The organism is Flavivirga algicola (assembly GCF_012910715.1).
Lineage (GTDB): Bacteria > Bacteroidota > Bacteroidia > Flavobacteriales > Flavobacteriaceae > Flavivirga > Flavivirga algicola.
The window spans coordinates 5,001-235,686 of sequence record NZ_JABBHF010000002.1 but is presented as its reverse complement, the minus strand read 5'-3'; the positions used below and the strand labels follow the sequence as shown (position 1 = coordinate 235,686).

215 protein-coding genes, 4 tRNA genes, 1 rRNA gene and 1 pseudogene (2 of these 221 only partly in view) are annotated in these 230,686 nt (G+C 33.0%); 121 read left to right on the top strand and 100 right to left on the bottom strand.

What is annotated here, in order from left to right; all coding sequences use genetic code 11:
• The 4 genes from HHX25_RS03925 to HHX25_RS03910 form a co-directional block, all read left to right on the top strand.
• A protein-coding gene (locus tag HHX25_RS03925; protein WP_169670349.1) for an RNA polymerase sigma factor crosses the window boundary here: on the top strand, window positions 1–220 show its 3' portion. It extends 290 nt beyond the left edge of the window; the window shows 220 of its 510 coding nt (coding positions 291–510); its start codon lies beyond the left edge, outside the window; it ends in the stop codon at window positions 218–220.
• On the top strand, window positions 207–674 hold the full coding sequence (locus HHX25_RS03920; protein ID WP_169670347.1) for a hypothetical protein: 468 nt from the start codon (window positions 207–209) through the stop codon (window positions 672–674). The genes HHX25_RS03925 and HHX25_RS03920 overlap by 14 nt, the downstream gene beginning before the upstream one ends.
• 88 nt (window positions 675–762) lie before the next feature.
• Window positions 763–1,356 carry a DUF4252 domain-containing protein gene (locus tag HHX25_RS03915; protein WP_240964228.1) on the top strand — a complete coding sequence of 198 codons (594 nt, stop codon included), beginning with the start codon at window positions 763–765 and terminating at the stop codon, window positions 1,354–1,356.
• A gap of 116 nt (window positions 1,357–1,472) precedes the next feature.
• Window positions 1,473–2,009, top strand: coding sequence for a DUF4252 domain-containing protein (locus HHX25_RS03910; protein WP_240964226.1), 537 nt, complete (start codon window positions 1,473–1,475; stop codon window positions 2,007–2,009).
• A 432-nt stretch (window positions 2,010–2,441) separates the two neighbouring features.
• On the opposite strand, the gene purB is transcribed toward HHX25_RS03910, so the two are convergent.
• Together purB and HHX25_RS03900 are read right to left on the bottom strand one after the other, a co-directional pair.
• Complete coding sequence (gene purB / locus HHX25_RS03905) at window positions 2,442–3,785, bottom strand: adenylosuccinate lyase (protein ID WP_169670345.1); 1,344 nt, start codon at window positions 3,783–3,785, stop codon at window positions 2,442–2,444.
• 73 nt (window positions 3,786–3,858) lie between these two features.
• Complete coding sequence (locus HHX25_RS03900; RefSeq protein ID WP_169670343.1) at window positions 3,859–4,434, bottom strand: adenylosuccinate lyase; 576 nt, start codon at window positions 4,432–4,434, stop codon at window positions 3,859–3,861.
• Between the two features lie 131 nt (window positions 4,435–4,565).
• Between HHX25_RS03900 and HHX25_RS03895 the strand changes: the two genes are divergently transcribed.
• The 3 genes from HHX25_RS03895 to HHX25_RS03885 all read left to right on the top strand — a co-directional run bounded on the left by HHX25_RS03895 (window position 4,566) and on the right by HHX25_RS03885 (window position 6,795).
• Complete coding sequence (locus HHX25_RS03895) at window positions 4,566–5,039, top strand: heme-binding domain-containing protein (protein WP_169670341.1); 474 nt, start codon at window positions 4,566–4,568, stop codon at window positions 5,037–5,039.
• An 88-nt stretch (window positions 5,040–5,127) separates the two neighbouring features.
• A complete protein-coding gene (locus tag HHX25_RS03890; RefSeq protein WP_317169058.1) occupies window positions 5,128–6,360 on the top strand; it encodes a glycosyltransferase in 1,233 nt (410 codons plus the stop codon).
• A gap of 15 nt (window positions 6,361–6,375) precedes the next feature.
• Complete coding sequence (locus tag HHX25_RS03885; RefSeq protein ID WP_169670339.1) at window positions 6,376–6,795, top strand: cupin domain-containing protein; 420 nt, start codon at window positions 6,376–6,378, stop codon at window positions 6,793–6,795.
• Between the two features lie 187 nt (window positions 6,796–6,982).
• Here HHX25_RS03885 and HHX25_RS03880 read toward each other — a convergent pair whose 3' ends face one another.
• Window positions 6,983–7,663 (bottom strand): SIR2 family NAD-dependent protein deacylase, encoded by a 681-nt coding sequence (locus tag HHX25_RS03880; protein WP_169670336.1) that lies wholly within the window; start codon window positions 7,661–7,663, stop codon window positions 6,983–6,985.
• A gap of 82 nt (window positions 7,664–7,745) precedes the next feature.
• Between HHX25_RS03880 and HHX25_RS03875 the strand changes: the two genes are divergently transcribed.
• Genes HHX25_RS03875 through HHX25_RS03865 form a run of 3 tightly spaced genes read left to right on the top strand, consistent with a single transcriptional unit; the run spans window position 7,746 to window position 9,353 of the window.
• Window positions 7,746–8,402 (top strand): TrmH family RNA methyltransferase, encoded by a 657-nt coding sequence (locus HHX25_RS03875; RefSeq protein ID WP_169670334.1) that lies wholly within the window; start codon window positions 7,746–7,748, stop codon window positions 8,400–8,402.
• 40 nt (window positions 8,403–8,442) lie between these two features.
• Entirely contained in the window at window positions 8,443–8,970 is a 528-nt protein-coding gene (locus HHX25_RS03870) for an SRPBCC family protein (RefSeq protein WP_169670332.1), read from the top strand.
• Between the two features lie 5 nt (window positions 8,971–8,975).
• Entirely contained in the window at window positions 8,976–9,353 is a 378-nt protein-coding gene (locus tag HHX25_RS03865) for a VOC family protein (RefSeq protein WP_169670330.1), read from the top strand.
• Window positions 9,354–9,446: 93 nt separating this feature from the next.
• Here HHX25_RS03865 and HHX25_RS03860 read toward each other — a convergent pair whose 3' ends face one another.
• Window positions 9,447–10,223 carry a carboxypeptidase-like regulatory domain-containing protein gene (locus HHX25_RS03860; protein ID WP_169670328.1) on the bottom strand — a complete coding sequence of 259 codons (777 nt, stop codon included), beginning with the start codon at window positions 10,221–10,223 and terminating at the stop codon, window positions 9,447–9,449.
• 253 nt (window positions 10,224–10,476) lie between these two features.
• On the opposite strand from HHX25_RS03860, the gene HHX25_RS03855 reads away from it, so the two are divergent.
• Entirely contained in the window at window positions 10,477–11,931 is a 1,455-nt protein-coding gene (locus tag HHX25_RS03855) for a sialate O-acetylesterase (RefSeq protein ID WP_169670326.1), read from the top strand.
• Window positions 11,932–12,072: 141 nt separating this feature from the next.
• On the opposite strand, the gene HHX25_RS03850 is transcribed toward HHX25_RS03855, so the two are convergent.
• From HHX25_RS03850 to HHX25_RS03835, 4 genes are all read right to left on the bottom strand, one after another.
• Window positions 12,073–13,869: a DEAD/DEAH box helicase gene (locus HHX25_RS03850; RefSeq protein WP_169670324.1), complete on the bottom strand. Its 1,797-nt coding sequence runs from the start codon at window positions 13,867–13,869 to the stop codon at window positions 12,073–12,075.
• A gap of 298 nt (window positions 13,870–14,167) precedes the next feature.
• Window positions 14,168–14,527, bottom strand: a complete 360-nt coding sequence (locus HHX25_RS03845) for a hypothetical protein (RefSeq protein WP_169670322.1) — start codon at window positions 14,525–14,527, stop codon at window positions 14,168–14,170.
• Window positions 14,528–14,582: 55 nt separating this feature from the next.
• Window positions 14,583–15,815, bottom strand: a complete 1,233-nt coding sequence (locus HHX25_RS03840; RefSeq protein ID WP_169670320.1) for a M48 family metallopeptidase — start codon at window positions 15,813–15,815, stop codon at window positions 14,583–14,585.
• A 98-nt stretch (window positions 15,816–15,913) separates the two neighbouring features.
• Window positions 15,914–16,714, bottom strand: a complete 801-nt coding sequence (locus tag HHX25_RS03835) for a TrmH family RNA methyltransferase (protein ID WP_169670318.1) — start codon at window positions 16,712–16,714, stop codon at window positions 15,914–15,916.
• Between the two features lie 240 nt (window positions 16,715–16,954).
• Here HHX25_RS03835 and HHX25_RS03830 point away from each other — a divergent pair, with 240 nt between their 5' ends.
• Window positions 16,955–17,749, top strand: a complete 795-nt coding sequence (locus HHX25_RS03830; RefSeq protein WP_169670316.1) for a DUF6503 family protein — start codon at window positions 16,955–16,957, stop codon at window positions 17,747–17,749.
• A 1-nt stretch (window position 17,750) separates the two neighbouring features.
• On the opposite strand, the gene HHX25_RS03825 is transcribed toward HHX25_RS03830, so the two are convergent.
• Entirely contained in the window at window positions 17,751–18,818 is a 1,068-nt protein-coding gene (locus tag HHX25_RS03825) for a DUF3810 domain-containing protein (protein WP_169670314.1), read from the bottom strand.
• A 246-nt stretch (window positions 18,819–19,064) separates the two neighbouring features.
• Here HHX25_RS03825 and HHX25_RS03820 point away from each other — a divergent pair, with 246 nt between their 5' ends.
• From HHX25_RS03820 to HHX25_RS03805, 4 genes are all read left to right on the top strand, one after another.
• The gene (locus tag HHX25_RS03820) at window positions 19,065–19,418 is read left to right on the top strand and encodes a PID-CTERM protein-sorting domain-containing protein (protein WP_169670312.1); all 354 of its coding nucleotides are present in this window, start codon (window positions 19,065–19,067) and stop codon (window positions 19,416–19,418) included.
• On the top strand, window positions 19,405–20,001 hold the full coding sequence (locus HHX25_RS03815) for an exosortase/archaeosortase family protein (RefSeq protein ID WP_169670310.1): 597 nt from the start codon (window positions 19,405–19,407) through the stop codon (window positions 19,999–20,001). Before HHX25_RS03820 ends, HHX25_RS03815 begins: the two co-directional genes overlap by 14 nt.
• Window positions 19,979–20,386: a hypothetical protein gene (locus tag HHX25_RS03810; RefSeq protein ID WP_169670309.1), complete on the top strand. Its 408-nt coding sequence runs from the start codon at window positions 19,979–19,981 to the stop codon at window positions 20,384–20,386. Before HHX25_RS03815 ends, HHX25_RS03810 begins: the two co-directional genes overlap by 23 nt.
• A 96-nt stretch (window positions 20,387–20,482) precedes the next feature.
• A complete protein-coding gene (locus HHX25_RS03805) occupies window positions 20,483–21,943 on the top strand; it encodes an aminoacyl-histidine dipeptidase (protein ID WP_169670307.1) in 1,461 nt (486 codons plus the stop codon).
• Between the two features lie 6 nt (window positions 21,944–21,949).
• Here HHX25_RS03805 and yidD read toward each other — a convergent pair whose 3' ends face one another.
• The 5 genes from yidD to HHX25_RS03780 all read right to left on the bottom strand — a co-directional run bounded on the left by yidD (window position 21,950) and on the right by HHX25_RS03780 (window position 27,490).
• Window positions 21,950–22,186, bottom strand: coding sequence for a membrane protein insertion efficiency factor YidD (yidD, locus tag HHX25_RS03800; protein ID WP_169670306.1), 237 nt, complete (start codon window positions 22,184–22,186; stop codon window positions 21,950–21,952).
• Window positions 22,187–22,264: 78 nt separating this feature from the next.
• Window positions 22,265–23,746 carry a cysteine--tRNA ligase gene (gene cysS / locus HHX25_RS03795; RefSeq protein ID WP_169670304.1) on the bottom strand — a complete coding sequence of 494 codons (1,482 nt, stop codon included), beginning with the start codon at window positions 23,744–23,746 and terminating at the stop codon, window positions 22,265–22,267.
• Between the two features lie 177 nt (window positions 23,747–23,923).
• A complete protein-coding gene (gene folE, locus HHX25_RS03790; RefSeq protein WP_169670302.1) occupies window positions 23,924–24,601 on the bottom strand; it encodes a GTP cyclohydrolase I FolE in 678 nt (225 codons plus the stop codon).
• A 180-nt stretch (window positions 24,602–24,781) separates the two neighbouring features.
• Window positions 24,782–26,320, bottom strand: coding sequence for an OmpP1/FadL family transporter (locus tag HHX25_RS03785; RefSeq protein WP_169670300.1), 1,539 nt, complete (start codon window positions 26,318–26,320; stop codon window positions 24,782–24,784).
• A 27-nt stretch (window positions 26,321–26,347) separates the two neighbouring features.
• A complete protein-coding gene (locus HHX25_RS03780) occupies window positions 26,348–27,490 on the bottom strand; it encodes a hypothetical protein (RefSeq protein ID WP_169670298.1) in 1,143 nt (380 codons plus the stop codon).
• A gap of 99 nt (window positions 27,491–27,589) precedes the next feature.
• Between HHX25_RS03780 and proS the strand changes: the two genes are divergently transcribed.
• The 5 genes from proS (at window position 27,590) to HHX25_RS03755 (ending at window position 32,846) form a co-directional block, all read left to right on the top strand.
• Window positions 27,590–29,068 (top strand): proline--tRNA ligase, encoded by a 1,479-nt coding sequence (gene proS / locus HHX25_RS03775; protein ID WP_169670297.1) that lies wholly within the window; start codon window positions 27,590–27,592, stop codon window positions 29,066–29,068.
• A 149-nt stretch (window positions 29,069–29,217) separates the two neighbouring features.
• Window positions 29,218–29,289, top strand: a tRNA-Glu gene (locus HHX25_RS03770).
• Window positions 29,290–29,315: 26 nt separating this feature from the next.
• Window positions 29,316–29,567: a 30S ribosomal protein S20 gene (gene rpsT, locus HHX25_RS03765; RefSeq protein WP_169670295.1), complete on the top strand. Its 252-nt coding sequence runs from the start codon at window positions 29,316–29,318 to the stop codon at window positions 29,565–29,567.
• 323 nt (window positions 29,568–29,890) lie between these two features.
• Window positions 29,891–32,143, top strand: a complete 2,253-nt coding sequence (locus HHX25_RS03760) for a TonB-dependent receptor (protein ID WP_169670293.1) — start codon at window positions 29,891–29,893, stop codon at window positions 32,141–32,143.
• 340 nt (window positions 32,144–32,483) lie between these two features.
• Window positions 32,484–32,846, top strand: a complete 363-nt coding sequence (locus HHX25_RS03755; RefSeq protein WP_169670291.1) for a hypothetical protein — start codon at window positions 32,484–32,486, stop codon at window positions 32,844–32,846.
• 183 nt (window positions 32,847–33,029) lie between these two features.
• Here the strand turns inward: HHX25_RS03755 and HHX25_RS03750 are convergent, their stop codons facing one another.
• The 6 genes from HHX25_RS03750 to rho all read right to left on the bottom strand — a co-directional run bounded on the left by HHX25_RS03750 (window position 33,030) and on the right by rho (window position 38,197).
• A complete protein-coding gene (locus HHX25_RS03750; RefSeq protein WP_169670289.1) occupies window positions 33,030–33,425 on the bottom strand; it encodes a hypothetical protein in 396 nt (131 codons plus the stop codon).
• A 73-nt stretch (window positions 33,426–33,498) separates the two neighbouring features.
• On the bottom strand, window positions 33,499–34,314 hold the full coding sequence (locus HHX25_RS03745; RefSeq protein WP_169670287.1) for an RNA polymerase sigma factor: 816 nt from the start codon (window positions 34,312–34,314) through the stop codon (window positions 33,499–33,501).
• 90 nt (window positions 34,315–34,404) lie between these two features.
• Window positions 34,405–35,034 carry a leucine-rich repeat domain-containing protein gene (locus HHX25_RS03740; protein WP_169670285.1) on the bottom strand — a complete coding sequence of 210 codons (630 nt, stop codon included), beginning with the start codon at window positions 35,032–35,034 and terminating at the stop codon, window positions 34,405–34,407.
• 74 nt (window positions 35,035–35,108) lie between these two features.
• The gene (locus HHX25_RS03735; protein WP_169670283.1) at window positions 35,109–35,261 is read right to left on the bottom strand and encodes a hypothetical protein; all 153 of its coding nucleotides are present in this window, start codon (window positions 35,259–35,261) and stop codon (window positions 35,109–35,111) included.
• Window positions 35,262–35,624: 363 nt separating this feature from the next.
• Window positions 35,625–36,320, bottom strand: coding sequence for a DUF4952 domain-containing protein (locus HHX25_RS03730; protein ID WP_169670281.1), 696 nt, complete (start codon window positions 36,318–36,320; stop codon window positions 35,625–35,627).
• 227 nt (window positions 36,321–36,547) lie between these two features.
• Window positions 36,548–38,197: a transcription termination factor Rho gene (gene rho / locus HHX25_RS03725; RefSeq protein ID WP_169670279.1), complete on the bottom strand. Its 1,650-nt coding sequence runs from the start codon at window positions 38,195–38,197 to the stop codon at window positions 36,548–36,550.
• A 208-nt stretch (window positions 38,198–38,405) separates the two neighbouring features.
• Here rho and HHX25_RS03720 point away from each other — a divergent pair, with 208 nt between their 5' ends.
• The gene (locus tag HHX25_RS03720; protein ID WP_169670277.1) at window positions 38,406–38,816 is read left to right on the top strand and encodes a DUF4293 domain-containing protein; all 411 of its coding nucleotides are present in this window, start codon (window positions 38,406–38,408) and stop codon (window positions 38,814–38,816) included.
• A gap of 60 nt (window positions 38,817–38,876) precedes the next feature.
• Here HHX25_RS03720 and HHX25_RS03715 read toward each other — a convergent pair whose 3' ends face one another.
• Window positions 38,877–39,371 (bottom strand): metallophosphoesterase family protein, encoded by a 495-nt coding sequence (locus HHX25_RS03715; RefSeq protein ID WP_169670275.1) that lies wholly within the window; start codon window positions 39,369–39,371, stop codon window positions 38,877–38,879.
• 148 nt (window positions 39,372–39,519) lie between these two features.
• On the opposite strand from HHX25_RS03715, the gene truA reads away from it, so the two are divergent.
• Window positions 39,520–40,269, top strand: coding sequence for a tRNA pseudouridine(38-40) synthase TruA (gene truA, locus HHX25_RS03710; protein WP_169670274.1), 750 nt, complete (start codon window positions 39,520–39,522; stop codon window positions 40,267–40,269).
• Window positions 40,262–42,031, top strand: coding sequence for an ABC transporter ATP-binding protein (locus tag HHX25_RS03705; protein ID WP_169670272.1), 1,770 nt, complete (start codon window positions 40,262–40,264; stop codon window positions 42,029–42,031). Before truA ends, HHX25_RS03705 begins: the two co-directional genes overlap by 8 nt.
• Before the next feature lie 11 nt (window positions 42,032–42,042).
• Here HHX25_RS03705 and HHX25_RS03700 read toward each other — a convergent pair whose 3' ends face one another.
• The 4 genes from HHX25_RS03700 to folP are packed head-to-tail and all read right to left on the bottom strand — an operon-like array spanning window position 42,043 to window position 45,179.
• On the bottom strand, window positions 42,043–42,840 hold the full coding sequence (locus tag HHX25_RS03700) for a DUF3667 domain-containing protein (protein WP_169670270.1): 798 nt from the start codon (window positions 42,838–42,840) through the stop codon (window positions 42,043–42,045).
• On the bottom strand, window positions 42,840–43,625 hold the full coding sequence (locus tag HHX25_RS03695; RefSeq protein WP_169670268.1) for a diadenylate cyclase: 786 nt from the start codon (window positions 43,623–43,625) through the stop codon (window positions 42,840–42,842). Before HHX25_RS03695 ends, HHX25_RS03700 begins: the two co-directional genes overlap by 1 nt.
• A 35-nt stretch (window positions 43,626–43,660) precedes the next feature.
• Window positions 43,661–44,353: a hypothetical protein gene (locus HHX25_RS03690; protein WP_169670266.1), complete on the bottom strand. Its 693-nt coding sequence runs from the start codon at window positions 44,351–44,353 to the stop codon at window positions 43,661–43,663.
• Window position 44,354: 1 nt separating this feature from the next.
• Window positions 44,355–45,179 carry a dihydropteroate synthase gene (gene folP / locus HHX25_RS03685; RefSeq protein ID WP_169670264.1) on the bottom strand — a complete coding sequence of 275 codons (825 nt, stop codon included), beginning with the start codon at window positions 45,177–45,179 and terminating at the stop codon, window positions 44,355–44,357.
• A 105-nt stretch (window positions 45,180–45,284) separates the two neighbouring features.
• On the opposite strand from folP, the gene HHX25_RS03680 reads away from it, so the two are divergent.
• From HHX25_RS03680 to HHX25_RS03650, 7 genes are all read left to right on the top strand, one after another.
• Window positions 45,285–45,821, top strand: a complete 537-nt coding sequence (locus tag HHX25_RS03680) for a DUF1599 domain-containing protein (RefSeq protein WP_169670261.1) — start codon at window positions 45,285–45,287, stop codon at window positions 45,819–45,821.
• A gap of 1 nt (window position 45,822) precedes the next feature.
• A complete protein-coding gene (locus HHX25_RS03675; RefSeq protein WP_169670259.1) occupies window positions 45,823–47,136 on the top strand; it encodes a BT_3928 family protein in 1,314 nt (437 codons plus the stop codon).
• A 4-nt stretch (window positions 47,137–47,140) separates the two neighbouring features.
• Window positions 47,141–48,217 carry an ABC transporter permease gene (locus HHX25_RS03670; protein ID WP_169670909.1) on the top strand — a complete coding sequence of 359 codons (1,077 nt, stop codon included), beginning with the start codon at window positions 47,141–47,143 and terminating at the stop codon, window positions 48,215–48,217.
• 16 nt (window positions 48,218–48,233) lie between these two features.
• Window positions 48,234–48,710 carry a TlpA family protein disulfide reductase gene (locus tag HHX25_RS03665; protein ID WP_240964224.1) on the top strand — a complete coding sequence of 159 codons (477 nt, stop codon included), beginning with the start codon at window positions 48,234–48,236 and terminating at the stop codon, window positions 48,708–48,710.
• Between the two features lie 40 nt (window positions 48,711–48,750).
• Window positions 48,751–49,500, top strand: a complete 750-nt coding sequence (tpiA, locus tag HHX25_RS03660; RefSeq protein WP_169670255.1) for a triose-phosphate isomerase — start codon at window positions 48,751–48,753, stop codon at window positions 49,498–49,500.
• 113 nt (window positions 49,501–49,613) lie between these two features.
• Window positions 49,614–50,450 (top strand): 50S ribosomal protein L11 methyltransferase, encoded by an 837-nt coding sequence (prmA, locus tag HHX25_RS03655; RefSeq protein WP_169670253.1) that lies wholly within the window; start codon window positions 49,614–49,616, stop codon window positions 50,448–50,450.
• An 83-nt stretch (window positions 50,451–50,533) separates the two neighbouring features.
• Window positions 50,534–50,809, top strand: coding sequence for an ATP-dependent Clp protease adaptor ClpS (locus HHX25_RS03650; RefSeq protein WP_169670250.1), 276 nt, complete (start codon window positions 50,534–50,536; stop codon window positions 50,807–50,809).
• Here HHX25_RS03650 and HHX25_RS03645 read toward each other — a convergent pair.
• The 6 genes from HHX25_RS03645 to HHX25_RS03620 form a co-directional block, all read right to left on the bottom strand.
• Entirely contained in the window at window positions 50,802–51,083 is a 282-nt protein-coding gene (locus HHX25_RS03645) for a heavy-metal-associated domain-containing protein (RefSeq protein ID WP_169670248.1), read from the bottom strand. The genes HHX25_RS03650 and HHX25_RS03645 overlap by 8 nt on opposite strands.
• A gap of 35 nt (window positions 51,084–51,118) precedes the next feature.
• Window positions 51,119–52,528 (bottom strand): MBL fold metallo-hydrolase, encoded by a 1,410-nt coding sequence (locus HHX25_RS03640; RefSeq protein ID WP_169670246.1) that lies wholly within the window; start codon window positions 52,526–52,528, stop codon window positions 51,119–51,121.
• A gap of 98 nt (window positions 52,529–52,626) precedes the next feature.
• Entirely contained in the window at window positions 52,627–53,421 is a 795-nt protein-coding gene (locus tag HHX25_RS03635; RefSeq protein ID WP_169670244.1) for a sulfite exporter TauE/SafE family protein, read from the bottom strand.
• Window positions 53,421–53,834 (bottom strand): DUF6691 family protein, encoded by a 414-nt coding sequence (locus HHX25_RS03630; protein ID WP_169670242.1) that lies wholly within the window; start codon window positions 53,832–53,834, stop codon window positions 53,421–53,423. Before HHX25_RS03630 ends, HHX25_RS03635 begins: the two co-directional genes overlap by 1 nt.
• A gap of 3 nt (window positions 53,835–53,837) precedes the next feature.
• Complete coding sequence (locus HHX25_RS03625) at window positions 53,838–54,395, bottom strand: YeeE/YedE family protein (RefSeq protein WP_169670240.1); 558 nt, start codon at window positions 54,393–54,395, stop codon at window positions 53,838–53,840.
• A gap of 94 nt (window positions 54,396–54,489) precedes the next feature.
• Window positions 54,490–55,119, bottom strand: coding sequence for a Crp/Fnr family transcriptional regulator (locus HHX25_RS03620; RefSeq protein WP_169670238.1), 630 nt, complete (start codon window positions 55,117–55,119; stop codon window positions 54,490–54,492).
• Window positions 55,120–55,322: 203 nt separating this feature from the next.
• Here HHX25_RS03620 and HHX25_RS03615 point away from each other — a divergent pair, with 203 nt between their 5' ends.
• The 21 genes from HHX25_RS03615 (at window position 55,323) to HHX25_RS03515 (ending at window position 81,962) form a co-directional block, all read left to right on the top strand.
• Window positions 55,323–57,134 (top strand): DUF5060 domain-containing protein, encoded by a 1,812-nt coding sequence (locus HHX25_RS03615; protein ID WP_169670236.1) that lies wholly within the window; start codon window positions 55,323–55,325, stop codon window positions 57,132–57,134.
• Window positions 57,135–57,257: 123 nt separating this feature from the next.
• A tRNA-Arg gene (locus HHX25_RS03610) sits at window positions 57,258–57,334 on the top strand.
• Window positions 57,335–57,538: 204 nt separating this feature from the next.
• On the top strand, window positions 57,539–61,555 hold the full coding sequence (locus HHX25_RS03605) for an FG-GAP-like repeat-containing protein (protein WP_169670234.1): 4,017 nt from the start codon (window positions 57,539–57,541) through the stop codon (window positions 61,553–61,555).
• A gap of 237 nt (window positions 61,556–61,792) precedes the next feature.
• The gene (locus HHX25_RS03600) at window positions 61,793–64,321 is read left to right on the top strand and encodes a T9SS type A sorting domain-containing protein (RefSeq protein WP_169670232.1); all 2,529 of its coding nucleotides are present in this window, start codon (window positions 61,793–61,795) and stop codon (window positions 64,319–64,321) included.
• Between the two features lie 7 nt (window positions 64,322–64,328).
• Complete coding sequence (locus HHX25_RS03595) at window positions 64,329–65,042, top strand: IPT/TIG domain-containing protein (RefSeq protein WP_169670230.1); 714 nt, start codon at window positions 64,329–64,331, stop codon at window positions 65,040–65,042.
• Window positions 65,043–65,583: 541 nt separating this feature from the next.
• Window positions 65,584–68,016: a right-handed parallel beta-helix repeat-containing protein gene (locus HHX25_RS03590; protein WP_205957987.1), complete on the top strand. Its 2,433-nt coding sequence runs from the start codon at window positions 65,584–65,586 to the stop codon at window positions 68,014–68,016.
• Window positions 68,017–68,359: 343 nt separating this feature from the next.
• Complete coding sequence (locus HHX25_RS03585) at window positions 68,360–69,838, top strand: peptidoglycan-binding protein (RefSeq protein ID WP_169670228.1); 1,479 nt, start codon at window positions 68,360–68,362, stop codon at window positions 69,836–69,838.
• A gap of 63 nt (window positions 69,839–69,901) precedes the next feature.
• Window positions 69,902–70,690, top strand: coding sequence for a hypothetical protein (locus HHX25_RS03580; RefSeq protein ID WP_169670226.1), 789 nt, complete (start codon window positions 69,902–69,904; stop codon window positions 70,688–70,690).
• Window positions 70,691–70,699: 9 nt separating this feature from the next.
• Window positions 70,700–71,299 carry a Crp/Fnr family transcriptional regulator gene (locus tag HHX25_RS03575; RefSeq protein ID WP_169670224.1) on the top strand — a complete coding sequence of 200 codons (600 nt, stop codon included), beginning with the start codon at window positions 70,700–70,702 and terminating at the stop codon, window positions 71,297–71,299.
• Window positions 71,300–71,370: 71 nt separating this feature from the next.
• Window positions 71,371–71,994 carry an NAD(P)H-dependent oxidoreductase gene (locus HHX25_RS03570; RefSeq protein WP_169670221.1) on the top strand — a complete coding sequence of 208 codons (624 nt, stop codon included), beginning with the start codon at window positions 71,371–71,373 and terminating at the stop codon, window positions 71,992–71,994.
• Between the two features lie 30 nt (window positions 71,995–72,024).
• Window positions 72,025–72,474: a DMT family transporter gene (locus HHX25_RS03565; RefSeq protein WP_169670219.1), complete on the top strand. Its 450-nt coding sequence runs from the start codon at window positions 72,025–72,027 to the stop codon at window positions 72,472–72,474.
• Window positions 72,471–73,199: a GNAT family N-acetyltransferase gene (locus HHX25_RS03560; protein WP_169670217.1), complete on the top strand. Its 729-nt coding sequence runs from the start codon at window positions 72,471–72,473 to the stop codon at window positions 73,197–73,199. The genes HHX25_RS03565 and HHX25_RS03560 overlap by 4 nt, the downstream gene beginning before the upstream one ends.
• A 138-nt stretch (window positions 73,200–73,337) precedes the next feature.
• Complete coding sequence (locus tag HHX25_RS03555) at window positions 73,338–74,180, top strand: bifunctional helix-turn-helix domain-containing protein/methylated-DNA--[protein]-cysteine S-methyltransferase (protein ID WP_169670215.1); 843 nt, start codon at window positions 73,338–73,340, stop codon at window positions 74,178–74,180.
• On the top strand, window positions 74,181–74,894 hold the full coding sequence (locus HHX25_RS03550; RefSeq protein ID WP_169670213.1) for a 2OG-Fe(II) oxygenase: 714 nt from the start codon (window positions 74,181–74,183) through the stop codon (window positions 74,892–74,894). It begins immediately after the preceding gene.
• A gap of 2 nt (window positions 74,895–74,896) precedes the next feature.
• On the top strand, window positions 74,897–75,142 hold the full coding sequence (locus HHX25_RS03545) for an Ada metal-binding domain-containing protein (protein ID WP_169670211.1): 246 nt from the start codon (window positions 74,897–74,899) through the stop codon (window positions 75,140–75,142).
• Window positions 75,129–75,740, top strand: a complete 612-nt coding sequence (locus HHX25_RS03540) for an alpha-ketoglutarate-dependent dioxygenase AlkB family protein (RefSeq protein WP_169670209.1) — start codon at window positions 75,129–75,131, stop codon at window positions 75,738–75,740. Before HHX25_RS03545 ends, HHX25_RS03540 begins: the two co-directional genes overlap by 14 nt.
• A gap of 111 nt (window positions 75,741–75,851) precedes the next feature.
• Window positions 75,852–76,358, top strand: a complete 507-nt coding sequence (locus tag HHX25_RS03535; RefSeq protein ID WP_169670207.1) for an RNA polymerase sigma-70 factor — start codon at window positions 75,852–75,854, stop codon at window positions 76,356–76,358.
• A gap of 52 nt (window positions 76,359–76,410) precedes the next feature.
• The gene (locus tag HHX25_RS03530) at window positions 76,411–77,385 is read left to right on the top strand and encodes a FecR family protein (protein ID WP_169670205.1); all 975 of its coding nucleotides are present in this window, start codon (window positions 76,411–76,413) and stop codon (window positions 77,383–77,385) included.
• 93 nt (window positions 77,386–77,478) lie between these two features.
• Window positions 77,479–78,291 (top strand): FecR family protein, encoded by an 813-nt coding sequence (locus tag HHX25_RS03525; RefSeq protein WP_169670203.1) that lies wholly within the window; start codon window positions 77,479–77,481, stop codon window positions 78,289–78,291.
• A gap of 93 nt (window positions 78,292–78,384) precedes the next feature.
• Window positions 78,385–81,117: a TonB-dependent receptor gene (locus HHX25_RS03520; protein ID WP_169670201.1), complete on the top strand. Its 2,733-nt coding sequence runs from the start codon at window positions 78,385–78,387 to the stop codon at window positions 81,115–81,117.
• A 50-nt stretch (window positions 81,118–81,167) separates the two neighbouring features.
• Window positions 81,168–81,962, top strand: coding sequence for a DUF4249 family protein (locus tag HHX25_RS03515; RefSeq protein WP_169670199.1), 795 nt, complete (start codon window positions 81,168–81,170; stop codon window positions 81,960–81,962).
• Between the two features lie 98 nt (window positions 81,963–82,060).
• Here HHX25_RS03515 and HHX25_RS03510 read toward each other — a convergent pair whose 3' ends face one another.
• The 5 genes from HHX25_RS03510 to HHX25_RS03490 all read right to left on the bottom strand — a co-directional run bounded on the left by HHX25_RS03510 (window position 82,061) and on the right by HHX25_RS03490 (window position 87,005).
• Window positions 82,061–82,804 (bottom strand): ankyrin repeat domain-containing protein, encoded by a 744-nt coding sequence (locus tag HHX25_RS03510; RefSeq protein ID WP_169670197.1) that lies wholly within the window; start codon window positions 82,802–82,804, stop codon window positions 82,061–82,063.
• 58 nt (window positions 82,805–82,862) lie between these two features.
• The gene (locus HHX25_RS03505; protein WP_169670195.1) at window positions 82,863–83,015 is read right to left on the bottom strand and encodes an SsrA-binding protein; all 153 of its coding nucleotides are present in this window, start codon (window positions 83,013–83,015) and stop codon (window positions 82,863–82,865) included.
• Between the two features lie 564 nt (window positions 83,016–83,579).
• Entirely contained in the window at window positions 83,580–85,358 is a 1,779-nt protein-coding gene (locus HHX25_RS03500; protein ID WP_169670193.1) for a M56 family metallopeptidase, read from the bottom strand.
• 2 nt (window positions 85,359–85,360) lie between these two features.
• Window positions 85,361–85,720: a BlaI/MecI/CopY family transcriptional regulator gene (locus HHX25_RS03495; RefSeq protein ID WP_169670191.1), complete on the bottom strand. Its 360-nt coding sequence runs from the start codon at window positions 85,718–85,720 to the stop codon at window positions 85,361–85,363.
• Window positions 85,721–85,946: 226 nt separating this feature from the next.
• Window positions 85,947–87,005, bottom strand: a complete 1,059-nt coding sequence (locus HHX25_RS03490) for a hypothetical protein (protein WP_169670189.1) — start codon at window positions 87,003–87,005, stop codon at window positions 85,947–85,949.
• Window positions 87,006–87,225: 220 nt separating this feature from the next.
• Here HHX25_RS03490 and HHX25_RS03485 point away from each other — a divergent pair, with 220 nt between their 5' ends.
• Window positions 87,226–88,170, top strand: a complete 945-nt coding sequence (locus HHX25_RS03485) for a calcium/sodium antiporter (RefSeq protein ID WP_169670187.1) — start codon at window positions 87,226–87,228, stop codon at window positions 88,168–88,170.
• 85 nt (window positions 88,171–88,255) lie between these two features.
• On the opposite strand, the gene HHX25_RS03480 is transcribed toward HHX25_RS03485, so the two are convergent.
• Window positions 88,256–89,272 carry a glutamine synthetase beta-grasp domain-containing protein gene (locus HHX25_RS03480; protein WP_169670179.1) on the bottom strand — a complete coding sequence of 339 codons (1,017 nt, stop codon included), beginning with the start codon at window positions 89,270–89,272 and terminating at the stop codon, window positions 88,256–88,258.
• A gap of 277 nt (window positions 89,273–89,549) precedes the next feature.
• Here HHX25_RS03480 and HHX25_RS03475 point away from each other — a divergent pair, with 277 nt between their 5' ends.
• From HHX25_RS03475 to HHX25_RS03460, 4 genes are all read left to right on the top strand, one after another.
• Window positions 89,550–91,736 (top strand): glutamine synthetase III family protein, encoded by a 2,187-nt coding sequence (locus HHX25_RS03475; protein WP_169670177.1) that lies wholly within the window; start codon window positions 89,550–89,552, stop codon window positions 91,734–91,736.
• 418 nt (window positions 91,737–92,154) lie between these two features.
• Window positions 92,155–93,333 carry an AIR synthase related protein gene (locus HHX25_RS03470; protein ID WP_169670175.1) on the top strand — a complete coding sequence of 393 codons (1,179 nt, stop codon included), beginning with the start codon at window positions 92,155–92,157 and terminating at the stop codon, window positions 93,331–93,333.
• Between the two features lie 76 nt (window positions 93,334–93,409).
• Window positions 93,410–94,372 carry a DUF3078 domain-containing protein gene (locus HHX25_RS03465; RefSeq protein WP_169670173.1) on the top strand — a complete coding sequence of 321 codons (963 nt, stop codon included), beginning with the start codon at window positions 93,410–93,412 and terminating at the stop codon, window positions 94,370–94,372.
• A 184-nt stretch (window positions 94,373–94,556) separates the two neighbouring features.
• Window positions 94,557–97,112 (top strand): adenosylcobalamin-dependent ribonucleoside-diphosphate reductase, encoded by a 2,556-nt coding sequence (locus HHX25_RS03460; protein ID WP_169670171.1) that lies wholly within the window; start codon window positions 94,557–94,559, stop codon window positions 97,110–97,112.
• Window positions 97,113–97,340: 228 nt separating this feature from the next.
• On the opposite strand, the gene HHX25_RS03455 is transcribed toward HHX25_RS03460, so the two are convergent.
• Window positions 97,341–97,922: an ATP-binding cassette domain-containing protein gene (locus tag HHX25_RS03455; protein ID WP_240964223.1), complete on the bottom strand. Its 582-nt coding sequence runs from the start codon at window positions 97,920–97,922 to the stop codon at window positions 97,341–97,343.
• Window positions 97,923–98,326: 404 nt separating this feature from the next.
• Here HHX25_RS03455 and prfA point away from each other — a divergent pair, with 404 nt between their 5' ends.
• The 10 genes from prfA (at window position 98,327) to HHX25_RS03405 (ending at window position 108,220) form a co-directional block, all read left to right on the top strand.
• Entirely contained in the window at window positions 98,327–99,403 is a 1,077-nt protein-coding gene (gene prfA / locus HHX25_RS03450; protein ID WP_169670169.1) for a peptide chain release factor 1, read from the top strand.
• Between the two features lie 94 nt (window positions 99,404–99,497).
• Window positions 99,498–100,313 (top strand): orotidine-5'-phosphate decarboxylase, encoded by an 816-nt coding sequence (gene pyrF / locus HHX25_RS03445; protein WP_169670167.1) that lies wholly within the window; start codon window positions 99,498–99,500, stop codon window positions 100,311–100,313.
• Window positions 100,314–100,360: 47 nt separating this feature from the next.
• Window positions 100,361–100,774, top strand: a complete 414-nt coding sequence (locus HHX25_RS03440) for a hypothetical protein (RefSeq protein ID WP_169670165.1) — start codon at window positions 100,361–100,363, stop codon at window positions 100,772–100,774.
• A 178-nt stretch (window positions 100,775–100,952) separates the two neighbouring features.
• A complete protein-coding gene (locus HHX25_RS03435; protein ID WP_169670163.1) occupies window positions 100,953–102,044 on the top strand; it encodes an ATP-grasp domain-containing protein in 1,092 nt (363 codons plus the stop codon).
• Window positions 102,034–103,146, top strand: coding sequence for a hypothetical protein (locus HHX25_RS03430; RefSeq protein ID WP_169670160.1), 1,113 nt, complete (start codon window positions 102,034–102,036; stop codon window positions 103,144–103,146). Before HHX25_RS03435 ends, HHX25_RS03430 begins: the two co-directional genes overlap by 11 nt.
• A gap of 20 nt (window positions 103,147–103,166) precedes the next feature.
• On the top strand, window positions 103,167–104,147 hold the full coding sequence (locus tag HHX25_RS03425) for a Rieske 2Fe-2S domain-containing protein (RefSeq protein ID WP_169670159.1): 981 nt from the start codon (window positions 103,167–103,169) through the stop codon (window positions 104,145–104,147).
• Between the two features lie 8 nt (window positions 104,148–104,155).
• Window positions 104,156–105,142 (top strand): NAD-dependent epimerase/dehydratase family protein, encoded by a 987-nt coding sequence (locus HHX25_RS03420; RefSeq protein WP_169670151.1) that lies wholly within the window; start codon window positions 104,156–104,158, stop codon window positions 105,140–105,142.
• A complete protein-coding gene (locus HHX25_RS03415; protein ID WP_169670150.1) occupies window positions 105,132–105,977 on the top strand; it encodes an MBL fold metallo-hydrolase in 846 nt (281 codons plus the stop codon). The genes HHX25_RS03420 and HHX25_RS03415 overlap by 11 nt, the downstream gene beginning before the upstream one ends.
• Window positions 105,967–107,250, top strand: coding sequence for a F390 synthetase-related protein (locus HHX25_RS03410; RefSeq protein ID WP_169670148.1), 1,284 nt, complete (start codon window positions 105,967–105,969; stop codon window positions 107,248–107,250). The genes HHX25_RS03415 and HHX25_RS03410 overlap by 11 nt, the downstream gene beginning before the upstream one ends.
• Window positions 107,231–108,220 (top strand): 3-oxoacyl-[acyl-carrier-protein] synthase III C-terminal domain-containing protein, encoded by a 990-nt coding sequence (locus HHX25_RS03405; RefSeq protein ID WP_169670146.1) that lies wholly within the window; start codon window positions 107,231–107,233, stop codon window positions 108,218–108,220. Before HHX25_RS03410 ends, HHX25_RS03405 begins: the two co-directional genes overlap by 20 nt.
• 51 nt (window positions 108,221–108,271) lie before the next feature.
• Here HHX25_RS03405 and HHX25_RS03400 read toward each other — a convergent pair whose 3' ends face one another.
• Window positions 108,272–112,045, bottom strand: coding sequence for a transglutaminase domain-containing protein (locus HHX25_RS03400; RefSeq protein WP_169670144.1), 3,774 nt, complete (start codon window positions 112,043–112,045; stop codon window positions 108,272–108,274).
• Between the two features lie 75 nt (window positions 112,046–112,120).
• Between HHX25_RS03400 and HHX25_RS03395 the strand changes: the two genes are divergently transcribed.
• On the top strand, window positions 112,121–112,924 hold the full coding sequence (locus tag HHX25_RS03395; RefSeq protein WP_169670142.1) for an ABC transporter substrate-binding protein: 804 nt from the start codon (window positions 112,121–112,123) through the stop codon (window positions 112,922–112,924).
• Here the strand turns inward: HHX25_RS03395 and HHX25_RS03390 are convergent.
• Both HHX25_RS03390 and HHX25_RS03385 read right to left on the bottom strand, forming a co-directional pair.
• The gene (locus HHX25_RS03390; protein WP_169670140.1) at window positions 112,899–113,045 is read right to left on the bottom strand and encodes a hypothetical protein; all 147 of its coding nucleotides are present in this window, start codon (window positions 113,043–113,045) and stop codon (window positions 112,899–112,901) included. The two genes, HHX25_RS03395 and HHX25_RS03390, sit on opposite strands and share 26 nt — an antisense overlap.
• Before the next feature lie 74 nt (window positions 113,046–113,119).
• On the bottom strand, window positions 113,120–113,317 hold the full coding sequence (locus HHX25_RS03385) for a Lacal_2735 family protein (RefSeq protein WP_169670138.1): 198 nt from the start codon (window positions 113,315–113,317) through the stop codon (window positions 113,120–113,122).
• Between the two features lie 166 nt (window positions 113,318–113,483).
• Between HHX25_RS03385 and HHX25_RS03380 the strand changes: the two genes are divergently transcribed.
• Window positions 113,484–113,993 carry a hypothetical protein gene (locus HHX25_RS03380; protein ID WP_169670136.1) on the top strand — a complete coding sequence of 170 codons (510 nt, stop codon included), beginning with the start codon at window positions 113,484–113,486 and terminating at the stop codon, window positions 113,991–113,993.
• Window positions 113,994–114,049: 56 nt separating this feature from the next.
• On the opposite strand, the gene HHX25_RS03375 is transcribed toward HHX25_RS03380, so the two are convergent.
• Window positions 114,050–114,760, bottom strand: a complete 711-nt coding sequence (locus HHX25_RS03375) for a DUF4197 domain-containing protein (protein WP_169670134.1) — start codon at window positions 114,758–114,760, stop codon at window positions 114,050–114,052.
• A gap of 328 nt (window positions 114,761–115,088) precedes the next feature.
• Window positions 115,089–115,943 (bottom strand): formyltetrahydrofolate deformylase, encoded by an 855-nt coding sequence (gene purU, locus HHX25_RS03370; RefSeq protein WP_169670132.1) that lies wholly within the window; start codon window positions 115,941–115,943, stop codon window positions 115,089–115,091.
• Window positions 115,944–116,093: 150 nt separating this feature from the next.
• On the opposite strand from purU, the gene HHX25_RS03365 reads away from it, so the two are divergent.
• Window positions 116,094–119,531 carry a methylmalonyl-CoA mutase family protein gene (locus tag HHX25_RS03365; protein WP_169670130.1) on the top strand — a complete coding sequence of 1,146 codons (3,438 nt, stop codon included), beginning with the start codon at window positions 116,094–116,096 and terminating at the stop codon, window positions 119,529–119,531.
• A gap of 651 nt (window positions 119,532–120,182) precedes the next feature.
• Window positions 120,183–121,079, top strand: a complete 897-nt coding sequence (locus tag HHX25_RS03360; RefSeq protein WP_169670128.1) for a hypothetical protein — start codon at window positions 120,183–120,185, stop codon at window positions 121,077–121,079.
• Window positions 121,080–121,317: 238 nt separating this feature from the next.
• On the opposite strand, the gene HHX25_RS03355 is transcribed toward HHX25_RS03360, so the two are convergent.
• Entirely contained in the window at window positions 121,318–121,713 is a 396-nt protein-coding gene (locus HHX25_RS03355; RefSeq protein ID WP_169670126.1) for a hypothetical protein, read from the bottom strand.
• 122 nt (window positions 121,714–121,835) lie between these two features.
• On the opposite strand from HHX25_RS03355, the gene HHX25_RS03350 reads away from it, so the two are divergent.
• Complete coding sequence (locus tag HHX25_RS03350) at window positions 121,836–122,279, top strand: Lrp/AsnC family transcriptional regulator (protein ID WP_169670124.1); 444 nt, start codon at window positions 121,836–121,838, stop codon at window positions 122,277–122,279.
• Between the two features lie 3 nt (window positions 122,280–122,282).
• Here HHX25_RS03350 and HHX25_RS03345 read toward each other — a convergent pair whose 3' ends face one another.
• The 4 genes and pseudogenes from HHX25_RS03345 to HHX25_RS03330 form a co-directional block, all read right to left on the bottom strand.
• A complete protein-coding gene (locus tag HHX25_RS03345) occupies window positions 122,283–122,786 on the bottom strand; it encodes a hypothetical protein (protein WP_169670122.1) in 504 nt (167 codons plus the stop codon).
• Between the two features lie 4 nt (window positions 122,787–122,790).
• Window positions 122,791–123,451 (bottom strand): annotated as a pseudogene (locus HHX25_RS03340) (DJ-1/PfpI family protein).
• A gap of 114 nt (window positions 123,452–123,565) precedes the next feature.
• The gene (locus HHX25_RS03335; protein ID WP_169670120.1) at window positions 123,566–123,943 is read right to left on the bottom strand and encodes a VOC family protein; all 378 of its coding nucleotides are present in this window, start codon (window positions 123,941–123,943) and stop codon (window positions 123,566–123,568) included.
• Window positions 123,934–125,184: an MDR family MFS transporter gene (locus HHX25_RS03330; RefSeq protein ID WP_169670118.1), complete on the bottom strand. Its 1,251-nt coding sequence runs from the start codon at window positions 125,182–125,184 to the stop codon at window positions 123,934–123,936. The genes HHX25_RS03335 and HHX25_RS03330 overlap by 10 nt, the downstream gene beginning before the upstream one ends.
• A 333-nt stretch (window positions 125,185–125,517) precedes the next feature.
• On the opposite strand from HHX25_RS03330, the gene HHX25_RS03325 reads away from it, so the two are divergent.
• Window positions 125,518–126,930, top strand: coding sequence for a cytochrome P450 (locus HHX25_RS03325; protein WP_169670115.1), 1,413 nt, complete (start codon window positions 125,518–125,520; stop codon window positions 126,928–126,930).
• Window positions 126,931–126,938: 8 nt separating this feature from the next.
• On the top strand, window positions 126,939–127,544 hold the full coding sequence (locus HHX25_RS03320) for a DUF1684 domain-containing protein (protein WP_169670905.1): 606 nt from the start codon (window positions 126,939–126,941) through the stop codon (window positions 127,542–127,544).
• Window positions 127,545–127,689: 145 nt separating this feature from the next.
• Here HHX25_RS03320 and crcB read toward each other — a convergent pair whose 3' ends face one another.
• On the bottom strand, window positions 127,690–128,055 hold the full coding sequence (gene crcB, locus HHX25_RS03315) for a fluoride efflux transporter CrcB (RefSeq protein ID WP_169670106.1): 366 nt from the start codon (window positions 128,053–128,055) through the stop codon (window positions 127,690–127,692).
• Window position 128,056: 1 nt separating this feature from the next.
• On the bottom strand, window positions 128,057–129,076 hold the full coding sequence (locus HHX25_RS03310) for an SRPBCC family protein (RefSeq protein WP_169670104.1): 1,020 nt from the start codon (window positions 129,074–129,076) through the stop codon (window positions 128,057–128,059).
• A gap of 279 nt (window positions 129,077–129,355) precedes the next feature.
• Between HHX25_RS03310 and HHX25_RS03305 the strand changes: the two genes are divergently transcribed.
• Complete coding sequence (locus HHX25_RS03305) at window positions 129,356–131,395, top strand: dipeptidyl-peptidase 3 family protein (protein WP_169670102.1); 2,040 nt, start codon at window positions 129,356–129,358, stop codon at window positions 131,393–131,395.
• A gap of 348 nt (window positions 131,396–131,743) precedes the next feature.
• Here HHX25_RS03305 and HHX25_RS03300 read toward each other — a convergent pair whose 3' ends face one another.
• The 7 genes from HHX25_RS03300 to HHX25_RS03270 form a co-directional block, all read right to left on the bottom strand.
• Complete coding sequence (locus HHX25_RS03300) at window positions 131,744–132,130, bottom strand: helix-turn-helix transcriptional regulator (protein WP_169670100.1); 387 nt, start codon at window positions 132,128–132,130, stop codon at window positions 131,744–131,746.
• A 135-nt stretch (window positions 132,131–132,265) separates the two neighbouring features.
• The gene (locus HHX25_RS03295; RefSeq protein WP_169670098.1) at window positions 132,266–132,889 is read right to left on the bottom strand and encodes a response regulator transcription factor; all 624 of its coding nucleotides are present in this window, start codon (window positions 132,887–132,889) and stop codon (window positions 132,266–132,268) included.
• On the bottom strand, window positions 132,886–134,658 hold the full coding sequence (locus HHX25_RS03290; protein ID WP_169670095.1) for a tetratricopeptide repeat-containing sensor histidine kinase: 1,773 nt from the start codon (window positions 134,656–134,658) through the stop codon (window positions 132,886–132,888). Before HHX25_RS03290 ends, HHX25_RS03295 begins: the two co-directional genes overlap by 4 nt.
• A 6-nt stretch (window positions 134,659–134,664) precedes the next feature.
• Complete coding sequence (locus HHX25_RS03285) at window positions 134,665–135,117, bottom strand: hypothetical protein (RefSeq protein WP_169670093.1); 453 nt, start codon at window positions 135,115–135,117, stop codon at window positions 134,665–134,667.
• Between the two features lie 28 nt (window positions 135,118–135,145).
• Window positions 135,146–136,204 (bottom strand): trypsin-like serine protease, encoded by a 1,059-nt coding sequence (locus tag HHX25_RS03280; RefSeq protein ID WP_169670091.1) that lies wholly within the window; start codon window positions 136,202–136,204, stop codon window positions 135,146–135,148.
• A 12-nt stretch (window positions 136,205–136,216) separates the two neighbouring features.
• Window positions 136,217–136,552, bottom strand: a complete 336-nt coding sequence (locus HHX25_RS03275; RefSeq protein ID WP_169670082.1) for a hypothetical protein — start codon at window positions 136,550–136,552, stop codon at window positions 136,217–136,219.
• A 312-nt stretch (window positions 136,553–136,864) separates the two neighbouring features.
• Window positions 136,865–137,944: a hypothetical protein gene (locus tag HHX25_RS03270; RefSeq protein ID WP_169670079.1), complete on the bottom strand. Its 1,080-nt coding sequence runs from the start codon at window positions 137,942–137,944 to the stop codon at window positions 136,865–136,867.
• Window positions 137,945–138,340: 396 nt separating this feature from the next.
• Here HHX25_RS03270 and HHX25_RS03265 point away from each other — a divergent pair, with 396 nt between their 5' ends.
• Window positions 138,341–138,727 carry a pyrophosphohydrolase domain-containing protein gene (locus HHX25_RS03265; RefSeq protein ID WP_169670077.1) on the top strand — a complete coding sequence of 129 codons (387 nt, stop codon included), beginning with the start codon at window positions 138,341–138,343 and terminating at the stop codon, window positions 138,725–138,727.
• 199 nt (window positions 138,728–138,926) lie between these two features.
• Here HHX25_RS03265 and HHX25_RS03260 read toward each other — a convergent pair whose 3' ends face one another.
• Entirely contained in the window at window positions 138,927–139,994 is a 1,068-nt protein-coding gene (locus HHX25_RS03260) for a branched-chain amino acid aminotransferase (RefSeq protein ID WP_205957986.1), read from the bottom strand.
• Window positions 139,995–140,088: 94 nt separating this feature from the next.
• On the opposite strand from HHX25_RS03260, the gene HHX25_RS03255 reads away from it, so the two are divergent.
• The 10 genes from HHX25_RS03255 (at window position 140,089) to HHX25_RS03210 (ending at window position 150,580) form a co-directional block, all read left to right on the top strand.
• Window positions 140,089–140,592, top strand: coding sequence for a DUF4920 domain-containing protein (locus tag HHX25_RS03255; RefSeq protein ID WP_169670075.1), 504 nt, complete (start codon window positions 140,089–140,091; stop codon window positions 140,590–140,592).
• 88 nt (window positions 140,593–140,680) lie between these two features.
• Entirely contained in the window at window positions 140,681–141,370 is a 690-nt protein-coding gene (gene mnmD / locus HHX25_RS03250) for a tRNA (5-methylaminomethyl-2-thiouridine)(34)-methyltransferase MnmD (RefSeq protein ID WP_169670073.1), read from the top strand.
• A 137-nt stretch (window positions 141,371–141,507) separates the two neighbouring features.
• Window positions 141,508–142,413, top strand: a complete 906-nt coding sequence (locus tag HHX25_RS03245; protein WP_169670071.1) for a TIGR01777 family oxidoreductase — start codon at window positions 141,508–141,510, stop codon at window positions 142,411–142,413.
• A 71-nt stretch (window positions 142,414–142,484) separates the two neighbouring features.
• Entirely contained in the window at window positions 142,485–143,564 is a 1,080-nt protein-coding gene (locus HHX25_RS03240; RefSeq protein ID WP_169670069.1) for a serine hydrolase domain-containing protein, read from the top strand.
• Between the two features lie 627 nt (window positions 143,565–144,191).
• Window positions 144,192–144,743 carry a nucleotide exchange factor GrpE gene (locus HHX25_RS03235; protein ID WP_169670067.1) on the top strand — a complete coding sequence of 184 codons (552 nt, stop codon included), beginning with the start codon at window positions 144,192–144,194 and terminating at the stop codon, window positions 144,741–144,743.
• A gap of 9 nt (window positions 144,744–144,752) precedes the next feature.
• Window positions 144,753–145,871, top strand: coding sequence for a molecular chaperone DnaJ (gene dnaJ, locus HHX25_RS03230; protein WP_169670065.1), 1,119 nt, complete (start codon window positions 144,753–144,755; stop codon window positions 145,869–145,871).
• Between the two features lie 312 nt (window positions 145,872–146,183).
• A complete protein-coding gene (locus tag HHX25_RS03225; protein ID WP_169670063.1) occupies window positions 146,184–147,110 on the top strand; it encodes an ABC transporter ATP-binding protein in 927 nt (308 codons plus the stop codon).
• A 5-nt stretch (window positions 147,111–147,115) separates the two neighbouring features.
• A complete protein-coding gene (locus tag HHX25_RS03220; protein WP_169670061.1) occupies window positions 147,116–148,429 on the top strand; it encodes an ABC transporter permease in 1,314 nt (437 codons plus the stop codon).
• Window position 148,430: 1 nt separating this feature from the next.
• Window positions 148,431–149,357, top strand: coding sequence for a mechanosensitive ion channel family protein (locus HHX25_RS03215; RefSeq protein WP_169670059.1), 927 nt, complete (start codon window positions 148,431–148,433; stop codon window positions 149,355–149,357).
• 59 nt (window positions 149,358–149,416) lie between these two features.
• Complete coding sequence (locus tag HHX25_RS03210) at window positions 149,417–150,580, top strand: sigma-54-dependent transcriptional regulator (protein ID WP_169670058.1); 1,164 nt, start codon at window positions 149,417–149,419, stop codon at window positions 150,578–150,580.
• Window positions 150,581–150,671: 91 nt separating this feature from the next.
• Here HHX25_RS03210 and HHX25_RS03205 read toward each other — a convergent pair whose 3' ends face one another.
• Window positions 150,672–151,439 carry a hypothetical protein gene (locus HHX25_RS03205; RefSeq protein ID WP_169670056.1) on the bottom strand — a complete coding sequence of 256 codons (768 nt, stop codon included), beginning with the start codon at window positions 151,437–151,439 and terminating at the stop codon, window positions 150,672–150,674.
• A gap of 157 nt (window positions 151,440–151,596) precedes the next feature.
• Complete coding sequence (locus HHX25_RS03200) at window positions 151,597–152,112, bottom strand: flavodoxin family protein (protein ID WP_169670054.1); 516 nt, start codon at window positions 152,110–152,112, stop codon at window positions 151,597–151,599.
• Between the two features lie 151 nt (window positions 152,113–152,263).
• Here HHX25_RS03200 and HHX25_RS03195 point away from each other — a divergent pair, with 151 nt between their 5' ends.
• The 4 genes from HHX25_RS03195 to HHX25_RS03180 all read left to right on the top strand — a co-directional run bounded on the left by HHX25_RS03195 (window position 152,264) and on the right by HHX25_RS03180 (window position 155,513).
• On the top strand, window positions 152,264–153,115 hold the full coding sequence (locus HHX25_RS03195) for a PPK2 family polyphosphate kinase (protein ID WP_169670052.1): 852 nt from the start codon (window positions 152,264–152,266) through the stop codon (window positions 153,113–153,115).
• Window positions 153,116–153,201: 86 nt separating this feature from the next.
• Window positions 153,202–154,623, top strand: a complete 1,422-nt coding sequence (locus HHX25_RS03190; protein ID WP_169670050.1) for a M20/M25/M40 family metallo-hydrolase — start codon at window positions 153,202–153,204, stop codon at window positions 154,621–154,623.
• A 2-nt stretch (window positions 154,624–154,625) separates the two neighbouring features.
• Window positions 154,626–154,949: a hypothetical protein gene (locus tag HHX25_RS03185; RefSeq protein WP_169670048.1), complete on the top strand. Its 324-nt coding sequence runs from the start codon at window positions 154,626–154,628 to the stop codon at window positions 154,947–154,949.
• A 6-nt stretch (window positions 154,950–154,955) separates the two neighbouring features.
• Window positions 154,956–155,513, top strand: a complete 558-nt coding sequence (locus HHX25_RS03180) for a hypothetical protein (protein WP_169670046.1) — start codon at window positions 154,956–154,958, stop codon at window positions 155,511–155,513.
• A 210-nt stretch (window positions 155,514–155,723) separates the two neighbouring features.
• On the opposite strand, the gene HHX25_RS03175 is transcribed toward HHX25_RS03180, so the two are convergent.
• The 3 genes from HHX25_RS03175 to lysA all read right to left on the bottom strand — a co-directional run bounded on the left by HHX25_RS03175 (window position 155,724) and on the right by lysA (window position 159,864).
• Window positions 155,724–157,022 carry an APC family permease gene (locus tag HHX25_RS03175; protein WP_169670044.1) on the bottom strand — a complete coding sequence of 433 codons (1,299 nt, stop codon included), beginning with the start codon at window positions 157,020–157,022 and terminating at the stop codon, window positions 155,724–155,726.
• Window positions 157,023–157,026: 4 nt separating this feature from the next.
• The gene (locus HHX25_RS03170) at window positions 157,027–158,208 is read right to left on the bottom strand and encodes a DUF1624 domain-containing protein (RefSeq protein WP_169670042.1); all 1,182 of its coding nucleotides are present in this window, start codon (window positions 158,206–158,208) and stop codon (window positions 157,027–157,029) included.
• Window positions 158,209–158,628: 420 nt separating this feature from the next.
• Window positions 158,629–159,864 (bottom strand): diaminopimelate decarboxylase, encoded by a 1,236-nt coding sequence (gene lysA, locus HHX25_RS03165; RefSeq protein ID WP_169670040.1) that lies wholly within the window; start codon window positions 159,862–159,864, stop codon window positions 158,629–158,631.
• A 200-nt stretch (window positions 159,865–160,064) separates the two neighbouring features.
• Between lysA and sucC the strand changes: the two genes are divergently transcribed.
• Window positions 160,065–161,255, top strand: coding sequence for an ADP-forming succinate--CoA ligase subunit beta (gene sucC, locus HHX25_RS03160; protein WP_169670038.1), 1,191 nt, complete (start codon window positions 160,065–160,067; stop codon window positions 161,253–161,255).
• Window positions 161,256–161,314: 59 nt separating this feature from the next.
• Here sucC and HHX25_RS03155 read toward each other — a convergent pair whose 3' ends face one another.
• On the bottom strand, window positions 161,315–161,620 hold the full coding sequence (locus HHX25_RS03155) for a DUF1456 family protein (RefSeq protein WP_169670036.1): 306 nt from the start codon (window positions 161,618–161,620) through the stop codon (window positions 161,315–161,317).
• 369 nt (window positions 161,621–161,989) lie between these two features.
• On the opposite strand from HHX25_RS03155, the gene HHX25_RS03150 reads away from it, so the two are divergent.
• Window positions 161,990–162,397, top strand: coding sequence for a TerB family tellurite resistance protein (locus HHX25_RS03150; protein WP_169670034.1), 408 nt, complete (start codon window positions 161,990–161,992; stop codon window positions 162,395–162,397).
• A gap of 69 nt (window positions 162,398–162,466) precedes the next feature.
• On the opposite strand, the gene uvrB is transcribed toward HHX25_RS03150, so the two are convergent.
• From uvrB to HHX25_RS03135, 3 genes are all read right to left on the bottom strand, one after another.
• Complete coding sequence (gene uvrB, locus HHX25_RS03145) at window positions 162,467–164,470, bottom strand: excinuclease ABC subunit UvrB (RefSeq protein ID WP_169670032.1); 2,004 nt, start codon at window positions 164,468–164,470, stop codon at window positions 162,467–162,469.
• Between the two features lie 27 nt (window positions 164,471–164,497).
• A complete protein-coding gene (locus HHX25_RS03140) occupies window positions 164,498–169,654 on the bottom strand; it encodes a T9SS type B sorting domain-containing protein (protein ID WP_169670030.1) in 5,157 nt (1,718 codons plus the stop codon).
• A 182-nt stretch (window positions 169,655–169,836) separates the two neighbouring features.
• Window positions 169,837–174,762, bottom strand: coding sequence for a T9SS type B sorting domain-containing protein (locus HHX25_RS03135; RefSeq protein WP_169670028.1), 4,926 nt, complete (start codon window positions 174,760–174,762; stop codon window positions 169,837–169,839).
• A 361-nt stretch (window positions 174,763–175,123) separates the two neighbouring features.
• Between HHX25_RS03135 and HHX25_RS03130 the strand changes: the two genes are divergently transcribed.
• Entirely contained in the window at window positions 175,124–176,560 is a 1,437-nt protein-coding gene (locus HHX25_RS03130) for a serine hydrolase domain-containing protein (protein WP_169670025.1), read from the top strand.
• Between the two features lie 15 nt (window positions 176,561–176,575).
• Here the strand turns inward: HHX25_RS03130 and HHX25_RS03125 are convergent, their stop codons facing one another.
• The 3 genes from HHX25_RS03125 to HHX25_RS03115 are packed head-to-tail and all read right to left on the bottom strand — an operon-like array spanning window position 176,576 to window position 181,680.
• Window positions 176,576–179,911, bottom strand: coding sequence for a T9SS type B sorting domain-containing protein (locus HHX25_RS03125; protein WP_169670023.1), 3,336 nt, complete (start codon window positions 179,909–179,911; stop codon window positions 176,576–176,578).
• Between the two features lie 28 nt (window positions 179,912–179,939).
• The gene (locus tag HHX25_RS03120; RefSeq protein WP_169670020.1) at window positions 179,940–180,764 is read right to left on the bottom strand and encodes an ABC transporter permease; all 825 of its coding nucleotides are present in this window, start codon (window positions 180,762–180,764) and stop codon (window positions 179,940–179,942) included.
• A 19-nt stretch (window positions 180,765–180,783) separates the two neighbouring features.
• Window positions 180,784–181,680: an ABC transporter ATP-binding protein gene (locus HHX25_RS03115; RefSeq protein ID WP_169670018.1), complete on the bottom strand. Its 897-nt coding sequence runs from the start codon at window positions 181,678–181,680 to the stop codon at window positions 180,784–180,786.
• A 117-nt stretch (window positions 181,681–181,797) separates the two neighbouring features.
• Between HHX25_RS03115 and HHX25_RS03110 the strand changes: the two genes are divergently transcribed.
• Complete coding sequence (locus HHX25_RS03110; protein ID WP_169670011.1) at window positions 181,798–182,874, top strand: hypothetical protein; 1,077 nt, start codon at window positions 181,798–181,800, stop codon at window positions 182,872–182,874.
• On the opposite strand, the gene HHX25_RS03105 is transcribed toward HHX25_RS03110, so the two are convergent.
• From HHX25_RS03105 to HHX25_RS03085, 5 genes are all read right to left on the bottom strand, one after another.
• Entirely contained in the window at window positions 182,871–183,383 is a 513-nt protein-coding gene (locus HHX25_RS03105) for an IS1096 element passenger TnpR family protein (protein WP_169670009.1), read from the bottom strand. The genes HHX25_RS03110 and HHX25_RS03105 overlap by 4 nt on opposite strands.
• A 38-nt stretch (window positions 183,384–183,421) precedes the next feature.
• Window positions 183,422–184,438 carry a COX15/CtaA family protein gene (locus HHX25_RS03100; protein WP_169670007.1) on the bottom strand — a complete coding sequence of 339 codons (1,017 nt, stop codon included), beginning with the start codon at window positions 184,436–184,438 and terminating at the stop codon, window positions 183,422–183,424.
• Window positions 184,439–184,492: 54 nt separating this feature from the next.
• The gene (locus HHX25_RS03095) at window positions 184,493–184,945 is read right to left on the bottom strand and encodes a GNAT family N-acetyltransferase (protein WP_169670005.1); all 453 of its coding nucleotides are present in this window, start codon (window positions 184,943–184,945) and stop codon (window positions 184,493–184,495) included.
• A complete protein-coding gene (locus HHX25_RS03090; RefSeq protein WP_169670003.1) occupies window positions 184,938–186,365 on the bottom strand; it encodes a CCA tRNA nucleotidyltransferase in 1,428 nt (475 codons plus the stop codon). The genes HHX25_RS03095 and HHX25_RS03090 overlap by 8 nt, the downstream gene beginning before the upstream one ends.
• Before the next feature lie 74 nt (window positions 186,366–186,439).
• Window positions 186,440–187,006 (bottom strand): L-threonylcarbamoyladenylate synthase, encoded by a 567-nt coding sequence (locus HHX25_RS03085; protein WP_169670001.1) that lies wholly within the window; start codon window positions 187,004–187,006, stop codon window positions 186,440–186,442.
• Window positions 187,007–187,127: 121 nt separating this feature from the next.
• Between HHX25_RS03085 and HHX25_RS03080 the strand changes: the two genes are divergently transcribed.
• The 9 genes from HHX25_RS03080 to HHX25_RS03040 all read left to right on the top strand — a co-directional run bounded on the left by HHX25_RS03080 (window position 187,128) and on the right by HHX25_RS03040 (window position 195,112).
• On the top strand, window positions 187,128–188,060 hold the full coding sequence (locus tag HHX25_RS03080) for an FkbM family methyltransferase (protein ID WP_169669998.1): 933 nt from the start codon (window positions 187,128–187,130) through the stop codon (window positions 188,058–188,060).
• 15 nt (window positions 188,061–188,075) lie between these two features.
• Complete coding sequence (locus HHX25_RS03075) at window positions 188,076–188,882, top strand: glycosyltransferase family 2 protein (protein WP_169669997.1); 807 nt, start codon at window positions 188,076–188,078, stop codon at window positions 188,880–188,882.
• Window positions 188,872–189,636: a Kdo domain containing protein gene (locus HHX25_RS03070; protein WP_317169056.1), complete on the top strand. Its 765-nt coding sequence runs from the start codon at window positions 188,872–188,874 to the stop codon at window positions 189,634–189,636. The genes HHX25_RS03075 and HHX25_RS03070 overlap by 11 nt, the downstream gene beginning before the upstream one ends.
• A 129-nt stretch (window positions 189,637–189,765) precedes the next feature.
• A complete protein-coding gene (locus HHX25_RS03065) occupies window positions 189,766–190,746 on the top strand; it encodes a GDP-mannose 4,6-dehydratase (RefSeq protein ID WP_169669995.1) in 981 nt (326 codons plus the stop codon).
• A gap of 1 nt (window position 190,747) precedes the next feature.
• Window positions 190,748–191,038, top strand: coding sequence for a DegT/DnrJ/EryC1/StrS family aminotransferase (locus HHX25_RS03060; protein WP_169669993.1), 291 nt, complete (start codon window positions 190,748–190,750; stop codon window positions 191,036–191,038).
• Window positions 191,028–191,963, top strand: coding sequence for a glycosyltransferase family 2 protein (locus HHX25_RS03055; RefSeq protein ID WP_205957985.1), 936 nt, complete (start codon window positions 191,028–191,030; stop codon window positions 191,961–191,963). The genes HHX25_RS03060 and HHX25_RS03055 overlap by 11 nt, the downstream gene beginning before the upstream one ends.
• Before the next feature lie 6 nt (window positions 191,964–191,969).
• A complete protein-coding gene (locus tag HHX25_RS03050) occupies window positions 191,970–192,713 on the top strand; it encodes a class I SAM-dependent methyltransferase (RefSeq protein WP_169669989.1) in 744 nt (247 codons plus the stop codon).
• Window positions 192,703–194,121, top strand: a complete 1,419-nt coding sequence (locus tag HHX25_RS03045) for a hypothetical protein (RefSeq protein ID WP_169669987.1) — start codon at window positions 192,703–192,705, stop codon at window positions 194,119–194,121. Before HHX25_RS03050 ends, HHX25_RS03045 begins: the two co-directional genes overlap by 11 nt.
• 133 nt (window positions 194,122–194,254) lie before the next feature.
• The gene (locus HHX25_RS03040; RefSeq protein ID WP_205957984.1) at window positions 194,255–195,112 is read left to right on the top strand and encodes a glycosyltransferase family 2 protein; all 858 of its coding nucleotides are present in this window, start codon (window positions 194,255–194,257) and stop codon (window positions 195,110–195,112) included.
• Window positions 195,113–195,162: 50 nt separating this feature from the next.
• On the opposite strand, the gene HHX25_RS03035 is transcribed toward HHX25_RS03040, so the two are convergent.
• Together HHX25_RS03035 and glf are read right to left on the bottom strand one after the other, a co-directional pair.
• Window positions 195,163–195,918 carry a glycosyltransferase family 2 protein gene (locus HHX25_RS03035; protein ID WP_169669985.1) on the bottom strand — a complete coding sequence of 252 codons (756 nt, stop codon included), beginning with the start codon at window positions 195,916–195,918 and terminating at the stop codon, window positions 195,163–195,165.
• A 31-nt stretch (window positions 195,919–195,949) separates the two neighbouring features.
• Window positions 195,950–197,047: a UDP-galactopyranose mutase gene (gene glf, locus HHX25_RS03030; protein WP_205957983.1), complete on the bottom strand. Its 1,098-nt coding sequence runs from the start codon at window positions 197,045–197,047 to the stop codon at window positions 195,950–195,952.
• A gap of 68 nt (window positions 197,048–197,115) precedes the next feature.
• Between glf and HHX25_RS03025 the strand changes: the two genes are divergently transcribed.
• Window positions 197,116–198,159: a beta-1,6-galactofuranosyltransferase gene (locus HHX25_RS03025; RefSeq protein WP_169669983.1), complete on the top strand. Its 1,044-nt coding sequence runs from the start codon at window positions 197,116–197,118 to the stop codon at window positions 198,157–198,159.
• Here the strand turns inward: HHX25_RS03025 and HHX25_RS03020 are convergent, their stop codons facing one another.
• Both HHX25_RS03020 and HHX25_RS03015 read right to left on the bottom strand, forming a co-directional pair.
• Window positions 198,160–199,203 (bottom strand): glycosyltransferase family 9 protein, encoded by a 1,044-nt coding sequence (locus HHX25_RS03020; RefSeq protein ID WP_169669981.1) that lies wholly within the window; start codon window positions 199,201–199,203, stop codon window positions 198,160–198,162. It lies immediately after the preceding gene.
• Between the two features lie 67 nt (window positions 199,204–199,270).
• Window positions 199,271–200,086 carry a 2,3,4,5-tetrahydropyridine-2,6-dicarboxylate N-succinyltransferase gene (locus HHX25_RS03015; protein ID WP_169669979.1) on the bottom strand — a complete coding sequence of 272 codons (816 nt, stop codon included), beginning with the start codon at window positions 200,084–200,086 and terminating at the stop codon, window positions 199,271–199,273.
• Window positions 200,087–200,416: 330 nt separating this feature from the next.
• Here HHX25_RS03015 and HHX25_RS03010 point away from each other — a divergent pair, with 330 nt between their 5' ends.
• The 7 genes from HHX25_RS03010 to HHX25_RS02980 all read left to right on the top strand — a co-directional run bounded on the left by HHX25_RS03010 (window position 200,417) and on the right by HHX25_RS02980 (window position 204,865).
• Window positions 200,417–200,731: a hypothetical protein gene (locus HHX25_RS03010; RefSeq protein ID WP_169669978.1), complete on the top strand. Its 315-nt coding sequence runs from the start codon at window positions 200,417–200,419 to the stop codon at window positions 200,729–200,731.
• A 179-nt stretch (window positions 200,732–200,910) separates the two neighbouring features.
• Entirely contained in the window at window positions 200,911–201,321 is a 411-nt protein-coding gene (ruvX, locus tag HHX25_RS03005) for a Holliday junction resolvase RuvX (protein WP_169669976.1), read from the top strand.
• 93 nt (window positions 201,322–201,414) lie between these two features.
• The gene (gene def / locus HHX25_RS03000) at window positions 201,415–202,005 is read left to right on the top strand and encodes a peptide deformylase (protein ID WP_169669974.1); all 591 of its coding nucleotides are present in this window, start codon (window positions 201,415–201,417) and stop codon (window positions 202,003–202,005) included.
• Between the two features lie 53 nt (window positions 202,006–202,058).
• Window positions 202,059–202,493: a DUF5606 family protein gene (locus HHX25_RS02995; protein ID WP_169669972.1), complete on the top strand. Its 435-nt coding sequence runs from the start codon at window positions 202,059–202,061 to the stop codon at window positions 202,491–202,493.
• Window positions 202,494–202,593: 100 nt separating this feature from the next.
• A complete protein-coding gene (locus tag HHX25_RS02990) occupies window positions 202,594–203,265 on the top strand; it encodes a Crp/Fnr family transcriptional regulator (protein ID WP_169669970.1) in 672 nt (223 codons plus the stop codon).
• 73 nt (window positions 203,266–203,338) lie between these two features.
• The gene (locus tag HHX25_RS02985) at window positions 203,339–204,232 is read left to right on the top strand and encodes an anti-sigma factor (RefSeq protein ID WP_169669968.1); all 894 of its coding nucleotides are present in this window, start codon (window positions 203,339–203,341) and stop codon (window positions 204,230–204,232) included.
• Window positions 204,233–204,304: 72 nt separating this feature from the next.
• On the top strand, window positions 204,305–204,865 hold the full coding sequence (locus tag HHX25_RS02980; RefSeq protein WP_169669964.1) for a TlpA family protein disulfide reductase: 561 nt from the start codon (window positions 204,305–204,307) through the stop codon (window positions 204,863–204,865).
• Here HHX25_RS02980 and HHX25_RS02975 read toward each other — a convergent pair.
• The 13 genes from HHX25_RS02975 to HHX25_RS02915 all read right to left on the bottom strand — a co-directional run bounded on the left by HHX25_RS02975 (window position 204,840) and on the right by HHX25_RS02915 (window position 214,050).
• Complete coding sequence (locus HHX25_RS02975) at window positions 204,840–205,550, bottom strand: lycopene cyclase domain-containing protein (protein ID WP_169669962.1); 711 nt, start codon at window positions 205,548–205,550, stop codon at window positions 204,840–204,842. The two genes, HHX25_RS02980 and HHX25_RS02975, sit on opposite strands and share 26 nt — an antisense overlap.
• A 3-nt stretch (window positions 205,551–205,553) precedes the next feature.
• The gene (locus HHX25_RS02970; protein ID WP_169669960.1) at window positions 205,554–206,003 is read right to left on the bottom strand and encodes a sterol desaturase family protein; all 450 of its coding nucleotides are present in this window, start codon (window positions 206,001–206,003) and stop codon (window positions 205,554–205,556) included.
• Window positions 206,004–206,013: 10 nt separating this feature from the next.
• A complete protein-coding gene (locus HHX25_RS02965; protein ID WP_169669958.1) occupies window positions 206,014–206,853 on the bottom strand; it encodes a phytoene/squalene synthase family protein in 840 nt (279 codons plus the stop codon).
• A 2-nt stretch (window positions 206,854–206,855) separates the two neighbouring features.
• Window positions 206,856–208,319: a phytoene desaturase family protein gene (locus HHX25_RS02960; RefSeq protein ID WP_169669956.1), complete on the bottom strand. Its 1,464-nt coding sequence runs from the start codon at window positions 208,317–208,319 to the stop codon at window positions 206,856–206,858.
• A gap of 44 nt (window positions 208,320–208,363) precedes the next feature.
• The gene (locus HHX25_RS02955) at window positions 208,364–209,263 is read right to left on the bottom strand and encodes a MerR family transcriptional regulator (RefSeq protein WP_169669954.1); all 900 of its coding nucleotides are present in this window, start codon (window positions 209,261–209,263) and stop codon (window positions 208,364–208,366) included.
• Window positions 209,264–209,616: 353 nt separating this feature from the next.
• Entirely contained in the window at window positions 209,617–210,129 is a 513-nt protein-coding gene (locus HHX25_RS02950) for a cupin domain-containing protein (protein ID WP_169669951.1), read from the bottom strand.
• A gap of 11 nt (window positions 210,130–210,140) precedes the next feature.
• A complete protein-coding gene (locus tag HHX25_RS02945; protein ID WP_169669949.1) occupies window positions 210,141–210,752 on the bottom strand; it encodes an FMN-dependent NADH-azoreductase in 612 nt (203 codons plus the stop codon).
• 56 nt (window positions 210,753–210,808) lie between these two features.
• A complete protein-coding gene (locus HHX25_RS02940; RefSeq protein ID WP_169669947.1) occupies window positions 210,809–211,642 on the bottom strand; it encodes a sigma-70 family RNA polymerase sigma factor in 834 nt (277 codons plus the stop codon).
• A gap of 115 nt (window positions 211,643–211,757) precedes the next feature.
• The gene (locus tag HHX25_RS02935) at window positions 211,758–212,144 is read right to left on the bottom strand and encodes a PaaI family thioesterase (protein WP_240964219.1); all 387 of its coding nucleotides are present in this window, start codon (window positions 212,142–212,144) and stop codon (window positions 211,758–211,760) included.
• A 325-nt stretch (window positions 212,145–212,469) separates the two neighbouring features.
• Window positions 212,470–213,150, bottom strand: a complete 681-nt coding sequence (locus tag HHX25_RS02930; protein ID WP_169669943.1) for a hypothetical protein — start codon at window positions 213,148–213,150, stop codon at window positions 212,470–212,472.
• 6 nt (window positions 213,151–213,156) lie between these two features.
• Window positions 213,157–213,567: a hypothetical protein gene (locus tag HHX25_RS02925; protein ID WP_169669941.1), complete on the bottom strand. Its 411-nt coding sequence runs from the start codon at window positions 213,565–213,567 to the stop codon at window positions 213,157–213,159.
• 268 nt (window positions 213,568–213,835) lie between these two features.
• Window positions 213,836–213,920, bottom strand: a tRNA-Leu gene (locus HHX25_RS02920).
• A 57-nt stretch (window positions 213,921–213,977) separates the two neighbouring features.
• Window positions 213,978–214,050 (bottom strand) — tRNA-Lys (locus tag HHX25_RS02915).
• A gap of 149 nt (window positions 214,051–214,199) precedes the next feature.
• On the opposite strand from HHX25_RS02915, the gene HHX25_RS02910 reads away from it, so the two are divergent.
• Complete coding sequence (locus HHX25_RS02910; protein ID WP_169669939.1) at window positions 214,200–214,721, top strand: shikimate kinase; 522 nt, start codon at window positions 214,200–214,202, stop codon at window positions 214,719–214,721.
• Here HHX25_RS02910 and HHX25_RS02905 read toward each other — a convergent pair.
• Together HHX25_RS02905 and HHX25_RS02900 are read right to left on the bottom strand one after the other, a co-directional pair.
• Window positions 214,713–215,216, bottom strand: a complete 504-nt coding sequence (locus HHX25_RS02905; protein ID WP_169669937.1) for a phosphoribosyltransferase domain-containing protein — start codon at window positions 215,214–215,216, stop codon at window positions 214,713–214,715. The two genes, HHX25_RS02910 and HHX25_RS02905, sit on opposite strands and share 9 nt — an antisense overlap.
• A gap of 277 nt (window positions 215,217–215,493) precedes the next feature.
• Window positions 215,494–215,865 carry an RNA-binding S4 domain-containing protein gene (locus HHX25_RS02900; RefSeq protein WP_169669936.1) on the bottom strand — a complete coding sequence of 124 codons (372 nt, stop codon included), beginning with the start codon at window positions 215,863–215,865 and terminating at the stop codon, window positions 215,494–215,496.
• Between the two features lie 202 nt (window positions 215,866–216,067).
• Between HHX25_RS02900 and HHX25_RS02895 the strand changes: the two genes are divergently transcribed.
• Window positions 216,068–217,108, top strand: a complete 1,041-nt coding sequence (locus HHX25_RS02895) for an FKBP-type peptidyl-prolyl cis-trans isomerase (RefSeq protein WP_169669934.1) — start codon at window positions 216,068–216,070, stop codon at window positions 217,106–217,108.
• A 66-nt stretch (window positions 217,109–217,174) separates the two neighbouring features.
• Here the strand turns inward: HHX25_RS02895 and HHX25_RS02890 are convergent, their stop codons facing one another.
• Window positions 217,175–217,768, bottom strand: a complete 594-nt coding sequence (locus HHX25_RS02890; RefSeq protein WP_169669932.1) for a porin family protein — start codon at window positions 217,766–217,768, stop codon at window positions 217,175–217,177.
• Between the two features lie 216 nt (window positions 217,769–217,984).
• Here HHX25_RS02890 and tgt point away from each other — a divergent pair, with 216 nt between their 5' ends.
• The 6 genes from tgt to HHX25_RS02860 all read left to right on the top strand — a co-directional run bounded on the left by tgt (window position 217,985) and on the right by HHX25_RS02860 (window position 225,198).
• The gene (tgt, locus tag HHX25_RS02885; RefSeq protein ID WP_169669930.1) at window positions 217,985–219,115 is read left to right on the top strand and encodes a tRNA guanosine(34) transglycosylase Tgt; all 1,131 of its coding nucleotides are present in this window, start codon (window positions 217,985–217,987) and stop codon (window positions 219,113–219,115) included.
• A 5-nt stretch (window positions 219,116–219,120) separates the two neighbouring features.
• The gene (locus tag HHX25_RS02880; protein ID WP_169669928.1) at window positions 219,121–220,197 is read left to right on the top strand and encodes an LptF/LptG family permease; all 1,077 of its coding nucleotides are present in this window, start codon (window positions 219,121–219,123) and stop codon (window positions 220,195–220,197) included.
• Window positions 220,184–221,080: a DMT family transporter gene (locus HHX25_RS02875; protein WP_169669926.1), complete on the top strand. Its 897-nt coding sequence runs from the start codon at window positions 220,184–220,186 to the stop codon at window positions 221,078–221,080. Before HHX25_RS02880 ends, HHX25_RS02875 begins: the two co-directional genes overlap by 14 nt.
• A gap of 71 nt (window positions 221,081–221,151) precedes the next feature.
• Window positions 221,152–222,105, top strand: coding sequence for an acetyl-CoA carboxylase carboxyltransferase subunit alpha (locus HHX25_RS02870; RefSeq protein ID WP_169669924.1), 954 nt, complete (start codon window positions 221,152–221,154; stop codon window positions 222,103–222,105).
• A 168-nt stretch (window positions 222,106–222,273) separates the two neighbouring features.
• Window positions 222,274–223,815 carry a replicative DNA helicase gene (dnaB, locus tag HHX25_RS02865; RefSeq protein WP_169669922.1) on the top strand — a complete coding sequence of 514 codons (1,542 nt, stop codon included), beginning with the start codon at window positions 222,274–222,276 and terminating at the stop codon, window positions 223,813–223,815.
• Window positions 223,816–224,013: 198 nt separating this feature from the next.
• Window positions 224,014–225,198 carry an asparagine synthetase B gene (locus HHX25_RS02860; protein ID WP_169670895.1) on the top strand — a complete coding sequence of 395 codons (1,185 nt, stop codon included), beginning with the start codon at window positions 224,014–224,016 and terminating at the stop codon, window positions 225,196–225,198.
• Here HHX25_RS02860 and HHX25_RS02855 read toward each other — a convergent pair.
• Window positions 225,195–225,632: an LptM family lipoprotein gene (locus HHX25_RS02855; RefSeq protein WP_169669920.1), complete on the bottom strand. Its 438-nt coding sequence runs from the start codon at window positions 225,630–225,632 to the stop codon at window positions 225,195–225,197. The two genes, HHX25_RS02860 and HHX25_RS02855, sit on opposite strands and share 4 nt — an antisense overlap.
• Before the next feature lie 119 nt (window positions 225,633–225,751).
• On the opposite strand from HHX25_RS02855, the gene HHX25_RS02850 reads away from it, so the two are divergent.
• Window positions 225,752–226,174: a secondary thiamine-phosphate synthase enzyme YjbQ gene (locus tag HHX25_RS02850; protein WP_169669918.1), complete on the top strand. Its 423-nt coding sequence runs from the start codon at window positions 225,752–225,754 to the stop codon at window positions 226,172–226,174.
• 73 nt (window positions 226,175–226,247) lie between these two features.
• Here the strand turns inward: HHX25_RS02850 and rplT are convergent, their stop codons facing one another.
• The 4 genes from rplT to thrS all read right to left on the bottom strand — a co-directional run bounded on the left by rplT (window position 226,248) and on the right by thrS (window position 229,511).
• Window positions 226,248–226,592 (bottom strand): 50S ribosomal protein L20, encoded by a 345-nt coding sequence (gene rplT / locus HHX25_RS02845; RefSeq protein ID WP_169669915.1) that lies wholly within the window; start codon window positions 226,590–226,592, stop codon window positions 226,248–226,250.
• A 115-nt stretch (window positions 226,593–226,707) separates the two neighbouring features.
• Window positions 226,708–226,905 carry a 50S ribosomal protein L35 gene (gene rpmI, locus HHX25_RS02840; protein ID WP_129761794.1) on the bottom strand — a complete coding sequence of 66 codons (198 nt, stop codon included), beginning with the start codon at window positions 226,903–226,905 and terminating at the stop codon, window positions 226,708–226,710.
• A gap of 93 nt (window positions 226,906–226,998) precedes the next feature.
• On the bottom strand, window positions 226,999–227,508 hold the full coding sequence (gene infC / locus HHX25_RS02835) for a translation initiation factor IF-3 (protein ID WP_169670893.1): 510 nt from the start codon (window positions 227,506–227,508) through the stop codon (window positions 226,999–227,001).
• Window positions 227,509–227,576: 68 nt separating this feature from the next.
• A complete protein-coding gene (gene thrS / locus HHX25_RS02830; protein ID WP_169669913.1) occupies window positions 227,577–229,511 on the bottom strand; it encodes a threonine--tRNA ligase in 1,935 nt (644 codons plus the stop codon).
• Window positions 229,512–230,452: 941 nt separating this feature from the next.
• On the opposite strand from thrS, the gene HHX25_RS02825 reads away from it, so the two are divergent.
• Window positions 230,453–230,686 (top strand): 16S ribosomal RNA (locus HHX25_RS02825); it runs 1,284 nt beyond the window's last position.

The following is a 230,686-nucleotide window of genomic DNA, read 5'->3' as shown; positions in this document are numbered from 1 at the left end:
TGAATTAAACGATAGTGTCGATTGGGTTTCAAAAATTATTGAAGAATTGCCCGAACAACAAAAAATGATCATTCAACTGAGAGATATAGAAGAATATGATTTTGATGAGATTGCAAAAATGTTAGAGATGAACAATACGGCAGTACGTGTAAACTTATCGAGAGCAAGAAAAACAATAAGAGAAAAATTAACTAAAACACATAATTATGGTGTTAAATAATATAGAAAACTTACTTGAAAAGTACGAGAACGGAGAAACAACTCTAAAAGAAGAGCAGCAGTTAAAACACTATTTTTCGCAAGAAACTGTAGCGCCACATTTGGAAATGTATAAACCCATGTTCACGTATTTTTTGGGAAACCAACAAGAACAATTTACTAAAGACATACCATTAAAAACGAAGCGTACTTTTAATTATAAATGGATTGCTGTCGCTGCGGTTGCTGTTCTTATGTTAGGGTTTTATTTTAATCAACAACCTAATGATGTTGGTACGATTGAAGATCCACAGCTTGCTTTTAATGAAGTGTCAAAAGCTTTGGAAATGATTTCTACTCATTTTAATAAAGGCACCTCTACAGTAGGATACCTAAACGAAGTAAACAAAGGTACTGCTACACTGGGTTACCTCAATGAAATTGAAAATACGACCAATATAATTTTTAAAAATTAATAATAAAAAAACAGATGAAATGGTGATCACTAGAAATTTACTATGCGATTCACATATCATCATTAAAAAACCATTAAAAAACATAAAAATGAAAACGATAATAAATTTTAATAAAGGAAAGATGAATAAAAAAGTAATTGTATTCATAATGGCATTAATGTTAGTACCATTAACAGGAATGGCTCAAAATATTTTTGATAAATATAGTGATAACTCCGATGTGACTTATGTGTCCATTAAACCCAAAATGTTTCAAATGATAGCCAAAATGGGTATTAATGTAGAAGATGCCGAAGCCAAAGCTTATATGGATATGGTAAAAAGTATTACGAGTTTTAAAACAATTGTAACCGATAACAAAGCCATTTCGGGAGATATTACAAAATGGGTAAAGTCTCGATCTAGCTCTCTAGAAGAGTTAATGGAAGTTAAAGATGATGGTACCGAAGTGAAATTTTATGTGAAAGAAGGTAAAGATGCAGATCATGTAAAAGAGCTTTTAATTTTTGTAAATGGTATTGATAAAGCCATGAAAGGCCAAGGCGTTGAAATTAACGGCGAGCATAGAAAAATTGAAACTGTGGTTGTATCGCTTACTGGAGATATCGATTTAAATGAAATCTCTAAGCTTACCGAAAAAATGAATATACCAGGAGGGAAACATTTAGAGAAAGAACACTAAGAAATAATCATCAATCAAAAAAGAAACGTATCTAAAGGTTTCAGCAAATATAGAAACCTTTAGATATGTAAATAACATCTGAGTATCTAACATCAAACACAAATAAATAAAAACAGATGAAGCGAACAATCAAACATATATTTTACATATTATCTATAACAATAATGTTGGCAAGCTGTGCAAGTGAAGCCAGTTTACAACATTATTTTGTGGACAACCAAGAGTCCAGCAACTTTATATCGCAAGATATACCAATTTCTATGGTAAAATTAGATAAGTCTCATTTTTCAGAAGAGCAAAATGAAGCTTTTAATTCTGTAAAAAGATTGAACTTTTTGGGCTATAAAGTAAGCGAGGCAAAGACATTTAAAACCGAATTGGCAAAGGTTAAAACTATTTTGAAAGATAAAAAGTATAATGACCTTATGGAGTTTAACGATAAGGGAAGAAAAATTATTGTAAAATATGTTGGTACAGATGATGAAGCTGATGAAGTTATTGTTTTTGGAAGCTCTAAAGATTTAGGATTCGGAATTATCCGTGTGTTAGGAAACGATATGAGTCCAGATAAAATGGTAACCTTAATTACTGCCTTACAAAAGGCTGATATTGATGAAAGCCAGGTAGAAAACCTAATGAATTTCTTTAAATAATTTATAGTTATGTTAATAGAAAAGAAAGCTTGAGGTTTTATCTCAAGATTTATTTTAAAGATTTTCAGTCTCGTAAATATGAGGAATAAAAAGAGGCTGTCTAAAAGTAAGTATATGTCACATTGAGCCTGTCGAAATGTTTTAACTTAATAATATTCAATATGGGTTTCGACAAGCTCAACCTGACAAACCAAATTATAAAAACTTTTTAGACGGTCTCTTTTCTCTATTTCGAGTTGTTTTGATTTTCCGTGTCTTCTTTCTGATTTTTTTTTGAATAAAACAGATTGATGATAATAGTTAAAAATATGATTGTGAGAACCGTTAAAACAATAAAATTATTTAAGATGTCTAAAATTCCAGCAACAAAAATGCCACCAGCCATGAGACCACAAAATAGCAAGGATTGTTTATCGGTTAGCATATAATTTTTTAGATTCCAGTATAATTACTAGGTGTAATACGTTTTAATTCTTCTTTTATTGTATCAGAAACCTCTAAAGTGTCAATAAAATTAGAAATAGAATCTTGGTTAATTTTAGCATTGGTTCTTGTTAATCCCTTTAAAGCTTCGTATGGATTTGGATAGGCTTCACGGCGTAAAATGGTTTGAATAGCTTCGGCAACCACAGCCCAATTATTTTCTAAATCCTCAGCAAATTTAGATTCATTTAAAAGTAATTTATCAAGACCTTTTAAGGTCGATTTAAAACCAATGAGCGTATGTCCAAAGGGGACACCAACATTACGTAAAACTGTGCTATCTGTTAAATCGCGCTGTAATCTGGAAATAGGAAGTTTCGCCGATAAATGTTCGAAAACAGCATTGGCAATACCTAGGTTTCCTTCACTATTTTCAAAATCAATAGGATTTACTTTATGTGGCATAGCAGAACTTCCAACTTCACCTGCTTTAATCTTTTGCTTGAAATAATCCATTGAAACATAAGTCCAAATATCTCGATCTAAATCAATTAAAATGGTATTTATTCGTTTTAAGGTATCAAACAAGGCAGCCATATGATCATAATGTTCAATTTGAGTTGTCGGAAATGAATGTTGTAATCCTAACTGTTCTTGCACGAATTTAGAGCCAAATGCTTTCCAATCTATGTCTGGGTAGGCTACATGATGAGCATTAAAATTACCAGTGGCACCACCAAATTTAGCCGCACTCGGTATATCGTTTAATAAATTAAATTGTTCCTCTAAGCGTTTTACAAAGACCTCGATTTCTTTTCCTAAACGTGTAGGTGATGCTGGTTGCCCGTGTGTTCTGGCAAGCATAGAAATAGAGGCCCAGTCTTGGGTTAACGATTTTAATTTATTTAAAACATTAAAATATTCTGGAACATATACATCGTTCATGGCTTCCTTAATACTTAAAGGAATGGCCGTATTATTAATATCTTGAGAAGTTAATCCGAAGTGGATAAATTCTTTATACTGTGATAGATTTAAAGCATCAAATTTTTCTTTTATAAAATATTCTACAGCTTTAACATCGTGATTGGTAACGCCCTCAATTTTTTTAATAGCTAAGGCATCATCTTCAGAGAAATCCTTATAGATGTTTCTTAAGTCCTTAAAAATGCCTTTATCAATATTTTTGAGTTGTGGTAACGGAATTTCACAAAGTGCAATAAAATATTCAATTTCTACTAAAACACGATATTTTATAAGTGCTTCTTCAGAAAAATAAGGTGCTAATTCGTTAACTTTATTTCGATATCGTCCATCAATAGGAGAGATGGCATTTAATGTTGATAATGACATTGTGATGTGTTTTTTTTGAAGTTGCAAAGATACGTTTTTGATTCGCGTTTTTTGGTATCTGATTTAGGATTTTTTAGGAGGTTTCGTTTTTCTTTATTTTAAGTAACGTGCGTTTAGCTCTAGCCTTAAAACCCGCACTTTGTTTATGAAAATCTTGTTCTAAAATTTGTGTTAATTCTGGATGAATCCATTTATAATCAGTTCCGTAAAGAAATAAGGACTCCATAGCATATACTTTTGGTGCTACTTTTTGATCATTAATCATCCAATCAAAGCAAGCTTCAATGATTCGTTCTTTATGTTTAGGAGTCAATGCTTTTTTTATGGGATTAGGTCTTTTAGCATAGTAAGCTTTAGTGATAAATTCACAGACTTTAGAAACTGGGCGTACAGACGAATCTAAATGGATTTTGTTAATATTTTTAGTAAATGTTTCTAAATAAGGCACCATGGCATAGATATATTCTGCACAAACAAACTCTAAAATCCAGGCAGCTCTACTTGATACTTTATCATCGACCATAAATAAAATGTCTATGAGTTTTGGAAATAAACCCATATTATTTAAAACTTTATTAGCATATTTCATTCGGTTCTCACGAGAAGTATTCACGTAGTTTAACTCTTTATGGAATTCTTCTAAAGTCATAAGAATTTTATTTATTTTTAAGTTTCTAAATTACTTTATAATAAATGTGTATAATTTATGACTCAATATTAATAAAAATGTTTAATATGCGAATCGTATCCAACAATTAAAAAAACAATAAACATATCCAGATGAAAATAATAAAAAAGATACTCCTATTATTATTGATCATATTTATTATTGCTCAATTTTTTGGGCCAGAAAAAAATGCTGGGGATTTGGTGTCAATTGAAGCCTTTTTTAAAGAGACAAACCCGCCGGAAGATGTTAAAATCATTTTAAAGGAGAGTTGTTTTGATTGTCATAGTGATTTTACTAGATATCCTTGGTATAATCATATCACACCTGTGAATTATTGGTTGGCAGACCATATAAAACATGGGAAAAAGCATTTTAATGTATCTAATTGGGAGGGAAACTCTGCGAAAAGAAAAGATCACAAATTTGAAGAGCTTATAGAAATGGTTGAAGATAGGAGTATGCCTCTTAATTCTTATACTTGGACACATACAGAAGCTAAACTTACAGATGCACAAATAGCTACTATTGTCGATTGGGCAAAACAAGTACGTTTTAAATACAGCTTAGAACCAAAACCTGAATAAGTTTTCAGTAGGTAGTAGTATTCGGGAAATGATTATTTCGAACAAGTGATACAATTATATAATTTCAACGAAAGATAATCTTGAATTAGTGATAAAAAAGCTTTTGATTATTGGTTTTGTTTGGCCAGAGCCAAAAAGTTCTGCTGCTGGTAGTAGGATGATGCAATTAATTGATTTTTTTAAGACTAAGAATTATCAAATAACATTTTCTAGTCCCTGTGCTAAAAATGACAATGCTTTCGATTTGACCACCATAGGAGTTGAACAAGTTTCTATTGAATTAAATCATGCTAGTTTTGATGTTTTTATAAAAAAATTGCATCCAGATATCGTCTTATTTGACCGTTTTATGATGGAGGAGCAATTTGGTTGGCGTGTTGCTGAGCAATGCCCGGATGCGTTGAGGGTTTTAGATACTGAAGATTTGCACTGTTTAAGAAAAGGAAGGCAACAAGCTTTTAAAGAAGGTAAAACATTTGATACCTCTTATTTGTTTAATGATACAGCAAAACGGGAAATAGCAAGTATTTATAGAAGTGATTTAAGTTTGATTATTTCTGAAGTTGAAATGGAGATTCTTAAAAACGATTTTAGAATCGATAGTGTTTTATTGCATTATTTGCCTTTTATGTTAGATGAAATCACAGAAGGCACTATTGAAAAACTTCCAAATTTTGATGAACGCCAGCATTTTATAACCATTGGTAATTTTTTACATGAACCTAATTATAATGCGGTATTGTACTTAAAGGAAACCATTTGGCCATTGGTAAAAAAACAATTACCAACAGCAGAATTACATATTTATGGAGCCTATGCGTCACAAAAAGTTAATCAGTTACATAATGAAAACCAAGGATTTTTAGTTAAAGGTTTTGCTGAAGATGTACATGATGTTATGCAACGTTCCAGAGTTTGTTTGGCACCCATAAGATTTGGAGCTGGTTTAAAAGGAAAATTGGTTGATGCTATGCAAAATGGTACGCCTTGTATGATAACAAATGTGGGGAGCGAGGGTATGTTTGGTAGTATGGGAGTTAATGGTTTTATAGAAGATACTCCAGAAAAATTTGTGGAAAAAGCAATGGCATTATATACCAATAAAAATATCTGGGAAGAAAAACAAAAAAACGGAATCAAGGTTCTTAACGAGCGTTTTAATATCAAAATACATCAACAGAACCTAAGTTTGCAGATAGAGGAAATAATTATGAAATTGAATGATCATCGACTTAAAAACTTCACGGGGCAAATGTTATGGCATCATGGATTACAGAGTACTAAATTTATGAGTAAGTGGATTGAGGAAAAGAATAAATAAAAAAATTAATTGAAAATGAATAAAATACTCATTTTTTTAAGCTTTGTATTGGTTTTGTCATCCTGTAGGGCTATTAAAACAAAAGAAATACAGGTCGTTAAGCTGGCTGAAACGACAAAGAGTTGGAATGGTGACAAGTTGCCAAATTACCCAAAGGGAAGCCCAAAAATTACCGTTTTAAAAATAACGATTCCGCCTAAAACGACATTGCACAAGCATTATCATCCTGTAATTAATTCAGGTATTTTATTAAAAGGCGCACTGACTGTCGTAGATGAAGCTAACAATATTTTAGAACTTAAGGCTGGCGATGTTATTGTAGAACTTGTAAACAAAGTACATTATGGTATTAATAAAGGCAATAAGCCTGCCGAAATTGTAGTGTTTTATTCGGGTACAGAAGATTTGCCCATTACGGTTGTTGAAAAAGAATAGGTTCTAATAAAGTAATTTAAACTTTTTATAATTGGCTGCAAAATTCTCTTTTATCCCCACATTTTGCCTTTTTATTACTCCGTAGCGATGCTATGCAGTTCAAAAAAGTCCTCACTTGGGAATAAAATTGCTATTTTTCCCTTCAATCAAAAAAGTTTAAATCGCTTCAATCAAAAAACAGGAGGTACTATTTATTTAGCATACTTAAAATTTTTGAAACCCCAACCGTAGCAGGTTCAGCAATAACCGTTAAGTTTTCTTTACTGGCTATATTGGGTTTAGGGTCTATAAAATAGGTTGGTGTATTTTTTGGGACATAATGCATCAAACCAGCAGCAGGATATACTTGCATGGATGTACCAATAATTGTTAGTATGTCGGCAGTTTCACAAATAGAAATCGCTTTTTCAATCATAGGAACATCTTCGCCAAACCAAACAATATGAGGCCGCAACTGGTAGCCTTTTTGGCATGTATCACCTAAAACCAAATCAGATTGCCATGCTTGTACATCACGCTCGTCACCAGTACTTCTTACTTTTAAAAGTTCACCGTGTAAATGAATTACATTGCTGCTTCCTGCGCGTTCATGTAAATCATCAACATTTTGCGTAATAATGGTAACTTTAAAATAGTCTTCAAGTTTGGCCAAATCGTAATGAGCAGTATTGGGAGTTACTTCAAAAAGCTGTTTACGACGTTGGTTATAAAAGTCTAAAACCAATTCGGGGTTTGCTTTAAAGCCTTCGGGAGTTGCCACTTCCATAACATCGTGGCCTTCCCATAAACCATCGGCATCTCTAAAGGTTTTAATGCCGCTTTCTGCACTCATACCAGCACCTGTAAGTACGACTAGATGTTTTTTCATATGATAAAAGTAGTTATTATTTATGATTCCCACTAGGTAAAGAATCGACACTTTTTTATTAAATTAGATATTTTACTAGCATATGGTCGATTTAAAACTTTTAGAGCACTTAGAAACATATTTAACAGAAAATCGTAAAGAACGTTTTGAAAAGGTACTATGCCAGCGTACAAAGCATTTTACAGTGGCTACGGAAGATGTTTACCAATTACATAACACTAGTGCAGTCATTCGTAGTTGCGATGTGTTTGGCATCCAAGAAGTCAATATTGTTGAAGAACGTAATTCCAAGCGCATAGATAGGGAGATTGCTATGGGGGCCCAAAAGTGGGTAGATTTAAATAGATACCAAACCGTAGAGGATTGTATTTCAAATTTAAAAGAAAAAGGCTATCAAATTGTGGCTACGACTCCCCATACAAACGATTGTGAATTACATGCGTTTGATGTTACTAAAAAATCATGTTTTTTCTTTGGAAGGGAAATCGATGGCTTATCTCAGGAGGTTTTAGGTGCAGCGGATTGTTATTTAAAAATCCCTATGGTCGGTTTTACCGAGAGTTTGAATATATCGGTATCAGCAGCAATTATTTTACAGCATGTCACTACTAAATTAAGACAAACTAATATTAATTGGCAATTGACTGAACAAGAAATGTTGGAAAAACGTTTGGATTGGATTACAAAAACGATTAAAAGTTATGATGAGATTGTTGCCCGTTTTTATAATAAGCAATAATTTTTGTAATTTTAAAGCACTAATTATTAATCTGTTAATCATGCATGTAGCACTTTATGTAATTCTTACATTAGTTGGTCTATTCGTTATTTTAGCACTGATAGCTCCCAAAAAAACTCAAGTAAATAGAAGCATACTAATAAAAAAAGCACTTCCAGAAGTATTTCAATATTTGAAGCATATTAAGAACCAAGATAATTGGTCTCCCTGGAAAAAGAAAGATCCAAACATGAAGCAGGAATTTGTTGGTAATGATGGTGAAATTGGATTTACGGTTAAATGGGAAGGGAATAAAGATGTTGGTGTAGGAGAGCAGGAGATTTTGAATATTGTTGAAAATGATCGTGTAGAATCCAAATTACGGTTTTTTAAACCTTGGAAATCCGAGTCTGATGCTTTTTTAAGTGTAAAAGATGCTGGAGATGGTAATACAGAAGTAACCTGGGGGTTTACAGGTATTAATAAGATACCTGCAAATATTTTTATGATGCTTTATAATGTTGATAAGCACATAGGAAAAGATTTTGAAGAAGGTTTGTCAAGTTTAAAAGAAATTTTAGAAAATTAGAAATTATGGATAATAATATGGTGGGTTGGTTTGAGGTTCCTGTAATTAACATGGATCGAGCTACAACCTTTTACAATGCGGTATTCAAAATAGAAATACAAGTGCAAGATTTTGGAGGTACTCTAATGGGGTGGTTTCCATTTAGTGAAGGCAAACCAGGAGCAGCAGGTTCGTTAATTAAAAATCAAGCTTATGAACCGAGTGATAAAAAAGGAACTCTGGTATATTTTAATTCCGAAGATGTTGATAACGAATTAAGTAGAGTAGAAGATGCCGGAGGACAAGTAGTTCAAGCCAAAACCCAAATCTCACCAGATATTGGCTATATGGCTGTATTTATAGATAGTGAAGGCAATAGGATAGCTTTACATTCCAGAGCCTAAAATTGTCATTAAAAGTTTGTTTATCAGCATTCTGTGAGGGACTACTGAAGAATCTAAAACTGTTTTTATCAATAAAGAAAGTCTTCTTTTATTCTAAATTCTTTTGCTTCGGCCCCGGCTTAACAATTTATATTCTTCATAGCACTCGCTAATTGCATCGAGGATTTGCAAATCGTTAGCAGTTTGTATAAAGCCTTTAGAGTAATTGCATTGACTTACAATTTCATCAAGATCAACACGGTCTACTTGTAATAAAACGGTTAGCATTTCCCTATCAAATCGCGATGCCAATAAGTTTCTAATTTCATCATCTTCTTTCATCTTTTTTAACTTTCGTAACTCGTTTGGTTTTTTACCAAACATACGATGTAAAAAATCGGCAGGATTAAAAATAGACCCAATAATTTTGGTAATGGCACCTTTTGAGCCAGCTTCATAGCCTGTACTAGGTAACCCGGAAATACTATAGCGATAATTATTGTTAATGGCAGGTAGTTGTTTTATGTCAACTTCTAAATAGCCTGTAAGTTTTAGTTGGTTTACAACCACTTCTTCAAGGGCTAAAGCCAGTTCTGTTAATTCAATTTTAGAGCTTCCAAACTTTAACCAGTCGTTGGTAACCCTAACTTTTATCGATTTAAAACCTAAATATGAAAAATGCAGTGTATCGTTTGCCTTGGCGGAAATTTCAAATTCCCCTTTTTTATTGGTCGTCGTACCAATAACCTGATTAAGGTTAACAATATTAACATTTTCGAGTGGTGAATCATTTGATGAATTCACAACAACACCGAACACCTTACCAGCTTCTTGCCCTATACAGATAGCAGAAGTCAATATAAAAGAAAAAAGGAGCAGGTAGTTTTTCATGAGTAATGAATCATTTCATATATTAAATTCAATAGCTAAAATACTAAACAAAACGTCAAAAGCATCAGTTTAGTCGTAATTTGACTAAAAATTAACAAAAAAATTTCATCTTATAAACGAGAATAAGAGCTTTTTTTACTTGAACTGGAATTGCAAATTTTAAAAATAATGTTGTTCTCGTTTAAGATTGTTATCTTACTCAAAGAATCATACTAATTTGCAGATTCGCAAAACTCAATAAACTATTCACCCTATGAAGATTTCCAATTTAAAAATATTCTATATTTTATTTGTCTTACTTTTTAATAGTAAGATTTCTTATTCTCAATTAAGTATTGCCAACATCTTTGGAGATAACATGGTGTTACAACAGAACGAAGAAAATTATATTTGGGGCTGGGCGAAAAAAAATCAAAAAATACTGTTGAAATCTTCTTGGTTGACAGGAGAATTGATTACAGCCACTAATGAAAAAGGTTATTGGAAAATTGCGATTCCAGTACCAAAAGCCGATTTAAAACAACATACGATTGAAATTTCTGCAGGTATAACTACTATTACATTGGAAAATATTCTTTTCGGAGAGGTTTGGCTTTGTTCTGGACAGTCCAACATGGAAATGCAAGTAAAAGGTAATGCCAATGAACCAATAATAGGTAGTAATGAATATATTGCCAGTAGCAAGAATTCTTTTATTCGTCAGTGTTTTGTGAAACAAAACTATTCGGCAACCCCGCTTAATGATTGTGAAGCTAAGTGGGAGGAAGCACATCTCAATACGGTTGCTAATTTCACTGCTGTTGGATATTTTTTTGCCTTGCAATTGTATAAAAGTTTACAGGTACCAGTTGGTATTGTTAATACAAGCAAGGGAGGTACAAGGGTTGAAGCCTGGATGGACAGAGAAATCTTGAAGAATGAATTTAAAGAAACAAATCTATCTGAGATTGGAACTGATAAAATGGTATTTCAGACCCCAACAGTCCTCTTTAATGCTATGGTAAATCCTTTAGTAGGTATGAGAATTAAAGGTGTTTTGTGGTATCAAGGCGAATCAAATATTTTTGGCAGTCCCAAAAAATATTATTCTCTTTTTCCTGCTATGATAAGCCGATGGCGCAGTTTATGGGGACAAGGAAATTTCCCTTTTTATTATGTACAGATTGCACCATTTGAATACCAAAAGGAAAAAAAATCTTATGTGATTAGAGATGCACAACTTAAAACGTTAGATATAATACCTAATACAGGCATGGCAACGACTAATGATGTGGGAGATAGATGGAATATTCATCCAGGGCAAAAAAAAGAAGTAGGAGACCGTTTGTCTTACTTAGCTTTAAACAAGACCTATGGGTATCGAAATATTCTTTGCGGAGGCCCTATATATAAAGGTATGGAGATCGTTAAAGGAAGCGCCATTCTTGAATTTAAAAATGCACCTAAAGGACTGACTACATTTAATAAACCCTTAACAGGTTTTTTAATTGCTGGTGCAGATAAGGTCTTCTACCAAGCCAAGGCAAAAGTGAAGATCGAATATGATAAACCTCACCATAAAAGGAGGCCTCTTTTGGAAGTGTATCATGAAAAAGTATCAAACCCCGTTGCCGTTCGTTATTGTTGGAGTAATTGGTTTACAGGACATTTGTACGATACTGGAGGGAATCCAGCTTCACCATTTAGAACCGACAGTTGGGATAACTGAAGAATAATAAAATAATAAGTGAGACAGAAGTTGCCATATAAAATTAGTTGTAGGTGCAAGCCTACGAATCTTTCTAAACACGATAAAATATGAGTAGATACCTGCTTTGTGTGTATCTTATTAATAATGTTAATTCAATTACTACCTTCTGGAACGTCGGGGTTTAAAGGCATTAGAACTCTCAGAATTAGAGCGTCTAGGCTTTGAAGCACTTTCAGAACGACGTCTTTCACTTCTGTTTCCAGAATTATATTTTCTATCGTCACGTCTTCCACCACCTTTTCTGTCATCGCGTCTTCTACCTCGTTTTCTGTCGTTACGTCTTCCGCCACCACGATTTTCAGATACTTCAACATTAACAAAACGACCTTCGTGTTTAAAGTCGGTGAAGAATGCTAATACTTTTTCTTTTAATTCGTTTTCAGTATTAAAAAATGAGAAGCTATCTTTTACTTCAACTTTAAAAACATCGTCTCTTCCAAGTTGTAACTGTTCTTTTAAGAAATCTTTAAGTTTCATCCAGTCGAAGCCATCTTTGCCTCCAACATTAATAAAGTAGCGCGTAGAATCGGATCTGCCTCCAGAATGACGTCCACTATCACGACTATCATCATAAGATACATTTAAATTTTTGGCCTTTTTGTAATAGTTGTAGAAGCGCGTAAACTCAACTGAGAAGAACTTTTTAATTAATTCTTCTTTATTGGTGTCCTCAAATAACTCATTAATATTAGCTAAATATTTATCTATTTCATGATTAATTTCAGTATTGTGAACTTTGTTTGCTAGGGACATTAATTGAACCTCGCATATTTCCATACCATCAGGAATCTCTTTTTTCTCAAACTGACGTTTAATGATACGCTCAATGCTTTTTATTTTACGCACCTCGCTTTTGGAAACAATGACCATAGAAACCCCGGTTTTTCCTGCACGTCCAGTTCGTCCAGAACGATGGGTGTAGGTTTCAATTTCGTCTGGTAATTGATAATTTATTACATGTGTAACATCATCAACATCAATACCTCTGGCAGCTACATCGGTAGCCACTAACATTTGAATTTGTTTTTTTCTAAAGGCATTCATTACCAAATCACGTTGATTCTGACTTAAATCTCCATGCAAAGCACCTGCATTATAACCATCTTCAATAAGATTTTCTGCCACTTTTTGAGTATCGCGTTTGGTACGACAAAATACCACAGAAAATATATCAGGATTTGCATCTGCAAGACGTTTTAAGGCTTGGTAGCGATCTCTGGCGTTTACCAAATAATATTCGTGTGATACGTTGGTGGTACTTTCGTTTTTATTTCCGACTGTAATTTCCTGAGGATTGTGCATGAAGTTTTTAGCAATAGCTGCTACTTCACGGGGCATAGTTGCAGAAAATAGCCAGGTGCTTTTATCTTCAGGTGTATGTGATAAAATATCTGTGATATCTTCTTTAAAGCCCATATTCAGCATCTCATCAGCCTCATCTAAAACAGAATATTGTATTTTGGTAATGTCAACCAAACGTCTACTAATCATATCCTTCATACGTCCAGGTGTTGCTACAATAATTTGAGCGCCTCTTTTAACCTCTCTGGACTGCTCTGTAATACTGGAACCACCATAAATAGCAACCACATTAAGACCCTTGCAATATTTACCATATTGTTTCATTTCGTTGGCAATTTGTAAACAGAGCTCTCTTGTAGGTGATAAAATTAAACCTTGCGTTGTTCGGCTATTAGCATCTATTTTTTCAAGCATTGGAAAACCAAAAGCTGCTGTTTTACCAGTTCCTGTTTGGGCTAAGGCTACCAGATCACCTTCAGAGTCTAATAAAATAGGGATGGCCTTTTCTTGTACTTCACTTGGTTTTATAAAACCTAAATCTGTAATTGCTTGCAATAGGTCGTTATTAAGACCTAATTCTTGGAATGTGCTCATTCTTTTAATAAGTATTCGATTATGTTATGCAGTGTTACATAAAGAAGCGAATCGACATACTTAACCTTAAACTTCTAATAACACACCCTCACTCTGAGGAATTTAACCCCATTTTGGAGTTTCAAGCGGCAAATATAAGCTTTTTTTATTTGCCATTCCTGTAGAGGTGAAAATCTTATGACTTAGGAGTTTAGATAATGATTTTATTTGAGGGATATTTCATGGTCAAGTATGTTTTAGCCATTTGCTATTTATGGGGTAGATAATTAATAGAAGTTGTTTGATTGATAGCATAGGATTATTCACTCTTCAACCAAATATTATCATTTTGAATGTGCTTTAGAGTTGTCTCATTTATTATCTTGAAGGAGATGTCGTAATTTAACCCAGGTTTTTTGCTAAAATTAATTTCACCATCATTTATTACATAATCAGTTCGATAAACAATATCTCCACCGTCAATCAAGACATCAACCGTTGATTCATCTAAAAATTTAATAAATAGAATACAATTTATTTCTGGGTTGCCTCCATTGTTACAATTGGGAGTTGTATAAGTGAAAAGTCCATTAATGTCTAAAGTGTCTTTATCAGTATTTGAATTTGAACAAGAAAAGAGAATTAAAAATAAAAACAAAAAGAAGTAAAAATTTTTCATATACAGTCAAAGTTTATTTATAGATGCACATGACTGCAAATGGTTGCGTCTAGGTTTATTTTTTTAAATTTATAATCCGCTCTAAAAGAGTAGGATGCGAGTAATGCATAAAGACATAAGCGGGATGCGGTGTTAAGTTACTCAAACTGTTTTTAGAGAGTTTTTTTAGTGATGTAATTAATGGTTCTGCTTTATACGTGTTTTTTGCATAATCATCGGCTTGGTATTCAAACTTTCTGGAGAAGACATTCATTATCAAACCTGTAATTTCGGAGATAGGGGAATATAGGAGTCCGAAAGCAATAAGCCCGATATGGAAACTCGGTATTTCAACTCCGATAGCATTTGATAGTAACGGGTTTGAAATAAAAAGTGACAGAATAAAAAACGTTAGCCCTGTTAATAGAACAGATGCAAATAAATTAAAAATAATATGTTTCTTTTTATAATGACCTACTTCATGTGCCAGTACTGCTACAATTTCTTCATCATCTAGGTCGTTAATTAGCGTATCGTAAAGTGTTACGCGTTTTTCACTACCAAATCCAGAAAAATAGGCATTTGCTTTGGTGCTACGTTTTGAACCGTCAATCACAAATATTTTATCGAGTTTAAAACCAACCGTTTGGGCATATTCAGAAATTTTATCTCGTAAGCTTCCTGCTTCTAAAGGGGTCTGTTTATTGAATAAAGGCACAATGAGTTTAGAGTAAAACATATTCATAAACAAAGTGAATACAGCTACGACTCCCCAGGCATATAACCAAAAATGACTTCCTGTAACTTGATAAAACCAAATAATAAGTGCTAAAATACCACCACCAAGAATGATCATCATTAACCAGCCTTTTACTTTATCAAGAATAAATGTTTTTATCGTTGTTTTGTTGAAACCAAATTTTTCTTCAATAACAAAAGTGCTGTAATAGGAGAAGGGAGTAGTAATAATGTCACTGCCAACCATAATGATACCAAAGAAAATTAAAGCAATGATAATAGGGTTATCACTGTAGCCTCTAGCTATGTTATCTGCAAATTCAAATCCATCAAAAAATAAAAAGCCTAGGGTTAAAACTATAGAAAATGTTGACGTTAAAATTCCAAATTTATATTTAGTTGCTTTATAGTTTTGTGATTTTTTGTATTCAGCATCATCATAAACATCCTGTAAATCTTCGGGAAGTTCGTCATTATAATGCTTTGCATTTAAAGCATCTAGAATTTTATCGACTAAAAAGTTGATAATTATTATGGCGATAATGATGTAAAACAAAGTTGTTGATGTCATAAATAATTAAGTTGGTCATTGCGAGACTATACAAAAGTTATGGCAATCTGTTTTAATTTCAAAGATTACCGCGTCGTTTCTCTCCTCGTAATGACATTTTATAAAAAGCCTCGTTGCCTTTTGGCTTCAAAAATAAGAATTCCAGCGGCAACAGACACATTCATAGAATCTATTTCTCCTTGCATGGGGATAATAATATTTTGAGTCGAATTTTCAAGCCATTCATTACTTAGTCCGATGGCCTCCGTACCAACAACAATAGCCGTAGAATCGTTGAAATCTTGTGTGTGATATTCTATAGAAGCCTGCAAAGCAGCACAGTAAACATTGATGTGGTTTTCTTTTAAAAAACCGATAATTTCGGAGGTATTACCAGTTGCAATTTTATTAGTAAATACACAGCCTACACTAGACCGAATAATATTAGGATTGTACAGATCTGTTTTAGGGTTGGCTATGATGACAGCGTCGACATTAGCAGCATCAGCAGTTCTTAAAATAGCACCTATGTTTCCAGGTTTTTCAGGAGCTTCAGCCACTAAAACTAATGGTGTTTTAGTGTTGAGTCTTAAATTTGTGATATCATGATTTTTACTTTTGGCTACTGCTAAAATGCCTTCGGTTGTCTCACGATAAGCTATTTTTTGATATACTTCTTTAGAGATTTCTATGATGTTTACGCATTTGGCATCCAAGTTGTTTAACGCTTCTTCAGAAAATAATTCTGGATAAAATAGGATAGTTTCTAGCTCATAATTTCCTTTTAAGGCTAACGAAATTTCGCGTATGCCTTCAATTAAAAACAATCCTGTTTTTCTCCGTTCGCGCGACTTATCCTTTAACTGAGTAAGTTGTCGAATAATTGGGTTTTGTGTACTGGTTATTAATTTTGTAGACAATTATTAGCTAGTTTTGTTTAGGCAAATTTACTATAAATATGGTACAACAATTACTATTCTTCCTTTTCATTTTTTATCATTTTCTGTTTATTATCAAGTTAAGAGAGAACCTCCAGTTTTTTGTAAATAGAATACCATATTTGTGGTGAAGACGTTGATGGTTATGAAGAGTTTGATTTACTAACTCATTTTAATTACCATTTAATGTAGCATTATAAGAATCAGTTAATTCATATAAAAATGAAAAATATACTTTTTTTAACGACTATAATTTTATTTGTGTCCTGTAAAAAAAACACAGGTACTAAAGAAAAAATAGACTATTCTGAAGAGAACCTAGATGTGACCACTAGTATTTATCCAGAAAATATTTCTAAAGTGTTTAAAGCCCATGGCGGGTTGGATGTATGGAAAAAGATGCAATCCTTAGTATTTGAAATAGAACATCCAGAAGGCAATGAAAAAACAACTACGGCTTTAAAAAGTAGAGAATCATTAATTGAGACGGAAACATTTAAGATTGGTTTTGATGGGACTCATGTTTGGTTAAGGCAAGAAGATTCATTAGCTTATAAAGGCAATGCCAGGTTTTACTATAATTTAATGTTTTACTTTTGTGCCATGCCCTTTATATTGGCTGATGACGGAATTATTTATGAAGATACAGAACCTTTAGTGTTTGAGGGAAAATCATATCCAGGAATTAAGATTTCTTATGAAAGTGGAGTAGGGGAATCTTCAGAAGATGAATATGTTTTGTATTATGATTCCGAAACCAACCAAATGGTATGGTTAAGCTATACCGTTACTTATTTTTCAAAAGAAAAAAGTAAGGACTTTAGGTATATAAATTATAGTGATTGGCAAACTATTGATGGTCTGTTACTGCCAAAAACCTTAACCTGGTATCATTATGAAAATAATGTGCCTACTGCTAAGAAGAGTGATATGAAGTTTACCAACATTAAACTTTCAGCCGAAAAACCTAATGCAGACCTTTTCAAAGTTCCTGAAGGGGCAACACTTGTGGAATAAACTATAAGCTTTTAGTTTCAAAATAATTAACTAATAAAGCGACTACATAACTATAGCTTTTCATACCTTTATTTTGGTTATTAGCCTTTAAAAAGTTGCCGTAAAATAATTTAAATAAAGGTTCTGTAGGATTTTCGTGTGCTTCCCAAAATTCACGTACTTCTTTGTAGTTTTTTAAAATACCTACATGAACGTCTGCAACCATATCCTCAAATAAACATGCGTCACGTCTGTAAATTTCATTCAAGCAAAAGCGCAGTCCAAAAGTATAACCAGTGTATCTAAAATAGATGTCATCATGATTTATAGCTGCCATACACCCAATAAAGTTAGCTTCATTTTCGGCCGCATACCCCAATTGATGTGCGATTTCATGAGAAGCCGTTGTAGGAACTTTGTAAACAGGGATTAATCCATTAACATGGGCTTCGTTAGTAAACGGATTCAAATAACCACTAAATCCCATATAGGTTAGCGGATAGCTGTACAACGACTTTTTTATGCTTTTAGGGTGATATTCTAAATGAGGGAATATCTGCTTTAAATTTTCATAGCCTATAGGTGTCATGTTTAGCACTTCGCCTTTACTATACGGCAAATCAACTCCGATTGTATCGTTATCAGTGATCTTCAAATGAAGCGCATTCGATTTTTTTATGAGTTTTTCGGTTACAGCAATTAATTGTTCTGTGTTGTAATCATTGGCAATATTTAAGCTTTTGTGTAATGGCAACCGATAATAATTAAATCCCCAAAACAAATGAAAGGCAAAGTACATGATAGCTACAGCAGAAAAAACATCGACAACCCATTGTTTTGTGTTTTTTCTCAATCGTTTTCTGTTTTTGTAAAACCATCGAACGATATAAACCATTGAAAAAGTATAAACAAAATCGCCAAAAGAAAATGGGAGCCAACCCAGAGTATATCTAAATATTTTCGAAATAAATGGATAAATACCATTGCTATAAAACCGCTCAACAAAATCAGGATGATTAGATAGCCATGTAATTAATAAGTACTGCGGAATTAGCGATAATGCTATTAAGGTCTTTTTCTTTTTCAGCATAAACCAAAAATACCTAAAAATTAATTTATTAGACTCTGTAAAATTACATATTCTCTAAAATTTAGAAACCGAATTTTAATGAATATTTAATAATTATAACGTTTATTGGGGTACTTATAATTAATATTTCTTACCGTTTATGCGGGAAAAAAGAGAATTCATCGAAAAGGGTAGAGGGGTTTCGTATAAAAATAAAATTATAAATATATTTGAATAGCTATTATCAATCTTTTTAAATTACACATTATGAAAATTAAAACTACGCTGTTTAAAACTATAAGTATGTTTATAATACTTTTAGCTTTAACATTTTCTACTAGTGTGAGCGCAAGTTCAACTAGCTTAACTACAATACCTGCAAGTGTAAATACGGTACAGACCAACTTTATTGCAATCTCAGGTAAATGGTGGCAAAAAAAGAAGAAAAAGAATAAAAAAAGATGCCGTAGATGTGGATCGGAAAGTTGTAGAGGTAAATGTCGTAAAAAAGGAGGGCATACAGACTCAGTTCCGTTAGATGGAGGCCTTGGTATTTTATTATTAGGAGGTGCTGCTTTTGGAATTAGAAAATTGCTTGGAAATAAAAATGGAAAGCTTTAATTCTTTAAAAAATAAAATTCCTTCACCAATAAGGCTTTTCTTAGGAAAAGCCTTATTGCTTTTCATTGCTTGGGAAATTATTTATGGTGTTTTCTTATATGATTCACAGCTATTGGATCACCCATTGACCACTCACATTGGAGAATCTTCGGCTCAATTTTTGAATAATTTCACTTCATTAGATGGGTTTGTTGCAAAAAATGAAGAATGGAATTTAACTTATGAAGGAGACATGTCAAAAGAAAAAGTTTCGGCAATATATCATAATGAGAATAAAGTGTTATATATAGCCAATGTTTGTAATGGACTATCATTAATGGCCTTATATGTAGGGTTTATTATTTGTATGCCCTCTAAATTTTGGCGTAAGGTACTTTATATTATTCTTGGTTTAATAGCTCTTGATTTTATAAATATTCTTAGATGTGTTGGGTTAATCTATCTTCGAGAATATTTTTATGTCTACTTCGAATTCGCACACCATTATTTATTTAAAGCGACTGTGTACACAGCTACATTTTTAATGTGGATGCGCTTTTGCCGTAAAATACATTTCAAAAATGAATCTTTACAAGTCGGATAAAGTTCGTTTTATATTCGGACTTATATTTATTATTATTATTTATTCTTGTTACCATTTGTATTTTGTTGAAAACAAAAACACAGCTTTATTATCAAGAAAAATGAACCATATTATTAGGTTTTTTACTACCATAGCAGTTTATTTTGTTGGAACACTTCACCTTGGAAAATTAAAAGATACTTGGATGTCGTCTATTTGGCACTTTGTCCATATTTCCGGATTGTGTATTATTACCTTTTTAGGTTTGTTTGTGTGGTTTGTATCCGAAATAAACTTGAGTTTAAGGGAATCTGCTAAAGCCATTCAAGAATTATTAATATCACCTGTTTTATATGCGGCTATGGGGCTACTCAATAGAAGTTTAAATAAAGATTCTGTTAAATAAATTAGAGTTTTGATGTTATTAAGATATGTTGGACTTAATAAGTAATCATTTTATAGGCTTCAATTAGTATCTTTGTGCATCATAAAATAGGCAGAAATGAGCACAGAAATAAGAGAACTTCAACCACAAAAGCTTTGGACTAAATTTGCAGATTTAAATGCTGTACCGAGAGGATCTAAAAAAGAAGAACGTGTTATTGCGTTTATGAAAGATTTTGGTAAAGGTTTGGATTTAGATACTATAGAGGATGAAGTTGGAAATGTTATTATAAAAAAGCCAGCGACTCCAGGAATGGAAGACAGAACCGCCATAGTTATGCAGTCGCATTTGGATATGGTACATCAGAAAAATGGCGATACTAATTTTGATTTTGAGACTCAAGGGATTGATATGTATATAGATGGTGATTGGGTGCGTGCCAAAGGAACAACCTTAGGAGCAGATAATGGTTTAGGAGTCGCTACCATAATGGCTATTTTAGAAAGTACAGAAATCTCGCATCCCGCTATAGAAGCTCTGTTTACTATAGATGAAGAAACAGGTATGACAGGGGCTATGGGACTAAAAGGCGGATTGCTTTCTGGCGGTATTCTTTTAAACTTAGACACCGAAGAGGATGATGAAATTGGTGTTGGCTGTGCCGGAGGTATTGATGTTACGGCAACAAGAACTTATAACGAAGAGGAAACACCCGAATTTAAAATAGGGTATAAGGTTACTGTAAAAGGTTTACAAGGCGGTCATTCAGGAATGCAAATTCATGAAGGTTTGGGGAATGCCAATAAAATAATGAACCGTGTGTTATTTGATGGTTTTGAAAATTTCGGATTAAGAATTTCTGAAATTGACGGAGGTAGTTTACGTAATGCGATTCCTCGAGAGAGTAATGCTATAGTCGCTATTGATGCGGTTCATGAAGATGCTTTTTTATTAGAAACTGCCTTGATTTCTAATACGATTAAAAAGGAACTGAAAACGATGGAACCCGATTTAGAAATTAGTATTTCTAAAATAGATTCACCAAAACGTATTATGGATCTTGGAGTTCAAGAAGGGTTGACAAGAGCTCTATATGCAGCTTTTAACGGTGTTTATAGAATGAGTGCCGATATTCCTGAGTTGGTAGAGACCTCTAATAATATAGCATGTGTTATAGTTAAAGATGGCAATATTCATATAGGCTGCCTAACACGTTCTTCTGTTGAGAGCTCTAAGATGGATTTGGCCAATACATTACGGGCAACATTTGAACTAACAGGCTGCGAAGTCGAATTTTCTGGAGATTATCCTGGATGGACACCAAACATGGATTCACCAATTTTAAAAGTAATGACAAGACTGTATGAAGATTTAAATGGAGAAAAACCCCATGTAGCTGCGTGTCATGCTGGTTTAGAATGTGGTATTCTGGGAACAAACTATCCAGAAATGGATATGATTAGTTTTGGCCCTAACATAAAAGGGGCACATTCGCCTGATGAACGTGCTCAAATATCATCAGTACAAAAATATTGGAGGTTTGTTTTGGAGATTTTGAAGGAGATTCCAGTAAAATAGGTTTAACTATTTTTCTTTTTCGGGTACAGGGTCATAACCACTACCGCCCCAAGGGTGACAGCTAAAAATTCGTTTTATGGCTAGTTTTCCACCTCTAAATAAACCATGTTTTTGTAAAGCTTCTTTCGTGTAGTGTGAACAAGTGGGGTGAAATCTACAAGTTGCAGGTGTTAATGGCGATATCAAAATTTGATATACTTTTATTAAAAATAAAAACGGTGCTATGAGTAGTTTCTTTAACATCAATAATTATCATTTCCTCGCAGTAGGGAATCTTTTTAATCGAACTTCAAAAGATGAGATTCCTGCTTGCGCAGGAATTTAATTAGTCGAAAAAGTAGTCCCGTCTTTACCATCCTTAAGTTGAATACCAACTTCTGCAAGTTCATCACGTATTTTATCAGATAAAGCAAAGTCTTTGTTTGCCCTGGCCTCTTGCCTTAATTTAATCAATATGTCTACAGCTCCAGATAGCTTATCTGTTCCAGAATCGTTTTTGGCCGCATTTTCAAGACCTAAAACATCGAAAACAAAATTGTTAATAGTTGTTTTAAAAATGTTTAAATCTTCAGCTGATATTGTTTCAGAGCCCTCTTTGATTTGATTGATATATTTTGCGGCTTCAAATAAATGCGAAATTAAAATGGGTGAATTAAAATCGTCATTCATAGCATCATAACATTTCTGTTTCCATGCACTAACATCTATTGTAGAATTGCCAGAAGCTTTTAAATCATCTAAAAGGTTAACAGCATCCATCAGTCTATAAAAACCTTTTTCGCTTGCTAGTAAACCATCATCGGTTAAATCTAAAACGCTTCGGTAAGACGACTGTGCATTAAAAAAACGGATCACACTTGGGTTGTAGGCCTTACTAAAAAACGTGTTATTTCCAGACAATAGCTCATGAGGGTTAACAGTATTTCCTGTGGTTTTGGACATACGTTGTCCATTAAGCTCTAACATATTGGCATGCATCCAGTATTTAACGGGAGATTTTCCTTTGGCCGCTTCATTTTGAGCAATTTCACACTCGTGATGTGGAAATTTTAGATCCATACCGCCTCCATGAATATCAAATTGTTCACCTAAATATTTAGTACTCATAGCAGTACATTCTAAGTGCCAACCAGGGAAACCGTCACTCCAAGGCGAAGGCCAGCGCATAATGTGCTGTGGTTCGGCTTTTTTCCAAAGAGCAAAGTCTTGAGGATTTTTTTTATCACTTTGCCCGTCCAATTCACGTGTATTGTGAATTAAATCATCCAGTTTACGTTTACTAAGTTTTCCGTAATCGTTTGTTTCATTGAATTTGTGTACATCAAAATAAACAGAACCATTTACTTCGTATGCAAAACCATTATCTATAATATTCTTTATAAGTTCGATTTGTTCGATAATGTGGCCAGTAGCTGTAGGTTCAATGCTTGGTGGCAAGAAATTAAATGTATTTAAGATGTTGTGAAAATCAACCGTATAACGTTGCACAACCTCCATGGGTTCAATTTGCTCTAAACGAGCTTTTTTGGTAATCTTATCTTCACCAGTATCAGCATCGTTTTCCAAATGCCCTGCATCGGTAATATTTCTAACATAACGTATTTTGTAGCCTAAATGCTTTAAATACCTAAACACCATATCAAAAGACATAAAGGTTCTTACGTTACCTAGATGTACATTGCTATAAACGGTAGGGCCACAAACATACATACCTACATAACCTTCGTTAATAGGTTCGAATTTTTCTTTTTTGCCAGTAAGTGAATTGTATAGTTTGATTTGTTGGTGCTGAAAAAGTTGCATGGGCTATTTTATTGTGTTTTATTAAACCGCTTGTTATCGGGCTTCAAAATCTTTTGAAGCATTAAATTTATTTAATAATTGATCCGACTTCAAATCTAATATTTTTGTAGCTTTTTCAGGAATAAAATTAAGTTCTTTTTTCAGGATTATTGTTCAATTTAACAATTAGGAAATAACTCAAAATTTAGTATCCAATTTTATATAATCTAAAAATTCTCTACGAGTTGCTTTTTCTTTAAATTTCCCTCCAAATTCTGAAGTGACCGTACTACTTTCAATGTCTCTAATACCTCTTGAATTAACACATAAATGTTTTGCATCTATAACGCAAGCTACATCTTCAGTACCTAAAACCTCCTGGAGCTCTTTGACTACTTGAATGGTAAGACGTTCTTGCACTTGCGGGCGTTTAGCAAAATAATCTACAATACGATTCATTTTGGATAATCCTACTACAGTACCATTAGAGATATAGGCAATATGTGCTTTACCAACAATAGGTAGTAAATGGTGTTCGCAAGTTGAATAAACTGTAATGTTTTTTTCAACAAGCATTTCTCCATACTTATATTTGTTTTCAAATGTAGAGGCACTTGGTTTTTTCTTCGGATTTAATCCTCCAAAAATTTCTTTAACAAACATTTTAGCAACACGGTTGGGTGTACCGCTTAAGCTGTCGTCTGTCAAGTCGAGACCCAATGTTTCCATAATATGACGCACATCATCTTTAATAATGTCTATTTTTTCTTCATTCGAAAGTTTAAAGGCATCATTTCTTAATGGCGTATTTGAAGAAGTCCCAATATGGTCGTCCCCCAAAGATTCGTATTCTTCTATGTTATTTTCAATTTTCATTAGCTAAAAAGGTGATGTTTTTAGTCTGCAAAGATAAGTAAAACACTTTTGTTATGTTTTGTATTAACAAACAATTAATTTTCTTATATATGTCTCTTTTTTATTAATTAAATTACAATAAAAACGAAAAAGGTTTGATCATTTCACGATCAAACCTTTATGAAGTATCCTGTTTTATATTTATATATTAAAACTCAGCGATAATGTAATGTTAGAATTTGTTCGGTCAATATTTGCAGTATCAACTAATCCAACATTATACAAAGGTGTTGCATTAGAGCGTTCGGAGCGATCGTAGGTAACATCTAATTTTGTGTTCCCAAAATTGTAACCAATTCCTAGAGAATATCCATTTAAATCGCCAATAGTGAGGCCATCTACGTAAGGACTTTCTTCAAAACGGTAACCACCTCTAAAACTAAATTGTTCATACTTGTACTCACCGCCAAGTCTATAGGTAGAAGCATCGGTTAATATATTACTTATAATATCGTTCTGATCTGCAAAAAAGGCATCAGATGTTGGTTTAAATTTTGTTTTACTGTAATCTTTACGAGAATAATCAAAACTAATTAAGCCTTGTTTTCCAAAAACATAAGCTAAGCTTCCAGTTAATTTTGCAGGTGTTTGCAATTTATATCGCGGAAAAACATTTACAACACCAGGATTTATAACTTGAGTAACATTAGAACCTGCATCATTTCTAACTGTAGCCAGGTATTGTGTTGTTTCTTCTTCTATGGTGTACCAAGTAGGGGAATCGTAAGTAACACCAACCCTAAACTCATTTGATAGTTTCATAATACCTCCTAATTGAAAAGAGAACCCATTACCTGTGGTAGATAAGTTGTTTTCAAACTCTACACTATTAACAATAGAGCCTACATTTGAGTTGTTTTCAAATAACAAGCTAGTTCTTTGATAATCAATAAAGTGAGAGTTTAAGTTTAATCCTAAATATAAATTATCTTCATACTGGGTTGCTATATTAAATGTCACTTTGCCATTATACCCTTTTGCAAAATAAGAGTAATCATGGTCAAAATTTCCAGGACTTACATTGGCAAAATATAACGTATTGGCATCGTTGTTAACATCATCAGGTTCAAGAATAAATGATTCAAAACCCAGAAATGCTTGTTGGTGGGCAAACCCATAAACTGCCCCGATGTCTTGATAAGCTTCGCTTAATGACTCATCGGGCAAAGCAGATATTTCGTCCAATCTTTTGCCATCCGCATAATCGTAAAAATAACTAGCAATTGAGTTACTAAAATTGCCATCGTCGTTTGTGTTTAACCCACGTGCCCTCCAATTCGTATCGTGACTGTTAGTCCTTTCATAAGCAATGGCAATGGTAAATTTTCGCCATGGCGAATTATTGTTACTAGCAAATACAAAGGCTGCACCTCCTTGATTGATATCAAATCTAGAGTCGTTAGAATTATTTAGCCCATTAAAATATTGTGTGTTGTTTTCAGTATCTACATTAGAGACCGTAAAAGAAGCATGACTTCTACTAAAAACGGCAGAACCAGCAGGGTTTAAACTAACGGCACTCATATCGCCCCCCAATGCACCAAAAGCACCACTTAATGCTCTAAAACGAGCAGTTCCTTGAATTTCATCTTGAGAAAATCTTATGGCATCATCAATCTCTTGAGCGTAAATTGTAGACATAGATAGAGCACCTATGAACAGTAAATATAACTTTTTCATATGATTGTATTTTTCTTTTTTTAAATTTTAACGACGTCTTCCTCCTCCTGAAGAACTTCTGCTACCTCCAGAGCTTCTACCACCTCCGTAGCTACGACTGCTGGACGATGATCTGGACACATTTCCAGAGCTTGATCTTGAACTTCTGCTAGGTGAATAACCTGAGTTTCTGGAAGGTGAATAAGATCTTGATGCATTATTACCGGAGGACCTTCTACTGGTATTAGAAGGTTGTCTGTAAATAGTACTTGAATTTCTCCTCACTGTCGAAGATGATGATCTTCTTACTGAATTTGTTGATGGCGTTCTGGAAGCCACTGTTCTTCTTTGCGTGCTAGTAGTGTATCTGCGGGTTCCGTTAGAATTGTAGTTTCTTGTATTGTTCGATCTTGCTATAGTACCAGTGCTACTTCTTCTTGAAGTATTATATTTTGAAGTCGTAGAGCGTCTGTTTAGATTACCTACCGAGCTACGTCGTGTCGATGAACTAATATTATTTCTGTTTAAACCTCTTGAAGTATTTGCGTAATAGCTACCTCTTCTACTGTTGTTATAGGCATAACTTCTTCTACTGTAATATCTGTTATTGCCATAGTAGCCATTATAAGCCCAACGGTTTCCATAAAATCCACCGCCATAAAAAGGAGGGCACCAAAAAGGATCATAATAACCCCAGCCCCAGTTGTTCCATCTATTCCATCCCCAACTGTTCCAGCCCCAGTTATTCCATCCCCAACCAAATCCTGCATTCCAACCCCAGTTGTTCCAACCGTTATCAATATAATTAATGGTAACACTGTTGCTGTTTTGTCCCCAGCCAGCATAACCTTGGTAATTATTTCCTATAGTGTCATTCTCAACATAGTTATTGCCTTCGTAAGAATCTATATCGGTGAAAATAGCATCGTCAGAGAATATGTTTTCAGCTTCTAAAGATTTATTTCTAAAATGGTTTTGGTAAAAACTACTATTTGAAGTATTTGGTACTTCAACTACTGTTCGATTATTTTGTGGAGCGGTTTCAACGCTTACTTGTCTTTGTGTATTGCTATAAATACCATCATCGTCTGCACCAACATATTGGTAAGAACCACACGAAGCTAAACCAAATAGTAAGCTAAGAATGACAACAAACGATACTTTCTCTTTTAAGTAGTTATTAAATCGCATATCTCTAGAATTTAATTGTTGAACATAACAAAAATAGTTAGTTTTGCTGAACTATTCTTTTATTTAACAGAGTCACAATATTTGTGCCAAAAAATTGATATGAGTAAAAAACTTACCAGCAGAGCAGAAGATTATTCAAAATGGTATAACGAATTGGTTGTAAAGGCAGACCTGGCCGAGAATTCGGCAGTTAGAGGTTGTATGGTTATCAAACCCTATGGTTATGCTATTTGGGAAAAAATGCAGACAGAATTAGATAAAATGTTTAAGGAAACGGGGCATCAAAATGCTTATTTCCCATTATTTGTGCCTAAAAGTTTGTTTGAAGCAGAAGAAAAAAATGCAGAAGGATTTGCTAAAGAATGTGCTATTGTAACACACTATAGATTACAAAATGACCCCGATAAAGAAGGAAAATTACGTGTTGACCCTGAAGCAAAACTGGAAGAAGAATTAATTGTACGCCCAACCAGTGAAGCTATCATTTGGAATACCTATAGAGGATGGATTCAATCTTATAGAGATTTACCACTTTTAATAAACCAATGGGCTAATGTCGTGCGTTGGGAAATGCGTACGCGTCTATTTTTACGTACTGCCGAATTTTTATGGCAGGAAGGGCATACGGCACATGAAACAAAAGCGGAAGCTTTAGAAGAAGCTAAACTGATGAATAATGTTTATGCAACCTTTGTTGAAAATTTTATGGCCATACCTGTAGTGCAAGGTGTAAAAACTGAAAGTGAACGTTTTGCAGGGGCAGAAGAAACGTATTGTATTGAAGCTTTAATGCAAGATGGAAAAGCTTTACAGGCAGGAACTTCTCATTTTCTGGGGCAAAACTTTGCAAAGGCTTTTGATGTTAAATATGCCAATAAGGAAGGTAAGCAAGATTATGTTTGGGCAACCTCTTGGGGTGTATCTACACGATTAATGGGAGCATTAATCATGACCCATAGTGATGATAACGGATTGGTTTTACCGCCAAGCCTGGCACCAAACCAAGTTGTTATTGTGCCAATATATAAGAGCGAAGAAGATTTAAAAGCGATTACAGAAGTTGCGAATGGAATCTTAAGCAATTTGCGAGGTAAAAATATATCTGTGAAATTTGATAACAGAACCACACATAGACCAGGAGCAAAATTTGCACAACATGAATTGCAAGGTGTGCCATTGCGTATTGCAATTGGTCCTAAAGATTTAGCGAATAAAACTGTAGAAATTGCCCGCCGGGATACATTGACCAAGCAAACGGTTAATTTAGACGATTTAACAGAAACTATCGAGGGGTTATTAAAAGACATCCAGGAAGCGCTATTTAATAAAGCTTTAGATTTTAGAAATACTCACATTACTGAAGTAGATACTTTTGAAGAATTTAAAGAGGTTTTGGAAACAAAAACTGGATTTATTTCAGCCCACTGGGATGGAACAAATGAGACTGAAGAAAAAATTAAAGACTTAACAAAAGCTACTATTCGTTGTATTCCTTTGGAAATGAAGTCGGAAGAAGGTGTTTGCGTGTATTCTGGCAACCCTTCTCAGGGTAGAGTGTTATTTGCAAAAGCATACTAAATTAAATTTTTTTCAAAAAAAATCATCTAGCTATTGTGACATTTAAAAATAGTTGTATTTTTGCATCCGCAATGGAGACATTGTTAGTTATTTGAAAGTATTGCAAGTTTAAATTTTATGTTTATATTTGCGCACTCAAAAAAACAAATGGCCCGTTCGTCTATCGGCTAGGACGCCAGGTTTTCATCCTGGTAAGAGGGGTTCGATTCCCCTACGGGCTACAATATTTTAATAATAAAAAGAACAAATGGCAAATCATAAGTCAGCGTTAAAAAGAATTAGAAGTAACGAATCTAAGCGTTTATTAAATAAGTACCAACATAAAACGACTCGTAATGCTATTAAAAAGTTACGTGAGTTAACTGATAAGAAAGAAGCTGAAGCTTTATTTCCTTCTGTGGTATCTATGTTAGATAAATTAGCTAAGAAAAATGTTATTCATGCAAACAAAGCTGCTAATCTTAAATCTGGTTTAGCTAAGCATATAGCAGCACTTTAATAAGATTTAAAGTTTCAAAATATTTGAAAGCTTCTCAGAAATGGGAAGCTTTTTTTATGGTATCACATTTTACCACATTTATTTCGATTTTATTTAATTATTATGATTACTTGAAAGCTATTCTGGTAATTTAAATTCACTTCTTCAATATCCAGAAGATGGAATAGTAACTCGTAATTTCTCTATTTATATCACATATTCCAAATATCATTTATTTAAAGCTACAGCTACCTAAGTTTTTTTTAGTGGTAAAACATGATATTTATCATTATTTAGACTAAATAAAAATAACATTTTTGGATCAAAGTTTAAAACTCCAAAAAATGAAATACCTAATAGTTATAGCAATTCTTTTATCAAATACTTTAAGCGCTGACAACACTTTTAATATTGAAGGAAAAGTAACTAGTAATAATAAAGCTTTGCCTTATGTAAATGTGTATTTGAAAAATACGGACAAAGGTTCTGTAAGTATAGATGATGGAACTTTTATCATTAAAAATGTTCCTGAAGGAAATTATGTTTTAGTAGCTTCTTTTACAGGGTTTAAGCCTTTTCAAAAACCAATTTCTTTAGCAGACCAGAATATAAGAATTAATATTAAGTTGGAAGAGGAACTAATCTTAAACGAGGTAGTGGTTACTGGTACTTTAAAGCCAGTAAGTAGATTGGAGAGTCCTGTACCTGTAGAAGTTTATTCGCCATCCTTTCTAAAAAAGAACCCCACCCCAAATATATTTGAAGCTTTACAGACTATAAATGGTGTACGCCCTCAAATAAATTGTAGTGTCTGTAATACTGGAGATATACATATTAATGGACTTGAAGGACCTTATACATTGGTGCTAATTGATGGAATGCCTATTGTAAGTGGTCTTTCAACAGTTTATGGTCTCTCTGGGATACCGAATTCTTTGATTGAGCAAGTGGAAATAGTAAAAGGTCCAGCATCATCCTTATATGGCAGTGAAGCAGTAGGTGGGTTGATAAATGTAATTACTAAACTTCCTGAAAATGCGCCTATTGTTTTTGCCAATTTTTATACTACAGATTGGGAAGAGACGAATTTTGATCTAGGTTTTAAGGCAAGGATTGGCGAAAAAGTCGATATGCTTTTTGGGGCTAACTATTTCAATTATTCTAACCCCATCGATAATAATGAAGACAACTTTACCGATGTTACTTTACAAGATAGAATTTCAGTTTTTCAAAAATGGGATTTCAGAAGAAAAAATAATCGGATGTTTTCTGTTGCTGGGCGTTATTTTTACGAAGATCGTTGGGGGGGAGAAATGCAATGGAATTCTAAATTTAGGGGAGGTTCTGAAGTATATGGAGAAAGCATTTATACATCACGATACGAGATAATTGCTAAATATCAGCTACCAGTAGACGAAAAAATGATGTTTCAGTTTTCGTATTCAGACCACGATCAAAATTCTGCTTATGGAAATACTTTTTATTTGGCTCAACAGCGAATCGGCTTTGGACAATTAACATGGGATGTTCCAAATAAAAATCATGATTGGCTTTTTGGATTATCTGGGCGTTACAATTTTTATAATGATAATACAACCGTTACAGAACAGGCCGACGAAATTGTAATCCCTTCTGTATTCGTTCAAGATGAGATAAAAATAAACAAAGCCCATAAACTATTGCTTGGAGCTAGGTATGATTATGATAAAAGACATGGTAATATTTTTACGCCAAGGTTAGCCTATAAATTCAAACCTACAGAGCATGATATTTTTAGGATAAATGCGGGTACGGGGTTTAGGGTTGTTAATCTGTTTGCCGAAGAGCATGCTGCATTAAATGGATCTCGGGATGTGATAATTGAAGAGGCATTAAAACCTGAAAGATCATTAAACGTAAACTTGAATTATTTAAAGAAACTTTATACGAAAAATGGTAAAATTATTGGGATCGATGCTTCTGCCTGGTATACCTATTTTACAAATGCTATTTTGCCAGATTATGATACAAATCCTAATCAGGTAATTTATGATAATCTTGATGGTTCGGCTACAAGTTTAGGTTTCAGTATTAATTTAGATGCAACATTTTCCAGTAATTTTAGAGGGGTAGCTGGATTTACGGTTCAGGAAGTATCACAAAAGGAAAATGGCAATAAAGCACAACAAATATTAACAGAGAAATTTTCTGGAACCTGGTCTATGTCGTATAAAAACTTCAATTATAATTTTATTATTGATTATACTGGGAATATTTATGGTCCTATGAGATTACCTGTTTTAGGTGAATTAGACCCAAGAAAATCCGAGTCTCCAATTTGGAGTATACAAAATCTACAATTAACTTATGATGGGATAAATAATTTTGAATTTTATGGAGGTATTAAAAACGTATTAGATTGGACTCCAAATCGAGGCAACCCATTTATAATTGCAGGTGCAGGTGATCCATTTGATAACAATGTGGTTTTTGACAACAATGGTAATGTCGTTCCAACTGTAGATAACCCATACGCTTTAACATTTGACCCAACATATATTTATGCACCTAACCAAGGTAGGCGTTTGTTTTTCGGATTAAGATACAAGCTAAATTAAAAACACTTATCCAATACAATTGTTAAAAGTTTTTAAAATACATTGAGGAGGGCTAGCCTTCTCAATTTGATTTGTCGGTTTTGCGTTCCTGTGTGGGATTAGTTGAAATTAATATTGACTATTAGTAGTTTAAAAATATTTTGACAAGTTCAGAATAACATCGAATGTACTTTTTAGATGCCTATTTTTTGTGGTCTCTTCTCTCAATTTTAATGAATTAAAATTATTAAAAATAGTTATATATTAAAAAAACAAAATCTTAAAAAAAATAGCTATAATTGATTTCTAAAAATATAAATTTGCAAATTATAATTAGTTAACCATTCAAATAGTCAACCTTTTGGAAAATAAAAAAGCAAATAAATTAATCGATAAGATTCTGGAAAACCTTGATAAAACTGGGATTAACACAGAAACATTAATTGACGATATAAAAGAATTAAGAACGTACGCCTTAGAAGAGCAAATACCATTAGTTGTAAAGGTGCTTAGGTATACTTATGAGCATATAGAAGAAAATAATTCATTTCTTATTCCTACGCTTGATGACGAACCCTTAGATGAAGAGGGAGATGTTATAGAAGAGGAAGCCGATTCTCCAGTTGAAAGCCTTAAATATTTGTTGTCCCTGATTAAAAACCTTAAAAACAAAGTTAATATTTCAGACTTGAAAGAATATAGAGATCTTTTAAAGGCATATTAATATAAATACTTTCTAAACGACATTAAAAGCCTTAGCAAATAAATAATGCTAAGGCTTTTAAATTTGTATTTGGTTTTCATGTTTTGGAGGCGATTTTTGCAGCCCCTTAATATCATTTTACTTGTTTTTATGCCACTCCATGTGGGCTGCCTTTTCCTTTTTCGAGGTAATCTTTTAAGCTCTCTAAAAAAAGTTCCAGCCACCTTCGCAAGCATCGTAGCATTGGAATTCTGGCGTAAGCCCTAGGTGAATAAAGTGAATATAACTTCCTTGCTTTGCAGGAGTGATTTCCCACTTAATTTCTGTTTCTACCCACTCATCTTTTATAGTAAGTTCCTCGATATCTATATAAGCTTTGGTAACTTTCCATATAAGACTTTTGTCTTTCTCAAGTTTAGTGACTAACAATTCTTTTATCGTAGTTTCTCCAAACCTAACAGTAAGTTTAGAATTCAATTTATTGGCAATATTAGAATGGATTGTCCACCATTTATCAATTTCATAGGTAATAGCCTTAAAAATCACATTAGGCGAAGCATTTACTTGTAATTCTTTTGAATAATCTTTTTTTGAAATCATTTCTTTTAATTTTAGTTATTTATCCTTTAGACGACTAAGGCATAAGAAATGATCGGGTTTTAAATGAAAAAGATTATTCTCCGCATTCTTTATCTATCCTTGGGTAGTTTTTGTTATTTGCAAAATCAGTTTGGTTGATAAGGAAATTGTGCAGTTCGAAACTGCTGCTGTTTAAGGGGTTAATGGCTTTTATTAACTGGGTTCTTAATTCATAAAGTTTTGTCCTGTTAGCTCCTTTATTTTTTGCTTTTACCATTCCAAGTTTTGCAATTTTCTGTTGCGTTTTAGCTTTAGTGTTTCCGCTATTACTTAATTCAGAGCATTTCCAGCATGCCCCTGTTTTGTGTATCAAAGTGCAATCTTCATCAAAAACTTTCTTCATAGTATTTCTTCCGTTTAACAAAAGGTGTTTGACACTCCCAACAGTTTTGTTCATTATTTGAGAAATTTCAGAAACTTTGAACTCGTAAATATCTGCTAACATGATAGCAATCTGTCGCTCTAATGGTAGGTACTTCATAACACAAGTAAAACAATAGTCAATATGATTTTTAATTTCAAACCTCCCAGCAGCGTATAAATTCATTGTTTTGTTTTGTAGTTCAGTGGAGTTCTTTATTGATTGGCTACAATTATCCTGTGCATTCCTTGCCCATCTCTTTTGAGCTTTAAAATGGTCTTTTATAAGATTGTTGGCTATGGCAAATAACCAAGTTTTAAAAGTTGAATTTCCATTAAAAGCATCGATATTTTTATATGCCTTGATGAACGTTTCTTGGCATAGGTCGTCTACATCTTCATTATTTGTTATAAGCCTATAAATAAAAGACTTTAGTTTAGGTTGATTTTCCTTAAATAATTTTTCAAATTCAGATTCCGAAATATTCATTTATTAGTTTCGAATTTTGCCTAGCGACGCTTGTATGGTGTATTTGCTTCCTTAAGGGAGCAAATGAACTATACAAATTGTTATGATTTTTTATTCTTTTTTCAACTTCCCTCCTTTATGTGGCTTCGGATAATAGCCCTCTTCAGGTTTTGGTAACTTAGAAAAGCAAGAATCAGAACAAACAATTGCTAATAATGGTAAAACATCTGTTGCAACCCGTATAGACAACCAATATTGTTCGAATCGACTTTTAGTTTCCCTTTTGCCACATAAGCTGCATTTATTGTTATCAAAATAATTTACAGGGTTATCAGTCAAATCAGGAAATGGCTTCTTATTCTTGAAATTCCCAAATAATGCTCTTGTACTTACTGTACTATCTTTAAGTTTTTTACATTTTGTTATTTCATAAGGAAACCATCTTAATCCATAAGAGGTATATGGAGTGAATTTCTCTAAAGATTCCATTTCTCCAATTTCTTGTGGAAATCGTGTCAAGTTGCTTCCGTAAAGCATCAAATGTTTTACTTGATTAAGCTCTCCAATTTCTTTAGGTAAACTCCTTATGTCTTTCCAAATTTCAAAACCTAATTCTTTGGCTGGGTTAAATTCTTGTCGTTCGTCAACTTTGGCAGTTTCAATAAGTTTTATGAGCTTTTCCCAGGCTTCGCTTTCTCTGTTTTGAGAATCTTTTTGAACTTTAATTTCGTTATCCGACATTTTAATTTCTAATTAATCATAACGGTTATACATAGTGGTTGTGTAACAGCTACCAGTGTTGTATGCGTTTTTATTTATCCTAAATTTAATTTATTGTCTTTATCTAATTCTCGAATAACTTCATACTTGCATTTTGTCGCTATTCGAACCCATTCTTTGAAACTATTTACTTTGTAATATAGTTTTCCGTCGTCTATATTTATAATAAGCAAGTGGCCATTCTCCATTTTCAGTAGTTTGTGAAGTCAACCACACCCAAGCTCCACCATTTGAGTTTTCAGTCATTAAACACAATAAGGGATCTTTTTTATAAATACCGAAACCATCAGTATCAATTTTTTCGTCTAAAATTTTTAGTTTAAAAAGTTCTGAATACCGTCTGATGACTTTGTCGTTTTTGTAAATAATGTTTAAAATTATGTAGCCTTTATTCAGGACGGGGCAAATGACAGTCTGATGATCTAGTGTATGAGTAGTAGCGGATTTCTACTCACAAACTTTTCAGTTTTGCACAGACCTTTCTTTGTTTATTTCTTCTTTTGTTACTTCAACAGCTATTACTTATATACCGTATTGGTGGTAGTTATTTTTTAAACTATTACTAATGTCACTACCACGGTAAAGTAATCAATTTTATTTCTGTCAGTCTCTAATTTTATTTCAGTCGGGTCATTTTTACCTTCTACTTCTCCAGATGCATACATATCTATCGTTGCTGAACAATAAGAGTCAATTTTTTTAAATTCAGAATGTTCGAATCCACCGTATTTTCCACTTGTTTCCCATCCACAACATACCCATTTCAAGTTTCCCATTCCGTAATTCTTAATTAAGAAGTCTTCTATTTCTTTAGACTGTTCACCACTTACTCGATATATAGCTTTTGCAATAGTTTGACCTTTTTCAAGTCTTTCACATTTTATAAACTCCAATCCAATTGGTTTTTTAGCATAAGTACTCAATAAATCATTACACGGAATTTTAGGATTCCACCAAGTGTTATAATTTATTTTATCAAAACCTAAAATTGATTCGGTTTCATATTTAGATATATAAGTGTAAGGTTCGAGATGGTCTTTTACTAAAGTTGTGTAATAATTGTTTCGGTCTTGACCATATAACCAATAATCACCACTACCTTCATTCATTTTGGTAGCTTTGAAAGTAAAGACTGAACTTTGATTTGGAATAACATATCCATTTCCAATTAAAAGTCCCCAAAGATTAGAAAAGAGTTCAGTTGAGAAGCCTAAAACTAACAATAGTCCTAAAGTACCTAATCTCATATGTCTTTTTTTGAGTTTCATTCGAATTACCTCCAACAATTGTATATAACTACTTAGGTAACTATATATTTTTTATATGCGTACTAAAGTAACAAATCTTTTGCATTGTGTGTAAGCTTGTAGAAAATATATAGTTTATACAAAATGTTTTGTCAAAGAAAAAAGCCTTAACAATATATATGCTAAGGCTTTCAAATTTAGTTAGTTTAGTTTAGTTGGATTTCAGTTTATCCATTCATAGAGATTAAAAACTCTTCGTTGTTTCTAGTTTGTTTAAAACGATCGTTAATAAATTCCATAGCTTCAACAGGGTTCATGTCTGCTAGGTATTTGCGCATTACCCACATACGTTGAATCGTATTTTCGTCCAATAGGATATCATCACGACGCGTACTTGACGATGTCAAATCGATAGCTGGGAAAATTCTACGGTTAGAAATTTTTCTGTCTAATTGCAGTTCCATATTACCTGTTCCTTTAAATTCTTCGAAAATTACCTCGTCCATTTTAGAACCTGTTTCTGTTAATGCCGTTGCAATAATAGTTAAAGAACCGCCATTTTCAATATTTCTGGCAGCACCAAAGAAACGTTTTGGTTTATGTAGCGCATTGGCATCAACACCACCACTCAATATTTTACCAGAAGCAGGCTGAACTGTATTATAAGCCCTTGCCAGACGAGTGATAGAATCTAAAAGAATAACAACATCGTGACCACATTCAACGAGTCTTTTAGCTTTTTCAAGTACAATATTGGCAATTTTTACGTGCTCATGAGCTTCTTTATCGAAAGTTGAAGCAATAACCTCACCACGTACATTACGTTGCATATCGGTTACCTCTTCAGGGCGTTCATCTATAAGTAAAATCATTTGATATACCTCAGGATGGTTTGCTGCAATAGCATTTGCAACATCCTTTAATAGCATGGTTTTCCCTGTTTTAGGTTGTGATACAATCATACCACGTTGCCCTTTCCCTATAGGAGAGAACAAATCCATTATTCTTGTAGAAATAGTACTTTGCTTTTCGGCAATATTGAATTTTTCCTGTGGAAATAACGGCGTTAAATGTTCGAAAGAAACACGATCTCTAACAACATTAGGGTTTTGACCATTAATTCTGCTTACCTTGATTAATGGGAAATATTTTTCGCCTTCTTTTGGAGGTCTCACATGCCCTAGAACGGTATCACCAGTTTTTAAGCCAAACAATCTAATTTGTGATTGGGATACATAAATATCATCAGGTGATGATAAATAGTTGTAATCTGAAGAACGTAAAAAACCATAGCCATCCTGCATGATGTCTAAAACACCTTCACTTTCTATAATAGCATCAAATTCAAAATCTGGTTCTCTGTAGCGGTTTCTACCATCTTTATTACCAGAATCAACATTGCCATTTTTTTGATTTCTATGTTGATTTTTTTGTTGATTTTGATTATCTCGTCTTTGATGAGACTTTTGCTGGTTGTCGTTTTGGTTCTTTTGTTTTGGCTTGTTGTCTTGTTTTTGCTCCTCGTTGTTTTGCTTGGCAGCAGGGTTAGGAGTATTGGCTTTTTCAGCAGATTTGGTGTCTTCAACTTTTTTATCAGTAGAAGTCTTTTCTTCTTTTTTAGGAGGTTCGTTTTTAACAGGCTTTTGAACACGCTGTCTAGGTTTTCTTGCTGCTGGCTTGTTTTCTGTTTTGTTTTCTGCTGTTTCTTTTGGTGTGACAGCTGCTTTAACTGCCTTAGGATCTGAGGCTTGTTGATCTAGGATTTGGTAAACTAAATCTAGTTTTTTTAATGAACGGTATTTGGGTACGTTCATTTTTTTAGCAATCTCTTGTAAATCAGAGAGTTTTTTTTCTTTTAATTGTGAAATTTCAAACATTTATGTTTAATTGAATATGATATGTAATATTTTTTTGAATATAAACTTTTGAGTAATTCTGAAAAATGATTTCTTATTCTGAAGAATTAACCACTTGTAATAGCGGTTGTTGAGAATTATTACTGCAATTATACAACTTTATTTTAAGTTTTTGGGGTATTTTTATAAAAGAAACTATTATTTTTGCTTTCTAGTTTTTCAAAATTACATGCTACAGCGTATTCAAACCATATATCTTTTAATAGCGGCAGGGGTTTCTGCAGGCTTAATTTTTGTATTCCATTTATGGATTACAAATGATAATATGAGTGTTTATGCTAAAGATAGTATGCTTTATTTTGGGCTGTTTTTAGGCTCTGCAGTGTTATCTTTAATAGCTATTTTTATGTACAAAAATAGGAAGTCCCAATTTGTTTTGGGACGGCTTAATATCATATTAAACTTTATTTTACTAGGATTTTTCGTATATCAATCTCTAAACATATCTGGAGAAACGGCGGTTTCAGAGAAAGGTATTGGGATGCTTCTTCCTATTGTTTCTATCGTGTTTTTGGCGTTAGCCAATAAGGCCATCAAAAAGGATGAAGATCTTGTAAAATCTGTAGATCGATTGCGATAAACCTAACATCTTAGTAGTATTAGTGCGTTAAAACCCAAAGTGAAAGCTTTGGGTTTTTTATTAACGCTTATTGAATTCTATCACTTCTAAATTGTCAATTTTGCTACCATCAATAGTAAAACGGAGCATGGTACGGGTTTTATGAAAACCATGTTTGCCAACAGCACCAGGGTTCATATGAAGTAAATTTAATTTTTTATCAGGCATTACTTTTAAAATATGCGAATGTCCGCAGATAAAAAGTTTAGGAGGGTTTCGTTTTATTTCATCTCGAACCCTCATATTATAAGCATTAGGATATCCACCAATGTGTGTCATCCATACATCCACATCTTCACACATAAAACGATTATTTTCTGGAAACTCCACCCTTACTTTGCTATCATCAATATTACCAAAAACAGCCCGTAACGGCTTTAATTTTTTTATGGCATCTGTTACATTTAAATCACCTATATCACCAGCGTGCCAAACTTCATCTACTTGCTTTACATATTTTAAAATATCGTCGTCAATGTAACTATGTGTATCTGAAAGTAATAATATTTTTGTCATAATAATTTAGTAAGAAACCTTTTGATTTAGTAAAAGACCCTATTCTTTTTCAATTTTAATATATAATTAAGGTTCCTGTCTTCGCAGGAATAGCAAAACTATCTATCTTTGCATACCATATATCATTTAACAAAAGTATTAAATCAGATTGAGGTATTTCATAGAACTTTCTTATAATGGTGCTGCTTATCATGGCTGGCAAAACCAACCCAACGATATATCAGTACAAGAAGTTGTAGAAAAAGCATTGTCCGTACTTTTAAAAGAAGTTGTCTCTATTATGGGGGCTGGTCGTACAGACACAGGTGTACATGCCTCTCAAATGTTTGCTCATTTTGATACCCATACTATTTTTAACGAAACTAATTTAGTTTATAAATTGAACTCGTATTTACCAAAAGACATTGCTATTCTTAATGTTTTTAGAGTGAAAGACGAGGCACACGCTCGCTTTGATGCGGTGAGTCGCACCTATTTATATAGAATCGCACTAAAAAAGGATGTATTTTCGTTTAACCATAGTTTTTTCGTAAAACAAGATTTGAATGTCGAAAAAATGAATAAAGCTTCTGAGATTTTATTCAAGTATAAAGATTTTCAATGCTTTTCGAAAAGTAATACCGATGTAAAAACGTATTATTGTGATATTATGAAGGCAAAATGGACCTTAGAGAATAATGAACTCCATTTTGTAATAAAAGCCGATCGATTTTTACGCAATATGGTGCGAGCTATTGTAGGTACTATGATTAATATTGGTTTAGGCAAAATAGATGTTGAAAATTTGCATACCATTATAAAGTCTAAGAATAGGAGTGAAGCTGGATTTTCAGTTCCTGCACATGGGTTGTATTTAACAGAAGTGGAATATCCTAACGATATAAAGATACATGAGTAAAAAGCAAGAGAAAATATTTGACGTTGCCTTGTTTAAGCGTCTTTTTCAATACATAAAACCTTATAAATTTATTTTTTTAGGGTTGGTACTTTTAGTGATTCTACTCGCTGCTTTTAGTGCAGCAACGCCTCGTGTCACTCAGTTTGCTATTGATGATAGTATTACGGGAGAAAACCCCAAAGAGTTTCTCTTTTATATTGTGATTATGTTTGTTATTTTAATTCTGCAAACAATCTTTCAACTAACGTTTATTTATTATGCAGCCTGGTTAGGACAAAGCTTAGTTGTAGATGTGCGAATAAAATTATTCGATCACTTGCTACGTTTTAAAATGAAGTATTACGATAACTCTTCGGTAGGTGTACTTATTACTAGGGCTGTTACCGATATGGAGCGTATTGCAGATATTTTTGGTCAGGGCTTATTCATGATTTTTAGGGACTTACTCACCATGGCAGTGGTTTTTGGGATCATGGTTTATACTAATTGGCGGTTAAGCTTAATTGTGTTCATTATGTTGCCTGTGTTATTATATGCCACACGCATCTTTCAGAAGTATATGAAGAAAGCTTTTGAAGAAGTTAGAACAGAGGTCTCTAATTTAAATTCTTTTGTTCAAGAGCGGTTAACTGGGATGAAGATTCTACAATTATTTACCCGTGAGGCTATTGAGCATGAAAATTTCAAAAAAATAAACGAGCGGCATAAAAAAGGTTGGTTAAAAACGGTTTGGTATAACTCTATATTCTTTCCGTTAGCAGACTTGTCATCATCGGTAACTATTGGTTTAATAGCTTGGTATGGAGGTTTAAATGTTGTACTGGAAGGTAAAGTAACAGAAGGTGTCTTGGTAGCATTCATCATGTATATTCCTATGTTGTTTAGGCCACTACGTCAAATAGCAGATAAGTTTAATACACTACAAATGGGAATGGTGGCAGCTACCAGAGTGTTTAAAGTTTTAGATACGACTTCACAGATTGATGATTTGGGAACTCATGTTGCAGAACATTTTAAAGGCCATATAAAATTTGATAATGTCTTTTTTAATTATGTAGAAGACGAAGAAGTTTTAAAAGGTATTTCTTTTGATGTTAATGCAGGTGAAACCATCGCCATAGTTGGTGCAACTGGAGCGGGGAAATCTACTATTATTAATTTATTGAATCGCTTTTATGAAATTAAAGATGGTGTTATTTATGTTGATGGAATTGATATTAAACAAGTTACTTTACAATCCTTGCGTACTCAGATAGCGGTGGTGTTACAGGATGTATTTTTATTTGCCGATACTATTTTAAACAACATCACATTAAATCATCCAGAGATTACAGAAGCCCAAGTTCAACAGGCAGCGAAAGAGATTGGAATTCATGATTTTATAATGAGTTTGCCAAATGGTTATCACTATAATGTAAAAGAAAGAGGGGTTATGTTGTCCTCTGGTCAGCGACAACTCATATCGTTTTTAAGGGCTTATGTAACAGATCCAAGTATTTTGATATTGGATGAAGCGACATCATCTGTCGATTCGTATTCAGAGCAGCTCATTCAAAATGCTACCGATAAAATTACTAAAGGTAGAACCTCTATTGTTATAGCACACCGATTGGCAACGGTTAAAAAAGCTGATAAAATTATTGTGATGGATGCTGGTAATATTGTAGAGCAAGGCACACATAAAGCGTTGTTGAAAAAAGCGGACGGCTACTATAAGAATCTATACGAAGTTCAGTTTTTACAAGAAGAAGAGGTTATATAGTTTTAGCGCGCTTATTTTGCAGTTTCTGCCGCTGCTTTTTGAGCTTCTTTTATTTGATCCAAAGTACCATCATAATACATCGTTATAGCAACAAAGAAACTAAACACAATAAATAAAACGGTTAGAATTAGCAAAAAGAAGACCGTTTTTAATATTATACTTTTTAAGTTTAAGTTAAAAAGGCGTTTAAAATAATAAGCTGTAATGAAGATTTGTATTGGAATAGAGAGCAGACCAACAATTCCGAAATTAACTCCGAAAAAGAAAGTCACTAGAATTAGTAAGGAACTACAGATCGATAGGTGAGCCGTTATATACATGTTGGCAACTAAATGTTCGGTATAGTTATATTTTTTAAAATCGAAAAAAATAACTTTTGAGATTAAAGCATATACAGGAACTATAAGCATGTATACAAAGGACTGGTATTCTTGAACAAAGTTCATATTATTTCTTTGAAAATCTTCAGCACCTTTTTGAGCAAGAAAATCTATATTCATGAGTTCAGGAAAAAACTTATTTGATACAAACATCTGGAATCCAGATATGGTGAGCGCTATGGCGAAATAACTAATAACATTAACATACTTTTTTCGAGTTCCTCGAATATAACTTTCAATAACAATCTCTGGTTGTGTAAAAAGCTTTATAAAGGTTTGTAGAAGCTTGTTGTCGTAATTAAGAAACGTTTCACTAAAATGTTCAAATAGGTTTTTAATAGTTAACCTATTTCTAATCACTTTGGCACCGCAAAAGTCACAAAAGTTAACATCAGGATTTAAACTTTTGTTGCAATTTTTACAAAGCATTAAGACAAGTCGTTTTTAATCATTGAGCTTAATTGGTTTGTGTCTTCAAAAACCACAAATTCACCATCTTTAAAATAAGAGATATGTCCTGTTTCCTCACTCACAACCAGAGACAATGCATCTGTTTTTTCGGTAACACCAATAGCAGCTCTATGTCGAAGACCAAAACGTTGTGGAATGTTTTTTTCATTATTTACGGGCAAAATAACCCGTGTTGCTTTTACAATATTGTTATTGACTATAATAGCGCCATCATGTAGTGGGCTGTTTTTAAAAAAGATACTTTCGATAATAGGCTGGGTTACTTTTATGTTCATTTCATCTCCCGATGACGATAAAAAATCCAGATTGTTATTTCTCTCAAAAACGATTAAAGCTCCAGTTTTAGACATGGACATTTTATTACAAGCCGAGACAATAGCATCAATATCGGTTTCGTCGTTGGTTTCGGTTTTTAAGAATTTAAGCTGTTTTAAGAACTTGCGCCGTCTATTAAAATTAGTAGAACCTACCATTAATAAAAACTTACGAATCTCTGGCTGGAATACCACGATTAAAGCAATAATACCCACTTTCATAAAACCACCAAAAATGCCAGTTAACAACTGCATATCAAGAAATTCGGTAAGTTTCCAGACTAAATAAATAATAATAATACCTATAAAAATATTAATAGCTACTGTCCCTTTTACAAGCTTGTAAACATAATAAAGTAAAAGGGCTACAAGAACGACATCGACATAATCGATGAAACGTAAGTCTAAAATATCTTTAAAAATATCCAATAGTAGTGGGTTTTGGTAAATTTAATAAAATATGATTAATCTGTTACGAATTCGTGGTTCGATATTTTTACAAGCCCTAATTCAAAACTATTCAATTTAGATTTAATGCTTATATAATCTTGAAAAGACAAATTTTTGTTGTAACCCACACTTATTATGATGTTTCCATGGTGAAGTAAATCAGATTTAATACCATTAAGTAAGTCCTCCTTTTTTGAATAGTAACTTGTAGAACATTTACCAGTAGCAAAATTAATAGGGATTGAGTCATTTGAAACCACATGTACGTATATTTCTTGATTTGGTTCTATTTCATATTTAGTATACTTACCAAACTCCCTGATGGTTTCTTCATGATAAACGACATCCGTAAACTCAATAAACCCTAAATTTTTTCTGCTAGTATCGCTGCAGGTAAAGTAGTTTTTGGCATCTTTATTTTTATGACTTGAATTTTGTTTTTTCTCTTGAAGAAACTTGATGTGCGGAATAGCTTGTCTAAGTGTTAAACGCTTATCAACATTAACCAGCCAATTCGTGGTGCTAATCAGGTTTTTTCTATTTAACGCCACACTATCTTTTTGAGTTTCATCATAAAATAGATAAGCGGGAGATACGTCATGTATTTCTGTTATTTCAGAATGGCTTATTTCAGGAAGGTGAATAACCTTTTCTTTTCCACAAGAAAGAACAATAAAAAATAATCCCAGTACCAATAGCTGTTTCATGTTAGACATTTAAAAATTCAACTAACTTAATACACTCCATAGCTTCTTTAACATCATGAACTCTTAAGATTGAAGCATTTTTTTGTAAGGCAACCGTATTTAAAACACTGGTGCCATTAAGAGATTCTTCGGCTGAATTTTTTAAAGCTTTATATATCATGGATTTTCTGGAAATACCAACTAATAGAGGTTTTTCTATCATTTTGAAATGTTCAAGTTTATTTAGTAATTCATAATTCTGTTCTAAAGTTTTTGCAAATCCAAACCCAGGGTCTACAATAATATCAACAATTCCTGATTGTCTTGCAGCAGCAATACGTTCGGAAAAGTAAAAGATTATGTCTTTAACAATGTCATCATAGCTAGTTTGTTGTTGCATGGTTTGCGGAGTCCCCTTCATATGCATCATAATATACGGAACCTGTAAATCGGCAATAGTTTGCAACATGTTGTTATCTAGTTTTCCAGCAGAAATATCATTGATTAATGCAGCCCCAGATTCTATGCATGACTTTGCTATGTTACTTCTAAACGTATCTATGGAAAGTAAAGCCTCAGGGAATTCTTTTAAAATTAAGTGAACAACAGGTAAGATTCTTTTTAGTTCGTCTGCTTCACTAACATGATCGGCGTTGGGACGCGAACTGTAAGCACCAACATCAATAAAAGTAGCCCCTTCATTGAGCATTAATTCAACATGCTTTAAAATATCATACTCGTTTTTATGTTGTCCGCCATCATAAAACGAATCGGGTGTAATATTTAGAATTCCCATCACTCTTGGCGATGTTAAATCGATTAGTTTTCCTTTACAATTTATTGTCATTTATACCTTTTTGTATGGTGTTCGTACTAAGTTTAAAACTTTAATACTGAAACCTTGATGGTTAAGCTTTTTTATGCGAAATTTACGCAAAATACATTTTAATTCATGCAAGATACTTCAAAACAATATGATGCCGTAATCGATACGTGTAAAAGTTTATTTATAAAAAAAATGTCAGATTATGGTAGTGCTTGGCGCATCTTGCGTTTACCATCGTTAACCGACCAAATTTTTATTAAAGCACAGCGTATTAGAGGACTTCAAGAAAATGATGTTAGAAAAGTTGACGAAGGAGAGGTGAGTGAATTTATTGGTATTATAAACTATTGTATTATGGCCTTAATTCAGTTAGAAAAAGGTGTGGTTGAACAACCAGACTTATCTACAGAAATGGCGACCAAACTGTACGAAAAACAAGTAGCTATCACCAAGCAGCTCATGCAAGATAAAAACCATGACTATGGTGAGGCATGGCGTGATATGAGAGTAAGTAGTTTAACCGATTTAATTTTACAAAAGCTATTGCGAGTTAAACAAATTGAAGATAATGCTGGTAAAACCTTGGTAAGTGAAGGTATAGATGCCAATTATCAGGATATGATAAATTATGCCATTTTTGCGTTGATTCATTTAAACAAATAATATGAAAATACTAGTTGCAATTTGTCGGGGTTTGGTTGGAGGACTGTTTATTTTTTCAGGACTTATAAAACTAAACGATCCATTAGGCGTGTCATATAAATTGCAAGAATATTTTAGCCCAGATGTGTTGAATATGCCATCATTTGAGCCCTATGCTCTGATAATCGCAATTTTAATGGTTGTTTTAGAAGTAGTTTTGGGCGTTTTCTTGTTAATAGGTTACAAACGAAAATTTACTATTTGGAGTCTATTCGTTTTAATTGTGTTTTTTACGTTCTTAACATTTTATGCTTGGTATTTTGATAAAGTTAAAGATTGTGGGTGTTTTGGCGATTTTTTAAAACTGGAACCTTTTCAGAGTTTTGTTAAAGATTTAGTTTTATTAGGTTTGATTGTTGTTCTGTTATTTGGGATAAAACATATTAAACCAATTTTTAACAAATTTATGACTACTATAATAGCTTTGATAGGTTTTTTGGGGAGTCTTTGGTTTGGTTACCACGTATTGATGCATTTGCCAACATGGGATTTTAGAGCTTATAAAATCGGAAAGAATATTCAAGAAGGCATGAGCATTCCAGAAAATGCAGCAAAACCTATTGTGGAATATAGTTGGAAGTTTAATATAGGGGGTAAAGAGCAGATCGTTGTGACGAATGGTTCTTATCCATCGGTTGAAGGAGACTTTATAAGTGTTGACACCAAAGTCATTAAAGAAGGTTATCAACCACCTATTTACGATTTTTCAATAGAAAGTGAAGGAGAAGATTTAACACAACAGCTTTTAACAGAAGAAAATCTCATAGTGGTAGTTTCTTATAGCTTGGAGAAAATAGAGCAGAAAGGAGCGATGAAATTAAAAACCTTATCTGAAGATGCTATAAAAAATGGATATAAAGTTATTGGTTTAACGGCTTCAGGGGGAGAAGCCAAACAACGCATAAAAGAAGCTTACAATATTGATTTCGAATTTTATTTATGTGATGAAAAGGCTCTTAAAACTGTAGTGCGTTCTAACCCTGGAATTTTAGAATTAGATGCAGGAACGATCAAACAAAAGGTACATTGGAATGATATAGATGACTTAGAATTACCAAAAGTTGAAAGAAAACCAGAACCAAAATTGGTTGAAAATAATACCCTATATTTAATAGATGGAAAAATATCTACAAAAGCAGATTTAGATGCTTTAGATGAGGAAAATATAGAAGGTATTTATTTTATAAAGGATAGTCGAGAGGTTTTAGATTCCATTAATAAAGCAAATAATAGCAACTATACTAGTTATATTAGAGTTGAATTAAAAAAAGAATAATAATCTGATAAGCTATTTACTAAATAAAACCTCATACGCTCTACTCACATTATTTGGGGTGGTTACCGTTATTTTCTTTTTATTTAATGTTTTGCCTGGAGACCCTGCACAAATGATGCTGGGACAAAATGAGGATAGTGAACAATTAGCAATAATAAAGCAAAAATACGGATTCGATAAACCTATAGGTACGCAGTATTTCTATTACCTTAATGATTTGTCTCCCATCTCATTTCATTCAAAAAAGCAAACTGATTATACGTTTTTAAGTACAGAGAAATATAACGCAATTAAGTTATTTTCAATAGGAAATACCACGACTGTTTTTAAGTATCCGTATTTACGGGAATCTTTTACAAAACAAGGTAAAAAAGTAAGTCAAGTGTTAGCAGAAACCCTTCCTAATACCTTTGTTTTGGCTGTAACAGCTATTATTATTGCCATGATTTTAGGTGTTTTGTTCGGAATTATATCTGCATTATATAAAGATAGGTGGTTAGATAAAACAATTCAAATTTTTAGCACCTTAGGCATGAGTATTCCATCTTTTTTTAGTGCCATTCTATTTGCTTGGTTTTTCGGATTTATATTGCATGAGTATACAAACCTGGAAATGACAGGGAGCTTATATGAGTTAGACGATTTTGGTGAAGCCATGCATATTAAATGGAAAAATTTAATACTTCCAGCTATTGTGCTGGGTATTCGTCCGTTGGCTGTCGTTATCCAGCTTATGCGAAATTCGTTATTGGAAGTCTTTAATCAAGATTATATTCGCACAGCAAGAGCAAAAGGGTTAAGTGAATTTCAAATTATAAAAAGACATGCTGTAAAGAATGCTCTTAATCCTGTCGTTACAGCTATATCTGGTTGGTTTGCTTCTATGTTGGCTGGAGCCGTTTTTGTAGAGTATATTTTTGGTTGGAACGGACTGGGAAAAGAGATTGTAAATGCTTTAAATACATTAGATTTGCCAGTTATTATGGGTTCGGTGTTAATTATAGCCTTACTCTTCATAATTATTAATATTTTTGTAGACTTAATTTATGTATGGTTAGATCCAAAAGTGAAGTTGCAATAAACAATATATGAAAAAAATGAACTTTCTACTTATACTGTTCATCAGCTTTTTTAGTTGTAATACAAAATCTCCAACACAATTTTCCGTAGCAGCTTTAAACGATATATTTATTACGCAAGAAGGTGACTCTATAACATTTGAAGATATTTTAGAAAACCATCAAGGAAAAACATTGCTAATCGATGTTTGGGCCTCATGGTGTAGAGACTGTATAGAAGGGATGCCCAAAATAAAAGATTTACAAAAGGAGTATAACGATGTTAGTTATATCTTTTTGTCTTTAGATAAAACTCAAAAAGCTTGGAAAAAAGGTATAAAGAAGCATCAAGTAGAAGGTGCGCATTATTTTATGCAGTCAGGTTGGGAAGGTGCTTTCGGTAAGTTTTTAGATCTCGACTGGATACCACGTTATATGATTGTAGATGCCAAGGGAAGCATTAAACTATTTGAAGCTGTTAAAGCCGATCATATAAGAATTAAAGAAAATTTATAATAATTAATAAAGTCCTTTATTTTAAAGGTTTAAATTAAAAATGAGAAAACAAATTGTAGCAGGTAACTGGAAGATGAATAATGATTTAACGCAAACAGAATCATTAATAGATGCATTAAAAAGTAAAACCCAAACTTCGAATGCCGAAGTTATGGTAGCACCAACATTTACTAATTTATACCATGCTTCTGAAGCATTAAAAACAACCAGCATAGAAGTTGTTGCACAAAACATGCATTTTGAAGAAAATGGTGCTTATACAGGTGAAATAAGCGCAAGCATGCTTAAAAGTATAGGGATTCAGACTGTTATCTTAGGACACAGTGAGCGTCGTGAGTATTTTAACGAAACAGATGAATTGCTTGCTAAAAAAGTAGATGCAGCTTTAGCAAACAGTATGCGTGTTATTTTCTGTTTTGGTGAGGAATTAGCTGATAGAAAATCAGGTAATCAAGAAGCTGTTGTAGAAAGCCAAATTAAAAACGCTTTATTTCATTTAGATGCTTCAGCATTTAAAAATATTGTTTTAGCATACGAGCCAGTTTGGGCTATTGGAACAGGTGAAACAGCTAGTCCAGAGCAAGCACAAGACATGCATGCGTTCATAAGAAAAACACTTAGTAATAAATATGGTAATGAAGTCGCAGAAGAAGTTTCTATTCTTTATGGAGGTAGTGTTAAGCCAGGGAATGCTCAAGAAATTTTTTCTAAACCAGATGTAGATGGTGGTTTAATTGGAGGTGCCTCTCTTAAGGCAGATGACTTTTTTGCTATTGTAAACGCCTTTTAAATAAAAATTCGTTTCAATTACTTATACAAAATTAAGGGATTGTCTAAAAAGTATTTTTGATTAGATTTATTATAATGAACTTACTTTTTAGACGGTCTCTTTAAATTAAAACCATGTCAAATATTATTTATATAGGTTACGAATTTAAAGTAAAACCAATGCAACCAGGTGTAGAAATACTGGTGGCAGAATTGGGTTATTCTGGTTTTGAAAGTTTTGTTGAAACAGAAACGGGGGTTACAGCATATATTCAAAAAGTAGACTGGAACGAATCTATACTTGATGATGTTCGGATCTTAAATTCAGATGAATTTGAAATCAATTTTACTTTTAACGAAATCGAACAAACCAATTGGAATCAAGAATGGGAAAAGAATTTTAACCCTATTGTCGTTGATAATGTATGTGCTGTTCGTGCGCCATTTCACGAAAAATCCAATACGACATTTGATATTGTTATTGAACCCAAAATGAGTTTTGGTACAGGGCATCATGAAACGACTCATATGATGATTCAGCATATTTTAAAAAATGATTTTATCAATAAATCTGTTTTAGATATGGGGTGCGGTACAGGCGTATTAGCTATTTTGGCCGAAATGAAAGGAGCAAAACCCGTAGATGCGGTAGATTATGACAATTGGTGTTATTTAAACAGTATAGAGAATGTTGATCGTAATAATTGTAAGCATATAACCGTTATTGAAGGTGACGCGTCGGTTTTAAAAAATAAAAAGTATGATATTATCATAGCCAATATTAACCGTAATATTTTACTAAAAGATATGGCAACCTATGTATCGTGTTTAAACGAAAATGGTGCTTTGTTTTTAAGTGGGTTTTATAATGATGATATACCAATTATTAAAGCCGAATGTGAAAAGCATTTGTTAAATTTTAAAGAAAAATTAGAAAGAAACAATTGGGTTTCCTTAAAATTTTTAAATTGAGGAAAATTTCTCTAAAGCTTGCTTTAGAGTATCAAAAAAAAAAATGTCATTCTCATGAGAGTGGGAATCTAAAAAATTGAAAAATGAGTTCTAAAGAAAAAACATCAGAAGAATTACTGCTTGAAGAAGAAGTGTTAACCCAAAACGAAATTGTTTTGTTTAATGACGATGTTAATACCTTCGATCATGTTATAGAAACACTTATCTATGCTTGCGATCATACTGCCGAACAAGCAGAACAATGTTCACTTATAGTACATTATAAAGGAAAATGTACAGTGAAAACAGGCTTGTACGACGATTTAAAACCACGCTGTTCGATGCTACTGGAAGCAGGGTTGAGTGCTGAAATTATTTAGTACTCTGGCTATTCATTCTACCAATCGCACAGCTAACAAAAGATTTGGCTTTTGTAGTTAATGCGTTTTTTTCTCCAACAGTAGGGTATCCAATTTTATGTAATAATTGTTTGGCCTCCAAAAGCGCTTTGTCGTTTTCATAAGAAAAGGATACGGTATGGGTTTTATTATTAATTGTTACGTTTCTAATGTTTTCTATGTTGGATAGTTTATCGATAATAGTATGGGCACATCCACCACATTTAAGGTTTTGTATTTCTAGGTTTATTTCCATAATGCATTATGTTATCAAGCAGCCTGTAAAAGAATTTATAAAGTTGATGGACAAACAAAAGTAGTTGTTGGTAAGTCTGATTTTTTAATGGCACCAAAACCCCCAGCAATATCAATAACATGAAACCCTCGGGCCTTTAGTATAGAAGCGGCAATAACCGAGCGATATCCACCCGCACAATGTAAATAATAGGTTTTGGCCTTATCTATAACATGCATATTATCATTTATATAATCTAAAGCAAAATGCCGAACAGAATCACTATCTAGATGTTCCGATTTAAATTCGACATCTTTTCTAACATCAAGAATATTAATGGAGTCGTTTTTAAAACGATTCGAAAATTCGTCAACCTCTATAGATTCAATAGTTTCAATATCTTTTCCTGCATCTTTCCATGCATTAATGCCACCTTTTAGGTACCCTAAGGTATTATCGTAGCCAACACGAGATAATCGAGTTACTGTTTCTTTCTCTTTTCCTTTAGGAGCGACAAGCAGAATAGGTTGTTTTAAATCGGTAATTAAAGCGCCTACCCATGGAGCGAATCCGCCATTAATTCCTATAAAAATAGAGTTTGGAATGTGTTCTTTTACAAATTCTTTTTCTGTTCTAACATCGAGTACCAAGGCGTCTTCCTGATTTGCAATAGTTTCAAATGCTTCTGGACTAAGTTTGGTGTCCCCTTTTTGTAGGATAGTTTCAAAATTATCATAACCAGATTTGTTCATCATGGCATTTTTGGCAAAATATTGAGGGGGAGGCGTAATGCCATCCAAGACTTCTTCAATAAACTCCTCTTTTGTCATATCTGCCCGCAAAGCATAGTTTGTCTTTTTTTGATCACCTAAAAGGCCAATGGTCTCTTTGCTTAAATTTTTTCCACAGGCAGAACCAGCCCCATGTGCAGGATAAACGATAATATTATCAGCTAATGGCATGATTTTATTCCGTAAAGATTCATATAACATCCCAGCTAAATCTTCTTTTGTAAGATCTGATTTTATTGCTAAATCTGGACGTCCTACATCCCCTAAAAACAAGGTGTCTCCACTAAAAATAGCATAATCATTTCCATGTTTATCAATTAAAAGAAATGTTGAAGATTCTAACGTATGCCCAGGTGTGTGCAAGACTTTAATGGTAATATTGCCAATTTTAAATGTTTCATTGTCCAACGCTATGTAAGCATCATAACTTGTTTCAGCTCCAGGACCAAAAACAATGGTTGCTCCTGTTTTTTTTGCTAAATCTACATGTCCAGAAACAAAATCTGCATGAAAATGAGTCTCAAAAATATACTTGATCTTGGCATTTTCTTTCTTTGCTTTATCAACATATTGCTGAGTTTCCCGCAATGGATCAATAATGGCAATTTCGCCATTAGATTGGATATAATAAGCTCCTTGAGCCAAACATCCCGTATAAATTTGTTCTATTTTCATGATCTATTTTAATTTTAAGTCAGGAGAAATCCTTTTAAATTAAAGTATTTCAAAATTACGAATCCAAAACGATTCACTTTGTGACTTAAGTCACATTGCTATTGCTTAAGCTCTTTATACATAATATAAATAGCCATTATTAAAATAAAAAATCCAAAGCTCTTTTTAAGTTTTTTTCCACTTATAAATTTTGAAATAAACACACCTAAAATAATCCCTATTATAGAAATTAAAGTAAAACAGAGCAGAAAAAACCATTCAATTTCTAAAGTTTGAACGTCACCTATAAAGCCTATTAAGGAATTAATCGTTACAATAATTAAAGAGGTTCCCACTGCTTTTTTCATTGGGATATTCGCCCAAACAACTAAAGCGGGTACATATAAAAAACCACCACCAGCACCAATAATGCCAGTTACAGTTCCTATAATTAAACCTTGAATAAATGTTTTATAGTAGGGCTGGGAATTTGAAACTTCATGAGTGCCATTTCCATTTTTTATCATAGAAAATGAAGCCAGAAACATGATAATAGCAAAAAATATCATGATGCTCATTTCTTTTGTTAGGGGGTAACCACCAAAACTAAAAAGGGTATCTGGGATTCCCGGTACTAGATAACGTCTGGATAAATAGACAGCAACAAATGAAGGAAATGAAAAGGCCAAGCCTGTTTTAAAATCGACCAATCCTTCTTTGTATTTCTGATACGTACCAACCATAGAGGATGTGCCTACCACAAAAAGAGAATACGCTGTTGCCATAATTGGATTATAGCCCAGTAGGTATACTAACAGAGGTACAGTAAGTATAGAACCACCACCACCAATTAGTCCCAAAACGAACCCTACTATTAAAGCTCCAATATATCCTAAGAGTTGTGTGGAGTCCATTAATGAGGCAGTTTATCTTTTAATAGCCCATAAATGTATGTACCTAAAATGGCAGCAGCAATTACAATAATCATACTTAGTACCCCTGTACCTAAAAGAATGTACATGGGGCCTGGACATGCTCCAATAAGTGCCCATCCAAACCCGAAAAGGATTCCGCCAATAATATACCTTGAGGTTCCTTTTTCTTTTTTTGGAACAAAAATATCTGCGCCTTTAATATTTCTTATAATCCCCCTTTTTGAAATCTGAAGAAATAAGATACCAGAAACAATAGCGGTACCTATAATACCATACATGTGAAATGATTGAAATCTAAACATTTCATAAATCCGATACCATGAAACAGCTTCAGATTTTACTAAAACAATTCCTAAGAAAATACCAACCAATAAAAATTTCAAATATTTCATTTTCTAAAAAATTAAGGGTAAAATAAAATTAGCCATGATTAATCCACCAATAAAAAAGCCTATAACCGCTATTAAGGATGGTTTTTGTAAGCTACTAAGTCCTGTTATGGCATGTCCAGAAGTACATCCACCAGCATAACGTGTACCAAAACCAACAAGTAAGCCACCAAAAATTAAGAGTAATAGGCCTTTAAAGGTGCTTAAAGCTTCCATACTATACATTTCATCAGGAACCAATGTGGCTCCCGAATTTTCAAAACCCATACTTTGAAGCTCAGTAATGGTAGCTGGGTTTAAATCGGTTGCGCTTTCGTTTGATAGATATTGGGTAGCTATAAAACCACCAATTACAGCACCAACTACAACAATTAGGTTCCACTTTTGTTCTTTCCAATTAAACTTAAAAAAGGATGCTGTTTTTCCTGCTCCCATAATCGAACACATGGTTCTAAGGTTGGAAGACATACCAAATGTCTTGCCAAAATAAAGTAACAATGCCATGACCAAAGCGATTAATGGACCAGATACATACCATGGCCATGGGTTTAAAAGATATTCCATAACTGCTTATTTTATCACAAATGTAAAGTGAAACCCAAGGAAGTTTTGTAATAAATGTTACTTATTAAAGCTGGGCTTAATGAGGTTGAATGTATTACAAAACTTCAATTTTATTTCTGCTGAGCTTAATTTTTTTTTCGTTCTCAAACTGTTTTAAAAGCCTAGAAATAACAACACGCGATGTATGAAGGTCTTCTGCAATATCTTGGTGTTTTGCAATGATTGTTTTAGACGTGTGAAGTTTAACTTTATTGATTAGGTATTTATAGAGCCGTTCATCCATTTTCATAAACGCCAAATTATCTATGGCTTCCAGCATTTCATCAAAACGTGTTTGATAGCTTTCTAATATAAAATTTCGCCAACCTTCATTATTATGAAACCATGATTGCATGTTTTGAACAGGAATCATGATAAGGCTTGAATCCATTTCGGCAACAGCCCTAATTTTACTTTTTGAAGTTCCCATGCAGCAAGTAAGTGACATCGTGCAAGTTTCTCCCGCTTCTAAAAAATAGATAAGTAGTTCATTGCCGTCGCTGTCTTCCCGAAGTATCTTAATATGTCCACTTAACAAAAGTGGTATATATTGAAGAGGTTGATTAATATCAATAATAATATCGTTTTTCGAAAATGTTCTAATAACACCTATTTTGTCAATTTCATTAATTAGGTCACTATCAAAAACGTGGTCGAATTTAAGATGTAATAATTCGTTAGCCATATTCAAAAATAATGATTTAGAAGTTTGGAATAAAAATTTAGGATGGTTTTCATGAAAAGCTAACAGAGAAAACCATGTAAAAGCCTTTACACTCAAAAAGAATCAAAGTTTTTGAATTATATTAGTGGGATTTATAAATAACCCTGTTTCATTTTGATAATATCTAAAGGAGAAAAATAATTAAAACTATAACATGAAAAAAGATGAAGAAACCGATCCACTTGTTTGTTAAGCTATGCATAATAGTTCTTTCTTTTACCCAATTAAATGCACAAAAAATAAAGGGAGAGCTTAAAAAGTGGCATAAAGTCACTATAGAATTCATAGGGCCTGAAACCTCTGAAAAAGCCGAAGATAACCCATTTTTAAATTATAAGTTGGATGTGACTTTTAAGCATAATGCTTCAGGAAAAACCTATGTCGTACCTGGGTTTTATGCTGCAGATGGAGATGCTGCAAATACTGGTGCCATTGCTGGAAATGTTTGGAAAGTTCATTTTACGCCAGATGAAGTAGGAGCGTGGACATATAATGTAAGGTTTGTAAAAGGTAAATGGGCAGCAATAAGAACTTCGAACAAATTGAAATCTGTTGGATATATGGATAAATATAATGGGGATTTTGTTATTGCTTCTTCAGACAAAACTGGACGAGATATGAGAGCCAAAGGCCGTTTGCAATATGTTGGAGAGCGTTATTTAAAGTTTGCAGAGACTGGAGCGTATTTTCTGAAATGTGGTTCTGATGCTCCTGAAAACTTTTTATCCTATATGGATTTTGATGGTACATTTAAAAAAGATGGTATCAAAGATGGTTTAGTTAAGACTTGGGAAGCTCATAAAAAGGATTGGAAGCCTGGCGATCCTGTTTGGAAGAGTGACAAAGGTAAAAGCATTATTGGAGCGATTAATTATTTGGCTTCTAAAGGCATGAATGCCTTTTCTTTTATTACTATGAATATCGAAGGAGATGACAAAAATGTATTTCCATATATAGACTACCATACTCTGGATCGGTTTGATGTGTCTAAACTGGATCAATGGGAGATTGTGTTCGAGCATGGAGACAGATTGGGAATGTTTTTGCACTTCAAGACTTTAGAGGCAGAAAATCAAGGACTTTTGGATAATGGAGGTGTTGGGCTTTACACCAAATTGTATTACAGGGAACTAATTGCTCGTTTTGGGCATCATCTGGCCTTGAACTGGAATTTATGTGAAGAGACTGGTGATTGGCAAAACCCGCCTAGAACATTCCCGGTTGATGTTCAAGGACGCTTAACACTGGCTAATTATGTAAGTTCGATTGATCCGTACAAACATCACATAGTAATACATAATGGCAACTGGTTTACGGGAATTTATGGAAAAGCCAGCAAATTTAGTGGCGCGTCGCTTCAAACAAATAGGACAGATTTTGGTAATGTTCATGGAAACGTACTACGAGTTTTAAACGAAGCAGAGGCCAAAGGAAAAATATGGGCCGTAGCGTGTGATGAACCTGGAGATGCACAACACGCTCTAGTGCCTGATGCAGATAATCCAGAACACAATAATGCCAGAAAAAATGGTTTATGGGGAGCCATGATGGCAGGTGCCTGGGGGACAGAATGGTATTTTGGGTATAAGCATGCACATTCCGATTTAACCTGTCAGGATTTCCGATCTCGGGACCTGTTCTGGACTCAGGGAAAAATTTGCTTAGATTTTTTCAATGATAACAAGATTCCTGTTTGGGATATGACATCCAGAGATGATCTAATATCCAGTAAAGGAGATTATGTTTTGGCTAATCCTGGCAAAATGTATGTGGTTTTCTTAAAAAATGGAGGAGCATCTCGACTTAATCTGGAAGATAACAATGCCACCTATAATATATTTTGGTATAACCCACGAAAAGGAGGGAAACTGTTAAAAGGAAAAGTTAGGTCAATTTCAGGAGGTGGTGAGCAATTATTGGGATTACCTCCAAAGGATAAAGGCAAAGACTGGGTTGTGCTTATCAAATCTATGTAAAAACAATGATTGGTTTTTAGGAGCCATAATTTCTTTCTCTTGTTTAATAAAAATGATTTAGAAATTTGGAATAAAAGTTTGGTGATATTTTAATAAAAATACTATATTTGCACCCACAAAAATGGCCTCGTGGCGCAACTGAATAGCGCACTTGATTACGGCTCAAGAGGTTACAGGTTTGAATCCTGTCGAGGTCACCATAAGAGACAAACATTATGTTTGTCTCTTTTTATTTTAATGACTTTCAAAACGTTATAAAAGGAAAGTTTGAAACGTGTCTTATTAGGTATTTATTTTACCCATTTTCTTAGTTGTCTGTATACCATGTTTTTATACCATTAAATAGGCTTTTTTAACATTAAAAACATTATATTGTAGATATTTTAGAATAAATAATAAAAAATATGAAGAGGCTTATTCCAATTTTTTATTTTCTTCTATTACTCTCAAATACAACCTCTTTCTCTCAAACTTTCAAGCGTTTTGAGCAAATTGCAAACCTTGATGTTTTAAAAGAAAATAATGGGGTTGCTGTAGCTGATTATGACGGTGATTATGACCTTGATTTATTTGTTGTTGCTAAAGCTCAAGATGAAGAAGGGGTTGAATCCAGTCAGAGTAAATTATTTAGAAATAACAATGATGGAACATTCACCGATGTAACACTTGGGTCTGGGTTATTAAATTTATTTCCAAATACCACAGGAATTAGAGACAATGGGTATTTAGATGGGTTTAAATATGGAGTCGCATGGGGAGATTATGACAATGATGGTTACCCAGATATATTCTTTACGCACGCATTAAAAATACAGTTGTTTCATAATAATGGTGATGGAACTTTTACAGAAACAACTACAGAAGCAGGGATAGAAAGACAAAATAATTGTAATAATGCAGGTGCTACATGGTTTGATGCAAATAAAGATGGGTTTTTAGATATTTTCATTTCTGTATGGACAGGTGAGTGCGGTAATTTATTATATATAAACAATGCAGATGGCACATTTACTAACAGATCTGAATTCTATGGAGTAAATACCACGTTATTTTCCTATATGAGCATGCCATTTGATTTTAATAATGATACCTGGATGGATTTATACGTTTCTAATGATTTTTTTGGTCCGAACGAATTACTTATTAATAAATCAGGAAATATTTTTGAAGAAGAAGGTACTGCTTACAATATGGATAGAACAGCAAATTATATGGGCATATCTATTAATGACTATAATAATGATGGCAATTTCGATATATATGTTACAGATATAAATGAAAATTTGTTGTTCTCAAATAATGGTAATAATACTTTTAGTGAATTAGCTGAAGACAAAGGTGTTTTGAGTACTGGTTGGAGTTGGGATTGTCCTTTTGCAGATTTTGACCTTGACGGTGATGAAGATCTTTTTGTTGTAAATGGCTTTAAATCATCTTTCCCTAACGGAGAACCTAATGTATATTTTGAAAATGATGCTACTAACGGCTATATATTTAGAGAACAAACAGGTAATGCAGGTTTAGGTGCCGTAACCATGAGTGTTGGTGCCACGCCATTTGATTATGATAATGATGGTGATTTGGATTTATTCGTTACAAGTAATGATCAAGAATCGTTCTTTTATCAAAACACAACAATAACGACTAACTCAGTTCAGAACCCACATTGGTTCAAAGTCATGTTAGAAGGTACCGTATCAAATAGAAATGCTATTGGAACCCGTGTATTTATAACTACAGATAAAGGGAGTTTAAGTAGATATTTTTCGGGTGTCGGTTTTTTGTCTCAAAGCATTCAGCCATTACATTTTGGTTTAGCCAATGCTACTACCATATCAGAAATTAAAATTGAGTGGCCATCTGGTCTAGTCGATACATATAATAATTTACCAATAGACACTGTTATTTTGGCCAAAGAAAATGATGGCTATCAAATAGTGGACTTACCTCAAGCAATTAAAGCTAAAGGTTGTATTGACCCTACATCATGTAATTATAACCCAGAAGCTGTTGAGGACGATGGATCATGTGAGTACTTAAGCCCTAAGACAATACAAGGAGCGAATACATCAAGTTTTTTAAGTACAGAAAGTTATTCTTATGGTAGTGTGCCTTCTCAAAATAATTCCTATGAGTGGCATGTTTCGGGAGGTGAAATTGTAGAAGGTCATAACACCAATACTATTATTGTAAAATGGGGTGTAGAGGAAAGTGGATTGGTCTCAGTTATTGAAACGGATACAAGTTGTTCAAGTGAACAGATTAAACTAGAAATAGAACTTACTGCTTCAGACTTGTCAGAAAAATATTCGGTTGCACGTTTATGGAATGAAGCTTTGTTAAATGCCATTCGCGGAGATTATGCAAGACCAACAGTGCACGCGCGAAATTTGTTTCATGCAAGTATCGCGTTATACGATTCGTGGGCAATTTACGATGATGAAGCGCAAACTTATTTGCTGGGCAAAACGGTTCATGGTTTTGATAGTGAATTGATGAACTTTGAACCTTCGGAAGATAAAATTACTGCACGGGCTAAAACAATAAGCTATGCTGTTTATCGTTTGTTGTCGCATAGATTTAAATCATCACCGAGTGTTTTGGAATCGCAGGAACTTTTTGATCATTTGATGAATGATTTTGGTTACGATATTTCTTTTGAGTCCACAGATTATTCCAACGGAAATGCAGCAGCTTTAGGTAATTATATTGCTCAGACAATTATTGATTATGGATATGCCGATGGAGCCAGAGAGCAATTCGGTTACAATAACTCTTTTTACCTTCCAGTAAATCAACCGTTGTTTCCAAAAAACTCAGGTAATTCCAATTTGAACGACCCTAACCGTTGGCAACCTCTTAGCTTAAGGGAATTTATTGACCAAAGTGGTAATTTAATTCCAGAAGCATCTCCCGATTTTTTGAGTCCAGAATGGGGTTATGTTGCTCCTTTCTCTCTAAAAGAGGAAGATAAAGCAATATACAATAGAGATGGAGACGCATATACCGTTTATCATGATCCGTTGTCACCTCCCTATTTAAATCTTAACAATTCAGATGTTTTAAGCGAAGCCTATAAATGGGGATTTTCCATGGTTTCAATTTGGGGAGCCCATCTTGATCCTAGCGATGGCATTTTATGGGATATTTCTCCAAAATCTATAGGAAATGTGAAAATTTCGAATTTTCCAAAAAATTTCGATGATTTTTCAAAATTTTATAGATTGATTGAAGGCGGTGATATAGGTACTGGACATGATTTAAACCCATATACCAATGCACCATATCAAGAACAAATGGTCCCCAGAGGAGATTATGCAAGAGTTTTAGCTGAATTCTGGGCTGATGGACCAGATTCTGAAACCCCTCCAGGGCATTGGTTTACACTATTAAATTATGTTAGCGACCATGAGTTGTTACAAAAAAGGCTGGCTGGTTCTGGAGACATTTTAAATGCCTTGGAGTGGGACGTTAAGTCTTATTTTCTACTTGGTGGAGCTATGCATGACGCTGCCATATCAGCTTGGAGTATTAAGGGATGGTATGATTATATAAGGCCAATATCGGCCATACGTTATATGGCGGAATTAGGACAGAGCTCAAATAATATGCTCAATAATTACCATGTGGCTGGAATTCCCCTTCAAGAAGGTTATGTTGAAGTTGTTGAGGCTGGAGATCCATTGGAAGGTAGACAAGGAGAACATATTGGAAAAATAAAATTATATACCTGGCGAGGCCATGATTATATTGGAGATATTGATACGGACCATGCAGGAGTTGGTTGGATATTGGCTGAAAACTGGTGGCCATACCAACGCCCTAGTTTTGTGACACCTCCTTTTGCTGGCTACGTTTCTGGCCATTCTACATATTCTAGAGCAGCAGCAGAAGTAATGACGCTCTTAACAGGAGATGCGTTTTTCCCAGGAGGTTATGGAGAGTTTATTGCAAGAAAAAATGAATTCTTAGTTTTTGAAGAGGGACCAAGTGTGGATGTTAAGTTGCAATGGGCTACTTATAGAGATGCTTCAGATCAATGCAGTTTATCTAGAATTTGGGGAGGGATTCATCCACCTGCAGATGATATCCCAGGTAGATTGATAGGCGAGAAAATCGGAATTGCGGCTTATAATTTTGGAGTTGAATATTTTAGTGGTAAAAATAGTACTGGTGAAAATAATTTGAAGCATATTGTTTATCCAAATCCGTTTCAATCTGATGAAGCATTAAGTGTTTCGAATACTTTAGAATCAGATACATTTGAATTGGTAGATATAAAGGGAAGTATTGTTAAGATACCCAATAAAAATTATAACCCTGATTCAAAAATAACGACAATTACCCTTCCTCAATCACTTGCAGCAGGTTTATATATACTAAAAACGGGCAATACATATAAACTTATTTTAAAATATTAAAAACAAGGTATTTAAAGGTATATAGGTTTTAATCGAAAAGAATTCTCTGAGGCTCTGCCTCGAGGATAGTTCGTTTCAAGAAATTCTTTATTATGTAAAAAATATCTTAACTTTTTTAACTCTCAAAATGTAAAAGATATTTATTAACCATAAGTTCTCTATCAAAAAACATTTGTTTCGTACTTACTTTTTTATTGTAACTAATTTTGTTTTGAACAACTTAACTAAAATTATGGTATGAAAAAGAAAACACTATGGTTATTTAATGTACTACCTTTTATATTGCTTTTTCAATTTAATGCTTACAATGCACAAGAAGTAAGTGTAAAAATCGATTTTAACTGTCAGCGTTATTTAGGAGATGTTTCAGAACTAGATAGAACTAAATACTTCTCTATGCACAGCAGTAGCACAGATACCGAACATACCACTTTTAAATTAGATTATAATGTTACTGGGGGTAGAGGCTTTTGGGGGCCCTTTAGTTACGCAAATAATCAAACAGGTTCAGTAGGTGTATATCCTGCAGATAGAAACGGGAATGATAATTTAAGAGCCGTAAGAGAAGGTTTTGTTGCTACCGAGCACCCTAGAAATGCATTCATTGATGGTCTTAATGTTATAAGTGCTGGTGATTGGGTCGTAGAATACTTTAAAGACTTTGTAGACCAAAATGGTAGAAATGAATTTTTTGAGGTTATGAATGAGCCTTTTGTTCATGCAGACGATTTTTATTCTGGTCCATGGAGTAATACTGAAAATGATAGAATAAAAAAACAAATGGCAGAGATGTACGGTGAAGTAGGTAAACGCATTCATGAAACCCCTGCATTAGACCATATGAAAGTTATTGGTTATTCCAGTGCATGGCCTTCAATGGAGCTTAATGATTTTGGACATTGGAATGAAAACATGAAAATGTTTATGGATACAGCAGGAGAAAATATGTTTGGTTTTTCAACTCACCTTTATGATGGCGTCAATGTTACTGGGCAAGATACCAAGCGTTCCGGGAGTAATTCAGAAGCTATTTTAGACTTAATAGAAAATTATAGTTATGTAAAGTGGAATATGGTCAAACCACATGCCATTACAGAGTATGGAGCTATTGAAAAAGGTTATGGTGACGACTACAGCGATATTGCAAGCGTACAAACCGTACAAGCTATAAATCATATACTTTTCAATTTGTTGGAAAGAGAAGATAAATTAGTGAACTCTATTCCATTTATAACAGGTAAAGCCACATGGCATATTACTGCAGAAAATAATTATCAACCCTATCAAGCAGTTTTGTTTAAACCAACAAATATTGGAGAACCAACACCAGCAGGTTGGGAGTACACACCTAGAATTCATTTTTATGAATTATGGAAGGATGTTAAAGGAAAACGCGTCATGATTACAAGTGATAACCCAGACGTTCAAGCACAAGCCTTTGCAGATAATCAAAAACTATTTGTCGCTTTAAACAATCTTGATGACAATACGCAAACAGCAAATCTTACGATGTTATCTAATTTGTCTGGTTTAGTTGATGTGAAGATTAAAGCTTTGAAAATTTATCCGCAAACCATGCCAGATATGTCAATTGAAACAGTAACATCGGCACCTGGCTCAATTGATTTGATAAAAGGAGAAACGGTTGTTTTAGAGTATACATTCAGTGACCCAATTGAATTTGACAATGCCTTAAGGAGAAAGACTTATTATTCTGATGTTCATCTCCAACCAATATCAGCTAATTCTGAAATACAGTTTGCATTTGATAATGTAGAAACAGGTAATGGATTTGCTACACTAAGGATGAGTATTGGAAGAAAACATAATGTGTCTAAAAAACCTATTGTTAATATAAATGGAATTACTATTGAAGTTCCCGATAATTGGAAAGGTTACGATCAGGCCAACAGAGACGATTTTTTTGGAATGATTGAAATTCCCTTTTCTGCTGTAATTCTTCAAGAAACGAATACGGTAAGCATTACTTTTCCTGATTCGGGAGGAAATGTGAGTTCTTTGGTGTTATCGGTAGAATTATATGATAATGCACCCGATACTGGAATTTTAGCTTCTGCACAAAGTACGGGTAATGCATGTGTGGGACAGTCTAATGGTATTATCACGCTTAATCCGTTGGTAGTTGGCTCATTTGATGTTTCGGTAACGGGAAATGGCGTAAATCATTCAGGTAGTTTTTCTGCCACTTATAATATTGAGAATCTAGCCTCTGGAACTTATACAGTCGTTATTACTTCTCCAACCAATCCTGATGCCAAGACAGAATATGAAATCACCATACCAGAGCCTGAACCATTATCTGTAACAGGTAAATTAAACACTAAAAAGAATAGTGTTACCTATAATTTGAGTGGAAGCGACCGTTATACCATTAATTTTAATGGAGAGGCGTTTACGACCACGGATGCTTCCATAGAATTGTACCTGCAGAAGGGAAGTAATTCCATAGAGATAAAAGCAGGTAAGGATTGCCAGGGGATGTATAAGGACCAATTGTTTCTTAACGAGATTGTAGGGTATCCAAATCCGTTCAATCAGAATTTGACTATCGATTTGGGACTCGAAGACTCAGCCACTTTAAAGATCTACAATACCGTAGGAACACTGGTTTATGAAAACGTACACAACACGACCAATCACCAGATATATTTAGATACAGGCTTCTTGAAGGAAGGCATGTATGTTATAGCTGTGGAAACAGCAGGGATTTCAAAACGAATTAAAGCAATAAAAATTTCAAAATAAAAAAATTATGATAAGACACTATACGTATAAAGGCATTTTATTGATGGCATCAGTAGTAATGTTTAATTGTGGAGGAAGCGATTCAGATGGTGGAGACGGTGCAAACGACAAGGTGCTTCCGCCTGAAGCAGCCAGTTTGGCATTTCCTTTAAAAGATGAAGAGTGTAATCAGGGAAATATTGTATCTCCAACAGAAAGTAATGTAACATTCGAATGGTCTGAGGCAGATAATGCTACAAGTTATACTGTGGTACTTACAAATCTGATTACCAATGAAACCCAGGAGACTACTTCAAACAATACGAGCACCGATATCAAAATATTGCGCGGTACACCATATTCGTGGCACGTGGTATCAAAATCGAACAAGACCACTACAACAGCAACAAGTGAGACCTGGAGGTTTTATAATGCAGGGGAAGGCGTCTCAAATTATGCCCCGTTTCCAGCAGAATTGGTAAGTCCGTCAATGGGAAGTACTACGGTAGGTACTACGGTAAGCCTGCAATGGACAGGAAGTGACATAGATAACGATATAGAAGAATATATGGTCTATCTAGATACTGCGAATCCGCCTACAAACTTACAAGCCACAACGAGTGATACCAGTGTTAATGATATCGCGTTGGCTGCAAGTACGGGTTATTACTGGTATGTTGTTACGACAGATACATACGGAAACAAATCGAACTCCCAGGTCTTTGAGTTTACAACCCAGTAGAATAGACCGTTTAAAATATTAAGACTTAAAATTAATTGCATATCAGGCCCACAGTTCAAATGAATTGTGGGCTTTCGTTTTTTTGGCTAAGTTCCAGATTAGATATAAGATCTGCTCATTTGCATAAATAGTACTAATCGAGTTTCAAAATGGTGTATAAACCATCTAAATTGCTTTTTGCTTTATACGAAAAATGAAAAAGAAAAAGTGGCTAACTACGATTCCATATTTTTAAAGAATATAAATGAAAAAGGAACATAATAAATGTGCTGTTTTTGTTTTTTCTTGGTGTAAGTTACTTGTTCTAATTGTATTAATAGTATTTAAAAAGTAACCTGGCTAGAATAAAAAATAAAGGGATGTGAGTTTGTTATAAAATAATTTGAACTAAATGTTAACCAAATAAGGATATTTTTACCCTAAAATCTCATTTTAAAATCAAATATTTGCTTTAAGCTTATAGTCTACAACTATTAGCAAATTATAAGTCAGACAGGGCTGTTTGATTTTAGAGAAATATAATATTTAAATTAAATTGTAAATGGATTTAAGAAGGACAGGTTTCGTTTTTTTATTGATGGTTATCGGAATAAGTGATTTGTTTTCTCAACAACCTGCTGAAAATATAAATAGTAAACCCCATTATTTTTCAGAGTATAGTGAGAGGTATACTAAAGATCAATTAGCGCCAATACTAGAACCAGCAAAAGTTTTTTATGTTTCAAATAAAGGGAATGATAAGAATGATGGTACTAAAAAATCGCCATTTAAGAGTATTGAAGCTGCGAGAGATGCTATAAGAATCATAAAATCAAGTGGAGGACTTCCAAAAGGGGGAATTCATGTTGTTGTACTTGAAGGAAATTATAAAGTTAACGATGCTATAAATTTCACATCAGAAGATTCAGGAACAAAAGAAGCACCAATTATATATAGAGGCGTTAAGAAAGGTGATGTTGTCTTGTCTGGAGGGCTTGAAGTTAACACGAAAAAGCTGAAAATAGTAAAAAACAAAAAGCTATTAAGCTATTTACATCCAAAAGCAAAAGGAAAAGTGATGAGTATTGATTTTTCTAAAGCCGATGTATCTTCATATTTTAAAGGAGAGGGAAACTATGGACAGATTTCAATGAATGGTTTTTTGCTACAATTGGCACAATGGCCCAATAGGGGTTATAATCATATTAATGAAATTATTGCAGAAGGCCCTACAACACGTTGGTTGAAACCGGGAGAAAAGCCAATGCCTTATACAAAGGAAAACCCAACGGGAGGTAAGTTTAATTTTAAAGAAGACTTATCTAAATTAGTTGTAGATGAGTTTAAACGAACAGGGGACATGAGGGCACATGGCTATTTTCACAATGATTGGTATTTTCAAGATGAACCTGTGGGTAATATAGAAGGAGATGTAGTGCAATTGTTGCATCACACACGCTATGGCATAGTAAAAAAAATAAAAACAGTACCAAGGCGTGTAAAATTGTTTAATGTTTTGGCAGAACTTGATGAACCTGGGGAATGGTATTTTGATAGAAAGGAGCAACGACTTTATGTTTGGCCTATAGAAGGGTTTAAACCTGGTAAGTCAACTTTAACTATCATAGGAGAAGCTGGTGCAGAAGATAAAGAGTCCGTTTTGTTGGCTGAGTTAAAATCGCCTAAGCTACAAGGTTTGCTTAACTTAGAAAATACTGAATTTCTAACATTTCGTGATTTTATAATTGAAAATACAGGCGATTTGGCAGTTTCCATATCAGGGGGGAAATACAACCTTTTAGCGTCGAGTGTGGTGCGTAATGGACTGAACAGAGGTGTTAGCATAAACGGAGGTGAGTACAATGGTATTTCTGGTTGTGATTTTTACGATTTGTATTCCGCATTTAAAATTAGTGGTGGTGATTTTATTTCCCTAAAGTCATGTTACAATTTTGCGACAAATAACGTCATTAAAAATTGTCGATTAAAGGGGTATGGTGTTATTGGACTTTCTGGGGTAGGCATTCATTTTGCACATAATTTATTACATGATATGAATGGAGCAGTAACCTACAAAACCGTTAACTTATTAATGGAATATAATGAGTTTTACAATATAGGTTATGAGATGGGGGATTTTAATGTGGCATATTGTGGTGCACAATGGTATACTATGAATAATGTGTTACGATACAATTTTGTTCACCATCTTATTGAACCAGGAGGGCACCCCATTACAGGATTTAGAAATGATGATAATGGAGCTGGGATGAAGGTTTACGGAAATGTATTTTACAGATCGGGTAGAGGTAGTTGTATTTTTCATGGATTTTTAAATGATTTTCAAAATAACATTAGTATCGATGGGGCTATTATGTGGTGGACACTAAAAAAGCCTATTACACCTGAAGGGATTCAAAAGAAATGGGATGATTTATCAAGGTTTGGGAGTGATTTGCCTAAGGGAGATAAAGGTGATTACATCTATATTATGGAGCAGGTTATAGGAAAGGAAGGCTGGAAAAAAGGAGCTTGGAAAGAAAACTTTCCAGAACTTGAAGCGACTATTAATAAAAATCCATGGGCGCAAACTAATTGTACGGTAAGCGATAATTATGCTTACGATATAAGAAAACCAATCTATATACATGGAGGATCTGGAACAGTAGAGGGATTAGAAAGTAAAAAAGTTGGTCAGTTTAAAGATTTACCTAATGATGAAATTTTTGAATACCCACAGCGTATAAGTTTAGATGCTTTTAAAGATATAGCCGCTTTAGATTTTACGTTTAAAAATGATTTTAAAATTATGGAAGGTTTCAAACCAATTCCTTTTAATAAAATAGGTCTAGAAAAGAGTGCTTTTAGAACAGAAGTCCCAAATAAGAAAGACTACCGCTCTAAAGTTTACAATCATTTTAAAGATGATAAAGGGGGACGCTATAATGCAAAAATTGTAAATGCAAGATACCCCGAACCCAGGTATTTTAAGTAATTAAATCTCAAGTGGTATGTAGTTGTTGCTTGAAAGCATCATACATTCGTCATACTAAATCAGAAGTCATTAATTATTTTATAAAAATTGTCATGTAAACGACAGATATGTTGACCTGTCGTTTACATGAATTAATATTGTTCAAAAAGAAAATCAATTATAACTTATGAAAGTGTCCTTGAATAGATTTATGGATTTTAACATGCGCATTCGGCTGGCTTTTATAATAGTGGTTTTCCAATCATTCATTTCATTTAGTCAAGATTTACCGAAAAATTCATGGCAATCTTCACGAGTTTACTATAATAAGGAAAATAAGCTTATTTATACCTCAGATAAACAGTTGAACAGAATCCCGGATTTTAGCTATGCTGGCTATAAAAATAGCGAGGTTCCAATTCCAAATATACCAGTAGTATACACTATAAAACCCATAGAAGGGGATAATACAAATCATATCCAAAAAGCCATAGATAGTGTGGGCAAAATGCCTCTAAACGAGCATGGGTTTAGAGGAACACTATTATTGAAAGCAGGAAGCTATAGCGTTTCTGGAACCATTTATATCAAATATAGTGGTGTGGTTGTAAGAGGAGAAGGAGATGGTGAAAACATTTCGAAAAATACTGTTATAAATGCTATTGGAAACACACCAGAAAATAGAACAATACTTATTGCTGGAGGTAACAAAAATTATAGGTTAGATGACGATTGGGAGTGGGGGTCGCGCTCATTTATTACTAGTGATTTTGTTCAGGTCGGTTCACATGAATTTGAAGTTGAGAACCCATCACTATATAAAAAAGGCGATCATATTGTTATAAAGCATCCTTGTACTCAAAAATGGTTAGAAGTTAATGAATGGGGAGTAAATAATGATAAAACCAAGTTTTGGCATGAAGGTGAATTGCCTATAGTCTACAACAGATATATAAAAAAAATAGAAGGTAATAAAATAACGATTGATGCTCCCGTATTCAATCATTTAGACAAGTCATTATCCAGAAGTTTTATTTATAAGTATAATAGAAAAGGTCTGTTAACCAATATAGGCATAGAAAACCTAAGAATTGATATACATACGCTAGGAAGAAACGATATTAAAAACCATGCGGAAAATGCCATTGCTTTGAGGCAAATAGAAGATGCCTGGGTGAAAAACTGTACCATGCTACACTTTTGGAAATCTGGAGTTGTAACAGAAACAGCTTTTAGAATTTCAGTTATTGATACTAAGGCATTACAGCCCTATGGCGTTGTAACAGGTGGACAACGGTATAACTTTAATGCGTCAAACTATTCACAACAAATATTATTTTATCATTGTCATGCTTCTAATAGCAGGCATGCCTATGTGTCTAACGGACGGTCTACGGTATCTGGCGTAGCTGTCGTTGAATGCACGTCTACGAAATCTTATACGGCAAGCGAAGGTCATCAGAAATGGAGTCAGGGACTTTTGTTTGACAACTTAAATGAAATAGAGACTCGTTCAGAATCAGAGGGAGGAAATAGAATTATGGGGTTTTATAATAGAGGTAACTGGGCCAATGGACACGGTTGGTCCACGGTGCATTCCGTATTATGGAATTGCAATGCCCGAGGTAAAGCCATATCTGTACAAAAGCCACCTACAGGTCAGAATTATGCTATAGGCTGCTTTGGAGTTGTATCTGGTAAAGGACCATTTAAAGGTCCTATAGGCTACATTGAAGGAAGCAATAAAAAAGAACTGTATCCCAAGTCTCTGTTTAAGGCGCAGTACAGAGAGCGTACTGGTAAGGAATTTGATGTATTAAAAACTTATGACACCTCTTTTTAAACAGATTTAAGTGTTACAAAAGTTTTCTCTTTTCCATATCTTAGTACCAACGTAGCAAATGATATGGGACGTATACATTTATTTGAATTTGAAGATCAAAAATGGTTTCCCTCTTTTTTAAGAAACTATGGAACGGATTTTTTACAGTTTTTGTCAAACAAGACTAAATTGTACAAACCCATTGTTCCAATTATTAAAAAAGCTTTAAAGGAAAGTGGTACCAATCAAATTATAGACCTTGGTTCTGGAGGTGGTGGCGGATTAATTTGGTTAAACTCGGAACTAAAAAAGGATGTCCCAGATTTAAAAATAATACTCACAGACTTCTATCCTAATATTTCAGCATTTGAATTCACAAAAAATCAAGCTGATAATTTTGAATTTATAGAAAAACCTATTGATGCCAGAGAAGTTCCCATAGAGTTGAAGGGCTTAAGAACTCAGTTTTTGTCATTGCATCATTTTAAACCACCAGAAGCCAGGCAGATTTTACAAAATGTGATTAATTCAAACAGCTCTATTGCTGTTTTTGAAGCCCAGGAAAGGAGTTTGCCAAGTATTATAGCGATGTTGTTTTCTCCATTAAGCGTGCTTTTTGCGACACCTTTTATTCGTCCATTTAAATTTGGTAGAATCGTTTTTACATACTTGATCCCCATAGTGCCCTTATTTGTATTGTGGGACGGTGTTGTTTCTTCGCTTAGAACATATTCAGTAAAGGAAATGAATACACTTGTTAAAAACTTGGATAAAAAAGAATCTTATAACTGGGAAATTAATAAGGTGAAATCTGGATCAGGGGTAGTACTTTATTTATTAGGAACAAAAAATCGAGATGAGTTCAATACATAAAACACCCAATTGACAGAAGAGCAGTACATTTTAGAATTAAGACTAAAAATTGAAAGTTATTCTCCAATTTCAGATGAGTCATGGTCTTTGATTGAATCCATAGTGACCTTTAAAGCTTTGGAAAAGGACGACATATTATTAAGAAATGGACAGATAGCAAAAAATGTCTACTTTGTCTGCAAAGGCGCATTAAGAGCTTATGTTACAGATTATGATGGAAATATTTACACCAAGAATATTTTTCTGGAAAATGATTTTGCAGGCTCTAAGGTTTCATATCTTTTAGCTAAACCATCTAAATTTGCTTTAGAAGCCTTAGAAGATACGCTCCTTATTAGTCTTAATTATAAAAAATACCGAAAATTCATTGACGATAATATAGATTTAAAAAATTTCTATATCGCCTATTTGGAGAAAAACTGGGTTCTGGATAAAGAACCAAGAGAAGTTTCGTTGGTCATGGAAAATGCTACCGATAGGTACATAAAATTACTTAAAAATCATCCAAATATTGATGAAAGAATACAGAAACTGCATATTGCTTCTCATTTAGGTATTACGCCTACGCAATTAAGCAGGATAAGAAAAAACATAAAGAAAAAAGACTGAATCAACATATGTAAAGGCGTAGCTTTATAACACATTTTACTTTTGTTATATAAATAAAAATAAAAGATAAAATGGGTTTAATAGATCATTTAAAGTGGCGATATGCTACCAAAAAGTTTGATGCTGCTAGAAAAGTTTCTTCAGAAGATTTAGAAAAAATAAAAACGGCAATTCAATTGTCGGCTTCCTCTTATGGCCTCCAGTTATACAAAGTTTTAATAATTGAAGATAATAAGTTAAGAGAACAATTAAAATTAGCTTCTTATGGGCAGAGTCAAATCACCGAGGCTTCTCATGTAGTCATTTTTTGTAATTACACGACGGTAACAGAAAAACATATTGATACGTACTTTACCATAAAATCTGAGGTAGAGCAAACAGATATTTCAGTTTTTCAAAGGTATTCAGATTTTATTAAAGCAGATATTTTAAATAGGTCAGATTTAGAAAGGAATAAGTGGAGCTCAAACCAAACGTATATTGCCTTAGGAAACTTATTAAATATATGCGCCGAACTCAAAATAGATGCTTGTCCAATGGAAGGTTTTGAAGCAAAAAAATACAATAATATATTAAACCTGAAAGAGCAAGGATTGAATGCATCTGTTATCGCAGCTATTGGTTATCGTTCTAAAGAAGATAAATCACAATATCACAAAAAGGTGAGAAAACCTTTTGAAGAATTGTTTTTATAAAAACTATGAAAACAAATATTTTGATAGAAAATGAATAATTATATCGTATTATTTTTAGCATTTATTGGTGGCGTATTTTTAGCCATGCAAGGTGGGCTCAATGCTCAATTAGGTGTTTTGTTAAGAAATCCTTTGCTGGCAAGCCTCATCGCGTTTTTTAGCAGTACTATTTTTGCACTGCTTTTTCTGGTATTCAACCTTAAATCGGTACCTACTCTACTACAAATAAAAGAAGTGCCATTTTACCTGTGGTTTTTAGGCGGTTTTTTTAGTGTAGTGGGCATAAGTTTATATTATTATACCATTCCCAAAATAGGAATCTCAACCATGATTTCCATTGGGCTGTGTGGACAATTAATTTTTGCAGTAATTGCAGGGAATTATGGTTGGTTAAATTTACCTGTAGAACCAATAACAATAAAAAGAATATTGGGTATGCTGTCCATGATTTTAGGAATTACATTAATTAATTTTAAATGAATAGTATCAAATCAAATATTGAAAACCTGACCTCACTTTGGCAAACGGTCAGTCAGCCTTTTAAAGCCTATTTCGAAGAGAAAGGTTTTGAATACAGTTTTGTTGAAAACTCCGAATGGCCGAACAGATTGTGGTTTAACAAAGATATCGATGAACATCTGGTATCCCTTGTAAAGAATAAAGTAAGGTCTTTTTCTTCAAACATGATCGTACCTTATTGTGATATTTATAAGAGTGATTCGTTTAAATTATTGGAGCAAAATGACTTTCATCTTAAATTCGAACAAATAGGAATGACATTAAAAACAAATAGTTTGTTTAAGGGGGTAGGTGATTTAAAATTGCTAAAAGTCACCACTAAAAAAGAATTTGAATTATGGAGTACTTTGTTTAAAAGGTCTTTTGGATATTTTATTAATCCAGAATTATTAAAGATGTCATATAAACTTGTTAGTTATTATATAGCTTATCACCAAAAAGAGGCCGTAGGGACAGGGATTCTGTTTAATACAGGCGATGTTTCTGGTATCCATGCAGTCGGTATAGTACCAGAACAGAGAAGACGCGGTTATGCGGAACGTACTATGAAGCTTTTAATAAACGAAGCCATTACAATGAATTACAAATATGTAACCTTACAAGCATCAGACATGGGAAAGAATCTATACCTTAAATTGGGGTTTAAGGAGCAATTCAAGATAAAAAATTACATTTTACAGAAATGATATAGTTAATTTTATTGTGCTATTACAAAATCACCATTGCTTTCATTAGCAGGAAATACAATAAAAAAGAAGGTAAGCAAGAATCGGGTTTTATGAGTTTTTAAGGCACGATAATTTTGTATCATAAAATTTAAGGAAATGACAGAGCAAGCACAGATTAATTATAATCGCATAGCCAAAGCCATAGATTATATTAAGGTAAATTTTAAGAAGCAGCCTTCTTTAAACAATATTGCAGAAAGCGTACATCTAAGTCCACACCATTTTCAACGTTTATTTACAGACTGGGCGGGAGTGAGTCCAAAAAAGTTTATGCAGTATATTAGTATAGAATATGCCAAGCGATTGCTAAAAGATAAACAAGCAACATTATTTGATACAGCATACGAGACTGGTTTTTCTGGGACAGGTCGCTTACATGATTTGTTTGTCAATATTGAAGGAATGACTCCAGGGGAATTTAAGAATGGAGGAGAAAACCTTTTTATAAACTATAGTTTTGCTGAAAGCCCATTTGGAAATATTATCGTAGCCTCCACAAAAAAAGGCGTGTGTTATATGGCTTTTTTTGAGAATAAAAAAGAAGCATTCTCAAAGCTAAATAACCATTTTCCAAATGCTAACTACTATCAAGTTGTGGACATCATGCAGCAAAATGCGTTGTTTATTTTTCAGAATGATTGGAGCAAACTCAATAATATAAAGCTACATTTAAAAGGAACACCGTTTCAATTAAAAGTGTGGGAAACTCTTTTAAAAATTCCAAGAGGTGGTTTATCTACTTATGGCTCAATTGGAAATGAAATAGAGAAACCCAAAGCTTCCAGGGCCATAGGAACGGCCATAGGGAGTAATCCTGTTGCATTTATAATTCCTTGTCATCGTGTTATTAAGTCAACAGGTGAAATCGGGGGGTATATGTGGGGAAACACTAGGAAGTCTGCAATAATTGGCTGGGAAGCCGCAAAAATGGGAGTGTAGGTGGAAAATTTAATTTCAAATATAGAGGCGATAAATTGGGACGAAGTTGAAGCAAATATGCATGAAAAAGGATATGCTATTGTTCCAAAGTTCCTTTCAGATAGATTATGTCAAGAGCTTAAAAGCTTGTATAAGAATAATACAGGTTATAGAAAAACGGTCGTGATGGAACGTTATCGTTTTGGTTTAGGTGAGTACAAATATTTTGATTATCCGTTACCAAAAACAATCCAGATATTAAGGGAAGAGATCTATCCAAAGTTGGTACCAATAGCTAACCTATGGATGAAGGTTTTAAAAATAGACAGACAATTCCCAACCACATTTAATGAATTACAGCAGCAATGTCGTGATAACAACCAATTAAAACCAACAGCTTTGATTTTAAAATATGGCAAAGGAGGTTTTAATACTTTACATCAAGATTTATACGGCGATGTATATTTTCCGCTCCAAACAGTTTTTTTTCTAAATGAACCAAATATTGATTATAATGGAGGGGAATTTGTATTAACACAGCAAATACCAAGGGCACAATCTAAAGTCACAGTGCTACAGCCCAAAAAGGGAGATATGCTTATTTTTACTACTAATTTCAGACCCCAAAAAGGAACCAAGGGCTACTATAGAATAAATATGAAACATGGTGTAAGCGAATTGCATAGTGGGGAAAGGCATACCCTGGGGATTATTTTTCATGATGCTATAAGTTAATAATGATAAAGCATATCGACATTTCTGATACTGATTTGAGGTTAAAAATAAAAGCAAAGCAGATTCTTTTTGGAGGCCATAATAACTTAAAGATTTATGGTTATTTGAATTGTAAATCAGGCAAGCGGATGAAACGAAAGAACCGTATATTTTTCTCAACAGAAAAAGAAGCATTAAAAAATAATTTTCGACCTTGTGGACATTGTATGAGAGTAGCATATAAGAAATGGAAAGATGAAGTTGTTTGATATAAAAATAGATGAAACAAAGAATTTGCTTCCTAAGGATGGAACAGTGAATTATTACGGTAAATCCTTTAAAGAAAAGGAAGCAGATCATCATTTAAAAGAACTGTTGGATACCATTGCATGGAGAAACGACGAAGCTATTATTTATGGTAAGAAAATAATAACCAAGCGCAAAGTAGCCTGGTATGGAGACAAGCCTTTTGAATATACGTATTCGAATACAACGAAACAAGCGTTAAACTGGACAAAGGAATTATTGGAATTAAAAGTAAAAGTAGAAAGCATAACTGGTGAAACTTTTAATTCGTGTTTACTAAACCTTTATCATAACGGAAACGAAGGCATGGCTTGGCACAGTGATGCAGAAAAAGATTTAAAAAAAAATGGAGCCATAGCATCTTTAAGCTTTGGAGCAGAACGAAAATTTGCTTTTAAACATAAAAAAACAAAAGAGAAAATTAGTTTAATATTAGAACATGGCAGTTTAATGGTCATGAAAGACATGACACAAACCTATTGGTTGCACAGACTACCTCCAACTAAATTAATACAAACCCCTAGAATAAATTTAACCTTTAGGACGATACTTCTCAATTAGTAATATTTTATACATTTACGAGTTCTAAACCAGTAAAAATTCTTTAGAAGAAAATAATAGAGACAACGTTTGGTTTGTTAATTATTTACAGAGAAGTAGGTAAAATAATATATGAAGTCATCAGGGATCAAGAAAAAGAAATTTTCAGAACTATTTGACAAATACTATAAAAGACTTTTTAATTATTCATTCAAGGTAGTTAAACAAAAAGACATTGCCGAGGAGCTAGTGCAAGAAACTTTTATTAAACTTTGGGAAAACATTGAAAAGATTAATAAAGACGAGCGTTCTATAGAATCTTATCTTATTAAGGTTTTGAAAAACAAAATTATAGATAATTACCGAAAAGATCAAACTAAAGAAAAGCACATTAATCTATATAAACTGAATACTGAATTTGTAACGGATATTGATAGCAAATGGGACTTGCAAAAAGAAATAGACAATACGTATGCTTCATTACAACCAAAAACTGCTGAAATATTCAAATTATCCAGAGACAAGGGGTTGACTTACCAGGAAATAGCGTCTTTAAAGAACATGTCAGTGAAAACTGTGGAGTCCCATATTTCAAAGGCTTTACGGGTTTTTCGAAATAAACTTCAAGACTATTTTTAAAAATAAATAGGGTACTACAGTCTGGCAAACGTCCTTTAATAAACACCTTATTATGGAGGACAATAGCATTCAAGAAGCAGATATTTGGGCTTATATTACTAAAAGTGCAGATGAATCTACCAGAATAAAAATTGAAAACTGGAAACAATCACATGATTTTGATGAAAATTTATTCAATTCAATCGTTAAGCTTTATGATGTTACCGAGAAAAATCCATATGAAGATGTCATTGATATAGAAACTGCAAAAGCCAAGTTTTTTACTTCTGTTGAGCCAGGGTATAAAAAAGATTTCAACATTAAAAACTATATGAAATATGCAGCAGTCATTGTATTTTTTATTGCTATTGCAGGAATCGCTTATCAAAACTTATCTACTCATAGGATTACCATAGAAACGACCTATGGAGAAGAAAAACAAATCACCCTTTCAGATGGTTCGGTCGTTTGGTTGAATGCTGTAAGTAAAATTTCTTATGAAGAAAAATCACCCAGAACCATTCAACTAAATGGCGAGGCATTCTTTGAGGTCGCAAAAGATAAAGCAGACCCCTTTACGGTTGAGACACCAGATCATGTTATCGTTAAAGCCTTGGGAACCAGTTTTAATGTTAAAGCTTACCCTAAGAACACTTATTTGGAAACGGTACTATTAACAGGAAAAGTCGAAATAACTTCCAAAACCTATTTTAAAGAGAAGATCATAATGCTTCCTAATGATAAGATTAGAATAGATAAAGCAGATGGTTTGCCTCTAAAAACAGTTATAGAAAACGAGCAAACGGTCTTAGCCTGGAGAGAAGGTAAGATTCGGTTTGAGAATACGACATTTAAAGATATTGCTAATGAGCTGAGCAATCAACTGAATGTGAAACTTGTGTTTGAAAACGAAAAGATTGCTAAGTCAAAATTCACAGCTGTATTCGATAAATCTACATCAATAAAAAACATTTTAGAAGTTTTAAAGATGTCTAAAGAATTCAATTATAATCAAAATAAAGAAACAAATGAGTGGATGATAGAATAAAATAAAAAAGTGGGAAAATTGCCGCTTTCCCACTTAAACGTGTCAATGTAACCAATCGCCTAAGATTAGTATTAATTAACAACATTCAAATTTATGAAAATAAAACAAATTGCTGTTTCATTTAAATCGAAACAGTTTTCTAAAAGAAGTATTTTTTTAATGAAACTTTCATTTTATCCAATATGCTGTATACAACTTGTTGCTCTCAACAGCTTTTCCCAAAATAAAGAACCCCTAAATTTAAACAATGCTTCTTTAAAATCAATTCTCAATCAAATAGACTATGGAGAAATAAAACAAATCACCCTTTCAGACGGTTCGGTTGTTTGGTTAAATGCTGTAAGTAAAATTTCTTATGAAGAAGAATCTCCCAGAACCATTCAACTAAATGGCGAGGCATTCTTTGAGGTGGCAAAAGATAAAGCAAACCCCTTTACGGTTGAGATACCAGATCATATTACCGTTAAAGCTTTAGGTAGCAGTTTTAATGTTAAAGCTTACCCTGATAACAGCTATTTGGAAACGGCGCTATTAACGGGAAAAGTCGAAGTAACTTCCAAAACCTATTTTAAAGAGAAGATCATAATGCTTCCTAATGATAAGATTAGAATTAATAAAGCAGATGGCTTAGCACTAAAAGCAGTTATAAAAAACGAGCAAACGGTTTTAGCCTGGAAGGAAGGGAAAATTCGGTTTGAGAATATGACATTTAAAGATATTGCTAATGAGCTGAGCAATCAACTAAATGTGAAACTTGTGTTTGAAAACGAAAAGATTGCCAAGTCAAAATTCACAGCTGTATTCGATAAGTCTACATCAATAAAAAACATTTTAGAAGTTTTAAAGATGTCTAAAGAATTCAATTATAATCAAAATAAAGAAACAGATGAGTGGATGATAGAATAAAATAAAAAAGTGGGAAAATTGCCGCTTTCCCACTTAAACGTGTCAATGTAACCAATCGCCTAAGATTAGTATTAATTAACAACATTTAAATTTATGAAAATAAAACAAATTGCTGTTTCATTTAAATCGAAACAGTTTTCTAAAAGAAGTATTTTTTTAATGAAACTTTCATTTTCGATTTACCTAATATGCTGTATACAACTTGTTGCTCTCAACAGCTTTTCTCAAAATAAAGTAACCCTAAATTTAAACAACGCTTCTTTAAAATCAATTCTCAATCAAATAGAATCACAAACCGATTATAGTTTTGTATTTAATAACGACGATATAAATATTCAGCAAACATTTAGCATCGATGTTCAGGAAAAAGACATCACCTTAACGATCGGTTTATTGTTTCAGAATACACAAATTAAATACAAGTTTAAAAATGAACTTATCATTCTAACTAAACAAAAACAACAAAGTGAAAAATATACTATAAGTGGCACTATAAAAGATATTACTACGGGTGAGACCTTGCTTGGAGCCAATGTTATTGTAAAGGGAGAAAATAAGGGAGCAACATCCAATGAATATGGATTTTATTCTTTAACACTACCTGAAGGGCATTATACTTTGCAGATTTCCTATTTGGGTTATACGACCACAGAAGAGGTCATTGAATTGAATAAAGATTTAAAACGAAATTTTGAACTACAGCCCTCATCAAATGAGTTGGATGAAGTTATAATTACTTCTGAGACAAAAAGTAAGAGTCAGGTGTATAACGTTTTATCGGGCGTAAACAATTTAAAGGTAACAGATATTAAACAACTGCCTGCATTTTTTGGTGAACCAGATATAAACAGGGCAATACTCACGCAACCAGGTGTTACTTCGGTAGGAGAAGGTACGGCAGGTTTTAATGTAAGAGGCGGTAATATAGATCAAAACCTTGTTTTACTTGACGAAGCTCCGTTATATATATCGTCACATTTGTTCGGATTGTTTTCTGTAGTAAATGCAGATGCCATAAAAGATGTAACCTTATATAAAGGAGGTATTCCTGCAAGATATGGAGGTAGAGCTTCTGCCGTATTAGATATTCGCCAAAAAGAAGGAAATACAAAAGAGTTTAAGGGGGAAGGAGGTTTGGGAACTATATTTTCTCGTCTTACTGTTGAAGGGCCTTTAATAAAAGAAAAACTAAATTTTCTTGTCTCGGGCCGTAGGTCGTACTTTGATATATTTTTTCCGCTAGGAGGAGAAGACTTGGATGGTACTAAACTGTTTTTTTATGATTTGAATACCAAACTATCATGGCACATAAATGATAATAATAAACTGTTCGTGTCTGGTTATTTTGGAGCTGATGTAACAAAGTTAGAAGATACCGTAAGTGAGGAAAGTGCTAATGGCGGAAGTTCCAATGAACCAGATGCATCTATTGATTTTAGATGGAAGAATGCTACTGCGACCATACGATGGAATCATCTTTTTTCAGATAAACTATTCATGAATTTGTCTACGATCTATAGTAGCTATAAATATTCGTTTGTATCTCAAAATGATAATGGAGGGTTTATTCCTAATGCCCAAAGTTTTAAGTGGAATTCTGGAGTGGAAAATTGGATAATAAAACCCGATTTTACTTATTATACAAATCCTAATACAAAAATGAGATTTGGAATAAATAGTACCCTGTATAAATTTATCCCAGCAAACTTATCTAGTGCAGAAACTGGTTTAAGTCCTGAAAGTCTCGATGTAGACAGAGGTATAGAAGTGGCACCTTATTATGAAATAGAAAAAAAATGGGATAAATTATCTTTTAATATGGGTATCCGATATTCTTGGTTTGGAAACATAGGCCCTAATACAGTTTCGGTTTATAATCCTGATTTTCCTTTGACAGTAAACACCATTACAGACACGAAAACATATAAAAAAGGAGATATCGTTAAAAGCTATTCTGGGTTTGAGCCCCGTTTTTCTTTGAAGTATGATCTAAGCGATCGAAAAGCATTCAAAATAGGGTATAACAGAACATTTCAATATATCCATTTAATATCTAACACTGCAGCTGTATTGCCCTTTGATATATGGAAACCTTCGGGGACTTATATAAAACCACTGGAAGTAAATCAGATATCGGGTGGTTATGCATATGATACACCGAACAAAAAATATAACCTATCTATAGAAGGGTATTATAAAACGCTCAAAAATTTTGTAGAGTATAAAAATGGCGCCGATTTATTTATTAACGAAAATATAGAAACACAATTGCTCCCAGCAGAGGGGTATGCTTATGGCTTAGAATTAGGAGGCTATAAAAATAAGGGGAAACTAACGGGGAGTTTTAATTATACCTATTCTGTTTCCAAAAGAAAAACAATAAGTGCGTATGGTATAGATAACATAAATAACGGAAAGTACTACCCTTCAAATTATGATAGACCTCATCTTCTAAATATAAATGTGAATTATGATCTTGGAAAGAAGTGGGATTTGGGAACTTTCTTTACGTATCAAACAGGAAGACCCTATACAGTACCTACTGGTAGGTTGATTATTGACGGGAGTCCATATTTGACCTATTCTGATAGGAATGCCTTTCGAATTCCTGATACCCATAGATTGGATGTTTCTTTTACTTATAAACCAATAGGGAACCCTAATACGAAATGGCAGGGTAGTTGGAACTTTGGACTTTATAACGTATACGGGAACCCGAATGCTTTTTCTGTATTTTCAACCTTTCAGAATAACCAATTAAAAACGTTTAAATTTTCGGTATTAGGAGTCCCGATTCCTTTTATAGCGTATAACTTCAAATTCTAAATCATATGAAATCTATATATAAAATAGCAATATATTTTTTAATGTTACTCATGTTAACGAACTGCGTGAGTGAAATCCCGAACCCATCTAATTTCGAGCCCCAAGTATTTATTTCAGGCTTTCTTACAGATGGAACAGAGTATGTTACTATTAAAATACAACGAACCGTTCCAGTAGATAATCAGAGTTTGGACCCCATAAATGATGCTCAAATTTCATTATATACAAAAGACGCTTTAGGCAACAGTGAATTAATTACTAATACTTTCAATGTCACTAATGGAACATATCGAAGTTCTGAAATGATTACCTCCATTTTTGGTAACAGTTATTGGGTAGAAATACAATTGGCAGACGGTACTTCTTTTAAATCTGATGAAGAAGTTTTAAAAGAAGAGGTTATTATAAATGATTTGGAGATAACGAACACTCTTAATCGAGTTGTTTTTTCGGATCCTGTTGATGATACCAATTTTTATTTGATTAATTTTCTGTTTTTTAGAAATGGTTCGTTAGACCTTAAAATAAATGAGCTGTCCAATGATGTTCTTTTTAATGGCAATGCCAACGCTATTTTTGATTCAACAGAGTTTTTAGTAGGAAACCCACAAGAAGTACGTGTAAGTATTTCAAATCTTAATTTCAATACGTATCAATATTACCTGAATCAATTTGCTCAATTTGAAAACCAAATAACAAATGCAGGAAGTGAAGATGATCCTGGTCAGTTGTTCTTGCCGCCTCCTGCTAATTTAACAGGAAATATAATGAATATAACTGCAAATACCAGGGCGCTTGGTTTTTTTGGAGTACATAGTACAACTCAATTTATTAAGAATTTTTAAAACTTAAAGAAAATATAACACTCAAACATTTATGACCTCATGATATTTAATTATTGTGAGGTTTTACATGTTGTTAGTTTACAATATCTAGAGTGTAGTTATTCACTTAAATATTGATTGGGTATGTTTTTAGAAGAATATTTAATACCATACGCTTTTTCTGTTAGTTTTTCCACTACTACAGAAATCGTCTTTTCGTCTCTATGCATTTGAGGTAAAAGCCCAAACATAGCATAGCTTATGGGGTTTATTGACGGAATTAAGGTTTCCCAGGAAAAACCTTTTCCCCAAATGATGCCTTGTATTGTGTAACTCAGATCTGGATTATGGGATAGCAAAAGATCCAACATGTCGATGGAATTGTTATTATTTTGGTTGACCGTATGAAAAATAGGGGTTTGACCACCGAAACCATTTTCATCAGTACCTGCTTTAACGTTTATATCTATGCCGTATTCAATTAAAACCTTAGCGCATTCAACATGATTAAACTCGGCACATAAATGAAGTAGGGAAGCCTCTTTTAAAGGCGTGTAGGCGCATTCTAGGCTTATTTTATCGTGAATAATTTTAGGGTTTGAAGCAAGGTGTTTTTTTAGTTCTGGTGCATTATCAGTTAAAACGGCGAGTAAAGGGGCATTTTCAAATTTAAGCCCATATTCAATAAATAATTCTACGCATGCTTTAAACCTTGGACTTCGTGTATACATACCAACCATTAGGTCAATTAGCAATTTCCCCTGGTGTTCTGAATTTGAATCCAATCCTTTTTCAAAACAAGCCTTAATTCCTTGAACGGAATGAAGCTCAATTTGGTAGGCTATTTCTTTGAACAAGTCCATTTTTTGAAATAATCGTTATAATATATCAACAGAATAAAAAGAATCCTGTTGTTTTAAATCAATCCAAAGCATTTTTGGTAACAAACCACCTCCAGCCAATAATAGCCATTTGCAGTTTACTTGCTTTAGCTAGATCTAATTGTTGTTTAGAATAACTAGGTAAGATTAGTTTATTAACCTTCGCTAAAAATTTAAATACTTGCTTTTGCATTTTATAAAAATAGTAAAACTTATTCTAGACTAAGTTTTACTTTTAGAAAAATCATAATATAATTGAGATAATAACGAGTACGATATCAATTATAAGTTTGGCAAGTGTGATCATATTTTTAGGTTTTATAGGTTATTAAATAAGTTATACATATCAATGTTTTTTTAAGATATATATTTACCCATATGTTTGCCAAACGTTTTAATGAAAATCAATGAAATTGAATATGGATTTGTAAGTAATATAATTATTTTGATTGTTTTATTTGAGTGACTTCCTACATTAAAGTTTTGTTTTGTAATTATTAATCGTCATTTTTGTTTCATAATAAAACAATTGTAGGGGCATTTTTCTTTCTTTTTTAATTTCTAAGGCAAAATTTTTTAAAAAAAATATGTTTTTTATCAATTTCATCTTTTTAAAATTGTAAAGCATAAAAAAAGACACTCAGTTTTGAGTGTCTTAAAAAGATTTAGTTTTTATTGCTTTTTACTCTTTTCGGGTAGTAATTTCTACAGCCCCGTTTTTTGCTTTCTTACTATATTTTTTAATGATGATACCTTTCTATTTAAAGTTTGATAAGTTAGATTGAGCGATACCAATTTTAAGCCTCTTCCCATTGTCGTAATATGAAATGGCTATTGGGGCTATTGGGCCTTTGGAATCGACATTATAGTTATAATTGCTTGTGTATTCTGTTTTGGCATTAATTTTTATAGAAATAATTTTCCCTTCATCATTGCGTTTTACATTAGAAAATTTAATGGTAATGCCTTTTTCTTTTAAATACTTTATAGAATGTTCTAAACTTTTATCACTGTAATCATTTTTAATTATATAAGAATTTTGTTTGTCAAGATGTTTTACTGATCCATAAGTAGGGTCTCCATGCTTATTAATTCCGTGGCTTTGAATAGAGTTTGTTCTTGGGTTGTACTTAATAACTAAGGAACGGTCTGGAGTTGTTGTAACCCCTTGCATCATTCCTTTTTTACCAATTTTATATGAATATATTGGTATACCATTAGATTTTTGCTCCGATATTTCAAAATTAAAAATAACATCGTATTTTTCTTTTAGAAGCTTCTTTTTGGTTATAAGTTCAGAGATAGTTGTATGCTTATCAATTCTAATTTCAATTAAATCTTGATTACCAATATTTCCTTTTTGGGCTTCAATAAAGTCTAATGTGTTAATATTGAATTTGTTTTTAGAATATTTGATGAGTATTGTTTTAATAGGTCTACCAGAAGCTATCCGGTAGGTACCTTCTGTACCATTTTTATTAATTGTAAAGTATATGGTAGTGATTAGATTATGAGTATTTCTTTTTAAGTTTTTAAGGTTAAAATCATAACCTTTACTTTTAAGCTCAGCCTCAAAAGTTTTAAGTTTTGCATCAGTGAAATCATTATAAATTAAAAACTTTTCAATACCATCTTTGTTTAAATCTTTCTGAATGGATGTATTGTTGTTTTGTAAATTTGGAGCCTCCACATAAACTTCCTCAGTATTAAAACTCACTAAAAATAGAGTTAGCAAAGGAATTACAAAGGCATACTTTATTAAATTAATTTTTTTAGATTTTGATTTGTGTAGCATAACGATTCGTTTTTTGATTAATGAATTATAAAAATGATTACTTAAAGCCATTTGATGAGATGGCATACTTGTTTTTAATAGTGTGGTTTGATAACTTTTTTTGCAATTGAATTTTTGCTGCGCATTTTGATCTGCGACAAACTCTAAATTTTGCTTCACATCCTTGCTATATAACCATACAAATGGGTTGAACCAAAGTACAATACAAGAAATTTGGGCTAACAGGATGTCTACAGAGTGGTATTGTGTTACATGTACTTTTTCGTGTGTAATAATTTGGTCTAATTCAGTTTTGTTAAATTGATTTGGATTATAAACGATCCAATTGAAAAAGGAAAAAGGAGAAACATAAGTATTTATTTTTACATACTTAAACGAACCTTGTTTTTCACTTTTATTTTTTGAAATTAATGTAAATAATGACACCAGTTGTATAATAAAACGACAAGAAAAGAAAAACACTCCTGCTAAATAGACAACAGGGAGATAGTTTAAGATATTAAAAGGTTTTTCCACATTATCAACTATAAAGGTGCCCCCACCTAAACTATAATTTTCAAGAATATTAGGAACATATTCAATATAAATAGGAATCACAAAACAAGGAATACCAAATGAGCTTATTAAACCCATAAGAAGAAAGCTCCTATTTGATTGAAAAAAAGTATCGCGTTGTAATAAAATTTTATAAACGAGATAAAAAATAACAACGACAGAACTAACTTTTAATAAATATTCCATAGTTATTTATTTTTTTCAATTAACTCAATAATTTCTTTTAGTTCTTTAACGCTAATTTTTTCTTCCTTCGCAAAAAAGGATACCATATTTTTATAAGAGTTGTTAAAATAATGTCCAATAGCTAAATTCATAAACTTTTTCTTGTAATCTTCTTTACTAACAATAGGGTAGTATTGATGCGTCTTACCATAAGCATTATAAGAGACATATCCCTTTTCTTCTAAATTTCTAATAATGGTAGAAAGTGTATTATAATGCGGTTTGTCATTTTTGATTTCAGCAAGTACATCTTTAACAAAAGCTTTTTCTAGCTTCCATAAAATATGCATAATCTCTTCTTCCTTGTTTGTTAATTTTTCCATCGAATATCTACTTTTTTCTTTCCTCAAAAGGGAAATCTAATTACTTATGTTGTTGTAAGCCAGGTCTAATTTTTTAATCTAAAACAAACGTATAACTATTTTTATAGTTATACAACTAAAATAATAGTTTTTTAACTAAATTTTTAGTTTTGTGATTTTCAATAAAAAGAACATAAAAAAAGACACCCTATAGAGAGTGTCTTAATTTACCATTATATTAAACGTTTTATTGTTTTTTAGGATTGGTTAATGCATGCTCATGTGTGGTTATAACAACTTTATCTTTTAAGCTTTTTAAAGTTTTTATATTTTCTGGAATTAAACCTTCAAAGTTAAAATCTTTATATTCTTTTCCATCTACTATAACTAATGGAGGAAGTGTAAATACTCTGGGGATGCCATCCACATAGAAAAATACGTTTTTTGTTTTTTTATGCTCTCGTATTTCTAAATAATTTTTTTGGTTACTTATAATATCGTTACTCTTTAGCTTTTTGCTTAATTCTCCCAACTCGTAGGGAGTGGACTTTGTCCCATTTATAAAGATAGTTTCTTTGTGATCCTTGAATTTTCGCATTACCCTATTCGTATTTACATTGAAACATTGTAAAAGTAAAGTTCCGATTCTTCTGGGGTATTTCCCTATTTCGTAATGTAGCACATTTTTACTTGAATTATCTTTTTGTAAAGAAATCCTTAAATATGTGCTGTGACTTATGAGTGGTAGATCAATAGAGTTCTTCTTAGAAAGCATTGTAACAATATCTTTTCCTCGATAATGTGGGCAGTTTAATATCATGACAATTGGAGAAATTGGATAAGGGCGGGAAGACCCCATACTATAAATATCAGATCTGCTAGAGTTTTTTAAATAGATTTTGAGATTTATAATTTCTCCTTTATCATTTCGCACTAAATCTTTGAAAGAGATAGTATACCCCAGATCTTTTAAATTAGCTGTAATTTTATCTAAGCCTTCATCCGTAGTTTCCTTAAATATAATAAATTCTGTTTTTGCAAAGTCCGATTCAATGATCGTATTTCTTCCTTTAGTGTGTGAAACGTCTCTTTTTTCTCTTAACAAGGAGTAAGATTTTTCTTTGTTTAAATCGTTATTCGCTTTATAAGATATGGCTGTAGTTTGCTTATTAAATACATTTTCAGTAACAAAGCTCATTAAAAGTAGAGCGAGTAAGGAAAGCACTAATAGATGCTTTAACGAAAATGTTTTTTTCAGTTTGGGGCTGTTTAACATAACGGTTTTTTTATGGTGAAATGGTTTCATTTGAGAAACCAGCTATTTAATCATAATTGATATTTGTTTAAAATGTGTTATATGATTGTGGCTAAATTTATATAAATTTTATCAATTAGAGTATATATAATCAAAAAAAACTAATCTGGAAACTTCATCTCCAGGCTTTTAAAACAAAAGATGGCATTCAATAAGTATTTAAAATCGTTAATCATAATTCTTATGCTATCTTCGTAAAAAAAATATTTTTATGAGTATACTTTGGGTTATCCTTGGTTTTACATTATTAGTCATAGGAGGTGAGTTTCTGGTGCGTTCTTCGGTAGCGTTATCATTTAAGTTCAGCATGTCTAAAATGGTCATTGGTATGACGGTGGTTTCTTTCGCAACGTCGGCTCCTGAGCTCTTGGTTAGTATTCAGGCTGCATTATCGGGCTCGTCGGCTATCGCAATAAACAATGTTATAGGCTCTAATATTGCGAACATAGCATTAGTATTAGGGGTGACTGCAATGGTAGGCGCTATAGCTGTTGATAAATCGTTTTACAAGATTAATTGGCCCGTCATGATGGTTTTCTCCATAGTCTTGTACTATTTTCTTAAAAATGATAAGGTACTTACTGCTGTAGAAGGGGGAATTTTATTTTTAGGTCTTATCGTTTTTTTATATGCATTGATAAAAAAAGGAAAGAAAGAAACAGATGTAGAAGAGGTAGATGAAGCTTTGGCCATGGTTTCAAATTTTAAAATAGTCCTTTGGTTGGTTATAGGCGCAGCTGCTCTATATTTTGGAAGTGAATGGTTGGTAGAAGGCTCTAAGGACATTGCGCGTTCGGTTGGCGTGAGCGAAGCTGTAATAGGTGTGTCTTTAATCGCTATAGGAACCAGTGTGCCAGAATTAGCAGCATCAGTTATCGCGGCAGCAAAGCAGGAAAAAGCGATTTCTTTGGGTAATTTAATTGGATCTAATATTTTTAATATTGCATCGGTTTTGGGCTTAACAGCCATCATAAAACCTATTTCGATCACCGAGCCCCAAATACTATCCAATGATATTTTTTGGATGTTAGGATTCAGTTTTATTTTAATACCATTAATACTCTTGCCAAAGAAATTGCAAATAAGCAGGGCAAAAGGATTCTTTTTGGTATTTGCCTATGGCATTTTTATGTTCTTAATATTTACCAGAGGGTGAAATTTATAAGCGTTACTTTAGATAATAAAAAAAGACTTGCAATTTTTTGCAAGTCTTTTTTTATTATGAACAAAACTGATATGTTTTAGATGTTAGCGGATTTAACAGTCTTAACAATTCTACCAGCAATTTTGTATGGATCTCCATTAGAAGCTGGTCTTCTGTCTTCTAACCAGCCTTTCCATCCTTTTTCTACAGTGATGATAGGAATACGAATAGATGCCCCTCTATCTGATACTCCGTAAGAGAAATCATTAATAGAAGCAGTTTCGTGTAAACCAGTTAAACGTTGATCGTTAAACTCACCATATACTTCAATGTGTTCTTTGGTAACAGGTCTAAACGCTTCACATATTTTCTCGTAAACTTCTTTAGAACCACAAGTTCTTAAAGTCGTGTTAGAGAAATTTGCGTGCATACCAGAACCATTCCAGTCACCTTTTACAGGTTTTGGATGATATTCGATATAGTATCCGTATTTTTCAGTTAATCTGTCTAGTAAATATCTAGCAACCCAAATTTCGTCACCAGCTTTTTTAGCTCCTTTAGCAAATAATTGGAATTCCCATTGTCCGCTAGCAACCTCTTGATTGATACCTTCAAAGTTTAAACCAGCATCAATACATAAGTTAGCATGCTCTTCTACGAAATCTCTACCATGTGTGTTTTTTCCACCAACAGAACAGTAGTACATACCTTGTGGTCCAGGATATCCTCCAATAGGGAATCCTAAAGGCAGTTGTGTATGTGTATCCATGATAAAGTATTCTTGCTCAAATCCGAACCAGAAATCATTATCGTCATCATCAATAGTTGCTCTTGCATTAGAATCGTGTGGTGTTCCATCGGCATTCAAAACTTCAGTCATAACTAAATATCCATTAATACGAGCAGGATCTGGGTATATCGCCACAGGTTTTAATAAACAGTCTGAAGATCCTCCCTCAGCTTGTTTTGTTGATGATCCATCAAAAGACCAAGTACTTAACTCTTCTAACGTTCCTTTAAAGTTCTCATGCTCTTCTACCTTAGTTTTACTTCTCAAGTTTTGAGTTGGCTTATAACCATCTAACCAAAGGTATTCTAATTTAATTTTTGCCATAATAAATATTTTATGAATGAAATTTTAATAATATGCACAAATATAAATTATTATATAAATACTTTAAATTTATAGGGGGTATTTTGCTGTAAGTATTAGTTATTTTTATTTATACCCCATTATTTTAAGGTTTATTTTAAAAAAAGAGTATTATTTTATATAAAAATTGTAAAAATGTTAACAATAAATTTTCATGTTTTCATGTTTTTATTGTTTTAGCTACTTATTTTTGCAGGGATACTATAATTATTGCAAACCTTAAATTAATTTTCTGAAAATGTCCACATTACGATTTCATGCTATTAAAGAATCTCTTAATTATAAACCAGTCATTGTAGAAGAAAAAGGGCGCAGGTCAGATCTATTTGGAAAACATGTGTTTAATGAAAATACCATGCGTCAATATTTAACAAAAGATGCTTTTAAAGGTGTTACAAATGCGATTCAATATGGTAAAAAAATAGATAGGAGTATAGCAGATCAGGTGGCATCTTCAATGAAGGATTGGGCATTATCAAAAGGGGTCACTCATTATACACACTGGTTTCAACCGTTAACTGGAGCAACTGCAGAAAAGCATGATGCGTTTTTTGAAACGATTGGTGACGGTATGTCTATTGAAAAGTTTGGGGGCAGTCAGTTAGTGCAACAAGAACCCGATGCTTCCAGTTTTCCTAGTGGTGGTATTAGAAATACATTTGAAGCCCGTGGATATACGGCATGGGATCCTACATCTCCAGCGTTTATTTATGGAACAACCCTATGTATTCCAACTATTTTTGTAGCCTATACAGGAGAGGCATTAGATTATAAAACCCCTTTGTTGCGAGCGCTACATGCTGTAGATGGTGCGGCTACGGCTATTTGTAAATATTTTGATAAAAACGTAAAGAAAGTATCATCCTCTTTGGGATGGGAACAAGAATATTTTTTAGTAGATAAAATGTTGGCTGCCAGTCGTCCCGATATTTCCTTAACAGGTAGAACACTATTAGGACATTCGCCTGCTAAAGGTCAACAATTAGACGATCATTATTTTGGGTCAATCCCCAACAGGGCCTTAAATTTTATGCGTGAATTGGAAACAGAATGTATGCTTTTGGGAATTCCTGTAAAGACGAGACATAACGAGGTAGCACCTAATCAATTTGAGTTAGCTCCAATTTACGAAGAAGCTAACTTAGCAGTAGACCATAATTCGCTTTTAATGGATATTATGGGACGCGTAGCATCACGTCATAATTTTAAGGTACTATTACACGAAAAACCATTTAAGGGTATTAATGGCTCTGGTAAGCATAATAACTGGTCATTATCTACAGATACGGGTGTTAATTTACTGGGACCAGGAAAAACGCCGATGAGCAATCTGCAGTTTCTAACATTTTTTATCAATACCATTAAAGCTGTTCATGAACATGAAGCATTGTTAAGGGCAGCGATTGCTTCGGCCAGCAATGACCATAGGTTGGGGGCTAATGAAGCGCCCCCAGCAATAATTTCCGTATTTATTGGAGAACAGTTAACCAAAGTTTTAGAAGAATTGGAAGGGGTGACCAAAGGAAAATTGTCGCCTCAGGAAAAAACAGAACTTAAACTAAATGTTGTCGGTAAAATACCTGATGTTTTACTTGACAATACAGACAGAAACAGAACATCACCTTTTGCATTTACGGGTAATAAATTTGAGTTTAGAGCCGTAGGATCTACAGCGAATTGTGGTAAGCCCATGACCGTACTAAATACCATAGTTGCAAAGCAACTAAAGGATTTTAAAATAGAAGTAGATAAGCTAATAGATAAGAAAGATTTAAAGAAAGACGAAGCTATATTCAATGTGTTGAGAGAATATATCAAGTCTACTAAAAATATTTTATTCGAAGGGAATGGTTATGGAAAAGAGTGGGAGGATGAAGCCAAAAAAAGAGGTTTAAGCAATAATAAAGCAACACCTGAAGCTTTAAAAGCTAAAATTTCTGAGCAAACGATCGCATTATTTGAAGAAATGGATGTTATGAGTAGGGTTGAAACCAAAGCACGCTATGAAATAGAGGTAGAAGCCTATATCATGCATGTACAAATTGAAAGTCGTGTATTGGGTGATATTGCACGTAACCACATCGTGCCTACTGCAGTTAAATACCAAAACATTTTAATTGAAAATGTTAGGGGGCTAAAGGAAATATTCGACAAAAAGTTTAATTCTATTTCCAAAGAGCAGATCAATTTAATTGAAGAGATTTCCAGTCATATCGAAGGCATCAATGTCAATGTTACAAAAATGATAAACGAACGTAAAGAAGCAAATGCGTTTGAAGATATAGAAAAGAAAGCCATGGCTTATTGCAAAAAAGTAAAGCCTCTATTTGATGATATTCGGTATCATTGTGATAAGTTGGAATTGCTGGTCGATGACGAGATTTGGCCATTGACAAAATATCGGGAATTGTTATTTACGAGATAGTTATTAATATTTTTGTGTCATTGTAAGAACTTTTTTTAGTCAACACCGATTTCTATAACATGTCCAAACGATTATAATAAAGATTTGTTTTGAGATAACCGATCATAATCCTCGACAAGCTCGGATTGACATTATATTGTTCAATTGTCAACTTTGTTATATGAAAAGCATCATTAAATCGAAAAGGCAAATTAAGTATAGTCCGTCCTGCTGAGCGTGTCGAAGCATATTTTGCGACTCAGTTTCAAATGCATCAACTTCCATATCCTAAAGCGTAGCTGGCGTGCAGCAATCTGTTAAATAAGTATAAAGTTTTATTTTCTTTGATAAAATATAGCAAATAAAATGTATCACATACTTGCCATAAGGATGGTTAATTTTAAAATATTCCTTTACTTTTGCACCACAATAAGATATTATGAGTCAAGAAGTTTCTAAACGATACGCACAACGTGGGGTTTCCGCTTCCAAAGAAGATGTGCATAATGCGATAAAAAATATAGATAAAGGGTTATTTCCAAAGGCATTCTGTAAAATAGTACCAGATTATCTAACAAATGACGAAGACTATTGCTTGATCATGCATGCAGATGGAGCAGGGACCAAGTCATCTTTAGCTTATATGTATTGGAAAGAAACTGGTGATGTTTCCGTTTGGAAAGGGATTGCACAGGATGCTTTAATCATGAATATTGACGATTTATTATGTGTGGGGGCTACCGATAACATTATGTTGTCTTCTACAATTGGAAGAAATAAGAATTTAATTCCAGGAGAAGTGCTTTCTGCCATTATAAATGGTACAGAAGAATTACTGGAAGATTTAAAGTCGTTTGGCGTAACCATTCATTCTACAGGAGGAGAGACTGCCGATGTTGGTGATTTAGTAAGAACCATTATTGTAGACTCCACGGTTACAGCTAGAATGAAACGAGAAGATGTTATTAATAATGCAAATATTAAAGCTGGAGATGTAATTATTGGCTTGGAATCTTTCGGACAAGCAACCTATGAGAAAGCATATAATGGCGGTATGGGAAGTAATGGTTTAACGTCTGCACGACATGATGTTTTTAGTAAGTATTTAGCAGAAAAATATCCAGAAAGTTTTGATGCATCTGTTCCTGAAGAATTAGTGTATTCTGGTGCTGTAAAATTAACAGACGCTGTTGAAGATGCTCCTATTGATGCTGGTAAATTGGTATTATCTCCAACAAGAACATATGCACCAATTATAAAAAAGATCTTATCGGAATATAACAGTGAAACCATTCACGGGATGGTTCATTGTAGTGGAGGGGCACAAACTAAAATCCTTCACTTTGTGGACGAATTTCATATCGTAAAAGATAATATGTTTCCAATTCCACCATTGTTTAAACTTATTCAAGAGCAATCTAAAACCGATTGGAAAGAAATGTATCAAGTGTTTAATTGTGGACATAGAATGGAATTATATGTAAGTCCAGAAGTTGCAGAAAATATCATCACTATTTCTAAATCTTTTAATGTTGATGCTAAAATAATTGGAAGGGTAGAAGCTTCAAAGACAAAAAAACTGACAATAAAATCTGAGTTCGGAGAGTTTAATTATTAAACTTCATATTATTCATTAAAATGGAATGATTATTGATAGGAGGTTTTATTGTTTAATCAACCTATAGCCATTAGTCATGAAAAATGTATTATTAATCCCTCTTTTTTTCTTTTTTCAGTTAATTTCTGCACAACCAGATTCACTTTTTTTACAAAAAAAGGTAAAGAAACAATCTGGAGGCCCACAATGGGTTCAAAAAAATAAGGCGACTGTAGATTTAAGCCAGGTTTCATTTAATAATTGGAACTCTGGTGGTAGTAATTCAATATCTGGTCTTTTGGGGCTTCGGTCTTCTGCAAATTATAGAGATAAATTTTTCGCCTGGAGAAACGATGTGTCTGTACGTTATGGAATAAATAAACAACAAGCAAGAGAGTTAAGAAAAACAGACGATTTATTTGAAATCACTTCAAATTTAGGTTATAAGCCAAATAAATCGTCAAATTGGTTTTATTCAGCAAGACTTAATTTTAAAACACAGCTAACTAATGGTTATAAATATCCGAATAGAGAGGTGCCAATTTCCAGATTACTTGCTCCTGGGTATTTGTTCTTTGGTGGCGGTATGGAATATGGAAAGGACATTGAAGAATTGTCATTTTACTTTTCTCCGATAACTTTAAAAGCAACCTTTGTACTAGATGAAGATTTAGCGAATGCAGGTTCTTTTGGGGTAACTCCTGCAGTGTTAGATGCAGATGGTAATATTATTACGCCAGGAGAACACGTTAGGAAGGAAGTTGGGATTTTAATGACCAATAGCTATGAGATGGAAGTCGCAGATAATGTAAACATGAAGCACGTGGTAAGCTTGTATTCCGATTATGTGAACAACTTTGGAAACGTAGATTTAGACTGGAGAATCGATTTTAATTTTAAGGTCAATAGTTTTATAAGAGCGACTTTAGGCTCCCATTTAAAATATGACGACGATGTAAAAACAAAAGAACCTTCAGAAATTGAAGGTGAGTTTGACGAAGCTGGAGCCAAGGTGCAGTGGAAACAGATTTTAGGAGTTGGATTTGCTGTCGATTTTTAAAATAACATTCCTTTTTTTATTTCAAAAATTTGTTAACTTTTTAATGTTAATAAATATTTAAAACATTGATTTTTAGTTTTTTGTGATTAATTGCTTGTAAGCTTTATGATTTTTGTCATATTTTAAGTTGAACACTTTTGGTTTATTTATACTGTAATTAAATAATCCAAAATATAACTTACTAATGAATGAAAATGTGACAAAAACTTCACCAAAAACGTACACACAAGACCAAGTCTTTAATGCATCGCTAAAATATTTTAATGATGACGATTTAGCCGCTCGCGTATGGTTAAATAAATATGCGCTTAAAGATTCTCAGGGAAATATTTATGAGTTGACCCCAAATGATATGCATCTTCGAATTGCTAATGAATTAGCAAGAATTGAAAAAAAATATGCAAATCCATTATCTGCAGATGATATTTTTGACTTAATTAAAGATTTTAAATATATAGTGCCACAAGGTAGCCCTATGGCTGGTATAGGCAATCCGTTTCAAATAGCATCCCTTTCAAATTGTTTTGTGATCGGTAATTCGGGGGAGTCAGATTCATATGGTGGTATCATGAAAATCGATCAAGAGCAGGTGCAGCTCATGAAACGTAGAGGCGGGGTAGGTCACGATTTGTCACATATTCGTCCCAAAGGTTCTTCGGTTAAGAATTCAGCACTAACTTCTACGGGTATTGTGCCTTTTATGGAACGTTACTCGAATTCGACTAGGGAAGTAGCCCAGGATGGAAGACGTGGTGCATTGATGCTATCGGTTTCCATTAATCATCCAGATTCAGAAGACTTTATTGATGCAAAATTAGAACAAGGAAAAGTTACTGGGGCTAATGTATCGGTTAGAATGGACGATGATTTTATGAAAGCCGTAAAGGACAGTACAGATTATATTCAGAAATACCCAGTATTTAGTAAAAAGCCTAAAGTTTCTAAAACCGTAAAAGCAACCGATTTGTGGAAAAAGATTGTTCATAATGCATGGAAATCTGCCGAACCAGGTATCTTGTTTTGGGATACCATTATAAATGAATCCCTTCCAGATTGTTATGCCGATTTGGGTTATAAAACAGTATCTACGAATCCATGTGGGGAAATACCCCTGTGCCCATATGATTCCTGTAGGCTCTTGGCCATTAATTTATTTTCTTATGTAGAAAACCCTTTTACAAAGCATGCTAAGTTTGACTTTTCATTGTTCAAAAAACATATTGCAGCAGCACAACGTATTATGGACGATATTATAGATCTGGAGTTAGAGAAAATCGATACAATTTTACAGAAAATTGATGCAGATCCAGAGTTGGATGAAGTTAAGGCAACCGAACGTCATTTATGGATCAATATAAAAAGAAAAGCAGAAGAAGGGCGCAGAACTGGTATTGGTATTACCGCTGAAGGCGATATGTTAGCAGCACTGGGTATTCAATATGGTAGTGAAGCTGGTAATGCTTTTTCATTGGAGGTACACAAAACAATAGCTATAGAAGCATATAGGGCTTCGGTACATTTAGCAAAAGAACGTGGTGCCTTTACGATTTTTGATTCAGAACGTGAAAAAAACAATCCATTTATACAGCGTTTAAAAGAAGCCGATAGCAAGTTGTATTATGAAATGTTAGAATATGGTAGAAGAAATATTGCCCTGCTTACCATAGCTCCAACGGGAACAACAAGTTTAATGACGCAAACAACTTCTGGGATTGAGCCTGTATTTTTACCAGTTTATAAACGTAGGAGAAAAGTGAATCCGAATGATAAAGATGTACGTGTGGATTTTGTTGATGAAGTTGGTGATTCCTGGGAAGAATATGTTGTTTTCCACCACAGATTTAAACAATGGATGGAAGTAAATGGGATAGATACTACTAAAAATTTCTCTCAGGATGAATTAAATGATTTGGTAAAACAATCGCCCTACTATAAAGCAACTTCAAACGATGTGGATTGGTTAAGTAAAGTCAGTATGCAGGGCGCTATTCAAAAATGGGTAGACCACTCTATAAGTGTTACTATTAACCTACCTAATGATGTTTCAGAAGATTTAGTAGGCGAATTATATTTAAAAGCTTGGGAAGTTGGTTGTAAAGGTGTTACTGTTTATAGGGATGGTTCCCGTTCTGGTGTACTAATTTCTAATGATGATAAGAAAGAGGAAGCATCTAAAGATTTATTAACGGCATTTCCTGTAAAGCGCCCCCAAGTGTTAGAGGCAGATGTAGTTCGTTTTCAGAATAATAAAGAAAAATGGATCGCCTTTATAGGTATTATTGAGGAGAAACCTTATGAGATTTTTACAGGTTTAACAGATGATGAGGATGGTATTTTAATACCACGTTGGGTAAACAACGGATTGATAATAAAAAATAGGACAGAAAATGGAACATCTCGTTACGATTTTCAATATGAAAACAAACGAGGTTACAAGACAACTATAGAAGGTTTGTCGCATAAATTTAATCCAGAATTCTGGAACTATGCAAAACTTATTTCCAGTACGCTTCGTCATGGAATGCCAATTGATAAAATTGTCGATTTAATTAATAGTTTACAATTAGATAGTGAGTCTATCAATACATGGAAAAACGGTGTGGGCCGAGCTTTAAAACGCTATGTGGCAGATGGAACAGCAGCTAAAGGACAGACATGTGATTCCTGTAAATCGGAAAACTTGATATATCAAGAAGGTTGTTTGACCTGTAAAGATTGTGGGTCTTCAAAATGTGGTTGATATTTAGAGTATGATATGTAAATAGAAATAGTTTGAAAGATATATAATTGTCTGCTTGAGTGCAGTCGGGAACTTTTTAATAGACCTGACTCATTAGGCGTCTCGACTGTGCTTAGGGTGACATTTTTTAGTGTATTAATAACCTTGCCTAAGGTAAAGTACCCATGCTTAAATATTTGTAATCTTCTAATTCTTTTAAGTTGTTAATTAATTTTGTACAACCATTTTTTAAAAGATATATAGTATCTGAAACAGATATAATAGGTGCATAGATGTGATCTGTGATGATGATAGCTTTTTTTCGTTTTCTTCTTCAATGAGAGCTTTTATACTTTCAATATATAAAGGAGAAATATGAGAGAAAGGCTCATCTAAAAGCGCTATTTTTCCAGAACATTTTAATATCAGGTAAATTTCTATGATTCTGCGTTCCCCACCAGACAACTTATTAAAATGAAAATTTTTATAAGGAGCTAGGCTTTCAAATGTATTGGCAAATATATCCCAATCTACCCTGAAAATTTTAAAGGCAGTTTTAATTATCATTCTATTGGGAATAAAATTTTGCTGGGGTAAATAGGTTACTAATTTTGTTTGGTATAAAGGTTTTAAAATAGGCTTATTGTCAATTCGAATAAGACTGTATTTAGGTTTCAAACTTCCAAAAACAATATTTAATAAACAGCTTTTTCCACAGCCATTACTCCCTAAAATACCAGTCACTTTTCCAGTTTCTGCTTTTAGATAGATACCATTTAAAATGCGCTTTTCCTTAAAATAAAGTTCAATATTATCTATTTCAAAAGTCATATAAACTCTTTAAGAAGTAAAAGGAATGGGATGCTAAGAAATAGATCAATAACATATAGTAGTGAAAACAATTTCAAAGAAGAAATGCCTAAGTTTTTGTAAAATATTAACTTTCGTTTCGCATTGGTTTCATTTATGAAAAACCGCAAAAAAATGATTAATATAAACTTGGCGATAAGTATGGGAATGATATCATATTTTAAAAATGAAAAAATAATATTTAGCCCAAAAGACCATAAAATAAAAGGCCTGTAAAAAACGAATATGGAAAATAATTGATTCATAATATATGATTAGAAACGCCAGAAGTTGAATATTATTCTAGTCTAATGATTAATAGACAGGTGTATTCCTGCTGAAAATTCATAAATTATCGTATTTTTGATCCCCAATTTAAAAGGTAGATGTTAGAGAAATTACAAATAGTAAAGCAACGTTTTGATGAGGTTAGTGATTTAATTATTCAACCAGATATCATTTCAGATCAAAAGCGTTATGTAGAACTCAATAGAGAATATAAAGACTTGCGAATTCTTATGGAAAAGCGAGCACAGTATATAGAACTTACAGATAATTTGGAGGAAGCCGAATCTATCATTGCTGATGGAAGTGATGAGGAAATGGTAGAAATGGCCAAAATGCAATACGATGAAGCTAAAGAAGGCATTCCTAAGTTAGAAGAAGAAATAAGAGTACTGTTAATCCCTAAAGATCCCGAAGATGCTAAAAATGCCGTGGTCGAGCTACGTGCAGGGACTGGTGGAGATGAAGCTAGTATTTTTGCTGGTGATTTGTTTAGAATGTACACCAAATACTGTGAGAATAAAGGTTGGCGTGTAGATACAGTAGATTTTAGTGAAGGAACTAATGGCGGTTTTAAAGAAATTCAGTTTGAAGTAAGTGGTGAAGATGTATATGGGACTTTAAAGTTTGAAGCGGGGGTACATCGAGTACAGCGTGTACCACAAACAGAAACGCAAGGACGTGTACATACAAGTGCTGCGACGGTTATGGTATTTCCTGAAGCAGAGGAGTTTGATGTAGAGATTAATCCAAAAGATGTAAGAATAGATTTTTTCTGTTCATCTGGTCCTGGTGGGCAATCTGTAAATACAACCTATTCGGCAGTGCGTTTAACACATATCCCAACTGGATTGGTAGCGCAATGTCAAGATCAAAAATCACAACATAAAAATAAAGAGAAAGCCTTTAAAGTATTGCGTTCTCGTTTATACGATTTAGAATTAGCGAAAAAGCAAGAAGAAGATGCTGCTAAGCGTGGAAGTATGGTGTCGTCGGGTGATAGAAGTGCCAAGATTAGAACTTATAACTATCCGCAAGGACGTGTTACAGATCACAGAATAGGTTTGACACTTTACGATTTAAGTAATATTGTAAATGGAGATATTCAAAAAATTATAGATGAATTAATGCTAGCTGAAAATACGGAGAAGTTAAAAGCTAGTGATGATGTGATTTAAATACTTGTCATTCCTGTGAAGGCAGGAATCTTTTGATTGAACCTAATTAATTTTAAACAGATTCCTGCCTTCGTAGGAATGAGAAAACAGACTATTGACAACAAACCAACTCGTTCAGCAAATCAAAAAAAAGAAATCCTTTTTGTGTATAGGATTAGATGTTGATTTAAATAAAATACCGCCTTATCTTTTAAAAGAGGATGACCCCATTTTTGCATTCAATAAAGCTATTATTGATGCGACACATCATTTATGTGTGGCTTATAAGCCTAATACGGCATTTTATGAGGCATATGGCTTAAAAGGCTGGAAAGCTCTAGAAAAAACGATTAATTATTTAAACGAAAAGCATCCCGAAATATTTACTATTGCAGATGCTAAACGAGGTGATATCGGTAATACAAGCACGATGTATGCGAAAGCTTTTTTTGAAGATTTAGCTTTCGATTCTGTAACAGTGGCACCTTACATGGGGAAAGACTCCGTAGAACCTTTTTTAGCGTTTGAAAATAAGCACACGATTTTGTTGGCTTTGACATCTAACCAAGGAGCATTTGATTTTCAAACAAAAACGGTTGATGGTAAAGAATTGTACAAACAAGTATTAGAGATTTCGAAAAGTTGGGAAAACTCTAAAAACTTAATGTATGTTGTTGGGGCTACCAAAGCCGAATTTTTAGCAGATATTAGACAAATTATTCCGGATAGTTTTTTGCTAGTGCCTGGTGTTGGAGCACAAGGTGGAAATTTGCAAGATGTTTGTAAATATGGAATGAATGATCAAATAGGCTTGCTTGTTAATTCTTCACGTGGAATTATTTATGCATCCCAAGAAGACGATTTTGCTGAGGCAGCGGCAATGAAAGCTAAAGTACTTCAACAACAAATGGAAGTAGAGTTGACTAATTAAATAAATTGATTTTACACATAAAGTAAAATAAGATACTCCAAAAAAACATGAAAAAAATTCTAATTTTATTATTGGCAATTCCGCTATTATCGCTAACTACAAAAAATGATACAAGTCGTTTTATAGGAAAATGGAAAGGCGAGGATAATGGAGATATTGGTTATATTATTTTTGATAAAGAAGGGTATGCAACTTTTGAAATCCAAGGAAAAACTTTCGGGGGTAAAGAGTTTGTTCTTAAAGAAGAAAAAGGTTCTTTAACTTATAAAATTGATGATAGTAAAGATCCTATACAAGTAGACTTCATTATTACTAAATTGGCAACAGGCGAAGAGAAACGATTGCTATGTATAGCAAATTTTTTGGATACTGATACCATGGAGTTTGCTATTAACTACAAAAATAACAGACCCACTGAATTTGATACTGAAAACTCAATAATTTTAAAAAGGGAAAAGTAAAGCGTTTTTATAATTATTAATTAAAAAGAAAGTTAATAGTTAAAAAAACAGATTTTGAAATTGACCGAAGTTCTTTTCAGCCTCTTTATTTGTAAAAATATTCTAGAGAATAAGGCATCTTAAAAATAATAACGTTTTTAGCGAGACATTCAAAGTGAGTATCTTTGTTTAAGATTAAATGAAGACGCATAAAAACATACTCATATTAGGTGCTCGAGCTCCAATGACTCTTGTGCTTGTCCGAAGTTTTAAAAAACAGGGTATTCGGGTGATCTTAGCAGATTCTTTAGTTTTACCCATCGGAAGGTGGACAAATGCTATAATAAAATATGAACAACTCCCTTCTGCCCGATTTAATACACAAGCATATATTAATACTGTTGCCAGGTTAGTTTCAAACTATGCTATTACCGATCTTATCCCTTGCTGTGAAGAGGCGTTTTATATAGCTAAATATAAAAATAAGTTTCTCTGCAAAGTTTGGACAACGAATATCCAAGAGTTAAACCGTTTGCATAATAAAGAAACTTTTGCAAAAGCATTTAAGCATCAGTTGTCCATACCAGAAACTATATCGGCAGATGAATTCAAGAATTGGAACCATAGTAACCATTATGTTTTTAAACAAAAATATTCAAGGTTTGCTGGCAATATTTTTAATGGGGTTTTACTAACTAAGGACGAACTTGGCAATCCAGAAAAATGGATTGCGCAAAAAAAAATACACGGAAAAGAAATCTGTGTGTATTCTATTTGGGATGAAGGCGAATTAAGAGGTCTTGTTTGTTATGAACCATTATTTAGAGCAGGTAAGGGGGCTGGTATATTTTTTAAATTCATTGAAAATAAAGAAGTAGAAGCACAGGTGAAAAAGTTTGGAGAACACCTAAATTATACAGGACAATTAAGTTTTGATGTGATAATAGCAAAAGACGGTCCGTGGTTTATTGAATGCAATCCTCGTGGAACTAGTGGTGCGCATTTGCTGGAGAATCAATTAGCAGATTGTTTTTTAGTGAATGGTCTAAGACCTTTTCAAGATAAACGCAACCAGATGCTTTTGTTTTTAATGTTGTTGGGATATCCTTTTAAATTTTTTAAAAAAGAAGTTAGGCAAGCTAAAGATGCGATATTTCGTTATTACGATCCGCTTCCTGCTATGATGCAATGGCTTAGTTTATTCGAGATAGCCTATATTAAACTATTTAAACGAATCAGTTGGTTAAAGGCGACCACCTATGATATTGAATGGAATGGCAATGAAAGTTAGATGGGCAAAACAAGAGGAGTTAACAGGGACAATTCGAGGTTTTAGCGAGCTGTTTCAGAACGACTCAGAGTTGTTAATTGAAAATGTAAAAACCACATACCGTGTTCTGCGGGTTAATGAAAAACTGTTTTTTCCAGTAACGATTAATGATAAAGAATGGGATAATTCATTTGTTTGTTCTCCTTATACAGCTTATGCTAATTATTCAAAAGATGAAATTAAGTGGAAAATAAAAAATAAAGTCGTTAAAAAGTTACTACTGCTTTTATTAAATATCATAGCAAAATGGCTTAGAAAAGGGGAAATTGATAAGAATATTCACATCAATAACTTTTTGCTTTCAACCAATCCATTTCCAGAATGGGATGGAAAGGAAATTGAAGCGATTACTGCCTTTATAGTATCAGAGTACCCAGATCATGCCATTATCTTTAGATCTCTAAATGAATACCAACATCGTAGTTTATTGGATTTGTTTAAAGCAAATGGTTATGATTGTATTGGTAGTAGGCAAGTCTATATATTTGATCTTTCTAAAGAAGCTTGGTTAAAACATCGTAATAATAAACATGACAATAAACTAATCAAGAGGTCTGGCCTCCAGTTGATAAACCACGAAGGTATGAAAGACTTCCTGCTACAAGCACTTGAATTATATCGAAAACTTTATCTGGTAAAATATTCAAAATTCAATCCCCAATTCACACTTAAATATTTTCAAGATTGTTATGATAAAAAACTTGTGAAGTTTCAAGGCTATGTAGATGAGAAGGGGAGCTTAAAGGCATTTTCGGGCGTGTTTACCATAGATAATACCATCACATCGCCACTGGTTGGATATGATACCGATATGCCACAAAAAGAAGGACTCTATATTCATGCCGCACAGTTGGCAATTCTTAATAAATTCGAAACAGGGTTATTACTTAATTTAAGTTCTGGAGCAGCAGGGTTTAAGCGTATGCGGGGCGGACAGCCATCTATTGAATATTCTTCATTATATTTGAAACACTTATCACGTAGCAGAAGATTGCGCTGGCAAGTTTTAAAAACTTTATCCAATAAGATTGGAGTACCTATTATAAAGAAATACAAACTTTAACGCTCATTTGGAAAGCATATATGGATAAATATAATACTTGGTATCCCGTTTCGCTTATTAGTAAATTAAAAAAATCGCCGCAAGGGTTGGTTTTACAAGGATATCCAATTGTTATATACAAAGGAAAATCAGGATGGGTGGTGCAAAAGGATAGTTGTCCGCATAGGAACTACCCATTGTCGGCAGGAAAACTGGTTAATAATGAATTGCGTTGCGGGTACCACGGTTGGCGTTTTGATGAAAAAGGATTTACCACGGTAATCCCTGGACTTAAATCAGGTTATAAAGGAAAGTGCAGTGTACTCACAACTTATAGCTCATATGAACACAATGGATTGCTCTGGGTTTGTTTGACGCCCAATATGTCTTTTAGATCCGTATCAAAACCTTTGCCCGATCGAAAGATTTACTCATACCGTACAACCATAAAAGGAGATCCAGCCGATATTCTAGAGAATTTTTTAGACCCCATGCATACCTCTTTTTTACATGATGGACTCATTAGAAAATCTACCAAACCAAATAAGACTATTGCAGAAATAAGAGCTATAAATAATGGAGTACAAGTTAAATATACCGAAGAGTCCCATCAATCTGGTATTATTGGCTCAGTCTTTGGGAGATTTATAACCCACAGTTACGGTATCTTATCCAAAGGGAATATTATTGATTTGGAGTTTCACTCCAAAAAAGGACTCGAAATGACGAACCGATTTATAATAGTGCCTACCAAACCTGGGGAAAACTATTTTTTTTCACAAATTACGACTAGTAACCGATGGTTGCCATCATGGACAAAAGTAGCTGTTTTGGGGCCCTTTTTTTACCTAGCCTTACAACAGGATAAAAAAGCCATAGAGCTTCTATCCAATAACAAAAAAACAATAGAACAGTCTCCGCTTCAAAGTACATATTTAGATATTATGAGACGGTATATTGAAAAAATGCTTGATGGCGAAGATTTTAACGTAGTTGAAAAAGATATTGAACTTTACTTATAGTTAAATAAATGAAAGTACTACTTACAGGAGCAACAGGGTTTTTAGGATGGCGCACGTTAGAGGTACTTGTTAAGGAGCCTCGAATTAACACTATTATTGCTACAGGTAGAACTCTAAAAAAAACACATCAAATAGACCATGAAAAAGTAACCTATGTCTTAGGTGATTTAGAAGATCTCTCTTTTGTACAAGAGATAATACAAAATGTTGATTATATAGTGCATGCGGCAGCATTATCCTCACCTTGGGGAGAAAAAGCATTATTTGAAAGGGCGAATGTGCTTACCCAGAAAAACCTGATTAAAGCAGCTTTAGAATATGGCATTAAAAACTTTGTGTTTATTTCTAGCCCCAGTCTTTATTTTGAATTTAAAGATCGATTCGATATCAAAGAAGAAGATAAGTTACCTAAAAAGTTAATTAATGCCTATGCTAAAACAAAAAGGAAGGCAGAAGTATTATTGACTCATTCTGGTTTAACATATGTGATACTCAGACCCAGAGCGATTATAGGGCGAGGAGATACCGTTATCATGCCCCGATTAATTCGGGTGTTTGATGAAGGGCGTTTAAAAATAATAGGGAACGGAAAAAATATTGCCGACCTCACTTCGGTAGAAAATGTTGCTACTGCCATTCTGTTATCGTTGCAGGCAAAAGAAGAAGCGCTTAATCAGACTTATAACATCACCAATGGAGCCCCTGTTGTTCTTTGGGATGCCATTGCAGATGTTTTGACGCAATTAGGTAAAAAAAAACCTGTTAAAAAACTCCCGTATAAGTTGGTTAAAACAATAGCCACTTTACTTGAATTTAAATCGATTTTAACGAATAAAAAGGAACCAGCATTAACAAGGTATGGAGTTGGTACTTTAGCCAAGTCCCTTACTATGGATATTTCTAAAGCAAAGCGTCTGTTGGGCTATAACCCAAAAGTCACAACAGAAGAAGCGATTACTGAATTTACAAATTGGTATTTATCAAATGGAAAATAGTAAACTCTATTTAGGTTATGCCGGACATTGTTTGGCAAAGGAAAGCGAAGCCATTCGGGGAGGAAGAAAACAACATATCAAATTTAAAGCGTTATGGGGACTCATTGAACACCCAACCCAAGGCTTGATACTTTTTGACACGGGATATACCAACCGATTCTATCAAGCTACATCATCCTACCCCAATAAAATATATGCTAAAATAACAAAAGTATCTATAGATCAGTCACGTGAAGCGAAGACCCAATTGATCGCCCATGGTATTATGCCAGCATCCATTAAACATATCTTTATTTCACATTTTCATGCAGATCATATAGCAGGTTTAAAAGACTTTCCAAATGCCACACTTCATGCTTCTAAAAAAGCGATAAAACAACTAAACAGGATTCCAAAAGTTTTAGGGTTTACAAAAGGTATATTAAAAGACTTACTCCCTAAAGATTATATGGAACGAACCTCTGTTATTGAAACCAGTATTAAAACAAATATACCTGAACTGGGCGAGGTGTATGATTTATTTGGAGATGGACATTTAATAGCCGTTCCTCTGCCAGGACATGCGGCTGGTCAAATGGGGTTGGTAATTTCTACGAAAAAGCAGACCTACTTTTTAATAGCGGACGCTTGCTGGTTAAAAGAAACATATCAAAAAGGAACGCTGCCAAATCCTATAGTGCGTTTATTTTTTCACTCGTGGAAAGACTTTAAAAATAGCTTAACGCGCTTAAGAAAATACCATGAGAAATACCCTGAAACAATAATTATTCCGACCCATTGTTCTGAAACTACAGATGCTTTGGTACTTAAAAAAATTGACTTGGATGTTCTTTAAAATTCAGATCCTATACAAGTTGTTGTCACTTAAAATACATAAGAAGTGGTATAAAAACAGACTGAACAAGCTACAAGAAAAGCGATGGATCCGGTTAAATAATACGTTGTTAAAATCACCTTTTTACAGAGATAAGGCGAAAAAGAACACGCCATTAAATGAGTACCCCATAATCAATAAAGCTCATTTTATGGCAGATTTTGATATAATCAATACCAAAAGGGTCTCTCTTAAAAAGGCTCTGGAAGTAGCCATTAAAGCAGAAGAATCACGTGATTTTTCGCCATTGATAAATGGGATAACGGTTGGTTTATCAACTGGGACCAGCGGTAATAGAGGTGTGTTTTTGGCAACAGAGGAAGAAAGAGCTCAGTGGGTAGCTTGTGTATTGGATCGAGTAATTGGGTTTTCTTTAAAAAAACGCCGTGTTGCTTTTTTTTTAAGAGCGAATAGTAATTTATACGATTCTGTGACGTCGAAATCCTTGCAATTTGAATTCTTCGATATTCTCAAAAATATGGAGACCCATACAGGCAGATTAAATAAGCTACAACCTACAATTTTAGTAGCTCAACCAAGTGTGTTATTGGAATTAGCCTCCTATGTAGAAAAAAGAGAATTATCAATAAGCCCTACCAAAATAATTTCGGTAGCTGAGGTATTATATCAGGAAGATGCTACTTTTTTAAAACGGATCTTTAAGCAAACCATTCATCAAGTATATCAATGTACAGAAGGATTACTGGCTTCAACATGCGCTCATGGAACCTTGCATTTTAATGAGGATTTTTTGATAATAGAGAAAAAATACCTGGACAAAGAGAAAAAACGTTTTCATCCTATAATTACAGATTTATTAAGAACCACCCAGCCCATAATCAGATACGAGTTAAATGATATTATTCATGAAAAGTCTAACTGTCCTTGCGGTAGCCATTTCACCGCAATAGATAAGATTGAAGGTAGGTCGGACGATGTGTTAAGATTTAAATCCATAACTGGTAAAGACGTAAAAGTATATCCCGATTTTTTAAGACGAACCATTATATTAGCAGACCCTTCAATTAATGATTATACACTTGTACAAAGGGATTTGGATACATTGGAGTTATATGTCGGAAATAACAATGCGTATGAATTGGCAGCTAAGGCTGTGAAAAGTTATCTTGAATCCCGAGGTGTAAAAGATATTATAATTGAAAAGGCGCTTGTTAGAAATCATGTAAAAGGGAATAAATTAAGAAGGATACAAAATGATTGGAAAATCAATTAAAATAGAAGGAACTGGGGTTTATTTACCAGAAGCGAAATCTTCTGAAACCATAGAAAAAATGCTTGGTATTCCACTTGGTTGGAGTGAAAAATACTCAGGAGTGAAAAACAGGCATCATGTAACGTTTGAAACTAACGGTTTTATGGGGGCCAGAGCTGCAGAACAAGCTTTACAAAGTGCTGACTTAACTTTAAGAGATATAGACATGCTAATCTCTGCGGGGAGTTCATACGACTACCCTTTGCCTAATCAAGCAAGTGTGATCAAGCATGAATTAAGAGGTGCTTCTTTCGATTTTCCAGCTATTGATATTGATAGCACCTGCTTAAGTTTTATCTCTGGTTTGGAAATGGCTGCCAGTATACTGGATGGACAAACTTATAAGCGAATATTACTTGTGTCTACCGAAGTAGCATCAAAAGGATTAGATCCTTCAAACTGGGAAACGGCTACTTTATTTGGTGATGGAGCAGCTGCAACCATAATTGCTTATGATCCTTTTGAAGAATCATTAGTAGTTAAAAGTCAACAAAAAACCTATTCAGAAGGCGTATACCATACTATAATTGAAGGAGGTGGTATTGCCAATTATTTTAATAATACTGGCATAAATTCCAAAGATATATTTTTTAGGATGCAAGGAAAAAACCTGTTGCGTTTGGCAAAGAAAAAGCTGCCAATTTTTATCAAAGATTTTTTTGATGATCTTCCAATTAAAATAGAAGATGTGGATGTTATTATACCACATCAGGCATCGTCTACAGGGCTTGCGGTTTTTAAGAAAATGTACCCTTTCAATGAATCTCAAGTTATAGATACACTAGCTATGAATGGTAATTGTATAGCCGCATCAATCCCTTTAACGCTTCATCATGTCATAACACAAAAAAAACTAAAAAGGGGGCAAATCTGTTTACTTATAGGAACGTCTGCTGGTTTTTCTATAGGGGGATTATTGTTTCGGTATTGATATCTTTATAATTAAGAACTAATAAAAATATCTTTACCTTTTAAAGTCTCTTTAAGAGCTAAATTTAATAATCATCTCCCTTGTGTCTAACACTTTTTTTACATAATCTTTAAATTCGGAGTATTCGTCGATAGAAATGTTATTCGTATTTACATTAGATAAAATGTCTATTTTTATTTCATTAGATTTAGGTGTACTATATTTTATCGAAAATGTATGTTCTTTAAATTTATAATTTACGTTTGAAGGGATTTCAGCAAACTTCTGATTTTCCTTAAGTCTTATAAGGATACTTTCACTATAATGATCTGCGTTTTCATATTGCTTATAATCAATAGGGTAAGAACGACTCTCATTTTTAATGATAGCATTATTATATGGATTTAAAAAATAAGGAATTTTGAAGGTAAATAAATCCCCAACTTTATTCACTTTCAATTCTGTGGTAAGGTTGGTCTTAAAATTTATTGTACCACTATTTTTATCATGCTTTACAGAGGTTATATCAACTAACTTTATTTCCTCACTGGATCTGTTAGATATTTCTTCTTCCAGTGTTTCTTCCAATAATTGACCTTTTTTATTTTTAAAAAGATCAATATAATATGATGCAATATTTCCAGAAACAGTAGTGTTAATATTGATTTTTGAAATATTTGATTCTAGATCCATTATATAATCGCTTTGAAATTTGGCAGATTTTCTCAATACATTTTTAAGGTGAATTAATTCTGATGTAAATTTTACCGAACTATCAAAAGGGATTTCAAGGGCTGAAGCATCTCGCAGGGAAAGAGGTAAAGCTGCAAAAGGGAGGTATTTATCAGTAAGTTCCAGAAATTGTTCTTTCCCGTTAATTTTAACTTTAACAATGCAATGATTAAAATCTGAACTAGGTAAAACCAATTCATTTTTACCATAATCTGATGTGAGGATAAGTACCATTTTAGCATTTAGTTTAGCCTGTTGCGAAAGAACAAGAAACAAAGAAGAAAAATCTTTACAATCCCCAAGTTTTGTTTTTATTGTTTTCGATGGTTTTTGTGGAATGTATCCACTTTGCCTGAAACTCACAGAACTATAATTCATATTATTGGTTATATAGTAATAAATTTTCTTGGCCCTTTCTTCTTCAGAGAATTGTTGGTATCCATTAGGAAATATTGAATTAAAAACTTCTTTAACTACACTATCAAATTTTAGTTGATTTCTTACGATATCCGAATACCATGTTGCAATTTCTCCCCAAGTATCTATAGTGCTTATATGAAGTGTTGTTTTCACATCGTTAAAAGGAGGCATATAATCTTCAGCAATCGGAATTCCAGAAGTATTATTTAAATACCACTCATGGACATAAAGATCTTCTTTTTTATACGTTTTATATTCAGCTTTACCTTTAGTAATAGCATGATTCACCTTTTTGTCGTGAGTTAAATATCGGTAGATATTTTTTATTGTTGGATGATAGCCACCAAAGCTATGCGTTAAAATTTGATCGTTATAAAACCTACCATTTCTTGTATATCTCTTTTCGTAATCAATGTATATTACGTCACCAATTTCTAGTTCGTCAAACACTAAATCAGACCCATTACGATCTGCTGGCACAGTTTCGCCACTTGGTTTTACAATCTCAGATTTTTTAATCAAATAATCCCCTGAAAGCCCTAGGTTGTATTCTTTAAAAATGTCTATTCCATTTTGAGAGGTTATTTCGTATATAAGTGTCGTTTTGTATTCACCACCTCCATTTTTATAAGCATATAAATCAGTTTGATTCAGAAGCACATTTAGACCATAATTATTGGTTTCAATAGTATTTCTTTTTTCTTTTATATAATTATATGCATTGTCAATATGAAATTCATTTAGGGGATTGCTGCTTTTTCGTAAATCATTAATTTTATTTCTTAATTGCTTATTGGAAGGGCTTCTTTTTAATGCGATTTCATATAATTTGATGGCCTCATTTTTTTTGCTCAACTGTGTATAAGCATCAGCTTTTAGTTTTGTGAATAGGTATGAAGTTGGGTAGTTCTTCAATGCCATTTCAATGTATTTTAAAGATCGCTGATATTGACCAGTGTTATGTAAAAGCGTTATTAAATTATTATGGACATTGTTATCAAAATCAAATCTTTCTAATGAGCTAATATAAAGCTGTATGGCTTCCTCAATTTTGTTTAGCTTTTTATAATAATAGGCTAAATATGTTATTGTTTGCCAATCGTATTCTAGTTCATTGAACTTTTCTAAAACCTTTATCGTTTTGTTGTCATCATTAAATATTTTTGAATAGAATTCAGAAAATATTGGTACAAATGTAGAAGGTATATTTTTGTCATTTAATAAAGCATCTAGCTTTTGTCTCATTTCGTCTCTATTATTTTGACGTAACGAAATCATAAATTCGGCAGCGATATTCATAAATGAATAATCAACAGAGTTTCCAATTTTTTTTAGCTTCGATTCATATTCTTCTATATCTAATTTCATTAATTCATTAAAATTCTCAAATTCTAACATTAATGATAAATAATAATCAGGATCAGATCTTGTAATATTGTTTTGTATTTTTGTTAATGCATTACTATCCCCCATTTTAGTATAGCATTCTGCAAGACAGGACCTTATTAATGAACTATTTGGATGTTCTTTTGACCATTCTTTTAGGAGCTCTATAGCCTTGTTTATGTGACCGTTTCTATTATAAGTAAGAAAAAGACAAAATCGATTTAAGTTGATATCACTATTTTGATCTTCCAGTTTATTTTTAAAATAAGTCTCTACGCTATGTGGTACTAATATTGGATTTACTTCTTCAATAGTACGTTTATTATATTTCTTGTTTTTGAATGTAACATTAAGTTCTTTACATGGCAGTCCGTTTAACTCTTCGAGTCGCAAAATAAAGTACGGCGTTTCTCCACTAGTTGCAGATTTGATTAAAATTCTATTGACTCCTTTTTGTAAATTGACAGCATAAGTATAAGCATCTAATTCGGTAATATATTTATCATCACTTTCTAAGATAAGAGCATCATTGAGCCAAAGCCGAATCAAACCACCTTTACCCAATTTCAAATGAACTCTTCTATCACTTGGAGAATAGATAAATGTTTGGGCATAATGCACGCCAGATCCATATTCAGAGTGATTTAAGAAAAAATTGTAAACTTCATTATTTTCTCTTCGCTTGTACCACATAGCATCTCCATTGCTTTGAGCATCGAACATAATATTAGAAGAGGTAATTTCTTCTGGAGGGTATGGCATTTCAATTCCGCTTGAGTTTAAGTTTTCAAAAACACCACAATATTCCCAATCATGAATAACATTTATGTTTTTAAGCAAGTTATTATATTGCTCCCATTGCCTTTTATGCCTCTTTGTAATTGCTTGTAAATAATAAAGCCCACCTTTAACCGTAGAATTAGAAATTTTTGAAGCATCAATTTGATTAGAAGCTTTATAAGTATTATTGCTAAACCCATTTTCAATATAGTCATTAAAAAAATATGGTAACATCCAATTAGAAAATAAATAGTTTTCATAATTTGAATAACTAGTTATTTTGGAAATGAAGTCAGAATTACTTTGCATGATTCCATTTTCCATTTGGACAAGTTTCTTAAGCATTAAATTTTCTATATCATCGTTTATATTTAGTTTTTTTACAAGCTCTAAAGCTTGATTTCTGTCATTTTTTAAAAGAGCTTCCCAGATTTGATTGTTCTTTTGGGCGCTGAGAGAGAGGGTAGTCGTAAAAAAAAGGAGAATTAAAATTAAACTTTTAGAATTGAAATGAGAAGAATAAATCATTGTCTATATTTAGCGTAAATAAAAAATCAAATAAATAAAAAAAATACTAGACGTCAAAGGTAATACTTAAGATCGATGGCAAAAACCAAAACAATAAAAGATCAACTGAACAGAAGTATTCATTTAAGATATATTCCAAAACGAATTATTTCGTTAGTACCAAGCCAAACAGAGTTATTATGTGATCTAGGCTTGGAGAGCTCGTTAGTTGGTGTGACCAAGTTTTGTGTCCATCCACATCATATTAGAACCAATGTTGCTGTTGTTGGTGGTACAAAGCAAATTCATATAGATAAAATAAAAGCATTGCAACCAGATATTATTCTTTGTAATAAAGAAGAAAATACTAAAGATATTGTAGAATCCTGCGAGCTTATTTGTAATGTGCATGTTTCTGATATTTTTACAATTAACGATAGTCTGGAATTGATTCAGCAATACGGAGAGGTTTTTAATAAGTCAAAAGAGGCTTTAGCTATAATAAACACCATTAAAAGTGAATTAGAAGATTTTAATGTGTTCATCAAAAATAAACCAACATTAAAAGCAGCTTATTTTATATGGAGAGACCCATGGATGGTTGCCGCAAATAATACGTTTATTAATTATTTGTTGAAACTCAATAAGTTTGATAATGTTTTTGGAAATAAGATTCGCTATCCAGAAATAGCATTTAATAAATCGACTAAAAATAGAGAAGTGGATATGGTGCTTTTATCTAGTGAGCCTTACCCGTTTAAAGAAAAGCATAAAAAGGATATACAAGAGTTTTATCCCAAAGCCAACATTATATTGGCAGATGGTGAGATGTTTTCCTGGTACGGGTCCAGGCTAACTAAAGCTTTTAAATATTTTAAAAACTTGCGCCTAAATCTTTAGTATACTCGATCTTAGTAGTATCCTCTACAAAGTTTGCAATTTTAGACTCTAATTCTTTTAAGCTAATTAGCTTATTTAAGTTTGGTTTTATTTTACCAACTCTACAAAAATGTGTACTCATAACTTTTTTTTATAAAATACGTATAATAGTGTGTCTTGGATGTAATAAAAAAGTTAAAGAATTGCTAAATATTACTATAGGGATAGGTGAGAGCATTCCCTAGCGAGGTATTTTAACCGATTAAGTTCATCAAGGAGTTTGATGGCTTTAAATTCAGAAATATCGCTTAAAGCAGAATCCGTTTGACGAAAATTATAAGCCTGCTCTATAAGCTCTTTATAGCGCCTATTGAGTTTTCTTTGATGCATTTTTATATCGTCCAAGTTTTTCATGTGTCCTACACATAGTTAGAGAGTAACTAAATATACATTTTTTATTCAAGAATTAAAAGGAATGTTCGAAGTATTTATTTAAAAAACCTTCATTTTTAGTTGGTTATAAACCTATGTTAATTAAAAAAGATTAAATAGCTTTGAGGGGTTAACCAAATTTACCATCATGAAATTATTTTTAAGTATACTTTTTGTCCTGTTTTTTTCATTTGCGAATTATGCACAAGAAACTAATTGTAAATGTTGTACGGAAAAATATAATGAATTTGACTTTTGGATAGGTACGTGGATTGTCACCAATGCAGAAGGAGAGCTTGTGGGGAGAGATGTCGTTAACAAAATTAGAGATAATTGCCTGTTAATAGAAAAATTTGCTAGAGCCGAAGGGGATTATAGAGGAACAAGCAGTAATTTTTATAATTATAGTACGAAACAGTGGGAGCAAGTTTGGGTTGATAATGAGGGGAGAAGTTTGTCTTTTAAAGGCAATAGAATTGGTAATCAGATGATTTTTAAATCTGAAGTTACTAAAGATGAAAGAGGGGACTCTTTTTACTATCGCGTTATTTGGACAATAAATGAAGATGGTACTTTAGGAAATCAATGGGAAACGATTACTAATGATATATATACTAATGTAACCTTTAATGGAGTGTATAAAAAAGAGAAGATCTGAAAAGTCATTATAATTTACTCTTCAGACCCCTTTAAAAACCTTATATGTTTGTAAAACTATTTGTTATCCTGTAAGGCAAAAACCTTTTTCAACAAATCTGTTGTTCTAGATGATAGTTTGGTACGAATTTCTGTTTCTTCAATAGCTATCATGGTAAATACGCCTTTTAAAGCTTCACCAGTAACATAGTCTGTTAAATCAGGGTTCACGTTATTTGTAAAAGGCAGATTGTTGTATTTGTTTATCAGGTTATTCCAAATTCTGTCTGCTCCAACTTTGCTAAATGAGTTTTTTATAACAGGGCTAAATTTATTGTATAAAGCTGTTTGGGTTTTACTGTTTAAATAGCGGGTTGCAGCATCATTATTACCAAGTAGAATATTTTTGGCGTCTGCAAACGTAATCCCCTTAACAGCATCGACAAAAATAGGAGTGGCTTCTTTTACGGCATCTTCAGCAGCTCTGTTAAGGACTTTTAAGCCCTCATCTGCTAATTTGCTTAAACCGACATCTCGAAGCGCTTTGTCTACTTTATGTAGTTCCTGAGGCAATAATATTTTTACTAATTCATTTTTAAAAAAACCATCGGTTTGAGTTAGCTTAGTTACTTGTTTGTCTATTCCAAAATCCAGTGCTTGTCTCAATCCCGAAGCAATTTCGGCATTACCAATGCCACCACCTTGAGGTAGTTGGTTAACAACTTGTTGTAGCTCTGCACATGCAGTAAGATTAAAAATTAAGACGGCTGCTAAAAATTTACGAATCATAGTTTTGGGTTTTATATGTAACAAATATATGTTTTAGATGTTAAAATCACTTCAAATATACCTAATATACTTTTTTTGAGATTTGATTAATAAAAAGAAGGCACCTTGTGAGAGTAAGGTGCCTTTCGTGCAAACTAAAATAATCCCACCAGCGTTTCAAAAAAACATCTAGTTATGGGCTTTTTATCTTAAACCTACATATTAGACACAGATAAAAAATAAAGTCACACTTTTTTGAAAAAAGAATATCAAAAATTGTTTTAGTATATTAGGATAGAGCTAAACGGGAGTAGTTTTAACGGTTTGTTGCTATTAATAATAAGTTTTTCTATGAGAAAATTACCGTTTTGTTATTATAAACCATTACTTTTCTGTCGGTGTGTAATTTAACAGCATTGGCTAAAACAATCTTCTCTAAGTCACGTCCTTTGGCTATTAAGTCTTTAATAGAATGTGTATGGGATACATGTGCAACATCTTGTTCTATAATCGGACCGGCATCAAGCTCTTCTGTAACATAATGACTGGTCGCTCCAATAATTTTTACACCACGTTTATATGCCGAATGATATGGTTTTGCGCCAACAAATGCTGGGAGAAAAGAGTGGTGGATATTAATTATTTTATTTGGGTATTTGTTTATAAGTTTTCCAGAAACAATTTGCATATACCTTGCTAAGACTATAAAGTCTATATTGTATTGCTCTAATAATTCCAACTGTTTGTTTTCAGCTTCATTTTTTGTGTCCTTGGTAACGGGAATGTGATGAAATGGAATTTTAAAACTGTCAGCAATAGGTTTTAAATCTAAATGATTACTTATTATAAACGGGATTTCTAAATTAAGTTCGCCAGAATTATAGCGCCCTAACAAATCGTATAAACAATGGTCATACTTAGAAATAAACAAAGCCATTTTGGGTTTGTTTTCCGAAGAATAAATCCGCCATTTCATTTCAAATTCGTCGGCTAAGGTATTCTTAAACGACTCCTTAAAACTATCTGTAGTAAAGTTACCTATTGTAAATTCACTTTCTAATCGCATGAAAAAGATGTTCTGTTCTCTATCTACGTGTTGGTCTATATAAACAATATTGCCGCCTTCTTTAGCAATAAAATTTGTTACAGAAGCAATAATATTGGAACGATCCTTACAATGGATTAAAAGTGTAATTTTATTCATGAGACTAGAAAATGAATTAACGCGCTCAAAATTAGTTTAAAAAATAGATAAGAAGTAACGGTAGTTATAATTTTAGATAATTTCATGTAAACAGCTATTTTTTTTGAATATTTCGTAAATTGCAATACTTAAAACTTAGATTCTTTACGAATGAAACAACAAGAGGCATACAAACCTAAACATAAAGTACGTATAGTAACAGCGGCATCATTATTTGATGGTCATGATGCCTCTATAAATATTATGCGCCGAATCATTCAAGCGACTGGTGTTGAGGTGATCCATTTAGGACATGATAGAAGTGTAGAAGAGGTTGTAAATACAGCGATTCAGGAAGATGTAAATGCTATTTGTTTGACCTCTTACCAAGGTGGACATAATGAGTATTTCAAGTATATGCATGATTTGTTGAAGGAAAGAAGAGCCGATCATATTAAAATTTTTGGAGGCGGAGGCGGTGTTATCCTGCCTTCAGAAATTAAAGATTTAATGGATTATGGGATTGCCCGTATTTATTCTCCTGACGATGGACGCGAAATGGGCTTACAAGGTATGATTAATGATTTAGTAAAAAAATCAGATTTTGCCATCGGAGATGTTTTAAATGGGGAAATTGATACGCTAGAAAAAAAACACCCAAGATCAATAGCCCGTATTATTTCTTCTGCAGAAAATTTTCCTGAAGTTGCTAAAGATACTTTAGATAAAATACATTTAAGGAATAAGCATTCTAAAACACCAGTTTTAGGGATAACAGGAACCGGAGGTGCTGGGAAATCAAGTTTGGTTGATGAGTTGGTGAGACGGTTTTTATTAGATTTTCCAAAGAAAACGATTGGTATTGTTTCTGTTGATCCTTCAAAACGAAAAACAGGAGGTGCTTTGTTGGGAGATCGAATTCGAATGAATGCGATTAATTCCCCTCAAGTTTATATGCGTAGTTTGGCGACACGTCAATCTAATCTGGCACTATCTAAGTATGTAAACGAAGCTGTTGAAGTTTTAAAGGCTGCTGAATATGATTTAATTATTTTAGAAACTTCGGGTATTGGGCAATCGGATACCGAAATTATTGAACATTCTGATGTGTCGTTGTATGTCATGACTCCCGAATTTGGAGCTGCCACCCAGTTAGAAAAAATCGATATGCTCGATTTTGCAGATTTGGTAGCCATTAATAAATTTGATAAACGTGGTGCTCTAGATGCTTTACGTGATGTTAAAAAACAGTACATGCGTAATAATAATTTGTGGGAGACCCCTCAAGATAAATTACCAGTTTTCGGAACCATAGCATCACAGTTTAACGACCCTGGCATGAATACGCTTTATAAGGCGGTTATTGATATGTTGGTTGAAAAAGCAGAAGCAGATTTAAAATCAACATTTACTATTTCTGATGAAATAAGTGAGAAGATTTTTGTGATCCCACCTTCAAGAACACGTTATCTATCTGAAATAGCAGAAACGAATCGAGCTTACGACCAGAAAGTGAATAGTCAAGTAGAAGTAGCTCAAAAGCTTTATGGAATCTATAAAACCTTAGAATCTGTATTAAATGTTAATGTAAATGAAACCAGGCAATCCTTTCTTGATAAATACGGTATTAATGATGATGAGATCCAGAAATACGTTCAAGACAACAATACAGATTTTGTTAAATTGCTTGTTAGTGAATTTGATAAGGTCAAATTAAATCTAGATCCTTACAATTGGGAAATTATAATAAGTTGGGATGAAAAAGTGAATAGGTATAAAAATCCAATCTATTCATTTAAAGTTCGAGATAAAGACATTAAAATAGAAACGCATACAGAATCTTTATCGTATACCCAAATTCCGAAAGTAGCACTACCTAAATATCAAGCATGGGGAGATATTTTACGTTGGTGTTTGCAGGAAAATGTTCCAGGAGAATTTCCTTTTGCATCAGGACTGTACCCATTTAAAAGAACAGGAGAAGACCCAGCACGGATGTTTGCAGGAGAAGGGGGTCCAGAGCGTACTAACCGTCGTTTTCATTACGTAAGTATGGGATTGCCAGCAAAACGTTTGTCTACCGCATTTGATAGTGTAACGCTTTATGGAAGTGACCCAGACCACCGCCCAGATATTTATGGAAAAATAGGAAATGCAGGTGTTTCGGTTTGTTGTTTAGATGATGCCAAAAAGTTGTATTCTGGTTTCAATTTAGCAGATGTCATGACTTCGGTGAGTATGACCATTAATGGTCCAGCTCCAATGTTATTAGGCTTCTTTATGAATGCTGCTATCGATCAGCAATGCGAAATATATATAAAAGAAAAAGGTCTAGAAAAAGAAACTGAAGCTAAAATAGCTACTATTTATAAAGGAAAGGAGCGACCAAAATATTATGGGGAACTACCAGAAGGAAACAATGGTTTAGGCCTTATGCTGTTGGGGGTTACGGGAGATCAGGTATTGCCAACAGCTATTTACAATGACATAAAAGCAAAAACCATAGCGCAGGTTCGAGGAACGGTTCAAGCTGATATTTTAAAAGAAGACCAGGCTCAAAACACGTGCATTTTTTCAACCGAATTTGCATTGCGATTAATGGGCGATGTACAAGCGTATTTTATTGAAAATAATGTGCGTAATTTTTATTCGGTATCTATTTCTGGGTATCATATAGCAGAAGCAGGTGCTAACCCTATCACGCAGTTAGCCTTAACGCTTTCTAACGGTTTTACGTATGTAGAGTATTATTTAAGCCGTGGTATGGATATTAATAGATTTGGTCCAAACTTGTCATTCTTTTTTTCAAATGGTATCGATCCAGAATATGCGGTTATTGGTCGTGTAGCTCGAAAAATATGGGCAAAAGCGATGAAACATAAATACGGGGCGAATACCAGGGCGCAAATGCTTAAATATCATATCCAAACGTCAGGACGTAGTTTACATGCCCAGGAAATAGATTTTAATGATATTCGTACGACTCTTCAGGCATTATATGCTATATACGATAATTGTAATTCGTTGCACACCAATGCTTATGATGAAGCGATTACTACACCTACCGAAGAATCGGTGCGTCGGGCTATGGCCATTCAACTTATCATAAATAAAGAATTGGGATTAGCCAAGAATGAAAATCCAATCCAAGGATCTTTTATTATTGAAGAATTGACCGATTTGGTTGAAGAGGCCGTATTACTTGAATTTGATAGAATTACGGAGCGTGGAGGTGTTTTAGGTGCGATGGAAACCATGTATCAGCGTAGTAAAATTCAAGAAGAAAGTTTGTATTACGAAACCTTAAAACACAATGGTAATTTCCCAATCATTGGGGTCAATACATTTTTAAGCTCGAAAGGCTCTCCAACAGTACTTCCAAAAGAGGTCATTCGAGCTACAGAAGAAGAAAAACAGTTCCAAATAAAAACATTAGAAAATCTTCATAAAGCTAATGATACAAAGGGATTGTTAAAAGAATTACAAACGAAAGCCATTCGCAACGAAAATATTTTTGAAGTACTTATGGAAGTTTGTAAAGTATGCTCATTAGGAGAAATTACGAATGCATTGTTTGAGGTAGGAGGGCAGTATCGTAGAAACATGTAAGCAGCGAACCACTTTTTGCCCAAGCAAAAAGTGTGTGAGTCGCTTACCCTGAGCGAAGCCGAAGGGTCTTTAAATAAGAGCTATAAATTCTTTACCACTTTTTGCCCAAGCAAAAAGTGTGTGAGTCGCTTACCTCGAGTCTATTAAAAGATGTTATATTTTAAATTAATATCATTGTTAACTCTATTTTTTCTGGTATTAAGTAGCTTAAAACAAATATTTAAAAAAGAATACAATAAAAAAAGATGTCTCAATTTTTCAAATGAACGCCTAAAGGTTACTCTGCAAACATATATTTAAAAAGCTGTATGTCTAATTGCATTTTTTGAATAGACATTAAAATGTTTAGTGGAATTTTCTAGTAGTAATATATTAAGTATTAAAATAAAAGACTATTCATTTATGTAAAAAGAGGATTTGTTGTGTACGTAATAGATAATAGAATTTAATTATATCATGCGTTTTACTATTACTCTGTTAGATAAAAAATATAATAAGAGAGGTAGCTTTTTTAGGCCTTTGTTTTATACCCTGTTTACAGTGATGTTTAAGATGTGCTTTTGATCTAATTTAGTACGATGATATAAATTGGTTTTTATACTGGACAATAAGATGAAAGCATAAATTATTTTTAACATTAAAATTATTAATATGAGTATAATTACCCCCGAATTTTTATTTACTTCTTTTAAAGAGGAATTTCTTAAAAAATCCATGGAATATAGTGAAGAGACTATCCCTACATCTCTTATTTTTCAATTTTCAAAGGAAGAAATATTAGTTTTTCATAATCTCGAATATGAACGAATAAGTGGAGAAGACATAAAAAAGGGATTAAGTTATTTAAAATATTTTGGCATCCCTATCAGATTAAGGCTAAAGTATTCTTATAATAATATTGACTTTAGCAAACTGGAAGAGGAGTTTAATGCATATACAGAGATAGCTGGATTTTCTTCAGTATCACATATAACACATTATGAATATCATTTGTTTTGGTTGGGATATGATCGGAAAAATATTTCAATAGAAACTATTGCTAATGTTGAGGAATATTTCCATATTGCAATAACACGCTCATTTGATCAATTACAACAAAACTATTTTGGAGGTATTTCTGTGAAAAAGGAAGGTGAGTCTACAATTTTTAATGAAAAAATTAATAGCCTTGTTTTATATTGGGGAGAACACGAGCTAGATTGTTTTTATATAAATGCTCCAAATAATAGTGATGATCTAAATGACGGAATCATGCTAATATCAAATATTAATATTCACGAAACGGAATATTTAGAGGCATGGACAGAAAAAACAGAAGATTCTTATGGCATTTATGACGAATTATTATTCATTTTATATCGCGTATGTGCCAAATTGAAACAAGATTTTAAGGAGCATTCTCTTTTTGAGTCTAATTTTGAGTGTTATCCATGTTGTCATGATATATCAGAGAGCTTAAATGATGTATATATGCAACTTGCAGAAGAACATTTAAACTTGGATTTAGAAGAATATTTAAAAATATGTGAAAATATATTTGAAGAATAAAAATAATAGAATTAGAATAAAAGTAAAAGAAGTTCAAGTGTTACACAAAAAAATCACTTTTTTGAAAAACGAAAAGAGAGTCGCTAATTCCGAGTGCAGACCGAGGATTTTATTAAATAAAGTTTATTAGCTGTAATTAAGCAAAGGTGTTTTTATAATATCAAGGACGTCGATTTAATATTGTGGTACCCATTACCCATGGATAAGGTTACGGGCAAAAAAATGTAAAAACAACTATCTAAAGCGTTAACAACCAAGTGTGTTGTAACTTCTTAAACTTTTTTAGTTCACTACGTAAAATAGGTAAAAAGTCTTTACCATTACTGTTTGAACGCTCTAAACGATAAGAATTTTTATAAAGCATATTGGTAAGGCGTTTAAGCGAAGCAATGTGTTTGTATTTTCTTTCTGAATAGCGTTCTAATTCTGCATTTAAAATTTCAGGGGCCAGAGATACAGATTGTTGCACGATGTCACCAGAGAAATAAATATTAGAATCTTCAGTACCATCATTTTTCAAAGTAGATAAATCATGATTGAGATATGTAGAAATATTTTGAGAAAGCGTGAAAATCTCAACAGCTTTTTTGTAAATCGGTAATTCCGATAGATTTAATGGGGTATTAGACGACATATTCTTTATTTCTTAGCGTTTTTATCAAAATTAATCACAAGAAATTAGATTCAACTTTAGGTTTTAAAGTAAAAACGTATATTTGCTTTAGATTTTAATTATTTATGGTTAAATTTCATTAAATGGATATTGATAGGCTTAATTGGAAGATTTTAAAGTGTTTACAAGAGAATGCACGTCTCTCTAATGCCGAAATTGGACGTCGTGTTGGGGTTAGTTCACCAGCAGTTTCAGAGCGTATTAAAAAAATGGAAGACTTGGGGCTTATAGAAGGCTACAAGGCTATTGTTTCTCCGTTTGAAGTTGGTTATCAACTTAAGGCTATTATAACATTACGAGCTTTTATGGGGAAGCTAAAACCGTTTTTAGAAAAGGTGAAAACCTATGATGAAGTTGTGAATTGTTATCGCATAACTGGAGACGAAAATATTGTTATGGAGGTCGTTTTAAAAAATCAAAAACACTTAGAATCGTTTATAGATCAACTTATTATTTATGGAGAAAGCAAAACACAAATCGTGTTGTCTGATGTTGTTAAACAAAAAGAAATAAAATCGTTGAAATAAACACTAAAGATCTTCAAAAAAATCGTCTGGATTAAAGGGGATATCATCGTCAGGGTCTTTATCATCATAATCCACACCTGGAGGATTAAAAAGCCCCCAACGGTCAATAATATAATTCCACTGGTCAAAGCTCTTTACCCATTCAGCAAATAAGATTCGAAACATCTCTATTTCTGTTCTTAGCAAGTCTAAATATTCAGTATCCTTAAAACCATGCATTTCTAAGCCACGAGCATCTGTAATAAGTTCTCGGGCAGCTTTGCGGATTATAGCAGCATGTTCCATTTTTATATCATATAGCATGTCGTCACCTGATGCTCCAGCAATTTTAGAAGGAATAATTAATGAGTTTTCCCGCATATAACTTATGTTATTTTTTATCATTTCTGCTTGAATCTCATACTCAAAATCAATGTCGGTTTTTTCGACAGATTCGACGATATAATCTACTAATTTTTGTATTTCCATGGCTTTTTGAAATACAGGTAGTTTTTTCCATTTATCCATAAAATTATTTATTGATTATTATATGAGGAACTTTTTCTAAATTCCAATCAATCACTAAGCCACCTGCTAAAGATTGAGCAACATTTTTCCCATAAAGAAACTCACATAAATATAAAGCAGCTTCAAAACTTTTTGCACCACCTGCCGAGGTAATATATTTTCCATCATGGACAAACAAAACCTCTTTTCTAATGTCTAGTTTGGGGAACATATGTCTCATTTTATCAATATCGCTGGGGAAAGTTGTAGAAACAGCATGGTCGAGTAACCCTGCTTTAGCCAGAACAAAAGCCCCATCGCAGTGGGAGGTAACAAATTGTGCATTTTTATCTACCTGCTTTACAAAATTAATCATCGTAGTATCTTCTAAATCGGAGTCTAAATGATGCTCAGCACTTGGTACAACCAGAATATCGATTTTAGGAAGCGGGTCCTTTAAATAATTAAAATCTGGTAGCATTCGTATACCTTCAAAAGTTGTAATAACATCATCGGTATTGGCAACCGTAAATACATTCATGGCTTTAATGCTATCTCTAAAAATGGTGTGCTGAAAAATATCAAAAGGGGCAGTTAGTTCTGTATTGTATGTGCCGTTCATTATTAGAAACGCGACATTATATCTATTTAGGAGCAAGTTCAGGGAATTTTTTAATGTCCTCAATGGATTTTGAAGTATCATTATTAGTCGATACTTTCTTTTCTCCTGAAGAATTACAACTTATAAAGAGCAGGAGAGTGAGTATATAAAAAATGTGTTTCACGTATTTATTTCATAATTATTTGATACGCCATGGCGGATTTTTTCTGTTCTTCCCGGCATGGTATAAAATGATGTTATTTCCATCTGGATCTTGTAAATGAGCCTCACGCCATAACCATGATTTATCCTCAGGCAATTGCGTAAAAATAATACCTTTTTCTTGAAGGTTTGAAACTAAATTATCCAGATTATTATCTTCAAAATAAATGGTAACACCGCTACCTTTTGGCAATAGATCTACTTTATGAATTGAAAAAGTGCTGTCACCATCAGGACACTCAAATCTCACATACCCTGGGATGGCATCAACGATAAGATGCAATCCCAAAGTTTTGTAAAATGTTGTTGCTTTTTCAACATCTAATGATGGTATTGTAATTTGGTTTAAATCCATAATATTTCTGTTTCTTCTTCTATGACTTTTTCTTTGCGCCTCTTACGTGCATTCAAATATTGTCTTAGTGCAAATAATAAAAATACACAAAGGGCAGCAAGACCTGTAATGATATACCAGGTGTTGTCAAAACCAAGTGCATCAACCATACGCATGCCCGCATTATGACCAAATATGTGCGCTATGGAAAATGCGATACTGTACAAGGCCATGTATTCACCCTGGTTTCCTTTTTTTGCTCTATCCATAGTAAATGCATTTGAAAAAGGAAAGGTTATCATTTCACCAAATGTCATCAATAACATACCGATTATTAATACACCAGCCCAATTTGTAAAGTTTAAGATAATAAAACTTAAACCTGTTAAAACAGCTCCAAAAAGCATGAGTCCAGACTTGGTGAAATTGGTGTTTTCAAGCCATTTTATTAAAGGCATCTCGAAAACAAAAATGAGAAAACCATTCATTCCCAAAAGAATACCAATATCAAATTCACTTAAATAATGTGCATCTTTATAATACAAAGGCATGGTCGAAAAATATTGCAAGAATACAATTCCAAATAGCACCATAGCTGCAAGAAAAATTAAAAATGCTTTATCACTATATGCCGACTTCGGATTTTCTGTTGTAACATCATCCAGTATTTTTGCTTTTTTGGGATTCAAAACATTTATTAAAACAAGTGTAGCTATAACACATGTAATGCCATCTACCCAAAATAAACCACCATAGCTTAGTGATGTTATAATGATACCTCCAATAGCTGGACCAGCAGAAAAACCAAGGTTTATTGCCAATCGGATTAAAGTCACAGATCGTATTTTGTTTTTAGGTTTGCTATAGGCGCTTAATGCTACAAACATAGCAGGGCGAAACATATCTGCAACGAGCATAACCAAGAAAATACCAAAGCAAAACAGTATAAATGTGCTTAAAAATTGTAAGGCAATAAATAGTATACCTGTTACAAGTAAACTAAATACCATCACTTTATAATAACCAATTTTATCGGTTAATTTTCCACCTAACCAAGAACCAATCACAGACCCCAAACCAAAAGCACTCATAATCCATCCGACATCACTTAAAGTAAAATTAAGGCTTTTGGTTAAGTAAAGTGATAAAAACGGAATGACCATTGTACCTGCTCTGTTTATTAGTGTAATTAAAGCAAGCCACCATACCTCTTTTGATAAGCCTTTAAAAGTGTTTACGTAATTGTTGAATAAAGTTTTCATGAGTTCTAATTGTTCAAGTTTCTGTTTTTACATATAGTTTTGTTTTAAAGTCTACAGTTGACTAAAAATAAAAAGTCCGACTGTGAAGTCGGACTTTTATATATTGTTATATTTTATATTTATATCACCACAATATATGACAAGCCCGACCCTTTCTCTTTAAAGAGGCCCATTGCTTTTTACAAATTGTGACGTTATGACGCATTTTTATTTTAATGGCATCAAAGCTATGCAAAATATTCTTAAGTTGTATTTTTGAAATGCGAATATTTTTTAAAATTTTAAAAAATAATAAGATCTAAACACCTTTTAGATTAAAAACAAACCGTATTTATGTCTGATAATCAGTTGATTAAAATTAAAAATTTAAAATCTCCAAAAGGCGCATTCTTATTAGGACATTTACCTCAATTTAATACTTACAATAAGCATCAGGTCTTGGAACGTTGGGTTGAAGAGTGTGGAGATTTGTTTAAAATACATTTTGTTGGAAAGGAATTTGTAGTATCTGCAAACCCAGATTTTAATAATAAAATGCTCCGATTGAGACCAGAAGGTTTTAAACGTTTTTCCAAGATTGATGAAATTTTAAAAGAAATGGGTGTCGATGGTGTTTTTAATGCAGAAGGCAATAGGTGGAAACGACATAGGAAACCAACAGCAGAAGCTTTGAGCGTAAAGAATGTTAAGGCATTCTATCCTATAATTTTAGATAAAACCAAGAGTGTTCTCGAAAAATTTAAAGACTATGCTCAGCAAAAAACAATTGTAGATGTACAAAAAGAGTTTATGGCCTTTACAATTGATATTACTACCGAGATTGCTTTCGGACATAAATTGGATACTATAAATAACAAGTCGAATAGCTTTCAAAAGCATTTGGAAGTTATTTTTCCAATGATTAATGAACGTGTTACGGCACCAATTCCTACATGGCGGTATTTCAAAAGGAAAAAGGATAAAACATTGGACGTATCTTTAAAATCCATAGAAAAAGTAATCCATGGATTCATAGATGATGCTAAAAAACGATTAACGGAAAATCCCAAGTTAAAAGAGCAACCTTCAAATTTCTTGGAAGCTTTATTGGTAGAAAATGAAGACGTAAATTTTACGGATGAAGAAATCTACGGAAACGTATTTACCATGCTATTGGCAGGAGAAGACACGACTTCAAACTCGTTGTCTTGGTGTATGTTTTATTTAGCACAACACCCCGAGATTGTTATGAAAGTTAGGGAAGAAGCTAAGGCCATATATACTGAGAATATACCAGATAGTTACGAGTATGTAGATGGACTAAAATATGCCCATGCGGTGGCTCAAGAAGCGATGAGATTAAAGCCAACAACGCCTCAGTTGTATTTGGAATCTAACGAAGATATTACAGTCAATAATGTGTCTATACCAAAAGGAACCAGCATTATTTTACAGAATAAAGTAGCGCAAACACAAGATCATTATTTTTCCAACCCTAACGATTTTATTCCACAAAGGTGGCTGACAAATGGGTGCCCGATGCATAAAAATCATTCACCTAATGTTATGAGAGCCTTTGGAGGCGGTGCAAGATATTGTCCTGGGATGCATTTGGCAAAAACAGAAATGATCGTATTAATTTCTGTACTATGTAAGCATTTCGATTTTAAATTAGAAGTAAACCCTGAAACCATCAGGGAACGCTTTGAGTTTACGATGTATCCAGAAAACTTAAAGGTAACTTTCTTACCAGCAACAAAAAGATAAAAACGATGATGAAAAAGAACCTTTTAATACTACTATTTTTAGTATTATTGTTCAACTGCGGACAAGAAAAGAAACCGCTTTTGGGTGATACTGAATTTCAAAGAAAAATAAATGCCGAATATAAAGATGCTACCACATCACCTTTAAAAGATAAAGATAGAAAGCACTTTGAGGGTTTGGATTTCTTTAAGTTTGATTCTGCTTATGTTGTAAAAGCTATATTGAAGCGAACACCTAATTCTGAATGGTTTCATATGAAAACGACCACGGACAGGGTTTCTAAAGAGCGTGTTTTTGGGATTTTGTCTTTTGAATTGAAAGGCGAAAAATTTGAATTAGAGATATATCAAGGGCAGGAATTAATGAACGAGCCAGGTTACGAGAACCACTTATTTCTACCTTTTTTAGATGAAACCAACGGATTGGAAACTTATGGAGGCGGGCGTTATATTGATGCCAGTATCCCCGAAGGAAATACTTTTATTATAGATTTTAATAAAGCGTATAATCCTTATTGCGCTTATAATGAAAAGTATTCGTGTCCTTTAGTACCTAGAAAAAACTATTTAAAAACTAGGGTAGAGGCTGGGGTGAAGGCTTTTGGGAAATATTGATATGTTTATCATTAGTAGTAGCTATAACTTATTAATGGTCTTTAATAAACTAATTACATTGTTAGTACTTATTACTTAAGTTTCACCAAAATGTTTTTTAACATCCAATTTATGAGTCGTTTTGTTCATTAAGTCAAACGAAAATTTACCTCACCAAAAACATCCCAAAAAACACAGCTAAAAACCCAATGACAAAACTAGCAATGGTATACATGGCAAAGCTTGTAAAATCCCCCGATTTTAAAAACACATGATTCTCGTAGGCAAAGGTTGAAAAGGTCGTAAAACCACCACAAAAACCAGTAGCTAAGAGTAAGGTCTGGTTTTGTGTTAATGAATCATTTTTTGCCGCCAATCCAAGAATGAGACCAATAAGTAAACTTCCTAAAATATTGGCAGCAAACGTACCGTAAGGAATACCTGTTTCTGCACTGTTTAAATATTTGCCAATAAGAAACCGTAGCACACTACCAAAGCCACCACCTAAAAAAACCAGTAAAAGCTGTTTCATATTATTTTACAGCAATGTATATTTCTGTAACCCAGTCAGCTGGATTAGGTGTACTCATAGGGTCTGTTAGATAAGTCTCCAGCATAGGGCCGTTCTCTGTAAATTCTAAACCATTTTCTGTGAGATGTTTCATGGACGTTTCCCAGGCTTCTTTTAAATTTTCATAATCGCCTTTAAGCGTTGTTTTAACAGCTTTAAAAGGTTCTAGCTGTCCAGTTAAAATATCACTATCTGCACTTATTACTTTAGTAGTAGTTGGAACACAACACGAGAACATAACCGCGTTATTTTCTTCGTCCCATTTGTGATAATATGTAAAAGGAGCCCCAGCCATTGCTATTTTATTAGTCATAGCATAATGACCAATTTTAGGCATCATTTCGGTCATTTTTGCTTCCAACTCTGTTATTTTACAAGAAGCTGTGTTATACAGATAGTAACCACCACTATGTTGGGTAATACCATCAACTTTTACACTGTATTTTTTCATATCCGACATCACGATGCTATCTAATTTTTCAAGACTTCGTTCATAATGAGGTGCAATTTGTTTTTCCATACCGCCCATGAAGGTTGCGAATGCCTTAAAACCAAAGGGTAGATCTTTTCCTGAGATCGTCCAGGTAGCATCCGTGGAGCCATCTTCATTAGATGTAAATTTCCAAGACACATCTGATTTTGGAAACTCCGCAAATTGCATTTCTTGGGTAATCGATTTGTTTTCTTCAGTTTCTATGTTTTTCATCGTTCCAATACCATCTTTATCTTCCCAAGAATAGGAGCCATTAACACCTTTAGTCTGTTCCGCAAGTGTAATTTTCATATCAGGGTCAGCTTCCACCCAAGAAGACCAAGCCTCCCAATTTTTAAAATCAATCACATTATTATATATAACAGCAGCAGGTGCTTTTATAGTTCGGGTTCTGGTAACTTCAAAAGAGTTAGGTTGCACGGCAATGTAAATAGCAGTTCCTATAATAGCGATAAGTAGTAAGAACAAAATGTACTTAAAAGTTTTCATTATTTTTTTGATTAATTAGACAAATCAAATATAATCATTTTTAAACCTCATTTAATAAATTATTATATTTGTTGCGTTAAAAATAGATTTTTTTCAATCGATAAGCTGATTTTTCTGTTAATCAATAATTTAAGAACTGTTATGAATCGTTTTTTTAAACAAGAGTTAAAGAACTTTTTATAAAATGAAATAACAGGATTGAGAATAAGCGCACAGTGAAAAGATTATTTCAAATATCAAAGCCTACAACAACAATTAAAAATCAATAAACATAAATCCATGAAATTAAAATCCATACTAAGTTTAGTACTGATTGTTACTTTGTTCTTATCATGCGGTAAGGATAAATCTAAAGAAAACACAGAAAATAAAGCCGTAAATGAACGTGTTGCATTTGATTATAATGTGGAGCAATTTGCAGATATTAAAATACTCCGTTATCAAATTCCTGGATGGGAAAATCTGACTTTAAAAGAAAAGACTTTGGTATACTATCTTACCCAAGCTGGTTTGGCAGGAAGAGATATTATGTGGGATCAAAATTATAGACATAACCTGACTATAAGAAAAGCGCTTGAGCATATTTACAAAAGTTATAAGGGAGATAAAACGTCTACAGACTGGGATGCTTTCGAGACTTATTTAAAGCGTGTTTGGTTTAGTAATGGGATTCATCACCATTATTCTAACGATAAGTTAAAACCAGAGTTCTCCTCAGACTATTTAAAGCAATTATTAGCTGATACCCATACATCTTTGGAGGGCGAAGCTTTCGATGTTATATTTAATGATGCAGATACCAAGAAAGTAAATCAGGCAAAAGGAGTTGACAACGTTGGTCTTTCTGCGGTTAACTTTTATGCACCCAATGTTACTAATGACGATGTGCGAAGCTTTTATGCTAAAAAACAATCTCCAGACCCAGAAAAGCCGTTGTCGTTTGGATTGAATTCTCAATTGGTAAAAGAAAATGGCGTAGTAAAAGAACGTGTATATAAATCTGGTGGATTATATGGTTCGGCCATAGATGAAATCGTTAAATGGTTGGAATTAGCCAAAAGTGTTGCTGAAAATGATGATCAGGGTCATGCTTTGGGATTGTTGATCGATTATTATAAAACAGGCGATCTGCAAACTTGGGATGATTACAATGTGGCATGGACAGCTGCCACTAAAGGTAATATTGATTATATAAATAGTTTCATAGAAGTATATAATGACCCATTGGGGTATCGCGGATCGTACGAAAACATTGTGCAGATTAATGATTTTGATATGTCTCAAAAAATGAAGGTGCTATCGGATAATGCACAGTGGTTCGAAGATCATGCACCGCTAATGGAGGCTCATAAAAAAGATAGTGTTGTTGGTGTTACTTATAAAGTAGTAACAGTAGCAGGCGAAGCTGGAGATGCCTCACCAAGTACGCCAATTGGTGTTAATTTACCTAATGCCAATTGGATAAGAAAAGAAGTAGGGAGTAAATCTGTTTCGCTGGGAAATATTATACATGCCTATAATAATGCGGGTGGTTCGGAACGTTTAAAGGAGTTTGTTCACGATGAAGAAGAGTTGCAGTTAGTAGAGAAGTATGGACAATTGGCCGATAAATTACACACAGCTTTACACGAGGTTATTGGCCACGCTTCTGGACAGTTAAACCCAGGGGTAGGAGAGACTAAAGAAACATTAAAAAATTATGCGTCAACTTTAGAGGAAGGACGTGCAGATTTGGTCGGACTGTATTATTTGTATGATGCTAAATTACAGGAATTGGGCTTAGTTGATGATTGGAAAAGTGTAGGTAAAACAGCCTATGATGACTATATAAGAAACGGACTTGTTATGCAGCTAATCCGTTTAAATCTAGGAGATGATGTTGAAGAAGCACATATGCGAAATAGACAATGGGTAAGTGCCTGGGTATTTGAAAAGGGAAAAACTGACCATGTCATTGAAAAGGTAGTACGTGATGGAAAAACATATTTTAATATTAACGATTATGAGAAATTGCGGTCACTTTTTGGGCAGCTATTACGTGAAACGCAACGTATTAAGTCTGAAGGTGATTATGAAGCCGTAGAGACCTTAGTGGAGACTTATGGGGTAAAAGTAGACCAAGCGATCCACGCTGAAGTTTTGGAGCGTAATAAACAATTTTTATCAGCACCTTATAGTGGTTTTGTAAACCCAGTATTAGTAGCACATAAAAATGAGGCTGGGGAAATAATTGAAGTAAAAGTAACACAACCAGAAACCTTTGCTGGTCAGATGTTAGATTACAGTAAAAACTATAATTTCTTACCAGAGGTTAACTAGACTGTTTAAAAAATAAAAGAACAGATTCTTTTTGTCAAGGATCTGTTCTTTTATTAACACTAAAAGTCAAAAGAATCAAATTAACAACGATAAGGATGCTAATAATAATTAGTATTTTCATTTGTCATATTCGTTTAGTTATCTACTAGATGCAGAAAATTAAAAATGGTTGCGTAAAATATTACATCTATTTATATAACAGTTTAAATCTTCTTTTTCCTACCTAGTTTCTACGATATATCAATTAATATGCCATATTGACTGATTAAAACAATAAATATACTAAAAATATAATTAATTTCTTACGTTCTAGGATCTATGTTGTTGATAGTTATATGATTATCTTTACTAAGAAATAGATGCTCTTAAATTATTTAAAATAGCATATTGAATAAGTTTTCCCTTTCCCACAAGGTCTAATTTTTTTCTAATATTTTTTCGGTGCGTTTCTATTGTTGAGTTTTTTATGTTTAGTAGAAGAGCAATATCCTTTGTGTTTTTACCATAGCCTATTTGTTGCAGAATTTGTAATTCCCTTTTGGTTAAGCACGCTATTTTTTTTTGAATATTATGGTCTTGAGTCGTAAAAAGAAATATCATTGAATCTATGAGGTCCTTATGTTGGGTTATAGATTTTGTGGCTATTAAAAGTTTACGAATATCTCCTTTTGAGAGCAGATTGTTCTTTTCCTTTAGATTGTTAATAGTTTTTAAAATTTCGTGAATAGCTGTCATTGTAAATTTGGAGCGGTATTTGTGTTATAGTTTTAATTCTAATCAACTTAAAGTTAGGTGATTAAAAATGTCTTTTATAGACTTATAAATCTATGAACTATACTATCACGAAAACATCCCCAATAGAGGGGATACCTAAAACTTGTATTTTTTCTCTAAAGCATAGCGTAGTAATTCCCCTTTTCCCTGAAGTCCTAAAATACGTGCCATATTTTTACGATGGGTATCGACGGTATAAACACCAATAAATAGTAAATCGGCAATTTCTCGAGACGTTTTACCTTGAGCGATAAGTCCAAGGATTTCTATTTGCCGTTTTGTTAAAACGCCCTTTGTTTTAATATACGATTTTGAATTTAAAACATTGGTGTTAATGTTGCCATCTATATAGGTTTCACCTTTTGAGACTGTTAAAATAGCATGGTGTACCTCCTTTAGGGATGCGTTTTTTAGGATATATCCAGAAGCTCCTGCTTGCATCATTTGCTGAATGGCTTCAATTTGCTCAAACATAGTAAAGGCAAGCACATGTATATTTGGATACTTTTTTTTAATTTTTCTTGTGGCTTCGATCCCATCCATTTTTGGCATTCTAATATCTGTTAATACGACATTTGGTTGTTTACGTTCAACGATTTCCATTAATGCAACGCCATCGTTTGCTGTACCTACAATGCTTATGCCGTCTTCATATTCTAGGAGTAATTGAATACCATCTATTAATGACTGGTGATCTTCTGCTATAGCGAGTCGTATCATATAGGAATGTCTATTATTATTGTGGTGCCATTATCAATTTCAGATTCTATGGTCATCGTACCGTTTAAGTGTTCAATACGCTTATCGATGCTATGTATCCCCATACCTTTGTTTTTAGTGGTTATTTGACTTTGGTTAAACCCTTTGCCATTATCTTCTACCATAATGTTTAGGCTTTCATCATGATTGGTTAAATGTATGATGGCTTCTGTAGCTTCGGCATGTTTAATAATATTGGTAACCAATTCCTGAACCATCCTAAAGATAGTCAATTCCAAACTATTTTCTAAGCGGTCTTCTAGGCCATGATCAATCACCTCAATGTTAATTTTGTTTGACGAAGATACTTTATCTGCCATATTCTGTATCGCTTTTAAAAGCCCTTGTTTGGCAATCACCCCCGAGTTTTTGGCATGCGCTATAGAACGGATTTTTTGATAAGTTTCATCCAGTAAATCTGTTGTTTTGTCAAATAATTCTGGAGTATGCTTGTCTTTAAGAGCATTAAAATGAAGTTTGACCGTTGCCATTAATCCGCCTAAATCATCGTGTAAATCATTGGCGATACGTTGACGTTCTTTTTCCTGACCTTCAATCATGGCATCAATACTTAAAAGTTCCTGTTCTTTTAAAACGGTTGCCAGTTTTTGGGTTTCTAAGTCTTTTTCTTGTTCGGCCAGTTTTTGTTTCCGTTTCGTGCTTTTATGAATAAGGAAAGTCGTGATCCCTCCAAAAAAAATAAATGCCAAGGCGCCTATTAATAAATTGAAATTTTGTTTTCGTTTGCCTTCTATTTCTAGATTATTGGCACGGAGTTTTTCGTTGTCGTATTGTTCTTTGATTTTTGATATTTCAATGTTTTGTTGAGTGTCATTGATACTGTCTTTTAGGCTATTTAATTTGTTTGAATAGATATATGCATTTTCATAATCATTACATTTGGAATATGCGTTAGATATATTTTTGTAAAAAACCGCTTTGCTTTTAGCAATGTTATTTTTAATTGGGGTTGAATCAGCTTTTAAATAATAGATTAAAGCTTTTTTACAATCATTTAAATTATAATAAGCCTTTCCTTGGTTATTATAATTATAAGCTATAGTTTCAATATCTTTATACTTAAAGAAAGTAGGCAATGATTTTTTAAAATAAAAAATAGCTGAATCTGAATTTTTTATATAGTCATTAAAAACAGTGCCTTTATTCATGAGGCCATAAGCGACATAGAGTGTGTCATTGTTTTGTTTGGATAGTTCTATATATTTATTGAAATAGTTATTAGCCAAAAGACCTTTGTTTTCATCTAAATAATTTGAAGCGATTTTATGATATATGCTTCTTAAGGATTTGTAATCATTATTTTCTAATGCGTAATTTTTTAGTTCACCTATGATAGATTTTGTTTCTATATTAACATTGTTTTGATGGCTTAATATACGTAGAAGAGCTATATTACAATCGGCAACATCTTTTACGCTATCAACTTGTTTGAAAAGGAGCTTAGAGGCAGACATGTATTTGTAAGCTAGTCCATGATTATCTACTATCAAATTAGCTTCGCCTAGATAGTATTTAATTAAGGCTTTATCGTATGTAGTTGTTTTTAAAGTGTCAATTTTACTTAGTATTAATATAGCTTCATCAGCTCTGCGCTCTTCTAACGCGCTATATACATGTTTTAAGTTGATTTTTTGAGAAAAACAAAAACAAGTATGTATAAAAATACATACTTGTATAAAGTGGTTAATATTTAGATAATATGTCTTCAAAAATTATTATTGTCCCACTAGTATATTACCTTTTTTTACTTCTGGAACCCCTCCTGCATCTTCAAAATGGTGGCATGTCCATTTCGAGTCGTATTCTTCATCTTTTAAATATCTAATATATGCAAATATCAAATCCTGTCCCGTTTTAATTTCTAAATTATCTATGTCTAGTTCATATTTTTTTTTAGGTGGAGGGGGAGGGCTTGCCAAATGTAATGAATGTAAACTTAACCTATATCCAGGCATATCAGGAGAAGGCGGACATATTTCTGCTTTATGCAAATTTCTTATTGTGCTGGATGCATGTATTGTAAACCTAGCCTTTTGAATTTTGTTGTCATTCCATTTGATAAATTGAACTGTTATTAATTCAGATGAAGTATGATAAACAATATACTCCTTTTCTGTGTTTCTTGGAATTAATTTTTCTTTAGGTTCTTTGTAGTGATTGTGATTCATATCTGATAATGTTTAAATTTATAATTTATTATTGTAAAAATTCATGAAAGTTATAAGGTGGGTTTTTATTAATATCATTTCCTCCTTCATTTACAAAAATGCCATTTATAGGGGTAAAAAAAGATCGTTTAGCTTCTTTGTCCCTAGCAAATAAAACTCCTACAACTTCTCTATTCTCATTTGTGATTACAGAGCCTGAGTCCCCTTTGCCAACATCGATATTTTCTATCATGATTTGATTTGTCATAATTATAGGTTTTCTTTCTCCATTATAACTTGAATCAATTCGAAAAGAAGCATTTAAGGATCTTATGTGTCCACAACTTTTGCCATTATAACCGACTTTATATACCAGAGAATTTTTCTTAGGAGTGTTTAGACCTTTGAATGGAGTTTTACAAATTCTATCTCCTGATTGTAATGGATATTTTTTTTCATTCGTAATTTCTACTATGGCAACATCCATTTTTGAATTGTGAAACCATTTTTTTAGCTCCCCAATTTTATGATGTCTAAGTTTTGGGAGATCATGTATTAAAGAAGGGAAATGAATTTCCTCATTTATTTTCGAGTCACCATTTGCAACAACATGAGAATTAGTAATAGCATATAACTTATCGTTTTTTTGTAAATAAAATAAAGCTCCTAATGTGCCTCCTTTATCATCTATATTTAAATTTCCAATTGAAATCCCTCCAGTAATAATCCTTTCTTCTTTATCGTTTTTTGACTTTTCTTTATGTAAAGTCTCAACTCCAGAACTTGGAAAGGTAATATAAGAAGTTTCTTTTTTGAACATTTCCGATAGGTTAATTACAGGTTTTTGATCATATAAATCAGATTCTAGATCTGATAAATTGCTGTTTTTTAAAAATGTATATAAACCACTATTTTCCTTATTCCTGATACTCCATTTTTTAGAATGCTCATACTGGAATATTCGATACTTTTCGAATAGTCCATATTCTATGAAGTAATAATTTTTATGCAGGGGGTTTTCAACCACAGCAGCGTAACTTATAAAAGGAATACTTTCCATTCCTTTAGTTATTTCTATTAATAAATCGTTAGCATCTTTCTCATCCATAATAATTTTAAATTAAAGGATTAAACAAATAAACCAAACCAAAACAGCTATAGCACTCGAAGCACTAATGGTAGGTTCTTTTTCTAAAAGAGACATGGGATTACATTCGTTTGTACCTTCTGCATTCAAACGTGTAAGAGGGTTTCCATCTGGTTTGTTATTTAAGGAAATCATTCCTGGTATTGAAATACTAATGGATGCTGCGGCAAGAGCTGTCAATACACGGTAAAACCAAAAGTGAGGGTCGTTTTTAAAGTCAAGTTCCATTTTATGGGTGATAATCATTATCACAGCAAATGAAATGATCCCAAATAAAAACATGGTAATGGGAGCGACTAGTTTTTTCATGAGAGGGTTGGATTGGTTAATTAATATTGCAAATGTGTCATGTTTTTTGACACAAAAACATACCCAATACTGGGTATATTGGGCTATTAAGATATAAAATGTATTTTATTTAAGGGTATTTCCTTCTTTGATTAGGAAATTGAACACAAAAATTGTTTTAGCTATAAAGTATTGAAAGTAAATTAGTAATGTTAATTTATTGGTAAGAAATGGCTAATCATATAAAAGAAAAAACCAGGGAATTTAAATTCCCTGGCTTTTAAGTGTTAACCTATTTGAAAAGGCTTTAAATTAATTAAAATAATTAATCGGCTATTTTTTTATAAAAGTAAATGTATCCGTATAAGTTTCGTTACCATCTGTATAAGTTTCGGTAACGATTAGCTTTCCATTTAAAAATTCTACTTTACCACTTTCTAATATCAAATCTCCATTGGCATAATCTTCGCTATATTGAGATTCGATAAAATCTTCATATTTAAATGATATTAACGTTAACGTATTGTCAGTCTCGTTGTATGCCCATTTACCTGTTTCTTTGATGTCATATTTTTCGACCTCGTCAAAGTAAACAGCTTCACAGTTAGTTGAAGAAGCTTCAAAGTTTAAAGATTTATATTCTTCATATTCTGTTAAATAGAAACTTCCATTACTTTCAATACTTAGTATAGCCTCTTCTTTAATAATTTGATTATAGTCAGCTTCTACAGTTTCTTGATTTTCGCAGTTAACAGTATATTTATCACCATCAGTGGATTCTTCTAAAATCCATTCGCCAACTATGGTAGCGTTTCCACCCCATGCTTCTACTTCTACACAAACGGTAACAATTTGACTAATATTATTCTCTTCGTCATAAATACATAGATCCCCACAAAATTTTCCTGGAGGAAAAGTGTTATCAAAATCTACATCGATTTCATACTCACCATCTATAAGATTATTGTTTTTAAATAGTGGATTCTTTTTTGAAGACTGATTTTCTTTGGTGCCACCAGATTTGTTTGTTTTAAAACTAGAAACAGGAATATCGAAATAATCAGAAGCAGTGTTATTATCAGCGTCTTTAAATAAGAGATAAGCACCAGCAATGTTGGTTTCAGTTGAAGAGAATTTTAAATTAAAACCTGAGCTTTGAAAAGCTTCAGCTTTGTCCGAACTTATTTCTAAATTTAAACTGCTATTAGGTGCAGGAGGAGTGCCTTGGTTTTTTGTTGCGCCTTCAATAGAAATATCAGAATTCAAATTTTCAACAGGAACGGGAGCTTCTTCTAATTGATTTTGTTCATCTGCTAATTGCTCATTTCCATTGTTGTTTCCATCATCCGATGAACAGGAATATGCTAACACAGTAAAAGCGATTAATGTAAGTAGGGTTTTGGTAATTTTCATGTAATTGATTGTTAATTGGTTAATAATAGATTTGTTCTGCATAACTAAAAAATATTAGTTTGATTTCACAAACATAAGCTGCAGATGATGCAAAAAAAAACAAAATAATCGACAAAAAGCAATAAATATCGATAAAATGCTATTTTAAAAAGAATTTAATGGCTGTTATGAATAAAATAAAAGCAATAAAAGCTATGAGTATCCATATACTGCCAGCGTAAAAGCGTTTGTGAAGTTTTAAATCTTTTCGGTAAGTATAACCTATAATAATAGCAAAGACGACAAAGAATAAAACTCCGAAAATGATTTGACCTTTACTAAACATATGGTTATTTTTATGCAAATTTAATAAAACACTAAAGATTTCCTTTCTCAGGGAAATAAAAAATATTTTTGATGAAAAATAAAATTGAAGCCGTAAAGGCATTTCATACGGCATTTAAGATAGGGCACAGGGAAACTCCGAAAGCAGATTTGGGAACCGAGAAGAACACACTGCGTTTTAATTTAATGAAAGAAGAAAACGAGGAGTATTTAGAAGCCGCCAATAATAATGATTTGGTTGAAGTTGCTGATGCTTTGGGAGATATGCTTTATATTTTATGCGGCACCATTATAGAGCATGGCATGCAGTATAAAATCGAAGAAGTATTTGACGAAATACAACGCAGCAATATGAGCAAATTAGGGGAAGACGGTCAGCCTATTTATAGAGAAGATGGTAAAGTACTTAAAGGTCCTAATTATTTTAAGCCTAATATTGAATCTATATTGGATAAATAGAACGTATTGTATAGATAGGATAAATAAAAAGTCTGAAAAACACCTTGTATTGTTAGAGAGTTCTAGTTTGGGCGTAGTCGAAGACAAACGACTATGGAAATCTGTTAATCTATATGGCTCGCTTTTTCTAATAAAAAGCTCTCAATTGTATCTAAAATATTTTTTCAGACTTTATAAATATGAACAATACTTAAAAAGCTTATTCAACCTTATACCTCCAACCAAAAGGGTCTTCGGTTTTGTTCGTTTGTATATCGGTAATGCGTTTCTTTAAAAAGTTTGCATAAGTGTCTTCTGATTCTGGTAGGTCATAATCCGTATCCTTATAACCGAATCCGGCAATAGGAGAAATAACCGCAGCCGTACCAGCTCCAAACATTTCTTTTAAAGAACCATCTTTTGCAGCAGTAACTACTTCTTGAACAGATAATTTTCTAACTTCCACAGGAATACCTTCAGCTTCTGCTAATTCAATAATACTTTTACGTGTAATACCATCTAGAATTCGATCACTAGTGGGGCCAGTTATAAGTGTGTCATTAATACGAACAAAAATATTCATGGCACCAGCTTCTTCAATATATTCATGCGTATTATCGTCTGTCCAAATAACTTGTTGATATCCTTTTTCTATAGCCAATTGTGTTGGGTAAAACTGTCCGGCGTAGTTACCACCAGCTTTAGCAAAACCAACACCACCATTAGCAGAACGTGAGTATCTCTCTTCAATTAACACCTTTACTTTTCCAGAAAAATAGGCACCAGAAGGCGCTGTCGCAATAATAAAGGTGTATTCATCTGCTGGAGAGGCATGAAAACCATTTCCAGAAGCAAAAACAAAAGGTCTTATGTATAACGAACTCCCATCTTTTTTAGGGATCCATTCATTATCAACTTGTAACAAAGTTTTAAGACCGTCCATAAAATAGCTTTCTGGTAATTCAGGAATGGCTAAACGTTTAGACGATATATTCAGGCGTTTAAAATTATCTATTGGGCGAAATAACCAGACATCTTCATTGGCATCTTTGTAAGCTTTCATGCCTTCAAAGACAGATTGGCCATAATGAAAGATTTTAGCAGATGGATCTAAACTAATCGCCTGATAAGGAATGACCTTAGGAGCTTGCCATGCACCATCTTTAAAATGACATTCCAGCATGTGATCGGAAAAAACATGTCCAAATTTTAAATTGTCAAAATCTACATCATTAATTTTAGTAGTTTTGGCTTTTATAATCTCAATATTGTTGATTATAGGGTTCATAAGTCTAGTTATTTATTCATACAAATTTAAGTAAAAACGTTTTTAAAAAAACGGTATATTTACATAAATCGTTTAAAATTGAAATATTCACAGCATGAAGTCAATTACCTTAGTAATTATATGTGTTTTAGTGTTAAATTCTTGCAAAAATAAAAGTGAAGAAAAGCTCGAAATTATCCCAAAAACAGAAGACATTGTATATACATCTTTTGGAAAAGAGATTATTGCAGATGATGCTATTGCAGCGACTTCTATGGCGTATCACTATAAAACCATGAATGCTGGAGATTCTATCAATTCTAAAATGATTGCTAAAGTTACTGGTGTTTGTCAGGCAAAGGGATGTTGGATGACTTTAAATTTGGATGATAATAAAGAAGTCATGGTAAAATTTAAAGATTATGGTTTTTTTGTGCCCAAAGATATTGCTGGAAAAGAGGTTATTGTGAATGGAAAGGCTTATATAAAGGAAATCCCAGTTGATGAATTGAAACATTACGCTGAAGATGCAGGGAAGTCTGCTGAAGCCATAGAAGCTATTACAGCATCTAAAAGAACTTACTCGTTTGAAGCGGATGGTGTTTTGCTAAAGCAATGATTTTGAAACATCCTTCTTGTTCCTTTTTTAATTTAACTATAATCATTGTAGATGTTACAGGTAACAATTTTACAAATAAAATAACTGCATGAAACGAGAAGTTGTAATAACTGCTGATGGTTCATCTACCATTCATTTACCCGATTGGGATGAGCAGTATCACTCTAAACATGGCGCTATACAAGAAGCCTATCATGTGTTTATAAAGCATGGACTACATCACTTTTATAATACTGTACCAATATCAAGTGGACATAAACACATCTCTATTTTAGAAATTGGTTTTGGGACAGGTTTAAATGCCTTTATTACCTTGATAGAATCGGAAAAATTAGATGTTAGTATTAATTATTTTGGAGTTGAAGGCTATCCAGTTTCAATGGGTGAAATAGATCAGTTAAATTACCCATCTGAATTAAATATAGAAAATAAAAAAGGAATTTTTAAAGAACTTCATAAAATATCTTGGGAAGAAACTCATAAGCTTTCCAGAAATTTTTCAATAGAAAAACAAAACCGTTTCTTTTCAGAAATAAAGGAAAAAGAAGCATACAATATTATATACTTTGATGCTTTTGGAGCTAGAGTACAACCCGAATTATGGACAGAGTCCATATTCTCAAAAATGTATGATGCCTTACAGATAGAAGGAGTTTTAGTAACTTATTCCGCAAAAGGAAGTGTGCGTCGTGCTATGGAAGCTGTAGGTTTTAAAGTTGAACGTTTGCCTGGGCCTCCTGGTAAACGTGAAATGCTCAGGGCTACTAAAAAGGCCTGAGTATTAGTATTTATCCAAATATTATGCCCTACAAAGAATCGCGATACGATGCTTAGGAATATCTAAAAATACTGTTAAACCTAATATAAATCATTAGTAAACTGATGGGGCTTTTTGTAACTTTATAAAAAAAGAGCATGCGAGTTTTAATAACAGGAGCGACAGGTTTAATTGGGCAGGAAATTGTAAAACTTTGCCAGGAAAAAAATATTGCAGTAAATTATCTAACGACCAATAATTCTAAAATATCTCAAGGAGAAAACTATCGTGGGTATTACTGGAATCCGAAGACCCAAGAAATAGATACAGATTGTTTTAAAAATATAGATGCGATTATACATTTAGCAGGTGCAACAGTATCTAAACGTTGGACCCCTACTTATAAAAAGGAAATTTTGTCAAGCAGAAAAGCGTCTACACAATTACTAATAAATACTTTAAAAGGAGAAACACATACTATAAAACAAGTTATTTCAGCAAGTGCTATTGGAATTTATTCAGATTCCCTAACTAATTATTATGAAGAAGGTTCTAAAGATTTTGGTAAGTCTTTTTTAAGTAATGTTGTACAGCTATGGGAAGAAGAAGTTGATGCCTTTGCTAAATTAGGTATAGAAGTTTCTAAAATAAGAATAGGGTTGGTTTTGGCGAAAGAAGGAGGCGCATTACAAGAAATGATTAAACCAATTAAGTTTGGGTTAGGTGCTGCCTTTGGTAATGGAAAACAATGGCAGTCTTGGATACATATTCAAGATTTGGCTGATATGTTTTTATATATTTTAGAAAATAACTTAAAAGGTGTTTATAATGGTGTAGCCCCAAATCCCGTAACAAATAATGAGTTAATAAAAACGATAGCCAATATACTGCGCAAACCATTATTTTTACCAAATATCCCTAAATTCTTTTTAAGGTCAGTATTGGGAGAGATGCATACATTATTATTTGAAAGTCAGCGTGTAAGTTCTAAAAAAATTGAAAATAGGGGATTCAATTTTAAGTATCATCATGTAAGGTCTGCTTTAGTGAATATTTTGCAATAGATATTTTTAAAATTAGTGTAACAAAACACCCTTCATTTAGACATATTTATTGTTGAATAAATATTGATATTATGAAGTTTCTTTATGCTGGTTTATTGTGCCTTTTAGTATGTTCTTGCAACTCCCAAGATAAATATAGTATTCCTGAAAAAGTTGAAAACGATTGGGAAACAGATCATGTAGAAAATGTAAAGATGAGTTTAGAAAAAGTAAACTTATTAAAAGAACAGATAAATGGAGAAAAATATAAAGATATTCATAGTTTACTAATCGTTAAAGATAAAAAATTAGTTTTCGAATCCTATTATAAAGGCTATCACAAAGATAAAACACATGACATCGCATCAGTTACCAAAAGTATTACTTCTGCATTGATTGGGATTGCGATTGATCAGGGGCATATAGAAAATGCATCATCTTCGGTAGCATCGTTTTACAAAGGTTCTGTATATGAGCATAAATGGGATAGTTTAAAGAGAAATATCAGGATTAAAGATTTATTGACGATGCGCCACGGTTTGGACTGTGATGATTTTGATAATAAAACTTCGGGCGATTTTAATACTTTTTTACGTTCAAGCGATTATATAGACTATATGCTAAATGTAAAAATGATTCATGAACCCGATAAAGTAAATGCTTACTGTACGGGTAGTACCCAATTGTTAGAACCTGTTTTGAAAAAAAGTACGAATTATTCAGTCGAAAATTTTGCATCAAAGTTTCTGTTTGAACCTATTGGAATAAAAAGCTTTAAATGGGAAAAAACGCCTAAAGGAAATCCAGCTATGGGAATGGGAGCAGATATGACCCCAAGAGATATGGCAAGATTTGGTCAGTTATATTTAAATAAAGGACTTTGGAATGGGAAACGGGTTATTTCAGAAGATTGGATAGAAGAAAGTCTAACGCCTTATGGTAAATTATTCGAGTTTGTAGATTATGGTTATATGTGGTATATAGAACCAACAATTACTGTAAATAACCAACAAATAAATTATTATAATGCTTTAGGGCATGGAGGACAAACAATAGCAGTATTTCCAGAGCTTAATATGGTGGTTGTTATTACTGCAGGAAACTATAATAATGAATCGGACTATTATGATATGTTAGAAAAATATTTGCTTCCTGCAATAATCAATGAATAATACCTATTTATAGTAAATTAGGTAGATTAATGCTTGCTTAGTCACAAAACAAAAACACTTTACCATTTTATGGTAATGTAAAATGACAAAGTGCTTCAAAACATTTAGCTCAATTACATAATAAATAAGGGGAATTGGCTATTAATCTATATTATTTTTGTTAATACCATACGCTTTCAATTGGTATTACATACCATGGCGCCTTTGCAATATTAGTGAGCTTAGGGTTTAGAATTATTGCATTAATATCTGACCAAATTTTTAAATGAGAGTATTGGTCTTTCTCTTACGGCGCTCAGGTATGTCATATTTTTTTATTGTGACCATTGTTGGTTAATATATTATGATCACTAGGACTTCTTTGTTTACTTCTGTTTACAAAAGTAGGCAAATCGATGTTGTTTTAGTAGAATAGATATTGCAAAATATAGTATAAACTGTTCATTTATAGAAGTGAAATCTTACAAATATTTAAAATTAAAGGCTAGAACATATATATCTTTTAGATTATATGATTGAATAATGAGGTTAACTAAAAAAATATTTAATGACATTATGACATTTTTATAATATTGGCAGTACTTTTGCCAACTAAATTTAGTATTTGTATAAAATTTAAATGCAATAATGAGCAAGAAAGAAACAACAAACGATATAGAGAACGATCAAATAGATAGTCCACAAAATGAAACTGTTGAAGTTGAAGAGCAAGTAGTTGAAGAACAAACAGCAGAAGAGAGGCTTCAGGCAGAATTAAAACAAGAAAAAGACAAATATTTACGTTTATTCGCCGAATTTGAAAATTATAAGCGACGAACTTCTAAAGAACGTATCGAGTTATTTTCGACAGCAAGTGAAGATGTAATGAAAACACTATTGCCAATTCTAGATGATTTTGAGCGTGCATTAACACATATCGAAGAGGATAAAGAAGCAGAAGAATTGCGTAAAGGTGTTTTATTAATCTATCAAAAATTAGTAAAAACTTTAGAACAAAAAGGATTAACAGCCGTTAAGGTAGAAAAAGGAGATGCTTTTAATGCAGATGACCATGAAGCCGTAACTCAAATACCAGCTCCTAGTGATGACTTAAAAGGAAAAATTATTGATGTTATTGAAAAAGGTTATAAGCTTGGTGAAAAGGTAATTCGTTTTCCAAAAGTTGTTATAGGGCAATAAAACATAGATATGGCTAAAAGAGATTATTACGAGGTATTAGGAATTAGCAAAGGAGCATCTGCAAGTGAAATTAAAAAAGCTTACCGAAAAAAAGCAATTGAGTTTCACCCAGATAAAAATCCAGATGATAAAGAAGCAGAAGCTAAGTTTAAAGAAGCAGCCGAAGCTTATGAAGTGTTGAGTGATGCCGATAAAAAAGCACGTTACGATCAATTTGGTCATCAAGCCTTTGAAAATGGCGGTGGTGGTTTTGGCGGAGGTGGCATGAATATGGATGACATTTTCAGTCAATTTGGTGATATTTTTGGTGGTGGCTTTGGTGGCGGTTTCTCTGGTTTTGGAGGTGGCGGAGGTCAACGTCGTGTAAAAGGAAGTAACCTTCGCATTCGTGTAAAATTGACTTTGGAGGAAATTGCCAATGGCATTGAGAAAAAAATAAAGGTTAAACGTAAAATTCAAGCACCAGGAACTACTTATAAAACATGCTCTACATGTAATGGTAGTGGACAAGTAACACGTATAGCAAATACTATCCTAGGTAGAATGCAAACATCTGCACCTTGTAATGTGTGTGGCGGTGCAGGGCAGACCATCGATAAAAAACCTAATGACGCAGATTCTCAAGGACTAAAAGTAGCAGAGGAGACCGTTTCTATAAAAATACCGGCAGGCGTTGTAGATGGGATGCAACTTAAAGTATCTGGAAAAGGAAATGAAGCACCTGGTAATGGTGTTTCAGGAGATCTTATAGTGCTTATAGAAGAAGAAGCGCATGATAAATTACAACGTGAAGGTGATAATTTACACTATGATTTATATGTAAGCTATCCTGATGCTGTTTTAGGGACCACCAAAGAAATTGACACAGTTACAGGCAAAGTACGTATTAAAGTAGAAGCAGGTGTACAATCGGGTAAAATTTTACGCTTACGTGGAAAAGGTATACCAAGTATAAACGGTTACGGTAAAGGAGATTTGTTGGTGCATGTAAATGTATGGACCCCCAAGACCTTAAATAAACAACAAAAAGAATTTTTTGAATCCATGAGAAATGATGAACATTTCGATCCTAAGCCAGAAAGTTCTGATAAATCGTTTTTTGAAAAAGTAAAAGATATGTTCTCTTAAAAACAACGCACTATCATTAATATAGATAAGGTTTGTGTATACAAATTTTTTAAACTATAAAAGAAAGTTCTTTTATAGTTTTGTTATTAGTATGTAAAAAATAACTATATTTGGATCATCACTAATTTATTTTAGTGATAATTTTTCTTTTTCATAGCAATTTTTTTCCCATCCTTAATTTATTAAGGGTGGGTTTTGTTTTTTATATAGTCAATACAAGCATTTGGACGCTTTTACAACATTATTTAATATATTATTTATAACTATAACATTTAATATATTTACATTTATCAAGCCAATTAAAAAATAAAAATGAACAACTTACTAGAAGTTAAAGAGGTTTCTAAAAACTTCGGAAACTTTAAAGCACTCAATAAGGTATCAATAACAGTTCCTAAGGGTAGTATATTTGGTTTGTTAGGGCCTAATGGTGCTGGTAAAACAACCCTTATACGGATTATTAACCAAATAACCATTCCAGATCAAGGGCAGGTATTTTTAGATGGCGAATTGCTCAATCCTACCCATATTAAAGATATTGGTTATTTGCCAGAAGAACGAGGGCTTTATAAGTCCATGAAAGTAGGGGAGCAAGCTTTATATTTAGCGCAGTTGAAAGGTTTAAGTAAAAAGGATGCAAGAACACGATTAAAGTATTGGTTTGAGCGTTTAGAGATTGGTGACTGGTGGAATAAGAAAATTCAAGAGTTGTCTAAGGGAATGGCCCAAAAAATACAGTTCGTAGTTACAGTGTTACACCAACCAAAACTTTTAATCTTTGATGAGCCTTTTTCAGGATTCGATCCTATAAATGCCAATTTGATTAAAGACGAAATTTTACGTTTACGAGAAGATGGAGCAACTGTTATTTTTTCAACCCATAGAATGGAATCTGTCGAAGAGTTATGTGATGATATAGCATTGATCCACAAATCGAATAAAATTCTTGATGGAAAATTAATTGACGTTAAAAAACAGTATAAAATAAATACATACGAAGTTGGTATTCGTGTTAATAACAAAGAAATTTTAGAACAAGAATTATCAAATAAGTTTGACATTTCTGAAGCTAATTTTAAAACTTTAGAGGATGAATTAAAATTGAATATAAAACTTTCTGAAACAGATAAACCAAACGATTTATTAAGTTATTTAAGCTCAAAAGGAGAGATCTCGCATTTTGTTGAGTTGATACCAAGTGTGAATGACATTTTTATTCAAACTGTAAAGAATAATTAATTTTTATGAACCATTTACCACTTATAATAAAGCGTGAATATTTAACGAAAGTTAAAAATAAATCATTTATAGTGATGACTATTTTAAGTCCGATTATAATGATAGTTCTTATTGCAGTTGTTGCTTATTTATCACAATTAAATAATGATAAGGTACGCACAGTTTCTGTTTTGGATGAGTCTGGATTGGTACAAGAGACCTTTAAAAAATCAGATAAAACTACCTACCACTTTTTAGAGAACATGTCTTTGGAAGAAGCAAAACTATTATCAAAAGAAACAGCATCTTACGGACTGTTGCATATAGGGAAGTTTGATACCATAGAAACAGTTTCAGATCATGTTAAGTTTTATTCAGAAGAATCTCCATCGCTTACTTTGATATCAGATTTAGAGAATAAATTAGAGAAGACATTTACTAATATTAAATTGCAACAGCAAGACATAGATATTGATTTGATTAATGCTTCAAAAATAAGAGTTGAGATAGCCCAGGAAAGCTTTGAAGGCGAAAAAACGTCAAAGATAGATAGTTTTGCTAAACTTGGTTTTGGAATCGCTGCGGGCTATCTGTTGTTTATGTTTATCATCATTTATGGTAATATGATTATGCGTAGTGTGATTGAGGAAAAAACAAGCAGAATTATAGAGATAATTATTTCTTCTGTAAAACCCGTGCAGTTAATGCTTGGTAAAATTATTGGAACCTCTTTGGCTGGTATTACCCAGTTTGTTATTTGGATGATTTTTGGAGGTCTGTTAATGACTATTGTATCATTAGTAATAGGTATAAATCTATTCGATACAGCAACATCTCAGCAAGAGTTCATGCAATTGGCTCCACAAGGTTCTGGTTTTAATTTTTATTTTGAATCTTTTAAAACTGCTATGCAAAATTTACCATTGATGAATCTTATTATTGCATTTATATTATTTTTTATTGGCGGCTATTTATTATTTAGTTCATTATATGCGGCTATCGGAGCAGCTGTCGATAATGAAACCGATACACAGCAGTTTTTACTACCAATTATTTTGCCTCTCATTTTAGCAGTTTATATTGGTATCTTTACAGTGATTGAAGATCCGCACGGCACAGTATCTACGGTATTTTCTTTTATACCATTTACGTCACCCGTGGTGATGCTGATGCGTATTCCTTTTGGAGTGCCACTATGGCAACAATTGGTATCATTATTGTTATTAATTGGTTCTTTTATGTTTACGGTCTGGTTTGCAGCGAAAATATACAGGGTCGGAATTTTAATGTATGGTAAGAAACCAAGTTATAAAGAATTGATAAAGTGGATTAAATACTAAGATGCAAGAAGGAAATAAAATAGAAGAAAGTGTAGAAGAAATAGGTGAAGCTATTACCAAAAGTTCTGTATGGGAAAAATTTGGTGATTTTCTGGAGTTTAAGCTTATAGATTTTACTTATGGTACAGGAGACAATATTCATCATATTGTTCTTAAAGTGAAGTATGTTCTGCTCGTAATCGCTGTTATTATTATTACAACGTATCTTTTAAGATGGATTAAGAAATTAGTAACGAGGAAGATGCCAGTTGAAGATAAAGCAAAGTTCAACTCTGTTTTTTCTTTTGCCAGATGGATTACTTATATTATTGTTACCCTTGTTGTTTTTGATTCAATAGGCATAAATGTTACTGCTATTTTTGCAGCCTCTGCCGCTTTATTAATTGGAGTTGGTTTAGCTCTACAGACATTGTTTAAAGATATAATTTCAGGAATATTTATCCTTATAGATCAATCCGTCCATGTTGGAGATATCATTGAAATTGATGGAAAAGTTGGTCGTGTAGAAGAAATTAAATTAAGAACAACCAGAGCAGTGACTATCGATAATAAGGTTTTGGTAATTCCCAATCATTTATATTTAGAAAATAGCTTATACAATTGGACCCAGAATGGAACGACAACTAGAGAATCTGTTAGCATAGGAGTGGCCTATGGTAGCGATGTACAGTTAGTAAAGAAACTATTGCTACAAGCTGCGAGTACCCATTCAGATGTAATTAGCACACCAGAACCCGCCGTAGTGTTTACAGATTTTGGAGATAGTTCTCTGAATTTTAAAGTTATTTTCACAATAAATGATAGTTTTAAAGCCCTATACCCAAAAAGCGATATCCGTTTTGAAATAGATAGGCTATTTAGAGAAAATAATATAAGTATACCATTTCCACAGAGAGATATACATATTATTTCACAGAATAAAGATTAAAATAAATTTACAAATTGAATACAGATGCTTTTCATCCATATTCTTTAATTTAAAATAAAATGCCAAAAATACTAGTAATAGAAGACGAAGCAGCCATTAGACGGGTGTTAGTAAAAATTCTTTCAGAAGAAAATGATAAGTACCAAGTTGATGAAGCAGAAGATGGTTTATCAGGAATTGAAAAAATAAAAAATGACGATTTCGATTTAGTGCTTTGTGATATAAAAATGCCAAAAATGGATGGTGTTGAAGTTTTAGAGGCAGTAAAAAAAATTAAACCAGAAACACCTATTGTCATGATTTCAGGTCATGGAGATCTGGATACAGCAGTAAATACTATGCGTCTAGGGGCTTTTGATTACATATCGAAACCACCAGATTTAAATAGATTGCTAAATACAGTCCGTAATGCATTGGATAAAAAGGAATTAGTAGTCGAAAATAAATTGCTTAAAAAGAAAGTAAGCAAGAATTTTGAGATGATTGGAGAAAGCAAAGCCATTTCTCATATAAAATCTATTATTGAAAAAGTAGCGCAAACAGATGCACGTGTACTTATCACGGGACCTAATGGAACAGGAAAAGAACTGGTTGCACATTGGTTACACCAAAAAAGTGATAGATCAAAAGGGGCCATGATAGAGGTTAATTGCGCAGCAATTCCTAGTGAATTGATAGAGAGTGAATTATTCGGTCATGTTAAAGGAGCCTTTACCAGTGCAGTAAAGGATAGAGCTGGTAAATTTGAAGCAGCCAATGGGGGGACTATTTTTTTAGATGAAATTGGAGATATGAGTTTGCCTGCACAAGCAAAGGTACTTCGAGCATTACAGGAAAGCCGTATCCAGCGTGTAGGAAGTGATAAGGATATTAAGGTAAATGTGCGTGTCGTAGCAGCTACAAATAAAGATTTAAAGAAGGAAATTGCTGAGGGAAGGTTTCGTGAAGATTTATATCACAGACTAGCCGTTATATTGATTAAAGTACCAGCTTTAAATGATAGGCGAGATGATATTCCCTTATTGGTAAATCACTTTACAGAAAAAATTGCCAGTGAACAGGGAACTGCTAAAAAATCGTTTTCAAGTAAAGCTATTAAGTTACTTCAAGATTATGATTGGACAGGAAACATTAGAGAATTACGTAACGTTGTAGAACGCTTAATTATTCTTGGAGGTAGTGAAGTGAGTGAGGAAGATGTGAAGTTGTTTGCTTCTAAGTAAATAGAATAGATTATAAAAAAAACGAGGCTGCCTGAAACACTTTTCTGGCAGCCTCGTTTTTATAAACTTAATTTGTTGTATTAAGTCTAAATTATTGATCGCAACTATTTAATAGTGCTAAATATTCAGAGGCCATAGATTTGATACGGTTGGTGTAGTGAATTTTTACCTCTTCAATACTTTTTTCTGTCATATCTTCAAGTGAGTTGTTGTCCCTAAAAGGCTTATAATTAATACACTCACAAGTGTTTAATGTCTCATTGTATGCATCTATGTTTGAAGAAATAGCACTTTCGTAAGAAAGAATTAATTTTTTCTTTTTAATTATTAATTCCTTTTCTTTTTGCTCAGCCAATTTCATTTTGATTTGCTGCTCTTTAAGCTTTAAAGCCTCCTGCTGTTGTTTTAGCCTTAGTTGTTCTTTTTCTAAGTCGGAAAGACCAACATCTTGGCTTTCAGCTTGAGCAAGATCTCCACTATCATCGTTAGATGGCGTAGAAACAGAACATTTATCAATTTCGATTACACTGTTTTTACTATAATCTCTGGCACGCTTTACATAAAAACGGCCAGCTTCAAAAGTTTCAGCACCATCAACTTTTGCCAATAATTCTATACATTTATCGGCAAGTTCTAGTGCAGGTTCACAATTACAATCACTTAGTGTTTTTTTAGCAAGCTTAAACGATTCTAAAGACCTGTTGGCATAATATTGTAAATGATTTATATTATTAGAATCATATGAATCCTTAACATGCGAGTAGGCACTAACAAGATAAGAATTGGTATAGTCACAATCTCCTTGCCCATTAACAACTAATGATGCGATTAGAAAGAATAATAAGTAATAATTTTTCATAGAATTGGTTTTAATAACATAAATAGGGATAGCAATGTATTAAAAAGATTATAAAAAACATGTATTTCATCGAAATAAAACGCCTTTAATGTGATTTTTAATCGATAAATTGTTTAAATTGTAGCTTTTGTATTACTTTTTTGTTAAAATAATTCAATTACATAACATGGCTTATGGTTTTTATAAAATGATCAATTCTAAGTTTTATTTCACTATTAATAGTCCCATTTTCAATATATGTATGAATATTTCCTAGATAATGCATGCCTAAATAGTTTGCAGACTCTAAAAATGGCATAGAAAAGCCCTCTTTTAAGTCATCAGAATTACTACAACTTATCATAGCCATACTTTTACCCCTTAATTTTCTACCGGTAATTTTATGTACTCTCAATAGATCTGAAATTCTATCAAAAAACACTTTTAAAATACCACTCATGCTATACCAATAAACTGGAGTAGCGAAAATTATAGTATCATAAGTTTCAATAATATGTGTGATTAAACCTAAAAAATCATCATCTTCATTTTTATAGTCATAATCATAATGACCAATATTTTTCGTGTTTAAATCAATAATATCCATGTTATTTTTCATCGCCATATAATTGACTATTTTGTTAGTATCTCCATGGCTTCTTGAACTCCCTTGTATTATTACGCTTCTTTTCATAATTTAAAATAATATCAAAGGAACAATTCATAAGACATTTATTTAGCTGTTTTCAATAGAAACAATTAATGGTCGGTATGATATAATTGATTAGCTAATAGAATATAATCGATGGCATTTTTATATATTTAAGCCACATAAACATTTAACAATGGACAATTACAAAGTAACCACAAACATAACATTAAAAAATTCTGAAACTAAAGTTATAATTGATCATGCAGAGAAAGAATTAAAAAGCGTTAGAAAGAAATTAGGTAAACTTCAAGACACTATTTATGCCCATGGTAAATATGCTGTTTTAGTCTGCTTACAAGGAATGGATACTTCAGGAAAGGATAGTTTAATACGTGAAGTTTTTAAAGATTTTAATGCTCGTGGTGTTGTCGTTCATAGTTTTAAGGTTCCTACAGAGTTGGAGCTTAAACATGACTACATTTGGAGGCATTATATAGCGCTTCCAGCTCGAGGTAAATTTGGTGTTTTTAACCGAACGCACTATGAAAATGTATTGGTAACAAGAGTGCATCCAGGATATATCTTAGGGGAAAACATGCCAACAGTAAATACTGTTGATGATATTGATGATGCTTTCTGGGATAAACGCTTTGATGAAATTAATAATTTTGAAAAACATATAGCTGACAACGGAACCATCATTTTTAAATTTTTCTTAAATCTTTCAAAAGAAGAACAAAAAAGAAGATTGCTTCGACGTTTAGAAAAACAAGAAAAAAATTGGAAGTTTTCTCCGGGCGATCTAAAAGAACGTAAGCTTTGGGATAAGTATCAAGAATGTTATGAAGATGCTATAAACAGAACATCGAAACCACATGCACCATGGTATACGATTCCAGCAGATGATAAACCTACAGCACGTTATATGGTGGCCAAAATAATGTACGATGTTTTGAGTAAATATACAGATATCAGGGAACCCGAACTTGATGATAAAATTAAGGAGAATCTCCAACAGTACAAGGAAGAATTAAACAATGAGTAGATCATCTGATAACAGGATTAATTTTTTATGATTTTGTTTAGATTCCATGCCTATAATAAGTAGTATCTTTAAACTTAAAAAATTATATGAGAAAATTAAAATGGCCAATTTACCTCTTAGGAATCATATTTTCAATTAATACATATGCTCAAAATGATGCCGAAGTCCTGAAAAAAATCTATAAAGCATCTTTAACCAATGGTAAAAGTTACGATTGGTTGAATTACTTATCTAACCAAATAGGCGGACGTTTATCAGGGTCCTTAAATGCAGAGAAAGCAGTTAATTATACAAAAGAAGAACTCGATAAACTAGGCCTAGATAAGGTTTGGCTACAACCCGTAATGGTTCCTAAATGGGTGCGTGGTTTTAAAGAATATGCTTACATAGAGTCGGAGAAAGGAAAAAGAACTAAAACAACAACTGTAAATATCTGTGCTTTAGGAGGTTCTGTGGCCACGCCAGCTTTAGGTTTAAAAGCACATGTTGTTGAAGTTAAAAATTTTGAAGAGTTAAAAACACTAGGCAAAGAAAATATAGAAGGTAAAATAGTATTTTATAACAGACCCATGCAAGCAGATTTAATTAGCACATTTGAGGCATACGGAGGCTGTGTTAATCAACGTTATAAAGGAGCTGTAGAGGCTTCAAAGTATGGAGCTGTTGGGGTAATTGTTAGATCCATGAATTTAAGATTAGACGATTTTCCACATACAGGAAGTATGATTTATGGTGATTTACCTGTTGCAGATCGTATACCATCTGCGGCTATCAGTACCAATGATGCCGAGTTGTTGAGTACGATGCTAAAGCTAAACAAATCACTAAAATTCTATTTTAAGCAAAATTGTAAGCAATTTAAAGATGTCTTGTCTTATAATGTTATCGGACAAATAACCGGAAGTGAATTTCCAAATGAGTATATGATTGTTGGTGGTCATTTGGATTCTTGGGATTTAGGTGATGGTTCTCACGATGATGGGGCTGGTGTAGTACAATCTATGGATGTATTACGCCTATTGAAAATATCTGGAATAAAACCTAAAAGAAGTATTCGGGTTGTATTATTCATGAATGAAGAGAATGGTTTGCGAGGTGGGAAAAAATATGCCGAAGTGGCTAGACAAAAAGGAGAAAACCATGTATTCGCTCTGGAGAGTGATGCTGGAGGGTTTACACCACGTGGATTTTCTTTCGATTGTAACGATGCAAGTTTTAATCAGGTATTAAGTTGGCAGCCGTTGTTCAAACCTTATTTAATTCATTATTTTGAAAAAGGAGGCAGCGGTGCTGATGTTGGGCCTCTTAAAACAAAGACCAATGTATTGGCAGGGTTAAGACCAGACTCCCAACGTTATTTTGATCATCATCATGCCAGTAACGATACTTTTGATGCTGTTAATAAACGCGAATTGGAATTAGGAGCTGCTACAATGACAGCACTTGTTTACTTGTTTGATAAATATGGTGTTAATCCTATTGCAAATGGAAAACAAATAAAAAAATAATTATGTGGGATGAAAAACTAAAGATTTACGATCAGCTCATTGATAAATGCCCAAGATTTGAGCGGAAAGGAAAAACGATGCCATATACTTCTGCCAATGGCTATATGTTTTCTCTTTTTAATAAAGATTGTGAAATAGGTATTAGATTTTCAAAAGAAATTCAAGAAAAATATATAAAAGAGTTTAATTCGTCAATATATAGGTCTTACGGAGCCGTCATGAAAGGTTATGTACTAATTCCTCAAAACATGTTAGAAGATTTAGATCATGTTGCCTGTTATTTAAATGAAAGTTACGATTACGTCATGTCACTAGAACCAAAATAGAATAAAATGAAAAAAGTTGCTATGTTATTAATCTTACTGGTATCAACGCAAGTAATGGCACAATCCGAAAAAGAAGCATTGCCTTATTATGAAATCCCAAATCATTCAGAAAACTATACCGCAGGAACAGTAACTTCCAGAATGTTAGATGGGTTGGGTTTTCGCTACTATTGGGCTACAGAAGGTTTACGAAATGAAGATCTTGCTTATAAACCTAGTGAAACTGGACGCTCAAGTGCAGAGACTATAGAGCACATATTGGGACTTTCAAATTTTATTCTTAGTTCAATATCAGAACAAGGAGAAAGAACTAAACAAACAGAGCTCACGTTTGAAGAGAAAAGAAAACAAACCTTATTAAATTTTAAAAAGGCCTCAGATATTTTAAGAGTTATGGATGATGTCTCAAAATTTGATAATGATAGATTTCCTTTTTGGAATATTATTAATGGTCCTATTGCAGATGCTTTATGGCATACGGGACAGGTCGTTATGCTCCGTCGTGCTTCAGGAAACCCCTTTAACTCTAAAGTAAGTGTTTTTAGTGGAAAATTGAAAGAGTAAAAAAAACTACAAAGAATAAAAAAACTGTTTAAAAAAAATAGAAGTATTGAAAACAGAAACAGCCCTATCGAGCACAGTAAAGATGACTCAAAAAAATAGGCATTAAAAGTTTATCCTTGCTTGTGCTGGGAATTTCAACACTGCTCAAGATAGAATAAAGTTGAAGTAGTAGAATTTGAAATTCGAGTTATTTTTTAGACACTTGTTATTTTAGAAGTCTACGTTTCTTAGTTTAAATATGCCATAAATAAGAGATAAAATGGCTATAAAAATACCTGTAGACGTCATTTCATCTATAGATAAATTAGATAAAAAGTATAAAATAATAGCGATAGAAAGAATGGGAACGATATAGCCACCAGGGATTTTGAACTCTCCTTCTTTAGGTTTTTGAGACTTACGTAATTTCATAACAGACAGTGCTACACCTAAATATATAATTAACATGGCACTGCTGGCAATGATAGCCAATTTTTCAAAACTACCACTAACAGAGAGTATAAAGCCAATAATGGCATATACAATAATAGCTATGTGTGGTGTTTTAAATGACTTGTGAATTTTAGATACTATTTTTAAAGGGATAACATGGTCTCTGGACAATGCGTATACAACCCTTGGATTGTTTAGAATAGAGCCGCTTAAAAAACCAAACATAGAAACAACAGCGCCGATAAATAATAAAGTATACCCAAAGGGACCAAAAACAACTTTAGCAGTTTCTGCTAGTGGAGCAGCTTTAAAATTAGGGAGATCATTGCCTAAAACACCTTGTGACACGGTTTGTATTAAAATATACATGCATACTACCGTTAAAATACTAATAAAAATACCCTTTGGAACCGTACGTTTTGGGTTGACAACTTCTCCGCCAACAACAAGCCCAGTTTCTGCACCTTGAAAGGCAAAGAATAAAATTAGAGATGTTTCCCCAATCTTTCCAGCACTAGGCATATTGTCAATATATAGATTACTAAATGATACGTCTTTCCATCCAATAAGCACTAGAACGAGTAAAGGTGTTAATTTGGCAATGGTATTGAATTTAACCAAACCAATGCCCTGTTTTAAACCGATGATATTGATATAGGCCAATCCGAAGAAAATGACAAATAGAAACAATAAGCGAACCCATTCACGTTCAAAACTTGGATAAGCTGAACTTAATATATTTACTAAGGCATTAGATACTGATGCATCTGCGAATAGTGCAGCTCCTATGGCAAAAATACCTCCCAAAAATCCAGCATACTTTCCAAAAGCCGTTTCAATGTAGGTATACGGCCCCCCAGTATTTGTTACTTTGCTGCCAGCTTCAGCAAAGCATAGCATGACTAGTGCTATTAAAATACCACAAAAAATATAAGCAATAATACTTGAAGCCCCCATTTTAGAAGCTATCACTGCTGGTAATGCAAAAATACCCGCTCCAATAATAATATTAACAATATTGGCAGATAAGCCCAGAACACCAACCGTTCTTTTAAAATCCTCTTTTTTTTGTTTCATACAGTTATAAGTAGCTTAACCACCATTTATCTTTATTATTTGTTTTATAAATCATGTATTTTTTAGATGGAAAATACAGAAGAGCGATCACACCAATCCATATTAAATAGACTATGAACAAAGAATAACCGTAATTGGCAAAATTTTGGTTGCTGAAAGCATTGGCGGATAATATCATGTATTTCCAGTTGCCTTCAAAGATTAAAAGTCCAATTATAGCCAAAGTGTGAATGACAAATACGTGTAGAAAATAGTAAAACAATGGTACACGCCCAAAAACTAAAAAAAAGTCTGAAATTTTATTTTTAACCGTTTCTATACCGTATAAAAATAACAATGAAGGCCCTATTGTTATTAATACATATACTAATGAAGGTGGATATTTGGTGACCTTAAAAAATGATAAAATGGTTTTTGTTGTGGTATCTTGCACAGACCATGGTACCAAATCACCATAAACATTGAGTCCTCTTAAGACAAAGAATAGTGTTGTAGAACCAATCCCCAAGATAAGTAGCCATTTTTTACGAATACTTACATTAAAATCTTTTTGATAAAAAGAACCTAAGCAATATCCTAATGCCATTAAACCGATCCATGGAATTATTGGATAAGCAAATACTACTACACGAGTTGAATCAATAGGCACAAATTGTTGTTGATGTAGGATATACCATATTATGGACTTAAAACTTGTTCCCTGCATAATTTCACCATCTAAGGCATTATGACCAGCAACAAGTATAATACCGATAATCAAAATGACTTTTTTAGGCAAATAAATTAAAAAGGATAAAAAAAGCATACTCAAACCTATGGCCCAAATTACCTGGAGTACTATAAAGCTATATGTAAAATCAAACCACCACAATAAATTATTCAAGACAATTTCTAAAAGGATTAACCATAAGCCTCTGGTTAATAAAAACTTAAATAGTTTGAGTTTGGTTTTTTTTGTACCGTATAAAAAAGCAGAAGTGCCAGCTAAAAAAACAAAAACAGGGGCACAGTAATGTGTTATAAATCGGGTGAAAAATAAAAAAGGGGTGGTCGTGTCCAAATTTGTAGGATCACTACTAAAAGCCCCATAATGAAAAAAGTCTCTAACATGATCTAATGCCATAATAACCATAACAGCACCTCTTAAAATGTCAATGGATTCGATGCGGCTGGTTTTTATCTGCATAAATAATCTACGAAGTTTTAATTACTAATTGTAACCTATAGGTCTTAAAAGTAGGCAATCAACTTAAATAAAGCAACATAGTAAACAGGTTATTTATTATTGAATTCAAGATGTTTTAGTAGATTAACCCAGATTATAAGCAGATTAAAGATATTTGTTTAAATATTAAGTATTTTTTTATTATATTGTTGTATAATACTACATTTTATGATAAAATATTATTTAGGATTAATTCTAAATGATTATAACCAAACAGAAAAACACATAAGCTGAAACGCTTTAAACTGTTGCTTGTAGTATAGATATTTGAATTATGTAATTTCAGTATTGTAAGTGCAGAGAGTAACAAAAATTCTGAAATTAAAAATGTCCAATATAGTTATATATTGGACATTTTATTTGGTTCTTAATCCTAAGCTATTATTTAGCTAGCACTTTTTCTTTTTTTTGAGAAAAATCTACTTCAATTTGATTTTTAGTAATATCCTCAAAAGTTTCCCTTTTTCTAATTAAATGCGCTTTGTTATTATACCATAAAACTTCGGCAGGGCGATATCTGGAATTATAATTACTAGCCATTGAGAAACAATAAGCGCCAGCATTTTTAAAACATAAAACATCGCCTTCGTTTATTTCATTAATCCGACGGTTGTTTCCAAAGGTGTCAGTTTCACAAATATAACCTACAACCGTGTAAAAACGTTCACGACCTTTAGGGTTGGATATATTTACAATATCGTGATGAGATCCATAAAACATGGGTCTAATAAGATGATTAAAACCAGAATCTACCTGTGCAAAAACAGTAGATGTTGTTTGTTTTACAGCATTCACTTTAGTTAAAAAGCTTCCAGATTCACTTACCAAAAACTTACCAGGTTCAAAAGCCAGTGTTAGTTCTTTTCCGTAATTTTTGCAAAATTCGTTGAACCTAGCCGATAGTTTTTTTCCTAATTCTTCAATATTGGTCTCAATATCACCTTGCTTGTAGGGTACTTTAAAACCAGAGCCAAAATCAATAAAATCTAAATTTTGGAATTGTTTAGCAGTTTCAAATAATATTTCACTAGCATATAAAAAGACTTCAATATCTAAGATATCGCTACCAGTGTGCATATGAATACCATTAATAGTCATTTTAGTATTTTCTACTATACGTAATATATGTGGTATTTGATGGATGGAAATTCCAAACTTTGAATCGATATGTCCAACAGAAATATTACTATTACCACCTGCCATAACATGTGGGTTAATACGAATACATACGGGTGTTTTTGGATGTTTGGTTCCAAACTGTTCTAATATTGAAAGGTTGTCTATATTGATTTTTACTCCCAATTTAGCAGCCTCTTCAATTTCAGCTAGAGACACACCATTGGGCGTAAAAATAATTTGCTCAGGTAAAAAACCAGCAGCCAAACCTAGTTGTACTTCTTGAATAGATACGGTATCTATACCAGACCCTAGTGAATTTAAAAGCTTTAATATAGATATATTAGATAATGCCTTAACTGCATAGTTAATTTTAAGTTTTTTAACATTTTTAAAGGCACCAGTAAGCCTTTTATATTGATTTTCAATTTTTTCAGCATCATATACATAAACGGGGCTCCCAAAATCTTGTGCAATTTTCAGCAATTGACTTTCTAACATAATTTTCAAATTTTTTTCAAAGATATTTTATTCGAATAAATAAAAAATAAATAATTAAAAAATTGTACAAATTAAACAACATGTTAATTATTTAACAATTGAATTTTGCTATATGAATGTTGGTAAGTTTTCGTAATTAAATTTAGGGTAAGTAATTGCGATTATTTACATTTGCTTTTCTTAAAACGATTACGCGAATTATGAACTTACACGAATATCAAGGTAAAGAAATATTAAGTAGCTTCGGGGTACGTATACAACGAGGTATAGTAGCCCAAAATGCTAATGAAGCAGTGGCAGCTGCAAAACAATTAACAAACGAAACTGGAACGAGCTGGCATGTTATTAAAGCGCAAGTTCATGCGGGAGGACGTGGTAAAGGCGGCGGTGTAAAGCTAGCAAAAAACTTACAAGAGGTAGAAGAAATAGCAGGACAAATTATTGGAATGAATTTGATTACGCCTCAAACATCTGCGGAAGGTAAAAAAGTGCATCAAGTTTTAGTAGCCGAGGATGTTTATTACCCTGGAGAAAGCGAAACCGATGAGTTTTATGTATCTGTATTGCTAAACAGGGCTACAGGACGTAACATGATCATGTATTCTACTGAGGGAGGTATGGATATTGAAACTGTAGCAGAAGAAACTCCAGATTTGATTTTTACTGAAGAGATTGATCCTGCCGTTGGTTTGTTACCATTTCAAGCTAGACGTGTAGCTTTTAACCTTGGTTTATCTGGTTTGGCATTTAAAGAAATGACAAAATTTGTTACCGCTTTATATACAGCTTATGTAAAATCGGATTCTTCATTATTTGAGATTAATCCTGTTTTAAAAACAAGTGATAATAAGATAATGGCTGTAGATGCTAAGGTAACTATTGATGATAATGCACTTTATAGACATAAAAATTATATTGATTTGCGTGATGTACGTGAAGAAAGTGCTATTGAAGTTGAAGCAGGAGAGCTTGGTTTAAACTATGTCGATTTAGATGGAAATGTTGGTTGTATGGTAAATGGAGCTGGATTGGCTATGGCTACCATGGATTTAATTAAACAAGCAGGAGGAGAGCCAGCTAACTTTTTAGATGTAGGTGGTACCGCAGATGCGGCTCGTGTTGAAGCTGCTTTTAAAATTATATTAAAAGATCCAGCGGTAAAAGCTATTTTAATAAACATCTTTGGAGGTATTGTGCGCTGCGACCGTGTTGCACAGGGTGTTATTGATGCTTATAAAAATATGGGAACTATAAATGTACCTATTATAGTACGTCTGCAAGGAACTAATGCTGATATTGCTAAAGAATTGATAGATAATTCTGGTTTGGATGTTATGAGTGCTACTGAATTCCAGGAAGCAGCAGATAAAGTACAGCAAGTATTGGCTTAATTTCTTAGATTAAGAACTCTAAGCGAGTCAAAGAGTTTATGTAAAACAAAAGAGCAACATTAATTGTTGCTCTTTTTTTGTGGTTTGGATGTACTGAAGTTTTTGTCAGTTTTAGACTTTTTAGAAATTACTTTCGATTTTTTTTCAGGCATTGGACCTCTTAAATGAATGACAAGTCCATTTAAAAAATTACGTAAAATTTGATCCCCACATTCCATATATTTAGGATGGTCTTCTCTTCTAAAAAATGCACCTAATTCACTTTTGGATATTCTGAAATCAACTAGACTTAAAATTTTTACTATATCATCGTCGCGAAGTTTTAAAGCAACTCGTAATTTTTTTAAAATATCATTATTTGTCATAAGATTAATTTATATGTCTTTTAATTCTTAAAATCATTCAATTAATTCAAAAGGATATGTCATCCCAGCGTTTTCTTGGTTTTAACAAAGATACCTTAAATATTGATTATTAAATGCTCACTTTAAAGATAAGTTTTTTATGTGTAATTTGCTGTATGTCAGTATTTTGTGAAATATTTTTTTATGCAAAAATAATTTTTAAAAATGACGAAATGCAATTTTATTAGATGAATAAAAGGTGGTTATTGATGAAATAAATAAAACTTACGACCAAATACCTACCGTTTTTCGATAAGTTACATTATATACACGATTATTAAATTACTGTTGTGTGTACCTTTATACTATAATTAATTAATCCCCGAAATAATGATTAATAGAGTAGAAAAATTAAGTCTTTTGTCCGAAATGATTGCATTTGCAAAATATGATAAAGACATAAAAGATATAGAGTATAACTTTTTATTAGGTGTTGCAAAACAACTCGATATCACACGAGAAGATTTTGAATATTTAATAGATCATCCTGTTACTTATACGCATTTGAAATCGCATAGCGAGCGGATTGTACAGTTTCATAGATTGGTATTATTAATGAATATTGACCAAGAAAATGAAGGTAATCCTTCTGGTGCTATAAAGTTATATAATTTCGGTTTACGTATGGGGCTAAGCCATGAGTCCATTACAAAGGTACTGTATTTAATGGAAAGTTTTCCAAACAAAATTGTACCACCAGATGTGTTGATTGATATATTTAAAACACAATACAATTAATAATAATCTGCTAAGTATTTATTGAATGTGTTGTTCCCTCGTAAAGAGGGCTCTGGAAAAGCTAAAAGTTTAAACTTTTAGCTTTTCTAGTTTATCCTGATAACTTTTAATTTCGTCACGTAATTTTGCTGCAACAAGAAAATCTAAGGACTTAGCAGCTTCTTCCATTAACTTACGTTTTTCCCGAATTTTCTTTTCTAATTCTGGTTTTGTTAAATATTCGCTTTCAGGTTCTGCTGCTTTTAAAGCTTCTAATTCATAACTATAGGTGCTAACTGAGTTTTTAGATAAAGCATTATCCAAGTTTTTATTGAGTGCTTTGGGGGTTATATTGTTTTTTGTATTGTAGGCAATTTGTTTTTTACGCCTGTAATTAGTTTCATCAATAGTTTTTTGCATACTATTGGTTATTTTGTCGGCGTACATAATGGCTTTACCATTCAAATTTCTTGCAGCTCTACCTACAGTTTGTGTTAGTGAACGTGTTGAACGTAAAAAACCTTCTTTATCGGCATCTAAAATAGCAACAAGGGAGACTTCAGGTAAATCCAGACCTTCTCTTAAAAGGTTTACACCAACCAAAACATCAAATAATCCCTTGCGCAAATCCTGCATGATTTCAACACGTTCCAATGTATCAACATCGCTATGAATATAACGACATCGTACCTGTATCCTGTCTAAATATTTGGTTAATTCCTCCGCCATTCGTTTAGTAAGTGTGGTAACCAAAGTACGCTCATCTTTTTCAACGCGTTGTTGTATTTCCTCAATTAAATCATCAATTTGATTTAAACTTGGCCGCACTTCAATAATAGGATCTAATAAGCCCGTTGGGCGAATTACCTGCTCAATATAAATACCATCTGTTTTTTGAAGCTCATAATCTGCTGGTGTGGCACTTACATAAATCACTTGATTTTGAATGGCTTCAAATTCTTCAAATTTTAATGGGCGATTATCCATGGCAGCTGGCAGTCTAAAGCCGTATTCAACCAGATTCTCTTTTCTGCTTCTATCACCACCATACATGGCATGTACTTGGGAAATGGTTACATGACTTTCATCTACAACCATTAAATAATCATCTGGAAAATAATCTAATAAGCAGAAAGGGCGGGTGCCTGGCATCCTTCCGTCCAGATAACGCGAATAGTTTTCAATACCCGAACAATAGCCCAGTTCTCGAATCATTTCTAAATCAAATTCGGTACGTTCTTTAAGTCGCTTAGCTTCTAAATGCTTGCCAATTTCTTTAAAATAATCATGCTGCTTTACCAAATCCTCTTGGATATCCTTGATAGCATTTTGTAATACATCGGGAGAGGTTACAAACATATTGGCAGGATAAATAGTGAGCTGATCATACTTTTCAATAACCTCGTTGGTTTGAACATTGAATGATTCAATATCTTCAATTTCATCTCCGAAAAAGTGAACTCTAAAGGCGTCATCGGCATAACTAGGGAAAATGTCTACCGTATCACCTTTTATTCTAAAGTTTCCGTGTTTGAAATCGGCTTCTGTTCTGGAATATAAACTCTGTACTAATTGATGTAATAATTTTGTTCTGGAAATGACTTGATCTCGTTTTAGAGCCACCACATTTTTTTGAAATTCAATAGGGTTTCCAATACCATAAATACATGAAACTGATGCAATCACGAGCACATCCCGACGACCAGAAAGTAGGGAAGATGTGGCACTTAAGCGCATCTTCTCAATTTCTTCGTTAATGGATAAGTCTTTTTCTATGTATACACCAGAAACAGGAATGTAAGCTTCTGGCTGATAGTAATCATAATAAGAAACAAAATACTCGACAGCATTATTAGGGAAAAACTGTTTAAACTCCGAGTATAATTGGGCTGCCAGTGTTTTGTTATGTGCCAGAACCAGAGTTGGGCGTTGTACTTCTTCGATAACATTAGCAACGGTAAAGGTCTTTCCAGACCCTGTTACACCAAGTAATGTCTGATATTTTTCATTAGATGTAATACCGTCAACAAGCTGTTTTATGGCTTGTGGTTGATCGCCTGTAGGGCTAAATTCAGATTCAATTTTAAACTGCATTTTACAAAATTAAGCAAAATATACATGCTATCGTTTTAAAGTAAAATGTCCCGAAAATTCTCTGCCATCTTGCAGATAAACTCTAAACCAATAATCATCTGTTGGCAGTTGTGTGCCATTAAAAGTCCCGTCCCAACCATCAGATTGAACTGTTAACTGTTTTAATAATTTTCCGTATCGATCATAAATTAAAACAGCACTATTGGGCTGAACGGTCGAACTTATCCCTTTAATTTTCCAGTAATCATTAACATTATCGCCATTTGGAGTAAAATATTTTGGGTGTCCTATAACAGAAATAGGCAATGTAGAAACCCCACAAATTGCATCCCGAACATAAATGGTATAAAACCCAGCTTTTACATTGTTGAAAACTGGGTCTTCCTGATATATTATAAAAGAAGAGTCTTCAGCTCTTAAAGCATATTCATAATTACCTTGCCCTAGGTTGGTAGGGTCTATGGTTACTGAGTTGTTTTCTGATAAATCAACAATAGTAACAGCATCTTGGGTAATGTTTGCTCTTTCTGAAGCTTTTACATCAACCGTCAAAGTTCTGGAGCAACCTGTACCATCTGTTTTTGTCAAAGTAATAGAGTAAAGTCCTGGATTTGATACTGTTAATGTTGGATCATTAGAAAGTATAGCACCATCTTCATAAACCCATTCATAAGTGAAGATTTCGTTAATATCAGCTTCTATAGGGTCTAAGACAACAGTGAATGTTGGATCGGAAGTGCATACAATTTCTTCTGGGTTAATGGTGAATTCTGGTAAAGGGTTCACCACGAGATCAATAGTTGTATTTGCCGTACAAGAGGTGTTATCAGGGTTTATAACCGCTACAGTGATTGTTTGATTTCCTGATATTAGAGGGTTTGGAAGGGTTGTACTGTTTGTTATTGAGGTGCCATTTTCATCAACATAATCAAAATAGATATCCATACCAGTTTGAGTGCCTAAAATTGTACTGCTAAATATCGCCGTATCAAAAGGGTATTCACCATCATTATCAATATCATCTATGTCACCATCGCATACTATTTGAGGAGAAATCGGGTTCGCTATGGGTTGAACATCCACTCTAAATTCAATGTCAGTTTCATCATAACAAGGGCCATTGGGGTCAGCCGTATTGTTATTGGTAATCCGAACGGTAATAGTTTGTGAGGTAGATAGAAATGTACTTGGAAATGGACTGGAGATTAAATTGTTATCATAGTCGGTTAATTGATTTCCTGAACTATCGTAATAAGCAATTGAAACATCTGTTAAACTCTGACCATTTAACAAGTCAGTTTCTAGGTTGCTTGTATTAAAAAGGAATCCATTATTCGGGTCCGTATCATTATCACATTCAACAAAAGGGGTGATATCATGAGCTGTTGGCAAGGCTTCTACATTTAACAGAACATGTGCCCCCAAGGCTAAGCAGTCATTAGCAATATCACTATCCACTCTCACATATATAAATTGCGATCCTGGGTAACCTATATTTCTATAATTTGAAATGTTTGTAATTTCATTGATTTCTGCCAGGGCATCGGTTTCATTTCTAAAATAACGAGGAGGTAAAGGGTTTTGTCCTGGTGGTATGTTGCTTAGAATAGCACTGGTTACACTACTAAAGTCGAATGTTGCAATACCATCTCTATCGTCGTTGTTTGCATTGTCAAGACCATTAATATCTAAAAAATCATCACACTGATTAAAGGTTAATAGATAGGTTGAAGGAATAACCGTGGTCGATACATTTAATTGAATCTCGGAAGTACGGGCGCACCCAAAAGATGATTCTACACGCGCCCAAACAATATCCGAACTAACGGTTCTATTCACAAATGTAGTTGGATTGCCAATATAATCAGGACTAGTAGTATCTCCTGAAATGGCAGCTGCCTGAGTTAAAAAATAGGTAAATATTTCGTTAGAAGCATTTGTAGAAATTTCATTGTTAGCTTCCGTCAAGTTAAAAGGGCTAAAGCCAAGTGTTGTTAGGTCTTCATCGTCACATTGTATTAATGTCACAGGTGAATTGATTATAGGTAGTGGACGTACGGTTAATTCAATAATATCTGAATATGTACCACAAGTATTACCAGCCACGTTTAGGAAAGCACGATACTGATAAGTGTCTAACGATAACGGAGTCGAAGTTATATTCAAATTGAAGGTTTGAGAACCGCTATATACTGAATTGTCAGTAATCGCACTCCAGTTGACACTGTCACTACTAACTTCCCATTGAATCGTATCAATGGCAGATGTAGCTATAGATATGGTGGTGTTTGCAGATTGGCAAACTTCGGTATCAGATGGTTGTGTTGTTATGGTTATGGGCGCATAATTTAAATAATCACTATTGGGAATGGTATAACCGTCGCTGGCATTGGTAACTAATCCAGTATTGCCTGTTGTAATAGGGTTATCACTTAATAAATCGTCTCCATTGGCATCCGAAAACCCAGCTTCGATGACATCGCTACACGTATCACCATCGCTATCTAAATCGATATAAGATAGCACAGAATCACTATCCGAATCATTAGGCGTATAACCAACCATGTTGCTGTCTGGGGCCGTTTCGGCAGCATCAGCCCAGCCATTTGTTCCAAAGGTTGGTCCGTCTTCTATTCCATCTAAATTAGTATCGGATAGGGTAATACCCAGTTGTCCAGATTCTATTAAATCGTATATTCCATCATTATCACTATCTAAATCATAAAAATCGTAAATGCCATCAGTATCGGAATCCAATGGTGTGTCGTTAATACTAAAAACATCATCCAATCCATTGGTATCTATATCTGTATTTGATAATGTGATTAGCGTACCACTGTTTTCAATAATATCAGGGAGTCCGTCATTATCACTATCCAGGTCCAATTCATCTTTAACACCATCCATATCGGTATCTTTTTTGAAGCAGGTGAGTGACAGTATACCGTTAAATGTAGAGGCTGTAGTTGTGTTTGTTAATCTATGAATAAAAGAAAATCCATCAACCTGATTGGCAAAAAATTGATAATGGGTGTTACCTAAAGGAGCAGGGTTTATTTTGAAATGAATTTCGGATCCTGAAATTTGAGTGACACCAGTTTCAAAAACACCATCAAAATTGGAATCAACCAACAAACGATTATCAGGATCTACCAACGTGATATTTTTGTTGACTGGTGAAATTTTTGCAATAAAAAATTCACCAGAGGTTTCCACATGGGTGATCGCTGTATCTTCCATAAATTTTACATTCACAGGTTCTGTATAAACTAATGAATAGGTGCTTTCTGCATTAGCTGCAGGTTGAACAATACTTGTAAAACGGCCTGTATTGTTACCCGTTATTGTATTAGTTGCATTTCCAGAGCTATTGTTTTGGCTAAATGTCGATGATGTTATGACCGTATCAATAGAACTATCTTGAAAAATGAGTTGTGGTTGATTTGTATTGGCAATGTTTATGGTAACATCACCTCTTGACTCTGTACAATTAAGTATCCCATCATTATCATTATCGATATCAATATTGTCAATAATACCATCGTTATCAATATCATCGGGACAGATACTTACCGGGACTTCGGCCGATTCCAATCTTTCAAGTGTACAGGTAATTACTCCAATGAGTTTATATTTACCAGGTACTGTTGGTGTTAAAGTAGGTGAGCTTATAAACAAGTTCTGAAATCCTGTTCCGTCATCGAACCACCATTCAAAGCTGTCAAAATTTTGAGTATTGGCAGCTTCTAAAGTAATATTGGGAATACAGTTTCCCAACGTAGCAAATTGCGCATCGAAATTAATTTCTGGTGCAGAGGGAAAACCAGAATAAAAACTTCCAGATGTTGCTGCCCCATTAAAATTAAAATAGGCGCAGTATAATTCGTCGCTACTTTCTACTGAGATATCTCCTGAAAGCCCAGTAACCTTGTAAGTGACATAATCAGGTTTTCCGTCAACAGCATTAGGTCCACTTGTCGAAAAGCTGCTTATTGGTGTGTTGTTAATGGTTACGGTCGCTCCAGATTTTGTAACAACAGTAATACCGCCATTGTAATTTGTACTTCCAATGTTTTCAATATGAGCAATATTGTCCAGTTTTCCTCTGGCTTCACAACTTAAAGGTGGTACAAAAAATAGCCCTTGGTTGGCTTCGCTGTTGGTAGCTCCTACACCCTGATACGCAAAGACAGGTAGGGAAGTTTCAACATACATATTACCACTGCCATTATAATTGTTACCCTCGATTAAATAATAATCTCCTGCATTAATAGTTGCTACTGGTGTATTACCATTAATGCTTATCGTCGTATTATCTGTATGTGCTACAATTAAAATATTTTCCCATGCATTCTCACCATCTCCTTTAACAAAAATGTATTCTGTGCCAACTTTTGAGACATCGACAATTTGGTCTATACCATAATCTCTACCACCTCCATTAGAAAAACTACCATTGGCAGATCCACAATTTACGACTATGGGCTTATCCGAACTTATTAAGCATCCTATTAACCCATCCCGATTAGTAACAGAGGAACTACTATTTGTCGCTATGGTATAGCTTTCTCCTTTATCTAAAGTAGCATTTATAGGAATTGTACCACTATAATTTTTAATAATAATGCCAGCTGGAAGGTCACTGAATGTGACTTGCGTATTATCTTCGGTTGCCATAACTGAAGCGAAATTCAAATAATTATCTTGAGGGTTTTCATTGGTGTAGCTTCCCACTCTAAAAGTAGTCCCTAAAGCAGGGAGTCCTTTGCTAACTAAAGCTCCAGCTTGCGCACCGCCACCTGCATTCATTCTTACAGATACATAAATGGTGCCTTCTGCTTCAATAATATAGCCTTTGTCATTAACTACGACACTGGTTTGTGGAGAAGGAATAAATAGTTGTCCGTTTCCTGATCCCAGTGGGATTTGTTGCGGATTTGCATTCGAAACATTACCAGTTATATGACTGGTTACTGGTTGGCCTACAGGTTTAATAGTATACGGGATATCGGTCGCACTAGGCGTTGATACATATATGTATTGATCCCCTGGATTGGCATTACCAAATTCAGCACTGGTTAATGGTGGGATATAATGTGTTCTGCTTAATTGTGAATAGCCTTGTGTTGTAATGGCTATGATAAATATTAACAATACTTTTTTGTGAAAAGCTGATGGTTGCATAGGTTTAGTACGAGTAAAAAAGTCTAAATGAACTAAATATATAGTATTTAGTTCATTTAGACTTTATAAAAATAGGAAGGTTTAATTTTTTTAGATAAAAAGAATAAAAAAGACGGTTATTTCATAAAATAATCGTTAAAATAATCTTACTTTAATAATAACAACATTGAATTATAATGATATTATCGTTTTAATGCAAAGTGCCCTTTAAGATTAAAAGCATTGCCATCTTGAATGACGTCGGCAGAGAACCAATAATCATCAGAAGGCATGTTTTCGCCGTTGTAGGTTCCGTCCCAACCCACAGATGTATGCGCTAAGGTTTTAAGGAGTTTACCATGCCTGTTGTAAATATATACAATGGTGCCTGGTAATAACTCAATACCCACAATATGCCAGGTGTCATAATAACCATCACTATTAGGTGTGACAAATTTTGGGATGTCTATAACAACAACATCTTCAGTAATATCCATACAACCGTTTAAATCTCTAACAGTGACGGTATGTCTACCAAATGTTACATTTTCGAATACATTGGAGGTTTGAGGTTCATCATCATCTAAAATAAAGACATAATCACCAATATTACTGGTATCGATATCGACCGTTATGCTATTTGGATCTGCAAAATCAACCGTAGTCGTAAAGTTTATGGTGGCTGCTTCAGATTCTATAACGGAAAAAGAATGTCTATAAGGACAGTCACCCCCTATGGTGTATGGTCGCGTAACTTCTACCCAATAATCTCCTACATCACTAATATCATCCAGTAATATTTCTGGTGTTGTAGCTCCAGTAGACCATAAATAGATATCGTCTGGATATCTGGTTTCTGCACTAATAACCAAAGGCAAATTATCAATACATAACGGAACTATGTCGGCTATAGGAATAACAGGTAAAGGGTTTATGCGTGTTGAGAACCGTGTTGTATCATAGCAACCTGTGTTGTTATTTTCAATACGTGCATAAATGATTTCACTGTCGAAAGCGATATAATTATTGTCTATAGCACTAATACCAGCTTCTGCGTTAGCAAGGTCATTGTAGTAGGTAATAGTATAATCTGAGGCGTTTTGAGTCCCTAAAATTGTATTGGCCGTTAAAGTTGGTAAATCAAACTCAACTAAGCCAATAAATTCATCTCCATCATCACAAGTCACTAAATCAGGTACTGTATTCGCAACAGGGTTCGGATTTATTTGTAATTCAAATGAAGGAGCAATAAAACAGCCCGTTGTAGGGTTTGTAACCCTTATAAATATGGTATGGCTACTTGCCGTATAGTTAAATATATTGTTTAAAGGAGCTACATTATTGTTGGCATCGTCTTGAGTACTATGATATGATATATTAACAGTGCTAGGGGCATCTGAAATCATAGTATCAACAGTAGATAAATCAAATGTATCGGTGTCATTATCACATATAGGAATCGATGTAATGGGATTGGTTGGTGGTGGGAGGTTTACTCTTAATTCAAGTGGAACAACACTAAAGCAACTGGATAAAGTATTTGCCACTTTTATGTAAACCGTTTTAGCACTAGAATTAAAATTTGCTGGATCTGATATTTCATTCGTATTGTCTAAGCCATCATCTTGATTGATATCTTCAAAATTTTCAAAATAGTTTGTTATAAGACTGGTCTGGATTCTATCTAAAATTTCAAAATCTGCTGTTGTTAAATCAAAGGTAGTAGAGCCATTATAGTCTTCATCACAGCGTGTTAATGCAGTTGGTGTAGTAATATCTGGAGATGCAATGATAGTAATGCCTATAGTTTCAACAACATAGCACAACGAATCTTCACTCTCAATTCTGGCATATATAGTTTGTGGATTTCTTGTATTCTGATAATTGAGTGGTAAAGCATTTTCATTATTTTCCGCATCGGCCCTGGTAAGGTGGAATGTAATATTTAAAGGTTCTGGTGGGGTAGGACCTTCTATTTCCAGGATTTTTTCATTTAAATCGAAGGTGTCGATACCATCATTACTAATATCGTCACATCGTATAAAAGGTGTAGGAGCATTATAAACAGGATCTGGAGATACTTGTAATAAGAATGATGCTGTATCGTAACAGGTTGCATCCGTTATGTTTTCCACACGAACATAAATGGTTTGAGGACTAGATGTGTTTTGATATATTGCGTTTTTGTCTATAGCATTTGCAATATTACCAGATGTGGCATCTATTTCATCTTCGAAGTAAAAAACTTCTTTGCCCGTTTGCCCATTTAAAATTTCTGCATCTTTATCAACTAATAAGAAATCGGCTGTACTGCCACCAATTGTTTGGCAAATTTGAAAGTTATCAATATTAGCTGGAATATTTGGTAGGGTATTCACAATAACTTCAAGCTCAACAATATTATAGCAGTCAGAGGGATCAGTTATGCTTTCTACTCGTATGTATATGGTCTGAGTCATGGCATTGAATGTAGTCGGGTCACTAATAACATCTGTAAAGGTATTGGCATTATCAAAAGAGGTGAAAAAGTCTATATTCAATCCAGTTGGATCAGCGACCACTTCAGAAATTTTATCTTCAAGATTTATTACAGATTGACCATCATCATCCGTATCACAGATAATAAATGGGGCTGGTTGAGATGCGGCTGGTGCTAAATCGACTTGGATTTCGAAAAAATTAGTTGTTGCACACCCTGTATCAATATTTACAATTCTAGCATAAATAGGTTCTATTGAGTTTGTATTGGTATAAAAATCAGGTAATTGATTGGATGTGATGTTGTTGTCCGCATCTGCAGCAGTAGGAAAATAAGTAACAGAAAAATTAGTGTTACCATTTGTTACCATATCATCAAGCGAGTGCAAATCAATGCTAACGATACCATCATCATCCGTATCACAATAAGGAATGGGGTTAGCAGGGTTAAATTGCAAAATAGGGTTTACAAAAAGAGTTATATCTCCAACTTCTGAACAATTGCCATCGTCTAGACGCACATAGAGTACTTTGGGACTTGTAGCTGAATACAGAACCCCTTTAGGAATGATATTAACATTATTATCTCTGTCAGATTCTGTTTCATAAAAGGTTACGGTAACAGGATTGGGTAAGTCGTCAGATATAAAAGATTCAACGGTGGTTAGATTAAAATCTAAGGTGTCGTTTTCGGCATCATCATCACATAATGCGAAATCTCCCAAGTTTGTTCCTGTTAATAGCAAGTTAGCATGAATTTCAAGGGGGATAATGGAAGCACATAGCGTTGTATTGTCTTCTATACGTATGTAAACTGTTTGTTCTTCAAAGTTTACATTTTGATAATTGGTCGTATCGGCAATGGGGTTGGTACCAGCATTGGCATCATCAAAACTTTCATGAAATGTCGAGGTGACATTTGGAGGTAATCCACCAGCAATGTTGTTTATAGCATCGTTTAAATTAAAACTAGCAGTGCCATCTAAGTCTCTATCACAGGCATCTAAGTATAGTGTGCTTCTATCCACAATGGGGCTTATCGTAACATCGACCGTTAATGTTTCAGAGCTATTAACACAACCCGTTAATGAATTTATTACACGAATGTAAACGACTTCTGCATTTGGAGGGGCATTATTATTGACATATGGTGATGGTATTGGATTGTTGCCATTACTGGCATCAGCGGGATTACGGTGATAGGATACGATCAGGTTGTTTTGGCCATTGGTTATTTCGTCATCCTTCTGCGTTAAATCGATAATTGCAAAACCATCCGGGGAGTCATCTTCATCACAGACTTCTAAATTAGACGGAGGTGTTATGCTTGGAACCGGATTTACAACTAAATCAAAAGTGGTATAGGCAAAACAGTTACTGTCTAAATCGTCTATTCTTACATAAATAGTTTGACGCGGACTTGTTGTGTTAGGAATCGGTGTAGTAATTTCATTAGCATTGCTTCTAGCTTCAGCATCTGAATAATGATAAGAAAAGGTATAATTCGTAAAAGGAATATTGGCTATTAAGTCCGCATTTTTAGTGGAAAGATCAAATATTTCAATACCATCTTCACTTGCATCGTCACACAATTCATAATCACTGATTGGAGTAATGGGTTCTTCTGAATTTAATATAACATTTATTTCATCTTCTTCGGGACAACTCGTACCATTTAAATCTACAGTAACAACAACCCTATACGTACCACTTTGTATGGCGTTATAAGTAGGGTTTATGGCCCCATTTATTAAGTTATTGTCTAAATACCAGGCATAGGTAGCCTGTGGGTTTTGTATATCTGCATCTAAAAGGGTCGCACTGGCACAGGTTTCTATATCTTCACCTAGATCCAAAATTCTAAAACTGTCTCCTTCAATAAATACGGCAGAATCAAATGTACCATCGTTTTGGTCGGCAATAATTATTTTAACATGATATGGCACATTAGGTGTAATGGTTGTTGTTGCTGTTAATACGTTGGTACGTCCCACATAATTGGTGTCACCAATATTGTAGCCATCAAAATATTGTTCGTTTTGAGGCGTACAGGCAGGCAGTAAATTAGGTCGGATATTATTGGTGTTTACAGGGGCTGATGTTCCAGGCACTACAGCAATATTTTGGTAAGGCCCTGTACTGGAAGCTTCCCTGATAAGAAAAACAAACCCATCAGAAACGAGGCAGGGGTTAATACCATCGTAGTCTTCTGAAGCAAATAAATAGTTGAATTGAACCTGATTGGATATAGAGACAATGTCAAATTCTATAGAAGTCGCATTAAGGGTATTGGTAATGCCTAAAGCTGTTTCCAAATCTGGATCTGTTCCCCAGGTTGTAGAGCTCTCGCTAAGTGTTGGTGTAATTAAACCATTACCTCCAGAGGCAGCACTTCCCGTTGAAAGCATGATACCGTTCTCAAAAGGGAAATTTGAGCTGGCACGTTCAAAATAACCATAACTAGGTAGCCCGTGTGCATTACCGTTAACCGAGGAGGTAATATTTGAAATATCGACACAACCATCTACCAGATTGTCTTCTATGAGCTGTTGTAAGCCAACACTACTATCTACAGATATTTGCTGCGAGAATACCAAAGTATTGCTGCAAATAAATATAAATACAAGTAAGAAATAGTGAATAAATCTCATGGTTCGTAGGCTCTTTTTATTCTTTTAGACTAAATATTTACTTAAATAGTGTAGAGGGTCAATATTATGGTCGGAAAGTAGAAGTTTTTTAGTTGAAACACAAAAAAACACAACGAAACGCATTTTTATTAGTTTTAGGGTTTGTTTTTGGTGTTTTATAAGCTTTAATATTTAGAGGTATCATCATAAATGAAACCATTATTTATTAGTTAGTTTATAATGTTTTTGAACTTATGTATAATCAAATAAAGACATTTAATTATATCAATGATCCTCCATATTTATTGAAAAAAATGTAAATAATATTAAAATTTAGGGGTATTTAATAGTTATTTAATTAAATTTAAGGAAAGAATTACTTATGTTTTTATCTAATATCAAATGTGCTTTTGAAGCGAGTTTTAAAATATCTGGCTTGAAATTCAAGTTGTTTTTTGTATTAATAATCTTAGCAGGGTGTAATGAAAATATTGAATTTGAGGAGGTATTTAATTATGAAATAACTTTAATATCAGGAAATAATCAAATTGGATTTCAAAATACGACTCTTGCGGAGGATATTGTGGTTAGGGTTGAAGATGCGTCTGGAGATAATGTTTCAGGAGTAACATTAAGTATTCAGGTTATTTCTGAAGGAGGTGAAATAGATAATACGACTACAGTAACAACCAATGACGAGGGACTTGCTAATATTTCTTGGAAACTTGGGTTGAACTATAATAATGTATTAAAAATATTTCCAAGCTCAAACCAGTCTTCATCGGTTACAGTCAATGCTATAGCTAAGTATAAATATATGGTTCCTACTAGTGATAATGATGGATGGGATACATCCGACATTACTACTCTTTTACCAAATAAAAGTAAAATATACGATGGTTTAGATGAGATTAGAAAAGGAAATTATAAAGAAATACATGCTGTACTCTTATCAATACATGGTAGTTTGGTTTTTGAAGAATATTTTTCTGGTACAAATTCTTTTGGAGAGTTTATAAAATATAACAAAAATGTATCTCATGAATTGCAATCTGTTAATAAGTCCTTTAGAGGTGCAATGATTGGAATAGCTATAGATAAAGGGGTTATTGCCAATGATCAGGTACCTCTGAAAGATTTATTTCCCGAACTAACCTATCTATCTGAAGGAGGAAAAGAAAATATACTTTTGGAAAATTTTTTAAGCATGTCTTCGGGATTAGAATGGGATGAAGGAACAGATTTGTCTGGGTTTTATGGGACGCCCTTTGAAACGGCACATACCTATGTTTTATCTAAACCTTTAGAGAGTTCGCCAGGTACTACTTTTGAGTATAATACAGGAACTTCTTTTGTGTTAAACAGAATAATAATGAATTCAATCAATACAGATTATAGTGTCTTTGCTAAGGCTAATTATTCTGATTTAATTGAAAGTAAGGCACTGCCAGGAACAGGAGAACCTTTGGATTTTAGGAATACGCCCCGAGATATGTTAAAATTAGGACAGGTGTATTTAAATGATGGCAAATGGAAAGATACACAAGTAATTTCCAAGGCTTGGGTGGACGAATCTACAAAAGTAAAGTTTAATGTATCACCTAATAGTTCTTATGGATATCAATGGTGGATAAGAGACTTTAACACAGGAGCTAATTCATATAATTGTTTTTATGCAGCTGGTTTTGGCGGACAATATATTTTTGTTATTAAAGAGTTAGGTTTAGTTGCCGTTTTTACAGGAGGAAATTTTGATTCCAATATGACCATCCCTTATGAAATCATGGAAGATTATATCTTACCAGCTTTTACTGAATAATAAACCTATTTTATCTCAACGTTTGAGTGTGAAATGGTTTTTAAATATTCTACCATCATGTAGCGTGACAACAAACCAATAATCATCTGTTGGTAATTCTTCTCCATTAAATGTGCCGTCCCAACCATGTCCAAGAGGGTTTAATTGTTTAAGGAGTTTTCCAAAACGGTCAAAAATTGAAATTTGTGTGCCATTTCGAAATAGGCCAGTAACACCGTATACCTGCCAGGTATCATGAAAACCATCGTTATTGGGAGTGAAGAATTTAGGAAAACCAATAACAGAAACGGGAGCATTTACAGTTCCACAATCATTTTTTATATCTTTAACTTGGACTGTATAAATTCCAGGGAATACATTCTCAAAAATATGACTGTCTTGGAAATCTCGATATATTTCAAGATTATTCTCATCGTATAGGCCATATTGATAAGTGCCTTCTCCAGATACCATTACGGTAACGATATTATTAGAGGAAGCGTCTACGACATCAATAGAATTAAAAGTAGCGGTATTAGAAGCTTCTACTGTAATAATTCTTTGTTTAGAACAACCGTTTACATTTGTAATTTCTACTGTATATACTCCGGGTTGATTTATTTCAACTTCATAGGTATTATCACCAGTAGACCAATTATAGGTATAATTAGAGGGGACATCGTTTAAAACGGCGGCATCGAGTGTAATAGTGTCTGGAGACCTATTTAAACAATAATAATCGGCTCCTTCTGTGTCAACATTGGGTAATTCATTAATAGTTAGTGATACTTCACTAATACCATAACAAGCGTTGTTGTTTTCTACTCTTGCATAAATAGTTTGAGAGTAGGGGGTTGTATTACTATAAGGAGAACTAAGTTCGTTTTGTTCTAATAGGGCATCTTCATATGTTTCGTAATAAAAAATTGGAAACGTTATGCCATTTAAAGATTGTATATTAGTAGTTATATCATCTAGATTAAAAGTATTAATGCCATCTTCAGAACCTATTTCATCACAAACGGCAGGTAGGGCATAGTCATCAGTTTGGGTAGATGAAACTTCCAAAGATAATTCGGCATAAGAAACACATAAAGTTTGATCATCAATAATATCAACATAAATTGTTTGTGGATTACTGGTATTTATAAAACGATCTCCGTTAATTTCATTGGATCGGGCAGAATCAGTATAAAATTTGGCTGACCGATTCGAAATATTTTGGGTTAAAACTTCTCTGGCTTCATTAAGATTGAAAACAGTTATTCCATCTGCAATACCATCTTCATCACATTGAATTAAGGCTGTGTTTGCAAATTCAGGTAATGGATTTATTGTTATGTTAATTGGAGGGGTAATATCAAAACAGTCAATATTTAAATTATTCTCTATTCTTGCATAAATAGTTTCTGAAAATGCTGTTTCATTATAATAGGAAAAATTTAGTGGCGCATTTTTTGTTTCAGCATCATTTATTGACTTATAATAGCTAATGGAATAGGCTAAAGGATCTTGTGCCCCTAAAATACCATCATCGAATTGATGCAAATTAATTTCGGTTTGCCCATTGAGAACATTTAAATCAGAGGCAATTTCCATATCACAAATTTCTAGCGGACTTACAGGGAAAGCTGTAGGGGTATTGAAAACTTCTACAACAAACGAAGTCATATCGTAACAATCTGAATTTCTGTCCACCGATAATCTTACAAAAATCTCTTGAGGATTGGAAATATTACTATATAATCCAAAAATTTCATTTGTATTATTAACGGCATCTTCTTGAGTAGGGTAATAATGTGTTCTATATATGTTTGGGTCTTGCGTGCCCATAATTTCACTGTCCATTAAAGTGAAATCGAATACATGAGAACCATCATTATTACTGTCACAAATATTTTGATTACTTGGTGTATTTGCAATTGGTCTAGCGAAGCGAGCTACAAAAGCTTCACCTTCTATATCACATTCACCATTATTAGGCTCAATGAGCAGTTGGTAGTGACCAGTATCGTTCACTTCTAGATCAAAGTCATTGTCGGGTAATATAACGCCATCATGGGTCCATGTATAGCTTGCTCCAGGAATATTAGTCCCCTTAAGAAAATAGGTTTCATTTCCACATAAAGCCAAATTTGTTGAGCTTTGACCATTTTGAATAATATCTATTTGTTCACTAAAGAATGACTGTATAAAAGGGGGAAGGCCTTGAGTTGAATTAGCAGAAAGTGCTATGGCATTATGTCTATAATCACTTGCTTTTCCTTTTCTGTTTGGAAAATTAATAACCCCTAGGTGCGGAAGCCCTAAATTGTAAGTTTCACTTAAAGCTCTGTATATTCTTCCATCTGGTCCTAGTTGTAGTGCTCCTCTATAAAGTTGACGTTCATCGAGAAGAACCTGGGTTTCGCTAACAACTATTGAAGGAAAAGTAACATCGAATTGTATTAGGGATGATGAATGGGTTTCTGGGAGATCAATATTGTCAGTAGCATTATTATAAGTAGATGCATATAAAAATTTACTGTTTGGAGAAAATTCGATCCCATATGGAGCCCTATTATCTGAATGAATACCGACTAAAGCCTCATCTGTTACAATTCCAGTCTCTTTATCAAAATTGTATAAATACAATCCATTAGAAACATTTGCAACAGCTATTTTACTACCGTCTGGGGATATTTTTAAATATCCTCTAGGGTCTAATATGAGGTCTTCTTTCAAAAAAACAGATCTAATTGCACCATTTGGATCGACACCTTGATCAGTCACTTCAAATGCATGAAATGTATTATAATCACCATTAGTCATACCTCCCCTTCGCGAGTTAGTTCCTAGTGTTACTACCCAAATAGCTTCTGTTTTACAGTCCTTTAATACTGCACTAACTTTTTCTGAGGAATATCTCAATAAGTTTACATTCTTTGTTGTTACATCTCCAAGACCATTATTCAATCTCATATCGACCTCAGAATAGTTTAAACCTTCATTAACGCTTCCTTCAATACCTGTAAAATGTGTACTTACAGTAAAAATATAATAGATATTGGGATCTTTTGGCTTGGGTACAATTATAGCCGATTGAGAACTTGAAGGGTTACCAAGCAAACCGAAACCATTGGGCATTACGGCATTGTTTCTTGAATAAACATAAGTTCCATCAGTAGAAAAGAGTAAATTGCCATCATTATCAGATATAGCAGAGCATCCTTCAAAGGTATTTACGCTACCAATTTCTGGTTCAACTATGCCAAGTTGTTGATTAAATTTTATACCAGATCCAAACCCGAAAAACCAGTTAGAAGCCTCTCTTTGAGCAGATAAATTAAAACTTATCAGGTTTAGAATTATGAATAATGCAATTTTTTTCATCTTTTGGTAGCAACAGCTACCAAAGATATCATAAATCCCGCTTTTTTAATAATCTATACGATAAAAAGACAAATAGGGCAGTCCAACCTAAAACAATAGCCATTTCATACCAGTGTGCAACATAGTCGTATGATAAATTGGCCTTGTCTGGGAATTTCGTCATGGCAATTCTTTGAAAAGGTTGATCAATTAATTTATACATGGATTTTAGTGGAAAAAAGTTCTGTATTTTTTCGGCCATGCCAGTATCTGTTTTCCAGGCCATTAAGCCAAATAGAATCCACTCTAATATGTAAAGTATAAATAAAAAAGCTAAGGCAAAAGCTGAACGCTTTACAAGCATTCCAAAAAATAAACATAAACTAAAGAAGCCGATTAGCTTTACAAAATATGCCAATAAGAATTCGGTTTCTCTAAAAATTATAGAAGCTTCTGTATAACTAGAATAATAAAGTCCAATACAAAAAGAAATTAAACTTATTAATATGGTAGAAACCAAGGAAAAGAAAACAATAGTATAAAATTTTGAAAGAATAAATTCTTTTTTACTCAAGCCATCAATAAGATTTTGTTTTATAGTTTTATTGCTGTACTCATTACCTATCATGCTCACTACCACAATAGCAAAAAAGAATTTAAATTGAGAAGCGAAAAAAGTGGTTAAATGCCAGATTATCGGAAAATTAAAAATACCCAATTCACCTAACTCTAAAGTAAAAAAACCAAATACATTAATTTTTAATGATGATAGCAGAATAACAAAAAAGGGAAGGATAAACGAAACGAATATAAGTATTTTACTAGTTCTGTTAAGGAGTAGCTTTTGTAATTCTAAATTTAAAAGTCGTAACATATGTTGTTTTTTGATTGTATTAGTTATTGTCTGTTAATTGTAAAAACTGTTCTTCTAAACTTTCTTTACGCTGTACAAGATGTGTGAGTATTATACCTTGTTCGAATGTGTATTTATTGAAGTCTTCAGATGCCATTGGAGTATCTAAAAAGGCAGTTATCAAATCACCTTCAACCTTGATACTTTTAAATGCGGTATTGTTTTCCAAGAGTGTTATTAGTTCTTCTTGTTTATTTGTTTTTAATTCAAAAAAACCATGGCTGGAAATCATTTCATCCACACGACCAGAATATAGTTTAACACCTTTACGAAGTACTACGACATGAGAACAGACTTTTTCAACTTCATCTAATAAATGTGATGCTAGGAGAATTGTGGTTCCTTTTGCTGCTATTTGTTTTATAATTTCTCTAATTTGATGTATCCCTTGAGGATCCAATCCGTTTGTTGGTTCGTCTAAAATGAGAATCTCAGGATCATTTAAAAGTGCAGATGCAATGGCTAAGCGCTGTTTCATACCCAACGAATAGGTCTTGAATTTACTGTCTTTTCGATCTAAAAGCCCTACAACTTCTAATTTCTCTTCTACTTTACTATAATCAACACCTTTTATTTTACAAACCAGCCTTAAATTTTGAGTAGCTGTCATATAAGGATAAAAATTTGGACGCTCAATAATGGCCCCAACTTTTTTTAAAGCATCATGGGTAGAGGTATTTCCATCAAACCAATGAAAATCTCCCTGTGTTTTGTTTACCACGTTTAAGACAATTCCTAAAGTTGTAGATTTTCCACTTCCATTTGGTCCTAAAATACCATAAACATTGCCTTTGTTTATAGTAAAAGAAAGATCTTTTACCGCTGTTAAATACCCAAATTTTTTAGTGAGGTTGTTAATTGTTAGTATAGACTCCAAATTTTTAGATTTTTAATACCATAAGTGGTATTGATTATTTTTAAATACGACGACGGTTCGACTATTTTGTTACAGGTGTGTTAAATAAAAGTTTTAAATTTGAATAATTATACGATTATGCAAGATTTAAAGATATCTAAAAGAAAGCCATCATATCCTGTAACTGCTAAATTACACGATTATCTAACTATCTATGATAGAAATACAAAAATTCCAATTTTTTATGATGATTTATTACGCTTTCAAGGTTCTGTTGTTGTATATGATAAAGAGGATAACGACACGCTTTGGATTCGGGTTTATTATAACGAATTTGAAAGAGAAGAAATTGATTCGTCATTAAAAAAGGTGTATACTATTTTGCATTCTGATGGTAATGAAAATATTCTTCCGTTTTTAAATGTTGATGCGATTGATTACTGTACATTTGGAAACTCTAAACCTTTTAGGGTTAAAATAAGAAATATTTTAAACGACAACTTTACTTATTTTTATATAAAAACGACTGATGCTTCCCGTATTTATGGCTTGGAATTAGAACATATGCTATCGCCGTATAATCTTAATTTTTTGGTTTATAAAAACACCCTAATTGAAGAGCATATTGCTGGTATTCCTGGAGATGAGTTTATAAAAAATATGCTGCCTAAGTGCAGTAAGTCTGAAAAAGCACAAATTGCTAAAGAGTTTGTGAAATTTAATGAGCGTTGTATGATCAGGCTATTGGGAGATATGCGATCGTATAACTACGTTATTGTACCTACTCATGATTTCGACCATGTGGTGTATAAGATCAGGGCTATTGATTTTGACCAGCAGTGTTATGAAGGGAAGTTTAATATTTACAGACCTCAGTTCTTTAAAGAAAATTTAGAAATGGTGGAATTGGTTTCTAAGAGTATACAAAAGCTTTCTATTGATCAGTATAAAACAGAAGAGCGTTCTATTTTAGTAAAACGATTAAAAAGTTTTGCAGGAAGAATAGAAAAGTTATTGGATTGTATGATGGATGATGATATTTCCAATGAAGAAAATATTAATTTGTTAAAGACTACAATCTTTGATTATACACACGATGTAAATTTTAAGCGTAGTAAAAACATGGGCGAAATACTTAAATATGCCTTAGAGTTTTTAACCCGTAATTATGAAAATGTAAAACTTGAGAATTTAAGATGGTCTAAAGAAGATTAATTCCAGTTTTCATCAAAATCTAAATTATTATAATCGTCAACATCCATACCATCTTCAAATTCATCAAAATCGTCAGTAGGATCTGCTTCAAATAACTTATCTGGGGCTTGGTCTGGGACTTGACCCTGAACAAACATTAAATTAGGGTAGTCTGTTCCTTTAGCTTCTTCTACAATTTCAGCTAATTCAACATAAAAGGTCCACATACTTAAAAAATCATATACATAGATCAGCTTTGGCTGTACTTCATGCACCACACTACTAATTTCTGTTTCGTTCATTAAACGAGCAGAATTATCGTCACTTAAATCAAACAATGAAATTTCTTCCCCTTGGTTCCATTGTTCATCACTTATGTAAAAAGATGCCATTTCGGTACCATCGAATCCAAAGGATTGCGTAATGACATTATGTAAGTCTTCAAGAGTATCTGTTTCACGAATTTCTAAATCACGAAAAATATCATCTTCGGTATCATTATCTAAAATAACTCTAAATCTGTAAATCATGCTAAAAAAGTTATACTACAAAGGTATGTTTTTTAAAATTATTTGGAAAAACGATGCATTGTAAAAGTCATAGCGCTTAGTAAGAAGAAGGCACCTATTTGATGCGCTACGCCTAACCATACAGGTACTTGTAGCAATATAGTAAATACTCCTAATAAAAACTGGATACAGACTATAATGAGCAATATTTTTATTCCTTTTGACTGATAGATGGTTAGACTTAGTTTTTTTGATTTTTTCCAAATTAATAGGATAAATAAAACGACAATATATGCCAATATTCTGTGAACAAACTGAACACCACTTTTTCCTTCAATAAAGTTTTTATACAATGGGTTTTGTTCAATATAAACCGTTTGGTGCATAAATTTGCCTTCACTCATCATGGGCCAATGGTTATGAATAAAACCAGCATCTAAACCAGCGACAAACGCACCGTATATAATTTGTAATAATAGAACGGCAAGGCCTATTCGTATTAGGTTTCTAAAAGCCTTATCTGTTTGTTTTTTATGAGGGAATATTAAATCAAGAGCAACCCAAAAGGTATATGCGAATGTTATAAAAGCAGTTGTTAAATGTGCTGCTAAACGATAATGGCTTACATCTGGATTATCGACGAGACCACTTTTAACCATATACCACCCTAAAAAGCCTTGAAATGCACCTAGACATAGGAGGACGATAGATTTTTTTATAGTCGCTTTTGATAGCTGTTTTTTTATTAAAAAGTATAAAAAAGGAATAAAAAATACGAGTCCGATAAACCTACCAATAACACGGTGTAGCCATTCCCAAAAATAAATATCTTTAAAATCCTGAAGTGTGAATTGGTTGTTTAATTTTTGGTATTCTGGATACTGTTTATATAAGTTGAAAGCTTCTTGCCATTCAGTCTCATTCACAGGTGGGATAGTACCAGATATCAGTTTATAGTTAGATATTGATAACCCAGAGTGGGTTAATCTTGTAATGCCGCCAACGACTACCATAATAAAAATAAGCAGGCAGCCTGTAAGTAACCAGTATATAACTTTTTTGTTGTCTTTATTCATTTTTTGTCAGGTCGAATTATTTATAAGCCTCTTGACTGTACTCGAGACAACTATTTAGTCTAACATTTTTTTTAAACAAAGACTATTGCTTATCCCTTCATACTGTCCGTAATTAGGGATAATCGTATAGTTGTTTTTCTTATAGAACTGAACAGCTTCTATTTGTCGTTTACCGGTTTCTAATACACAGGCTTCAAAATTTAGCTCTTTAGACCAGTCTTCCAATTCTTTTAAGATTTTAGATGCAACGCCTTGACCTCTTGTTTCTGGAAGCGTGAACATACGTTTAATCTCAACTTCATTTTCGGTATATTTTTTAAAAGCACCACAACCAACAGGCTTATCATCTATATAAGAGACTATAACATTTTTTAATGTATCAATCCCATTATATTGATTATAAAATTCATGATCATCACCATCTATTATTTTTAAATAGTCATTTAATAAGTTAACTAACTTAACAAAATCATTATTATCAGAATTGGTTCTAATTAATTTAATCATTTTTATTAATGGCTTTTAATCCTAATCGTTTACCCTCTTTTATCATTAGTCTATAAGCAGCTTCATATTCGTTTGGAATATCTCCCTCTAAAATGGCTTCTTTTATAACATCTTTAATCAAGCCTATTTCGCGTGATGGCTTTATGTTAAATGTTGTCATAATTTCTTCTCCAGTAATTGGAGGTTGAAAGTTTCTAATATGATCGCGGGCTTCAACTTCAATAATTTTTTCACGAACTATTTTAAAGTTGTTGTGGTATTTATGGAATTTTTTAGGGTTTTTGGTTGTAATGTCTGCTTCACAAAGCGTCATTAAATCATCAACATAATCACCAGCATCAAAAACCAGGCGGCGCACTGCAGAATCTGTTACAATATCTTGAGCTAGTACGATAGGACGTGAGCTCATAAATACCATTTTTTGTACAAATTTCATTTTGTCATTCAATGGCATTTTAAGTCTTTTAAATAAATGGTAGACCATTTTGGAGCCTTCAAACTCATGTCCATGAAATGTCCACCCCACTTTTTTACTAAACCTCTTTGTGGGGGCTTTGCCAATATCGTGTAATAAAGCAGCCCAACGCAACCAAAGGTTATTAGTGTTTTTGGAGATATTATCAACGACTTCTAAAGTATGATAAAAATTGTCTTTGTGTCTTTGACCGTCAACTTCATCGATGCCTTTCAAAGCTGTAAGTTCTGGCATTATATAATCTAATAACCCCGTTTTTTCCAGTAAGAGAAACCCAATAGATGGTTTTTTGCTTTCAAGAATTTTATTTAATTCTGTGACAATACGTTCTTTGGTTATAATTTTAATGCGGTGACTATTTTTGGTTATGGCATGCAGCGATTCTCTTTCTATGGTAAAATTTAATTGCGTAGCAAAGCGTATAGCGCGCATCATTCGTAAGGGATCATCGCTATAGGTAATATCTGGAGTTAAAGGTGTACGGATAATTTGTTTTTCTAAATCTTCAACACCATTAAAAGGATCTAGTAGATCACCATAGCTTGATACATTTAAATTTAAGGCCAAGGCATTTATGGTAAAATCTCTACGATTTTGGTCATCTTCCAGAGTCCCATTTTCTACTTTAGGGTTTCTGCTATCTTCACTGTAGGATTCTTTACGGGCACCAACAAACTCAATTTCAATGTCGTCGTATCTCAACATGGCAGTACCATAGGTTTTAAAAACCTGCACTTTAGGTTTGGTTGGAAGGTTTTTAGCAACTTGTTTGGCTAGCTTTATACCATCTCCGATGGCAACAACATCAATATCTTTAGCATCACCACGTTTTAGTATAAAATCACGTACAAAGCCACCGATAACATAGCAGTCTACACGTATTTCTTTGGCAGATTGAGATATAATTTTGAAGATATTATGTTGTAGTGCCTTTTCGTAATTCATCAAGTAAGTTTCAATCATTAAGTTTCAAATCCCAAACCAGTTTCGGTTAGATTTTAATACTTAAAATTTGAGTTTTATGTTCTTATTATCTTAACAATACCGCTATTACTCAATTTAATAATAGAAGATGGTTTGTCGCAGATTTTTTCGCGCTGCAAATTTACAACATAGTCTACACCTTTTAAAACCTCTGGAGTTATTTCTTTATACGATTTTGGCGTTGGTTGTCCGCTTATGTTTGCCGATGTCGAAACAATAGCAGCATTTAGTTTTCTTGAGAGTTGATAACAAAAGTCATCATCTGGTATTCTAATGGCTATAGTACCGTCGTTGGCAATTAGATTAGAGGCTAGGTTTTGCGCCTCATCATAAATAATGGTTGTTGGTTTTTCGGAAATATCAATAATATCCAAAGCAGCTTCAGGTACTTTGTTTACATATTTTTTTAGCATTCGGTCATCTGCTACTAAGCAAATGAGGGCTTTGCTGTCTTCACGTTGTTTTAATTCGTAGATCTTTTTAACAGCAGCTTCATTTGTTGCATCACAGCCAATACCCCAAACGGTGTCTGTTGGATAGAGTATAAGCCCACCTTCTTTTAAAATTTGTAACGTCTTATTTATTTCATGGTTCAATCCCATAAATACTTCAATTTTTAATAATAAACCTGTCTCAATTAATTAAGTGTAAAATTAAAACTATAATTTGCAAATAGAACTAAGCTTAACTTGTTTATTTTTGCCAAGATTAAAATATTAACAAATGGGATTCGCTAACAGGATTTTAAAAGTTTTATCCAGGGTAACAAGAAAGTTGCCTTACCATCGTAAACTAAACCAGATTTATAAGCACTTTAATAGGCTATTATTGGCTTTGGGCGCCGAGCCTGTTGTAAAGGCTACCATGCAAGATGGCACTACCATGTTCGTGGATTTGAGTACCAAAACGGAAAGAATATCCTTTTATACAGGTAAGTATGATCCAGATTTGATAGCTATTATTCATTCATTATTTGATCCGAATTTATGTTTTTTGGATATTGGCGGTAATATTGGATATTATTCTGTTTCAATGGGTAACTTTATCAGATCGAAAAACGCTTCAGGAAATGTCGTCGCCTTTGAACCTTTTGAAGGAAATTATTTAAGGCTTACTAATAATTTAAAGGCGAATGATTTAAATGAAATATGTGAAGTCAATCAATTTGGATTATCCGACAAACCCGCAGAAACAGAAATTACATTAAGAGAAGATTTTAAACACGGATCCAATACGGGGAACGCAGCTATTCGAACAAGTGAGGCTATGGACGAAGGATTTAAATTATCACCTATTAAGCTTGAAAAATTAGACGATATTTGGGATAAAAATTATGGTAATTACAATAGTATAGATATCATAAAAATGGATATTGAAGGGCATGAAGATTTTTGTTTAAAGGGCGGTAAGGAAACCATTAATAAGCATCGTCCAACTGTATTAATGGAAGTTAATAAACCATACTATGAAGCACGTAACGTGAAGTTAGACGAACTATTTTTTCCACTGATTCCAGAAAATTATAATATTTATAAAGAGCATGGCGCAAGATGGAAACGTATCGAATCTTTAAATGAATGTGCTACGTTAGACAATGTTTTCTTGATACCTATAGAAAAATTAGAATTAGAGGCATATCATATTTTTAAAAACTAAAAAAGCAACATTAAAATGGGATACCATATAAAATCAACTTTAATAATATCTACCTATAATTGGTCTGATGCTTTAGAATTGGTTTTAATGAGTATTAAAAATCAAATAACACTTCCAAATGAAGTGATTATTGCTGATGATGGGTCTAAAAAAGACACGCGAGATTTAATACAAAGGTTTCAGAATAATTTTCCTGTTCCTTTAATTCATGTATGGCATGAGGATCATGGTTTTAATAAATCTATGATTTTAAATAAGGCTATTGCAAAGGCTCAGGGTGAGTATATCATTCAGTCTGATGGTGATTGTATATTGCATCCTTCGTTTGTTAAAGACCATTTAAGGTTTATTAAAAAAGGCCATTATTTATTTGGAAGTAGGGTTAACATACAAGCGTTTTACTTAAAGGATTTGTTTTCTAAGAAACAAGTGAAACTTCACGCTTTTTCAAAAGGAATAAAAAAGAGAACTCGGGCTATACATATTCCTGTATTAACCAATCTGTATAAAATTAGAAATGTATTTTCAAAAAAATTTAGAGGCTGTAACACATCATATTTTAAAAGTGACTTTTTAGCTGTTAATGGTTATAATGAAGATTTTAGAGGCTGGGGTAGAGAAGATTCAGAATTGGCTTATCGTTTTCATAACTACGGGTTAAAAGGAAGGCGATTAAGATATTGTGGTATTGTATTTCATATTTTTCATAATGAAAAATCAAAAGATAGATTAGAGATCAACAACGATATTGAAAAAACAACAATCGATAATAAAGTTGTTTGGTGTAAAAACGGTATTGATAAATATTTAAGTGAAGCGTAATAAGGAAATACATAAGGGCTTTAAAGCTAACAGTGCTTTTTTTGATGACATTATTGATAATTTTGACACAAAAGGCGAAGACTTTGGTAATCAGGAAAGAAATTCTTTAAAATTATTTCAACTAAAGGGTAAGACTGTTAATGTAAAGTCTTTTAGAATCCCCAATATAGTAAATCAAATTGCCTATCGTTTTTTTAGAAAAAGTAAGGCACAACGTTCTTATAAATATGCTAATAAACTCAAAGAGCTGCATATTGGAACTCCACAACCCATAGCTTATTATGAATACAAAACGCTTTTCTTGTTTAAGAAAAGTTATTATATAAGTGAGCATTTGGATTGCGATTTAACTTATAGGGAATTAACAACCGACTTTAACTATCCTGATCATGAAAATATACTCAGGGCTTTTACTAGGTTCACTTTCGATTTACATGAAAAAGGCATTCATTTTTTAGACCATTCTCCAGGAAATACACTCATAAAAAAAACGGATGTTGGTTATGATTTCTTTTTGGTTGATTTAAACCGAATGGAATTTAAACTACTTGATTTTGAAACGAGAATTAAAAACTTTTCCAAGTTAACGATTCATAAATCTATGATAGAAGTTATGAGTGACGAATATGCAAAATCTACAGGAGAAGATTATAATAGAATATTCAATTTGATGTGGAAAGAAACTGAAGCCTTTCAAAATAAGTATCATCGAAAAAGACGTCTTAAAAAGAGGTTAAAGTTTTGGAAAAGATAGTGTTAGGTTGGTTTTTATAGTAGAAAAGTTCTTTTTAGATATCTCCAATTTTAAAAAAAATCGATTTTTTTTTAGGGTATTTTTATAGATAACTGTTTAAGTTACTTAAACAGCGATTTATTTTAATAAATGAAATTTAAAAATAAGAACGTCCTAATTACTGGAGGATTGGGGTTTATTGGTTCTAATTTAGCAATTAAACTTGTAGAATTAGGAGCTAATATTACAATTATTGATAGTGTAATTCCAGAATATGGAGGGAATTTAAAAAACATAGAGTCCATAAAAGACAGAATCAAAATTAATTATTCTGATGTTAGGGATGAGTTTTCGATAAAACATTTAATTAAGGATCAAGATTTTTTGTTCAATTTGGCGGGACAAACAAGTCATATTGATTCCATGACCAACCCATTTCAGGATTTAGAAATAAATGCCAAGTCCCAATTATCCATTTTAGAAGCTTGTAGAAAGAATAACCCAAACATTAAAATTGTTTTTGCAAGTACGCGCCAATTATATGGCAAACCCCAGTACTTACCCGTAGATGAAAACCATCCAATAATTCCTGTGGATGTTAATGGCATAAATAAAATGTCTGGGGAAAATTATCATTTACTTTATAATAGTATTTACGGAATAAAAACCTGCGTTTTACGATTAACAAACACATATGGTCCTAGATTAAGAATAAAGGATGCCAGACAAACTTTTTTAGGAATTTGGATTAGAAATATTATAGAAGAAAAGCCTTTTCTAATTTTTGGGGATGGCTCACAAGTTAGAGATTACAATTATGTTGATGATGTTGTGGATGCCTTTATTTTAACAGCACTGTCCAATAAGACCAATGGGAACATATATAATTTAGGATCTCCAGATCCTATAACGCTTAAAGAAACGGCATCCTTATTAATTGAAGAAAATAAAAAGGGCACCTACAATGTTATTCCGTTTCCCGAAGACAGAAAAAGTATTGATATAGGAGATTTTTATGCCAATTTTAATAAGATTAATCAGGATTTGGGATGGTATCCAAAAACCTCTTTTAGAGAGGGTATTAGTGAGACTTTAATTTATTATAAACAAAACATAGCAAGTTATATTTAATATGATTCCTTTCAATAATTTTAAATTACACTATCAGGATCTTAAACCAGGTTTAGATAAGGCCTTAGATAGAGCTCGTTTTTCGACTTATTTGAATAATAATGGTGTAGTGGCATTAATACACTATCCTATTCTTATTCATAAGCAAAAAGCTTTTTTATATCAAAAAGATGAAAAATTAGCAGCGTCCGAAATATTTACGAGCAATATTTTAAGTTTACCCATATATCCAGAATTATCAGAGAAAGATCTTCAAAAAATTGTTACAATAATAAATGAATATGAGTTATAAAGAAGCCATATCTATAGTTATTCCTGTTTATAATGGAGAAAATTCTATTGCAAATTTAGTTACGGATCTTATTGATAGATTATCAATATCATATAGTTTAGAAATTGTATTGGTTAATGACTGTTCGCCTGATAATTCAGAGGCTGTTTGTCTCTCTATTTTTGAAAAACATAAAAGTATCGTTAAGTTTTTAAGTCTTTCAAAAAACGTAGGAGAGCATAATGCTGTTATGGCTGGGTTAAATCAAGTTACAGGTAATTTTACGGTTATTATGGATGATGACTTTCAAAACCCAGTAATGGAGGTTGTCAAACTAATAGAGTTTGCAATAGTGAGTAAACATGATGTTATTTATACTTATTATGATAAGAAAGAGCATTCTTTTTTCAGAAACTTAGGAAGCCGATTTAATGATAAAGTGGCAACTATTTTGCTTAAAAAACCCAAAGATCTTTATTTGTCCAGTTTTAAGATTATGAATAAATTTTTAGTTAAAGAAATTATTAAATACGATCTGCCTTTTCCTTACATAGACGGGTTGATTTTAAGAACGACTAATAGCATAGGAAAACTTGAAGTAAGGCATGACAAAAGAATAAATGGAGCATCAAATTATACATTAAAAAAGCTGGTGTCCCTTTGGATGAATATGTTTACTAACTTCTCCATTTTACCGTTGCGCTTTTCAATGATCGTAGGGTTTGTTTTTTCATTGTTTGGCTTTGGGTATGGTTTATTTGCCGTTATCGAGAAATTATTTAATCCTCATTTGCCTATTGGTTATACAGCTTTAATTGTTTTGGTTTCTGTTTTTTCAGGCATTCAATTGATGGCCTTAGGAATGGTAGGGGAGTATCTAGGCAGAATGTTTATGTCTCAAAATAAGAAGCCTCAATATTCGATAAGGAAATTATATACAATTTAGCATTGAATGGAGAAAAACGAGTATAAAAATATGTATCATCAAGAAAATAATTTCTGGTGGTATAAAACATTACATAGTTTAATTATTGATGTAGTAAAAAAGAAAAAAGACATGAACCTGTCTATTTTTGATGCAGGTTGTGGCACTGGAAGGTTAATGGAGTTGTTAGATGATTTTGGAACTGTATCTGGTATTGATTATTCTGAAGAAGCGGTAGCATTTTCTGAAAAAAGAGGCTTGAAACGTATAACTAAGTGCGATTTGAATAATTGGATTCCAACAGAAAGCTATGACATAATAACTTCAATTGATGTGTTGTACCATTCCGCAATAACAGATGACTATGCAGTACTTCAGAAATTTTATGGTGCATTATCTAACGGAGGGACTTTAATTTTAAATTTAGCTGCTTTTAATATTTTAAAAAGAGACCATGATATTATTGTACATACTAAACGGCGTTATAGGAAAAAAGCATTTGTAAAGAAACTGGAGACTATTGGATTTTGTATAGAAAAAGCAACGTACCGAATGCCTCTTTTATTTTTAATTATTGTTGTGCAAAAATTAGTGTATGAAGTTTTCCCATCTAAAAATATTCAATCAGATGTGCAAGAACCTCCAAAATGGATGAACACGATGTTCTGGCTTTTAGGAAAAATTGAAAATAGCTTCATATTAAAAATTGGAGGTATCCCATTTGGAAGTTCGTTGTTTATAGTTGCTAAAAAATGTAATAATGAAAGTTGAAGTATTTAATAACAATGCCATTTACTATGCTTTGCTATATTTTTTTATAGTGATAATAGGAAGTTATTTTTTAATAGTCTATTTGTACCCATCGATTTCTAATGATACAGGGTATTATTTAAAAATAGCTTATGATTTAGCACATGGACTGTCTTTTTTTAAAGAATTAAATTGTAGTTATTCCCCATTGGTAATGTATATATTTTCCATACCATTTTATTTTAATGATGAAGTTGGATTGATATTTTTATTTACCTATTATTTTATGGTATTTCCTTTCATAGGAGCATTGTTTTTTCAGATACTGAAATACTTTAATAGTGATAATAAAATTTGCCTTTTTTTTACTGTTTTATTAATTACTGCAAATTTTGTTTTTGAAGGGTTCCATATTTTATTAGAACCCTATGTTTTGTTATTCCAGTTAATGACTATTTGGCTAGTGTTAACATGGAAGTTAAAAAAGAGTACTCTGTTCTTGGCAGGGGTGTTTGCTTTTTTAGCATTTTATGCCAAACAATATGGACTTTTTATTATGCCAGCCTTAGTATTTTGGTTATATAGAGAAGCAAAAAACATTCGATTGTTTACTTCAAGTTTGTCTTTTTTTGTGCTAGGCTTTTTTGTTCCAATATTAATTTTAATGAGCTATTTTTATGTATACGAAAACGTTGCTATAAAGTTTTTTCTACTAAGGCTTTTTGGAGTTTCAGCTATTAAAGGGACTGAAATAGTAACAGGTATCGATTATTCTGTAATTGGAGCATTTAAAAAAGTTGGACAATTTATTATAGACTTTCCTTTTTTTATATTGATAGTATTTTTGTTTTTTGGTGTAAAAACAAAATCAATAAGTCAAAGTAGTAAGTTTGTTCTATTACTTTTAATTGGAGCATTTTGTACGTTATATTTTGCTTACTATTCCCATTATTTTCAATTGATAATACCTTATATAATAATTACAATAGTCATATTTTATAAAAGCTTTTTAGAAAAAAATTCTATAATAATCTTTTTTTTTAGCATCATATTTTTAGTTGGAGCTTCACTTAAATTGAAAAATAAATTCTTAGAGAAAAAAGAACATTATAATGAACAATTGGCTAATGTACCGGTTTTGGAATCTAATGTTGCCAATAAAAATGTTTATTTACATGGGATGTCTCCAGCCTACTATTTTTTGAGCAAGTATAATTCACCAAATTACGGTGTTTTAGGCTATAAATTCCCAATTGAGTTAACATTGAACAAAATATGTACTGAAATTTCGGAAGGAGATTGTATTTTAATAGAACCAAAGTTTTTTAAGCCAGCAATATTTGATTCTTATATAACTAAAAAAGAGTTTACTGTAATGGATGGAGTCAAGCAAAAAAGGATACTTCTTTTGGAAAAAAAGAAGCATTGATATTTATTGTTTATAGCCAAAATTCTTCGAATAATTTAAAACCAAAAAACATTCAGTTTTTTTTAGGGTATTTTTAGAGATAACTGTTTAGTTACTTAAAAGCTATTTGTTTTAATAACTAAACTATAAAAAATTGAAAAAAGATTGTATTGAATCAACTTTAATTATAACAACTTATAATTGGCCAGAAGCTTTAGAGTTGGTTTTAGAAAGTGTTAAAAATCAAGCGGAACTTCCTACAGAAGTTATAATTGCAGATGATGGGTCTACAAATGAAACCAGACAATTAATTGAAAGCTTTCAAAATAGTTTCCCGGTACCATTAAAACATATATGGCATAACGATAAAGGGTTTAGAAGATCTGCAATATTAAACTTGGCAATTTCTAAAACAGATTCAGATTATATAATTCAGTTAGATGGTGATTGTATTATTCATAAAAACTTTGTGAGGGATCATTTAAATTCAATTGAAAAAGGAACTTACTTATTTGGGTCTAGAGTCAATCTTCAAGAACCATATTTAAATCACCTCTTCAAAAAGAAAATCATCACATTTTCTTATTTGGCCAAGGGAATAAAAAAGCGTAATAGAAATATACATTTGCCTCTTTTAGGAAGCATGCTATATAAAAGAAATAATAAATTATCTGGAAAACTGCGAGGTTGTAATTTGTCGTATTGGAAAGTAGATTTTTTAAAGGTGAATGGTTATAATGAGGATATGACAGGTTGGGGGAGAGAGGATTCCGAGTTTATAATAAGAATGTTAAATAATGGTGTACAAGGTAAACGACTAAAGTATAAAGCCATCGTTTACCATATTTGGCACAAAGAAAAATCAAAGGAAAATTTAAGTGTTAACAACAACATTCAAGAGAGTACTTTAAAAAATAAACTGTCATGGTGTGAAAACGGTATTGATAAGTATTTAGTAGAGAGAGATGATAATAGGGTTTTCAGAGAAATGAAGTTTTTTGATTTATTATAGTACATAATCAAATTATTTTCATAATAAATATAATTAGAAAATAAGAATACCTATTTGTTTTTATGGAGTCTATAAAGTTTAATATACTTTAAAAAAGTAACGTTAAAAGTCTGTACACAAATGATAAAGCCATTTAAACCATCTAAAAAACCCAATCTTAAAAAGTAAGCTTTAAAAAAAGCCCAACTTGGGTTAAAAACTATTTTCCAAATAGAAGATTTCTTGCCTAAATCAAAATATGCTTGAGCCGCAATACTAGAAAAGTTCTCAACCTTTTGATTATGTTCATGATAATCCCTATAAATCCAGTGTAATAAATCGCCTTTAAGTTTTCCTGCTTTCAAACCTTTTTTAAGGGTATATCTGTCATGAGGGTTTATACCCTTCCATTCACCATTTCCTTTTTTAAACAATCTTAGTTTTTTGTCAGGATACCAATCAGAGTGCTTAATCCATTGTCCACAGTAATTATTCAATCGATTACAATAATAGCCATCGAAGCTCCAGTTTTTTTTTGTTTTTAAAATAGACTTTTTAAGCGTATCAGATAAGGCCTCGTCACCATCCAGTGATAAGATATAATCGTATTTGGCATGAGATAATGCATAATTTTTTTGCTCAATATAACCCTCAAATTTATTTTGAATGAATCGAACATGATAAGCAGCACATATTTCGGGAGTTCTATCGGAAGAAAAGGAGTCTACAACAACAATTTCATCTACAACATCTACTAAAGACTTTAAACATTTTTCTAAATGTTCTTCTTCATTAAAGGTAATTATGACTCCAGATAATTTAATCATTTGATATTTTGAAAATAGTTTGAAAAATAAGTTAATTAAGTTCTTTTTTTGCCTTTTGTAGCGCAGAAGCTATTATTTGGTGCATATCATAATATTTATATTCTGCAAGTCTCCCTCCAAATATAACATGAACCTCTTGTAAAGAAAGTGCCTTGTATGCTTGGTACTTTTTTTGGTTCTCATCATTATTAATAGGGTAATAGGCTTCTTTTTCAGAGGTCCATTGCTCTGGGAACTCTTTGGTTATAACGGTATGCTTTTGCTTGCCAAACTCAAAATGTTTGTGTTCTATAATTCGTGTATAAGGAACATTAGAATCGTTATAATTTACAACGGCATTTCCTTGAAAATTTTCCGTGTTCAGTTTCGTATTTTCAAATCGTAATGAACGATACTCCAGATTTCCATATTTATAATTATAGAATTCGTCTATTTTTCCGGTAAATACTATTTTTTTAGCAAGACCACTCAGCGCATCTTTATCTTTAAAAAAATCGACATTGGTTTTTATATCGATACCTTTTAACAGGCCGTCAATTATTTTGTTATAGCCTCCAATGGGAATACCCTGGTATTTGTCATTAAAATAATTATTATTAAAAGTATATCGAACAGGTAAGCGCTTGATAATAAAAGCAGGAAGCTCGGTAGCTTTTTTGCCCCATTGCTTTTCGGTATATTCTTTAATGAGGGCTTCATAAACATCTTTCCCAATTAAAGATAAGGCCTGTTCTTCTAAATTTTCGGGGTTTTTACAACCAAATTCTTTAATTTGATTTTCTATAATTGTTTTAGCCTCTTCAGGTGTTTTTGTACCCCATAACTGATAAAAAGTATTCATATTAAAGGGTAAATTATAGAGTTTTCCCTTAGATATTGAAATAGGTGAATTCACATAATTATTAAACTCTGTAAATTGATTTACATAATCCCAAATATCCTTATCATTAGTATGAAATATATGAGCGCCGTATTTATGTACATGGATACCGTCAACATTTTCACAATACACGTTGCCACCAACATGTGCTCTTTTGTCAATAACAAGACATTTTTTTCCTGCTTTAGTTGCCTCATGGGCAAATACACAGCCAAATAATCCAGCGCCAACAATTAAATAATCATACATTTGTATACTTTTATAATTTTTTAGCAAAACTAGGATATAAATAACCTACAAAAAAACTTTTCAATATAATGTATTACATTTCCAGAAACTATAAATCATTATTCAATGCTGCGGGAAAAGCAAAAACAGATTGTGAATTTACATTAGAAGCATTGGGGTTTAAAAATCTTGGATTTAAACAATCATCTATACCGAACTCTGCACTAGGGACTATTAAGAATTTTTTTGGTATTACAATGGCTTTATTACGGCTGCCTTTTAAGTCTGTTTTATGTACACAATATCCTAATAATAAATTTAGAAAACTGATATTGTTTTTTGCAAAGCTGAAACGTTGTAAAGTTATAACCATAGTCCATGATGTAAGATGTTTAAAAGGAAGAACTAAAGATGTTCAAGCGGAATTATCAAAAATTGTATGTTCTGATGTTATCATTGTACATAACGAGTCTATGAAAGCATGGTTTTTAGAACAAAATACAACCATACCTATTGTAGTTTTAGGGATATTCGACTATGTTTCTAACGAAAAACCACTTCAAAATAAAACCACCAAAGAAAATGACGTTTACAGTGTAGCCTATGCGGGCGGGTTTGGAGCAGGTAAAAATTCTTATATTTTTGATTTTGATATATTAGAGCATAGGAAATACCATTTAAAGTTATATGGTATTGGTTTTGATGCCAGTAAACGAAAAGTAAGTGAAGAAACATCTATTATTCATTATCAAGGTGCTTTTCCTTCCGATCAAATAGCTTATAAAATTGAAGCTGATTTCGGATTGGTATGGGATGGTGTATCGACTGAGTCTTGTAGTGGAGACCTTGGGGAGTACTTAAAGTATAATAATCCTCACAAAACATCATTATATCTTTTGTGTGGACTTCCTGTAATAGTTTGGGATCAAGCGGCTATAGCTTCTTTTATTGTAGAGAATAATTTAGGAATAGGTGTTTCCAACTTAAAAGACCTGAATACTGTGTTGGAGAATTTATCTGAGGAAGATTATAAATCAATGAAAAATAATGTTCAAAACGTTCAGGAAAAAGTAATGCATGGAAAGTTTGTAGAAGTTGCGGTAAAAAAAGCTATGGAAAAGTTGGAAGGATGATTACTTTAAAAAAGCTTTTAGTTTATCTGTGAAAAACTCAGGTTTAAACGTTTCATATAATGCAACAGCTTCGTTTTTATATTGCTTTTCTGCCTTGGTATACAATTCAGGTTTAAAATCCTTTAAATGAACGCTAACGTTGTTATCATTTTCAAAGAGACTCCAGCTTGCTTTATCTATCCATGGAGAGAAAATAGCAAAGGTTTTAACATCTAATGCCTTGGCCATATTAATGGCGCCGCCTTCATTTCCAATTACGGCATCGCAATGCTGTGTTATTGCCAAAAATGCTCTTAAACTTTTTCCAAAGACATGAAAGAAAATGTTTTTTTGAGTTTTTGGTTTACACAAATTAAATATAGATTTGGCTTCCGCTTCCTGTTTGGGTATGTAATTAAATAATATTTGACCAGAGGTTTCTGCAACTACAGTATCAATTACTTGAGCCATATAGCTAAAGGGATAGGTTTTTTTTACACCACTTCCTAAGACGCTTATCATGAATAAAGGGCTGTTAAAATCTATTCGATGATTTTTTAAAAAATGCTTACTGTTAGCAGTTTCTTCCTCAGTTAAATATATTTTTGGTTTTATAAATGTTGTTTCTATATCCAGAGGCGCTAATAATGCCATTCTGTTCACAATGGCTAGCCCGGCTTTGCTATTGTTGTCTTTTATTCTGTTTATGTTGTGATGATAAAAAAAGGTTGTATAATATTTATGATATGAAATTCTAGTTTTCGCTCCAGATAAAAAACTTATTAAATTACTGGATAATTTAGAATAAACATCAACAACGACATCGTACTTTTTATGTTTAACAACTTTAGTTAGCTTATAAAGTGCTTTTTTACTGGATTCGACTTCTTTTGTGAAAAAGATGAAATTGTCTATAAACGGATTGTTTTCAACAACAGGAAAGGTGTGCTCATTTATTAAATAATCCAATTGAGCTTTTGGATATTTTAAGCGAAGTGCTTCAAACAGAATACTGCTTGTAAGCACATCGCCTATCATTTTTTGTTGTATGATTAAGATTTTCAAAATTTACAACTTCAATTTTCACATATGAGTAAGCACTGCATACTGCGACTGTAAACTGCCAATTGTATTAAACAGCTACATCATGCTCTCTTAGAGCATCATTAAGTGATGTTTTTTTGTTAGTGCTCTCTTTACGTTTACCAATAATTAAAGCGCAAGGTACATTATAACTTCCAGAAGGGAATTCTTTGGCATAGCTACCAGGAATAACTACAGAACGAGCAGGCACTCTACCTTTATACTCTACAGGTTCATCACCAGTGACATCGATAATCTTTGTGCTCATTGTTAAAACAACTCCTGCACCTAAAACCGCTTCAGTTTCCACACGAACCCCTTCAACTACGATACATCTAGACCCTATAAAGGCATTGTCCTCTATAATTACTGGAGCAGCTTGTAAAGGCTCTAATACACCTCCAATACCTACACCACCAGACAAATGTACATTTTTACCTATTTGAGCACAACTACCAACGGTTGCCCAGGTATCAACCATAGTTCCTTCATCGACATAAGCTCCAATATTGACATAACTGGGCATTAATATCGTACCACTAGAAATATATGCACCATGTCTTGCAACTGCATGAGGAACTACACGAATTCCTTTTTCAGCATAACCACGTTTTAATGGAATTTTATCATGAAACTCTAAGGGACCAGCTTCAATAGTTTCCATTTTCTGAATTGGAAAATATAATACAACAGCCTTTTTTACCCATTCGTTAACTTGCCAGCCACCAGTAATTGGTTCGGCTACTCTCAATTCACCCTTATCTAATAAATCTATAACCTTACTTATAGCCGAAGTTGTTGTTTCTTCCTTTAAAAGATCTCGATTCTCCCAAGTATTTTCTATGATTTGTTGTAATTCTGTCATTGATATTTAAGTTTTGGGCAAATATAATAGGTATCATTTAAAAAATAGAACGAAAAGGTTATAATATCTACTATAAAATACTTCAAACTTTTTGTCGATTACTGCTAAGTTTTATAAAAATTAAGACTTGTTTTTTCTTTGAAAGAAAAAAATAATCGATGAAATACATTTTCAGTGTATTTCATCTTGTTAATCATGCCTTTAATCTGTTCGTCGATGAAAATTTGTAGCTCCACTACTAATCGAAAATTCACAGGCTTATAACTAATTTATTGTGTTTGAGCTTAGGTATGGGTATATATTTGGAGTATGCAAATGATGATAAACAGAATGAAAAAAAATATTTACATACTATTAATTTTATTACTTTCTTTTTCTTTAGGAGTTGCACAAAACACTTCCAAAAAGAACAAGATCGAATCTAATAAAGTTATTTTAGTTTCTGTTAATACTGAGGACGTAAAAACTGAAACAGCGCCTGCTGTTGAAACAGTAAAAGAAAATGAAGCATTGTTAATTGACCCTACCGAATTAAAAGAGTCTATTTCACGTACAAGCGATATTAGACTTTATCTTAATCGAGTAAGAAATGTTGAAAATATTAAAGTGATTTTTCCAAAAATAAATAAGCCTGTAAAGGTTTAATTTAAAGATTTTAAATATTAATAAGGTTAAACTGTTAAAGTTAAGAAAGGCTGTCTGAAAAGGCAGTCTTTTTTATTAAATATCTTTCTCATTTAAAATAACCATAATCGCCCTTTTATTTTGTAGTAATTCCAAACTAGAAATGGTATAATTAAACTATTTTTGCACAAAACAGATATATGGGGCGCATTTTAGCAATAGATTATGGTACTAAAAGAACGGGTATAGCCGTAACCGATGCGTTGCAGATAATAGCCTCGGGGCTTACTACTGTTAATACCAAAGAACTTTTAAAGTTTTTAAAAGATTATACTAATAAAGAGCAGGTTGAATTATTTTTAGTTGGAGAGCCAAAACAAATGAACAATATGGCCTCAGAAAGTGAAGTTCATATCCTCCCTTTTATAGATAATTTAAAAAAAGAATTTCCCAATATTCCAATAGAAAGAGTAGATGAGCGGTTTACTTCAAAAATGGCTTTTCAAACGATGATTGATAGTGGGTTAAAAAAACAACAACGAAAAAATAAAGCGCTAATAGATGAGATTAGTGCGACGCTCATTTTACAGAGCTACTTATATTCCAAATAAGTAGAACTCGTTAACCATAAATTTCGTATAAAGAATAGGACTAGTAAATTATAGTATTATTACTTTTGCAAATATTAATACCAATGTAAATAGATGATTTTACCAATAGTAGCCTATGGCGACCCAGTCTTAAAAAAGAAAGGAAAAGATATAACTCAAGAATATCCAAATCTTGATGCTCTTTTAGAAAATATGTTTGAAACCATGCACAACGCTTGCGGTGTTGGTTTAGCAGCACCACAAATAGGATTACCGATTAGGTTGTTTTTGGTTGATACGTCACCTTTTGCCGAAGACGAAGATTTAACGGCAGAAGACCAAAAAGCATTGAAAGACTTTAAGCGTATTTTTATTAATGCTAAAATAATCAAAGAAGAAGGGGATGAGTGGGCCTTTAATGAAGGGTGTTTAAGTATTCCAGATGTTAGGGAAGATGTTTTTAGGCAACCAAAAATAACCGTAGAGTATGTTGATGAAAGCTTTACACGACATACAGAAACTTTTGATGGGTTGATAGCAAGAGTTATTCAACATGAATACGATCATATAGAAGGTGTTTTGTTCACAGATAAACTTTCTAGCTTAAAAAAACGTTTAATAAAAGGAAAGCTAACCAATATATCTAAAGGCAAGATTAATGTCGATTATAGAATGCGTTTTCCCGATCAAAAAAAGAAGCGATAATATTTGCAAGCAATCAATAAACAGTTGATATTTGCGCCTTTCAAAAAATAATTATGAGTTTAGATAAAGTACTGTCAATAGGAGGAAAACCAGGTTTGTATAAATTAATAGCACAAACACGAGGTGGGTTTGTAGCAGAATCGTTAATAGATAACAAGCGTATATCTGTAAGCGTACAAAACAATATTAGCGTTTTGAGCGAAATTGCAATTTATACTTTAACTGAGGAAGTACCCTTAAAACAAGTTCTTGACAATATTAAGAAAAAGGAAAAAGGAGAACAAGCCTCTGTAAAACCTAAAGACAGCAAAGATAAATTAGAAGAATATTTCTTTGATGTATTACCAGATTATGATGAAGATAGGGTATATGCTAGTGATATCAAAAAAGTAATACAATGGTATAATTTATTGCAAAAACATAATATGTTGGATTTTTCAGATCCTGAAGAAAAAAGTAACGATACAGTTACAGACGAAGAAGAATAAAATATAAACCTCCATATTGGAGGTTTTTTTTATGTCTTTTTTGTAAGCTTATTTACTATTTATCGACTTTTAAGTGAGTTAACACAAAAAGAACAAATTAATGAAATCACTTTGGTTTTTTGATGATGTCAATCTTTTCAAGGTGCTTTGCCCCCACAAATTTAAAGCTTATAAAGCAAATCACGACTTTGATGCCTACAAAAAGAAAGACTATATCTATTTTGAAGAAGACTCTGCTAACAAGGTATACCTTATAGAAAGAGGAAAAGTTAAAATTGGCTACTACAGTGAAGATGGAGACGAAGTGGTTAAGGCTATTTTGACCCGTGGAGAGTTATTTGGTGAAACGGCTATCCTTGGAGAATCTAAGCGTGAAGAATTTGCTCAATCTATTGATAATACGACAAGTATATGTCCTATAGGTGTAGACACCATGCATGATTTAATGCGAAATAACCAAACTTTTAGTTTTAAAATATATAAAGTCATTGGTTTCAAGTTAAAAAGGTTAGAAAGGCGATTGCAATTACTGTTATTTAAAGATACCAAAACGCGTCTTGTAGAATTTTTAGATGAGTTATGTTCAGATTATGGATATGATTGTGAAAAAACTGGTGATAAAGTGATTCACCATCCCTATACCCAAAAGGACATTGCCTGTTTAATAGGAACTTCCAGACCTACTCTAAATATACTTTTAAACGAATTAAAGGAGGAAAAAGTACTTCAATTTTCCAGAAAAGAAATAAGAATTCATAAAAATATTGCTTAATGTTAGGTGGCTAACATTTTATAAAATCAGTGTACTTTAATTTTGAAGTATTAGAAACTTTAAAAAAAATACAATGATTAAAAGAATGTTTATAGTTACAGTATTAGTAATAGGATTATTAGCTAGTTCTTGTAGCAATGATGACGACAATACGCCATCAACAGCCAGTTTAACCTTAGAATTAGATGGTTTAGAGGCTTTAGGTGACGATTATGTATATGAAGGCTGGATTATAGTAAATGGTGCACCAATTTCAACGGGAACGTTTACTTCGGTTACATTTCCACAATCTTTCACAGTAGATGCTGCACAATTAGAAAATGCCACAACATTTGTATTATCCATTGAACCAGCAGGAGAAACAGGGACTGCGGCGGCAACCCCTGCAGATACAAAAATTTTAGTAGGCGATTTTTCAGGAGATAGAGCACCTGTTAATACGGCAATAGTAGGTGATTTTAGTGGATCTTGGGGATTGGCTTTTTTAAGAACTCCAACAGACGAAGCATCTGGAAGTGGCAATAATGGTAATGATGAAAATGGTATTTGGTTTGGAACGCCACAAGCATCAGGGCCTCCAACAGCAGGTTTGGGATTACCTGTATTGCCAGCAGGATGGAAATATGAAGGTTGGGTTGTAGTAGATGGTGTTGGCCCATTAACAACAGGGACATTTACCAGTTTTACAGCTGTAGATGATTCCAATATTTTTAGTGGAACAGAAAATAATGCTGGACCTCCAGTACCAGGTGAAGATTTCTTTAACAATGCCCCAGCAGGATTTACATTTCCATTAGATGTAAGAGGACGTACAGCAGTAATCTCTATAGAGCCAGACCCAGATAACTCACCAGCACCTTTTACTTTAAAACCATTAGTTGGTGCTATGGGGCAAGAAACAGCTCCCACAACGCATGATCTAACATACAGTTCAGATTCTTTTCCTACGGGTTGGGCTATTAGATAAAAATAAATTTAGTTTTTGTTAGATTTAAGGCATGGTTTCGACATAGAAACTGTGCCTTTTAATTTATTATACATGTTTAGAAAAAAAATCAGTTTAAAGAATGTTATATTTTTAATTGTAATAACAGTTTTAATTATTCCGCAAACACGACAGCCCATACAAGTGTTATTACATAAAGGATTTGTGCTTTTTGGCCCCTCAGTAATTAAGGATACTAAACAGGCTAGTTTGACAAATTATAATTGGAAACTTAAGGCTGAGCAAGATGTTTTTAATTTTGAAGGCGTTAAAGGTAAAGTTACTTTAGTGAATTTTTGGGCTACATGGTGCCCCCCATGCATTGCTGAAATGCCTAGTATGCAAGCGCTTTATGTTGATTATAAGGATACTGTAGAATTTATTTTCGTGTCTAATGAAGACCATGAGACAATTAATCAGTTTCTAAATAAAAATAACTATACTTTTAAAGTGTATAACCCCTTGACTAAATATCCAGAACCTTTTGATATTACAAGTATTCCTAGAACTTTTTTAATAGATAAGCAAGGGCGAATTGTCATTGATAAAAATGGTGCGGCAAATTGGAATAGTGATACGGTTAGAAAAACTATCGAGGACTTATTGGAGCAGTAGAATTTCTTTTAGATTCCAAATAATGCATTATGAACAGATTTAAAAGAATAAGAGAAAATGCATATACAGCATCTTCAATAGGAATCGTGAATAATCTAATATTTAAATTTTCTAAATTGTTATACCAAACAACCTCATTTCTAATAAAACTACCCGTTAATACCCCATTTACTATAAAAAAAGGAATAAGCATAACTAAAAATGTTAAATAGAAACTGCTCAATAAATTGGGGCTCTTTTTAATGACGATGCTAATTAGAATTGCTGCCAATAGAAAATTTATAAGCGTATACCATTTCGAGCTATTATAAATTGAAAAAACTAATAATAGTAATACAAGTAAGTAACTAATTGTTTTAGTTCTTGGTTGTGATAATTTCAAATTGGGGAAATAATACAATAACGCATAGTGCGTAAAGGTACAGGCATAAGGAATACATATAAAAAAAAGCCATTCTTCAATAGGCAAAGAAAATAATTTGAAGCCGAGAAAATAATCATTATTGAACCCCCAAATACCATTCATGGTAAAAATAATATCCCAGGGAATAAATAAGAGCATACTTATTGAAATTCCCACAAATAAAGGTTTCCAGCGCTTAAAAAAATTTAACTTAGGATGAAAACTGAATAAAAAGGGAATCGATATAGATCCCAAGTTTAATAACAGGTATAAATAATTCATCTGCTACTTTTTGAAGTATTTAAAGGGAACGATTAACATTCCAAAGCACTCACCATCCTCTTTATCAAGGTGTTTATGATGCATTTTATGGGCACGCCTTACGCCTTTCGCATACCAATTATTGGCATTTCTAAACAATTTAAAACGCTGGTGTATAAAGATATCATGAACGATAAAATAAGATAGGCCATAAGCAAATATCCCTATACCTATTGGTAAACCAGCCCAAAAACTCGTGTATTTCCATAATAGAAAAAAAGCAATGCTAACAACAGCATAAAAAATAAAGAAAGCATCATTGCGCTCAAACCAACTATCATGATCTTTTTTGTGATGATCCTTATGTAGAGTCCATAAAAAACCATGCATAACATATTTATGTGTAAACCATGCCATAAACTCCATAAAGCAATAGGTTCCCAAAAAAATCAATATCCAAAACACCGTATGCATACCTATAAAATTACATTAAATTTAATTGATATTTTACATAACTGCGCATTAAAAGTTCTATTTTTTTAGGATTAGAAACCCGTATCCGAGTGTTTTTAATTTGAAGAGCTGGTGTGTTTTTTAGCTTTTTTAACAGTTGACGATAATATCTGTAAGCAATGAATACCCCAAATTTAGCTTCAATAGGCAATTTTTTTATACCACTTAAACCTTTAGCAAAATCTGCCTCAATATCATTTATAATATCTTGTTTTGATGCTTCGTTTAAATTATTCAGGTCAGTTTTAGGAAAATAAGTTCTGTTCAAGTCATCAAAATCGGTTTTCAAATCTCTAAGAAAGTTCACTTTTTGAAATGCCGAGCCTAAAGACATAGCAGTATCTTTAAGTGCTTCATATTTAGTTTGGTCTCCTTTTACAAAAACCTTTAGACACATAAGCCCAACAACATCTGCAGATCCATAAATGTAGGCTTTGTATTCTTCTTCGGTAAGATATTGGGTTTTGTGTAAGTCCAAACGCATACTTTTCATAAAAGCATCTACCAAGCTTTTGTCTAAATTATATTTATGAAATGTATGCTGAAATGAATTGAGAATTGGGTTTAGACTAATTTTATCCTTTAAAGCAAGTTCTAAATCATCAGAAAACTTGTTAAAAAGTTGTTCCTTGTTATAATCATGAAAGGAATCAACAATCTCATCAGCAAAACGGACAAACCCATAAATATTATAAATATCCATTCTAATTGATTTGGAAAGCATTTTTGTCGCTAATGAAAATGATGTACTGTAAGTCTTCGTAACGAGCTTACTGCAATTATAAGAGACCGTATCGAATAATAATTTCATAATTAGTGATGGTATTTTGTTACTAAATCTGCTGCTAGTTTGCCTGATATCAATGAAGGAGGGACTCCTGGACCAGGGACTGTTAATTGACCGGTAAAAAACAAGTTTTTTACTTTTTTGCTTTTTAATTTTGGTCTTAAAAAAGCAGTTTGTGTTAAGGTATTCGCCATTCCATAAGCATTTCCTTTATACGAATTATAATCATTAATAAAATCGTTGACACAAAAACTTTCTTTAAAGATAATATGTTTTTTTATATTCTGTGAGGTTAAACTTTCAAATCGATGCATGATTTTATTAAAATAGATTTCTCTTAATTCTGGAGTATCATTTAATCCTGGAGCCAATGGAATTAGAAATATGCCAGCTTCTTTTCCTTCAGGAGCAGAATTGGTGTCTGTTTTACTTGGAAAGCTAGCATAGAACAATGGATTTTCAGGCCACTGAGGAGTATCATATATGGCTTCGGCATGCATATCGAAGTCAACATCAAAAAATAAAGTGTGGTGATCTACATTTTTTAATTTTTTGTCAAACCCTACATAAAATAGGAGTGAGGACGGCGCAAACGTTTTTTTGTTCCAATAATTTTCAGAGTATTGCCTATGTGGTTTTTCTAAAAGTGATTCTGTGTGATGATAGTCGGCACCACTAACAATAATATCAGATGCGTAGGTCTCTCCACGCGAAACAATACCTTTATATTTTCCGTTTTTTACAATAATTTTTTCTATGGGTGTATTGGTTTTAATAGTTACCCCCAATTCTTTTGCTAAATTTTCGATAGCTAAAATTACTTGGTACATGCCGTTTTTTGGGTGAAATGTCCCCAAACCAAAATCGGCATAATTCATAAAACTATAAAAAGAAGGTGTGTCACTAGGTTTAGCTCCTAAAAACAAAACGGGAAACTCGAGAATCTTGACAAGTCTTTGGTTCTTAAATTCTCTTCTAACATCTTTTTTTATGTTACTAAAAAATTGATTTAACTTTTTAACTGTAGCTGGAGTAACTAATTCTAAAGGAGAAACACCTGGATTATAAACCAAATCTTTAATGGCTATATCATAATTGCTTTCTGCTTGTTTAATGAATTTTTTTAGCTTCTTAGAGCTTCCGGTTTCTTCCTTTTCAAAAGCTACGGCTATTTTTTCTAAGGTATCTTCTATCTTTATAAAATCATCCTTTCCAAAATACACGCTATATGCTGGATTAAGTTTTTCTAAAGTATAATAGTCTTGAGGAGATTTGTTAAAATCTGAAAAAAAACGCTCAAATACATCTGGCATCCAATACCATGTAGGACCTATATCAAAGGTAAACCCTTCTTTTACAAGTTGTCGTGCTCTACCTCCAATGGTATCATTCTTTTCAAAAATAGTGACTTCGTAGCCAGCCTTGGCTAAGTAGCACGAAGCTGCCAAAGATGAAAACCCAGAACCAATTATATTTGCAGTTAATTTCATATTGTTTAACGAATATAGTTAAAAGTTAAACAAAATAAAAATATTTATAAATCTTTAACTAAATTTTCGATAGAATTAAAGATACTTACTTTTTGAGGAAGGTTTGTGATATTTAAGTCAGAGAGCTTTTTACCTAATAATAAAAGGTTCGTATTTTCTTTGTCCAGCAATACTTCACTAAATTTATTAATGTAGTCAGGAATCTCTTGTTCTGGAGGATATACTGTAAAGTAAGATATAAAAGTTATTTCTTCAAAAAACTCTAGCAAATCTGTGAGACTTTCCATAGGAACACTTTCCCCAAGGAAAATTGTATGATACCCCTTGCTTCTTAATTGATAATTAATGAACAAAAGCCCAATATCATGAATTTCATTGTCAGGTAAAAACAAAACAAAGGTTTTAGAAACAGGTTTAGGCTCTAAAATTTGTAGCCGTTCCGTATTTAAAAGTATCTTTTGTTTAATATGAATGGACAAAAAATGTTCATGAGCAGGCGTAATAGTATTGGTTTGCCATAAGAGGCCGATTTCATTTAATAAGGGTAAAAAAACAGTGTAGAAAATTTCACTGAAGGTTTTGGTTTCGAGTAAATTATTATAAGTACTATAAAATAATACCTGGTCAAAGTTTATCATGGCCATTTTTAAGGCATTCATGGCATGGTCTTCAACCTTTGCTCTCGAAGCTATTTCCCTAACTTTTATAGGAATTTCTTCTTCTTTAAGATTAGCAACTTTCGAGATTTTTAACCCATTATTATTTAAATACGATATATTTAATAGCTTTTGCAGGCTCGCTAAGCTATAATTTCTAATGTTTGTATCCGATCGATTTGGGCTTAGTAGATTGTAGCGCTTTTCCCATATACGTATCGTATGCGCTTTGATACCTGTAAGGTTTTCTAAATCTTTAATACTAAAATTGACTCTAATATTGTTCATCGAAATTTAGTTTTGGTTAAACAAAATTAAGAAAAATTAATTGATAAATAACAAAAAAACTTAAATTAATTCAGTACAATATGTAGGAAATGGTATATTTAGAGGATTTTTTTAGCGATTGTAAACACACTAAGAACACCTTGTAATAACGGGTTTAAAAGGGCATGCATATGTTGGTATTGAAAAATAAAAAGAGGGAGCCTAAAAAGTATGTTCTATGTCATATTGAGCTTGTCGAAATATTTTTAAAACACTAATTAATCAATATTGGTTTCGACAGGCTCAACCTGACAAATCAAATTACAAAGACTTTTTAAACACCCTCTTTTAAGACTCTTAATTAGTTTTCGATTTTATGTCCTAACAGGTATCATATTGGAAGTATCTACAGGAAAACTATCATATTTATTATATAGTTTTAAATATTTTTCAGGATCAATGGGTGCTTCATTGAGTGTTTCATATAGGCCTTTAAAGAAGCCCTCTCGCTTTTGAGATGGATTGAAAACCAATGTTAATTTTACCGTTTCATTAGTGTCATTTCTAAACCCATGAGGAGTAAATCTGGGTATGTAGGCAACGGCTCCAGGTTCTGCTTGATATTCTTTATCTGCAACTTGTATTGTTAACAGGCCTTCATTTACTATAAAGGTCTCGTCCATAAACCTGTGGTAGTGTAATTTTGCACCAATAGCCATAGGCGGAAGCAAAATTTCATAAATACCTAATTGGTCGTTAGACATTTCGCTGGTCACTTTAAATGTTATTGAGATGGTATTTAATTCGAGTTTTTCGCCTTCGTTGGCTTTTATTATAGATGCATTATTTTCTAATACGTCTTCAAAATAGCTCTCTTTTGTAGTCATAGACTTAATTTTTATTTATTGAATGATTGCCGGATGGTATTTTCCAGTAAGAGTTTGTTTTGTTCTAAGGTTTGTTGATTTGCAGCCCCTTCAAGTGAAAATAATTCTTGAACTTTAATACCCATATGTCCTAGAATAGCTTTTAAATAGGGTTCTTGGAAATCATATTGTTCCATAAAAGTCCCTTTATAGACACCACCTTTGGCTGTTACCAGATAGGCTAATTTATCCTCTAATAAACCATAATAACCATTTTCATTAATGTTGAATGTTTGTCCAATCCTTACTACCTGATCTAAATAGGCCTTAAGATTGGATGGAATGTTTAAGTTGTACAATGGACTGCTAATTAGAATGTCATTGGCAGATTTTAGTTCTGCAATTAATTCGTCAGATAAAGCAGTAGCCTTTTTGCCTTCAGCTGATATGTGCTCAATAGGCGTATAAAAACCTTCAATCGTATTGTTTTCAATGTGGGGTAGCTGGTGTTTAACTAAATCCCTGTAAAGAACAGTGCCTTTTGGATTGGCTGTTTTCCAGTTTTGTTCAAAATAATCAGCTAGAGCTCTAGAATGTGAACCTACAGTTCTGGAGCTACAGTCTATTCTTAATAATGTTTTCATCTATTGATTTTTTAATTCAATAGTATGACAAAACAGGTATAAAAAACGTGACAGGTTTATAAAGAAAGTGATTTCAGTTTATTAGGGTCGACAATAGAAAATATACTTTTTATTTTATGGTTTTCAAAGTCAAATACCTGACAATTAATTAGTGTATCTTCATTATAAAACAACAATGCTGGTTGATGATTTATTTGTGTGGTCTTGATCGATAATAATTCCAGATAGGTTTTAAATACATAAAATAATAGTTTTAAAGAAGCAGATTTCCCTGTGGTTAACTCCCTTACTACTTTAATATTTTCTCCACCATCTGCATGTAATGAAATGTCCTTGGAAAGCATTGCCTCTAAGCGTTTAACATCTCCATTTTTAATGGTCTGAATATAATTTTCCATATAAGAAGCTGAAGGAAATAAGTCGTTGCTATAACTTGTTGCTTTGTAATTAACTAGCTTGGTTTTACCTCTGCTTAATAATTTTCGAGAGTTTTCTACGGTAAGCCCTATGGTTTCAGCAATGTCTTTATGGGAATAATCAAATGCTTCTTTTAAGATAAAAACAGCACGTTCCTGAGGGGTTAATTTTTCGAGAAGTACCAACATGGAGTATGATATAATTTCATCACGATCAATATTATCATCAGTTTTTTCTGTTGATAAAGGCTCGGGTAACCATATGCTATTCACGGTAGTTTTATTGTTCCGTTTTTTGATATTGATAGATTGGTTTATAACCGATTTGATTAAATACCCCATTTCATTTTTTATGTGATGCTTCTTGGTAGAAAGGTATTTGATTAAAACATCTTGAATAGCATCTTTTGCATCGTCAATAGAGCCTAAAATATTGTAGGCGTAAGGAAATAATGTATTTTGGAAATTTTTCAATTGGAAATTTTTTAAGTTCTATAAGAGTGACAAATAGGATGATAAAAACGTGACATTTTAATTTAATATAACATTTAGGTAAGCAGTAACGGTGTGCTTGTTCAGTTTATATTTTTTAGTGTAGATATTTATCCGATTTATTCTTTAACTCTATTAAAGTTGTTTGAGAAGCTGCGCAGAGTTTTTCCACACCATTTTTTCTAATAAAGACTTCAGATCTACAAATTGTTAATGTGCGTCCGTTTTTTAAAACGTTTGCTTTGGCAATTAATAGGTCGCCATCACCAGGAGACATAAGGTTTAATTTGAATTCGACGGTTAATACAGACGCGTCTTCTTCCATTAGAGAAAAACTGGCATAGCCAGCAGCATTATCTGCTATAGTACTTATAATGCCAGCATGAAAAAAACCATGTTGTTGGGTTAAGATTGGGTTGTACGGGATTTGAATTTCGCAATAGCCAGGTTTAACATCAATCAGATTTGCATGGATTAATTCCATAAACTTCTGCCTTTTGAAGCTTTCTTCAACTTTTTTTCGAAAATCAGTAAATTTTGGTTTAAAATTCATCAGTCAGTGGTAGTGGCAGTAAACAATAAAGTATAGTTTAACTTTAAGAACGAATATACAAAAAAGAGGATATAATATTATTACAATGCATACTAGCCGCTTGCATCAAAGCAAGAGGCTAGGAGCTAATTTTATCTGGCATGCTTGTAACTGTAACGAGGTTGATTTACTTTCAAATGAAATACAAAGAAGTTACAATATGTATTCGTATTGTTACTGGAATGAATTTTTGAAACGTATTAAAGCGTATAGTAAACTATAAAACTGCTAAAATCTGGGAAGTTGTTTCTTCTATTGGTATTTCTGGAAGCTCTAAGTCTGTGAACGGGAAATGTATTTCCATAGTGTTATCACTTTTGATAATCTTTAACTTATCACTTTCAACAAAAGCCATACTATCATAATTAGATTTCCAACTTATATGGGCATCTTCTTCTTTTAATATATTCAGAATAATGTTTTGTAAGAGTTCTGTAAGCTGTAGCACTCTATTTAATTGTTTTCCGTCTGTTGGAAATATAATATTAGGAACGCCTACCCGAACATTAGAAGTCTCAAAGATGATGTCTGAAAACTTTTGTAATGCTTTTTTGACCTGTAACTTTCCAGAAACTTCGTAAACCTTACTCTCAAAAACAGTACCTTTTGATAAAACGCCGAGAATATTCTGGTCTTCTAAGAATTCTATAGATTCTATTTTTCGGATTGCGATATGTAAAGCACTATTGGTTATTTTTTGATTATAATCGATGCATTGTAACATTAAAACGTAACCTTCATCCTTTACATCGTTTATGTTTAGTACAATTCCTTTATGTACTTGTCCAGAATTAGTGACAATTTGTATCGTTGTCGATGCTTCTTGGTCGTGTATATATAGTAGAAGTTCCTGCTTGCTATAAACAGGAACTTTTTTTAATTTATCATGTAATAACATAGTTTATTACAATTGTGATTCTAAAAACTCCGTAAGAAATTTAGAACGCTCCTCTACATTATCAGCATTAGAATAACTAGAGTGATCTATTATTAGTGTGTTGTCTTCAAAACTGTAAGCACTACCAGGAGAAAAATTATCTTTTTCATCTTTTATAACTATTTTCTTCAGAGATTCTTGAAGCGCTTCTTTTCCCATGTCATCTGCGGTTATTTCTTTAAAAGCATTAATGATTGGTGTAAAGTAAATTTGAGAAAAAGTATTTTCCCAAATATGAGAATAATCATTGTTAGAAAGACTCTCCCAATTTACTTCAAAGTCTAGATCGTATCCGCCTAAAGTGTTTATTTCGTTTACTAATGTTTTGTATGTACCTTCTTGGTATGCTTTAACAATTCTTTTTTCTGCTAATCCCATAATGTATTTGTTTTAGGTTAAATAATAAATTCTTTTTTTGATACTCCAAAAGTATAGTCTTGCTTACTGTTTTTTTACACCGTATTCCATGAAAACAAATACCCTGAAAACAGGGGGGTGTTATAAATAAGTTTTTTTAAACTATTTACTCTATCTATGGTAAATAAAAAGCCCCTATAAGGTTAATAGGCTTAAAGTAGGTTGATGATATGAAATAGAGGGAAAGTAGTATTTTTTATAAAATTCTGTAATAAAGAATAAAATGAAGTGCGCACGAGAAGATTCGAACTTCCACATCCTAAACGGATACTGGCCCCTCAAGCCAGCGCGTCTACCAATTCCGCCACGTGCGCATAAATGAGTTGTGTAAAAATAGAAAAAGTTAAGCAATTACGCTTAACTTTTTCTTGTGACCGGGCTGGGGCTCGAACCCAGGACCCTCTCCTTAAAAGGGAGATGCTCTACCAACTGAGCTACCAGGTCATTATTTCAATACTAACATTGCTTTGTTTGTTGTTAGCGGGTGCAAATATATAATGTTTTATTAATTAAACAATACTTTTTTTAAAGATTTTTTTGTTTTTTTGCATCGCTTAAACGTATGTTTTTAATAATCAATTTATAGCGAGAAAATGATTGTAGTTTTAATTGGGTATATGGCTTCAGGAAAGTCGACTTTAGGAAGGATTTTAGCAAAAAAATTAAACTATGATTTTATAGACTTAGACGATTATATTGAAGAAAAGGAACTATTATCGATCAGTGATATTTTCAAATCCAAAGGAGAAATTTATTTTAGGAAGGTCGAAACAGTATACCTAAAAGAGCTTTTAGAGCATAAAACCAAATTGGTTTTATCGTTAGGAGGGGGAACGCCATGTTATAGCAATAATATGGATTTACTAAGAAACTTACCTCATATAAAGAGCATTTACCTAAAAGCTTCCATACCTACTTTAGTAACGAGGTTGAAAAAAGAAAAAAGCAAACGTCCGCTAATTGCTCATATTGAAACAGATGAGCTACTTACGGAATTTATTGGAAAACATCTTTTTGAGCGTTCTCAGTTTTATAGTTTATCCGATGTTACCATAACTAGCGATAATAAAACAGAAGATGATATTATTGAAGAGTTGGTTTTGGAGCTATTCTAAAACAGCTTCGAAAGTTTTGCCCTCTAAAACCACATGCACATGTTCATGCAAAGAAGTCGATAATGAAATCCCTTTAAAATCGGCCTTTACAGGATATTTTTTATGATTTCTATTTACCAAAACGGCAGTTTTAAATTGTTTTAAAGGAACATCCAAAAAATGTTTAACACCATAAATTAGTGTTGTACCAGAATTTAAAACATCATCAACAAGAACCAAAGACTTATTTTTATAATCATCAGGCGTTATAGAGGTTTTAATCTCAGAAGATGGATTCTTTTTGTCAATAGAAACTTTACAAAGTATGGGGTTGATCTCAGATATTTTTTGAAGGGCAGTTTTTAGTTTTTTTGCAAATACATAACCGTTTTTATCTATACCGGCAAGAATAACTTCTTTTTCCTTGACATTGCTTTCATATATTTGAAAAGCAATACGTCTTATTTTGTGATTGATTTCGTTATGATTAAGGATGATATTATTCTTAACTGCCATATAAGTTAGTTCAAAAAATTAAAAGATAAAATTACTCATTTTTTGTCTGTTTATATTATTTTTTTTAATGTTTATACAGGGTAAGGGATAACACCTAAAATAATCATTCTTCTTTGTTATTAATGAACTCATCTTGACTTTTTGTTTTTAACCGAAAATGAGTTGAAATTTAACCAGATGAGGCACTTTTTGAAGCTCATAGCAGCGCTACGGACAAAAAAAGCAACGAAATATGGCGGGCAGCCATTTTTTAGGAAATAGAAAAGTTAAGATGAGTTCAATATGTTTCATCTGTAAAATCATCAATATCCCTTCTATCTTTTTTTGTGGGTCTTCCAGTCCCTCTTTTTCTGTAATAATCTTTAGAATATTTTAAGAGCTCCTGGGCTTCAAATTGTTCTTTAGAAGTAATATCTGTTCTGTATATATCAACCAGCTTGGCACCAACCCTACTTTCTGGAATATCATTTACGGTAAGTTTATAATTTATTTGATTCTTTCTTAATTCAACGGTATCCAATGGATAAACCTCCCTACTCGGTTTAACAATTTCTTGGTTTACTCTTACTTGCCCTTTTTTACAAGCCGTTGTTGCAAGAGTTCTTGTTTTATAATACCTGGTACACCATAAATACTTATCAATTCGCATACAAATGTTCTAAAAACTACGTTAATGTTCTTGTGCAAAACTATTTTAAAATTGTATCTTGCGCATCAAAAATAAGCAATAAAGAAACATTCAGAAGCTTAAAGTTTAAATTTGAAAAGCTAATTGATAAAATGAATGTATTAATATTTTATTTTGATATAGTATAAGGCAGTCAATTCAAAATAGAAAATAAAAAATAAATATGAAATTAAGAAGAATAGCTTTAGTGACGACATGTTTGGTTACATGTTTTTTGTCTTGTAATAAAGATGATGGCGGTACAGATCCTGTAGTTGTTGAAGATAGGGATAGAACCGAACAGCAAATTGCAGATAAAGAAGCTCTGTTGGATTATTTTAAAACACACTATTACAATTCTAGTGAATTTGAGGCACTTGCAAATCCAACCATTCAAGATTTAAAAATTACTAAACTTGTAGAAGGAACCGATGTTCCCGATGATGGCACACTGCTTGAAGATGCCATGGGAGTGAATCTGAAAACTGTACAGACCTCTTTTGCAGATACAGATTATGAGTATTATATACTTAGACTAGAAGATGGAAATGGTATTGACTCGCCTACATTCGGAGATAATGTTGTTGCTACTTATGAAGGTTTTACTTTAGATAATGCAGTTTTTGATAGTGCAATTAACCCCATAGGTTTTGATTTAACAGGAACTATAATAGGGTGGGGTAAAGTGTTTTCTCAATTTAATGTAGCTGAAGATTTTAATGAAAATGGTGATGGCACGGTTAGTTTTGTAAACCAGGGTATGGGAGTTATGTTTTTACCTTCAGGTTTAGGATATTTTTCAGAATCAAGAACTGGGATTCCCGCATATTCCCCGTTAATTTTTAAGTTTGAATTGTTACAAACGTCTCAAAATGACCATGACAATGATGGTATTCCTTCTTATTTAGAAGATGCAGATGGAAATGGTGATTTATTTGATAACACAGACGAAGATTTTACATCTGCTGCTAACGGCTTTTTGGTTCCTATCTATAATTATCAAGACACAGATGATGATGGCGATGGTATTTTAACCAGAGATGAAATAACTATAACTACAGAAAATAGAGCTACTAGAGAAGCTGTAAAATCAATTACTTTAGAATCAAATCAAAAACTTGTAAACTATATTGTTGAAGAAGAAGATGGAACGTTTACGGGAACCATTATAACGTTTACCGATACAGATGGTGATGGTACACCAGATTATTTAGATTCAGAATAGAGAAGATATATTAAGCTATAGGAAATAAAAAAGGAGCCTCGTTTTAACGAGGCTCTTACGTTTTAATTATAATATAACAGATAGCCCCAGAATTAACTGATCTGGTCTCGTATCTAATCTACTGGTGTTAACATTGTTGTTATTTAAAAAGGTGGCTTCATTTTTACTAAAGCCTCTTTCATAGCGAACATCGATACCAATGTTATTAAGATTAAATCCAATACCAAAGTTGAGCCCAACAGAGAAATCATTCTTTATATTATTAATAGAAAGGCCATCAAATTTAGAATCCAAAATATATTGTAGTGAAGGGCCTCCAAAGACACTAAAAGGACCAATTATTCGTGTGCCTACTAATAAAGGAGCATCAAGTTTTTGCATCTTAAAGTCCTGATCGGTGTAATCACTTTTAGTAGTCGTATAAACTAATTCTGGTTTAAAGTAAAGCCTGCTGTTTCCAATTTTACCAAATAAGCCTATATGGTAACCAATATTTCTGTCGGGATTATCCGCAGCGGTATTAATAGATTCAAAATATTTACCATTTGCGTTGTAATTTAGTCCTGCTTTAATCCCCATACCAGTTACCATTTGAGACTGGGCCATAGTGGTAAACGGTATCATTAAAGCAATTGCCAAAATAAAAAATAGATTTCTCATAATATTCGTTTTTTAGATTTGATTCTTAACATCAAAAACGTTGCCAAACGCAAATTATTTTCTTTTTATAACGATTACCATATATTTTTAGTTATTTAGCTTGACTCACATTTTATTTCAATAAATAGATGTCAACAGACTTACATAATTTGATAGAATAAAACTAATTTAAAATTAAAAAAATATGTAGGTTTGCCAACTTATAATGTTGTAGAGATGAAATTCGAATTAAAAGCAAAAGATACTCAAAGTAAAGCAAGAGCGGGTAAAATAACGACCGATCATGGTATTATAGAGACACCCATTTTCATGCCTGTTGGTACGGTTGCCACGGTTAAAGGAGTACACCAACGTGAGTTAAAAGACGATATAAATCCCGACATTATTTTAGGTAATACCTACCATTTGTATTTACGCCCTCAAACAGATATCATTGAAAAAGCAGGGGGGCTCCATAAGTTCATGAATTGGGATAGAAATATCTTAACAGATTCTGGAGGCTATCAAGTATATTCTTTATCAGCTAATAGAAAAATTAAAGAAGAAGGCGTTAAATTTAAATCGCATATAGACGGAAGCTACCATACGTTTACACCAGAAAACGTTATGGAGATTCAGCGAAGCATTGGAGCAGATATCATCATGGCTTTTGATGAATGTACACCATACCCATGCGATTATAACTATGCCAAACGCTCAATGCATATGACACATCGCTGGTTAGATAGATGTATCAATCATTTAGGAAAAACACCTTTAAAATACGATTACAATCAAGCCTTTTTTCCTATAGTACAAGGAAGCACCTATAAAGATTTGCGTATGCAATCTGCCGAATATATTGCAAATGCAGGTGCTGTAGGTAATGCTATTGGTGGTTTATCGGTAGGCGAACCAGCAGAAGAAATGTATGCCATGACCGATGTGGTTTGTTCTATTTTACCAGAAGAAAAACCACGTTATTTAATGGGAGTTGGTACGCCAATCAATATTTTAGAAAATATTGCGTTAGGTGTAGATATGTTTGATTGTGTTATGCCAACAAGAAATGCCAGAAACGGTATGTTATTTACAGCACATGGCACCATAAATATTAAAAATTTGAAATGGGCTGATGATTTTTCTCCAATTGATGAGATGGGAATAACTTTTGTAGATACCGAGTATAGCAAAGCTTATTTGAGGCATTTATTTACGGTTAATGAATTGTTAGGCAAGCAAATAGCAACCATCCATAATTTAGGGTTTTATTTATGGTTGGTTCGAGAAGCAAGAAAACATATATTAGCAGGAGATTTTAAAACTTGGAAAGATAAGATGGTGAAACAAATGGATAACCGTTTATAGTATTTATGAAAATTCTAGATTGGTACATATTAAAACGCTATTTGTTTACATTTTTAATGATGTTACTTCTGTTTATTCCTATTGGAATTACAGTGCATTTAGCAGAAAAAATAGGAAAAATACTAGAAAATGAGGTGCCTTTTGTAGAAGTAATGATCTACTTCTTGGACTTCACAATCTATTTTGCGCATTTACTCTTTCCGTTATTTTTATTCCTATCAGTTATTTGGTTCACATCTAAACTAGCGAACAATACAGAGGTTGTAGCTTTTTTAAGTTCAGGTGTTTCATTTACACGTTTTTTAAGACCTTACATGATAGGAGCTTCTGTAGTTGCTGTACTAGCCATTATTCTAGGGTTGTTTTTAGCACCGAAAGCCAGTGAAGGTTTTAACAATTTTACTTACAAGTATTTAAAAAAGCATAAAAGTGCTGTAGATAATACCAATGTATTTAGGCAAATAAATGACAATGATATTATTTATGTAAGTAGTTTTGATGGGAAGAACAATGAGGGAAGAAACTTTACTTTAGAGCATTTTGAGGGAAACGAACTTATTTATAAAATAACAGCCGATAAAATAAAATATATTGAGAAGGATACTACATACCAATTAACTAATTACCTAAAAAGGGATATTGGTAAAATGAATGATGTTATAGAAAAAATCCAAAAAAAGGACACCTTGTTTTCTTTTCATGTAGATGACCTTATCCCTGTAATATACGCAGCAGAAACCAAAATGTATGGCGACTTAAAGCGATTTATAGCAAAAGAAGAAGCTCGAGGATCTTCTAATGTTGGTCGTTTTCAATTGGTTTTATATAGAAAATGGAGTTTGCCAGTTTCAGTATTTATTTTAACCATTATTGCAGTGGCTGTCTCCTCAATTAAAAGACGCGGGGGAATGGGAGTTAATTTGGCTGTTGGTATATGCATCGCCATGGTCTTTGTATTTTTTGATAAGATTTTTGGTGTAATGGCAGAGCAGTCCGATTTTCCACCAATAGTAGCTGTGTGGTTTCCTAACGTCATTTTTGGTATTTTAGCAGTTTATCTTCTGTATAATGCCAAACGCTAAAATTAAAAACTATATTCACCTTCATTTTTTAGTTTTTATTGCTGGTTTTACGGCTATTTTAGGCGAACTAATTACAATAAAAGCGATTCCTCTAGTTTGGTATAGAATGGTAATGGCGTCTATTTTAATGTTTGTTTATATTAAAATAGCCAAGGTTAAATTAAAAATTAAGCCAAAATCCCTTATCAGGCTTTCAATAGCAGGAATCATAATAGCTTTACATTGGATTACCTTTTTTGGAGCCATAGATGCTTCTAATATATCCATAACACTAGCTATGTTTTCAACTGGTGCTTTTTTTGCTTCTTTTATAGAGCCCATAATTTATAAACGAACCATCATTTGGTATGAAATTCTTTTTGGAATTATAGTAATAATAGGTGTTTTTATAATTACCCAAAGTGAGATAAAATACCTTAAAGGTATCATTTTAGGGATTTCTTCAGCATTTTTCTCTTCGCTATTCGCGGTATTAAATGGAAGGTTTTTAAAACAACATACAGCAACAGTTATTTCATTTTACGAATTTTTAAGCGGTGTGCTATTCATTTCTATTTATATCTTGTTTTTTGGAACTGGATTTTCTTCAGACTTTTTTAATTTAAGTATATCCGATTTCAGCTATCTTTTCATACTGGCATCTATTTGTACAGCTTATGCCTTTATTGCATCTGTATATGTCATGAAACTTATTAGTCCTTATACCGTAGTATTAACTTATAATTTAGAACCTGTTTATGGAATTATTATGGCCATTATATGGTTTCCAGAAAAAGAACAGATGGGCACATCTTTTTATTATGGTGCTTTGGTGATTATAGCCACAGTCATCTTAAACGGTATTTTAAAAAATACAAGAAAATTAAAAAGAAAGCATACTTAACAGTTTAAGAAAATTAAAGTTTTTATATTTGTACGCTAACCTAAAAAAATAAATAGCTAAATAAAATTCTTATGGAATATTTAGAATTTGAACTCCCTATAAAAGAGCTAGAAGATCAATTACAAAAGTGTAGAGTGATCGGAGAAGAAAGTGAAGTAGATGTTACAGAAACTTGTTCTCAAATAGAAAAGAAGCTAAAAGACACACAAAAAGATATTTATAAAAACCTATCGCCATGGCAACGTGTACAATTGTCTCGTCATCCAAATAGGCCCTATACATTAGATTATATAGAAGCTATCTGCGGCGATTCGTTTTTAGAATTGCATGGAGATCGTAATATAAAAGACGACAAAGCCATGATTGGTGGCTTAGGAAAAATAGGTGATCAAAGTTTTATGTTCATTGGTCAACAAAAAGGTTATAATACTAAAACCAGACAATATAGAAATTTTGGAATGGCCAATCCCGAAGGTTATCGTAAAGCCTTACGCTTAATGAAGTCTGCCGAGAAATTTGGAATTCCTATAGTCACTTTAATTGATACACCAGGTGCTTATCCAGGTTTAGAAGCAGAAGAGCGCGGACAAGGAGAAGCTATTGCTAGAAATATTCTGGAAATGACACGCTTAAAAGTACCTATTATCACTATCGTTATTGGTGAAGGTGCATCAGGAGGTGCTTTAGGTATTGGTGTTGGAGATAATGTATTGATGTTGGAAAACTCTTGGTATTCGGTAATCTCTCCAGAAAACTGTTCTTCAATATTATGGCGTAGTTGGGAATATAAAGAACAGGCTGCCAAAGCTTTAAAACTAACCGCCACAGATGCTATGAAGATAAAAGTAGTAGATGGTGTCGTTAAAGAACCATTAGGTGGCGCACATCGAGATCGTGAAAAAACATTTTTAGCAGTAAGCAATGCCATCGTTAAATCTTATGAAGAATTAAAAAACTTATCACCAACAGATTTGGTTTCCAAGCGAATGGAAAAATATGAAAATATGGGGGTGTATAAAGGGTAAGCCTTTTAAAACCACAACATAATAAAATCTGAAACGTTTAGTTTTGGGTTTTTTTATGTTTATTAACAATATTTTTTAGTTGTTAACAGTTAAATTGTTAATGACCAGTGAGCAACGCAAATTCGTTTTTTGTTTTAAAAATCTTTCTTTTTAACTACCTTCGTATATATGAAACAGCCTAACCAAATTCAAGGATATAAAGTCGATAAGAGTACTATTATTAGTCTTGAGAAAGGTAAAATACCTCCTCAAGCACTTGATTTAGAAGAGGTTGTGCTTGGGGCAATGATGATTGATAAAAAAGGAGTCGATGAAGTCATTGATATTTTAAGCCCTGAAGCCTTTTATAAAGAAGCTCACCAATATATTTTTGAAGCTATTTTTCAGTTGTTCGAAAATAGCGAACCTGTAGACTTATTAACCGTTTCCACACAGTTAAAGAAAAATTCAAAATTAGAGCTTGCTGGAGGCGATTTTTACCTTATTTCTTTAACGCAAAAGGTATCTTCATCTGCACATATAGAATTTCACGCACGTATTATCTTACAAAAATTTATTCAACGTAGCTTGATTAAAATTTCTAACGAAATCATTGAAGATTCTTATGATGAGACCAAAGATGTTTTCGATTTATTAGATAATGCCGAGGCAAAACTATATGAAGTAACCCAGGGAAATATTAAAAAATCGAGTGAAACGGCTCAAGAATTAGTAATTCAAGCTAAAAAGAAGATTGAAGAAATTTCTAATAAAGAAGGGCTTAGTGGTATTCCAACAGGGTTCAATAAATTGGATAAGCTAACATCAGGTTGGCAACCGTCGGATTTAATCATTGTAGCTGCACGTCCTGGTATGGGTAAAACGGCTTTAACGCTTTCCATGGCAAGAAATATAGCGGTAGATCAAAATATACCTGTAGCTTTCTTTTCTTTAGAAATGGCATCGGTGCAGCTAATCACGCGTTTAATTTCTAGTGAAACAGGCTTGTCTTCCGAAAAGTTACGTACTGGTAAGTTGGAAAAGCATGAGTGGGAACAGCTCAATGTAAAAGTAAAAGGCTTAGAAAAAGCACCTCTATTCATTGATGATACACCATCACTTTCAATCTTCGATTTAAGAGCAAAAGCACGTCGTTTATCATCTCAACACGGCATTAAACTAATCATGATTGATTACTTGCAGTTAATGACTGGAGGTAATAGCCATGGTGGAAATCGTGAGCAAGAAATTTCCATGATTTCAAGGAACTTAAAAGCATTGGCTAAAGAATTAATGGTTCCGGTAATTGCCTTGTCACAATTATCGCGTGCTGTTGAGACTCGTGGAGGAAGTAAGCGTCCATTACTATCAGATTTACGTGAATCTGGTGCCATTGAACAAGATGCCGATATTGTATCGTTTATTTATAGACCTGAGTATTATAAAATTGACGAGTGGGATGATGAAGAGCGTTCACCAACAGAAGGACAAGCTGAGTTTATTATTGCCAAGCATAGAAATGGTGGTTTAGAAAATATACGTTTAAAATTCCTTGGACACTTAGGTAAGTTTGACAATTTAGACGATTTTGATTCACCTTTTGAGTTTCATTCAAAAATGAATGCAGCAGCAAATGACGATACTTTTAAAGCAGATGATTTTAAGGCAAGCCCAGATCAGGCTTTTGGAAGTTCGTTTAATGACGATGATGATAATGACGTACCGTTTTAAGAATTAATCTTCTGTTAAACATATTCAAAAAGAAGAAAATTTAAGTATCTTTCAACTTCAATAAGAGTTTAGGTCATTTCGAAGAAGGAACGACTGAGAAATCTCATAAAGTTTTGCTTCAAATTGAAAAGAATAGTATTTACATTATTATTTATATTAATAGGTATTAATACCTATGCATCCTATATTCTTATACCTATGGATGCAGAAAGCCAAAAAAATCACCTAAAAGCATATGGTATCACCTATTGGACGCTCAGTAAAGAATTGAAAGTAAAATGGCTTTTAAATTATAGAGGTGGTTCTTTTTTATTACCAGATACCAATGAAATCCAGCGCGAATGTCAAATTCGTGGTATTTCTTTCGAAGTGATTTCGAATTCTAAAGTGGAAAGCATTTTAGAAGAAATAAGTAGTCCGAGTAAAAATATGGAGGCTGTCATTTTAGAAAAAGCACCTAAAATTGCAGTATATACTCCCAAAGGTAAGTTACCTTGGGATGACGCTGTAACCATGGTGCTGCAATACGCAGAAATCCCATACGAAACTGTTTATGATGAAGAAGTGTTAAATGATGGTTTGTTGTTATTCGATTGGTTACACTTACACCATGAGGATTTTACAGGGCAATATGGCAAGTTTTATGGCGCATATAGGGCTGCTTCTTGGTATATTCAAGAAAAAAAGGATGCAGAGGCATTGGCAGCAAAACTAGGTTATAGTAAAGTATCACAGGAAAAATCAGATGTGGCCTTAAAAATCAGAGATTATGTAATAGGAGGTGGCTTTATGTTTGCTATGTGCAGTGCTACAGATAGTTTTGACATTGCTTTATCTGCAGAAGGGGTAGATATTTGTGAACCAATGTTTGATGGTGATGGTAGTGATCCTGCATACCAAAACAAAATAGATTACAATAAGACTTTTGCATTTTCTAATTTTACATTAGAAAGAAGTCCAATTGTATATGAGTTTTCGTCAATAGATATGACCCGTAAAAGAAGGGTGCCAAAAACAATCGATTATTTTTCTTTAATGGAGTTTTCGGCGAAGTGGGATCCAATTCCAACCATGCTATGTCAAAACCATACCGCTTTGGTAAAAGGTTTTATGGGACAGACAACATCTTTTACTAGAGATGAAATAAAATCGAATGTATTAGTTCTGGGAGAAACAAAATCGAATGGAGAAGCAAAATACATTCATGGTATAAAAGGCAAAGGCTTTTTTACTTTTTATGGTGGTCATGATCCAGAAGATTATCAACATAGAGTAGGGGATGCCAAAACAGAATTAGATTTGCATCCAACCTCTCCAGGATATAGGCTTATTTTAAACAATGTATTATTCCCAGCCGCTAGGAAAAAGAAACAGAAGACTTAATCAATAACTTCAATAGTTTTTTGGAATGTGTATACAAAACCATCAGTACCACTGCCTTGAGATAGTTCGTTTTGGTCAATGACAAGCGTATTATTGGTAACGGTAAATCTACCAAATTCATTACTGCCAATATTTAAAAAGGATTTTCCACTGGTTTCTGTGATAGAATAGTCATAAGTTCCCGAATCTAGCCCATCCTGTTTAGTGTCGTCTGTATTATTGTTTTCAACGGTAAGTTTTAAATCTGATACACCAAAAGTCCAGACTATAGTGTTTAAAGTAAACTCTTCATTAACACCAGCTACACCTCCGGTAATTTTAGTCAAATTCCAGTGAATGATTACTGTTTGAGGGTCAGGAAGCTGCGTATCGCTTTTTATAGAACAGCCAGTTAGTGTTATTATACTCAGCATAGCTAGGAAAAACTTTTTCATATCCTTTTATTAAGGGGTTATATATGTAGATGAAAAAAAAATAAAAAGGTTGCGTTATAATTATCATAAAAGTACAATAATATATAATTTGGCTATGGGTAAATGTGAAAGTTACTAATATGAAATTTTTTCAAAAAGAAATAAAGTTACAGCCTTATTCGAGAGGTTTTCATTTAATTACAAATAGTATTTTAGATGCTATTCCAGAAATACGTGAAATAAGAATAGGACAACTACAAGTATTTATCAAGCACACATCAGCTAGCTTGAGCATAAATGAAAATGCAGATGCTACAGTGAGAAGCGATTTTGAATCCCATTTTAACATCATGGTTCCAGAAAACGCATCTTATTATCGGCATACTTATGAAGGATCAGACGATATGCCTGCACATATCAAAGCATCATTGTTGGGAGCATCAGTAAATATTCCTATTACAAATGGAGAATTAAATCTAGGGATATGGCAAGGCATTTATTTATGTGAGCATAGAGATTATGGTGGGGCAAGACATATTGTTATTACAATTTTTGGCGCATAAAAAAATCCGATTCATAAATTGAATCGGATTTTTTATTAAGCGAATAATATGTTTTACAATAGGCGAAAACGCCTTATTTTACTTTCTCTACAACGGCTTTAAAAGCCTCAGGGTTATTCATCGCTAAATCTGCTAAAACCTTACGGTTTAATTCGATATCGTTAGCTTTTAATTTCCCCATAAATTGAGAATAAGATAAACCATGTTCTCTGGCACCCGCATTAATACGTGTAATCCATAAAGCACGGAATGTTCTCTTTTTGTTTCTACGGTCTCTATACGAGTATTGCATCGCTTTGTCAACCGCATTTTTTGCTACTGTCCAAACGTTTTTACGTCTTCCAAAGTAACCTTTTGCTTGTTTAAGAACCTTTTTTCTTCTGGCTCTTTTTGCTACAGAATTTACTGATCTTGGCATAATTTTAATTGTTTTTTGTAGTAGGCGGTCGATAATCGACACTTTAGTATTTGTTTTGAATCAAATTGAGCCTAACTCCAGGGTTTATAAATTTGTTTAACCGATTAAAACGATATTACTTTAAACGCAACATTGTTTTAATATTGTCTTCATCAGACTTATGTACTAAAGTATCATGAGTCAGAGCAAGTTTACGCTTTTTAGACTTCTTTGTTAAGATGTGACTTTTAAAAGCGTGCTTTCTTTTAATCTTTCCTGTACCCGTTAACTTAAAACGTTTCTTGGCACTAGATTTAGTTTTCATTTTAGGCATTTTCTTTTCCTAGTTTTAATTATCTCGCTTAATTATTTTTGAGCTAAGTTTATCTCAGCTTCATATCTTTTAAATATAGTTATAATATCTTGTTTATTTTTTGGGAGCAATGAACATGGTCATACGTTTTCCTTCTAAACGTGGCATTTGCTCTACTTTTCCTAATTCTTCCAAATCTTGTGCTAAACGTAATAATAAAATCTGACCTTGTTCTTTAAATATAATAGATCGTCCTTTAAAAAATACGAAAGCTTTAAGCTTAGCACCTTCTTTTAAAAACTTCTCAGCATGTTTCTTTTTAAATTCGTAGTCATGGTCATCTGTTTGAGGACCAAAACGAATTTCTTTAATAATAACTTTAGTGGCTTTGGATTTTAAAGCCTTATCGCGTTTCTTCTGCTCATAAAGAAACTTTTTATAATCCATAACCTTACAGACAGGAGGATCAGCTTTAGGGGAAATCTCGACAAGATCCAACCCCTGTTCGTCAGCTATTTTTAAAGCATCTCTGGTAGAGTAAATACCTACATCCACGTTGTCTCCTACAAGACGTACGTTTGGTACCGTAATCTTAGAGTTTATTTTATGTTTATCCTCTTGTATAACCCTTCTGTTGGGTTGATTTCTTCTTCGAATTGCTATGGCGTTATAGTTTTAAGTTAAACTTTATTTTAGAACGATTTTAACGTTTTATTTATTTCTTCTTTTACAATCTTAGAGAATTCTTCAATGGAAATCATTCCTAAATCTTCTCCACCATGCTTACGCACAGTTATTTTGTTTTCTTTTTCTTCTTGCTCACCAATAATCATCATATACGGGTGCTTTTGCATTTCGGCTTCCCGAATTTTCTTCCCAATAGTCTCATTTCTATGGTCTACAAGGGCGCGAATTTCGTGATTTTCTAGCAAATTTAAAACTTTTTCGGAGTATTTTTCATATTTCTCACTAATTGATAATATTACAACTTGTGTTGGCATTAACCAAAGCGGGAAATTACCAGCTGTATGTTCTAACAAAATAGCAATAAATCGCTCCATACTTCCAAAAGGCGCCCGATGTATCATAATAGGGCGATGAAGCTCATTGTCACTACCTTTATATGTAAGATCGAAACGTTCAGGCAAGTTGTAGTCTACTTGAATGGTTCCAAGTTGCCAGCGCCTTCCTAAGGCATCCTTGACCATAAAATCTAACTTAGGTCCGTAAAAGGCGGCTTCGCCTTCTTCAACGACATAATCTAAACCTTTATCGGTAGCTGCACTTATAATTGCTTGCTCCGCTTTTTCCCAATTTTCAATATCTCCAATATATTTGTCTGGATTTTCAGGATCCCTTACAGAAACCTGGGCAGTAAAGTTTTCAAAACCTAAGGATCCGAAAACATAAAGCACTAAATCGATAACATTTTTAAATTCCTCATCTAATTGATCTGGCGTACAAAATAGGTGTGCATCATCTTGCGTAAAACCTCTTACCCGGGTTAAACCATGTAGCTCACCACTTTGTTCATATCTGTAAACGGTACCAAATTCTGCATAACGTTTGGGTAAATCTTTGTAACTCCATTGTGCACTATTATATATTTCACAGTGGTGTGGACAATTCATGGGTTTTAACAAAAACTCTTCATCGGCTTTAGGCGTATGTATTGGTTGAAAGCTATCTTCTCCATACTTGGCATAATGGCCAGAAGTAACATATAATTCTTTTTGTCCGATGTGAGGCGAAATAACCATTTCGTAACCTGCTTTCTTTTGGGCGGCTTTTAAAAAGTTTTCCAAACGTTCACGTAAAGCTGCTCCTTTTGGCAGCCATAGTGGTAGTCCCTGACCAACTTTTCTTGAAAAAGTGAACAACTCTAATTCCTTGCCTAATTTTCTGTGATCACGTTTTTTGGCTTCTTCTAACAACTCTAAATAGGCTGTAAGTTCTTTTTGTTTTGGAAATGAAATTCCATAAACACGTGTTAATTGAGGGTTCTTTTCATCACCTCTCCAATAAGCCCCTGCAACCGATAAGATTTTTACAGCTTTAATAATCCCTGTATTAGGAATATGGCCACCACGACACAAATCTGTAAAAGAAGAATGGTCACAAAACGAAATAGTACCATCTTCAAGGTTTTCAATCAGCTCGGTTTTAAACTCATTATTTTTATAAAGATCTAAAGCTTCAGCTTTTGTAGCAGAGCGCATTTTAAAATCGTGTTTTCCACGTGCTATTTCCAGCATTTTAGTTTCAATAGACTTGAAGTCTTTTTCAGAAACAACATGCTCTCCAAAATCTACATCATAATAGAACCCATTTTCAATGGCTGGACCAATCGTTAGTTTTGCACCAGAATATAACTCCTCAATAGCCTGTGCCAATACGTGTGCGGAAGAGTGCCAAAAAGCAGTCTTGCCTTCGTCGTTATTCCAAGTATATAAAATTAAAGAGCCATCGGTGGTCAAAGGAGTGGCAGTTTCAACAGTTGTACCATTAAAACTTGCTGAAATGACATTTCTTGCAAATCCTTCACTAATGTTTTTGGCAACATCCATAGGTGTAGCGTTTTTTTCAAACTGCTTGACACTTCCATCGGGTAATGTTATATCTATCATAAAATAATTTAAAATCAGAATGCAAAGATAATAGTATAAACAAATCCACACAATTTATTATATGGGTATAATTTCATATGGAGTTAAGTTTTGGTTTTACTCCTCATTTTGCATAGTTGGGCTGCCTATTTATATTTAATTTTAAAATATTTTAGCGTTTCCCTTTCTAAGGTCAGGGGCGGGCTTTCGACAGTCGCTCTTAGCAAGGAGCTCCAACAATGTCTCAGTCCCTAACGCGGTATAAAAATGAATAGGAGCAGTTTGATTACCGAGTTTGTAATCCTATGTATTGAACATAAAAATGGGAGGTTAGAATTGTTGGATAAAAAAGTTAGGTATAATAACAAGGAGAACCGATTGGTGGCTGCGTATGGGTTGATAGGGAAAGGCTCTTTGTTACCAGCCTTAAAAAAGGCTGTCTGTAAAATGTTGTGGTTCAGGGCATAAAAAAGAATATTGAAATAATATTAAAAAAAGGTTAGGATATGTCAAAATGGGTCGTATATTTGCACCCGCTTAGCGGCAGGGCTTGTTAAAAGCCGGTAGCTGGGCGTCGTTCCTTGAAGGCTGAAAAAATAAATCGAAAAAAGTTTCGAAAAAGCTTTTCGGGAACGAAAAAGGTTGTATGTTTGCAGCCGCCAAAACGGGCAGTAGCCTGTTTGGCAGAGTTCATGTAAATACAGTGTTGGTTTGGTCAAAGAAAGAGAGCAAAAAATTTTTCAAAAAAAAGATCAAAAAGTATTGTGGGAACAAAAAAAGGGTTTTATATTTGCACCCGCCAAACGAGGAAACGAGATTGGGAAAGACAGAAAAAAGTTCATAGACATATTGAATTGACAGCGTAAGACCATAGTTGGAAACGGCTAGGGTCGACAAAGAGAATAGACCATTTTGAGTACTATAGGTTCCTAAATTAGTTGTTGAATAATATTTAAGATTTAACGATGAAGAGTTTGATCCTGGCTCAGGATGAACGCTAGCGGCAGGCCTAACACATGCAAGTCGAGGGGTAACGGGGTAGCTTGCTGCCGCCGACGACCGGCGCACGGGTGCGTAACGCGTATACAATCTGCCTTGTACTGGGGGATAGCCTTTAGAAATGAAGATTAACACCCCATGGTTTGGGACCGTGGCATCACGGCCCCAATAAAGGTTACGGTACAAGATGAGTATGC

Coding starts and splice junctions, on each gene's coding strand:
- HHX25_RS03525 (WP_169670203.1), top strand. CDS start 77,479: ATGAAAATAAAACAAATTGCTGTTTCATTTAAATCGAAACAGTTTTCT.
- rpmI (WP_129761794.1), bottom strand. CDS start 226,905: ATGCCTAAAATGAAAACTAAATCTAGTGCCAAGAAACGTTTTAAGTTA.
- HHX25_RS03650 (WP_169670250.1), top strand. CDS start 50,534: ATGAGTTCTAAAGAAAAAACATCAGAAGAATTACTGCTTGAAGAAGAA.
- HHX25_RS03270 (WP_169670079.1), bottom strand. CDS start 137,944: ATGAAAATTACCAAAACCCTACTTACATTAATCGCTTTTACTGTGTTA.
- HHX25_RS03860 (WP_169670328.1), bottom strand. CDS start 10,223: ATGAAAAACTACCTGCTCCTTTTTTCTTTTATATTGACTTCTGCTATC.
- HHX25_RS02925 (WP_169669941.1), bottom strand. CDS start 213,567: ATGGGATTAGCAGAAAAAAGAATTGTTAAAGCATACCAAGAAGGTACA.
- HHX25_RS03885 (WP_169670339.1), top strand. CDS start 6,376: ATGAATAAAATACTCATTTTTTTAAGCTTTGTATTGGTTTTGTCATCC.
- HHX25_RS02895 (WP_169669934.1), top strand. CDS start 216,068: ATGAAATTAAGAAGAATAGCTTTAGTGACGACATGTTTGGTTACATGT.
- HHX25_RS03085 (WP_169670001.1), bottom strand. CDS start 187,006: ATGGGATTGAACCATGAAATAAATAAGACGTTACAAATTTTAAAAGAA.
- HHX25_RS03285 (WP_169670093.1), bottom strand. CDS start 135,117: ATGAATCACAATCACTACAAAGAACCTAAAGAAAAATTAATTCCAAGA.
- HHX25_RS03110 (WP_169670011.1), top strand. CDS start 181,798: ATGCAAGATTTAAAGATATCTAAAAGAAAGCCATCATATCCTGTAACT.
- HHX25_RS03310 (WP_169670104.1), bottom strand. CDS start 129,076: ATGAAAACTTTTAAGTACATTTTGTTCTTACTACTTATCGCTATTATA.
- HHX25_RS03635 (WP_169670244.1), bottom strand. CDS start 53,421: ATGGACTCCACACAACTCTTAGGATATATTGGAGCTTTAATAGTAGGG.
- HHX25_RS03915 (WP_240964228.1), top strand. CDS start 763: ATGAAAACGATAATAAATTTTAATAAAGGAAAGATGAATAAAAAAGTA.
- HHX25_RS03605 (WP_169670234.1), top strand. CDS start 57,539: ATGAAGAGGCTTATTCCAATTTTTTATTTTCTTCTATTACTCTCAAAT.
- HHX25_RS03345 (WP_169670122.1), bottom strand. CDS start 122,786: ATGGATAAATGGAAAAAACTACCTGTATTTCAAAAAGCCATGGAAATA.
- HHX25_RS03705 (WP_169670272.1), top strand. CDS start 40,262: ATGAGTAAAAAGCAAGAGAAAATATTTGACGTTGCCTTGTTTAAGCGT.
- HHX25_RS03900 (WP_169670343.1), bottom strand. CDS start 4,434: ATGACTTTAGAAGAATTCCATAAAGAGTTAAACTACGTGAATACTTCT.
- HHX25_RS03350 (WP_169670124.1), top strand. CDS start 121,836: ATGGATATTGATAGGCTTAATTGGAAGATTTTAAAGTGTTTACAAGAG.
- HHX25_RS02980 (WP_169669964.1), top strand. CDS start 204,305: ATGTTTAGAAAAAAAATCAGTTTAAAGAATGTTATATTTTTAATTGTA.
- HHX25_RS03680 (WP_169670261.1), top strand. CDS start 45,285: ATGCAAGATACTTCAAAACAATATGATGCCGTAATCGATACGTGTAAA.
- yidD (WP_169670306.1), bottom strand. CDS start 22,186: ATGTTAAAGAAACTACTCATAGCACCGTTTTTATTTTTAATAAAAGTA.
- HHX25_RS02870 (WP_169669924.1), top strand. CDS start 221,152: ATGGAATATTTAGAATTTGAACTCCCTATAAAAGAGCTAGAAGATCAA.
- HHX25_RS03830 (WP_169670316.1), top strand. CDS start 16,955: ATGAAAAATATACTTTTTTTAACGACTATAATTTTATTTGTGTCCTGT.
- HHX25_RS03405 (WP_169670146.1), top strand. CDS start 107,231: ATGATTGGAAAATCAATTAAAATAGAAGGAACTGGGGTTTATTTACCA.
- HHX25_RS03740 (WP_169670285.1), bottom strand. CDS start 35,034: ATGTCGGATAACGAAATTAAAGTTCAAAAAGATTCTCAAAACAGAGAA.
- HHX25_RS03240 (WP_169670069.1), top strand. CDS start 142,485: ATGAAGTTTCTTTATGCTGGTTTATTGTGCCTTTTAGTATGTTCTTGC.
- HHX25_RS03730 (WP_169670281.1), bottom strand. CDS start 36,320: ATGAGATTAGGTACTTTAGGACTATTGTTAGTTTTAGGCTTCTCAACT.
- HHX25_RS03750 (WP_169670289.1), bottom strand. CDS start 33,425: ATGATTTCAAAAAAAGATTATTCAAAAGAATTACAAGTAAATGCTTCG.
- HHX25_RS03595 (WP_169670230.1), top strand. CDS start 64,329: ATGATAAGACACTATACGTATAAAGGCATTTTATTGATGGCATCAGTA.
- HHX25_RS03435 (WP_169670163.1), top strand. CDS start 100,953: ATGAAGACGCATAAAAACATACTCATATTAGGTGCTCGAGCTCCAATG.
- HHX25_RS03465 (WP_169670173.1), top strand. CDS start 93,410: ATGAAAAATGTATTATTAATCCCTCTTTTTTTCTTTTTTCAGTTAATT.
- HHX25_RS03055 (WP_205957985.1), top strand. CDS start 191,028: ATGAGTTATAAAGAAGCCATATCTATAGTTATTCCTGTTTATAATGGA.
- HHX25_RS03320 (WP_169670905.1), top strand. CDS start 126,939: ATGAAAAAGAACCTTTTAATACTACTATTTTTAGTATTATTGTTCAAC.
- crcB (WP_169670106.1), bottom strand. CDS start 128,055: ATGAAACAGCTTTTACTGGTTTTTTTAGGTGGTGGCTTTGGTAGTGTG.
- HHX25_RS03220 (WP_169670061.1), top strand. CDS start 147,116: ATGAACCATTTACCACTTATAATAAAGCGTGAATATTTAACGAAAGTT.
- HHX25_RS03245 (WP_169670071.1), top strand. CDS start 141,508: ATGCGAGTTTTAATAACAGGAGCGACAGGTTTAATTGGGCAGGAAATT.
- HHX25_RS03185 (WP_169670048.1), top strand. CDS start 154,626: ATGTGGGATGAAAAACTAAAGATTTACGATCAGCTCATTGATAAATGC.
- HHX25_RS03125 (WP_169670023.1), bottom strand. CDS start 179,911: ATGAAAAAAATTGCATTATTCATAATTCTAAACCTGATAAGTTTTAAT.
- HHX25_RS03785 (WP_169670300.1), bottom strand. CDS start 26,320: ATGAAAAAGTTATATTTACTGTTCATAGGTGCTCTATCTATGTCTACA.
- HHX25_RS03235 (WP_169670067.1), top strand. CDS start 144,192: ATGAGCAAGAAAGAAACAACAAACGATATAGAGAACGATCAAATAGAT.
- HHX25_RS03010 (WP_169669978.1), top strand. CDS start 200,417: ATGAAAAAAAATATTTACATACTATTAATTTTATTACTTTCTTTTTCT.
- HHX25_RS02855 (WP_169669920.1), bottom strand. CDS start 225,632: ATGAAAAAGTTTTTCCTAGCTATGCTGAGTATAATAACACTAACTGGC.
- HHX25_RS03780 (WP_169670298.1), bottom strand. CDS start 27,490: ATGCGATTTAATAACTACTTAAAAGAGAAAGTATCGTTTGTTGTCATT.
- HHX25_RS03280 (WP_169670091.1), bottom strand. CDS start 136,204: ATGGATGAGAAAGATGCTAACGATTTATTAATAGAAATAACTAAAGGA.
- HHX25_RS03210 (WP_169670058.1), top strand. CDS start 149,417: ATGCCAAAAATACTAGTAATAGAAGACGAAGCAGCCATTAGACGGGTG.
- HHX25_RS02995 (WP_169669972.1), top strand. CDS start 202,059: ATGAGTTTAGATAAAGTACTGTCAATAGGAGGAAAACCAGGTTTGTAT.
- HHX25_RS03195 (WP_169670052.1), top strand. CDS start 152,264: ATGGACAATTACAAAGTAACCACAAACATAACATTAAAAAATTCTGAA.
- HHX25_RS03470 (WP_169670175.1), top strand. CDS start 92,155: ATGAGTCAAGAAGTTTCTAAACGATACGCACAACGTGGGGTTTCCGCT.
- HHX25_RS03080 (WP_169669998.1), top strand. CDS start 187,128: ATGGGATTCGCTAACAGGATTTTAAAAGTTTTATCCAGGGTAACAAGA.
- HHX25_RS03690 (WP_169670266.1), bottom strand. CDS start 44,353: ATGAAACAGCTATTGGTACTGGGATTATTTTTTATTGTTCTTTCTTGT.
- HHX25_RS03810 (WP_169670309.1), top strand. CDS start 19,979: ATGAATCTTTACAAGTCGGATAAAGTTCGTTTTATATTCGGACTTATA.
- HHX25_RS03535 (WP_169670207.1), top strand. CDS start 75,852: ATGAAGTCATCAGGGATCAAGAAAAAGAAATTTTCAGAACTATTTGAC.
- HHX25_RS02905 (WP_169669937.1), bottom strand. CDS start 215,216: ATGGCAGTTAAGAATAATATCATCCTTAATCATAACGAAATCAATCAC.
- HHX25_RS03910 (WP_240964226.1), top strand. CDS start 1,473: ATGAAGCGAACAATCAAACATATATTTTACATATTATCTATAACAATA.
- HHX25_RS03075 (WP_169669997.1), top strand. CDS start 188,076: ATGGGATACCATATAAAATCAACTTTAATAATATCTACCTATAATTGG.
- mnmD (WP_169670073.1), top strand. CDS start 140,681: ATGAAACGAGAAGTTGTAATAACTGCTGATGGTTCATCTACCATTCAT.
- prfA (WP_169670169.1), top strand. CDS start 98,327: ATGTTAGAGAAATTACAAATAGTAAAGCAACGTTTTGATGAGGTTAGT.
- HHX25_RS03105 (WP_169670009.1), bottom strand. CDS start 183,383: ATGATTTACAGATTTAGAGTTATTTTAGATAATGATACCGAAGATGAT.
- HHX25_RS03155 (WP_169670036.1), bottom strand. CDS start 161,620: ATGACAAATAATGATATTTTAAAAAAATTACGAGTTGCTTTAAAACTT.
- HHX25_RS03735 (WP_169670283.1), bottom strand. CDS start 35,261: ATGGAGAATGGCCACTTGCTTATTATAAATATAGACGACGGAAAACTA.
- HHX25_RS03495 (WP_169670191.1), bottom strand. CDS start 85,720: ATGGAAAAATTAACAAACAAGGAAGAAGAGATTATGCATATTTTATGG.
- HHX25_RS03440 (WP_169670165.1), top strand. CDS start 100,361: ATGAAAAAAATTCTAATTTTATTATTGGCAATTCCGCTATTATCGCTA.
- HHX25_RS03330 (WP_169670118.1), bottom strand. CDS start 125,184: ATGAAAACTTTATTCAACAATTACGTAAACACTTTTAAAGGCTTATCA.
- HHX25_RS03455 (WP_240964223.1), bottom strand. CDS start 97,922: ATGACTTTTGAAATAGATAATATTGAACTTTATTTTAAGGAAAAGCGC.
- HHX25_RS02970 (WP_169669960.1), bottom strand. CDS start 206,003: ATGCATACGGTGTTTTGGATATTGATTTTTTTGGGAACCTATTGCTTT.
- HHX25_RS03580 (WP_169670226.1), top strand. CDS start 69,902: ATGGGACGTATACATTTATTTGAATTTGAAGATCAAAAATGGTTTCCC.
- HHX25_RS03015 (WP_169669979.1), bottom strand. CDS start 200,086: ATGACAGAATTACAACAAATCATAGAAAATACTTGGGAGAATCGAGAT.
- HHX25_RS03615 (WP_169670236.1), top strand. CDS start 55,323: ATGAAGAAACCGATCCACTTGTTTGTTAAGCTATGCATAATAGTTCTT.
- HHX25_RS03645 (WP_169670248.1), bottom strand. CDS start 51,083: ATGGAAATAAACCTAGAAATACAAAACCTTAAATGTGGTGGATGTGCC.
- HHX25_RS02975 (WP_169669962.1), bottom strand. CDS start 205,550: ATGAATTATTTATACCTGTTATTAAACTTGGGATCTATATCGATTCCC.
- HHX25_RS03375 (WP_169670134.1), bottom strand. CDS start 114,760: ATGATTCGTAAATTTTTAGCAGCCGTCTTAATTTTTAATCTTACTGCA.
- HHX25_RS03300 (WP_169670100.1), bottom strand. CDS start 132,130: ATGACAGCTATTCACGAAATTTTAAAAACTATTAACAATCTAAAGGAA.
- HHX25_RS03175 (WP_169670044.1), bottom strand. CDS start 157,022: ATGAAACAAAAAAAAGAGGATTTTAAAAGAACGGTTGGTGTTCTGGGC.
- HHX25_RS02930 (WP_169669943.1), bottom strand. CDS start 213,150: ATGTTATTACATGATAAATTAAAAAAAGTTCCTGTTTATAGCAAGCAG.
- HHX25_RS03265 (WP_169670077.1), top strand. CDS start 138,341: ATGAAAAATAAAATTGAAGCCGTAAAGGCATTTCATACGGCATTTAAG.
- HHX25_RS03625 (WP_169670240.1), bottom strand. CDS start 54,395: ATGGAATATCTTTTAAACCCATGGCCATGGTATGTATCTGGTCCATTA.
- thrS (WP_169669913.1), bottom strand. CDS start 229,511: ATGATAGATATAACATTACCCGATGGAAGTGTCAAGCAGTTTGAAAAA.
- uvrB (WP_169670032.1), bottom strand. CDS start 164,470: ATGCAGTTTAAAATTGAATCTGAATTTAGCCCTACAGGCGATCAACCA.
- HHX25_RS03715 (WP_169670275.1), bottom strand. CDS start 39,371: ATGACAAAAATATTATTACTTTCAGATACACATAGTTACATTGACGAC.
- HHX25_RS03135 (WP_169670028.1), bottom strand. CDS start 174,762: ATGAGATTTATTCACTATTTCTTACTTGTATTTATATTTATTTGCAGC.
- HHX25_RS03480 (WP_169670179.1), bottom strand. CDS start 89,272: ATGGCAAAAATTAAATTAGAATACCTTTGGTTAGATGGTTATAAGCCA.
- HHX25_RS03880 (WP_169670336.1), bottom strand. CDS start 7,663: ATGAAAAAACATCTAGTCGTACTTACAGGTGCTGGTATGAGTGCAGAA.
- HHX25_RS03120 (WP_169670020.1), bottom strand. CDS start 180,764: ATGTTACGACTTTTAAATTTAGAATTACAAAAGCTACTCCTTAACAGA.
- HHX25_RS03365 (WP_169670130.1), top strand. CDS start 116,094: ATGAAACAACAAGAGGCATACAAACCTAAACATAAAGTACGTATAGTA.
- HHX25_RS03360 (WP_169670128.1), top strand. CDS start 120,183: ATGAGTATAATTACCCCCGAATTTTTATTTACTTCTTTTAAAGAGGAA.
- purU (WP_169670132.1), bottom strand. CDS start 115,943: ATGAATAAAATTACACTTTTAATCCATTGTAAGGATCGTTCCAATATT.
- HHX25_RS03335 (WP_169670120.1), bottom strand. CDS start 123,943: ATGGATTTAAACCAAATTACAATACCATCATTAGATGTTGAAAAAGCA.
- HHX25_RS03260 (WP_205957986.1), bottom strand. CDS start 139,994: ATGAACCCTATAATCAACAATATTGAGATTATAAAAGCCAAAACTACT.
- HHX25_RS03415 (WP_169670150.1), top strand. CDS start 105,132: ATGGAAAATAGTAAACTCTATTTAGGTTATGCCGGACATTGTTTGGCA.
- HHX25_RS03825 (WP_169670314.1), bottom strand. CDS start 18,818: ATGCTGAAAAAGAAAAAGACCTTAATAGCATTATCGCTAATTCCGCAG.
- HHX25_RS02850 (WP_169669918.1), top strand. CDS start 225,752: ATGAAATTTTTTCAAAAAGAAATAAAGTTACAGCCTTATTCGAGAGGT.
- HHX25_RS03390 (WP_169670140.1), bottom strand. CDS start 113,045: ATGAGTACACATTTTTGTAGAGTTGGTAAAATAAAACCAAACTTAAAT.
- HHX25_RS03275 (WP_169670082.1), bottom strand. CDS start 136,552: ATGAAAAAACTAGTCGCTCCCATTACCATGTTTTTATTTGGGATCATT.
- HHX25_RS03385 (WP_169670138.1), bottom strand. CDS start 113,317: ATGAAAAACTTGGACGATATAAAAATGCATCAAAGAAAACTCAATAGG.
- HHX25_RS03675 (WP_169670259.1), top strand. CDS start 45,823: ATGAAAATACTAGTTGCAATTTGTCGGGGTTTGGTTGGAGGACTGTTT.
- proS (WP_169670297.1), top strand. CDS start 27,590: ATGAGTAAAAAACTTACCAGCAGAGCAGAAGATTATTCAAAATGGTAT.
- HHX25_RS03215 (WP_169670059.1), top strand. CDS start 148,431: ATGCAAGAAGGAAATAAAATAGAAGAAAGTGTAGAAGAAATAGGTGAA.
- folP (WP_169670264.1), bottom strand. CDS start 45,179: ATGACAATAAATTGTAAAGGAAAACTAATCGATTTAACATCGCCAAGA.
- HHX25_RS03205 (WP_169670056.1), bottom strand. CDS start 151,439: ATGAAAAATTATTACTTATTATTCTTTCTAATCGCATCATTAGTTGTT.
- tpiA (WP_169670255.1), top strand. CDS start 48,751: ATGAGAAAACAAATTGTAGCAGGTAACTGGAAGATGAATAATGATTTA.
- HHX25_RS03895 (WP_169670341.1), top strand. CDS start 4,566: ATGAAAATAATAAAAAAGATACTCCTATTATTATTGATCATATTTATT.
- HHX25_RS03530 (WP_169670205.1), top strand. CDS start 76,411: ATGGAGGACAATAGCATTCAAGAAGCAGATATTTGGGCTTATATTACT.
- HHX25_RS03170 (WP_169670042.1), bottom strand. CDS start 158,208: ATGCAGATAAAAACCAGCCGCATCGAATCCATTGACATTTTAAGAGGT.
- HHX25_RS03720 (WP_169670277.1), top strand. CDS start 38,406: ATGCTACAGCGTATTCAAACCATATATCTTTTAATAGCGGCAGGGGTT.
- HHX25_RS03875 (WP_169670334.1), top strand. CDS start 7,746: ATGGTCGATTTAAAACTTTTAGAGCACTTAGAAACATATTTAACAGAA.
- HHX25_RS03600 (WP_169670232.1), top strand. CDS start 61,793: ATGAAAAAGAAAACACTATGGTTATTTAATGTACTACCTTTTATATTG.
- HHX25_RS03760 (WP_169670293.1), top strand. CDS start 29,891: ATGAAATACCTAATAGTTATAGCAATTCTTTTATCAAATACTTTAAGC.
- HHX25_RS02900 (WP_169669936.1), bottom strand. CDS start 215,865: ATGCGAATTGATAAGTATTTATGGTGTACCAGGTATTATAAAACAAGA.
- ruvX (WP_169669976.1), top strand. CDS start 200,911: ATGGGGCGCATTTTAGCAATAGATTATGGTACTAAAAGAACGGGTATA.
- HHX25_RS03620 (WP_169670238.1), bottom strand. CDS start 55,119: ATGGCTAACGAATTATTACATCTTAAATTCGACCACGTTTTTGATAGT.
- HHX25_RS03025 (WP_169669983.1), top strand. CDS start 197,116: ATGTATTACATTTCCAGAAACTATAAATCATTATTCAATGCTGCGGGA.
- HHX25_RS02965 (WP_169669958.1), bottom strand. CDS start 206,853: ATGAAATTATTATTCGATACGGTCTCTTATAATTGCAGTAAGCTCGTT.
- HHX25_RS03095 (WP_169670005.1), bottom strand. CDS start 184,945: ATGATTAAATTAATTAGAACCAATTCTGATAATAATGATTTTGTTAAG.
- HHX25_RS03460 (WP_169670171.1), top strand. CDS start 94,557: ATGAATGAAAATGTGACAAAAACTTCACCAAAAACGTACACACAAGAC.
- HHX25_RS02910 (WP_169669939.1), top strand. CDS start 214,200: ATGATTGTAGTTTTAATTGGGTATATGGCTTCAGGAAAGTCGACTTTA.
- HHX25_RS03845 (WP_169670322.1), bottom strand. CDS start 14,527: ATGAAAAATTTTTACTTCTTTTTGTTTTTATTTTTAATTCTCTTTTCT.
- rpsT (WP_169670295.1), top strand. CDS start 29,316: ATGGCAAATCATAAGTCAGCGTTAAAAAGAATTAGAAGTAACGAATCT.
- HHX25_RS03100 (WP_169670007.1), bottom strand. CDS start 184,438: ATGAATAAAGACAACAAAAAAGTTATATACTGGTTACTTACAGGCTGC.
- HHX25_RS03515 (WP_169670199.1), top strand. CDS start 81,168: ATGTTAACGAACTGCGTGAGTGAAATCCCGAACCCATCTAATTTCGAG.
- HHX25_RS03590 (WP_205957987.1), top strand. CDS start 65,584: ATGGATTTAAGAAGGACAGGTTTCGTTTTTTTATTGATGGTTATCGGA.
- HHX25_RS02890 (WP_169669932.1), bottom strand. CDS start 217,768: ATGAGAAATCTATTTTTTATTTTGGCAATTGCTTTAATGATACCGTTT.
- HHX25_RS03565 (WP_169670219.1), top strand. CDS start 72,025: ATGAATAATTATATCGTATTATTTTTAGCATTTATTGGTGGCGTATTT.
- HHX25_RS03190 (WP_169670050.1), top strand. CDS start 153,202: ATGAGAAAATTAAAATGGCCAATTTACCTCTTAGGAATCATATTTTCA.
- cysS (WP_169670304.1), bottom strand. CDS start 23,746: ATGCAACTTTTTCAGCACCAACAAATCAAACTATACAATTCACTTACT.
- HHX25_RS03140 (WP_169670030.1), bottom strand. CDS start 169,654: ATGCAACCATCAGCTTTTCACAAAAAAGTATTGTTAATATTTATCATA.
- HHX25_RS03920 (WP_169670347.1), top strand. CDS start 207: ATGGTGTTAAATAATATAGAAAACTTACTTGAAAAGTACGAGAACGGA.
- HHX25_RS03700 (WP_169670270.1), bottom strand. CDS start 42,840: ATGCTTTGTAAAAATTGCAACAAAAGTTTAAATCCTGATGTTAACTTT.
- HHX25_RS03420 (WP_169670151.1), top strand. CDS start 104,156: ATGAAAGTACTACTTACAGGAGCAACAGGGTTTTTAGGATGGCGCACG.
- sucC (WP_169670038.1), top strand. CDS start 160,065: ATGAACTTACACGAATATCAAGGTAAAGAAATATTAAGTAGCTTCGGG.
- HHX25_RS03570 (WP_169670221.1), top strand. CDS start 71,371: ATGGGTTTAATAGATCATTTAAAGTGGCGATATGCTACCAAAAAGTTT.
- lysA (WP_169670040.1), bottom strand. CDS start 159,864: ATGTTAGAAAGTCAATTGCTGAAAATTGCACAAGATTTTGGGAGCCCC.
- HHX25_RS03850 (WP_169670324.1), bottom strand. CDS start 13,869: ATGAGCACATTCCAAGAATTAGGTCTTAATAACGACCTATTGCAAGCA.
- HHX25_RS03200 (WP_169670054.1), bottom strand. CDS start 152,112: ATGAAAAGAAGCGTAATAATACAAGGGAGTTCAAGAAGCCATGGAGAT.
- HHX25_RS03045 (WP_169669987.1), top strand. CDS start 192,703: ATGAAAGTTGAAGTATTTAATAACAATGCCATTTACTATGCTTTGCTA.
- HHX25_RS03745 (WP_169670287.1), bottom strand. CDS start 34,314: ATGAATATTTCGGAATCTGAATTTGAAAAATTATTTAAGGAAAATCAA.
- HHX25_RS02875 (WP_169669926.1), top strand. CDS start 220,184: ATGCCAAACGCTAAAATTAAAAACTATATTCACCTTCATTTTTTAGTT.
- HHX25_RS03840 (WP_169670320.1), bottom strand. CDS start 15,815: ATGACATCAACAACTTTGTTTTACATCATTATCGCCATAATAATTATC.
- rho (WP_169670279.1), bottom strand. CDS start 38,197: ATGTTTGAAATTTCACAATTAAAAGAAAAAAAACTCTCTGATTTACAA.
- tgt (WP_169669930.1), top strand. CDS start 217,985: ATGAAATTCGAATTAAAAGCAAAAGATACTCAAAGTAAAGCAAGAGCG.
- HHX25_RS03295 (WP_169670098.1), bottom strand. CDS start 132,889: ATGATACGACTCGCTATAGCAGAAGATCACCAGTCATTAATAGATGGT.
- HHX25_RS03425 (WP_169670159.1), top strand. CDS start 103,167: ATGGATAAATATAATACTTGGTATCCCGTTTCGCTTATTAGTAAATTA.
- HHX25_RS03510 (WP_169670197.1), bottom strand. CDS start 82,804: ATGGACTTGTTCAAAGAAATAGCCTACCAAATTGAGCTTCATTCCGTT.
- HHX25_RS03820 (WP_169670312.1), top strand. CDS start 19,065: ATGAAAATTAAAACTACGCTGTTTAAAACTATAAGTATGTTTATAATA.
- HHX25_RS02955 (WP_169669954.1), bottom strand. CDS start 209,263: ATGAACAATATTAGAGTCAATTTTAGTATTAAAGATTTAGAAAACCTT.
- HHX25_RS03400 (WP_169670144.1), bottom strand. CDS start 112,045: ATGATTTATTCTTCTCATTTCAATTCTAAAAGTTTAATTTTAATTCTC.
- HHX25_RS03225 (WP_169670063.1), top strand. CDS start 146,184: ATGAACAACTTACTAGAAGTTAAAGAGGTTTCTAAAAACTTCGGAAAC.
- HHX25_RS03505 (WP_169670195.1), bottom strand. CDS start 83,015: ATGCAAAAGCAAGTATTTAAATTTTTAGCGAAGGTTAATAAACTAATC.
- HHX25_RS03060 (WP_169669993.1), top strand. CDS start 190,748: ATGATTCCTTTCAATAATTTTAAATTACACTATCAGGATCTTAAACCA.
- HHX25_RS02950 (WP_169669951.1), bottom strand. CDS start 210,129: ATGACTACAAAAGAGAGCTATTTTGAAGACGTATTAGAAAATAATGCA.
- HHX25_RS03150 (WP_169670034.1), top strand. CDS start 161,990: ATGATTAATAGAGTAGAAAAATTAAGTCTTTTGTCCGAAATGATTGCA.
- HHX25_RS03485 (WP_169670187.1), top strand. CDS start 87,226: ATGAGTATACTTTGGGTTATCCTTGGTTTTACATTATTAGTCATAGGA.
- HHX25_RS03035 (WP_169669985.1), bottom strand. CDS start 195,918: ATGATTAAATTATCTGGAGTCATAATTACCTTTAATGAAGAAGAACAT.
- HHX25_RS03815 (WP_169670310.1), top strand. CDS start 19,405: ATGGAAAGCTTTAATTCTTTAAAAAATAAAATTCCTTCACCAATAAGG.
- HHX25_RS03180 (WP_169670046.1), top strand. CDS start 154,956: ATGAAAAAAGTTGCTATGTTATTAATCTTACTGGTATCAACGCAAGTA.
- HHX25_RS03325 (WP_169670115.1), top strand. CDS start 125,518: ATGTCTGATAATCAGTTGATTAAAATTAAAAATTTAAAATCTCCAAAA.
- HHX25_RS03380 (WP_169670136.1), top strand. CDS start 113,484: ATGAAATTATTTTTAAGTATACTTTTTGTCCTGTTTTTTTCATTTGCG.
- HHX25_RS03050 (WP_169669989.1), top strand. CDS start 191,970: ATGGAGAAAAACGAGTATAAAAATATGTATCATCAAGAAAATAATTTC.
- HHX25_RS03855 (WP_169670326.1), top strand. CDS start 10,477: ATGAAGATTTCCAATTTAAAAATATTCTATATTTTATTTGTCTTACTT.
- HHX25_RS03555 (WP_169670215.1), top strand. CDS start 73,338: ATGACAGAGCAAGCACAGATTAATTATAATCGCATAGCCAAAGCCATA.
- HHX25_RS02945 (WP_169669949.1), bottom strand. CDS start 210,752: ATGAAAACATTATTAAGAATAGACTGTAGCTCCAGAACTGTAGGTTCA.
- HHX25_RS03540 (WP_169670209.1), top strand. CDS start 75,129: ATGAAGTTGTTTGATATAAAAATAGATGAAACAAAGAATTTGCTTCCT.
- HHX25_RS02985 (WP_169669968.1), top strand. CDS start 203,339: ATGATTAAAAGAATGTTTATAGTTACAGTATTAGTAATAGGATTATTA.
- prmA (WP_169670253.1), top strand. CDS start 49,614: ATGTCAAATATTATTTATATAGGTTACGAATTTAAAGTAAAACCAATG.
- HHX25_RS03870 (WP_169670332.1), top strand. CDS start 8,443: ATGCATGTAGCACTTTATGTAATTCTTACATTAGTTGGTCTATTCGTT.
- HHX25_RS03355 (WP_169670126.1), bottom strand. CDS start 121,713: ATGTCGTCTAATACCCCATTAAATCTATCGGAATTACCGATTTACAAA.
- dnaJ (WP_169670065.1), top strand. CDS start 144,753: ATGGCTAAAAGAGATTATTACGAGGTATTAGGAATTAGCAAAGGAGCA.
- def (WP_169669974.1), top strand. CDS start 201,415: ATGATTTTACCAATAGTAGCCTATGGCGACCCAGTCTTAAAAAAGAAA.
- HHX25_RS02960 (WP_169669956.1), bottom strand. CDS start 208,319: ATGAAATTAACTGCAAATATAATTGGTTCTGGGTTTTCATCTTTGGCA.
- HHX25_RS03090 (WP_169670003.1), bottom strand. CDS start 186,365: ATGAATTACGAAAAGGCACTACAACATAATATCTTCAAAATTATATCT.
- glf (WP_205957983.1), bottom strand. CDS start 197,047: ATGTATGATTATTTAATTGTTGGCGCTGGATTATTTGGCTGTGTATTT.
- HHX25_RS03490 (WP_169670189.1), bottom strand. CDS start 87,005: ATGAAACCATTTCACCATAAAAAAACCGTTATGTTAAACAGCCCCAAA.
- HHX25_RS03665 (WP_240964224.1), top strand. CDS start 48,234: ATGAACTTTCTACTTATACTGTTCATCAGCTTTTTTAGTTGTAATACA.
- HHX25_RS02935 (WP_240964219.1), bottom strand. CDS start 212,144: ATGGAATTAATCCATGCAAATCTGATTGATGTTAAACCTGGCTATTGC.
- dnaB (WP_169669922.1), top strand. CDS start 222,274: ATGAAACAGCCTAACCAAATTCAAGGATATAAAGTCGATAAGAGTACT.
- HHX25_RS03640 (WP_169670246.1), bottom strand. CDS start 52,528: ATGAAAATAGAACAAATTTATACGGGATGTTTGGCTCAAGGAGCTTAT.
- HHX25_RS03500 (WP_169670193.1), bottom strand. CDS start 85,358: ATGGAATATTTATTAAAAGTTAGTTCTGTCGTTGTTATTTTTTATCTC.
- HHX25_RS03545 (WP_169670211.1), top strand. CDS start 74,897: ATGATAAAGCATATCGACATTTCTGATACTGATTTGAGGTTAAAAATA.
- HHX25_RS03065 (WP_169669995.1), top strand. CDS start 189,766: ATGAAATTTAAAAATAAGAACGTCCTAATTACTGGAGGATTGGGGTTT.
- HHX25_RS02990 (WP_169669970.1), top strand. CDS start 202,594: ATGAAATCACTTTGGTTTTTTGATGATGTCAATCTTTTCAAGGTGCTT.
- HHX25_RS03630 (WP_169670242.1), bottom strand. CDS start 53,834: ATGAAATATTTGAAATTTTTATTGGTTGGTATTTTCTTAGGAATTGTT.
- HHX25_RS03255 (WP_169670075.1), top strand. CDS start 140,089: ATGAAGTCAATTACCTTAGTAATTATATGTGTTTTAGTGTTAAATTCT.
- rplT (WP_169669915.1), bottom strand. CDS start 226,592: ATGCCAAGATCAGTAAATTCTGTAGCAAAAAGAGCCAGAAGAAAAAAG.
- HHX25_RS03475 (WP_169670177.1), top strand. CDS start 89,550: ATGTCCACATTACGATTTCATGCTATTAAAGAATCTCTTAATTATAAA.
- HHX25_RS03395 (WP_169670142.1), top strand. CDS start 112,121: ATGGCAAAAACCAAAACAATAAAAGATCAACTGAACAGAAGTATTCAT.
- HHX25_RS03865 (WP_169670330.1), top strand. CDS start 8,976: ATGGATAATAATATGGTGGGTTGGTTTGAGGTTCCTGTAATTAACATG.
- HHX25_RS03560 (WP_169670217.1), top strand. CDS start 72,471: ATGAATAGTATCAAATCAAATATTGAAAACCTGACCTCACTTTGGCAA.
- purB (WP_169670345.1), bottom strand. CDS start 3,785: ATGTCATTATCAACATTAAATGCCATCTCTCCTATTGATGGACGATAT.
- HHX25_RS03130 (WP_169670025.1), top strand. CDS start 175,124: ATGTTTTTATCTAATATCAAATGTGCTTTTGAAGCGAGTTTTAAAATA.
- HHX25_RS02860 (WP_169670895.1), top strand. CDS start 224,014: ATGGATGCAGAAAGCCAAAAAAATCACCTAAAAGCATATGGTATCACC.
- HHX25_RS02880 (WP_169669928.1), top strand. CDS start 219,121: ATGAAAATTCTAGATTGGTACATATTAAAACGCTATTTGTTTACATTT.
- HHX25_RS03305 (WP_169670102.1), top strand. CDS start 129,356: ATGAAATTAAAATCCATACTAAGTTTAGTACTGATTGTTACTTTGTTC.
- folE (WP_169670302.1), bottom strand. CDS start 24,601: ATGAAAATTGAAAATAACATAGAAGAATACGAATCTTTGGGGGACGAC.
- HHX25_RS03805 (WP_169670307.1), top strand. CDS start 20,483: ATGAGCACAGAAATAAGAGAACTTCAACCACAAAAGCTTTGGACTAAA.
- HHX25_RS03410 (WP_169670148.1), top strand. CDS start 105,967: ATGTTCTTTAAAATTCAGATCCTATACAAGTTGTTGTCACTTAAAATA.
- HHX25_RS03520 (WP_169670201.1), top strand. CDS start 78,385: ATGAAAATAAAACAAATTGCTGTTTCATTTAAATCGAAACAGTTTTCT.
- HHX25_RS03430 (WP_169670160.1), top strand. CDS start 102,034: ATGAAAGTTAGATGGGCAAAACAAGAGGAGTTAACAGGGACAATTCGA.